At 42.7% G+C, this 230,686-nt stretch carries 180 protein-coding genes, 14 tRNA genes, 3 rRNA genes, 2 other RNA genes and 2 pseudogenes (2 of these 201 only partly in view); 126 read left to right on the top strand and 75 right to left on the bottom strand.

Annotation, left to right across the window (positions count from 1 at the left end; all coding sequences use genetic code 11):
- On the bottom strand, positions 1-114 hold the beginning of the coding sequence (locus DQN48_RS00270; protein ID WP_041913009.1) for a rhodanese-like domain-containing protein. It extends 195 nt beyond the left edge of the window; only the first 114 of its 309 coding nucleotides appear in the window; its start codon is at positions 112-114; its stop codon lies off the left edge, out of view.
- Between the two features lie 86 nt (positions 115-200).
- Between DQN48_RS00270 and pheS the strand changes: the two genes are divergently transcribed.
- From pheS to DQN48_RS00290, 4 genes are read left to right on the top strand one after another with little or no spacing between them, the layout of a single operon-like run.
- On the top strand, positions 201-1,190 hold the full coding sequence (gene pheS, locus DQN48_RS00275; RefSeq protein WP_013022417.1) for a phenylalanine--tRNA ligase subunit alpha: 990 nt from the start codon (positions 201-203) through the stop codon (positions 1,188-1,190).
- Positions 1,190-3,538, top strand: coding sequence for a phenylalanine--tRNA ligase subunit beta (pheT, locus tag DQN48_RS00280; RefSeq protein WP_013022418.1), 2,349 nt, complete (start codon positions 1,190-1,192; stop codon positions 3,536-3,538). The genes pheS and pheT overlap by 1 nt, the downstream gene beginning before the upstream one ends.
- A complete protein-coding gene (gene aroA, locus DQN48_RS00285; protein ID WP_013022419.1) occupies positions 3,535-4,809 on the top strand; it encodes a 3-phosphoshikimate 1-carboxyvinyltransferase in 1,275 nt (424 codons plus the stop codon). Before pheT ends, aroA begins: the two co-directional genes overlap by 4 nt.
- Positions 4,809-5,633, top strand: a complete 825-nt coding sequence (locus DQN48_RS00290) for a 4-hydroxy-3-methylbut-2-enyl diphosphate reductase (RefSeq protein WP_013022420.1) — start codon at positions 4,809-4,811, stop codon at positions 5,631-5,633. Before aroA ends, DQN48_RS00290 begins: the two co-directional genes overlap by 1 nt.
- Before the next feature lie 468 nt (positions 5,634-6,101).
- Here the strand turns inward: DQN48_RS00290 and glpQ are convergent, their stop codons facing one another.
- The gene (gene glpQ, locus DQN48_RS00300) at positions 6,102-7,157 is read right to left on the bottom strand and encodes a glycerophosphodiester phosphodiesterase (protein WP_013022421.1); all 1,056 of its coding nucleotides are present in this window, start codon (positions 7,155-7,157) and stop codon (positions 6,102-6,104) included.
- Positions 7,147-8,586, bottom strand: a complete 1,440-nt coding sequence (gene glpT / locus DQN48_RS00305) for a glycerol-3-phosphate transporter (RefSeq protein WP_013022422.1) — start codon at positions 8,584-8,586, stop codon at positions 7,147-7,149. Before glpT ends, glpQ begins: the two co-directional genes overlap by 11 nt.
- Positions 8,587-8,814: 228 nt before the next feature.
- Here glpT and DQN48_RS00310 point away from each other — a divergent pair, with 228 nt between their 5' ends.
- Positions 8,815-12,657 carry an autotransporter outer membrane beta-barrel domain-containing protein gene (locus tag DQN48_RS00310; RefSeq protein WP_013022423.1) on the top strand — a complete coding sequence of 1,281 codons (3,843 nt, stop codon included), beginning with the start codon at positions 8,815-8,817 and terminating at the stop codon, positions 12,655-12,657.
- 208 nt (positions 12,658-12,865) lie between these two features.
- On the opposite strand, the pseudogene DQN48_RS00315 reads toward DQN48_RS00310, so the two are convergent.
- The 3 genes and pseudogenes from DQN48_RS00315 to ssrA form a co-directional block, all read right to left on the bottom strand.
- Positions 12,866-13,336: pseudogene (locus tag DQN48_RS00315) on the bottom strand (DUF7149 domain-containing protein); the annotation flags it as partial.
- A gap of 293 nt (positions 13,337-13,629) precedes the next feature.
- A complete protein-coding gene (locus tag DQN48_RS00320) occupies positions 13,630-18,303 on the bottom strand; it encodes an autotransporter outer membrane beta-barrel domain-containing protein (protein ID WP_013022424.1) in 4,674 nt (1,557 codons plus the stop codon).
- Between the two features lie 115 nt (positions 18,304-18,418).
- Positions 18,419-18,784, bottom strand: a transfer-messenger RNA (tmRNA) gene (gene ssrA / locus DQN48_RS00325).
- A gap of 916 nt (positions 18,785-19,700) precedes the next feature.
- Between ssrA and DQN48_RS00330 the strand changes: the two genes are divergently transcribed.
- From DQN48_RS00330 to DQN48_RS00350, 5 genes are all read left to right on the top strand, one after another.
- Positions 19,701-23,774, top strand: a complete 4,074-nt coding sequence (locus DQN48_RS00330) for an autotransporter outer membrane beta-barrel domain-containing protein (protein ID WP_231843990.1) — start codon at positions 19,701-19,703, stop codon at positions 23,772-23,774.
- A gap of 293 nt (positions 23,775-24,067) precedes the next feature.
- Positions 24,068-27,874 carry a DUF7149 domain-containing protein gene (locus DQN48_RS00335; protein WP_013022426.1) on the top strand — a complete coding sequence of 1,269 codons (3,807 nt, stop codon included), beginning with the start codon at positions 24,068-24,070 and terminating at the stop codon, positions 27,872-27,874.
- 392 nt (positions 27,875-28,266) lie between these two features.
- Positions 28,267-29,052: a protein kinase family protein gene (locus DQN48_RS00340; protein ID WP_158303455.1), complete on the top strand. Its 786-nt coding sequence runs from the start codon at positions 28,267-28,269 to the stop codon at positions 29,050-29,052.
- 56 nt (positions 29,053-29,108) lie between these two features.
- Positions 29,109-31,040: a pentapeptide repeat-containing protein gene (locus DQN48_RS00345; RefSeq protein WP_013022428.1), complete on the top strand. Its 1,932-nt coding sequence runs from the start codon at positions 29,109-29,111 to the stop codon at positions 31,038-31,040.
- A 41-nt stretch (positions 31,041-31,081) separates the two neighbouring features.
- Positions 31,082-32,041, top strand: a complete 960-nt coding sequence (locus DQN48_RS00350) for an Abi family protein (RefSeq protein WP_013022429.1) — start codon at positions 31,082-31,084, stop codon at positions 32,039-32,041.
- A gap of 323 nt (positions 32,042-32,364) precedes the next feature.
- On the opposite strand, the gene DQN48_RS00360 is transcribed toward DQN48_RS00350, so the two are convergent.
- Complete coding sequence (locus tag DQN48_RS00360; protein ID WP_013022431.1) at positions 32,365-32,991, bottom strand: hypothetical protein; 627 nt, start codon at positions 32,989-32,991, stop codon at positions 32,365-32,367.
- Between the two features lie 490 nt (positions 32,992-33,481).
- Here DQN48_RS00360 and plsY point away from each other — a divergent pair, with 490 nt between their 5' ends.
- The 4 genes from plsY (at position 33,482) to DQN48_RS00385 (ending at position 40,129) form a co-directional block, all read left to right on the top strand.
- Entirely contained in the window at positions 33,482-34,150 is a 669-nt protein-coding gene (gene plsY / locus DQN48_RS00365; RefSeq protein ID WP_041913228.1) for a glycerol-3-phosphate 1-O-acyltransferase PlsY, read from the top strand.
- Positions 34,147-34,482: a dihydroneopterin aldolase gene (locus DQN48_RS00370; protein ID WP_013022433.1), complete on the top strand. Its 336-nt coding sequence runs from the start codon at positions 34,147-34,149 to the stop codon at positions 34,480-34,482. Before plsY ends, DQN48_RS00370 begins: the two co-directional genes overlap by 4 nt.
- 664 nt (positions 34,483-35,146) lie before the next feature.
- Positions 35,147-37,312 (top strand): TonB-dependent receptor domain-containing protein, encoded by a 2,166-nt coding sequence (locus DQN48_RS00375; RefSeq protein WP_231902628.1) that lies wholly within the window; start codon positions 35,147-35,149, stop codon positions 37,310-37,312.
- 639 nt (positions 37,313-37,951) lie between these two features.
- Entirely contained in the window at positions 37,952-40,129 is a 2,178-nt protein-coding gene (locus tag DQN48_RS00385; RefSeq protein WP_013022435.1) for a TonB-dependent receptor domain-containing protein, read from the top strand.
- 376 nt (positions 40,130-40,505) lie between these two features.
- On the opposite strand, the gene feoB is transcribed toward DQN48_RS00385, so the two are convergent.
- The 3 genes from feoB to DQN48_RS00405 are packed head-to-tail and all read right to left on the bottom strand — an operon-like array spanning position 40,506 to position 44,287.
- Positions 40,506-42,665 (bottom strand): ferrous iron transport protein B, encoded by a 2,160-nt coding sequence (gene feoB, locus DQN48_RS00395; RefSeq protein WP_013022436.1) that lies wholly within the window; start codon positions 42,663-42,665, stop codon positions 40,506-40,508.
- 49 nt (positions 42,666-42,714) lie between these two features.
- On the bottom strand, positions 42,715-43,518 hold the full coding sequence (locus DQN48_RS00400; RefSeq protein ID WP_013022437.1) for a CvfB family protein: 804 nt from the start codon (positions 43,516-43,518) through the stop codon (positions 42,715-42,717).
- 25 nt (positions 43,519-43,543) lie between these two features.
- The gene (locus DQN48_RS00405; protein WP_013022438.1) at positions 43,544-44,287 is read right to left on the bottom strand and encodes a DsbA family protein; all 744 of its coding nucleotides are present in this window, start codon (positions 44,285-44,287) and stop codon (positions 43,544-43,546) included.
- A gap of 95 nt (positions 44,288-44,382) precedes the next feature.
- On the opposite strand from DQN48_RS00405, the gene DQN48_RS00410 reads away from it, so the two are divergent.
- Complete coding sequence (locus tag DQN48_RS00410; protein ID WP_013022439.1) at positions 44,383-44,916, top strand: cytochrome b family protein; 534 nt, start codon at positions 44,383-44,385, stop codon at positions 44,914-44,916.
- Entirely contained in the window at positions 44,913-45,629 is a 717-nt protein-coding gene (gene kdsB, locus DQN48_RS00415; protein WP_013022440.1) for a 3-deoxy-manno-octulosonate cytidylyltransferase, read from the top strand. Before DQN48_RS00410 ends, kdsB begins: the two co-directional genes overlap by 4 nt.
- Positions 45,630-45,983: 354 nt before the next feature.
- Here kdsB and DQN48_RS00420 read toward each other — a convergent pair whose 3' ends face one another.
- Both DQN48_RS00420 and purE read right to left on the bottom strand, forming a co-directional pair.
- Positions 45,984-46,454 carry a methylated-DNA--[protein]-cysteine S-methyltransferase gene (locus DQN48_RS00420; RefSeq protein WP_013022441.1) on the bottom strand — a complete coding sequence of 157 codons (471 nt, stop codon included), beginning with the start codon at positions 46,452-46,454 and terminating at the stop codon, positions 45,984-45,986.
- On the bottom strand, positions 46,438-46,932 hold the full coding sequence (purE, locus tag DQN48_RS00425; protein WP_013022442.1) for a 5-(carboxyamino)imidazole ribonucleotide mutase: 495 nt from the start codon (positions 46,930-46,932) through the stop codon (positions 46,438-46,440). Before purE ends, DQN48_RS00420 begins: the two co-directional genes overlap by 17 nt.
- 67 nt (positions 46,933-46,999) lie before the next feature.
- Here purE and DQN48_RS00430 point away from each other — a divergent pair, with 67 nt between their 5' ends.
- Entirely contained in the window at positions 47,000-47,407 is a 408-nt protein-coding gene (locus tag DQN48_RS00430) for an META domain-containing protein (RefSeq protein ID WP_013022443.1), read from the top strand.
- Between the two features lie 26 nt (positions 47,408-47,433).
- Here DQN48_RS00430 and DQN48_RS00435 read toward each other — a convergent pair whose 3' ends face one another.
- Positions 47,434-47,652: a hypothetical protein gene (locus DQN48_RS00435; RefSeq protein WP_013022444.1), complete on the bottom strand. Its 219-nt coding sequence runs from the start codon at positions 47,650-47,652 to the stop codon at positions 47,434-47,436.
- Positions 47,653-47,752: 100 nt separating this feature from the next.
- Between DQN48_RS00435 and DQN48_RS00440 the strand changes: the two genes are divergently transcribed.
- Together DQN48_RS00440 and DQN48_RS00445 are read left to right on the top strand one after the other, a co-directional pair.
- Positions 47,753-49,069, top strand: a complete 1,317-nt coding sequence (locus DQN48_RS00440; RefSeq protein WP_013022445.1) for an O-antigen ligase family protein — start codon at positions 47,753-47,755, stop codon at positions 49,067-49,069.
- Positions 49,059-49,871, top strand: a complete 813-nt coding sequence (locus DQN48_RS00445; protein ID WP_013022446.1) for a glycosyltransferase family 2 protein — start codon at positions 49,059-49,061, stop codon at positions 49,869-49,871. The genes DQN48_RS00440 and DQN48_RS00445 overlap by 11 nt, the downstream gene beginning before the upstream one ends.
- A 267-nt stretch (positions 49,872-50,138) precedes the next feature.
- Here DQN48_RS00445 and flgE read toward each other — a convergent pair whose 3' ends face one another.
- Both flgE and dapF read right to left on the bottom strand, forming a co-directional pair.
- Complete coding sequence (flgE, locus tag DQN48_RS00450) at positions 50,139-52,289, bottom strand: flagellar hook protein FlgE (RefSeq protein WP_041913016.1); 2,151 nt, start codon at positions 52,287-52,289, stop codon at positions 50,139-50,141.
- Positions 52,290-52,995: 706 nt separating this feature from the next.
- Positions 52,996-53,757 (bottom strand): diaminopimelate epimerase, encoded by a 762-nt coding sequence (gene dapF, locus DQN48_RS00460; protein ID WP_013022449.1) that lies wholly within the window; start codon positions 53,755-53,757, stop codon positions 52,996-52,998.
- A gap of 240 nt (positions 53,758-53,997) precedes the next feature.
- Here dapF and DQN48_RS00465 point away from each other — a divergent pair.
- From DQN48_RS00465 to DQN48_RS00480, 4 genes are all read left to right on the top strand, one after another.
- A tRNA-Pro gene (locus tag DQN48_RS00465) sits at positions 53,998-54,075 on the top strand.
- A gap of 14 nt (positions 54,076-54,089) precedes the next feature.
- Positions 54,090-54,166 (top strand) — tRNA-His (locus tag DQN48_RS00470).
- Between the two features lie 40 nt (positions 54,167-54,206).
- Positions 54,207-54,283 (top strand) — tRNA-Arg (locus DQN48_RS00475).
- An 18-nt stretch (positions 54,284-54,301) separates the two neighbouring features.
- A tRNA-Arg gene (locus DQN48_RS00480) sits at positions 54,302-54,378 on the top strand.
- A 267-nt stretch (positions 54,379-54,645) separates the two neighbouring features.
- Here DQN48_RS00480 and DQN48_RS00485 read toward each other — a convergent pair.
- The 7 genes from DQN48_RS00485 to DQN48_RS00515 are packed head-to-tail and all read right to left on the bottom strand — an operon-like array spanning position 54,646 to position 62,094.
- On the bottom strand, positions 54,646-56,490 hold the full coding sequence (locus DQN48_RS00485; protein ID WP_013022450.1) for an ABC transporter ATP-binding protein/permease: 1,845 nt from the start codon (positions 56,488-56,490) through the stop codon (positions 54,646-54,648).
- Positions 56,487-57,440, bottom strand: a complete 954-nt coding sequence (locus tag DQN48_RS00490) for a GDP-L-fucose synthase family protein (protein WP_013022451.1) — start codon at positions 57,438-57,440, stop codon at positions 56,487-56,489. Before DQN48_RS00490 ends, DQN48_RS00485 begins: the two co-directional genes overlap by 4 nt.
- Positions 57,441-57,451: 11 nt before the next feature.
- On the bottom strand, positions 57,452-58,774 hold the full coding sequence (locus DQN48_RS00495) for an aminotransferase class V-fold PLP-dependent enzyme (RefSeq protein ID WP_013022452.1): 1,323 nt from the start codon (positions 58,772-58,774) through the stop codon (positions 57,452-57,454).
- Position 58,775: 1 nt separating this feature from the next.
- Positions 58,776-59,108 (bottom strand): histidine triad nucleotide-binding protein, encoded by a 333-nt coding sequence (locus tag DQN48_RS00500; protein WP_013022453.1) that lies wholly within the window; start codon positions 59,106-59,108, stop codon positions 58,776-58,778.
- A gap of 10 nt (positions 59,109-59,118) precedes the next feature.
- Positions 59,119-59,961, bottom strand: coding sequence for a biotin synthase (locus DQN48_RS00505; RefSeq protein ID WP_013022454.1), 843 nt, complete (start codon positions 59,959-59,961; stop codon positions 59,119-59,121).
- A gap of 9 nt (positions 59,962-59,970) precedes the next feature.
- Complete coding sequence (locus DQN48_RS00510; protein WP_013022455.1) at positions 59,971-60,384, bottom strand: hypothetical protein; 414 nt, start codon at positions 60,382-60,384, stop codon at positions 59,971-59,973.
- A 54-nt stretch (positions 60,385-60,438) separates the two neighbouring features.
- Complete coding sequence (locus tag DQN48_RS00515) at positions 60,439-62,094, bottom strand: 30S ribosomal protein S1 (protein ID WP_041913018.1); 1,656 nt, start codon at positions 62,092-62,094, stop codon at positions 60,439-60,441.
- A 630-nt stretch (positions 62,095-62,724) separates the two neighbouring features.
- On the opposite strand from DQN48_RS00515, the gene DQN48_RS00525 reads away from it, so the two are divergent.
- The 3 genes from DQN48_RS00525 (at position 62,725) to DQN48_RS00535 (ending at position 65,301) form a co-directional block, all read left to right on the top strand.
- A complete protein-coding gene (locus DQN48_RS00525) occupies positions 62,725-63,804 on the top strand; it encodes a DMT family transporter (RefSeq protein WP_013022457.1) in 1,080 nt (359 codons plus the stop codon).
- A gap of 535 nt (positions 63,805-64,339) precedes the next feature.
- Positions 64,340-64,669 (top strand): ACT domain-containing protein, encoded by a 330-nt coding sequence (locus DQN48_RS00530; RefSeq protein WP_013022459.1) that lies wholly within the window; start codon positions 64,340-64,342, stop codon positions 64,667-64,669.
- Positions 64,669-65,301, top strand: coding sequence for a LysE/ArgO family amino acid transporter (locus DQN48_RS00535; protein ID WP_041913020.1), 633 nt, complete (start codon positions 64,669-64,671; stop codon positions 65,299-65,301). Before DQN48_RS00530 ends, DQN48_RS00535 begins: the two co-directional genes overlap by 1 nt.
- Positions 65,302-65,373: 72 nt before the next feature.
- On the opposite strand, the gene DQN48_RS07610 is transcribed toward DQN48_RS00535, so the two are convergent.
- Positions 65,374-65,541 carry a hypothetical protein gene (locus DQN48_RS07610; RefSeq protein WP_158303456.1) on the bottom strand — a complete coding sequence of 56 codons (168 nt, stop codon included), beginning with the start codon at positions 65,539-65,541 and terminating at the stop codon, positions 65,374-65,376.
- Positions 65,542-66,042: 501 nt separating this feature from the next.
- On the opposite strand from DQN48_RS07610, the gene DQN48_RS00540 reads away from it, so the two are divergent.
- From DQN48_RS00540 to DQN48_RS00605, 12 genes are all read left to right on the top strand, one after another.
- Positions 66,043-67,541, top strand: a 16S ribosomal RNA gene (locus DQN48_RS00540).
- A gap of 111 nt (positions 67,542-67,652) precedes the next feature.
- Positions 67,653-67,729, top strand: a tRNA-Ile gene (locus DQN48_RS00545).
- Positions 67,730-67,738: 9 nt separating this feature from the next.
- Positions 67,739-67,814: transfer RNA gene (locus tag DQN48_RS00550), tRNA-Ala, on the top strand.
- Positions 67,815-68,164: 350 nt separating this feature from the next.
- Positions 68,165-71,129: ribosomal RNA gene (locus tag DQN48_RS00555) — 23S ribosomal RNA — on the top strand.
- A 146-nt stretch (positions 71,130-71,275) separates the two neighbouring features.
- A 5S ribosomal RNA gene (rrf, locus tag DQN48_RS00560) occupies positions 71,276-71,391 on the top strand.
- The 16S, 23S and 5S rRNA genes sit together here with 2 tRNA genes alongside, the layout of an rRNA operon.
- 1,191 nt (positions 71,392-72,582) lie before the next feature.
- On the top strand, positions 72,583-72,795 hold the full coding sequence (locus tag DQN48_RS00570) for a hotdog family protein (RefSeq protein ID WP_013023761.1): 213 nt from the start codon (positions 72,583-72,585) through the stop codon (positions 72,793-72,795).
- Between the two features lie 100 nt (positions 72,796-72,895).
- Entirely contained in the window at positions 72,896-73,936 is a 1,041-nt protein-coding gene (locus DQN48_RS00575) for an MFS transporter (RefSeq protein ID WP_081441264.1), read from the top strand.
- Positions 73,897-74,274, top strand: a complete 378-nt coding sequence (locus DQN48_RS00580) for an MFS transporter (RefSeq protein ID WP_145980422.1) — start codon at positions 73,897-73,899, stop codon at positions 74,272-74,274. The genes DQN48_RS00575 and DQN48_RS00580 overlap by 40 nt, the downstream gene beginning before the upstream one ends.
- Positions 74,275-75,001: 727 nt before the next feature.
- Positions 75,002-75,301, top strand: a complete 300-nt coding sequence (locus DQN48_RS00590; RefSeq protein WP_041913024.1) for a hypothetical protein — start codon at positions 75,002-75,004, stop codon at positions 75,299-75,301.
- Positions 75,302-75,463: 162 nt separating this feature from the next.
- Positions 75,464-75,628, top strand: a complete 165-nt coding sequence (locus tag DQN48_RS07615) for a hypothetical protein (RefSeq protein WP_158303458.1) — start codon at positions 75,464-75,466, stop codon at positions 75,626-75,628.
- Positions 75,625-76,323 carry an ATP-binding cassette domain-containing protein gene (locus DQN48_RS00600; protein ID WP_013022461.1) on the top strand — a complete coding sequence of 233 codons (699 nt, stop codon included), beginning with the start codon at positions 75,625-75,627 and terminating at the stop codon, positions 76,321-76,323. Before DQN48_RS07615 ends, DQN48_RS00600 begins: the two co-directional genes overlap by 4 nt.
- Positions 76,323-77,078 (top strand): ABC transporter permease, encoded by a 756-nt coding sequence (locus tag DQN48_RS00605; RefSeq protein ID WP_013022462.1) that lies wholly within the window; start codon positions 76,323-76,325, stop codon positions 77,076-77,078. Before DQN48_RS00600 ends, DQN48_RS00605 begins: the two co-directional genes overlap by 1 nt.
- 156 nt (positions 77,079-77,234) lie before the next feature.
- Here the strand turns inward: DQN48_RS00605 and DQN48_RS00610 are convergent, their stop codons facing one another.
- Entirely contained in the window at positions 77,235-78,143 is a 909-nt protein-coding gene (locus tag DQN48_RS00610; protein ID WP_148213324.1) for a hypothetical protein, read from the bottom strand.
- A gap of 365 nt (positions 78,144-78,508) precedes the next feature.
- On the opposite strand from DQN48_RS00610, the gene DQN48_RS00615 reads away from it, so the two are divergent.
- Complete coding sequence (locus DQN48_RS00615; RefSeq protein ID WP_013022464.1) at positions 78,509-78,733, top strand: YdcH family protein; 225 nt, start codon at positions 78,509-78,511, stop codon at positions 78,731-78,733.
- On the opposite strand, the gene DQN48_RS00620 is transcribed toward DQN48_RS00615, so the two are convergent.
- Together DQN48_RS00620 and DQN48_RS00625 are read right to left on the bottom strand one after the other, a co-directional pair.
- Positions 78,730-79,284 (bottom strand): Fe-S-containing hydro-lyase, encoded by a 555-nt coding sequence (locus DQN48_RS00620; RefSeq protein WP_013022465.1) that lies wholly within the window; start codon positions 79,282-79,284, stop codon positions 78,730-78,732. The two genes, DQN48_RS00615 and DQN48_RS00620, sit on opposite strands and share 4 nt — an antisense overlap.
- A 9-nt stretch (positions 79,285-79,293) precedes the next feature.
- Entirely contained in the window at positions 79,294-80,139 is an 846-nt protein-coding gene (locus DQN48_RS00625) for a fumarate hydratase (protein ID WP_013022466.1), read from the bottom strand.
- 288 nt (positions 80,140-80,427) lie between these two features.
- Here DQN48_RS00625 and tatB point away from each other — a divergent pair, with 288 nt between their 5' ends.
- The 13 genes from tatB (at position 80,428) to DQN48_RS07620 (ending at position 86,110) form a co-directional block, all read left to right on the top strand.
- Positions 80,428-81,264, top strand: coding sequence for a Sec-independent protein translocase protein TatB (tatB, locus tag DQN48_RS00630; RefSeq protein ID WP_049762166.1), 837 nt, complete (start codon positions 80,428-80,430; stop codon positions 81,262-81,264).
- Positions 81,264-82,106, top strand: a complete 843-nt coding sequence (gene tatC, locus DQN48_RS00635) for a twin-arginine translocase subunit TatC (RefSeq protein WP_013022468.1) — start codon at positions 81,264-81,266, stop codon at positions 82,104-82,106. Before tatB ends, tatC begins: the two co-directional genes overlap by 1 nt.
- On the top strand, positions 82,103-83,131 hold the full coding sequence (queA, locus tag DQN48_RS00640) for a tRNA preQ1(34) S-adenosylmethionine ribosyltransferase-isomerase QueA (protein ID WP_013022469.1): 1,029 nt from the start codon (positions 82,103-82,105) through the stop codon (positions 83,129-83,131). The genes tatC and queA overlap by 4 nt, the downstream gene beginning before the upstream one ends.
- Positions 83,128-83,667 carry a 16S rRNA (guanine(527)-N(7))-methyltransferase RsmG gene (gene rsmG / locus DQN48_RS00645; RefSeq protein WP_013022470.1) on the top strand — a complete coding sequence of 180 codons (540 nt, stop codon included), beginning with the start codon at positions 83,128-83,130 and terminating at the stop codon, positions 83,665-83,667. Before queA ends, rsmG begins: the two co-directional genes overlap by 4 nt.
- Positions 83,664-83,867, top strand: a complete 204-nt coding sequence (locus tag DQN48_RS00650; protein WP_013022471.1) for a PP0621 family protein — start codon at positions 83,664-83,666, stop codon at positions 83,865-83,867. Before rsmG ends, DQN48_RS00650 begins: the two co-directional genes overlap by 4 nt.
- Entirely contained in the window at positions 83,867-84,244 is a 378-nt protein-coding gene (locus DQN48_RS00655) for a hypothetical protein (protein WP_013022472.1), read from the top strand. The genes DQN48_RS00650 and DQN48_RS00655 overlap by 1 nt, the downstream gene beginning before the upstream one ends.
- Positions 84,245-84,251: 7 nt before the next feature.
- Positions 84,252-84,869 (top strand): recombination protein RecO, encoded by a 618-nt coding sequence (gene recO, locus DQN48_RS00660; RefSeq protein WP_013022473.1) that lies wholly within the window; start codon positions 84,252-84,254, stop codon positions 84,867-84,869.
- Position 84,870: 1 nt separating this feature from the next.
- On the top strand, positions 84,871-85,590 hold the full coding sequence (locus DQN48_RS00665; protein ID WP_013022474.1) for a CinA family protein: 720 nt from the start codon (positions 84,871-84,873) through the stop codon (positions 85,588-85,590).
- A 61-nt stretch (positions 85,591-85,651) separates the two neighbouring features.
- Positions 85,652-85,727 (top strand) — tRNA-Lys (locus tag DQN48_RS00670).
- 16 nt (positions 85,728-85,743) lie between these two features.
- Positions 85,744-85,818, top strand: a tRNA-Glu gene (locus tag DQN48_RS00675).
- Between the two features lie 36 nt (positions 85,819-85,854).
- Positions 85,855-85,930: transfer RNA gene (locus DQN48_RS00680), tRNA-Val, on the top strand.
- Positions 85,931-85,936: 6 nt separating this feature from the next.
- A tRNA-Asp gene (locus DQN48_RS00685) sits at positions 85,937-86,013 on the top strand.
- A gap of 21 nt (positions 86,014-86,034) precedes the next feature.
- A tRNA-Glu gene (locus DQN48_RS07620) sits at positions 86,035-86,110 on the top strand.
- 394 nt (positions 86,111-86,504) lie between these two features.
- Here the strand turns inward: DQN48_RS07620 and DQN48_RS00690 are convergent.
- A complete protein-coding gene (locus DQN48_RS00690) occupies positions 86,505-94,916 on the bottom strand; it encodes an autotransporter outer membrane beta-barrel domain-containing protein (protein ID WP_013022475.1) in 8,412 nt (2,803 codons plus the stop codon).
- A gap of 627 nt (positions 94,917-95,543) precedes the next feature.
- On the opposite strand from DQN48_RS00690, the gene DQN48_RS00695 reads away from it, so the two are divergent.
- Positions 95,544-101,333: an autotransporter outer membrane beta-barrel domain-containing protein gene (locus DQN48_RS00695; protein ID WP_013022476.1), complete on the top strand. Its 5,790-nt coding sequence runs from the start codon at positions 95,544-95,546 to the stop codon at positions 101,331-101,333.
- Between the two features lie 255 nt (positions 101,334-101,588).
- Here DQN48_RS00695 and DQN48_RS00700 read toward each other — a convergent pair whose 3' ends face one another.
- The 5 genes from DQN48_RS00700 to DQN48_RS00720 all read right to left on the bottom strand — a co-directional run bounded on the left by DQN48_RS00700 (position 101,589) and on the right by DQN48_RS00720 (position 106,381).
- Positions 101,589-101,990 carry a hypothetical protein gene (locus tag DQN48_RS00700; RefSeq protein ID WP_013022477.1) on the bottom strand — a complete coding sequence of 134 codons (402 nt, stop codon included), beginning with the start codon at positions 101,988-101,990 and terminating at the stop codon, positions 101,589-101,591.
- A gap of 329 nt (positions 101,991-102,319) precedes the next feature.
- The gene (gene tpx / locus DQN48_RS00705; protein ID WP_013022478.1) at positions 102,320-102,817 is read right to left on the bottom strand and encodes a thiol peroxidase; all 498 of its coding nucleotides are present in this window, start codon (positions 102,815-102,817) and stop codon (positions 102,320-102,322) included.
- A 93-nt stretch (positions 102,818-102,910) separates the two neighbouring features.
- Entirely contained in the window at positions 102,911-103,948 is a 1,038-nt protein-coding gene (locus DQN48_RS00710; RefSeq protein ID WP_013022479.1) for an AI-2E family transporter, read from the bottom strand.
- A gap of 249 nt (positions 103,949-104,197) precedes the next feature.
- On the bottom strand, positions 104,198-104,896 hold the full coding sequence (locus tag DQN48_RS00715; protein WP_013022480.1) for an outer membrane beta-barrel protein: 699 nt from the start codon (positions 104,894-104,896) through the stop codon (positions 104,198-104,200).
- A gap of 444 nt (positions 104,897-105,340) precedes the next feature.
- Positions 105,341-106,381 carry a cytochrome-c peroxidase gene (locus DQN48_RS00720; RefSeq protein ID WP_013022481.1) on the bottom strand — a complete coding sequence of 347 codons (1,041 nt, stop codon included), beginning with the start codon at positions 106,379-106,381 and terminating at the stop codon, positions 105,341-105,343.
- A gap of 178 nt (positions 106,382-106,559) precedes the next feature.
- Here DQN48_RS00720 and DQN48_RS00725 point away from each other — a divergent pair, with 178 nt between their 5' ends.
- Entirely contained in the window at positions 106,560-107,945 is a 1,386-nt protein-coding gene (locus tag DQN48_RS00725; RefSeq protein WP_013022482.1) for a sodium-dependent transporter, read from the top strand.
- A 9-nt stretch (positions 107,946-107,954) separates the two neighbouring features.
- Entirely contained in the window at positions 107,955-109,064 is a 1,110-nt protein-coding gene (gene ald / locus DQN48_RS00730) for an alanine dehydrogenase (protein WP_013022483.1), read from the top strand.
- 161 nt (positions 109,065-109,225) lie between these two features.
- Here the strand turns inward: ald and DQN48_RS00735 are convergent, their stop codons facing one another.
- From DQN48_RS00735 to hemH, 4 genes are read right to left on the bottom strand one after another with little or no spacing between them, the layout of a single operon-like run.
- Complete coding sequence (locus tag DQN48_RS00735; protein WP_013022484.1) at positions 109,226-110,611, bottom strand: hypothetical protein; 1,386 nt, start codon at positions 110,609-110,611, stop codon at positions 109,226-109,228.
- A complete protein-coding gene (ccsA, locus tag DQN48_RS00740; protein ID WP_013022485.1) occupies positions 110,604-113,426 on the bottom strand; it encodes a cytochrome c biogenesis protein CcsA in 2,823 nt (940 codons plus the stop codon). Before ccsA ends, DQN48_RS00735 begins: the two co-directional genes overlap by 8 nt.
- A gap of 24 nt (positions 113,427-113,450) precedes the next feature.
- Positions 113,451-114,050: a SoxW family protein gene (locus tag DQN48_RS00745; RefSeq protein ID WP_013022486.1), complete on the bottom strand. Its 600-nt coding sequence runs from the start codon at positions 114,048-114,050 to the stop codon at positions 113,451-113,453.
- Between the two features lie 2 nt (positions 114,051-114,052).
- Positions 114,053-114,979: a ferrochelatase gene (gene hemH, locus DQN48_RS00750; protein WP_013022487.1), complete on the bottom strand. Its 927-nt coding sequence runs from the start codon at positions 114,977-114,979 to the stop codon at positions 114,053-114,055.
- A gap of 108 nt (positions 114,980-115,087) precedes the next feature.
- Between hemH and DQN48_RS00755 the strand changes: the two genes are divergently transcribed.
- Together DQN48_RS00755 and DQN48_RS00760 are read left to right on the top strand one after the other, a co-directional pair.
- Complete coding sequence (locus DQN48_RS00755; protein ID WP_013022488.1) at positions 115,088-115,507, top strand: hypothetical protein; 420 nt, start codon at positions 115,088-115,090, stop codon at positions 115,505-115,507.
- Between the two features lie 77 nt (positions 115,508-115,584).
- Entirely contained in the window at positions 115,585-116,247 is a 663-nt protein-coding gene (locus DQN48_RS00760) for a 16S rRNA (uracil(1498)-N(3))-methyltransferase (RefSeq protein WP_013022489.1), read from the top strand.
- 336 nt (positions 116,248-116,583) lie between these two features.
- On the opposite strand, the gene nusA is transcribed toward DQN48_RS00760, so the two are convergent.
- Complete coding sequence (gene nusA, locus DQN48_RS00770) at positions 116,584-117,705, bottom strand: transcription termination factor NusA (protein WP_041913028.1); 1,122 nt, start codon at positions 117,703-117,705, stop codon at positions 116,584-116,586.
- 275 nt (positions 117,706-117,980) lie between these two features.
- On the opposite strand from nusA, the gene accD reads away from it, so the two are divergent.
- Genes accD through DQN48_RS00790 form a run of 4 tightly spaced genes read left to right on the top strand, consistent with a single transcriptional unit; the run spans position 117,981 to position 120,683 of the window.
- On the top strand, positions 117,981-118,853 hold the full coding sequence (gene accD, locus DQN48_RS00775) for an acetyl-CoA carboxylase, carboxyltransferase subunit beta (protein ID WP_013022491.1): 873 nt from the start codon (positions 117,981-117,983) through the stop codon (positions 118,851-118,853).
- Entirely contained in the window at positions 118,825-119,274 is a 450-nt protein-coding gene (rlmH, locus tag DQN48_RS00780) for a 23S rRNA (pseudouridine(1915)-N(3))-methyltransferase RlmH (protein ID WP_013022492.1), read from the top strand. The genes accD and rlmH overlap by 29 nt, the downstream gene beginning before the upstream one ends.
- Positions 119,275-119,295: 21 nt before the next feature.
- Positions 119,296-119,661 (top strand): RNA polymerase-binding protein DksA, encoded by a 366-nt coding sequence (gene dksA, locus DQN48_RS00785; RefSeq protein ID WP_041913029.1) that lies wholly within the window; start codon positions 119,296-119,298, stop codon positions 119,659-119,661.
- The gene (locus tag DQN48_RS00790) at positions 119,658-120,683 is read left to right on the top strand and encodes a hypothetical protein (RefSeq protein ID WP_041913030.1); all 1,026 of its coding nucleotides are present in this window, start codon (positions 119,658-119,660) and stop codon (positions 120,681-120,683) included. Before dksA ends, DQN48_RS00790 begins: the two co-directional genes overlap by 4 nt.
- 208 nt (positions 120,684-120,891) lie before the next feature.
- Here DQN48_RS00790 and prfA read toward each other — a convergent pair whose 3' ends face one another.
- The gene (prfA, locus tag DQN48_RS00800; RefSeq protein ID WP_013022495.1) at positions 120,892-121,950 is read right to left on the bottom strand and encodes a peptide chain release factor 1; all 1,059 of its coding nucleotides are present in this window, start codon (positions 121,948-121,950) and stop codon (positions 120,892-120,894) included.
- A gap of 6 nt (positions 121,951-121,956) precedes the next feature.
- Entirely contained in the window at positions 121,957-122,229 is a 273-nt protein-coding gene (gene rpsT / locus DQN48_RS00805; RefSeq protein ID WP_013022496.1) for a 30S ribosomal protein S20, read from the bottom strand.
- Positions 122,230-122,321: 92 nt separating this feature from the next.
- On the opposite strand from rpsT, the gene glmM reads away from it, so the two are divergent.
- Positions 122,322-123,656, top strand: coding sequence for a phosphoglucosamine mutase (gene glmM, locus DQN48_RS00810; protein WP_013022497.1), 1,335 nt, complete (start codon positions 122,322-122,324; stop codon positions 123,654-123,656).
- Entirely contained in the window at positions 123,657-124,130 is a 474-nt protein-coding gene (lspA, locus tag DQN48_RS00815; RefSeq protein WP_013022498.1) for a signal peptidase II, read from the top strand.
- Here lspA and hemW read toward each other — a convergent pair.
- Positions 124,127-125,188: a radical SAM family heme chaperone HemW gene (gene hemW / locus DQN48_RS00820; protein ID WP_013022499.1), complete on the bottom strand. Its 1,062-nt coding sequence runs from the start codon at positions 125,186-125,188 to the stop codon at positions 124,127-124,129. The two genes, lspA and hemW, sit on opposite strands and share 4 nt — an antisense overlap.
- Positions 125,189-125,270: 82 nt before the next feature.
- On the opposite strand from hemW, the gene DQN48_RS00825 reads away from it, so the two are divergent.
- From DQN48_RS00825 to DQN48_RS00885, 10 genes are all read left to right on the top strand, one after another.
- Positions 125,271-125,579, top strand: coding sequence for a c-type cytochrome (locus tag DQN48_RS00825; RefSeq protein ID WP_013022500.1), 309 nt, complete (start codon positions 125,271-125,273; stop codon positions 125,577-125,579).
- 279 nt (positions 125,580-125,858) lie between these two features.
- A complete protein-coding gene (locus DQN48_RS00835; protein ID WP_013022501.1) occupies positions 125,859-126,323 on the top strand; it encodes an RNA pyrophosphohydrolase in 465 nt (154 codons plus the stop codon).
- A complete protein-coding gene (locus DQN48_RS00840; protein WP_013022502.1) occupies positions 126,323-127,516 on the top strand; it encodes an aspartate kinase in 1,194 nt (397 codons plus the stop codon). Before DQN48_RS00835 ends, DQN48_RS00840 begins: the two co-directional genes overlap by 1 nt.
- Positions 127,513-128,058 (top strand): HobA family DNA replication regulator, encoded by a 546-nt coding sequence (locus tag DQN48_RS00845; protein WP_081441268.1) that lies wholly within the window; start codon positions 127,513-127,515, stop codon positions 128,056-128,058. Before DQN48_RS00840 ends, DQN48_RS00845 begins: the two co-directional genes overlap by 4 nt.
- 2 nt (positions 128,059-128,060) lie before the next feature.
- Positions 128,061-128,681, top strand: a complete 621-nt coding sequence (locus tag DQN48_RS00850; RefSeq protein ID WP_013022504.1) for a DNA polymerase III subunit delta' — start codon at positions 128,061-128,063, stop codon at positions 128,679-128,681.
- A complete protein-coding gene (gene folP, locus DQN48_RS00855) occupies positions 128,678-129,847 on the top strand; it encodes a dihydropteroate synthase (protein ID WP_013022505.1) in 1,170 nt (389 codons plus the stop codon). The genes DQN48_RS00850 and folP overlap by 4 nt, the downstream gene beginning before the upstream one ends.
- A complete protein-coding gene (locus DQN48_RS00860) occupies positions 129,829-130,836 on the top strand; it encodes a hypothetical protein (protein ID WP_013022506.1) in 1,008 nt (335 codons plus the stop codon). The genes folP and DQN48_RS00860 overlap by 19 nt, the downstream gene beginning before the upstream one ends.
- Before the next feature lie 62 nt (positions 130,837-130,898).
- Positions 130,899-134,453 (top strand): DNA polymerase III subunit alpha, encoded by a 3,555-nt coding sequence (gene dnaE / locus DQN48_RS00865; protein WP_013022507.1) that lies wholly within the window; start codon positions 130,899-130,901, stop codon positions 134,451-134,453.
- Entirely contained in the window at positions 134,453-135,274 is an 822-nt protein-coding gene (locus tag DQN48_RS00870) for a pseudouridine synthase (protein ID WP_013022508.1), read from the top strand. The genes dnaE and DQN48_RS00870 overlap by 1 nt, the downstream gene beginning before the upstream one ends.
- 690 nt (positions 135,275-135,964) lie before the next feature.
- Complete coding sequence (locus tag DQN48_RS00885) at positions 135,965-136,579, top strand: DUF1104 domain-containing protein (protein ID WP_081441269.1); 615 nt, start codon at positions 135,965-135,967, stop codon at positions 136,577-136,579.
- Positions 136,580-137,254: 675 nt separating this feature from the next.
- Here the strand turns inward: DQN48_RS00885 and serB are convergent.
- The 6 genes from serB to pyrF all read right to left on the bottom strand — a co-directional run bounded on the left by serB (position 137,255) and on the right by pyrF (position 143,408).
- Positions 137,255-137,875 carry a phosphoserine phosphatase SerB gene (gene serB / locus DQN48_RS00890; protein ID WP_013022511.1) on the bottom strand — a complete coding sequence of 207 codons (621 nt, stop codon included), beginning with the start codon at positions 137,873-137,875 and terminating at the stop codon, positions 137,255-137,257.
- A complete protein-coding gene (gene serA, locus DQN48_RS00895; protein ID WP_013022512.1) occupies positions 137,872-139,455 on the bottom strand; it encodes a phosphoglycerate dehydrogenase in 1,584 nt (527 codons plus the stop codon). The genes serB and serA overlap by 4 nt, the downstream gene beginning before the upstream one ends.
- Before the next feature lie 10 nt (positions 139,456-139,465).
- Positions 139,466-140,614 carry a pyridoxal-phosphate-dependent aminotransferase family protein gene (locus DQN48_RS00900; RefSeq protein WP_013022513.1) on the bottom strand — a complete coding sequence of 383 codons (1,149 nt, stop codon included), beginning with the start codon at positions 140,612-140,614 and terminating at the stop codon, positions 139,466-139,468.
- A 72-nt stretch (positions 140,615-140,686) separates the two neighbouring features.
- Positions 140,687-141,886, bottom strand: coding sequence for an Opr family porin (locus tag DQN48_RS00905; RefSeq protein ID WP_013022514.1), 1,200 nt, complete (start codon positions 141,884-141,886; stop codon positions 140,687-140,689).
- An 8-nt stretch (positions 141,887-141,894) separates the two neighbouring features.
- The gene (gene panC, locus DQN48_RS00910; protein ID WP_013022515.1) at positions 141,895-142,719 is read right to left on the bottom strand and encodes a pantoate--beta-alanine ligase; all 825 of its coding nucleotides are present in this window, start codon (positions 142,717-142,719) and stop codon (positions 141,895-141,897) included.
- Positions 142,707-143,408: an orotidine-5'-phosphate decarboxylase gene (pyrF, locus tag DQN48_RS00915; RefSeq protein WP_013022516.1), complete on the bottom strand. Its 702-nt coding sequence runs from the start codon at positions 143,406-143,408 to the stop codon at positions 142,707-142,709. The genes panC and pyrF overlap by 13 nt, the downstream gene beginning before the upstream one ends.
- 148 nt (positions 143,409-143,556) lie before the next feature.
- Between pyrF and DQN48_RS07575 the strand changes: the two genes are divergently transcribed.
- The 24 genes from DQN48_RS07575 to ffs all read left to right on the top strand — a co-directional run bounded on the left by DQN48_RS07575 (position 143,557) and on the right by ffs (position 164,073).
- Positions 143,557-143,757, top strand: coding sequence for a hypothetical protein (locus DQN48_RS07575; RefSeq protein WP_145980423.1), 201 nt, complete (start codon positions 143,557-143,559; stop codon positions 143,755-143,757).
- 76 nt (positions 143,758-143,833) lie between these two features.
- Positions 143,834-144,478, top strand: a complete 645-nt coding sequence (locus tag DQN48_RS00925) for a carbonic anhydrase (protein ID WP_013022518.1) — start codon at positions 143,834-143,836, stop codon at positions 144,476-144,478.
- A complete protein-coding gene (kdsA, locus tag DQN48_RS00930) occupies positions 144,475-145,284 on the top strand; it encodes a 3-deoxy-8-phosphooctulonate synthase (RefSeq protein WP_013022519.1) in 810 nt (269 codons plus the stop codon). Before DQN48_RS00925 ends, kdsA begins: the two co-directional genes overlap by 4 nt.
- Positions 145,281-145,760: a 6,7-dimethyl-8-ribityllumazine synthase gene (gene ribH, locus DQN48_RS00935; RefSeq protein WP_013022520.1), complete on the top strand. Its 480-nt coding sequence runs from the start codon at positions 145,281-145,283 to the stop codon at positions 145,758-145,760. The genes kdsA and ribH overlap by 4 nt, the downstream gene beginning before the upstream one ends.
- Before the next feature lie 4 nt (positions 145,761-145,764).
- Positions 145,765-146,157, top strand: coding sequence for a transcription antitermination factor NusB (nusB, locus tag DQN48_RS00940; RefSeq protein WP_013022521.1), 393 nt, complete (start codon positions 145,765-145,767; stop codon positions 146,155-146,157).
- Positions 146,154-147,950, top strand: a complete 1,797-nt coding sequence (locus DQN48_RS00945; protein WP_013022522.1) for a mechanosensitive ion channel family protein — start codon at positions 146,154-146,156, stop codon at positions 147,948-147,950. Before nusB ends, DQN48_RS00945 begins: the two co-directional genes overlap by 4 nt.
- Before the next feature lie 40 nt (positions 147,951-147,990).
- Positions 147,991-149,058 (top strand): phospho-N-acetylmuramoyl-pentapeptide-transferase, encoded by a 1,068-nt coding sequence (gene mraY / locus DQN48_RS00950; protein ID WP_013022523.1) that lies wholly within the window; start codon positions 147,991-147,993, stop codon positions 149,056-149,058.
- Positions 149,055-150,299 (top strand): UDP-N-acetylmuramoyl-L-alanine--D-glutamate ligase, encoded by a 1,245-nt coding sequence (gene murD, locus DQN48_RS00955; RefSeq protein ID WP_013022524.1) that lies wholly within the window; start codon positions 149,055-149,057, stop codon positions 150,297-150,299. Before mraY ends, murD begins: the two co-directional genes overlap by 4 nt.
- 40 nt (positions 150,300-150,339) lie before the next feature.
- On the top strand, positions 150,340-150,987 hold the full coding sequence (locus DQN48_RS00960; protein WP_013022525.1) for a hypothetical protein: 648 nt from the start codon (positions 150,340-150,342) through the stop codon (positions 150,985-150,987).
- A 157-nt stretch (positions 150,988-151,144) separates the two neighbouring features.
- Positions 151,145-151,792 (top strand): outer membrane beta-barrel protein, encoded by a 648-nt coding sequence (locus tag DQN48_RS00965; RefSeq protein ID WP_170118047.1) that lies wholly within the window; start codon positions 151,145-151,147, stop codon positions 151,790-151,792.
- 35 nt (positions 151,793-151,827) lie between these two features.
- Positions 151,828-152,709 carry an outer membrane beta-barrel protein gene (locus DQN48_RS00970; RefSeq protein ID WP_170118048.1) on the top strand — a complete coding sequence of 294 codons (882 nt, stop codon included), beginning with the start codon at positions 151,828-151,830 and terminating at the stop codon, positions 152,707-152,709.
- An 11-nt stretch (positions 152,710-152,720) separates the two neighbouring features.
- Positions 152,721-154,124, top strand: a complete 1,404-nt coding sequence (locus DQN48_RS00975; protein WP_013022528.1) for a M23 family metallopeptidase — start codon at positions 152,721-152,723, stop codon at positions 154,122-154,124.
- Entirely contained in the window at positions 154,121-154,693 is a 573-nt protein-coding gene (minC, locus tag DQN48_RS00980; RefSeq protein WP_013022529.1) for a septum site-determining protein MinC, read from the top strand. The genes DQN48_RS00975 and minC overlap by 4 nt, the downstream gene beginning before the upstream one ends.
- Positions 154,690-155,577: a UDP-3-O-acyl-N-acetylglucosamine deacetylase gene (gene lpxC, locus DQN48_RS00985; protein WP_013022530.1), complete on the top strand. Its 888-nt coding sequence runs from the start codon at positions 154,690-154,692 to the stop codon at positions 155,575-155,577. Before minC ends, lpxC begins: the two co-directional genes overlap by 4 nt.
- The gene (locus DQN48_RS00990) at positions 155,577-156,065 is read left to right on the top strand and encodes a hypothetical protein (protein ID WP_013022531.1); all 489 of its coding nucleotides are present in this window, start codon (positions 155,577-155,579) and stop codon (positions 156,063-156,065) included. Before lpxC ends, DQN48_RS00990 begins: the two co-directional genes overlap by 1 nt.
- Positions 156,066-156,074: 9 nt before the next feature.
- The gene (gene thrB / locus DQN48_RS00995; protein WP_013022532.1) at positions 156,075-156,959 is read left to right on the top strand and encodes a homoserine kinase; all 885 of its coding nucleotides are present in this window, start codon (positions 156,075-156,077) and stop codon (positions 156,957-156,959) included.
- A 14-nt stretch (positions 156,960-156,973) separates the two neighbouring features.
- Positions 156,974-157,249 (top strand): DUF448 domain-containing protein, encoded by a 276-nt coding sequence (locus DQN48_RS01000; RefSeq protein ID WP_013022533.1) that lies wholly within the window; start codon positions 156,974-156,976, stop codon positions 157,247-157,249.
- A complete protein-coding gene (gene infB / locus DQN48_RS01005; protein ID WP_013022534.1) occupies positions 157,234-159,825 on the top strand; it encodes a translation initiation factor IF-2 in 2,592 nt (863 codons plus the stop codon). Before DQN48_RS01000 ends, infB begins: the two co-directional genes overlap by 16 nt.
- A 2-nt stretch (positions 159,826-159,827) precedes the next feature.
- The gene (gene rbfA, locus DQN48_RS01010; protein ID WP_013022535.1) at positions 159,828-160,169 is read left to right on the top strand and encodes a 30S ribosome-binding factor RbfA; all 342 of its coding nucleotides are present in this window, start codon (positions 159,828-159,830) and stop codon (positions 160,167-160,169) included.
- A gap of 9 nt (positions 160,170-160,178) precedes the next feature.
- Positions 160,179-160,622 carry a ribosome maturation factor RimP gene (locus DQN48_RS01015; RefSeq protein ID WP_013022536.1) on the top strand — a complete coding sequence of 148 codons (444 nt, stop codon included), beginning with the start codon at positions 160,179-160,181 and terminating at the stop codon, positions 160,620-160,622.
- The gene (panB, locus tag DQN48_RS01020; protein WP_013022537.1) at positions 160,623-161,408 is read left to right on the top strand and encodes a 3-methyl-2-oxobutanoate hydroxymethyltransferase; all 786 of its coding nucleotides are present in this window, start codon (positions 160,623-160,625) and stop codon (positions 161,406-161,408) included. It begins immediately after the preceding gene.
- Positions 161,409-161,410: 2 nt separating this feature from the next.
- Positions 161,411-162,406 carry a Holliday junction branch migration DNA helicase RuvB gene (gene ruvB / locus DQN48_RS01025; RefSeq protein WP_013022538.1) on the top strand — a complete coding sequence of 332 codons (996 nt, stop codon included), beginning with the start codon at positions 161,411-161,413 and terminating at the stop codon, positions 162,404-162,406.
- Between the two features lie 67 nt (positions 162,407-162,473).
- On the top strand, positions 162,474-163,673 hold the full coding sequence (locus DQN48_RS01030) for an NAD(P)/FAD-dependent oxidoreductase (protein WP_013022539.1): 1,200 nt from the start codon (positions 162,474-162,476) through the stop codon (positions 163,671-163,673).
- A gap of 302 nt (positions 163,674-163,975) precedes the next feature.
- An RNA gene (ffs, locus tag DQN48_RS07920) (signal recognition particle sRNA small type) lies at positions 163,976-164,073 on the top strand.
- Between the two features lie 57 nt (positions 164,074-164,130).
- On the opposite strand, the pseudogene DQN48_RS01035 reads toward ffs, so the two are convergent.
- The 4 genes and pseudogenes from DQN48_RS01035 to recA all read right to left on the bottom strand — a co-directional run.
- Positions 164,131-164,517 (bottom strand): annotated as a pseudogene (locus tag DQN48_RS01035) (shikimate kinase); the annotation flags it as partial.
- An 83-nt stretch (positions 164,518-164,600) separates the two neighbouring features.
- On the bottom strand, positions 164,601-165,203 hold the full coding sequence (locus tag DQN48_RS01040) for an AMIN domain-containing protein (RefSeq protein ID WP_013022541.1): 603 nt from the start codon (positions 165,201-165,203) through the stop codon (positions 164,601-164,603).
- A 237-nt stretch (positions 165,204-165,440) separates the two neighbouring features.
- The gene (gene eno / locus DQN48_RS01050) at positions 165,441-166,715 is read right to left on the bottom strand and encodes a phosphopyruvate hydratase (RefSeq protein WP_013022543.1); all 1,275 of its coding nucleotides are present in this window, start codon (positions 166,713-166,715) and stop codon (positions 165,441-165,443) included.
- Between the two features lie 49 nt (positions 166,716-166,764).
- Positions 166,765-167,808, bottom strand: a complete 1,044-nt coding sequence (gene recA, locus DQN48_RS01055) for a recombinase RecA (RefSeq protein WP_041913037.1) — start codon at positions 167,806-167,808, stop codon at positions 166,765-166,767.
- A gap of 455 nt (positions 167,809-168,263) precedes the next feature.
- Here recA and DQN48_RS01060 point away from each other — a divergent pair, with 455 nt between their 5' ends.
- The 5 genes from DQN48_RS01060 (at position 168,264) to DQN48_RS01085 (ending at position 173,654) form a co-directional block, all read left to right on the top strand.
- Positions 168,264-169,181 carry an NAD(P)H-dependent glycerol-3-phosphate dehydrogenase gene (locus DQN48_RS01060; RefSeq protein WP_013022545.1) on the top strand — a complete coding sequence of 306 codons (918 nt, stop codon included), beginning with the start codon at positions 168,264-168,266 and terminating at the stop codon, positions 169,179-169,181.
- Complete coding sequence (locus DQN48_RS01065) at positions 169,175-170,155, top strand: FecCD family ABC transporter permease (protein WP_013022546.1); 981 nt, start codon at positions 169,175-169,177, stop codon at positions 170,153-170,155. Before DQN48_RS01060 ends, DQN48_RS01065 begins: the two co-directional genes overlap by 7 nt.
- The gene (locus tag DQN48_RS01070; protein WP_013022547.1) at positions 170,155-170,913 is read left to right on the top strand and encodes an ABC transporter ATP-binding protein; all 759 of its coding nucleotides are present in this window, start codon (positions 170,155-170,157) and stop codon (positions 170,911-170,913) included. Before DQN48_RS01065 ends, DQN48_RS01070 begins: the two co-directional genes overlap by 1 nt.
- Positions 170,914-170,966: 53 nt before the next feature.
- Positions 170,967-171,755 (top strand): flagellar basal-body rod protein FlgG, encoded by a 789-nt coding sequence (gene flgG, locus DQN48_RS01075; RefSeq protein WP_013022548.1) that lies wholly within the window; start codon positions 170,967-170,969, stop codon positions 171,753-171,755.
- 471 nt (positions 171,756-172,226) lie between these two features.
- Positions 172,227-173,654, top strand: a complete 1,428-nt coding sequence (locus tag DQN48_RS01085) for a Do family serine endopeptidase (protein ID WP_111713494.1) — start codon at positions 172,227-172,229, stop codon at positions 173,652-173,654.
- 656 nt (positions 173,655-174,310) lie between these two features.
- Here the strand turns inward: DQN48_RS01085 and fliW are convergent.
- Positions 174,311-174,700, bottom strand: a complete 390-nt coding sequence (gene fliW, locus DQN48_RS01090; RefSeq protein ID WP_013022550.1) for a flagellar assembly protein FliW — start codon at positions 174,698-174,700, stop codon at positions 174,311-174,313.
- An 84-nt stretch (positions 174,701-174,784) separates the two neighbouring features.
- Here fliW and DQN48_RS01095 point away from each other — a divergent pair, with 84 nt between their 5' ends.
- A complete protein-coding gene (locus tag DQN48_RS01095; protein ID WP_013022551.1) occupies positions 174,785-177,418 on the top strand; it encodes a valine--tRNA ligase in 2,634 nt (877 codons plus the stop codon).
- Positions 177,419-177,927: 509 nt separating this feature from the next.
- Here the strand turns inward: DQN48_RS01095 and prmC are convergent.
- Positions 177,928-178,773, bottom strand: a complete 846-nt coding sequence (gene prmC / locus DQN48_RS01100; RefSeq protein ID WP_013022552.1) for a peptide chain release factor N(5)-glutamine methyltransferase — start codon at positions 178,771-178,773, stop codon at positions 177,928-177,930.
- Entirely contained in the window at positions 178,770-179,981 is a 1,212-nt protein-coding gene (locus DQN48_RS01105; protein WP_013022553.1) for a M48 family metallopeptidase, read from the bottom strand. The genes prmC and DQN48_RS01105 overlap by 4 nt, the downstream gene beginning before the upstream one ends.
- A 296-nt stretch (positions 179,982-180,277) precedes the next feature.
- Here DQN48_RS01105 and pyrG point away from each other — a divergent pair, with 296 nt between their 5' ends.
- The 3 genes from pyrG to DQN48_RS01120 are packed head-to-tail and all read left to right on the top strand — an operon-like array spanning position 180,278 to position 184,292.
- Complete coding sequence (gene pyrG, locus DQN48_RS01110; RefSeq protein ID WP_013022554.1) at positions 180,278-181,900, top strand: glutamine hydrolyzing CTP synthase; 1,623 nt, start codon at positions 180,278-180,280, stop codon at positions 181,898-181,900.
- Positions 181,897-183,450: a single-stranded-DNA-specific exonuclease RecJ gene (recJ, locus tag DQN48_RS01115; RefSeq protein WP_013022555.1), complete on the top strand. Its 1,554-nt coding sequence runs from the start codon at positions 181,897-181,899 to the stop codon at positions 183,448-183,450. Before pyrG ends, recJ begins: the two co-directional genes overlap by 4 nt.
- Positions 183,438-184,292 (top strand): pseudouridine synthase family protein, encoded by an 855-nt coding sequence (locus DQN48_RS01120; protein ID WP_013022556.1) that lies wholly within the window; start codon positions 183,438-183,440, stop codon positions 184,290-184,292. The genes recJ and DQN48_RS01120 overlap by 13 nt, the downstream gene beginning before the upstream one ends.
- 10 nt (positions 184,293-184,302) lie before the next feature.
- Here the strand turns inward: DQN48_RS01120 and DQN48_RS01125 are convergent, their stop codons facing one another.
- From DQN48_RS01125 to gltX, 12 genes are all read right to left on the bottom strand, one after another.
- Positions 184,303-185,250, bottom strand: a complete 948-nt coding sequence (locus tag DQN48_RS01125) for a hypothetical protein (RefSeq protein ID WP_013022557.1) — start codon at positions 185,248-185,250, stop codon at positions 184,303-184,305.
- Between the two features lie 233 nt (positions 185,251-185,483).
- Positions 185,484-186,833, bottom strand: coding sequence for a phage portal protein (locus DQN48_RS01130; protein WP_013022558.1), 1,350 nt, complete (start codon positions 186,831-186,833; stop codon positions 185,484-185,486).
- Between the two features lie 2 nt (positions 186,834-186,835).
- Positions 186,836-187,051, bottom strand: a complete 216-nt coding sequence (locus tag DQN48_RS01135) for a hypothetical protein (RefSeq protein ID WP_041913040.1) — start codon at positions 187,049-187,051, stop codon at positions 186,836-186,838.
- Between the two features lie 203 nt (positions 187,052-187,254).
- A complete protein-coding gene (locus DQN48_RS01140) occupies positions 187,255-189,582 on the bottom strand; it encodes a phage tail tape measure protein (protein ID WP_013022559.1) in 2,328 nt (775 codons plus the stop codon).
- Positions 189,583-190,362: 780 nt separating this feature from the next.
- Positions 190,363-190,974: a MotE family protein gene (locus DQN48_RS01155; protein WP_013022560.1), complete on the bottom strand. Its 612-nt coding sequence runs from the start codon at positions 190,972-190,974 to the stop codon at positions 190,363-190,365.
- Complete coding sequence (locus tag DQN48_RS01160; protein ID WP_013022561.1) at positions 190,974-191,393, bottom strand: flagellar export protein FliJ; 420 nt, start codon at positions 191,391-191,393, stop codon at positions 190,974-190,976. Before DQN48_RS01160 ends, DQN48_RS01155 begins: the two co-directional genes overlap by 1 nt.
- Positions 191,390-192,625 (bottom strand): adenylosuccinate synthase, encoded by a 1,236-nt coding sequence (locus tag DQN48_RS01165; RefSeq protein WP_013022562.1) that lies wholly within the window; start codon positions 192,623-192,625, stop codon positions 191,390-191,392. The genes DQN48_RS01160 and DQN48_RS01165 overlap by 4 nt, the downstream gene beginning before the upstream one ends.
- The gene (locus DQN48_RS01170) at positions 192,618-193,469 is read right to left on the bottom strand and encodes an ATP phosphoribosyltransferase regulatory subunit (RefSeq protein WP_013022563.1); all 852 of its coding nucleotides are present in this window, start codon (positions 193,467-193,469) and stop codon (positions 192,618-192,620) included. Before DQN48_RS01170 ends, DQN48_RS01165 begins: the two co-directional genes overlap by 8 nt.
- Before the next feature lie 9 nt (positions 193,470-193,478).
- On the bottom strand, positions 193,479-194,411 hold the full coding sequence (locus DQN48_RS01175; RefSeq protein ID WP_013022564.1) for a ribose-phosphate pyrophosphokinase: 933 nt from the start codon (positions 194,409-194,411) through the stop codon (positions 193,479-193,481).
- Positions 194,412-194,455: 44 nt separating this feature from the next.
- On the bottom strand, positions 194,456-195,712 hold the full coding sequence (locus DQN48_RS01180) for a hypothetical protein (protein WP_013022565.1): 1,257 nt from the start codon (positions 195,710-195,712) through the stop codon (positions 194,456-194,458).
- On the bottom strand, positions 195,702-196,250 hold the full coding sequence (locus tag DQN48_RS01185) for a YceI family protein (protein ID WP_013022566.1): 549 nt from the start codon (positions 196,248-196,250) through the stop codon (positions 195,702-195,704). The genes DQN48_RS01180 and DQN48_RS01185 overlap by 11 nt, the downstream gene beginning before the upstream one ends.
- A gap of 92 nt (positions 196,251-196,342) precedes the next feature.
- Entirely contained in the window at positions 196,343-197,722 is a 1,380-nt protein-coding gene (gene gltX, locus DQN48_RS01190) for a glutamate--tRNA ligase (protein ID WP_013022567.1), read from the bottom strand.
- 83 nt (positions 197,723-197,805) lie between these two features.
- Between gltX and DQN48_RS01195 the strand changes: the two genes are divergently transcribed.
- From DQN48_RS01195 to DQN48_RS01205, 3 genes are all read left to right on the top strand, one after another.
- On the top strand, positions 197,806-198,444 hold the full coding sequence (locus DQN48_RS01195) for a trimeric intracellular cation channel family protein (RefSeq protein WP_013022568.1): 639 nt from the start codon (positions 197,806-197,808) through the stop codon (positions 198,442-198,444).
- A gap of 202 nt (positions 198,445-198,646) precedes the next feature.
- Positions 198,647-200,491 carry an arginine decarboxylase gene (gene speA, locus DQN48_RS01200; protein ID WP_013022569.1) on the top strand — a complete coding sequence of 615 codons (1,845 nt, stop codon included), beginning with the start codon at positions 198,647-198,649 and terminating at the stop codon, positions 200,489-200,491.
- Positions 200,488-201,693 (top strand): tRNA (uridine(54)-C5)-methyltransferase TrmA, encoded by a 1,206-nt coding sequence (locus DQN48_RS01205; protein ID WP_013022570.1) that lies wholly within the window; start codon positions 200,488-200,490, stop codon positions 201,691-201,693. Before speA ends, DQN48_RS01205 begins: the two co-directional genes overlap by 4 nt.
- Positions 201,694-201,929: 236 nt before the next feature.
- Here the strand turns inward: DQN48_RS01205 and DQN48_RS01210 are convergent, their stop codons facing one another.
- From DQN48_RS01210 to DQN48_RS01220, 3 genes are all read right to left on the bottom strand, one after another.
- Entirely contained in the window at positions 201,930-203,693 is a 1,764-nt protein-coding gene (locus DQN48_RS01210) for a sodium:solute symporter family transporter (protein WP_013022571.1), read from the bottom strand.
- Positions 203,690-207,172, bottom strand: a complete 3,483-nt coding sequence (locus DQN48_RS01215; RefSeq protein ID WP_041913043.1) for a bifunctional proline dehydrogenase/L-glutamate gamma-semialdehyde dehydrogenase — start codon at positions 207,170-207,172, stop codon at positions 203,690-203,692. The genes DQN48_RS01210 and DQN48_RS01215 overlap by 4 nt, the downstream gene beginning before the upstream one ends.
- Positions 207,173-207,494: 322 nt before the next feature.
- Positions 207,495-207,570: transfer RNA gene (locus DQN48_RS01220), tRNA-Phe, on the bottom strand.
- Positions 207,571-207,670: 100 nt separating this feature from the next.
- Between DQN48_RS01220 and DQN48_RS01225 the strand changes: the two genes are divergently transcribed.
- The 10 genes from DQN48_RS01225 (at position 207,671) to DQN48_RS01270 (ending at position 219,226) form a co-directional block, all read left to right on the top strand.
- Positions 207,671-208,423 (top strand): exodeoxyribonuclease III, encoded by a 753-nt coding sequence (locus DQN48_RS01225; RefSeq protein WP_013022573.1) that lies wholly within the window; start codon positions 207,671-207,673, stop codon positions 208,421-208,423.
- Between the two features lie 106 nt (positions 208,424-208,529).
- Entirely contained in the window at positions 208,530-208,904 is a 375-nt protein-coding gene (locus DQN48_RS01230) for a chemotaxis response regulator CheY (RefSeq protein WP_013022574.1), read from the top strand.
- Positions 208,897-209,796: a 50S ribosomal protein L11 methyltransferase gene (locus DQN48_RS01235; protein ID WP_013022575.1), complete on the top strand. Its 900-nt coding sequence runs from the start codon at positions 208,897-208,899 to the stop codon at positions 209,794-209,796. The genes DQN48_RS01230 and DQN48_RS01235 overlap by 8 nt, the downstream gene beginning before the upstream one ends.
- 19 nt (positions 209,797-209,815) lie before the next feature.
- Positions 209,816-211,711: an ATP-dependent zinc metalloprotease FtsH gene (gene ftsH / locus DQN48_RS01240; protein ID WP_013022576.1), complete on the top strand. Its 1,896-nt coding sequence runs from the start codon at positions 209,816-209,818 to the stop codon at positions 211,709-211,711.
- 1 nt (position 211,712) lies between these two features.
- A complete protein-coding gene (locus DQN48_RS01245) occupies positions 211,713-212,312 on the top strand; it encodes a phosphatidylserine decarboxylase (protein ID WP_013022577.1) in 600 nt (199 codons plus the stop codon).
- Positions 212,309-213,028: a CDP-diacylglycerol--serine O-phosphatidyltransferase gene (gene pssA, locus DQN48_RS01250; protein WP_013022578.1), complete on the top strand. Its 720-nt coding sequence runs from the start codon at positions 212,309-212,311 to the stop codon at positions 213,026-213,028. Before DQN48_RS01245 ends, pssA begins: the two co-directional genes overlap by 4 nt.
- Before the next feature lie 66 nt (positions 213,029-213,094).
- The gene (locus DQN48_RS01255) at positions 213,095-215,284 is read left to right on the top strand and encodes a heavy metal translocating P-type ATPase (RefSeq protein ID WP_013022579.1); all 2,190 of its coding nucleotides are present in this window, start codon (positions 213,095-213,097) and stop codon (positions 215,282-215,284) included.
- 9 nt (positions 215,285-215,293) lie between these two features.
- A complete protein-coding gene (gene copP / locus DQN48_RS01260; RefSeq protein ID WP_013022580.1) occupies positions 215,294-215,497 on the top strand; it encodes a copper-binding metallochaperone CopP in 204 nt (67 codons plus the stop codon).
- Positions 215,494-217,176, top strand: coding sequence for an ABC transporter ATP-binding protein (locus DQN48_RS01265; RefSeq protein ID WP_013022581.1), 1,683 nt, complete (start codon positions 215,494-215,496; stop codon positions 217,174-217,176). The genes copP and DQN48_RS01265 overlap by 4 nt, the downstream gene beginning before the upstream one ends.
- 403 nt (positions 217,177-217,579) lie before the next feature.
- A complete protein-coding gene (locus DQN48_RS01270) occupies positions 217,580-219,226 on the top strand; it encodes an alpha-keto acid decarboxylase family protein (RefSeq protein WP_013022583.1) in 1,647 nt (548 codons plus the stop codon).
- 214 nt (positions 219,227-219,440) lie between these two features.
- On the opposite strand, the gene DQN48_RS01275 is transcribed toward DQN48_RS01270, so the two are convergent.
- From DQN48_RS01275 to DQN48_RS01300, 6 genes are all read right to left on the bottom strand, one after another.
- Positions 219,441-220,433, bottom strand: a complete 993-nt coding sequence (locus tag DQN48_RS01275; RefSeq protein WP_013022584.1) for a HoxN/HupN/NixA family nickel/cobalt transporter — start codon at positions 220,431-220,433, stop codon at positions 219,441-219,443.
- A gap of 270 nt (positions 220,434-220,703) precedes the next feature.
- Positions 220,704-220,781: transfer RNA gene (locus DQN48_RS01280), tRNA-Pro, on the bottom strand.
- Positions 220,782-220,812: 31 nt separating this feature from the next.
- Entirely contained in the window at positions 220,813-222,426 is a 1,614-nt protein-coding gene (gene argS / locus DQN48_RS01285; RefSeq protein WP_013022585.1) for an arginine--tRNA ligase, read from the bottom strand.
- 16 nt (positions 222,427-222,442) lie between these two features.
- Positions 222,443-222,697: a twin-arginine translocase TatA/TatE family subunit gene (gene tatA, locus DQN48_RS01290; RefSeq protein WP_013022586.1), complete on the bottom strand. Its 255-nt coding sequence runs from the start codon at positions 222,695-222,697 to the stop codon at positions 222,443-222,445.
- Between the two features lie 53 nt (positions 222,698-222,750).
- Complete coding sequence (gmk, locus tag DQN48_RS01295) at positions 222,751-223,350, bottom strand: guanylate kinase (RefSeq protein ID WP_013022587.1); 600 nt, start codon at positions 223,348-223,350, stop codon at positions 222,751-222,753.
- A 3-nt stretch (positions 223,351-223,353) separates the two neighbouring features.
- Positions 223,354-225,114, bottom strand: coding sequence for a hypothetical protein (locus tag DQN48_RS01300; RefSeq protein WP_013022588.1), 1,761 nt, complete (start codon positions 225,112-225,114; stop codon positions 223,354-223,356).
- An 87-nt stretch (positions 225,115-225,201) separates the two neighbouring features.
- On the opposite strand from DQN48_RS01300, the gene DQN48_RS01305 reads away from it, so the two are divergent.
- The gene (locus DQN48_RS01305) at positions 225,202-225,717 is read left to right on the top strand and encodes a phospholipase D-like domain-containing protein (protein ID WP_231902620.1); all 516 of its coding nucleotides are present in this window, start codon (positions 225,202-225,204) and stop codon (positions 225,715-225,717) included.
- Positions 225,718-225,866: 149 nt separating this feature from the next.
- Here the strand turns inward: DQN48_RS01305 and dcd are convergent, their stop codons facing one another.
- Positions 225,867-226,442, bottom strand: a complete 576-nt coding sequence (gene dcd / locus DQN48_RS01310) for a dCTP deaminase (protein ID WP_041913045.1) — start codon at positions 226,440-226,442, stop codon at positions 225,867-225,869.
- 111 nt (positions 226,443-226,553) lie between these two features.
- Between dcd and accB the strand changes: the two genes are divergently transcribed.
- The 6 genes from accB to DQN48_RS01340 form a co-directional block, all read left to right on the top strand.
- Entirely contained in the window at positions 226,554-227,006 is a 453-nt protein-coding gene (accB, locus tag DQN48_RS01315; RefSeq protein WP_013022591.1) for an acetyl-CoA carboxylase biotin carboxyl carrier protein, read from the top strand.
- Positions 227,003-228,361: an acetyl-CoA carboxylase biotin carboxylase subunit gene (locus tag DQN48_RS01320; RefSeq protein WP_013022592.1), complete on the top strand. Its 1,359-nt coding sequence runs from the start codon at positions 227,003-227,005 to the stop codon at positions 228,359-228,361. Before accB ends, DQN48_RS01320 begins: the two co-directional genes overlap by 4 nt.
- Positions 228,362-228,400: 39 nt before the next feature.
- Positions 228,401-229,018 carry a hypothetical protein gene (locus tag DQN48_RS01325; RefSeq protein WP_013022593.1) on the top strand — a complete coding sequence of 206 codons (618 nt, stop codon included), beginning with the start codon at positions 228,401-228,403 and terminating at the stop codon, positions 229,016-229,018.
- Entirely contained in the window at positions 229,018-230,124 is a 1,107-nt protein-coding gene (pseC, locus tag DQN48_RS01330; RefSeq protein ID WP_013022594.1) for a UDP-4-amino-4,6-dideoxy-N-acetyl-beta-L-altrosamine transaminase, read from the top strand. The genes DQN48_RS01325 and pseC overlap by 1 nt, the downstream gene beginning before the upstream one ends.
- 69 nt (positions 230,125-230,193) lie before the next feature.
- Complete coding sequence (locus DQN48_RS01335; protein WP_041913046.1) at positions 230,194-230,625, top strand: hypothetical protein; 432 nt, start codon at positions 230,194-230,196, stop codon at positions 230,623-230,625.
- 54 nt (positions 230,626-230,679) lie between these two features.
- Positions 230,680-230,686, top strand: a tRNA-Met gene (locus DQN48_RS01340) (it continues 70 nt past the right edge of the window).

Genomic DNA, 230,686 nt, shown 5'->3' on the forward strand with positions numbered 1-230,686 from the left:
CAGGTGGATTGCATCGGTGATGTGAAAATTTTTGTAATCCTCCTCTTCTCTTATGTCAATCAAGATATAGTCCTTCAAATTGATTTGTCCGTATTTAAGCCCATGATTTCGCATATTTTCCTCTTTTTTGAAATTTTAGATAGAATAACCCTTGCTAGCATTGTAGTTTTATATTGTTAATTTAGGTGTGAGGTGATTTGGTGGAAAAGATGTTGCAAAGGATATGGGAATCAAAAAATACCGCAGAACTTGAGGCCGTGCGTATTGAATTTTTTGGTAGAAAGGGAAGCATAACACAAAAATTTGCTATGCTCAAAGAATTAGAAGGCGAGCAAAAAAAAGAATTAGCAAAGGAGCTAAACGCTCTCAAAGCGGAGTTTGAAAAAGCATTTAACACCAAGAAGATAGAACTAGAAGATTCTGCCCTCAAAGAAGCGCTGCTTGGAGAAAAAATCGACCCCAGTTTGTTTCACAATGCACAAAAGCGCAGTGTTGGACATCCTATCAATTACACAAAAGATAGGATTATAGAATATTTTAGAAACATTGATTTTGATCTTTGTGTGGGTCCATTGATAGAGGATGATTTTCATAATTTTCAAGCGCTAAATCTTCCAGAGTATCATCCTGCGCGTGATATGCAAGATACCTTTTATTTTAGAGATTCTTTATTGCTTCGCACACATACCTCTCCCGTGCAGATTCGCACCATGCTATCTCAAAAGCCCCCTATAAAAATGATTTGTCCAGGTCCTACATTCCGCCGAGACTATGATCTCACTCATACGCCCATGTTTCACCAAGTCGAAGGGCTTGTGGTGGATGAGGTAAATAAGGCAGATTTTGCAAATTTAAAATACACCTTGGAAGATTTTCTGAAATATCTTTTTGGCGATGTGCGCGTGCGATTCCGTGCAAGCTTTTTTCCCTTCACAGAGCCCAGTGCTGAGGTAGATATTAGCTGTAATTTTTGTGATGGCAAGGGGTGTCGAGTCTGCTCTCATACAGGTTGGCTTGAAGTCTTGGGTTGTGGAGTGGTGGATTCTCATGTTTTTGAAGCGGTGGGATATAGCGGGGTGAGTGGCTATGCTTTTGGCATGGGGATTGAAAGATTGGCCATGCTTACTTGTGGGGTGAATGATTTGCGAAGCTTTTTTGAAACTGATTTAAGAGTATTGGAGCAATTTTAATGATAGTAGCAACCCATCTATTAGAAGAATTTATTGATATTTCCCATCTGGATATCCAAGAGATTTGCAAGGTCTTGGACAACATAGGGCTGGAGGTGGAATCCCTCACCCGCGTGCAAATGCCAAGAAATGTCGTGGTTGGCAAGGTCTTAGAGAAAAACCCCCATCCTGATGCAGATAAGCTGAGTGTTTGCCAAGTGGATGTAGGTAAGGAATGCCTGCAAATTGTTTGTGGTGCAAAAAATGTAGATACAGATCAATTTGTGGCTGTGGCTTTGAAGGGTGCGCGGCTAGAGTTTGATGGGAGGGTCCTAGAGATTGGAGAGAGCAAACTGCGCGGTGTGAATAGCTATGGGATGCTTTGCTCTAGCACAGAATTAGGCCTAGGCAAGATAAATGAAGGCATTATGCTGCTAGATCACAGCATCGGGGAGCTAGATCTTGGCAGGGAGTTATGTGACTACGAGAGCTTCCAGGGGTACAACTTAGAGATTTCCCTCACCCCCAATCGCGGGGATTGCCTCTGTGTATTAGGCATCGCGCGTGAGCTTAAGGCCTATTTTGGCCTCAAGCTTAAAAAATCCAGAGAATACATGAGCACCAATCAAATCGGAGTGGGGCGCAAATTCCAAGTGGCAATGGAAAACAAAATAAGTGCGTCTTTGTTTTATAAGGTCGTGGATTTTGAGAGCAAAACCCTGCCCCTAAAGCTTGGGCTAGCACTCGCCAATGCTGGGATACTCAAAAAAGGAATCTTGGAGAATTATCTAGCCTATATCACTTATATGACAGGAGTGATACTAAATGCATATGAGGCAGATGCTCTGCGCAAAGATCAAAACCAGGCCAATGAGATTTTGTGGCTCCATGTGCGCGAGGATGAGAAGGGGTTTGAGACCATATATGCAGAGGAAAGACTCTCAAATATTGGCATAGGCAATGTCATACATCAAGATATCGATCATGCAAAAACCATTGTATTTGAGGCAAGTTACATACCCCCTACTAAAATTTCCAAACTCCTTCACACCTACAAGGACTTTCCTCATGACAAGGAGCTTGTTTATAAAACTACGCGCGGAAGCAATCCAGACCTGCACATGGGAATGAATTATCTCTGCTTATTGCTTGGGGCGCATAATGATTGTTTTATTTATAATGGCATGCAGGAAGTCAAACAAGACGCCGCCCCAAATATCATACGCACGCAATTTAGTAATATTTCTAGCATTATCGGCGCAGAGATTGATGGTGAGATCATGTCTGAGATTCTCAAAAGACTGGATTTCTATCTTGAAGTCAAAGCCAATGATGATTCCTTCAGTATTGTTGTGCCAGGCTATCGTCATGATGTTTTTACCGAGCAGGATTTGGCAGAAGAGATTTTGAGAATCTATGGTGTGGACAAGATCCCTGCAGTTCCTCACAAAATGAGTGAAATTTCTAAAATCACCCCCGTTTGCACCACCTACAAAAATCAAAGAGCGCTGATTTCTCGCGCCCTTGCCAATGGATTTTTGGAATGCATTCATTATCTTTTCTATCAAAAAGAGCGCTTGCATGCGCTGGGATTCCCTACTTTGCGTGAAGAAAAAGAATTGCTAAACCCCATCACTTCTGAGCTCAATACCCTGCGCACTTCTCTTTTGCCAGCACTCTTAGATTCTGTAGCGCGAAATCAGAACTATGGCTATAGGAACATCAAGCTTTGTGAGATTGGTAGCGTGTATGATAGAGAGCGCACAGAAAGCACCAAGATCGCTTTTGTTGTCAGTGGTTGTCTAGAGGGTGAGATTTTCCCCCATCCCAAAGGAGTGAAATGGGATTTTTATACCTTTGCAAGGGTTATTTCCCAAATCATGGGGGAATTTACATTGCAAAAAAGTAGCCAAGCCCTGCCCCATGTCTTCCACCCCTATCAGAGCGCAGAGGTCCTGCGCGATGGCAAAAAGCTTGGCATCATCGCCAAACTCCACCCTAGCATCGCCAAAGAGTTAGAGATTCAAAATGCCTTTATTTGCGAGTTGGATGTGGACGCATTTTTGCTAGAACATCCACTTTTCTCACCATTTAGCAAGCTCCCTACAAGCCAGAGGGATCTCACTGTTTTGATCGATCGTGATATCGCCTTTGGTAACATACGCGATGTTCTAATGAGTGCTAGGATCTTGCATCTCAAAAATCTCTATCCCATGGATATTTTTAGTGAAAATGAGACACAGATCGCCCTTAGCATCCGCGTAGAAATTGTCCCGCTAGAAAATAACTTGAGAGAAGAAGATATCCAAGCTATCATGCAAAAGATCTTAGAGATCTTAGAAGAGAATTTTGGTGCAAAACTCAAATGAAGAGCTTTGCCCCTGCAACCTCTCTCAAGGGCGTGGTAGAAAACATCGCCTCTGACAAGTCCATCAGCCATCGCTGCGCGATGTTTAGCCTGCTTGCAAAAGGTGCCTGTGAGGTGCAAAATTTCCTGCAAGCCAGTGATACGCTAGACACCCTAAAAATCGCGCAACATTTGGGATTAGAAGTCATCCAAAAAAACTCTAACACCCTCTCTCTCATCCCTCCAAAAAACGGAATCAAAGAGCCAAATGTGCTGTTAGATTGTGGCAATGCGGGCACAGCCATGCGCCTTTATACAGGATTGCTCGCAGGAGTCAAGGGGTATTTTGTGCTTTGTGGGGACAAATACCTGCACGCTCGTCCTATGCAGCGCGTGATCGCTCCTTTGCAGAGCATTGGTGCCAGGATTTTTGCAAGAGAGGGAGGCTATGCACCTCTTAGTATCATTGGCGCAAAGTTGCAGGGTTTTGCTTACGCCAGCCCCATTGCCAGCGCTCAGGTCAAGAGTGCTATGTTGCTCTCTGGCCTTTTTGCAAGCTCAGAGAGTAGATTTAGTGAGCCAGAGCTAAGCCGCGATCATACAGAGAGGATGCTCAAAAAAATGGGCGCAAAAATCACCAAAAGTGCCAATACCATAGAGCTAGAGCCCTTGCAGGGGCCTCTAGATCCCTTTAGCATCACCATCCCCTCTGATCCTTCCAGTGCGTTTTTCTTTGCTTTAGCCGGAGTGATTGTGCCAGGTTCCCACCTGGTACTAAAAAATGTCCTGCTTAATCCTACGCGCATACAAGCTTATGAAGTGCTCAAAAAAATGGGGGCAAAAATCTCTTATGAAAATAAAAAAGAGCAAATCGAGACCACGGGGGATATCATTATAGAATCTAGCGACCTTTGTGCTATCGAGGTGAGTGAGCATATCGCATGGCTGATTGATGAATTGCCTGCGCTTGCGATTGCTATGGCAGTGGCAAAGGGCAAAAGTGTGGTAAAAAATGCCAAAGAATTGCGCGTAAAAGAAAGCGATAGAATCAAAGCCGTTGTGAGTAATCTCCAAAAAATGGGCATTGTTGCCACAGAGAGGGAAGATGGCTTTGAGATCCTTGGTGGGGAGCTAAAACCAGCGAGGGTGGATAGCTATGGAGATCATCGCATTGCTATGAGCTTTGCGGTGGCAATGCTGCTTTGTGGAGGAGAGATCGAGGATTTTTCTTGTGTGAATATTTCTTTTCCCAATTTTTTGGAAATCTTAGAGCAAATCAAAAAGGGCGCATGATGCAGATTAAATTAGCAAAAAAATATGGCTTTTGTTTTGGTGTGAAGCGCGCGATCAAGCTCGCAGAAAAAAGTCCAGGAGCCATCACTTTTGGTCCATTGATTCACAATCCTCGTGAGATTAAGCGCTTGGAAGATGGCTTTGGCGTGAGGATAGAAAATAAGACCGAAAATGTATTTGAGGGGCAAAGTGTGATCATTCGCACACATGGCATCACAAAACAAGATCTAGAGATTCTAAAAAGCAAAAACACCAAAATCACCGATGCTACCTGTCCTTTTGTGATTAAGCCCCAGCAGATTGCAGAATCCATGAGCAAAGAGGGATATTGCATCGTCATATTTGGGGATGCGAGCCATCCAGAGATCCAGGGCGTGATGAGCTATGCCGTGAGTGAACCCATTGTAGTGAACACGCTAGAGGGGCTTTATGACAAGACTTTGGGGAAAAAGGTCGCGCTCATCTCTCAAACCACCAAGCAAATGAAAAAATTTCTAGAGATTGCCAATTATCTGATGCAAAATTGCTATGAAACACGGATTTTCAATACCATCTGCAATGCCACTTTTGACAATCAAGAAGCTGTCAAGGAGCTCAGCCAAGAGGTGGATATCATGATCGTGGTGGGAGGCAAGACTTCTTCTAACACTAAGCAGCTGCTCACCATCGCGCAGATGTATTGCAAAGATAGCTATTTGGTAGAAGATGAGCGTGATTTAAAGATGCAGTGGTTTGCTGGAAAGAAAATCTGTGGGATCACTGCGGGAGCTTCGACTCCAGATTGGATCATTGAAAGAGTGCAGGATAAAATCGCGCAAATTTAATCCAAGATTTTTGATTTCTTGGAGCTGTTTTTCAAAACCCTCGCTGTTAAAATCCCCTAAGGCATCATTTCTAAAACCCTCCACCAAAAATCCCGCTCGCTTTTTAGCCCCAGGGCTTTTTTCAAAAGATTTCACCCCTCCCCTAGCCCCATGGATAGGGGATGAGGGAGCTAGAGCCCAGCAATTTTGCAAGGAAGGGGAAGCATTTGAAAAAATCCCCTGCCTCCGCATGCGGGCAATGAAGAGATAAAAACCATAACACCAAGCCCCCCTCGCTTCACTGCTTCAAGCGCCTTGAAAATCCCTTGCAGGCAGCTTGCGCTGCTGTGAGAGGCTCCCAAAATATTGATAAAAAGCGTCGTAGGGGTGGGAGATCAATAAGGGGGAGGCAGCTTGCGCATGAGAGAAGCTCTTGTCCCTATTTGCACATTCAGGCTTCCTCTCCCCTCTCATTTTTTGCAGGGCATATCAATGCCCATAAGTTTGATCTACATAGGCTCGTGCGCTATCTGGGAAATCCGTAAACACCCCGCTAGATTTTGCCCCCTTAAACAGCGCAGCATACATCTCATCCACATTTTCAAAAAAAGCAGGCAGGGCATCTTGACGCACTGTGTAGGGATGCAGTTCCATTTTGGAGCGGGCAATCTGTGCTGCTAGGGATGTATAAACAATGCGCCCCTTTTGTGAGCGCTTTGCATCAATGAGCATATACCACGCAGGGCCCACACCATCGGCATATTGAGCGATCTTTTGCATGGCTCCCTTTTCAAACATCCAATCATAGCTATAATTCTCCCATTCTCCCCGCGCATTTTTAGCCTGCGTCTCTTTCCAGTCGCTAAAGGCTATCAGTTGCACTAGCTTGACTTTCATGTTGAGGCTAGGCAAAAGCTTTGTTTTGATACGCTTGAGTTCATTGAAATCAAAAGTTTGCAGATATAGCAGGTCACCAGGCTTGCCATAGCCATATTTTTTTAATACCTTGAGCGTGGCTAGCGCGATGTCCTTGCCCTCTTTTGCATGCAACCAAGGGGCCTTGATCTCAGGGTAAATCCCGATTTTTTTGCCCATTGATTTTTCTAGCCCTTGAATGAATTCTAGCTCATCTTCAAAAGTATGGATTTTGAAATGGCTCTTCCAAAGGGGGAAGCGCTTGGGATACACAGGCACTTCCTTGCCATTTTGTATCTTGAAATTTTCTGTCATCTCTAGGCTTTGTATCTCAGCCAAAGTAAAATCTAGCACATAGTAATGCCCATCAGAGCGCGCTCTATGCGGGAATTTTTTGGCGACATCGCTAAGCCCATCCAAAAATGCATCATGGATGACTACTAGATGATTATCCTTGGTCATGACCAAATCCTGCTCCAAATAGTCCGCGCCAAGTCCCACAGCCAGGGCCTTGGCCTCTAGCGTGTGCTCAGGTAGGTAGCCGCTCGCTCCTCTGTGTGCGATCACTAGGGGTTTTGCACCCAGGGCTAATAACAACAGCCCAGCCCAAAAGAATGCTCTAATTACCATAATGCTCTCCTAATCGCGCCTTATGCTTCTTTTCAGCCAGTGTCACGATAAGCATGAGGACAATCGCGCATGCCCCTCCTACTATCATCACATAAAATCCCCCATCCCAGCCAAAGCGATCGGCCACAAAGCCAATGAGCGCTGAAGCACTCACACTCCCTCCCAAGTAGCCAAAGAGCCCAGTGAATCCCGCTGCAGTGCCCGCTGCCTTTTTTGGCGCGAGCTCTAGTGCATGCAGGCCAATGAGCATCACAGGGCCATAGATGAGAAAGCCAATTGCAGTCATCAAAATAAAATCTGCAAGTTGATTGGGATTGTCATACCAATTGGCATATTTGCTAAGCTCATCTGCTGGGGTGGCGGGGTTTAGCCATAGGGCGATGAGGGCGATTGATGTCAAAATCATAAATACAAGCCCTGTAAGCCCACGCTTGCCCTTGAAAATCTTGTCTGAGACATAGCCACACAAAAGCGTGCCTGGAATGGCAGCCAGTTCATAGATGGTGTAGGCCCAGGCAGTGCCCTTGATATCAAAATGCTTAACCTCTCCCAGATACACAGGCGACCACTTGAGCACCCCATAGCGTATAAGATACACAAAGACATTGGCAATCGCAATGGCCCAGAGCAGGCGATTTTTGAGCACATAGGTCACAAAAATTTCTTTGGCGCTGAGGTTGTGCTCATAGGTCTTTTCATCATAGTTTGGGGGGTAGTCATTGCGCCATTTTTCCACAGGGGGCAGGCCGCAGGATTGAGGAGTGTCTTTGAGGATCAAAAACACGGGCACAGCCACGATCATGGCTAAAATCCCTGGATAATACAGCGCTTGCTGCCAGATGTCTTTGGCACTGGCCTGCACGCCGTATTGGTTGAAATAGATCATGCTAGCTAGAAGCACCATCATGCCTGGCACCATCCCACCTACATTATGTGCACAGTTCCAGATGGATACGATGGAGCCACGCTCAGATTTGGACCACCAGTGCACCATGCTGCGCCCACATGCCGGCCAGCCCATGCCCTGGAGCCAGCTATTGAAAAAGATGAGCAAAAACATAATGAGCACACTGGAAGTCGCCCAGGGGACTAGGCCCATGAGGGTCATGCAAAGGCCTGAGAGAAAAAGCCCCGTGGGTAGAAACATCTTGGGGTTGGAGCGATCTGAGATGCCCGCCATAAAAAACTTAGAAAGCCCATAGGCTAGACCGATGCCCGTGCCAATGATGCCTAGCTGTGTCTTGGTGTAGAGTCCCGCTTCAATCAGACCTTTTTGGGCTAGGTCGAAGTTGGAGCGTGTGAAGTAATAGGCTGCATAGCCAAAGAAGATGCCTAGGAACACCTGCCAGCGTAGACGCTTATACACGGGGTCAATTTTGTCGTCTGCTAGCAGGGGTTTGTGGGCTGCGGTCTTGAAGGGGCCAAACATGTCGCCTCCTTTTGTGGTTTCTTGAAATGTTACTATAAAAGCAGGGCTTTGTTGTGGAAATGTCACATTTTTGCTACTTTGTTCATACATTGGGTTACGGTGGGGTGGACTGCAGTCCTCTTGCATATCTTCATCAATCACCTTTCATAAAATTTTCAAAAAATTCTTTTTCTCAAGATTTTTTTGCTTTACTTTCAGGATAAAAAAATAAGAACAAAGGTTTAAATAATGCAAAAATTCTCAAACTATAAAAAAATTTTCCAGCCATTCATTACTAACACTTTTGTGTTCTCTCTTGCTTCTAGCTTCGGGAATGCAGCAGATGGTGCAAGTCAAATCACAGTAACAGTAGATAATCCAGCGGCTGAAAAACAGACTGCTGCAGTAAGTGGGAGTGGCGGGAATGCTACTTTTTTGTTTACAAATGGTGCTGGCAGTCTCGTGCAAGATGGAGCTACAAGCGCAGGCGTAGGAACTGCAACGGGAACAAACATAGTGGTAAATATTGCAAATACAATAAATACTTTTAGCGTGACTGGTAAGGCGCTAACAGGTGGAAGCGGTGGTGTGGGGAGTGCGGGAAAGCCAGTAAATCTAACCTTTGATTTTGGTGACATCTCAGGTAGTCAAAAAACATTGAATCTAAATATTGGTAGCACGGGTGCAGGTCAGGCCAATGCCTTGACTGGGAATGTTAATGTCATTGGAGGTGGGGGCAGTAATTTGCAAAAGGGAAATGCAGGCACAACATTTAATGCGAATTTTGATAAAGCGATTGTGACTGGAAATATCACCACAAGAAGGGGAGCAAGTGGTGCGGGAGCAAATCATATTACATTTAGCAATACTGGTGCAAATCAGGCAACAGTGGTATTGAGGGGGAATATTCTTAACTTTGGAGGCATAAATAATGTGAGCTTTGATCAAGGAACCATGAAGGGAAATATTGAAGCAAGGCATCTTAGCAATGCAAGCCCTGGATACAATCAAGTACAATTCTTGCAAGATGGAGTGGTGTATGAGGGGAATATCACTGCAAGTGGTGGAGAGAATGTGTTATTTTTTGGTAGAAAGGAATCCAAAACAGTTGGATCTAGCAGCAGTGGTGGCATCACTCCTGCTGCCTCTGGCAATGGCACTGCAGACAATGGCAAATTACAAACCATTTTCACTGGCAATGGAGATACCTTCAAAGGAAATCTCCTAGCAGAAAATGGTGGAAAAAACACTATGACATTTTATAAAAATGGCAAGATTGAAGGCAGCACAGGCATTGTGCAAATCACAGCTAATAATGCTAGCAATACTATTGAACTAAGAAATGGCGGAAGCATCACAAATGCTAGGATCCTCTCACAAGAAGGAGGCAAAAACTCCATTGGCTTTTCCACTTCTGATGGAGGAGCAAGCAGTGCAAGCCAAACAGGTGGTTCCACAACCCCCAACTCAAAGTTTGATGCAATCTCTTCTGGCAATAATAGTTCTACCACCATCCTCCTCCAAACTCCCATGACCCTAGATGCTAACATCACTTATGGAGGGCATTTTGCTGGGAATTCCTATGTTTATGATGGCAGCAATAATACTGTAACTCTATTCTTTGCCAATAAGAGAAGTGAGGGCACTACAGCTCCTAGCACAACTCCCTCTAACAATGCAAGTCAAACCAGGGCAGCTTCACAAATAAGCAATACAAGCCCAGTAAATAGCACAAGTTCTACTACAGAGCTGGCTGCAAGCTTCAAAGATGGCATCTCTTTGCAACTCCAAGATAAAAGCATAAATTTAGATGGCAAGGATGGCACTTATTCTACCTCTTTTATCTCCACTGCTATGGCTCATGGACTAGGAGCTAATAGCACAACTCCTCTCCATGTCCATGTAATAAAAAGTGGTGATGCAAATAATGTCAACAACTCCATCACATTAAGTGGTGTTGCAGTGGGCTCTGTAAGTGCACTTTCCTCTTCTGATGCGACAAATCCTGCAGCAATAAATTCTACCTATACAATTAACCTGCAAAATAAAAGCATCTTCCTAGGAAGCTTTAGCAAGGATTTGCAAAATAGCCACACCAAGGTAAATTTGGTATTAGAACACAATGCAAAATTCATTGCAGATTCCAGCACACAGCTAGAAAATCTCACCATCCAAGCAGCCACCTTTGATAAAAATGATAGTGCAACACCCACTCTTTTGCAAAACAATACCGTAGTAGATGTTGCTAGTGGGGGTGGCAGCAATAATATTACAAGAGAGGGAAATACCTTCTATCTCCTAAGCATTGGAAAGGATCCCACAAATATAGCACAAGCAACTGGAGGTGCAAGCAGTGCAAGTCAAACAGGTAGTACAGGTGGTTCCACACCCACAGGTTCCACAACCCCAAATAATGCACTAGGAGCCAATGGTCTTAGCGGAAGTAATGCGCTCTTTAGGGTCTATGTAAATACCAATGCCAATCAAGGAAGCAATGGTAGCAATAATGGCAGTGGAGCAGCATTGAATAATCAACACTCCTCTAATGGCAGCGGCCTTTATGGATATATTTATTCTGATAGGGTGATTGTTCATAATGTCAAAAACAGTGCTTCTGGAAATACAATCACTAGAAGCACTGGGGGAAGTACAAGCACTGCAACTAGCATCACACCTCTCACAGAATACCTCCAAATCCTAGCAAGTGGCAATGTATCAAGCATTAAATATCATGGTGGTGGTACAGAAACTAAGGGAAATATTGGAGTGGCAACAGTGAGAAATGATGCCTCTGGCAAAGCATTAGTAGATTTTAAAACCATAGGAACAATTGTGGGATTTGATGCGCTTGATACCAAGCTCATTGCTATAAAAACAGATGCCTATGGCAAGGTAAAGAACAATGGACTTAGTGGAGCTGGAGCTAGTGGAGGCACTAGTGGGGGTGGAATTCATGGAAATGACTACACCACTTATTTCTTGCAATCTGGGGTTTCTGGTACTTCTAGGGCAAACCAACTTGCATCAGCCACTGCACTAGCTAGTAATTACTATCTCTACCTAGCCAATATCAATAGCCTAAATAAGCGCCTAGGAGAACTTAGAAATAATCCCCATGCCAATGGTGTGTGGATCCGACTATTTAATGGTATGCAAACCACAACCTTTGCGCTCCAAACCAAATCCATCTACACCACTCTGCAGGGTGGCTATGATTATGCCTTTGGAAGTGAGGGGGCTAATGATTATCTAGGCTTTGCAATCTCTTATGCCAATGCGGGTATGGATTCTCTCATGAGGGCTCAAGCATTCAATCATGCACAAAAAGGAATCAAATCTAGCAGTGGCAATGCCTTTGAAATCGCACTCTATAACTCCTATGTACAAGATGGTGCAACAAGAAGCACGAATTTTAAAAATGGTCTTTATAGTGATAGCATCATAAAGCTTAGCTTTCTTGCTAATAAAATCAAGCTTGCAGGGAATAACAACACTCCCAGTGTGAATAACTTTGGCTTTACCTTTTCTCAAGAGATTGGCTATCGCTTCTTGCTAGGGGAAAATCAAGAGTGGTACATTACTCCACAAGGGGAGCTCACTCTGGGATATTTAAACCAAAGCAATCTCAAACAGGTGCTAGGAAGCCATTATCTTAGTGGTGTGCAAACCTCCATCTTCACATTGCAAGGACGCATAGGAAGCAGCTTTGGCTATAGGTTTTATCAATTCACTGCAGATAAAAACTATTACCCAGAGATTTATTTGGGATTGTATGGAGTGGGGAATTATATTGGTGGGGGAGATATCACCCTCATCTCCAATCTAGGTTCTGTAAATGCTTTAAGGACACTAGGCTCTACGGGAAGATTCCTCTTTAACCTAGGGACAAATTTCACCATCAAAGACAATCACAGAGTGTACTTTGATTTTGAAAGAAGCTTTGGAGGCAGGATTATTGTAGATTATCAATTCAACATTGGCTATCGCTATAGCTTTGGAGAAAACAAGAAATATGCCTCTTTAGCAGGTAGCATTAGCCAGACTATCAAGAGAGATGAGAAGAAACAAAACAAAGAAGAAATAACAGAATGATTCTTGATTTCATTCCAAGATCTGGGCTTTAGCACTAAGGAGATGGGAGAAGAAAACAAAGAAGAGCAATTCTTGATTTTCTTAGGATGGATTTTCTTTTATAGCCGCGGCGCGTGAGGATTGACTTCTGGCTTCCTTAGGATGGATTTCTTAGCAAAGGCACAGACTTAGGATTGATTTCTTAGGATCCCAGCCAATAAAAGCATTACTTTTTGATTTTTGCATCTTTGAGGAAGACATGAAATCTCCTGGCATCAAAGACATAGAATTCACAAGGGTTGCAGAGGATGATGTGCCTGATGGAGTTGTTGTTATGTTTTTCTCTTTCTCTTAAAAAATAGAGAATCCCCTCACAAAGGGCTTTGCTTAGGGGGTTTTCTTTATCTTTGGGAAATTCTGCTTTATTTTTGAGCGCCTTGACTTCAATTAAGACCTGGGCTTCATTATCGACATAGATTGCGCTATCAATATTCCCCTTGGTATTGCAGTCATATCCATAGACTTTGTTTAGGAATTTATTGATTTCATTTTTTTGGTATTCTTCATCCTCTCTAGTTTGTGCCTTTTCTAGGAAGGTTTTTAGTTCTTTTTCAAAATCCTCTATGGTTTGCTTTTGGGGTGCTTTTGGATTGTGAGGAGCGAGGAAATCCTCTAGTGGTATGTGAGAAAAAGTGATCATAAAATGCCCTTGAATCTAGGAAAAATAGATTCCATTATACCACCAATGGGGTATTGAAAGCCCCACACAACCAACATCCCCCCTCCAAGGCCTTGAAGCTAGGAGATCCTAAGAAATCAATCCTAAGTCTGTGCCTTTGCTAAGAAATCCATCCTAAGGAAGCCAGAAGTCAATCCTCACGCGCCGCGGCTATAAAAGAAAATCCATCCTAAGAAAATCAAGAATTGCTCTTCTTTGTTTTCTTCTCCCATCTCCTTAGTGCTAAAGCCCAGATCTTGGAATGAAATCAAGAATCATTCTGTTATTTCTTCTTTGTTTTGTTTCTTCTCATCTCTCTTGATAGTCTGGCTAATGCTACCTGCTAAAGAGGCATATTTCTTGTTTTCTCCAAAGCTATAGCGATAGCCAATGTTGAATTGATAATCTACAATAATCCTGCCTCCAAAGCTTCTTTCAAAATCAAAGTACACTCTGTGATTGTCTTTGATGGTGAAATTTGTCCCTAGGTTAAAGAGGAATCTTCCCGTAGAGCCTAGTGTCCTTAAAGCATTTACAGAACCTAGATTGGAGATGAGGGTGATATCTCCCCCACCAATATAATTCCCCACTCCATACAATCCCAAATAAATCTCTGGGTAATAGTTTTTATCTGCAGTGAATTGATAAAACCTATAGCCAAAGCTGCTTCCTATGCGTCCTTGCAATGTGAAGATGGAGGTTTGCACACCACTAAGATAATGGCTTCCTAGCACCTGTTTGAGATTGCTTTGGTTTAAATATCCCAGAGTGAGCTCCCCTTGTGGAGTAATGTACCACTCTTGATTTTCCCCTAGCAAGAAGCGATAGCCAATCTCTTGAGAAAAGGTAAAGCCAAAGTTATTCACACTGGGAGTGTTGTTATTCCCTGCAAGCTTGATTTTATTAGCAAGAAAGCTAAGCTTTATGATGCTATCACTATAAAGACCATTTTTAAAATTCGTGCTTCTTGTTGCACCATCTTGTACATAGGAGTTATAGAGTGCGATTTCAAAGGCATTGCCACTGCTAGATTTGATTCCTTTTTGTGCATGATTGAATGCTTGAGCCCTCATGAGAGAATCCATACCCGCATTGGCATAAGAGATTGCAAAGCCTAGATAATCATTAGCCCCCTCACTTCCAAAGGCATAATCATAGCCACCCTGCAGAGTGGTGTAGATGGATTTGGTTTGGAGCGCAAAGGTTGTGGTTTGCATACCATTAAATAGTCGGATCCACACACCATTGGCATGGGGATTATTTCTAAGTTCTCCTAGGCGCTTATTTAGGCTATTGATATTGGCTAGGTAGAGATAGTAATTACTAGCTAGTGCAGTGGCTGATGCAAGTTGGTTTGCCCTAGAAGTACCAGAAACCCCAGATTGCAAGAAATAAGTGGTGTAGTCATTTCCATGAATTCCACCCCCACTAGTGCCTCCACTAGCTCCAGCTCCACTAAGTCCATTGTTCTTTACCTTGCCATAGGCATCTGTTTTTATAGCAATGAGCTTGGTATCAAGCGCATCAAATCCCACAATTGTTCCTATGGTTTTAAAATCTACTAATGCTTTGCCAGAGGCATCATTTCTCACTGTTGCCACTCCAATATTTCCCTTAGTTTCTGTACCACCACCATGATATTTAATGCTTGATACATTGCCACTTGCTAGGATTTGGAGGTATTCTGTGAGAGGTGTGATGCTAGTTGCAGTGCTTGTACTTCCCCCAGTGCTTCTAGTGATTGTATTTCCAGAAGCACTGTTTTTGACATTATGAACAATCACCCTATCAGAATAAATATATCCATAAAGGCCGCTGCCATTAGAGGAGTGTTGATTATTCAATGCTGCTCCACTGCCATTATTGCTACCATTGCTTCCTTGATTGGCATTGGTATTTACATAGACCCTAAAGAGCGCATTACTTCCGCTAAGACCATTGGCTCCTAGTGCATTATTTGGGGTTGTGGAACCTGTGGGTGTGGAACCACCTGTACTACCTGTTTGACTTGCACTGCTTGCACCTCCAGTTGCTTGTGCTATATTTGTGGGATCCTTTCCAATGCTTAGGAGATAGAAGGTATTTCCCTCTCTTGTAATATTATTGCTGCCACCCCCACTAGCAACATCTACTACGGTATTGTTTTGCAAAAGAGTGGGTGTTGCACTATCATTTTTATCAAAGGTGGCTGCTTGGATGGTGAGATTTTCTAGCTGTGTGCTGGAATCTGCAATGAATTTTGCATTGTGTTCTAATACCAAATTTACCTTGGTGTGGCTATTTTGCAAATCCTTGCTAAAGCTTCCTAGGAAGATGCTTTTATTTTGCAGGTTAATTGTATAGGTAGAATTTATTGCTGCAGGATTTGTCGCATCAGAAGAGGAAAGTGCACTTACAGAGCCCACTGCAACACCACTTAATGTGATGGAGTTGTTGACATTATTTGCATCACCACTTTTTATTACATGGACATGGAGAGGAGTTGTGCTATTAGCTCCTAGTCCATGAGCCATAGCAGTGGAGATAAAAGAGGTAGAATAAGTGCCATCCTTGCCATCTAAATTTATGCTTTTATCTTGGAGTTGCAAAGAGATGCCATCTTTGAAGCTTGCAGCCAGCTCTGTAGTAGAACTTGTGCTATTTACTGGGCTTGTATTGCTTATTTGTGAAGCTGCCCTGGTTTGACTTGCATTGTTAGAGGGAGTTGTGCTAGGAGCTGTAGTGCCCTCACTTCTCTTATTGGCAAAGAATAGAGTTACAGTATTATTGCTGCCATCATAAACATAGGAATTCCCAGCAAAATGCCCTCCATAAGTGATGTTAGCATCTAGAGTCATGGGAGTTTGGAGGAGGATGGTGGCATTGCTTTCATCAGAGACAACAACATTAAATTCTGGAATGGGAATATTTTCAAATTGCAGAGGATTTGTTCTGCTCCCTCCCAAGACAACCAACCCGATTCCCCCATTTGTAGCAATGATATTTCCACTACTTTTATTCTCTGTAAATACATACTGATACAGTGCTTGGATTTTTGCATCCATCGCGCTATTCTTACTTACTTGCGCGCTGAGTGCATAGGCACCATTCCCATCATCTTTAACAACCCCAGCTTTTATCATCATCTTTTTGATGTTGCTAGGAGCCCAGTAAGCATTACTAAAAACTGCCCGACTATAGCCCCCACTTACAATGAAATTTCCTGCAAATGCAATGCCATCAAGCATCGCATCCATCCGTGCGCCTTGATTGAGCGCGTTATTGTTTGGTGTGGAATCAGAAAATGTGGCAATGCTGGTTGCCTCGTTTGTGCTTATATCCGCTGCTAAAAGAATCTTATTGCTCACCCTATCAGAAGTGGAAAAATTTATCGAGTTTTTTCCTTCTTCTTGTGCAACAACCGTAGCATTTGTAATCAGTCCGCCATTTTTAAAAGAAATGAAATTCTCTCCATTGTTGGCTGTGATTGTCACGGGATTATCTCTAGTTCCTCCAATCTTGCCATTTTTATAAAATGTCACAGTGTTTTTTCCACCATTTTCTGCTAGGAGATTTCCTTTGAAGGTAGCATTATTTCCTGTAGTGACAATCTTTGTCTGAGCAGATTGCTGACCACTAGTGCCATTGCTAGAGAGAGTGGGGCTGCCATTGTTGCCTGCAGTTTTTATAGCGTTGGCAGTGGGGATGCCATTAACTGTTGCTTTTTTCTGACTACCAAAAAATAACACATTCTCTCCACCACTTGCAGTGATATTCCCCTCATACACCACTCCATCTTGCAAGAATTGTACTTGATTGTATCCAGGGCTTGCATTGCTAAGATGCCTTGCTTCAATATTTCCCTTCATGGTTCCTGTTTGGAAGGCAACGATATTTCCCCCTTGTTTTTGAGAGAAGTTCCCTGTAGTAGTGGTTCCTCCAATTCCATAAGAGATGATATTTCCCTCTAGCCAAACCACATTCCTTAGAGCAGTGTTTGGACTAAAGGAGCTTTGGCTCACGCCAAAACCCCCAAATGTGACATGATTTGTAGAAAATTCATCCCTTGTGATAATATCCCCCCTCATTGCGGCTCCATTAATGAAGTTAGCGGTAAATACCTCGATGTTAGGATTGCCATTCTCATGGACGCCACCGATATTCCCATTTAAGATTAATCCGTTTGCGCTTGAATTTACGCCTTCTGCCCATCCTGCATGCCCAGCGTCTATCCCTCCATCAAACACCACCACAGGGGGAGTTTGAGACGGATTGCCAAGGCTATTAGAAGGGTTTTTATAACCATAGGCATTTGCATAAATATTGACCAAAGGACCGCTAATGCCTGCTGCATTCTTAAAGGTGGTTATGCCTAGGGCATGTTGTCCTAATACAATGCTTTTGCTATTCCTTACAGAATTTACATTTTGATAAAGATAAAAGGTATTGCTTCCTTGGTCATCGATAAAAATATCCCCCGTTAGTGCCCTGTTAAATGTCCCTATAAAAGTTCCTTTTGTGCTTAGATCCCTAGAACCAGTAACCCCGCTTTCACTAGAGCTGGCATCACCATAATTTGTGGTATTGATAATGCGAATATTTCCAATGAATCCTTGATTTAGATTAAGGGTAAAGGTTTTTGGGGCGGTGCTTGCCTTCCCATTAAAATCAAAAGTGATTGCATTGCCTCCAATTTTTATCGCAGAATAATAATCATTCACAATGAGATTATCTATTTTGGAGAAAACAGATACAACTATAGGATTGCCTGCTGTGCTCTCTTCATAACCAGCATTTCCACTTCTATTGGTATCTGTAAATTGAAAGGTGATGCTTTTATTGGCTGGAATCACTTCATTATAAATCGTATCTGCTGCATTCATAAAACTGCAGGCAAGGGAAAATGCAAGAGTGCTGGCAATGAGCGGTCGGAAGAATTTTTTATTTCTTGAGGAATTCCTTATTTGCATTATTTAAACCTTAGTTATGTTTCTTATAGCTTAAAAAAAGAAGCTTAAAAAGACATTAAAGAAAATTCCTTTAAAAAAATTTCGTTCCTGAAAAAAGCCTTATGAAAAGCGATGATGGTGGAGCTGTGGGGGATCGAACCCCAGTCCAAAAATTATATCTACAAGGATCTCTACATGCTTAGCAAAGTTGAATAATCTTTTTGCCCGCTAGATTCAACTTTCAAAATCTTTTGCAGGCAAGCAGTCTTATCTTTGCTTTTTTGATGACACAAAAAAGCGCAACCTACGAAATAACGACCTTTTTTGTTAGTAGATATGGCAAAAAGATCGGCTCCAAAACAGAGATAAACCTACGCTACTTTTGCGTAAGCTGGAGCGTAATTTTTGTTGTTTGCGTTTAATTTAAGCTGGCAGGATTACGGTATGCCTACCGACATGCAATCCAAGCGATACAATTCCTGTCGAAAGCCAAATCAGCCCCGCGAAATTGGATCCAATGCTTGAGCGGGTTGCAAAAAGGCAAATCCCATGGACCACAAAACCCTGCATAGCCAAAGCAACGTAGCGCATGGGAGTCCAATGACAAGCCAAACCCAAAAATCTTAATGGGACCCCTAAGAATGGGAACCAAGCAGCGATTCTAGCATCATTGCTCCATCATGTCAATGGGATTTGGTATTACAAAATAAGAAATTCTTCATTTAGCAGATGGATCCTTTTTAACCACCAACCAAATCCAACCCGATTCCCAGAAACTTCACCCAAGGAGTCCGAGCTTTTTGATTTCTTGCAATCTTTGACAATGAACCCCGCCATCATAATCCTCGCCAATCATTAAAATTAAAAGCATCCTTTATCTAAAATACAAAGAAGCATCCGCTTCCCCATGAAATAGCATTTTTTGCTCCACTCCTTTCCCCCAAATCTCCCCTTTAATTTGCCTTTTTATTACTCTATTGTTGTTCCAATGGTAACAAAACACCATCTCATCATTATCATAATGGTTACAAAAAAACCCAATTCCTAAAATTTTTTACTAAAAAAATCTTTTTTTTAAGATACTCACAGGATTTATGTTGCATGCTTAAATTAATGTTCTGCTAATTGAAGTGGAAACATTAACCCATTGAATATTAAATTTTTCAGAGGAATAAATCATGATTACGAAAAAATCTAACTTAGAAAAAAACAAAAAAGGAGGGATAGGAATCATCAAAAAAGCTCTAAAGCATCGTGGTTCCCCCTCTTTTTTCATTGCCAGCACTCTTGCTTTTACGCTTAGCTCAAATCATCTTTTTGCAACTTCAAGATGGGTGACACCAGCAAGCGACACCGCCTTCTGGAATAATTGTCTTTCCACATCCGCTTGTCCTTCTACGAATCAGGGTAAAAATGTTATGTTTATTTTTATGAATGTGAGCGGTGCTAATGGTGTTGGAGTTTATAACACAGAAAAATTGTTACTTTTCCAAATCCGTCCACCTGTGTATAGCCTTAGCTTTAGTGATGCAAATTTTGAACGCAGGCATTTTGATCTTGGAGATAAAAGCATGATCTTTGATTTTGGCTCCCAGGACATTTCTTCTGAGAGGAAGTTTACTGTCACTGCAGGTTATAAATTTGTCGGCAATATCGAAATTGACAATACAGGAAATAACCCCGCAGAAACCAATGCAACAGCACAAAACATCACAACAAAAGGAGTTTTTGACGGAAGATTTACTTCAGGAATGGAGGGAAATATTCTCATCCAAAACCAAGGAACCAATACCTTTGCTCTTGCTATGAATATGAATTCTGCAGCTAAACCTGGGAGCATTATCTTGGGGCAAAATAATAGTGCTTTTACTACATTTCGATTCAATCCAGCAGACATTTTCCCCCGCAGTCCTGGTGTTGTAGAGAGTCAAGTAGTAATCTATGCCAATCTCTATCGTTATCAGACAAATAACGAATCCAGTGGCCTAGGTATCGCTACGGTCAATTTTAGTGGAGATGGGGTATTCCAGGGGAATATCGGTGGCGTGCATGATAACATCAATCCTAATGCCAAGGCCTACAATGTCTATTTCTCCAATGGAGCGGTAATGAAGGGGAATATCATAACAGGAACCCCTAGTTCTGGCAAGGACTATGTACAAAAAATCGTATCCTTTGGCAGCGGCAATGTCACAAGACAAGCGGTTATCACATCTGTCTCTCCCTATACTACTAATGCAAGCACGGTTTGGCTAGAGGGAAATATCATCTCTTATGGGATTGGAGGAACCACTACTGCAGGGAACTTCTCTCAAAAACAAGGGGGAAATATCGTTGCCTTCCAAACAGGAACCATGAAGGGAAATATTGAAGCAAGGCATCTTAGCAATGCAAGCCCTGGATACAATCAAGTACAATTCTTGCAAGATGGAGTGGTGTATGAGGGGAATATCACTGCAAGTGGTGGAGAGAATGTGTTATTTTTTGGTAGAAAGGAATCCAAAACAGTTGGATCTAGCAGCAGTGGTGGCATCACTCCTGCTGCCTCTGGCAATGGCACTGCAGACAATGGCAAATTACAAACCATTTTCACTGGCAATGGAGATACCTTCAAAGGAAATCTCCTAGCAGAAAATGGTGGAAAAAACACTATGACATTTTATAAAAATGGCAAGATTGAAGGCAGCACAGGCATTGTGCAAATCACAGCTAATAATGCTAGCAATACTATTGAACTAAGAAATGGCGGAAGCATCACAAATGCTAGGATCCTCTCACAAGAAGGAGGCAAAAACTCCATTGGTTTTTCCACTTCTGATGGAGGAGCAAGCAGTGCAAGCCAAACAGGTGGTTCCACAGGCACAGGTTCCACAACCCCCAACTCAAAGTTTGATGCAATCTCTTCTGGCAATAATAGTTCTACCACCATCCTCCTCCAAACTCCCATGACCCTAGATGCTAACATCACTTATGGAGGGCATTTTGCTGGGAATTCCTATGTTTATGATGGCAGCAATAATACTGTAACTCTATTCTTTGCCAATAAGAGAAGTGAGGGCACTACAGCTCCTAGCACAACTCCCTCTAACAATGCAAGTCAAACCAGGGCAGCTTCACAAGCAAGCAATACAAGCCCAGTAAATAGCACAAGTTCTACTACAGAGCTGGCTGCAAGCTTCAAAGATGGCATCTCTTTGCAACTCCAAGATAAAAGCATAAATTTAGATGGCAAGGATGGCACTTATTCTACCTCTTTTATCTCCACTGCTATGAGTCATGGACTAGGAGCTAATAGCACAACTCCTCTCCATGTCCGTGTAATAAAAAGTGGTGATGCAAATAATGTCAACAACTCCATCACATTAAGTGGTATTGCAGTGGGCTCTGTGAGTGCACTTTCCTCTTCTGATGCGACAAATCCTGCAGCAATAAATTCTACCTATACAATTAACCTGCAAAATAAAAGCATCTTCCTAGGAAGCTTTAGCAAGGATTTGCAAAATAGCCACACCAAGGTAAATTTGGTATTAGAACACAATGCAAAATTCATTGCAGATTCCAGCACACAGCTAGAAAACCTAACCATCCAAGCAGCCACCTTTGATAAAAATGATAGTGCAACACCCACTCTTTTGCAAAACAATACCGTAGTAGATGTTGCTAGTGGGGGTGGCAGCAATAATATTACAAGAGAGGGAAATACCTTCTATCTCCTAAGCATTGGAAAGGATCCCACAAATATAGCACAAGCAACTGGAGGTGCAAGCAATACAAGTCAAACAGGTGGTTCCACAACCCCAAATAATGCACTAGGAGCCAATGGTCTTAGCGGAAGTAATGCGCTCTTTAAGGTCTATGTAAATACCAATGCCAATCAAGGAAGCAATGGTAGCAATAATGGCAGTGGAGCAGCATTGAATAATCAACACTCCTCTAATGGCAGCGGCCTTTATGGATATATTTATTCTGATAGGGTGATTGTTCATAATGTCAAAAACAGTGCTTCTGGAAATACAATCACTAGAAGCACTGGGGGAAGTACAAGCACTGCAACTAGCATCACACCTCTCACAGAATACCTCCAAATCCTAGCAAGTGGCAATGTATCAAGCATTAAATATCATGGTGGTGGTACAGAAACTAAGGGAAATATTGGAGTGGCAACAGTGAGAAATGATGCCTCTGGCAAAGCATTAGTAGATTTTAAAACCATAGGAACAATTGTGGGATTTGATGCGCTTGATACCAAGCTCATTGCTATAAAAACAGATGCCTATGGCAAGGTAAAGAACAATGGACTTATTGGAGCTAGTGGAGCTGGAGCTAGTGGAGGCACTAGTGGGGGTGGAATTCATGGAAATGACTACACCACTTATTTCTTGCAATCTGGGGTTTCTGGTACTTCTAGGGCAAACCAACTTGCATCAGCCACTGCACTAGCTAGTAATTACTATCTCTACCTAGCCAATATCAATAGCCTAAATAAGCGCCTAGGAGAACTTAGAAATAATCCCCATGCCAATGGTGTGTGGATCCGACTATTTAATGGTATGCAAACCACAACCTTTGCGCTCCAAACCAAATCCATCTACACCACTCTGCAGGGTGGCTATGATTATGCCTTTGGAAGTGAGGGGGCTAATGATTATCTAGGCTTTGCAATCTCTTATGCCAATGCGGGTATGGATTCTCTCATGAGGGCTCAAGCATTCAATCATGCACAAAAAGGAATCAAATCTAGCAGTGGCAATGCCTTTGAAATCGCACTCTATAACTCCTATGTACAAGATGGTGCAACAAGAGGCACGAATTTTAAAAATGGTCTTTATAGTGATAGCATCATAAAGCTTAGCTTTCTTGCTAATAAAATCAAGCTTGCAGGGAATAACAACACTCCCAGTGTGAATAACTTTGGCTTTACCTTTTCTCAAGAGATTGGCTATCGCTTCTTGCTAGGGGAAAATCAAGAGTGGTACATTACTCCACAAGGGGAGCTCACTCTGGGATATTTAAACCAAAGCAATCTCAAACAGGTGCTAGGAAGCCATTATCTTAGTGGTGTGCAAACCTCCATCTTCACATTGCAAGGACGCATAGGAAGCAGCTTTGGCTATAGGTTTTATCAATTCACTGCAGATAAAAACTATTACCCAGAGATTTATTTGGGATTGTATGGAGTGGGGAATTATATTGGTGGGGGAGATATCACCCTCATCTCCAATCTAGGTTCTGTAAATGCTTTAAGGACACTAGGCTCTACGGGAAGATTCCTCTTTAACCTAGGGACAAATTTCACCATCAAAGACAATCACAGAGTGTATTTTGATTTTGAAAGAAGCTTTGGAGGCAGGATTATTGTAGATTATCAATTCAACATTGGCTATCGCTATAGCTTTGGAGAAAACAAGAAATATGCCTCTTTAGCAGGTAGCATTAGCCAGACTATTAAGAGAGATGAGAAGAAACAAAACAAAGAAGAAATAACAGAATGATTCTTGATTTCATTCCAAGATCTGGGCTTTAGCACTAAGGAGATGGGAGAAGAAAACAAAGAAGAGCAATTCTTGATTTTCTTAGGATGGATTTTCTTTTATAGCCGCGGCGCGTGAGGATTGACTTCTGGCTTCCTTAGGATGGATTTCTTAGCAAAGGCACAGACTTAAGGTTGATTTCTTAGGATCTCCTAGCTTCAAGGCCTTGGAGGGGGGATGTTGGTTGTGTGGGGCTTTCAATACCCCATTGGTGGTATAATGGAATCTATTTTTCCTAGATTCAAGGGCATTTTATGATCACTTTTTCTCACATACCACTAGAGGATTTCCTCGCTCCTCACAATCCAAAAGCACCCCAAAAGCAAACCATAGAGGATTTTGAAAAAGAACTAAAAACCTTCCTAGAAAAGGCACAAACTAGAGAGGATGAAGAATACCAAAAAAATGAAATCAATAAATTCCTAAACAAAGTCTATGGATATGACTGCAATACCAAGGGGAATATTGATAGCGCAATCTATGTCGATAATGAAGCCCAGGTCTTAATTGAAGTCAAGGCGCTCAAAAATAAAGCAGAATTTCCCAAAGATAAAGAAAACCCCCTAAGCAAAGCCCTTTGTGAGGGGATTCTCTATTTTTTAAGAGAAAGAGAAAAACATAACAACAACTCCATCAGGCACATCATCCTCTGCAACCCTTGTGAATTCTATGTCTTTGATGCCAGGAGATTTCATGTCTTCCTCAAAGATGCAAAAATCAAAAAGCTCTATGAGAACTGCGAGCACAAAAATGGCACAGACTCCTCGACGCAGAAATTCTACGCAGACCTAGAAAAAACCCTGAAAGAAGACTTTAAAGGCGAGCTTGCCTTTACCTATTTCGCACTAAAAGATGATTTCACCACAGAGGGGCTCTCCCTCATCTACCAGCTTCTAAGCCCGGAGGTGCTTCTCAAAGCAAGAAAGACGCTGGACGCCAATACACTCAATCAAGGCTTTTATGAAGAGCTGCTCTATCTCTTGGGGCTAGAAGAGATTAGCGAGGGTGGCAAGATCCTCATCAAGCCTAGCAAAGTAGAAAACACCCTCTCAAATGCCATCACCAAGGCCTATGAGCTCAACGAGGAAGAGATCTTCACACTTCTCACCACTTGGAATAATCGCATTTTATTTCTTAGGCTTTTAGAATCCATGCTTTTAGGATTTAAGCATATTCATAAGCCATTTTTGGATGCCTCCATTATCAAAGACTTTGGCACCCTGCAAAATCTCTTTTTTGAAGTGCTGGCTAAAGAGCCTGATGCCCGCTCCCCCTCGCTCATCCCTGAATTTGCCGCCATCCCCTATCTCAATTCCAGCCTCTTTGATCGCATTTCTTTGGAGAGAGAGGGCAAGATGATCGGAGGGCTCTATCCTAGTGAGCTGGTTTTATTCCCCCAATCCATCCTCAAAAAAGACAAAAGATTAAAAGACACGCACTCCCTCCCCTGGCTTGCCTATCTCTTTGAGTTTTTGCATGCCTATGACTTCACCACCACAGCCAAAGACATCACAGAGGGAGTCAAACAAAACCATGACAGGCTTATCAACTCAGCCGTCCTAGGCCTAGTCTTTGAAAAGCTCAATGGCTACAAAGAAGGATCCTTCTATACCCCAAGCTTTATCACTAGCTATATGTGCAAAGAAGTCATCACACAAGCACTCCTTGATAAACTCAACTCTACTTATTCTTGGAAATGCAAAAACTTAAAGGAGCTTAGAGAGGAGATGGGAATCAAAGGATTTCGTGAGCATAAAGAAGAGTTTTTTCAAACTTTTCTCTCTCTAAAGATCTGTGATCCTGCTGTGGGAAGTGGGCATTTCCTAGTCTCAGCACTCAATGAGATGATACAAATCGCCTACACACTCAAACTCATTCCCGCGCTCTATGAATCCACCCTAGAGCTAGAAAATGATGAAATCCTTATCAAAACTAACAATGAGCTCCATCAATACACCAAACCCAGCTCTCCTATCCAAAAATCTCATCAAATCCAAGTCGAACTCTTTACTCTCAAAAAACAAATCATTGAAAACTGCCTCTTTGGTGTGGATATCAATCCCAACTCCTGTGAGATCACAAAGCTAAGGCTCTGGATAGAACTGCTCAAATATAGCCACTATCTCTTTGATGCAGAGGGAAAAAACACAGGCACACTAGAAACCCTGCCCAATATTGACATCAATATCAAATGCGGGAATTCTCTCATCTCTTATTTCCCTCTAGATTCCAAACTTTCCATAGGCCAGACTCTAAGCTTTTCCAAAAATCTCAAAACCCAAATCCAAAGCTACAAAGATTCTGTAATGCTTTATAAAGAAGGCCTAGGAGAAAAGAATAAAATCCTGCAAGATATCACAAATATCCAATCCCTCCTCATCTCCTATCTCATCGAGCAAAAGCCTGAAAAACTTGAGCTTTTAAAAATGCTAGAGAGCTTTGTGGAGGATTATGGCGACTCTAGCTTTGATATAAGCAGTGACTTTGGCATGGAGATGCTAAGGCTTATAAGAAGCAAAAATTTTAGATTTACCCCTACACTCACAAGCCTAGAGCCAGCCCCCATAGATTCAAGGGCAGAGAAACTACTAGCTAGAATCAAAGAATGCTATGAAGTACTAGAGAATCTTAAAACTTCCCATGCCTTTGAGTGGCGCTTTGCATTCCCTGAAGTGCTAGATGAGGAGGGGAATTTCCTAGGCTTTGATGCTGTGATTGGCAACCCGCCGTATATCCGAATCCAGGGGCTAGATAGAGCCATCTCAAATCAATACAAAAAGATTTTTTCCTCTGCAAGTCAAAACTATGATATCTATGTGCTTTTTGTAGAAAAATGCCTAAAGATCCTCTCTCCCAATGCACAAATTGCTTTTATCATGCCTCACAAGTGGCTCAACTCCAGTTTTGGAGCAGGGCTAAGGGAGCTCACAAAGGACAAAATTAGCAAAATCATTTCTTTTGGACATTATCAAATCTTTGAAGCCTCTACCTACACAGCCCTGCAGTGGTTTAAGCAAGAGAGTGATGAAGTACTCTATGCACAAGCCCCTCAAGAAATCGCCACAAGTGAAGAAATGAGCAAATTTCTCACCTCTCTTACTCCAAGTGATTTTCTCTCATTTCCTACCGCATCCCTTGCTCAATCAGCTTGGTATTTTGGAGGGGATGCCCAGCAAAGCATCTTCTCCAAAATCACACTCCACACTCCGCTTAAAGAGATTTTTTCAAAAATATTCCAAGGGATTGCTACAAGCAAAGATAGCGTTTATTTTCTCTATGATTGTCAAGAAGGAGAGAGCATGACAAAAGGGTTTTCCAAAGAGCTAGGAGAAGTTGTGGAGATAGAAAATGATTTGCTCAAGCCCTTGCTTAAGGGAGATAGCTTTCATCGCTATGATAAGCTAGATTCTGATTTAAGAGTGATTTTTCCCTATTTTAAAGAAGTAGATTCTAAAGGCAAAGAAAAAATGAGCTTATATAGCGAACTAGATTTGCAAACACATTTCCCCAAAGGTTATGCCTATCTAAAGCAATGCGAACAAGTTTTGCGAGCAAGAGAAAATGGGAGATTTGATGTAGATAAATGGTATCAGTTTGGGAGAGCACAAGGGATAAGTGCAGGAAGTGTAGAAAAACTGCTTTGCCCTGATATTTGCGACAAAATGCAATTCACTTGGGATAGACAAGGGAAATTTTATTCTACAACAACAGTCTATGGCTACATCAAAAATGAAAAATTTGAACATCTGGATTCTAGATTTTTACTTGCTGTTCTCAATTCAAAGTTGACTTGGTGGCATCTCTCTCAGGTGAGCTCTGTAATGCGCGGGGGTTTTTATAGGAGCCTGCCCATCTATATGCAAGATTTTTGTATCCCCAATCTCGCGCCCAAAGAGCAAGAACCTTTTATCACTCTAGCAGATAAAATCCTAAAACTCAAAGCCAAAGATTCCACCACCAACACAAGCGCCTTAGAATCTGAAATCGATTCCCTAGTCTATACCCTCTACAACCTCACAGAGGAAGAAATTAAGATCATAGAGGGAGAAGTGCAAAGATGACGGATGATAAAATCAAACATTTGGTTTCCATGTTTTTGGATCGCTATGAAGAATTTGGGGAGGGGAATTTAATCTTTAGATTTCTTTATGACAATATTTCCAATAAAGATATACAGAGACTTTTTTCAATACTGCATTATGAGCTGAATGCAAGTTTTGATACGTTGAATTCAAGACTTCCGACACAAGAAAATGTGGAGCATTTTTGGGCGGAGAAAAGTAGGGAGCTTTTGGCGTTGATAGATGGGATATGCAATATTCAAAAAGATTTGAGCGAAACAAAATTTTCATTTGACATTCTCCCAGAATATCAAAAAACCATCGATTTATGCCAGAGTTTTTTGAAGCCAAGTGGTGGCAGCACCATTCCTCCTAACACGAGCAAGGTGCCAGTGATCCGTGCAAAACCAGTTTTTATACTTAAAGATAGTATTCTCCAAACCTCATCTCCTGAAAGATATCCTAGGACTCCAATAGGAGAGGGTTCTTATGCCCATGTGTATAAATTCAAAGATACTTTTTATGGCAAGTGTTTTGCACAAAAAAGGGCAAAAAAGGATTTAAGCGAGGAAGAAAAACAAAGATTTCATAAAGAATATGAAATTATGAAAGAACTAAAAAGCCCATTTATCTTGGAAGTTTTTTGCTTTGATGAGGAAGATCAAAGCTATATTATGGAATATATTGGAAGCACATTGAAAAGCTATATAGATAAGAACAATAACAAAATTTCAGATGAAAAAAGAATTGTCCTTGGACGACAGATTCTAAAGGGGTTTGCATATACATTAAAGAAGGGAATATTTCACCGAGATATTGCACCGACAAATATTTTGGTAAAGGAATACGAAGATACTTTGATGATAAAAATATCTGATTTTGGCTTGGTCAAGCTTCCTGGAGGTCTCAATACAAAATCTGATACGGAAATAAAGGGAAGTTTCAATGATCTCTCTGATCTTTCTAGGTTTGGCTTTAAAAAATACGAAATGCATCACGAACTGTATGCCATAGCAAAAGTTTTGTATTTTGTCGCAACGGGGAAAACTGTGCCAGATCCTCACCTAAAATGCAAGTTTCTTGAAAAAGGCACAAATCCAAATACCCAAGAAAGATATCAAGACATCAAAGATTTGGAAAAAGATTTTTTGGATTTTATGAAAAACAAGAGGGAATGAAGGCTTTATTCTGCTTGTTTGATCTGCCCATATCAGATTATTGAAGGGAGAGAGTAATGGATAGAAAAAAATGGTTTTTGTCGGAAAAAACTAGCAATCTAGCAAGATGCAATGTTTGCAAAGTTTATTCTTATGATAAGAAAGGGGTTATGATTTGCGGTGAGATGATAGAGGGGGAGGGTTTATTGGAGTTAAATTTTGATAGTCAAGATTTGGAGATTGAAAAATTTGTTTTTGAAAAGATTTATATTGTTGAATTACAAGTTGATGATATTTTAAAAGTTTGTATTGATATTGATAAAAGTTTAGAGGAATTTCCGGATAAAATAAAAACAACGAAATTTACCAAAAAACTTAAATCTGTAATAGAACCATGTGAAGAAATTTCAAAAAAGTTATTACCTTCTTTAACTAAGTTGCAAAATTTAGAAAAACAAATGGGATTGGGAAAAGAACTCCTAGATATGTCAAATCGCCTGGATAATCTAAGCGCTAATTACAAGAAGTATCTTCAGCCTCAAAAAAAATTACCTTATCTATTTTGCTTTGAAAAATGTATACTAGAAAATATTGATTTTTCCGACGAAATTGCACACAAACTTGAATTTAAGGGTAATACTTTTTTGGGGCATTGCAAAATATTCAATAAAACATTCTTGGAAAAAGTTATATTTTTGGACAATATATTTGAGCAACTTTTTTTGATTGATAAGAGCAGTTTTAAAAAAGACCTATCTTTCAAAGCTTGCAAGATCACAAAGGATCAAAGTTTAACTTTTTCATATTCTCATTTTGAGGGAGAGGTTTTTGTTCTTGGAAATCAACTTGAACAATTGAAAATAGAAAGTTCATCATTTGATAAAAATGTGTATTTTGGACTTGATTCTTCAATAAATCCAGAAGAGGGGTTTGGGTATTCAAAGTTCAATCAAAGCTTTATTTTAAAGCATGCTACTTTTGTAAAAAAAGCCTATTTTGAAAGATGTAATTTTCGATTTTGTGTAATTGATGGTTGTAAATTTCAAGATGATACTTTTTTTGATTATTCTAGCTTTGATGAAATAACAATTTTAAAAACTTTTTTTGATCAGAGGACAAGCTTTTATTACGCAACATTCCAACAACCTCCACTTTTTACAAATTGTGTTTTTAAGCATTTAACAATGACTGGTTCAAAGTTAGGATTAAATAGCTCAGAGTTTATTGAGAAGGTACGTAGCAGTGCAATAAGCTTATGTACGCTGCATAATGACAATGGATCAGAAACTATTTCAAGACCTAATAATACGAAAGAGATTGATGATTTTATCAAAGATTATAGAGATGGCTTTTGTGCTGTTAAAAATGGGTTTATCAAAAATAACAACACTCTTGATGCTTCAAACTATCATAGAGTAGAGCTTTATTGCAAAGAGATCGAGCTTGATTTTCAAAAGCCCAAAATATTTTCTAGGGATTGGATCGAAAAATACCAGCTTTTTTTCTATCGCCACACCTCCGATCATCACACCGATTTGCTGCGGATCTGGAACTCGCTGATGTGCTTGGTTTTTCTCTTTGGTGGGTTGAGTTTTGGGGCTATGGTGGGGGTTGCATATTATTTTGATAATCATTTTTCAATATGGAATCTCTCCAAGCTCCCATCCCTGTTTATTTTTTATGATTCACATATTCGGATTTTGATTCATGATCACCCCTATTATCTCTTTGGCATAAACCTTGGTTCTGTCTTGATATTTTTACTCTTGTTTTTGGGTTTGACTTGCAAATGGAGCCGGTGGATTTATATCCCTTTGGGTTATCTATTTGCCGTTGGGATATTTGCCATCTCTCCCAAACTCCTGTTTCCAGCAATAGGATTTTTTGCAGAAAAAAGGGAGATTTTAGATCTCCTCTCTATCATTGGCGGGGTTTATACGCTGCTTTTTGGCTTGCTTCTCTACTCTCTCATCAAAACTGCGCGGAAAAATTCTATCATCCCAAGCTAAAAAAACCTCGATAAAATTGTGCAAAATTTTGGAGCATAGCAATGAATAAGACAGGTCAAGTAAGTAAGCCAAAATTCTCCATTTGTGAACAAATTAGCAGACTTGAGGAGAAAGGGGTGGCATTTTCTCTGTGTTCCAAGCAAGAAGCAGAAGCGTATCTGAAGCAAAACAATTATGTTTTTCGAATTAAGTCTTACGCAAAAAATTATGAAAAATCCTCAAGGGGAAGATATAGTAATCTTGATTTTGCTTACCTTATCGAGTTTGCCACCATTGATTTGCATTTTAGACGCTTGGTTTTATCTTGGAGTTTGGATGCCGAGCATCATTTAAAAATGACTTTATTGCGACATTTCAACAACAATGCAAGCGAGGATGGATATAGTATTGTGGAGGATTTTTTAAGCAAAACTCCCAGAGTCCAAAATGAAATCCTCCACAAGAGTCAGTCAAGCTCTTTTATCCGAAATCTCTTGGAAAAATACAACGACAATCTTTCTTTGTGGAATCTGTTGGAAGTTTTGGATTTTGGGAGTTTTATGGAGTTTTTTCAGTTTTATTTTTCAAAATATTCTCAAGACAAAAAAACCAAAGAAATTTATTCATTAGCTTTTAGTGCGAGAGTCTTGCGCAATGCTTCAGCACATAATAATTGCATGCTCAACACACTTAGAATTCCCTATAACAAAAACTTTAAGCCAAGTAGTTATATAAATGGGAGGGTTTCAAAAATACAGATTGTGTCTCAAGCTACTAGAAAAAAGTTGTGTACATCGCCAATTATGCATGATTTTCTCGGGCTTTTGTTTTTGCTAGATGAGGTATGCCACTCTAGAACTCTTAAGAGGGCAAGAATGAAGGATTTGTTATCATTTCTCAAAAGGTGCAAAAAACACAAAGAGTATTTTATAAGAGAGAACTTTTTCACCTCTCGTTTTGCTGCTTTGGCAAAAATCGCAATATTTATGATGAAAAAGTCAAGAAAATTTATGCATTTTTGATACAATGCTGCCCGAGACCAAAAACTTCGGTTTAGCGGGGAGAGAGGCCAAGGCTTCTCTCCCTTTTTTTATGTACGAATTTTTTCCGCCTTATTTCCTAAAATATATTTGGGTCTGTTTTGCTCCTTGCTTTCAGGATTTTACACAACTAGGCATGATTTTTTCGCGCACCGTAACCCTTCAAAAAGAAGATTTTCTCGCCTAGAATCAGCAGAGCTAAAAATCAACGAAGCTAAAGAGGTGGCAGCCAAGCCAGTAAAACAAAACCAACGATTCACAGATGAAGTGTTGTGGCTTTCTCCTATGAAAGCCACAACAGGGGATTAGAATGTGTAGTTGACATTGAAGAAGAGATTAAGGAGGCCTGAGCCTTTGTATTCGCGAGTCACTATTGTGCCAGCAGCTGGGCTAGTGACACTTTTATAATGATAGGGAGAGCCAAAATTATATTTTGCACCAAATTGTAGCATCCATCTACCCTCAGATCCCAAAGATTTGAAAATACCAATTTGTGCAAAGGGTGCATTGCTCTTGCTGTTGGGATAGGATTTGCTGCCTTTGGCAAAATCATGGATCCCAAAGTCATATCCACCGCCTAAGAAAAGGCCTGCTGCATCAGGCTTGTCGCTAAAGGATAGGAGATAATCAATCCCTGCCCCTATTTTCATAGAGGCCTTAGAATCATAAAATGCAGAATTGTAGCTGAGGGTAAATTTGAAAGCATTGTAATTATTGATTGCCAAAATGTAACCAACTCTGGCTCCAAAAGTGGGACTGAAGAAAGAGGTGGCTTTGTAGCCTGGGATTCCTTCAATCCTTGCTTTTGCGATGCCTGTATCTAATCCTATATTTACCCCGATGTCTCCACCGACGAATATCCCCGATGGAATCGCCTCTGCGCTGCTTGCAAACACTAGGGGTAAAATAAGTTTCTTTGTTATTTTGTTCATTTTTGTTCCTTGTTAAGTAGAATTATAACGTGCTCGATTGTACCAATCATTATTAATATTTTCTCAACCATAGGCATAAATTCACAAAAACTTTGCGGAATTTTCCAAAATTTATACATTTTCATACATTGAAGGGGAAATATTTTATACACTCTCTATGGTCCTAATTAGTGGCGATGGAGATGGCTGTCATATCAAGGGGAGGGGCAGATAATCCTTGCAGGTTGGAGGGATGTGAGATTGCGTTATTTCTGTTTGCTTGGGTTGAATTTTGGTTTATTAATCATTGAAAAAAAACTTTTTGATAAAATCGGGGTGTTTTTGTTGATTTGGAAGTGGAGTTCTTCAATGATGGATCAAAATCCTAGCCAATGGGAATGAAGGCTCCCAACCGTGGAAGATAAGGAGGATTGGGGAATGAGGATTGAGGGGGAATGAAGAAGGATTCCCAATTGCTGGAGAAAATAAAATTTACAAATTAGGAAGTGCAATGGTTGATGATTTGATGTATGCAATTACAAATATCAATGTGATTTTTTATATTGTCGCATACCTTTTTGGAGGAATTCCCTTTGGATATGTATTTGCAAAGCTGTTTTATCGCATCGATATTACACAAGTGGGCTCAGGGAGTGTCGGAGCCACAAATGTCTATCGCGCACTCAAGGAAGTGGATGAGAAAAATGCCAAGAAGTTCTCCATTCTCACGATTATCCTTGATGCAAGCAAGGGATTTATTGTCGTGCTGCTCGCCAAGATTTTTGGCTTAGATTATTCTGTGCAGTACATGATCGCATTGCTGGCGGTTTTGGGGCATTGCTATAGTCCTTATTTGAATTTTCACGGAGGCAAGGGCGTGGCCACCGCGATTGGCTCAGTAATCTTGCTGATTCCTGTTGAGAGCATACTTGGGCTTGTGGTTTGGGGTTTGGTGGGGAAAGTTTTGAAGATTTCTTCTCTAAGCTCCTTGCTTGGCGTGCTAAGTGGCATCGCGCTCACCTTTATTGTGCCCTATGTTTTGCCCCTGCCCCAAGGTATCAACATCACTGCCCAGATCCATTCCCATGTCCCTGTGGTGCTCATTGGCGTGCTCATCCTCTATACCCATTACCCCAATCTCAAGCGTCTTTTTAGGGGCGAGGAGAAAAAAGTCTTATGAGATTCCAGATCCTTTTGGAGGATTTGGAGATTTGTGCCATCATCGGCATCTTAGAAAAAGAGCGCCAAATCCCACAAAAAATCCTGCTTCATGGCGAGTTTGAGTATGAGGGGAAGGAGGGGGAGTATCTAGATTATGTTTTGCTTAGAGATTTTATTGTCGCGCATATCAAAGAGTCGCGTTATTTGCTTTTAGAATATGCGCTAAGAGATCTCGCCACAGCGATCAAATCCCGCTTCCCCGCACTTCTCTCCTGTGCGCTCAGCATCAAAAAACCTGATATCCTGCAAGATTGCGTTATAGGGTTGCGGGGATTTTTTAAATTTTCTTGATTTTTGACACGCGCTTTTTTGCCTGTTTTTTTTGATTTTTTGGAGTGTTTTTTAATTTTTTGCATCAAGTCCTCTAGTGCTTTATTAGAGTCATTTTTTTTTGATATTTTCATTTTTGTCGCAATTTTCAAGCCACATTTTTAATTTTCTGACACATCCCTCCCTCCTGGCTCGCATTTTTATTCATTTTTTACTAAAAACGATTCTGCCATCATTGATATTTTTTTTGATGAATTTCTTATTCTCATGTATTTTAATTTTTTGAACACAATTTATTAATTTTTAGAATATTTTCTTAAAAATCTAATTTTTAAATTTTTGACCATATTTATTAATTAAAATACATATTTATGACTTTTTACATTGTTATTTTTTTTATTTTTGGTCATATTTTTTCTAAAATTATATTTTTTGGTAATTTTATTTAAAAATTAAATTTATTTAATTGTATTTTTTCTCATTTTTAGACCATGCTTTTCTAAATAAATTTTCCATAAATTGTATTTTTTCTCATTTATGGGTTTGTAGTGTTTCGTTTTGTGTCATACTTGATGAAATATTATGTGATTTATTGTGATTTAATAGTACTTTATGTTATTTATTCACCATTACTTCAATTTATATAAGGATGTTGACAATGACCAAAAAAAATTTTTATTTTTTAGTGTTCTTTTTGGGTTTAGTCTGTGCACAAGAAGCGCAGGAGACCAAAAAAGAGACAAAACAACAAACAAAAAAGGAGGCAAAAAATGAGGAGACTCCAGAAGAAAAACAGTTAAATACGATTTTAGCATCTTCAGAGAGGGAGTTTTCTTTTACGAATAAAACCATGGTTTCTGGCCAGGATTTCATGGAGCGTCAGGTAAACAATCTCACACAAATGTTTGAAAAAGAATCCTCAATTAGCGTCGGTGGTGGGGGAACTAGGGGGCAGAAGGTCTATATCCGAGGGATGGAAGATCGCTTGCTGCGTGTGCGAATTGATGGCGCTGCACAAAATGGTAATGCCTTCCATCATCAAGGAAACTTGCTCATCGATGCCACGATGATCAAAAATATCGAGCTTATCAAGGGTGCGGCAAATGCCTCTGTGGGGCCTGGAGCGCTGGCAGGAAGCATGACTGTTACGACCAAAAGCGCGCTAGATTTTCTAAATCCAGGCCAAAAGGTCGGATTTCGTGTTGAGACCTCAGCGTATACCAACTACGGTGTGAAAGAATCTGCGGCCATCTATGGAAGCGATCGCAAATATTTTGACATGCTCGCACTTTATAACTTTTTGGACATTTTCTATTATCGCAATGGTAAGCATACTTTTACCAATCTTTTTGATCCTACCCCAGATGACAAGGTGCTAGGCTCACCCTCAATGCAAAATAATGGTCTTATCAAGGCAAATGTGTATTTTACAAGCAGGGATAAATTCACCTTTTCTTATAGCATCATTCACGATCAAGCTGTGCGCCCTCTGCGCTCTAACGTCACTCGCATCGATCCTAATCTCAACAATGGCGTGGATTTTGCCCTCATTTTGTTCCGCCACAGAAATATGGCAAACAACTTCTCTGGTGTCTTTGAGCATAAGGGGACGGATAGATTTTCCAAGCCCAATATCAAATTCAATGCTTATGGAAACTTGCGCAATGTGCGCCTGACTGTTTTCTCCATCAATGATCCAAGCGTAAGACAAAAAGACGAAGAGGGGACCACTCCGCGCGACCTTGTACTGAATAACGCGGGTGCAGATTTTGAGGTCAAGCATGCCCTTGGCAATCAAAAGAAAAATGCTCTAGAGTATGGGATTAATTATCAGAATTTTGCCACTGCAGATCGATTTGTGGTGCCTACTGCGACGCAAAGAGGGAGGGAGAATGCCAACATCATTGGTGGCTATGTGCAAGCAAATTACTATGTTCTCAAAAATCTAAGCATTGGAGCAGGGACGCGCTATGACCTTTATTTCTACTATGATCAAAACTATCAACACCACCTTACCCAAGGCTTCTCACCCTCTGCAGTGATCCTCTGGAATCCAGTGGAAAGCATGGATGTGAAGGTTTCTTATTCTTATGTGACACGCGGAGCCATTCCTGCAGATACGCTTTTGCTCGGAGATCGGACGCATTTCATCGCCAAAAATCTCAAGGCAGAAAAGGGGCAAAATGTAGAGCTTGATATTGATTATCACCATGAGTATTTTGCACTTCGAGGTGCGGCCTTTTATCAAAATATCAAGGATTTTATCAATAGCTATGGGATTGGGCATGGCTATATTTTGGCAGATGGTGAAAGCTTTGAATATTCCATCAAGGACAATCTGAAATATCCCGTAAATATCTTTGGATTTGAAGCGGGGTTGGATTTCTTCTATGAAAATTTTTTGGCGAGTTTTTCCTTTTCTCGTAGTTTCCCCAAAGTAAGAGGACATTTGATTAATGATACCTATGAGCTTGGAGCTGCGGTGGGCAATACCTATGTCTTGAAGTTTGCATATGATTTCAAAAGAGTGGGCTTGAATATTTCATGGCTTAGTAGATTTGTGCAGCGCTTGAAATACACTGGATATGACATCTATAATGATGAATTTTCACAAGTGGATAAGCCAGGCTATATGGTCCATAATATTTACTTCACCTACATACCTCCGCGCCATAAGAACTTCACCCTTTATTTTGCGATCGAAAATCTTTTCAATGCCTACTACATCAGCCAATCCTCTCCCTACAAGGTATCAGCAGATGCTAAGGCATCTGAGAGTATCAATGCAGTGCGCAGAGCTCTTGCTGAGCCAGGTTTGAATGCCAAACTTGCCTTGGTTTATAAGTTTTGATGGGTTTTTGTTGCCTACTTTGATGTATTTGGAGTAGCAGGGCTATGGGGAGGTTTTAGGAAAATCTTTGCAGAGATTTTGGAGGAGATTTGAAATGAGGTGCTGTGATTTGGTTCCTTATTTTTGGTAAGTTTTTGGATTTTTGAGGATATTGGTTTTTGGTAGGCCTTGGAGGAGGAGGGTGAATTTTTTGGAGGGATGCAAGTCAGGGCAGCTTTGGGTTTAAGGTTTTTTAGCGGGGATTTTGCAGAGATTTTTTAGTGAAGCTTTGAGCTGGTATTCATCAAAATGCACAGCCCAGTTAAAATCAAAGCTCTTTGGCTTTTTTCTGCTTTCTAAAATCAAAACACTTAAACCTACCTCCCCTCCTTTCACTATCAAATCAAAAAACCCTCTTAGCTACAAAGCATAACCCCCGCTAACCTTAGGCTTAACTCCTTGCCAATCCAATTCCATGAATCATGATTGCTAAAATCAAACCCTCATCATCTCGCCACAAAAATCCACCCCCTAGAATTTTGGTTATTTTTTTGAATGTTAAGATTTGACCATCCATAAATATAAAATAGGAATAAAAATCATAATTTTTTTTGGTGTGTGTTATAATCGTGATCACTCTACTACAACAGGATGAGAATCATGAGAAAAAAAATTTATTTTAGTGCGCTCTTTTTGAGTATGATTTTGGCACAAGAGGGCCAAGAGGTGAAGCAAGAGACCAAAAAGCAGAGTCAAGAAACCTCAGAAGAAAAAGCCCCAGAAGAAAGGATGATAGAAACGATACTTTCGACCTCAGAGAGGGAGTTTTCTTTTACGAATAAAACCATGATTTCAGGTCAGGATTTCTTAGATCGTCAGGTCAATAATGTCACACAAATGTTTTCTAAAGAGTCTTCTATAGAAGTGGGAGGGGGCGGCAATATGGCTCAAAAGCTCTATATCCGAGGGATGGAAGATCGCTTGCTGCGTGTGCGAATTGATGGCGCTGCACAAAATGGTAATGCCTTTCACCATCAGGGAAACTTGCTCATTGACCCCACAATGATTAAAAGTGTGGAAATCATCAAGGGTGCGGCAAATGCCTCTGTGGGGCCTGGAGCGCTGGCAGGAAGTGTGAGCATCACCACAAAAAGCGCGTTAGATCTACTTGCAAAGGGGCAAAAATTTGGCTTTCGTATTGAGAGTGGAGCCTATAGTAATTTTGGGATTAAGGAATCTCTAGCGCTTTATGGAAGCGATCGCAAATATTTTGACATGCTCGCACTTTATAACTTTGTAGATATTTTTTATTATCGTGACGCTAAGCATGTTTTTACAAATCTTTTTAATCCCGCGCCACAAGACAAGGTGCTAGGCTCACCCTCAATGCAAAATAATTTCTTATTCAAAAGCAATGTATTTTTTAATGCCAAAGATAAGCTCACGCTTTCTTATAGTCTTGTGCATGATGATGCGGTGCGCCCCTTCCGCGCAAACATTACTCGCCCAGATCCAGCACTCAATGATGGCGTGGATTTTGCGCTGATTTTATTTCGTCATAAAAATATCGGAAATAACTTTTCTGGTGTTTATGAACATAAGGGAAGTGAGAGATTTGCTAGACCCAATGTGAAGGTCAATACCTATGGATATATACGAAATGTACATCTCACCCCCTATGCCATTTCTGCAAATAGCGCCAAGGATGAGGAGGGAAGCATCCCGCGTGATATCTTTCTGAATAATTTTGGAATGGACTTTGAGGTCAAACATGCCCTTGGCAATCAAAAGAAAAATGCTCTAGAGTATGGGATTAATTATCAAAATCTCTCTACAGTAGATCGGTATTTTGTCCCCACTGCGACGCAGAGAGGAAAGGAGAGTGCGCATATCATTGGGGGCTATGTACAGGCAAATTATTATTTGCTCAAAAATCTAAGCATCGGAGCGGGGACACGCTATGACTTTTATTTCTACTATGATCAAAACTATCAACACCACCTTACCCAAGGCTTCTCACCCTCTGCAGTAATCCTCTGGAATCCAGTGGAAAGCATGGATGTGAAGCTTTCTTATTCTTATGTGACGCGCGGGGTGCTGCCCACAGATGCGCTCTTGCTAGCAGATTATCATCATTTTATTGCCAAAAATCTCAAGGCAGAAAAGGGACAAAATATCGAATTGGATCTCGAGTATAATCATGACTTTTTCACACTTCGAGGTGCTGCCTTTTATCAAAATATCAGAGATTTTATCAATAGCTATGGCATCGGGCGGGGGTATGTGTTTAATGGAGAGCAATTTGATAACACCATTAAGGACAATCTGAAATATCTAGTAAATATCTATGGATTTGAAGCCGGAGCGGATTTTTTTTACAAAAATTTCTTGGCGAGTTTTTCTTTTTCTCGCAGCTTTCCTATGGTTAGAGGTCATCTGATTGCTGATACCTATGAGCTTGGCGCATCCGTGGGCAATACCTATGTAGTCAAGGTTGCCTATGATTTCAAGGAGAGTGGGGTGAATGTTTCTTTGGTGGGTAGATTTGTGCAGCGCTTGAAATACAATGGATATGACATCTATAATCATGAATTTGCAAACATCGATAAGCCAGGCTATCAGGTTTATAATTTTTATATCAACTACACCCATCCGCGTTACAAAAACTGCACCCTCTATTTTGCGATTGAAAATCTTCTCAACGAATATTATATTAGCCAGGCATCACCCTTCAAGGTAGAGGCAGATGGCAGCGCGATTGAAAATATCAATCAGGTGCGCAAGGCATTGCCAGAGCCAGGACTCAATGCGAAGCTTTCGGTAGTGTATAAATTTTGATAGGAATTTTTGGCAGGCTTTGAAGTTAATTTTTTGGGGAGGTGGGCTTGAGCTTAGTTTTTGTGCATTTGAGCGATATTTTTGAGTTGGTTAGAAGTTTAGGGGCAAAAATTAGAAGTTTGGAAGCAAAAAAAGGAGGGTTGGTTGATTTTGTGATGCGCGGAGTTTGGATGGGGCTTACTAGTGGTGTTTGTGTGGGGAGGCTTTTGGCAGACTTGGCGCGCTTTTGCTAGGCATCTGGGGGCATGCTTGGATGTGAGGGTTTTTGCCAAAATTTGAGATTAGTCTTTCCGCAAAAAATAATCAAAAAATCTTTGGCCAAATTTGGCCGCTAGAGTTTTAGGCCAAAGACTTGGCCCAAAACTCTAAACATCTATCACAAGAAATGCAAAATAGAAGTTGTGACATAAAAACCCAAAAAGGCAAAAACATAGGCCACGATGCTCGTGAAGATAAATAATTGCAGCACACTTTTGATTCCATTTGTTTCTCTGCCAAAGGTGATGGTAGCAGCAAAGCAGGGAATATAAAAAATGATAAAAATAATAAAAGCGATCGCGGTGGGAAGCGAGATGGACTCCTTGATTGCGCTTTGCAAGTCTTGAGAGCTCTCATCTTGGGAATCTCCCAGTGCATAGAGCACGCCAAGGGTGGAGACCACCACCTCCTTTGCAGCAAATCCTGTCATCAAAGAAACAGATAAGCGCCAATCAAAATCCATAGGCGCAAATAAGGGCTCCATAAAGGTGCCAATCTTCCCTGAATAGCTTTGCTTTAGGGATAATTCCTGATATTCATTCTCCAAGGAGAGAATTTTTTCTTCTTTTGCTTTTTCTTCCATCTGGCTTTCTTGGACTTGAGCAATTTTTGCTGCATGAAGCTTCTCTGCTCCCTTGTTTTTGGGATACTGGGAGGCAAACCAAATGAGGATGGCACCAAACAAAATAAAGCTTCCTGCTTTTTTTAGATACATCAAACATTTGGTATAGATGCTAAACCAAATGATTCTATAGCTTGGGAAGCGGTATTTTGGCATCTCCATGACAAAGGGCTCGTCCTTCCCACGAAATACGCTGAGTTTGAGGAGCTTTGCCATGAATACTGCTATGATCGCACCAAAAATATAGATGCAAAATAATGCGAGTCCTGCATAGTTTTTGGGGAAAAATGCTCCTATGAATAACACATAGATGGGTAGTCTGGCGCTGCAGCTCATAAAGCCAATGATAAAGAGCGTAATGAGGCGTTCATTTTTGTTTTGGAGTGTGCGCGTGGCCATGTAAGCGGGCACACTGCAGCCAAACCCCGTGACAAGGGGAATGAAGCTTTTGCCATGTAGGCCAAATCGGTGAAAAATCCCATCGAGCAAAAATGCTACACGCGCCATGTATCCTGTCCCCTCTAGCAGGGAAATCCCAAGATACAAAATCATAATCAATGGCAAAAAGGAGATGACCGCGCCAACGCCTCCCAAGATCCCATTGCCAATTAATGAGGCAATCTCTGGATTGTCAATGAGTTTTTTGCTAAGCTCTCCTAGCGCATCCATCCCTTTTTGCAAATAATCTTGCAAAAATCCCCCGATAAAAAATGTCAGCTCAAAGAGCACGAACATGAAAAACAAAAAGATGGGAATGCCAAAGAATTTATGCAAAAACAAATCATCAATTTTTCTTGTTTTTAAAAGCCCTGCAGACCTTTGCTTGACGCATTCTTGTGCCACCCCTCTAGCAAAAGAGAGGGAATCAAAAACCAGCATGCTTTTTGCATTGGACTCATTGGTGGCTTTTTGCAAATCTCGCAATATGGGCTGCAAAAAAGAATTGAGCTCAGCATAGCAGGGGCAATCCTGTAAAAATTGATAAATCTTGGGATCTTTGGAGAGGAGTAGGAAGGCGATATTTTTGATTGCGAAATTGGGATTATGCGTCTGTACGAAGGTTTTTATTTCTTCATAATTGCGTGTTTGCAAAAAATTAGCAATTTTATCCAGCGCCTCTTGGATGGGTGCGCTATAGATGCGCTTTGCTGGATGAAATGGTTGGGCGTGGGTTTTTAGAATCAAATCCAAAAGCTGGGTTTGATTATCCTTTTGGGTGGCAGAGGTGGTGATGCAGGGCACCCCAAGAAGAATGGATAATAACTCTTCATTAATTGTGATATTTTCTTTTTTTGCTTCATCATACATGTTTAGTGCAATGATGGTTTTTCTTTGGAGCTCTAGGATTTGTGTGCTTAGCGTGAGATTGCGTTCCAAGTTTGTGGAATCTAGAACATTCAAAATGAGATCATAATGTTGATTTTCTAGAAAGTCTTTTGTCACTTTTTCTTCCATCGTAAAATCTTCTAGCGCATAGATTCCAGGCAGATCAATGATCTCAAAAAGAGTATTTTCATAGATGAGAGAGGTCTCTGCTTTTTCGATCGTCACCCCAGTAAAATTCCCCACCTTCAAATGTGCCCCGCTGAGATAGTTGATTAATGAGGTTTTTCCTACATTGGGTTGACCGACAAGAACAATGGTGATTTTTTGCATGGAGAGCCTTTGTGGATTTTTTTGGAATTATATCAGATAATAATCATTCTTATTTTAATTTGTAGATTTTTTGATTTTCCAGCTTGATGATTTTCTGTTTGATGAGGGCGGTGAGAGTTTTTTTGAAAAGTTTTTTGCTCATGCCAAAGGTCTCTTGAATGCTTTTGGGACAGGAGTCATAATGAAAGTTTAAAACCTTTTTCTCATCTAGGATCTTTTTGAAATTTTCAATCCCATTGCTTGAGCAAAGCCTGAGATCAAGTCTGCCATCTGTGCGGATTTTTTGGATCTGTACCTCTATGGGCGAGAAAAGTGGGAGAGGAGAAAAAAGGCTGCTATGATAGAGTAATCCATAATAGCGCTCCTCCACCACACAGCCAATGCCTAGCGGAGTGCGCTCAAAGGGAAGCGCAGAGAGTCTGTTGTATGGCTTGCATTTGTGGGGATAGGCTTTGAGTCGCTCCTTTATTCCGAGTTTTGCAATGAGTCGGCCCGTGCGATCCAGAGTGACAAAAACACAAACCCTCTGCCCCACATGAAAACGCTTAGGGTTTTTGGTAGGCATGAAAATGTCTTTATCCAGCCCAATATCCAAAAAGCAGCCAAAATCCTCTATAGAAGCGATCTCTAAAACCGCGATTTGGTCTCTTGTGGCATAGGGGATTTGTGTGGTAGCCACCATCCTGTCTTCAGAATCCGTGCTTACAAATACTCGGATTTTCTGCCCGAGCTTATGTTCTTCTTGGAGGAATTTGTTGGGAAGCAGGACTTCAGAACTCTCTTCATCGCAGAGATAGGCCCCATTGCTGCTAAATCGGGAAATCTGCAATTCCTGAAAGAATCCTATCTCCATGGTTGTTTATTGTATGGTTTGGTGGTTATTGCTTTGTGTACTCATAGATGAATGGCACACCCTTGATGAGCGCAGAATCTGCCACTTTCTTGGTGATGTTTTCTACCTTTTTGACCGCCTTGCTGTCTGCACTTGAGGGTCTGTAGGCGATGGAGTAGACTTGCTGGAAAAGCGCAATTTTATCCTTGGTGCTTTTTGCATCTTTTACTTTTGCTAGGATGGTTGCTGCTTTTTTGATGGATTCCTGTCCAAGATATGCCACCATCACCATATAGACATTGCTGTCTTTTAGGCGTTTGTCGATGTTTCGCAATTCCTCCTGACAGTGTGGGCACATCGGATCAGAGACGATGTAGGTGACTTTTTTATTGTTTTTTGTGGTGGAATCTAGCTTGATGACATAATCCTCAGGAATGGATTCAAAAAGCTTATTGAGCGCAGCGGAGTTCACCTGCTTGTCATTATCGCTTTGGATTTTGCCAAGCAGTTCTTCCACAAATTTGGAATCCTCATCATTCTTGCTAAAAAACACATTTGTCAGTACAAACAGCAAGTTCCCATCCTTATTGGTGATAACAGGGATTTGGTTTTTTGTGGCTTCATCTTTGAGAATAGCGATTTTTAGATGGTTATCCCCTTTGAGATCATAAACCTTGGCGATGGAAATATCTTGTTTGGTTTTTTCTTTGATGAGGTCTTTGAGATTCTCCTGCGTGCCTGCCCATAGAAACAAAGTAGAAAGTAAAAAAATAAACGAGATTTTTTTCATGCGAGTCCTTTAGCTTTGAAGTCATAAAATCTTGGTGGAACCCTTAACAAAATGCAATAAAATGGAGACGAGAAAATCTATAGGAAAATTGTAAATTGAAGTACAATAGGGCATTGTTTCATCTTGTGCTATTATCCCCGCTTGCTTTTGTGGGTTATTACATCGCCCATCACAGTGAATTTTATAAGCCCATACTGCATTTCCTAGGCGATGTGGCAGTGGTCTTGTTAGTTGGTGTGATAATTTTAGGCATGATTACCAAAATTAAGAATAAATATCAAAAATTCTTAGCCATTCTTGGGCAATATGTACTTTTTTATGCGAGTTTGCACCTGGCTATCTATCTGGTTAGCGAGATCTTTTGGCAGGATTTTTTTGTTGAGGTGAGTAAGCGCTCCTATCTTTTATTGGGATTTATTGCGTTTTTATTGATTGCTTGGTTGGATTTTCTCTCCTTTTTTTCCAAAAAAATTTTTCACCGTTATGCGGGATTGTCCTATGTCGCGGGACTGCTAGCAGGTATGCATTTTCTGCTGGGGCAGAAGATTCCTTCTTGGTTTTCTTATGCAATTTTTGCTATATTTCTGGCTCTGATTTGCTACAAACTCACAAAAAAGGACAAAAAATGATTCTCATCCCTGCGCGATTGAAATCTACAAGATTCCCACAAAAGATGCTAGCAAATCTAGGAGGCCTACCTCTCATTGTGCGCACTGCAAAAAATGCTGCTAGATTTGATGATGTGGTGGTGGCTTGCGATGATTGGGAGGTTTTGGGGATTTGTGAGCGCCATGGCGTGCGTGCGATTCTGACAAGCGAGCATCACGCCTCGGGCACAGATCGTTGTGCAGAGGCATGCAGGACGCTTGGCGTGAGCTCTGGTGAGATGATTTTGAATGTACAGGGCGATGAGCCATTTTTGGAAGAAGAGCTTATAAGGACCTTGCAAAACATCACGCGAGAAAGTCCCTTCATGGCCAGCCTTGCCAAAAAGATAGCCAAGGAAGATGCCAAGGATCCCAATCTTGTCAAAGTAGTGCTGGATTCCCAAAAAAGAGCCGTGGTTTTTTCGCGTTCCCTTATCCCCTATGATCGAGATGGGGGCGATGAGGTTGAGTATCTGGGACATCTGGGGGTGTATGGATTTTTTGGCTGGAGTTTGCAGGAGTTTTGCGCATTGCAAAAAAGTGCATGGGAAGACATCGAAAAGCTCGAGCAACTTCGAGCCATCTATCATCAAAAGCCTATCATGATGGAGATTGTTGAGACTGATAGCATTGGCATTGATACGCAAGAAGATCTGCAAAAAGCTCAAAAAATACTAGAAGAGATGCAGGCCTAATTGTGATTCCTCGCGCCAAATATTTTGTTCGTGTAGGAATACATAAGCGCGCGCAGTGAACGTACGCAGGGGGTGCGTGCGAGGTTTGAGAAACATTTTTAAAAAATTAAGTTTTATGAAAATAAAGACCTATCAAAAAACTTCAAAAAAACCCCATCGAAATAAAAAACAGTTTTTAGCATTTTTTGCTCCCAGCTTAAATTTTGTAAAAATTCCCAATGTTGGCAATTTTTACTCCACTTAAAAAATGGGACTTCTGTGAGAATGCCACATTTTATGGCATCATGAAAAAGCTACCAAAAAACTCACCAGCACAAATCCTTGCAAGAGCTTTCAAAAATGGATTTTTAAAAATTATTGGGATTCAAGTTTGAGTAAAAAATTCTTGATGCCAAGCTCTAGAGCAAAACCTCCCATATGTGTGCTAGCCACCACGCGATGGCAGGGGATAAAAATAGGCAGGGAATTTTTCCCGCAAGCACTCCCTGTGGCTCGATAAGCACGAGGATGAGCAATGGATTCTGCTAGTTGTTTATAGCTACGAGTTTGGCCATAGGGGATTTTTGCGATTGCTTCCCATACGCGATTTTGAAAGGGAGTTCCCCTTTGGAATAGTGGTAGGCAAAAAGTTTTTCTCTTTTTTTGAAAATATTCATCAAGCTGTTTGCTTGCTTCTTGTAAAAGTGGAGTGTGAGATAAAAGCCCAAGAGGAGAGGTATCCAATGCAATAATCCTGTCGTTTTGTGAGCAAAGATAAAAATCTCCAAATGGTGTTTTATAGGGCAAAAAATAAATAGGGTCTTGCATTTCAAAGAAATACTTCAATTTCTCTGCTATCTGCTTCTAGCTTAGCGAGTTTTTTTTCTCGATCTTCTTTTAATTTTTGTGTGAGAATGGGATTGTTAAGGGAGAGAATTTGTGCGGCAAGATAGCCAGCATTCATCGCGCCTGCTTTTCCAATAGCCAGAGTTCCTACAGGTATGCCACTTGGCATTTGTACCGTGCTAAGCAATGCATCAAGTCCATCTATCGCACCGCCAGGCAAGGGGACTCCGATCACAGGTCTGATGGTCATGCCTGCGATTGCTCCTGCTAAATGGGCTGCCATACCTGCTGCAGCGATGAAGACCTTGGCTCCCTTTGCCTCGGCTTTTTGGATGTATGTCCTTGTCCGCTCAGGACTTCTGTGTGCTGAGGAGATGAGCATCTCATAAGGAATGCCAAAGCCCTCCAACACAGCGATGCATTCGCTCATGATCTTGTAGTCGCTTTTGCTTCCCATAATGATGCTGACAAAATCCATGCTTTTCCTTAAGAATTGAATATTTTCTGGTATTGTACCAAAAGAGAATCTAGTAAAAAGGAAATCCATGAGAATCGCTCTTTGGCTGCTGGCTATGTTGGGGATTTTGCAGGCCACGAGCGTATCACAGGCATTGGTGGATAATAAATTTTTGGGGAAGTGGCAGATCGTGGCTGTGGATGTGGATGGGAGCCGTGTGTATGTGCCCTATACGGATTCATTTGTAGAATTTCAATCTGGCCAATATATTGGTTTTGTAGGATGCAATAATTTTTTTGGCAAATATGCCATTATGGAGCAGCGGCATTTGGTGTTGGTGATGGGAGGGGCTACAAAAGAAATGTGCGGGCCTGTGGTGGGGCGCTTTGAAACAACGTTTTTGCGTTATTTTTATGGGGATTTTTTGTTAAAATTCACACAGGGATTTTTAATCTTGAAAAGCGACCGCATGCAAGTTTGGCTGATACGTTACTAGCATTGGGGTGGCGATGTGTTTTTGGATCACTTGCAAATCTCTGTGAGGTTTGCAGGATTGTTTGAGAGTTCTCCAAAGTTTTCTCTCCGCAGGGGTTTGGATTGTGCGAGGATGAAGGGGTTTGCAGGCACATTTTTGATGCGATGGCGCTTTTTGTCCTCTTGTATTTGGAGTTGGTTGATAATTTTTGTCAGCTTGGTAAATCTTTGGTTTTGGCTAGATTTGTAGCCAAAAAATGACAGCAATTTGTGGCCCCTGGATTTGGAAGCGATGCAGGGGGTTTTGAGGATGGAGATTTTTTAGGGCAATAGAGCTGGGGTACAGAAATATTACATGGGGCTTGAAATGTTGAGGCAAGAGAGAAATACATTTGAGATTTTTATAAGTGTGGGCATAGCGCTTACTTTTTTGTTGAGCTTTGATCGCATTGGTCCGCTTATTGGCTGCGTTTTTTTGCTGCTAGTGCTGATTGTTTCAGGCTTTTTCCAAAAAAACAATCCCGCCCCAAGCAATGCTGCCTTGGGAAAAAATGAAAAGATCTATCTTTTTGCATTGATAGGATTTTTTGCTAGTGCCCTGCTTAGCTTTGCGCTGGGTGCCAAATGGATTTTGGAGAGTCAAAAATTTTCCTTCATTGATTTAGACCAACCTTCAAAATACCTCCTGTTAGCTTATCTCACGTGGCTTTTTTGGAAAAAAGACTTTAGGATTAGTGCGAATTTCCTTTTTGTCTTATTTGTCTGCTCGGGATATCTCAATGGCCTAATTGGATTATATCAGCGCCTAGGCCTCCATGTCCATCGTGTGAGTGGGACTTCTCGCTTCAGGGGTCTTGGGGGTGGGGGCATTATTGAATTTGGTGATGCAAGTGGGATTTTGACTCTATTTTTGCTAGTGATTTTTCTTTTTGCTAGGAGTAAAAAGGAGCAGGCATTTGTGTTTGGAAGTATTGTTTTTTCTTATGCGGCATGTTTCATGACTGGCACAAGGGGCAGTATTTTGAGTGTTTTGTTTGGTGCATTGCTTGTGGTGTTGCTGGTGAAATTTTATCAACCCATGTATTTTAAACGTGTGATGGCGGGATGTTTGGCTTTGGTGATCGCGGTGGGTATGGTGAGTGTGCTAAGTCCAAAAGAAGGGGCACAGCGTCTAAAGCTTGTAAATACAGACTTGAAGGCCTATAAAGAAGGGGATGTGGACACTAGCATTGGCTTGCGCTTTGAGATGTGGAAGGAAGCGCTTGCGATGTGGGAGTTGGCGCCAGTTTTTGGCCTCAGTAGCACAGAGGCTAGTGCGAGATGGAGGGAAATCATGCAAAAAAGCCAGAGTCGTATCGATCGCAAGGAATGGGATTACAAGGGAAAAAAACACAATCAATTCCTCAATGCATTGGGCAAGCGCGGGATCGTGGGGCTTTTGACCATTCTTTTTGTGTGGTATAGCATCGCTCGCCTCTTCTCTCCTTATCTGCGCGAGAAAAATCCCATGATTGCTTGCGCTACACTTTGTGCGCTTAGCATGCTTTGTTTTAGTATTATTCCTAATTCCTTTATCGGAGAGATCTGGGAATCCAATGTCAGTATTTTTTTGCTCTGCATGGGAGTTGCACTGTGGTGGAAGGTCATCCAACAAGAGAGAGTAAAGGGGGGTTATGTATCCTAAAACAAGTGTGATTGTCACCACCTACAACCAAAAAGAAAGGCTGGCTTTGGTGCTGGATTCTTTATTGTGCCAGAGTGTGCAGCCATCGGAGATTTTGATAGCAGATGATGGCAGCAGAGAGGATACACGTGCGCTCATAGAGCAATACATCGCTAGTGCATCAACAAAGATTTTGCATGTTTGGCAGGAGGATATGGGATTTCGACTCTCTGAAATCCGCAACAAAGCTCTGCAGCAAGCAAGTGGGGAGTATGTCATTTTTCTAGATGGAGATATGATTGTGCATAGGGATTTTGTGAGAGATCACATCACTTTTGCGCGGCAGAATGTATTGTTGCAGGGGATTCGGGTACTTTTGGATGAAGAAAAAACCCAGGCAATCTTGAAAAAAAAAGACTTTTCCCTAGCCTTCCAGACTTTTGCGCTCAAGGCTTTTAGGATTTTGTTTCTCGCACATCAGATCTACCAAAAAAAACACTACAACAAATCTCATTTAAATCTCACAAAATTCCTGCCTATTCGGGGTTGTAATATGAGTTTTTTTAAAAAAGACGCAGAAAAAATCAATGGTTTCAATGAGGATTTTAGAGGTTGGGGAAGGGAAGATAGCGAATTTGTAGCGCGATTTTTGTATGCGGGTGGCGAGGTGCGGTATTTGAAATTTGCAGGCATCGCCTACCATCTCTATCACCAAGAAAACTCGCGCGATATGCTGGCGCAAAATCATGCAATTTATGAGGATTGCATCAAGAATGGCCACACCACTTGTGCAAATGGTCTCAAAAAAACTAATCTATTTTAGATTTTATGCAAGGTTTTTAGGGCTGACATTTTTTGATTTTAGTGCAGTTTTTTTCTGATTGAAGTTTTTAGCATTTTTGGGTTATGGTGAAGGTTTGTATTTTTGCTCTGGGTGGCCTGTGTCATGATGATTTTTTGATTTTGCCAAAAAATCAATCAGAATGCATGCAAAAAACCAAGCAGGGTTGGCGCATTTGCTCAAAAATTTCTGGTAGAAATTGACATGCTTGGTTGTGATTTTCCTAGGGCGATTGCCCTAGGTGCGTGGTTATTGCTTCAAGGAGAGTAGAGTGTTTAGTATCTGATCGGAGGTGGTGACTGCTTTGGAGTTGGCTTGGAATCCCCTCTGCACTACGATGAGCTGAGTGAGGCTGCGGCTTAAGTCCACATTGCTCATTTCTAGTTTTGATCCATTTACGCTGCCCCGTCTCCCCGTATTGGCCGCGCCAATGATGGGATCTCCTGAGTTTCCGCTTGTGGAGAAGACATTGCCTCCGATGGCCTGCAAGCCTGTGTTATTGGCAAAGTTTGCTAGCGCCACTTGAGCCAGTGCCATGCTCTTGCCATTGCTAAAGCCCCCAAGGAGTGAGCCATTGGAGTCAAATCGCACATCCACCAGACTCCCTGCTTGGTAACCGTTTTGGCTGATGGCATAGGTCTCTGATTGTTTATCCACGCTGGTAAGTCCGCCAAATCCCCCGCTTTTCCCAAAGGAGAGGTTAATTCTTTGTGGGGAATCTGAGCCATTTTTGGGATCAAATTGCAAGACAGGGGGGCTCATTCCAGCCAAACTTCCATCAGAGTTGAATCGTACAGTTCCCCCCTCAAAGATATTGGGTCTTGTAGCAGATCCACCATAGAGTTCTGCTGGATCTGGTACGATGGCACGCCAGTTCCATTCTGATGTTCCGCTTTTGTAAAATTCAAAGCGAATCATATGCTTGGTGCCTAGACTATCGATGATGTCAATGCTTGTGCTATGCACTGCATGTGTGAATACCCCACTGGACGCGGATACCCCACCCTCTACTAGAGAGGAGGTGTTTAGGCCCTTCATCGTGTCTTTGAACAATACATTGTTAGTGACATTCTCTGAGGAATATCCGCTGACAAAAATATTAAGATCTTGTTTTAGCTCATCCCCATTGTCTTTGTTTTGGATTTCAAGCATGCCATATTTGTTGAATTTCACAGAGACGCTCGCAGTGCTGTCTGTATAGGCCTGGGAGGGATCTTTGATGAGGTTGGCATCATATTGGATGAGAGCTCTGAGATCCTCTGTGGTACGAAACTGTCCAGTGCCAGAGTCAGGGCTTGCTGAGGTGGTGTAGCGATATCGAAACGCTGTGATATCAGAATCTCCCTCGATGAAGTTTGCAAATGCCCCGGTTCCATCAGCAGTAATACGGATATTTTTTACCTCCGCATTTCCATCCATGTTATTTTTATTTTGGAGGCGTAGCATTCCATTGTCCACAAATGCCTCTACTCCGGTTTTTTGCTTGAGCGCATTGATTGCATTTTGCGCTGCGACCACTGAGGAGATCCCAGAGGCAGCTGAGTCATTGGTAAAAGAGATTCTAGTATGATTGATTTCGATGCTACTCTCCTCACTGGTGGCTTCGATGTCATTAACCATTTCAGAAGTCTTGTAGCTCACCCAGATCCCTTGGTTTTCTGTCAGTCCGATGGCATCTCCACTTTGGGTAAAGAGCGCGCCAAAATCCTCGGCCTTTTGTGTGAGATTGTCATGAGAATCATAGATGGGGTTTATTCCATCCACTGGAGTTTTTGTCGTGGAATCCAGCGCAAAAACATTGGCCACCTGATCTACATGTCTCCCTGCATTGAGATTGGCGCGGAGAGATATGTTGGAACTAGCACGAGCGGGCATCATCATCGCAGGATCGATTTGAATATTTTGAATTGGTTTTGTGGTGTCCACGCGGAAAAAGTCATCCTCTGAGATTTTTTCAGCATTCCTGAGATCGTCTTTCATCCATCCCTGCACGACATATCCACCATTGGTGACAAGATTGCCATTGGCATCAAAGAGGAATTCTCCATCACGGGTGAAGTTTTGAGTCTTCCCGCGATCGGGGCTGATGATAAAAAACCCATCCCCCTCAATGGCGAGATCCGTCTTGACATCTGTGTTTTGTGTGCTGCCTTGTGAAAAAACCTTCGTCGTACTATTCACATTCACACCAAGCCCCACGGAAACGTCATTCTGCCCGCCTAGGCCGCCTTTGTGAGGAGATGTGGCTATGAGCTTGGTTTGAGAGATCATATCTACAAATGAGGCACGAGAGTATTTAAAACCGGTGGTATTGACATTTGCAATATTGTTGCTTTCTACATCAAGTGCTACTTGGTGTGCTTGCATGCCGCTAACACCTGACCAAAGTGATCGTAACATATTCAAATCCTTAATCGAAATTTGTAGGTATTCAAGCAACAAGCGTTCCATAATACTCGTTTTATTTTGATGCCTTGAGGGGTTTTGGCGGTATGTCTTTGAGTTTTGGGAGTGCGGCACGAGGTTGTTGGATTTTTATGGTGAGTGGCAGGGAGTTTGATATTTTGAAATGATTACAAGATTACGCAGGGATTTTCAAGAATGTGTAGGTTTTGTTTCTTTTTTTCTAAAGCAGGGGATCATAGGGGTGAGATTATAAAAAAAAATTAATTTTCATTCATTCTTTTGTTATAGTGGGTGAGCGGGGCTGGATTTTGGACAAGTCCATCCCCCGCGGAAGTAGTGATACCTTTTTATTTATTTATCTGAAATTTTGTTTGTTTAACTCCTTTGATACTTTTAGTAATTTGTATTTATATAGAAGTGGAAGAATACAAGACCTAGCGAGAGCTAGGTTTTCTTTTTTTTGTTTTTTAGTTTCTGTTTTTGGATGTTCTTGGTTTTTCTGGGGTGAACTGCGGCAAAAACTCTGGTCCTAAAGCGAAGTTCTTGTGGTGCATCTAGTAAAGGTTTTTCTGTAGCAGCGGTGAGCAAAATCCCAAGGCAGTGGCGGGTAAAATTTCTAAACATCCGCAGGAAAATTCCAAGCAGCAGGCCCTAAAACCCAGCGTAATTGGGTTTTCAAAGATTTTTTATCCATGGTGGCCTATGCATCAATGTAGCAAGTGGCGATATGGCGCACTTTGCCCTCAAAAATGATGTTTTGCTCCTCTACTTTCAAAATTAACTCTTCTCTGCTAGGTGGTAGGCAGGTAAAGAGGCAATGGTCTGGATGCAAAAAATGATAGACTCCACTGGCTGCTGCCATACCTGTTCCACAGGCTAGGGTGATGTCTTCCACTCCGCGTTCATAGGTGTGCACATAAAGGGTTTTTGGATTTTTTGCATACACGACATTTACATTGGCATTATATTCCTCTCTGAGATCTTTGAGCTCTTGTGTGGCATATGCAGGGAGGGATTTTTGACTCTTGGCAAAGATGACTAAATGTGGCACACCTGTATCAATTTTGTAGGCATAGGAGGCATAGGAGCTGATGAGGGAGAGGGTCTCTACTGTGCTTGGCTTGCCTAGATGTGTAGCAACAGTATTTTTTTTGACATGCACCTCTATGGCGCGCGCACCTGCCCAAAAAATGTGCTGTGCCTTTGCTAGATGATGTTTGTTGGCATAGTGTGCTACACAGCGGCTGGCATTTCCGCACATGAGCGCGCTTGAACCATCAGAATTATAAAACTCCCAGGCATAGGCATAGGTTTGATGAGGCTTGAGGATGATGAAGCCATCAGCGCCAATTCCAAGATGCCTGTGGCAAAGCTCTTTGGCAAGATCTTTTGGGGAGGGGTGCTGGCAAAGATGTGTGATTAAAAAATCATTGCCGCTACCAGAGTATTTTTCAACAATCATAGAGGGTTCCAAATTTTTGACATTTTACAGAGTTTTTTTGATTTTTTTAGACTTGGTGGGGCTGGGACTTTGGAAAGACTTTTGATTTTTCTGGGAGGATGTGTGGGATTTGATTCTTTGAGAATGTTTTGGCGAGGAAAACATAAAAACATAAAGAGGAAAAAGACAAAAAACGCGCTTTAAATATTGACAAAATGTCTGTTTTTTAAGTATAATCCTGCCCTAGATACTTCAGAATATCGGGGCGTAGCGCAGTCTGGTTAGCGCACTTGGTTTGGGACCAAGGGGCCGAAGGTTCGAATCCTTTCGCCCCGACCATTCTTGTTATTATGGTGGATGTAGCTCAGTTGGTTAGAGCATCAGGTTGTGGCTCTGAGGGTCGTGGGTTCGAGCCCCATCATCCACCCCATTAATTTTTAATAAATATTGAATCCATATAACAATCAATTGCGTTCGTAGCTCAATTGGATAGAGCACCAGACTTCGGATCTGGGGGTTAGGGGTTCGACTCCCTTCGGGCGTACCACCTAACTCATTGGTTTGCGCGCTCGTAGCTCAGCTGGATAGAGCAACAGCCTTCTAAGCCGTAGGTCGCAGGTTCGACTCCTGCCGGGCGTACCACCCCATGTTCAATCTAGTTTCCCCCATCAACTCTCTCCCGTGTTTTATTGTTTTTTGTGTATTTGTGATAGGTTTTTGTCAGTGTGATTTTTTAGTAAAACCACACTTTTTTGTGGGATTTCTTAGTTTTCACATATTTCTTCTATGTATTATTTTTTTTGTGACACTTCTTCCTATTTGCTCCTTATTTACGCCTTTTATCTTTGATTATTCTCTCATTCCATTATCAAGACGGGGCACTTGATGCCATGGTTATATTTTTGTTCTCTAATGCTTTTTGCGTTGATGTGCTTTATCTTTTGCAACAGCACTTGAATGACGGCCTGAAGCACTTGATTCATTGGAAGAATGCGAAGTGCTTGAGAGGTGTGAAAGATTTGAGAGGACTTCTTCTTTTGTGGGGTGGGATTTGACTGTGCATTGATCCACGAAGATTTTGCGATCGCAATTTTCTATGGTGCTTAGGCGATGCGCGATGACTAGTAGTGTTTTGTCTTTGGCGATCTGATAGATTTCTTTCATTATGGCTTTTTCTGTGGCATCATCTAGTGCGCTGGTAGCCTCATCTAATACTAAAATATCAGGATTGCGATAAAGCGCCCTAGCAATCCCCACGCGCTGCTTTTGCCCACCGCTTAGCTGGTTACCCCCATCTCCTACCTGTGTGTTAAAGCCATCATTTTCCTCCAAAAAATCCCAAATCTTTGTCATTTTTGCCACTTCCATCAAGCGTTTTTTGTCCATTTTGCTACCAAAGGCGATGTTTTCTCCGACGCTCCCATCAAAAAGATAGATGCTTTGAGGGATGTAGCCAATTTTTTTGCGCCAAGAGCGGATGTTATCATTATTTAGCGGAGTATCATCGATGTAGATACTCCCTGCCTTTGGTTTTAAAATCCCGATGATGAGATCTACTAGGGTCGATTTTCCTGCGCCACTTTTCCCGACGAATGCGACTTTCTCGCCCTTTTTTATGTTGAGATTAAAATCGCGAAATAAGGGTTTTTTGCCCGAATAAGAAAAGCAAACATCGCGCAAGGAGATTTCATGCTCAAAATTTAGCTGTTCATCTCCCTCTAAAATCTCTTCGCTTTGCATCATCTCATAAACTTGCTCCACTCCCCTGCTCATGAAGCACATGGTGTTGTAATTATCCAAGATTCTGGAGACAGAGGGCAATACGCGATAGAGTGCGAGCGCATACATAGAGACGATTGGCAAAACTGCTTTTGCATCTCCTTGCATAAACAAAATATACCCCACGCAGGCAATTAGGATGCAAAATCCTATGGTCTCTAAAATATTGCGTGGCAGGCTCAAAAAGGTTTGATAGAGGATCTGGGCGCGCGATCTTTTGAGAGAAATCTGCTCAAAAAGCTTGAAATCCTCCTCCTCTTTGGCGCGTAGTTTGACAATTTTGAAATTGCTGAGCGTTTGGGAGAGCATCTTGAAAAATCCATCTTCACTCTTGCTCCTTGCCTGGCCTTGTTTGTCTACAGCCTTGCCCACTCCCTTGATGATTAAAATTACATTGATGCTCAAAAAAACCGTGAGCACCAAGGTCATTTTCCAACTAATGATTAATAAAATTACATACAGCAGGAGGATGACACTAACCTCTGCAAAGATGCGCAAAAAGCTATTGAGAAATTGGGAGGCATAGGAGGATTCTGTGAGGATTTTTTGGCGGATTTCATCAAGGTTTTTTTTGGAAAAGACTTCATATTCAAATCGCAGAATCTTGCGAAAAAGATTGTAGGAAAAATAATGATATTTTTGGAAGACAAAGCGATTGAGCATGTAGGTGTAGAGGATGTTGTAGCCTGCGCGAAAGACGTAGAATGCGACCAAAATCGCGGCAAAAACCAGCATGAATTGCGTGGTATTGCTAAAGCCCAAAAATTCATAAATGAGATGGGGGATTTTTTGATTGAAGATGAGCTCTGGAGTGGTGGCCAGCGTGATAAATGGCATGATGGCACCAATTCCCACTGTCTCAATCAAAGTCAGAAGCAGGGTGGCCAAAAAAAGCCCAAATAAAATGAAGCGATCGCGTCTGGTGATGAGGGATAAAACCTGCGCAATGCTACGAAAAAAGTGATTTTTTTTCATGATAGATACCACTGATAGGTTTTCTCTATCCCCTCTCTTAGCCCCACTTTTGGCTTCCATCCTAGAGCAAAAATTTTTGAACTATCCATGAGTTTTTGGTAGGTTCCATCGGGTTTGCTGGTATCAAAAACAATTCCCCCCTCAAAGCCAACAATCTCGCGCACCAATTCTGCTAATTGTGCAATGCTAATATCACTGCCATATCCAATATTTAAATGTGTATTGCGGACTTCTTTTTTTCCTTGAGTAAGCATAGAAAAATCAATCTTTTCCATCACATACACGCAAGCCTCTGCTAAATCTTTGTTGTATAAAAATTCTCGGCGCGGCTTTCCGCTACCCCAAATACTCACTTCTTTGTCTCCGCGCAGCTTGGCTTCATGGAACTTGCGGATTAGCGCGGGCAAGACATGGGAATTTTGTAAATCAAAATTATCGTTTTTGCCATAGAGATTGGTGGGCATCACGGCAATAAAATTGGTCTGATATTGCAGATTATAGGATTCACACATCTTGATTCCAGCGATTTTTGCGATGGCATAGGGCTCGTTGGTGTATTCTAGCGGGCTGGTGAGAAGAGAATCTTCGCTTAGGGGCTGGGGGGCACTTTTGGGATAAATACAGCTAGATCCCAAAAAGAGAAGTTTTTTGACTTGGTATCTATAAGCGCAATGGATGATGTGGTTTTGTATCATCAAATTTTCATAGATAAAATCTGCGCGATAGGTGTTATTGGCGATGATCCCGCCTACTTTGGCCGCGCACAAAAAAACATACTCAGGCTGCATGGTGGCAAAAAAATCCTCTACTGCGCGCATGTCCAATAAATTTAGCTCTTTTTTTGTGCGTGTTAAGAGATTGTCATAGCCTCTCTCTTGCAGGGTTTCTAAGATCGCAGAGCCCACCAGTCCACGATGGCCTGCTACAAAAATCCTGGAATCCTTTCTCATTTCTTCTCTTTTTATCTGGGTTTGAGCAAATTGTTAAGTTCGTGAATTGCGTGTAGGAGTCTTGCAATTTCATCGCGTGTATGTGTGTAGTGTAGGCTAATGCGCAGCCAGCCATAAAGGTGATCTTCTCCACGGTAAACCCCATTTTCTAGATGCAAAAGATCGTGGCCATAAGGGCCTGCACAACTGCATCCCGCTCTAGTTTGAATTTGGTAATTGTAACTAAGATAGTGCGCTAGCTCAAAGGGGGAGATTCCTTGAATATTAAAAGATAGGATTCCATAATGCTCTTGCGTGCCATAGATTTCGATATCTTTGAAAGCAGAGAGATCTTTGAGCAAAATGCGCATTAAGCTTTTCTTCTTTTGTTTGATAAGATCCTGACCAATTTCTTCTCTTAATTGATAAGCAAGCGCGGTGCGGTAAAGTTGTAAGATTGGTGGTGTACCGGCTTCTTCTCGCTCCTCTTCATCTTTGCTGTAAATCTGTGCTAAGCGATCGACATATTTTACTACTCCACCTCCTGCAAAACTAGGGGGTAATGCGGTATTTAACAAACTTTTGCGAATGCATAAAATCCCACAACCCCCTACTCCTCCTAGCAGTTTGTGAGGAGAGAGAAAGCAAGCATCAAAATAAGAGGGCTCAATGCTCATGTCCACACCGCTTGCTGCCATGTCTATGGCAATGATTGCTTTGTATTTTCTTGCAAGAGCATGGATTTCTTTTATGGGGGCAAAATTTCCTGTGACATTGGAGAGAGCATTGTAGGAAAAAATAATTTTGCGATGTTTGTTCTCCTTGAGCTTTATCTCTAGGGCCGATAGATCAAAGTTTAAATCTTTGTCTAATGGGATGCGATAAACCTCACAAATCCCCTCGCGAAAGCTTATCTCATTGCTGTGGTGCTCAAAAGAACCAACAATCACCAAGGGGATTGCATCAGAATTGATTTGCACAAAATTCCTGCTAGCAGGAGGAATATAAATCCCCAATAATTCTTGAAATTTCTTGATTGCCCCACTTGCCCCACTGCCACAGGCAATGATTGCAAATTCTTCATTTAGTCCAAAGGCTTTTGCAATGACTTTTTTGGAATGTTTGTAGAGTTCTTGCATGAACATTGCGTGTTTAGAGTGGTCTGAGTGAGTGTTGGCATAATAGGGTAGAATCTCACCAATGCGATTTTCTACCAGCGTGCTAGCAAGTCCCGAAGCGCCCCAATCAAAATACAATGCATGCTTTTTTAAGATAACGCTCTCTCGTGCGCAGTCGATTTTGTCCCCATAAATATTGAATAATTCTCGAAAGGCGGTAGCGGTGAAATTTTTCATATTATGTCAATTCCTCCCACTTTAATTTACCACCACCTAAAACATGATAGTGAAAATGGGGAATTTCTTGCCCGCCATCTTCTCCAATATTCGTGATGAGGCGATATCCAGATTCCTTAATTCCTGCTTTTTCTACTACTTCCAGTATAAAACTACTCATTTCTCCCAGGAGTTGTGGAGGCATGGTGTTGAAATCTTTGTAGGAGGCTTTGGGGACTACCAAAATATGCACTGGCGCCTTGGGGGCAATGTCATAAAATGCCAAAAACTTTTCATTTTCCAAGATTTTTTTGCTAGGAATTTCACCTTTAATAATTTTTTCAAATATATTCATAATTTTTCCTTTAGTGACATGTGGTTGCAATGTTTAGCCCATAGGCTTGCAGTTTATCAATATCGCGTTTGGGAGTGTGTCCTTTGGTGGTGAGATAATCACCAAGCACGATGGCATCAATCCCGCTTTCATAAAGTGCCTTTTGTTCCTCGCCAAATACAAGTTCTCGTCCCCCGGCAATCATTAATCGTGCATAGGGAAGATACTCGCGCGCTAGGGATACGCACTCTAGTGCCTCTTCTTTGGTAATGGTGGTTTGGGTGATGGGCAGGGCTTTGTTGTTGATGAAAAAATTGATTGTGGTGGTATGGGGTTGCAGGGAATGCAGGGCTTCTAGAAATTCCATACGCTCTTCCCAGCTCTCCCCCAGGCCAAAGATCCCGCCACTGCATAATCCAAGCCCTACCCTCAATGTATTTTCACAAGTCTCATAGCGTTCTTCCCATGTATGCGTGCTGCAGATTTTTGGAAAAAATTTTTCTGCAGTCTCTAGGTTGTGATTATAGCTAGCAATGCCATTTTCCTTGAGATAGCGCAGGGATTCCTGGCTAGCGCGCCCGCAACATGCGATGAGATGGAGATTTAAATCCTCTTTTATCAAGGATTTAGCAATGCGGGCAATATACTCGCATTTATCAGAATCCAATTCTCTCCCAGAGGTGACAAGACAAAATCCAAGTACCCCATAGCTTTTGAGCTTTTTTGCTTCAGAAAGAATTGTGTCAATGGGTTTAAATTTATAGGTTTGCACTCCCGTCTTGTAGTGCACGCTTTGGGTGCAATATGCACAGTCTTCTGGGCAATTTCCGCTACTTACATTGGAAATTGAGCATAAAAAGATTTCTTTTTTCATAATTGCTTCCTAGTTTTTTTTGTACTGGATTCCGTAATAATTCAGAATTTTTAGGATTTTTTGATCCTCTTGCTCGGGGAGATAGAGGATGACATCAAGATTTTTGGCGCTTTGGTTTGTGGCAAAATGAATCTTTTTTTCTTCTAAGATTTCTCTCAGGCAAAAAAAGACATAAGAATCTAGACCTTCGATCACAAAGCGATGAGATGGGGTGGGGGAGGATAGGAAATTGACTTCAAAATCTGCTTCTGCCACGGGATAGGAGAAGTCCTTTTTTTGGGATAAGGAGTCTAGCCATTCTTCATTATTTGCGGAAGTTTTAATCTCACGATCTTTTCTTGTATAGTTATATTGATAGATTTTTTGATTTTCTATGACGTGGTTTTTGTACGCCAAAAGAGCATAAGTGATGCCTAGGAACACTAAGACTATGAAAAAAACGATAGAGACTTTAGCGATCCTGGGCATTCTGGAGAATTAGAGCTGACCTTTGATTTTGTCGCCCAATGTCATTTTTTTGTTAGAATTAAAGCTCTTGATGTCTTCTCTTTCTTGTTGGCGTTCTAGCCTCCTCATCGAGACTCGGACCTTGTTGCTAGAGGGGTCAATGTAGGCAATGGCACCTCTTAATTTCATTCCCTTGGTGATGTCTTGCTTGGCAATTCCGCTGAGATCTTCATTTCTGATGAGCGCATCGATACCCTCAACCTCTATAAACACGCCAAAATCCTTGACATCCACCACTGTTCCCTCGATGGCATCATCTACTTTGTATTTTTTGGCAAATCTATCAGCGGGAGATTCTTCAAGCACTCTCATGCTAAGAGATATGCGCTCGTTTTTAGTGTCGATTTTAATGATTTTTACTTTGAGGATGTCGCCCTGCTTGAAATGATCTTTGCATTTTTTATCCTTGTCCCAGAAAGCATCTTCATTGTGCAGCAATCCATCAATAGCTCCTAGATTGATGAATGCTCCAAAATCCGTAAGTGTCTCTACCCTACCCTCAACTACATCGCCTTCTTTGTATTTTTTGGCAAATTCTGCGAAGGGTCTTTCGGTAAGTTTTTTGAGAGAAACTCTAAGGCGGCGCTCTTCGAGATTGATTTCAATAATCTCTACATCAAGCTCCTGTCCGATGTTTAGGCATTCTTGAGGATGTTTGATGTCTTTGCTCCAAGAAATCTCTGAGATGTGCAAGAAGCCCTCTAGATCATTGCCAATATCCACGAATGCACCATAAGGCTCGATATTACTGACATTGGCCTTGATGGCATAGCCTACCTTGAGTTCTTTGATGATTTCCTTCCAGGGATCTTCCTGTAGAGCCTTGATGGAATAGGACAGGCGCTTTTTTTCTTCATCATAAGCAATCGCCTTGACTTGCACATTATCGCCTTCTTTGTAAAACTTCGCCGGATTCACTGGGCCGCGATGAGTGATCTCTGTGTAGTGCACTAGACCCTCCACTCCATCTACGCTCACAAACATGCCAAAGCTTGTGATCCTCTTGACAACGCCATCGAGTGGACTCTGGATTTCCATGATCTTTTTTGCACTTTCGCTGTGATTTCTATTTACCAGGTCAAAAAATCTCTTCCGCGAAACAATAATACTATTTTCCTCAGGTTTGACATTGATGATGCAAACTTCTACTCTCTTGCCCTTATCTTCTTTAGCAGAGGCATGAAACTTTGGCATGAAATACTCAACCCCATCCGCTTCTAGGATCACGCCGCCTTTGTTTTTGCGAATAATCTTGGCCTCGATTACTTTGTCCTTATAATCCTCCCCTAGGCTTTGGATTTTTTCTTGAATCTTTTGATGACGCAACACTTTTTTATGCGAAACACTGAAACGATCGTGTCCGCCTCTGCTCACGTATACAGTGATCTTATCGCCTTCTTGGAAGAGCAGATTCCCTTGCCCATCTCTGATTTCTTCGGTAGGAAATCTTCCTTCTACTTTTTCTCCAATGTCCACCATGGTAAAATCTGGAGTGATTTTCACAATCACTGCTTCTTTTGTAGCTCCCACTTCGCCTTGTTTTTGGCTTTCTTCAAACATAGTAGCGAAATCCTCACCGCTATCATATTGCTCCAAGTAGCTGTCACTGTCCAAATTTATTCTCATCAAAAAACCCTTGCAAATATTTTTCCTGTTATCTTATCTTATTTTTGCTTAACATTTCTGCCTTTGGGGGTTTTTCCAGTTTTTGCAATCCATAAAAGAGAAATAATATTTTTTAATATTTAATTTATCTTGGTTATTTGTTAGAATTATTTTAATAAAAATAAAAAAATACGCGAAAATTTGTAATTGTTTCCAATAGGAAATTTTTTTGTGAGCACCTTTTATGGCGTAAACATTTGTAGTACTTTTTGTGACATGATATTGTGAAAAGAATTGCAATGAGACTGGTAAAATCATTTTTTTTAGCCATGGGCAACAGACTTTGAAATCGCGTAAAAACTCACGTGCTTAAGTGCTTGTACATGGCTAAGTATAATCAACTGTGTCCGCCAAATCAAACCACACAAAGCCAAATGTGACAAATCACTAAGCCTGGTGCTAAATGATTTTTGTTTGTAAGTGAAGAGTGATTTTCTGAGTGCATCAGACTGTAAAATTCAATGTCAAGCTAGCTGCATTATTGGAGTTTATTTCTGTGGGATTTTTATGAGCTCAAAGTTTTTTAAGCGCTTTTGTGGCAGAATCCCCCTCTGATTTAAGTTTTGTAATAACCAAAGCAAGGAGGATTCTATGGATCATGCAAATACGCGCGTGGGCCCGATGACTTATGTGATTTTTCTCCTAGGGATTTTGTTCTTGTCCTTTACGGCCCCTTGGCAGAAAATGTCCAATTTTGACCCAGCCACAGGAGCATTTTTGCGCTGTCTTGGTGGGGCGCTAGTTTTGGTGCCCTTTGCTTTCATGGAGGCTGGCAAAAAGGGCTGGCTGAATGCAAGGGGCATTTGGCTTTCTGTTCTGGCGGGATTGGTTTTGGGCATTGATTTCACTGCTTGGAATTATTCTATCTTCTTTGTGGGTTCTGGCATTGCTTCGATTTTGCTAAACATTCAAGTGATCATTTTGCCAGCGCTAGCGTTTTTTGTTGATAGGGAGAGGATCCCTCTGAGCTACTACATCCTAGCGCCCATCATGCTTGCGGGCGTGGTCTTGGCTGGAGGAGCGCTAGAGCATGGCATCGTAGATCCCAACGGTCCTCAAGAAGTCTTTGGCATGAGCATCATGGCAGTGGGTACGATTTTTGGTCTGACTTCGGGCTGCTGTTATGGCGTGTATTTGTTTGCTAGCAGGAGGGCTGCTCGCATTAATCAAGGTCAGGTCGTGCAGCCTATTATGATTGCTTCTTTTGCACAGCTCCTAGCCCCTACTATCTGGGCTTATTTGATCACTGGCAATGGCTTTGATTTTCATGCCGGCGTCATGGTGGATGCAGCGCAGAGCTTTGGGGATACACTGCGAGGATTGAGGGAGATGCGCCTGCCAAAAGATGAAATTGAGCAGCTTACAAGCTTTCTGCATCCTGTGACTGCGGGCGATCCTATCAATGGTATGAGCTGGTTTTGGATGCTTGTGGAATGCGTCTTGGGTCAGGCATGTGCGTGGACTTTTGCACAATATGGCAGCGTGAAGCTAAACCCAACCCTAGGAGCTGGGCTGCTCATCCTAAGCCCTGTGGCTACTGTTGCGATTATCGCTCCATTCTTGTTTGGGGAGACCTTGTCGGTCTTACAGATCTTTGGCGTTATTGTTGCGCTCCTAGCCGTGGCATATCAAAATGGCTTATTCAAAGCAATTTTTAGCAAAAAGCACTAAGCGGGGTGTTGAGCTAGCTTGGCAGCCTGGCTTGGGTGATGCTAGCATTGATGCTTTTGGTGAGATGTTGGCTTAGGCGTTCACAACTTTGATGAAATAGTGGCTTGATCTTCAAGCTCATTTATAACATGATGAATCTTATCACTAGCGGCCCAAAAATCTCTAACATCTTAGGATGTACATTTAAAAAACACCAATACATGGGGTGCTAGACAAACCCCTTCCCAACCCCCCCCCTCAAAAGATCTTTTTTGCAAATTTTCATAAAATTTCTTATGCTTAAGGATTGCCTAAGGAAAGAATGTGTATTTTTTGTCTAAAGCGAAACAAAGCTTACCAGATCTTGTGATTCGTGGTTCCTTATTAAAGCTCTTTGCTTTGAATAGAATCTGCAAACAAAGGATGCTCTAACATGGATATTCAAATACCCATCTTCTTATTTGATTATAAAGATATAGGAGTGGATTTTGCTGCTTTAAAATCTGAGGTTGCTTCTTAGAAGCAGCATTGGTTTTTTTAATATAGAGATAATCCAATGAAAATAGGAACCTTAGAAGCAGAATTTTTTATTTATAAAGCAGCAGAGAAACCCCTAATAGACAAAAACATCTTTTGTCTTATGCAAGAGGTAGATGGTTTTAGTATTGTTTCATTTGCCCATAAACAAAAGCATTTCCCTATTTTTAAAGCATTTTATTTGGATGAATTAAATGATTTGAATGAGAGTGGAATCCTCTATAAAGTTTTGAAACCCCTTAAAGAAAATAATATCAGTGTATTAGTGGCGTCAGCTTTCGATTATATTTTTGTAGATAAAAATTATTTTAAACAAGCACTAAGTTTAGTTAAGGGATTGGAGAATTGATGTTGCTTTTCTTTAAGGGTTTCTTGCTCTCCCTCTCTTTAATTGTTGCCATTGGCGCACAGAATGCTTTTATTATCAAGCAGGGCATAAGTCGAAATCATATTTTTATAGTCAGTGGAATTTGTTTTGTCTGTGATGTTATTTTAATGGGGCTTGGGGTTTTTGGAGTAGGGGAGTTTTTAGCCAAAAACAGAATCTTAAATTTACTCATTGCATCAGTTGGGATTCTTTTTGTCTTGTATTATGGATTTCTTTCTTTAAAATCTGCTTTTTTATCGCAATCAGGCTTTGAAATTTCTCAGGGAAATAAATTATCCCTTCAAAAAACAATTTTATTAACCTTAGCAGTTACCCTTTTAAATCCTCATGTATATCTAGACACCGTTTTTGTAATAGGTGCTTCTGCATTAATGTTTTCCCCTGAGGAAAAGATTATTTTTGCCTCTGGGGCATTGGCTGCGTCTTTCTTATGGTTTTTTGGTTTGGGGTATGGTGCTTTGAGATTAAGTCAGATTCTTATGAAAATGATTAAAATCATAGACATTCTTATAGCGGTTATCATATTTTTTGTGGCTTTCTCACTTATCCGCTATGTTTTGCTTTCTTTTTCTATTAAGCCTTCTGCGACATAATCGCACTTCCATATTCCTGGTCACTCTTCTTTATGCCAAGCGACTTCCCATTCACAGAGCATCCCATACATGCTAGGAATCTCTGCTAAGACCAGAACTAATCCGACAAACATCTACGCGGCGCACAACCCTTGCAGGAGTGCTGATATCGCGATTCCTGCGTGCTCTAGCATTGCCTTCTCTTGCATTTAAAGAAAATCCCCTTTCTTTGCAAAAAACTTTTTTCCATAAAATTTCCATCAAATTTCTTTGGCTTAAGGATTATCTAAGGAAATAATGTGTACTATTTCACTTCCTAAAGCGAAACAAAGCTTACCAAATCTTGTGATTCCTTTTAAAGAACTTTGCTTTGAGTAGAATTTGAAAAACACATTTTGTCGGTTTTGTTGTTGAATTTTAGGTTGTTCTTTTACTAGATTTAATATTGTTTATGTTCGAAGTAAAACTTACTTGGCATTAATATATTTTATTTGGTGGTGATCTTTGAAATCTAAGCAAGAGATTTTAAATTTGATTACACTTATTTCCCAAAAACTTTTCTCAAGAGTTTTTGCAGAGATATTTTGACAATTTAAATTTCTTAGCAATTTTATTTTTTACAACTCTGTTTATACTTTAATTTTTTAAGTCTAAACTTGTGATAGAGAGAAAAAGCTAAGAGTTCGGGAAAGAATTTCCATTTCATTATGGAGAGTTTTTGTCTGCATTTATTTATATGTGGGCTCAAACTTCCTTCATTTCATTATGGAGAGTTTGATCCTGGCTCAGAGTGAACGCTGGCGGCGTGCCTAATACATGCAAGTCGAACGATGAAGCTTCTAGCTTGCTAGAAGTGGATTAGTGGCGCACGGGTGAGTAACGCATAGGTTATGTGCCCCATAGTCTGGGATAGCCACTGGAAACGGTGATTAATACTGGATACTCCCTACGGGGGAAAGTTTTTCGCTATGGGATCAGCCTATGTCCTATCAGCTTGTTGGTGAGGTAATGGCTCACCAAGGCTATGACGGGTATCCGGCCTGAGAGGGTGATCGGACACACTGGAACTGAGACACGGTCCAGACTCCTACGGGAGGCAGCAGTAGGGAATATTGCTCAATGGGCGAAAGCCTGAAGCAGCAACGCCGCGTGGAGGATGAAGGTTTTAGGATTGTAAACTCCTTTTCTAAGAGAAGATAATGACGGTATCTTAGGAATAAGCACCGGCTAACTCCGTGCCAGCAGCCGCGGTAATACGGAGGGTGCAAGCGTTACTCGGAATCACTGGGCGTAAAGAGCGCGTAGGCGGAGTAATAAGTCAGATGTGAAATCCTGTAGCTTAACTACAGAACTGCATTTGAAACTGTTATTCTAGAGTGTGGGAGAGGTAGGTGGAATTCTTGGTGTAGGGGTAAAATCCGTAGAGATCAAGAGGAATACTCATTGCGAAGGCGACCTACTGGAACATTACTGACGCTGATGCGCGAAAGCGTGGGGAGCAAACAGGATTAGATACCCTGGTAGTCCACGCCCTAAACGATGAATGCTAGTTGTTGGGGTGCTTGTCACTCCAGTAATGCAGTTAACACATTAAGCATTCCGCCTGGGGAGTACGGTCGCAAGATTAAAACTCAAAGGAATAGACGGGGACCCGCACAAGCGGTGGAGCATGTGGTTTAATTCGATGCTACGCGAAGAACCTTACCTAGGCTTGACATTGATAGAATCTGCTAGAAATAGCGGAGTGTCTAGTTTACTAGACCTTGAAAACAGGTGCTGCACGGCTGTCGTCAGCTCGTGTCGTGAGATGTTGGGTTAAGTCCCGCAACGAGCGCAACCCTCGTTCTTAGTTGCTAGCAGTTCGGCTGAGCACTCTAAGAAGACTGCCTTCGTAAGGAGGAGGAAGGTGAGGACGACGTTAAGTCATCATGGCCCTTACGCCTAGGGCTACACACGTGCTACAATGGGGTGCACAAAGAGACGCAATACCGCGAGGTGGAGCAAATCTCAAAAACATCTCTCAGTTCGGATTGTAGTCTGCAACTCGACTACATGAAGCTGGAATCGCTAGTAATCGTGAATCAGCCATGTCACGGTGAATACGTTCCCGGGTCTTGTACTCACCGCCCGTCACACCATGGGAGTTGTATTCGCCTTAAGCCGGGATGCTAAATTGGCTACCGTCCACGGCGGATGCAGCGACTGGGGTGAAGTCGTAACAAGGTAACCGTAGGTGAACCTGCGGTTGGATCACCTCCTTTCTAGAGTAAGATCAAGGTATTTGTTTATCTTGATAAAAAATAAGTGTAAAAAGAATTTTTAACTCTTGCTTAGTTTTCAGAGATTCTATCAAATGAGTATCGTCCTTGTAGGGGCTTATAGCTCAGGTGGTTAGAGCGCACCCCTGATAAGGGTGAGGTCAGAGGTTCAAGTCCTCTTAAGCCCACCATTCATTAGAGGGGAATTAGCTCAGCTGGGAGAGCGCCTGCTTTGCACGCAGGAGGTCAGCGGTTCGATCCCGCTATTCTCCACCAATGACTTACTTCAAAGCAATAGAATCTTTTTGTTAGTCTAATGTAAATTCTCTTAAGAATGAATCAAGAGATTTGAATCAAGAGATTTAGAAAAGCAAAAGCAAGCTTGAAAAGAGTTTGCAATAAAAATCTTTCTAATCTCACAGTATTCTCTATAGGATTTACATTAGGCTAAGCCTAAGTGTTTTTTAATTTATTATTGTTAAGCCTATGAATAGTAATAAGACTACAATTACCTCTGTTTTTATTGGAAGTAGAAATACATTCAATAAGGCAGTGATAACTTTAGAATACTTAACTATTTTATCCATACTTTAAGAGCATCATAAGAACTTTTAGATCTTATGTGAAAATAAGCTTTTAAGGGCAGATGGTGGATGCCTTGGAAGAGAGAGGCGATGAAGGACGTACTAGACTGCGATAAGCTACGGGGAGCTGTCAAGAAGCTTTGATCCGTAGATTTCCGAATGGGACAACCCAACTAGCACTAGCTAGTTACCTTTAATGGAGCGAACCCAGCGAAGTGAAACATCTCAGTAGCTGGAGGAAAAGAAATCAAATGAGATTCTCTTAGTAGCGGCGAGCGAACGGGGAAGAGGGCAAACCGAATGCTTGCATTCGGGGTTGAGGACTGCGACATCCACTGAGATCATTTAGTAGAACAATCTGGAAAGTTTGGCGACACAGGGTGATAGCCCCGTATACGAAAGATGATTTCTAGGTAGCAGGATCCAGAGTAGGCCAGGACACGTGAAATCCGGGCTGAAGCCGGGGAGACCACTCTCCAACCCTAAATACTACTCTCTTACCGATAGTGCACAAGTACCGTGAGGGAAAGGTGAAAAGAACCGCAGTGAGCGGAGTGAAATAGAACCTGAAACCATCTGCCTACAATCATTCAGAGCCCTATGATACATCCCATAAAGTTTTACTTTATAGCGCGTATCTCAATAATTATATCATTGGAGTCTCCATAAGATCGTAAGGTTTTATGGGGTGTATCAGGGTGATGGACTGCCTTTTGCATAATGATCCTGCGAGTTGTGGTATCTGGCAAGGTTAAACAAACGTGAAGCCGTAGCGAAAGCGAGTCTGAAAGGGCGCTTAGTCAGATGCTGCAGACCCGAAGCTGAGTGATCTATCCATGGCCAAGTTGAAGTAAGTGTAATAGCTTATGGAGGACTGAACTCGTACCCATTGAAACGGGTTGGGATGAGCTGTGGATAGGGGTGAAAGGCCAAACAAACTCAGTGATAGCTGGTTCTCTTCGAAATATATTTAGGTATAGCCTCAAGTGATAGTAATAGGGGGTAGAGCTCTGATTGGGCTAGGGCTGCTCACCGCGGTACCAAACCCTGTCAAACTTCAAATACCTATTACCGTATCTTGGGAGTCAGGCGGTGGGTGATAAAATCAATCGTCAAGAGGGAAACAACCCAGACTACCAACTAAGGTCCCCAAGTTCTATTCTAAGTGGAAAAAGATGTGGAGTTACTCAGACAACCAGGAGGTTGGCTTAGAAGCAGCCATCCTTTAAAGAAAGCGTAACAGCTCACTGGTCTAGTGATTCTGCGCTGAAAATATAACGGGGCTAAGATAGACACCGAAGTTGTAGATTGTGCTTTGCACAGTGGTAGAAGAGCGTTCGTATCTGCGTTGAAGGTATACCGGTAAGGAGTGCTGGAGCGATGCGAAGTGAGCATGCAGGAATGAGTAGCGATAAAATATGTGAGAATCATATTCGCCGTAAATCTAAGGTTTCCTACGCTATGCTCGTCATCGTAGGGTTAGTCGGGTCCTAAGACAAGTCCGAAAGGGGTAGTCGATGGAAAATGGGTTAATATTCCCATACCAACCATTGTGTGCGATGGGGGGACGCATAGGGTTAAGTGCGCTAACTGATGGAATAGTTAGTTTAAGAGTGTAAGTTGGGAGATAGGCAAATCCACTCCTGTATCACAAGCTCGATGAGCTCTTTGAAGTCTTCGGATGGATAAGAGTGTCACTGATACCGTCGTGCCAAGAAAAGCCTCTAAGTTTAGCAATGGTTGCCCGTACCGCAAACCGACACAGGTAGATGAGATGAGTATTCTAAGGCGCGTGAAAGAACTCTCTTTAAGGAACTCTGCAAACTAGCACCGTAAGTTCGCGATAAGGTGTGCCTATGAAAGTAGGTCTCAGCAAAGAGTCCCTCCCGACTGTTTACCAAAAACACAGCACTTTGCCAACTCGTAAGAGGAAGTATAAGGTGTGACGCCTGCCCGGTGCTCGAAGGTTAAGAGGATGAGTCAGTCAGCAATGATGAAGCTTTGAATTGAAGCCCGAGTAAACGGCGGCCGTAACTATAACGGTCCTAAGGTAGCGAAATTCCTTGTCGGTTAAATACCGACCTGCATGAATGGCGTAACGAGATGGGAGCTGTCTCAAAGAGAGATTCAGTGAAATTGTAGTGGAGGTGAAAATTCCTCCTACCCGCGGCAAGACGGAAAGACCCCGTGGACCTTTACTACAGCTTGGCACTGCCGATGGGAGCATTATGCGCAGGATAGGTGGGAGGCTTTGAAATCTTCACTCCGGTGGAGATGGAGCCATCCTTGAGATACCACCCTTAATGTTTCTGTCTGCTAACTGGCTTGAGTTATCCTCAAGCAGGACAATGCCTGGTGGGTAGTTTGACTGGGGCGGTCGCCTCCTAAAAAGTAACGGAGGCTTGCAAAGGTTGGCTCATTGCGGTTGGAAATCGCAAGTTGAGTGTAATGGCATAAGCCAGCCTGACTGTAAGACAAACAAGTCGAGCAGAGACGAAAGTCGGTCATAGTGATCCGGTGGTTCTGTGTGGAAGGGCCATCGCTCAAAGGATAAAAGGTACCCCGGGGATAACAGGCTGATCTCCCCCAAGAGCTCACATCGACGGGGAGGTTTGGCACCTCGATGTCGGCTCATCGCATCCTGGGGCTGGAGCAGGTCCCAAGGGTATGGCTGTTCGCCATTTAAAGCGGTACGCGAGCTGGGTTCAGAACGTCGTGAGACAGTTCGGTCCCTATCTGCCGTGGGCGTAGGAAAGTTGAGGAGAGCTGTCCCTAGTACGAGAGGACCGGGATGGACATGCCACTAGTGTACCAGTTGTTCTGCCAAGAGCATCGCTGGGTAGCTACGCATGGATGTGATAACCGCTGAAAGCATCTAAGCGGGAAGCCAACTCCAAGATAAACTTTCCCTAAGGTCGCAAGAAGACTACTTGCTTGATAGGTTGGGTGTGTAAGTATAGTAATATATTTAGCTGACCAATACTAATTGACCGTTTGGCTTATTTTTATGTGATAAGACTTAAGTATTTGTTATCACTGCCTTATTGAGTGTATTTGGTTTTATTCTTTTAGGCTTAGCAATGAAGAGATTTCCTAGATATAAGAAGGAAGATGGAATTAAGAGCAAATGCGATTTGTTTTTAATTCCCTTTTCCTTGTGTCTATAGAGAGAAGGAAACACCCAGCTCCATTCCGAACCTGGCAGTTAAGCTTCTCTTCGCTGATGATACTGCACCTTTCAGGTGTGGGAACGTAGGTCGATGCAGGGTTAGGGAAATCTCCTTATTTTTTGAATCTGCTTTTATTTATTCGTTCCTTGTTTAGTTTTATGTTACCCTTTGTTCTTTCCTTGTAGTTTCGTTTTGTTCCTTTATTTTTTATAGATCCAAGAAAGAAAAAGGGTGGATCTTCCCAGTTAAACATTCTTGAGTTTCCTGACATTTGTGGTTGATTTTCATGCTTTTTTACATTAGAGAGATTGGGTGTGTAAGTATAGTAATATCTTTAGCCAACCAATACCAATTGAGCGTTTGGTTTATGTGATAAAACTTTGCTATCCGCTTTATTGAGTATATGGTTTTTCTGTCCAATGGTGCGCGATAAAAACTTGGAGTGCTTAGGATTTTTTTGCGACAGGAATGCTTTTGGGAGGAGAAAAATTCTTTTAAAGCTTGGCATGATTGAGAGTGTAAATTGATGAAAATCTAAAATGCGTATAAAAGCTCTGCATTTGATGTGGCGACCTTAAGAGAAGAATGGGTTTATTGCGATTTGGGCTAAGGAATCAGGTCTCAAAGTCATCGCCTTGCAGAAGGATGGCTGCCAGATAGATTTTGCAAAAATGAAAATGAGTAAAAAATTCTCAAGATTCTCAAGCGACCTTGTGCATTTGAAATCCCAAAAATTCATAAAGATTGCAAAAGCCTGTAAAATCATAAAATCCTGCGCCCATCTCCCAACCCCCCAATCTTGTATATCCGAAGTATGAAGACGTTTAGAATGTGTTTTTAATTCTCAGATTCTCTGGTTGTGAGGATTGGCACTGCTGTTTATAATGTTCAAAAATCTTCTTTATTATCCAAAAGACAGGCCTACCATGGGTTTTGACTTTTGCTTTGTTTATTGTTTTTTTTGTTAGAATTGCTCTTATTACAAATTTTTAAAAAATATTAAATATGGAGTATTTACATCGAAGTCAAAGTAGAAAAGAGGGTTTGTGTAGCTTTTGTCAAAAGTAGGTGAGTTGAAAAAGATAGATAAAGGTGCAGTATCTTCTTGGTAAAGAGAAGCCTTCATGCAGCGACATCAAACGATGTCTTTTTAAGAAAAGCCTTTAAGTTTAGCCAGTGGCTATTGGGTTTTGTTTCTGAACTGGGATTTTTTTCGAAGAGAAATGAGGGCAATCAAACCATCAAGCGGTATTTTGGTGTAGAACTCTATAATTTTAAGAGGAGTGGTATGTGTTTGATAAAAATTTAGAAAAAAAGAATTGGCAGCCCAATTTGGATTATATTGTTTCCAAATATTTGGTGCATAAATCATTTGTGGGTGAAGTATTTTTAAGTGATGCTTATAAAGATAGCGAGGATGTGTTTTTGCTTTCAGCTGTTTTTCCTCGGGCACATTGTTATTACAATGATTCTTCTCAAAAGATTCTTTTTTTCCCAAATTAGTTCTTGATACGAGTAGGGATATGCAATGGGATCATGGAGTAATTTTACACCGACCTAAAAGTATTCCTGTCACAAACCCTGACAAAAAGGAGAAATAACCATGTCATCTCATAAGTCTTTCATGCTTTTTGCTATCTTGCTTGCTGTTTTTGTTGTGCCAAGTTCGATTTCAGGCACTACTATTGCCCTGCCATTTATCGCCCAAGAGCTGGGAAATCAAGCCAGTACCCTGCAGTGGGTTGTGAATGCGTTTAATTTGTTCTTTGCAAGTTTTACGCTGATTTGGGGAGCGATGGCAGATAGATTTGGTGCAAAAAAATGTCTTTTGCTGGGTGTGTCTATCTATGTGCTAGGTTCCTTGCTCTCCATCATTGCGCGAGATTTGTTGTTGCTAGATATAGCACGCGCGTGTGCGGGGATTGGTGGGGCGAGTGTCTTTGCCAGTGGGGCAAGCTTGCTTATTAGGAACTTTGAAGACAAAGAGAGGGCTAAAGCCTTTGCTTTCTTTGGGACGACAGCGGGGCTTGGTATCACCTTTGGCCCCACGATTTCTGGGCTTCTTATTGATGCTTTTGCTACGACCTTTGTGGGGGATATGCGGATTTCCTATCGTGCTATTTTTGCCTTTCATTTTCTTATTTTAACCCTTGTATTATTTCTAAGTCCTGTTTTGCCAAAAGATAATGCGAAGGAATTGGCAAAAACCCCCTTTGATATACCTGGTGCATTTCTTTTTGTAGCATTACTCTTTTCTTTTATGGCACTCATCTCTTCTCTAGCTTATTTTGATAGACAAACACTTATTTTATTGATTGTATTTGTTGTTTGTGGAGCTTTATTTCTGGGGCAGCAAAAATCTCTCCGTGCAAGAGGCTTATCTCCACTCCTTGATCTAGAAGTGCTTAAGAATAAAAGATTCTTTGGTTTTAGCCTTGTGACTGTGATTGCTGGCTTTAGCTTTGTGGTGCTTTTGACTTATTTTCCCAGCTTTTTGCAAGCTATCTGGGGTTTGAGTGCTTCTATCTCCGGGCTGTTCATGCTTGCCCTTACCACACCCATGCTTTTTTGCCCCTTTCTTGTTGCAAAAATGCTAAATTCTGGATGGGATGCAAAAAGGCTCGCTCTTATGATGTCGTTTTGATGAGTGTGGGACTGATTGCCTTGGCTTTAGTTTTGTATTTCTTGCCAATACAATGGCAAATTCTGCCTGTAATTTTGCTTTTGTTTATCATTGGCGTGGGGATGGGCTTGCATGCTGGAGGGATTGATAATCTAGCCTTAAGTAGTGTAGATGCTAGCAAAGCAGGGCTTGGAGCAGGGGTGCTTAATTCCTTGAGGCTAGGGAGCGAAGGCTATTGGAGTGGCAATGTATGGTGCATTCATGTTTGTTTTTATCACTCTAAGTATAGCTTCAGCAGGAATAAGCATGGAAAATATTCCCATCATTGCCAGTGCAAATCTTGCCATGCTGGAAGATAGGGAAATGGGACTTTTTGTCTATTTACATTCCTTTTGTGCTGTTATTGGGGTTTTGGGTGGGATTTGTTGTTTCTTTTGTGTGGCTATAGGGAGATTGCTAAAGGAGCGAAGCTAGAGAGGAGTACTCTCAAGTGAGTCAAAGAACTCTCTTTGAGGGACTCTGCAAACTAACACCGTAAGTTCGCGATAAGGTGTGCCCAAAGATTCTAGCAATAGGGTCTGTAGGTCTCAAAGAGTCCCTCCCGACTGTTTACCAAAAACACAGCACTTTGCCAACTTTTAAGAGGAAGTATAAGGTGTGATGCCTACCCGCGGCAAGACGGAAAGACTCCGTGGATCTTGATTACAGCTTGGCACTGCCGATGGGAGCATTATGTGAAAAATTTTCTCAATCCGCTTTGATTCTAATTATAAATTGTAACCATGATATGCATTGTTGTACCAATTGCTCACATAGAGATGGATTTTTGATATACAATGATTTAGGAATAGAATTTCTAGGTCATTTTTACAAAGGTTTATTAAAGGAGATTTCACAATGAAGAAAAAGCAAACAGATTTAAAAAACTCTATCAGAAAACCCGTTTCTAGCAGCCCATCAATTTTCTATTATAGTAGCAATGATAAGGACTATCGCATTAAAGATACCGTATTGGTTATTAGTGCGGGAAGATGTTTGAGCACAAGTAGTAGCTGCTGTTGCTGCTGTGGCGGCGGAGGGGGATAAATGTTTTCTAAAGAAACCCTTCGGGTTCTTCCTACGTTAAAATGTAATATTGTTGACTCTGATAAGATCCAGTTGCGGTTTCCAAACTCTCAGTGCCTAACGATAAAATACAATGCAAAAGCAATATTTAGAACCTTAAGTTATCAAGGTGCTCAAAACAAAGATGCTTGGATTGAGCATATGAAACAAAGTGGCGTATATAACTCTGATCGTTTGTTTGAATTATTCACTAATACGGGAGTGCTCTGCATCGATGAAAATGACATTCATGAAATCATTGCATTGGACGGGTTTTTATGATGATAAAGTTAATTCGCTCATCAAGGCTGACTCTAAAACAGAATCTTTATGCTATATGATTTGGCATGGAGGATCTTATGATAAGAAAAATTAACCTGCAAGCTGTATTGGATGTATTGCAACTCATTAAGAATGATTGTGTAGATCAAATATCTTCCAAATATGCAACGAATTAAAAACAAAGAAGAAGTAGAAGAGCAAACAAGAAAAATTCTTTTGGAAATTGGGCATAATACACAGGATGAACAAATTGGGAATGATGCGCTTTTGATGATGGAAATATTAGAAAAATACACACCAAAATACACGAGAAAAGTAGCGCAATGATTTATAATATAAGTATTACAACTACAAAAACTAAAAATGCTTTAAACATACAGGATTTTTCATTTAGGAGCAATACTAGCACGGCGATTATTGGCACCAACGGAGCAGGAAAATCAACGCTGATTCATGCAATTCTAGGCATCAAAGCTGGCTTTGACATCAAAGCACAAAATAACAACACCCCCTATCAAAATAATATTATTCCCAAGCGTGAACAATTAGGGGTTGTCTCTAGTTTATTTAACTATCCCCCTGGACTAAGTGCCAAGAACCTCTTGACGTTCTATCAATTTTTTTACAAAAACTGTGCTTTAGATTTGTTTGATAGCAATCTTTTGGATAAAACTTATGAACACCTAAGTGATGGACAAAAACAACGACTAAAAATTGACTTAGCTACCAGTCACCGTCCACAATTGGCCATCATGGATGAGCCAGAGACAAGTCTAGAGCAAAACGCCCTAGCAAGACTTAAGAAGCTTATTCTGCTACGTAACACCAAGCAACTTACTACCATTATTGCCACTCATGATGCAACGGTTTTGGAGAGTTGTGAGTGGGTTTTATTCCTCAAAAATGGCGGCATTGTTACATACGAGCCTTTGGATTCTCTATTGAAATCTCTGGCTCTAACTTTTGAATTTGTAAAAAAACCAACCACCAAAGACCTATTGGCATTGTTAAAGGATTTCTAATGGGTGCAATTCTAGGCATTCTAAAACTTGAAATGAAATCTTATCTCACCAATACAAGTGCATTATTTTGGACATTTATCTACCCTGTTTTAATGTTCTTATTATTGGTCTTTGTTTTTCCAAAAAACGACACAGAGCTTTTTTATTTTCATAGCATCATAGGTCTCATGGGGTTACTGATTATTTCTAGCGCGATCTTTGGCATCACGCAGGCCATAGCAAGTGCGAGATCCCATCATGTTTTTTTGTTTTATCTGCTAACACCAGCAAGCATCAAGCAATTGGCCCTAGCACTGATGATTGCTAGACTCATCATTGTAGTTGCATATGCTTTTGTCTTTATTTTCCTCTCTTTTTATGCGCTTGGAATCATCCATCTGCTCAATTTTAAAACATGGATTTTTGGATTTATTGCCGTATTTTCCAGTGCATTTTTTTGTTTTTGTTTGGCTATTCTTGTAGCCAGGATCTTTCAAAATGAACAGGGGATCTTGGGATTTGCCAATATTATCAATCTCTATGCTGTGATGTCTTGTAATGTGTTTGTTTCTCTAGATTATTTGCCTAGTTTTGGTCAAATCTTTATCAAGACATCAGTTTTTTATCATCTCAATGAGCTTTTGCTCAAGGCTTTTCAGGGGATTGAGCCAATCACTGTGCTAGGGGTCTCGGGACTCTTTATTATTTTTGGAGTTGCTTTATTTTTCCTGAGTGCAAATCGCATGTTGTTCCTACCAAGAGATCGTATGCGCTAATCCTCACCACCCCCTCCCACTGCTATTTGCGCCTTCAACACAAGGAAAATTCAAAAGAAGAGTGGCCAAACATGAGATGTAAGTGATGGGCGGAGGCGTAGAGGTTGAACCTCTGCAAAAAACGCAAAAAACACACCCCCCAGTGCTTCAAAAATTCTAAAATACCCAGCCGTAGTTAAAGAAGACATTGAAATGACTAGGGCCTTCTTTGATGGATATCTCTCTGTTTCCCAATGTTCTCACTTTGATATCATAGGAGATCATGGGCACAGAAACCCCAAGACTATATTTAGAGTGCCCCTTTCTGTAACTGAATCCTGTGGCCAGGTTGAGATTGCTCCCACTAGCAAAGCGGCCCAGCATGCTATAGCGATTCCACAGCCCCCTGATTCCCACAAACATCCCAATGGAGCTCACAAACTCCCGGTAAACATGCTCAGAATCCTTGTCTTTGAATACGATAAATTTGTTGTGAAAATCTATGAGGAGATTGGTGCCTATCCCCACACTTACCTGCTCCACCGCACCGACGGTTTTGTGTGCACCTGCATAGCTGTACTTCAAAATCCCATAATAAGACAGCCCAAAGATATCATTCAAATAGTGCTGGTAGCCCGCCATGATATTCACGCCCCCATTCATGCGAGAGTTGCTATTTGGGATCTTGAGGGGTGCTTTGTTTGCGCGGTTAAAGTAGTTTTGCGTGATCTTTTCATGCATGATTTGATTTTGCAGTTCTTGATTTGGAGCACCTAGGTTTGGCGCGCCTGGGGTGGGGGGCGCTCCTCCACCTCCGCTTAACCCGCTCGACCCTCCATTGGCAGAGATTCCAATCCCTCCTTTGAGAAAAATTCCAAAATCTGATGTCTTCGCGCTGCCAGAGACGCTGTTTCCAAATGCGCGATCTAGGAGATTTTGTGGGTTTGAAATGGAAGGAGGTGCTAAGGTAGCTTTGTTTTGCTGTGCCAAGACTGTGGTTTTTGGGATCATGCGCGCTTCTGTCTTGACCATACCCATGATGAATCCCCCCTCCACAAAAACCCCATCTTTGGGGTTGTCAGCCATCAAAAAAGCACAAAAAATAAAAGGGAGCAAATATCTTTGCATGAAACCTTCCTTAAGCGAGAGGGCAAAACTAGATATCTCATTGTAGTGCAAAACTCGCACCAAGCGGCAAGGAAGTAGGAAATTTAGGGTAATTTTTGAAAAAATAAAAAAAGTAAACAAGAAGGCAAATGGGAAAGACATCAACAAGGAAAATGCCAGGTTTTTAAGAGTTAGTTTAGCTTTATGTTGGTTGTTTCAAGCACACGCAATGCCTTACTGTTTGTTTTGGATTTTGCTTATGCTTTTCTGTCAGCCTTTGGAAAAGTCATTTTAAAATGGTTTAACTGTGTTAGAATATCAGCATCAAAATCAAGGAGCTTAGAATGTTTCATGAATATCGCAATGAGATCACCAAACTAAAAGGAAGTAATGCCCACTTTGAGAAAATTTTCAATGAACACAATGAACTCGATCAAAAGATCAAAAATGCAGAAGATGGCATCGAGGTGATGGGCAATCTAGAGATCGAAAGCCTCAAAAAGCAAAAACTCCGCCTAAAAGACGAAGTCTATGCCATGATTATGGAATACAAAAAGGCCAATGGCTAAATCCTCTGATAGGGCTTTTGTCCTATCTCATAGAAATTATTCCCTAGACAGTCAATTGCCACAATCGCTGGAAAATCCTCCACTGTGAGCTTTGCCACTGCCTCAGGTCCTAGCTCTGGGTACGCGAGCACTTCATATTTTTTGATTCTTTGCGAGATTAATGCTGCTGCACCTCCCACCGCCACCATGTAGACCACTTGGTTTGCTATGATAGCATCAATCACCTCTTGAGAGCGATATCCCTTGCCAATCATCCCGCTGATACCCTGATCAATCATAGCCGGAGTATATTTGTCCATTCTCCCACTGGTTGTAGGCCCAGCAGATCCAATGGGTTCGCCAGGCTTTGCTGGGCTTGGCCCTAGGTAATAAATGACTTGGTTTTTGAGGTCTATGGGCAATTTCTCCCCACGATCTAGGGCCTCAGTCAACACCTTGTGCGCTGCATCGCGCGCTGCTAGGATGCTCCCAGAAATAAGCACATTATCGCCTGCCTTAAGTGTCTTAATCACCTCTTTGTCAAAGGGTGCTTGGATTTTTATTGTCGCCATGTCTTCTCCTTAGATGGTTTTGTGTGCATGCCTTGCAGCATGGCAGTTTACATTTACTGCTACAGGAAGTCCTGCGATATGTGTGGGATACCATTCAATATTCACGCCAAAGGCTGTGGTATTGCCACCTAGCCCCTGGGGTCCCACGCCAGTTTTGTTGGCAAGCTCTAGTAATTCTTCTTCAAGCTCTGCATATTGGGGATTGGGATTTTTAGAATCTATAGAACGCAATGCAGCTTTTTTTGCAAGAATTGCTGCTTTTTCCATTGTGCCGCCAATTCCCACTCCTAGCACCATGGGAGGGCAGGCATTGGGCCCTGCGAGCTTTACAGCCTCTAAGAACACCTTTTTTACTCCGTCTAGTCCATCTGCGGGTACTAGCATCTTCAAGACGCTTTTGTTTTCGCTGCCAAAGCCTTTGGCTGCCACCATAATATGAATCTGATCTCCTGGGATGATTTGTGTGTGGATCACAGCTGGAGTGTTGTTTGTAGTATTTTTGCGTTCAAAAACTGGATCATTTACGACGGATTTGCGCAAGTAGCCTTGCATATAGCCCTGCGCCACTCCCTCTTGGATGGCATCTTCGAAATTCCCCCCCACGATGTGGACATCCTGACCCACTTCCACAAACACCACACACATCCCTGTATCCTGACAAATGGGTTTCATCTTTTCTTGCGCGATTTTTCCATTTTCTATAAGGGTGCTTAGGATGCTTTTGCCAAGCTCTGAGCTTTCTTTTTCATAAGCTTGGTGAAAAGCTTTTTTGATATCAGGGGTTTGAATGCAGCAGGCCTCTATGCAGAGGTCTTTGATGGTTTGAGTGATATGTTCACAGCTAATCTCTCGCATGTTTGTTCCTTTTGGTGAAATTTGACATGCTAAGTATATCCATTTGAAACAACACAAGGTTTATCCCTTTTTCTTGTTCTTTTTCAAAAAATCCCTATCTTTTCACAAAGCCCCTTTTCAAAACCAATTTTGCACCCCACCACCTTGATCTAACGCTTTTGTCTGTGTTTTTTAGCACTGTCTAAATCCTCTGGCTAAATGGTTAGCCAAATATGCTAGCGCTCCCACATCCTCCCTCTGATATTTTCAAAAATATTATAGAATTAGGGTATTTTTATGGGGTGCAAGATGTTTGGTTTGAATCTATTTGAAATCTTGGTGATTTTGATTGTGGCGGTGATTTTTTTGGGCCCAGAAAAGCTACCCAAATTCATTGCAGATACGGTGAAGTTTTTCAAAACCATCAAGCGCAGCATTGATGATGCAAAAGAAGCCATTGACAAAGAACTCCAGATTAGCGAACTCAAGCAAGAAGCATTGGAATACAAAGCCCATTTTGAGAAAGAAGCAGCGGAGCTTACCAAAGACATCCAGCTCCAAGATATACATGAGATTTTCAAAGATTATCAAGAGGAGATACGTGAGGGTGTGCAAGAGATTACAGATCTCAAAACCCAGATCCTATCTGTAGACTCCTCTTCAAAGCCTATCAAAAAACTCCCTGCTGATTCTGTTAAAAAGCGCGGAATAAAAAAGGCTGCCAACACTGAAGCTACCGCTGAAATGACTGCCCAGCAGCCTGCAAAAAAGCGCGGAAGAAAACCCCGTACTGAAATCACAGCTCAAGAAGTCGCCACCACGCCCACTATCATTGATTCCACCAAAAGCCGCGGAAGAAAACCCCGTGCCAAAAAAGCCGCGGAAGTCACAGCTGAAATTGCGCCCGCCAATCCCACCGCTGTGGAAATCATCGCTGTTGAAACAGCTCAAGAAATCGCCCAAGAATCCACTGCCACCAAGCTCCAAGAATCCACTACTGAAGTTGCCACAAAAGATCCGCCCACTTCTATTGCTACTTCTATTGTTGAGGATCCATCCACCACACAAATCATAACCCAGAAATTGCCAAAAGATCCTGCCACAAAAGAGCGCCAAAACTTAAAAAATCATAAAAAAGAGGCATAATGTTTGAAGATCTAAAACCCCATATACAGGATTTGCGCAAGCGTCTCATGATCGCAGTGGGGACCCTCATTGTCGTTTTTATTGCATGTTTTAATTTTTGGCGCGAGATTTTTGAATATATCAAAAAACCCATCGAAGGGGCCTTTGATGGGCAGGTCCAGGGTATGCTAATCCAAACTGCGCCAGCAGAGGGCATCATCGTGGCACTCAAGGTGAGTTTTTTTGTTGCTTTGGGGCTTTCTATCCCTGTGATTTTTTGGCAGATTTGGGCATTTGTCGCCCCAGGATTGTACAAACATGAAAAAAAGATCGTTTTACCCTTTGTGTTTTTTGGCAGTTTGATGTTTTTTTGTGGTGTGGCATTTGCGTATTTCTTGGCCTTTCCCTATGCGATCAAATACATTTTGATGTTTGGAAATGATGAATTTACCGCCAATATCACTGCAGCAAACTATATTACTTTTTTTACTCGCTTTGTCCTAGGATTTGGCATTGCTTTTGAGTTGCCTGTTTTGGCATTTTTCTTGGCAAAAATCGATCTCATCACCGATCAAACACTAAAAAGAAATTTTAAATACGCCATTGTTGGGATTTTTATTATTGCAGCCATTATCACCCCTCCAGATGTCCTCTCTCAGGTGCTCATGGCCCTCCCCTTGATTTTCCTCTATGGGCTCTCCATCCTTATCGTAGCCTGGGTAAACCCCGCGCCAAAAGATCCCCAAAAAGAGGCCACAGAGAGTGAAAAAGAATCCCAGGAGGCAGGGGAACAAGAGCCCATCAAACTTCCACAGAGCAAAAAACTCCCACCCAAGAAGCTCCCTTCAAAGAAGAAGTCATGAGGGAATTTTCTCTGCAAAGCTATGATTATGCGCTGCCCCAAGAATTGATTGCAAAATACCCCTTAGAGCGCAAGGAAGATGCGCGTTTACTGGTCTATGATCGCAAAAGCGGTGGAATCACTCATACACATTTTGATGCCCTTTTTGATTTCATCCCGCGGGATTTTACCTTGGTTTTCAATGATACCAAGGTCATCAAGGCTCGGATTTTTGGAGAGAAGGGTAGTGGGGGGAAAATCGAGCTGCTCTATCACAAAAGCCTACCTGATGGTGCCTTGGTGCAGATTAGAGGCAGAGTGAAGGTAGGGGAGCACATCCATTTCCCCCATGGTTATAGCGCCAAGGTCTGTGCATTGCTCGATCATGGCATGCGAATCGTGGAATTTTTGTACCACGGCCGCCCCATCAGAGATCTTGCCCCCCTCTTTGAATCCATCGGTCACATCCCCCTGCCTCCCTATCTCAAGCGCGCGGATGAAAGTGCAGATGAGCAAGAGTATCAAAGCGTCTTTGCCACCCATCATGGTGCCATCGCTGCCCCTACTGCTTCTTTGCATTTTTCCCCTAGGATGAGAGATTTTGCCCTGCAGCATTATCCCCATGCCTTTGTCACGCTGCATGTGGGTGCTGGGACTTTTTTGGGTGTGGAGAGTGAGGATATCAGGGGGCATGAGATTCATAGCGAAGAGCTTTGGGTCAGCGCGGCCAATCTCTCTTTGATTGAAGGGGCTAAAAAGATCCTGTGCATTGGCACCACGGCTCTGCGATCGGTGGAATTTCTCTCCCAAAGAGATCTTTTGAGGCAAGAGGGGGATTATGTGGGGGATTGTGATATTTTTTTGCATTGCGGCAATCCTCCCAAAAAAGCAAGCGCGCTGCTTACCAATTTTCACCTGCCAAAATCTAGCCTCATCATGCTTGTGGCTTCCATGGTGGGGCTTGATACCTGCAAGAACCTCTATGCAGAGGCCATTGCGAAAAAATATCGATTTTATTCCTATGGTGATGGGATGCTAATTTTATGAGAGATTTGCATCAAGAGGCCTTTTTGACATACATAAACCTCCTGCTAGAATGGAATCAGATCCACAATCTCAGTGGCAATCTCACCCCAAGGCTTGCAGAGGAATATCTGCTAGATAGTATCTATCCTCTAGAATTCATCCAGAGCTTTTCGCGCTGTATTGATGTGGGCAGTGGTGCGGGATTCCCTGCTGTTCCTCTTGCCATCTGCTGCCCACGGAGCGAGTTTCTCCTCATAGAGCCACGCAATAAGCGCGCTGCATTTTTGCAGTATGTGAGCTCAGAGCTTGGTCTCTCCAACATCCAGGTCAAAAAAATGCGCATAGAAGAAGTGGGGGGAAGATGTGTAGATCTCATTACTTCACGCGCGGTGATGGATGCGCCAAGCCTCATTGCAAGCTGTTCGCATTTATTGCAAGTTGGTGGCCATTATCTTTTTTACAAAGGGGAAAATCTCTCCCAGGAGCTTGGCAGGAGTGTGGAGGGATATCCGCGCAGAGGGCAGAGGATTTATTTTTATGAAAGGAAGGAATCGTGAAATTTTTTGTATTGCTTTTGCTAATTCTTGGGGGGATTTGGTTTTTTTTTCGTGAAAAAAAACCCATCGTCTCATCCAAAAAAAATGAAGAGGAAATGCTAGAGTGTGCAGCATGTGGTGTATTTGCTAGCAACAAAGAAATGCTCTTAAAAAATGGCAAGCATTACTGCTCAAAAGCTTGTGAGCAAAAGGGAGCATAATGCTAATTTTTGGATATTATGCCATTGCTTGTGAGGAATTTCACAAAATCCAAAGCCTAGAAGAGGTGGATGGCACGCAGGGTCTTGTGTGGTTTGATGCTCAAAGTGATGCCATGTATGAGCTCTCCCATCACTGCTTGGCAAATCATGTCCCCTATGCTGTGAGGATTGAAAATATCAAAGGGCTTTTGATTTATGCGGCCCTAAATGCAAAATATGTGATTGTGCAAAAATCTCCAGAAAAATATCAAAAAATCGCAGAGGAGTATCTTTTGGACACAAAAATTCTTTGTATTATTGAAGAAATTGAAGAAATTGAAGAAATTGCAAAAATGGGTGTGGATGGAGTCATCTTAGCCCAGCATCTGCTAAAGTGAGGGTTTTTTGCAGGGCTATATCCTAAACATCACTCCGCAAAAAAATGAAGACATCATTCTCTCTATTCTCACGCCCGCAAAAATCAAGAAGCTGTATCGATTTTATGGGGCTAGGCATAGCATCATCCAGCTGGGCAAAAAGATTGATTTTGAAAGGGAAATGAGTGGCAATTTTTTGCCAAGATTGCGAAATGTCACGGGGTTGAATTTTTTTTGGGAGCGCGAGAGGGAGCGCGTAAGCATTTGGCAGCATACTCTCCAGTTATTGCATCGACATTTCCATGATGTGGTGGATGTGGATGGCTTTTATTATCAAAATCTCGAATATGCCGCTGCTAAGATGGAATTGCAAAACCCTATGCGCGTGGTTGTCGAGATGTATGCGATGCTTTTAGATTTTGAGGGCAGGATGCCAAAGATGGGACATTGTTTTTTGTGCGAGAAGGAGCTTTTGGGGCATATCGCGCTAGCTAGAGCCTTCCTTCCTGCCCATCCTTCCTGCCTGCAAAGCGCTCAGAGTTTTGAGAAAGAGGCAATTGAGCAATTTCTAGCACAAAAATCTACCTTGAGTCTAGAGGATAGGGAAGTTCAAGGACTCTGGAATGTGCTTACTTTGGGGATGTAGATTGCAAAAATCCCCCTACTACATTTGGAAGTTTTTGAAGGGTCAAAATAGGGATTTTCCCTCTGGCTTGGAGGGGCAGGGGAGATTTGGGCCAATCTCAGCAGTGCGCAAATTTATCCCCGCAATCCAAATGCCTCGCATCACGCAAATCCGCACAATCCAAAAGAATCAAAACCTTCTTGCAATCCATAAGAGCCATGCTGTGCAAAAAAATTCCAGCATCGCGCAAATCCACCTCCATACCCAAGTACTCGCCCATCAGATTTTAGTGCATTTGCTAGGGCGAAGCTGCACGCTGGGGATTGCAGAGAGTTTTACAGGAGGGTTAATTACGCAGTACTTCAGCCAGATCCCTGGGGCATCCAGTGCTCTAGCAGGCGGAGTGGTGAGTTATGCAGAGCAGGCAAAGATGCGGATTTTGGGTGTGAGAGCAGAGACCTTGGCGCGCTATGGTGCGGTGAGTGAGGAATGCATACAAGAGATGCTAAGAGGCGCTCTGCTTTGTTTTGACAGCGATTTTGCGCTTGCATCCAGTGGATTTGCTGGGCCTAGCGGGGAGAAGGTGGGTGAGATCTTTTTGGGCATTCTCCATAGAAGCGGTGCAAAAAAGATCTTGCAAGTTCGAATTTTTGGCACTAGGGTGCAGATTCAGCAAAAGGGCTGTTCCATGATTTTGCAAGAATTTCTTTCTTTTCTGCAAAATTTCACTCCATGTCCTTGACTTTGAAAAAAAAACTCTATATAATTTGCCTTTTTAGATGGAAGCTATGAAACTGCCATAAGACCCGTTAGCTCAGCCGGTAGAGCAATTCCCTTTTAAGGAATGGGCCGTTGGTTCGAATCCAACACGGGTCACCATTTTAGGTGTAGAAGTGGCCCCTTCATCTAGCGGTTAGGATACCACCCTTTCACGGTGGCTACAGGGGTTCAAGTCCCCTAGGGGTCACCACTTTTACTTCTCTTTCATTATTCTTACTTTATTTTTGGTCGCTTAGCTCAGTTGGTAGAGCGCTACCCTTACAAGGTAGATGTCATAAGTTCGAGTCTTATAGCGACCACCACTTCTTGGAGCGGTAGTTCAGCTGGTTAGAATACCTGCCTGTCACGCAGGGGGTCGCGGGTTCGAGCCCCGTCCGCTCCGCCATCTCAATAAGAAAATATACAAGACCCCTTCATCTAGTGGCCAAGGATCCTACCCTTTCTCGGTAGTCACGGAAGTTCAAATCTTTCAGGGGTCGCCATTTTGGTTTTTTAAAAAGCTGGATTTTATTTTTCCCTGTGGTTTCCTAGAATCTATTCTAAGCCCTCTCAAAAGACTTTCATTGAATGTAAATCTTCTTTTTTTCATCCTGTGTGCTGGTTTTTAAGTTTTGTAGGTGGTGTGGTTTTTATTGGGATTTGAATCGTGTAAAAATTTTCATCAAAAACGTTGGCTTTTCAAAAGGAAAAATACCAAGCAGGAATAAAAGATATAAGAAAACAATAAAGAGACAAAAAAATAGTAGGGGTGATTTTGCAAAAACTGCAAGGTTAGAGGTCTATGAATACCAAATACCCTGTCTATGGGGTGAGTTCTCAAAAATCAGATCGCGTGAGAAAAACCCACGCGATGAAGGTAGGGGGATATTAGCAGAGTTATTGCTCTGCTGGTGTTTGTGCATCCTTAGTAGGCGTATTCTCTATAGGTGATCCTTCTGCTCCTTTTTCTCCCTCCTTAGTCTTTGGAGCATCTTGTGATGGAGTCTCTGGAGCATGTGTGCTCTGTATGTTTTCATCGAGTGGATGGGTCTCTTTTTCCTGCTCTTGCTCCCTCTCTCCAGCGTCTTTGGCTTCATCCTTCTTAACGTGGTTGGTTTGTGTGGTAATTATCGGCTTGTAGTCCTTATTCTCACCAAAGCTATAGCGATATCCCACATTGAATTGATAATTGGTGATGAAGGAGCCACCAAAGCTTCTCTCTAGGTCAATATAGACTCGGTGATGGTCTTTGATGAGGAAGTTAGTCCCCAGATTGAGCAAGAAGCCATTGCCTGAGACAAAGGGAGTGAGTGTAGTGGCAGAATATGCAGATACTAGGTTGACCTGTCCACCACTGATATAGGTACCTCTATAGAATGTACCTAGATAAATCTCAGATTTAAAGCCCTTGCCCTCTGTGAATTTATCAAACTTATAGCCAAAGCTAGCACCTGCACGAGTTCGCACTGTAATAATGGCTTCCTGCTTGCCAAAGAGAGTGTTATTATTGAGCGCTTGGGTGAATTGATTGCTATTGAAATAACCCAGTGCCACCTCTCCTTGTGGTGTGATATACCATTCATTATTCTCTCCTAGCAAGAAGCGATAACCAATCTCCTCTGAGAAGGTGAAGGCAGCATTATTGGTGTTGTATTTGTTATTCTGTCCTTGCATCTGCAGGGATGTAGAAATGATGCTTAGCTTTATCACACTATCACTATAAAATCCATTGAGCCATTTGGTATCTTTGCTTGCACCATCTTGTACATAGGAGTTATACAGTGCAATTTCCAGTGCATTGCTATTGCCATCCTTGAGTCCAAAGACTTGATTTTCAAACACAAAGTTCTTAGTGCTAGTGATTGCATTGGCATAGCTAATGGCAAATCCTAGATAGTTATTGGCTCCTTCACTTCCAAAGGCATAGTCATAACCCCCCTGCAGCGTGGTGTAGAGAGATTTACTATCTACTGCAAATCTTGTAACCTGCTCACCATTAAAGAGCCTAATCCATAGACCATTGGCATTGGGATTATTTCTAAGCTCTCCTAGGCGTTTATTGAGGCTATTGATATTGGCTAGATAGAGCTGATATCCACTAGCAAGTGCTGCTAGAGTAGCATCCCTTGCTCCTGCCATGAGGCTAATGGTTCTATCTGCTAGATTGGTGTAATAATAAGCATTGCCATTTACATCTTTGCGACCCAAAGTAAAGATGCCTTGATCAAAGCCTTGGATACTTGTGATTTTTGTAGTATCTCCTTGCTTATTCAAGCCATTGAAGATCACAGAATTTGCTGCGCCATTTTTGACTTCTGCAAGGACTGCATATTGGGGGCTCTTACTTGAGCTATTGGCATTAATAAATCCAATGCTAAGTGTCTCATTGAGCACATTTGCAGGGGTTTGAGTAGCTGAAGGCGCAGGGGTAGCTAGAGCGCCACTGACAGAGAAGGAGCCTGGCTGGGTAACAGAAATTCTCTGAAATCCATTCCCACTATCTGCCGCCTTGGTAGAATCACTAGCTCCACCATTGGGAGTGCTTGCAGTGCTATTTTGATTGGCACCTTCTATGATGATCCTATCACTTCCTCCAGCAACTACAACTGTGCTAGTACTGCCTTGAGTCTTGCCAGTGCCTGCTGCTGTGGTGGTTTTGCCAATATCCTCTATGCTAGCAAAGGCATTGTTTTTGCCAGTTCCTAAATCTTTGGTGGTGCCCATTACTTTGAAATCAACGTGATTTGCAGTGATGTTTTTGATGGTGAGTGTGCGGAAGGTGGTATTTATGCTTCGCTCTTGTTTATTTCCTGCTAGAGAGACCACAGCTCCATAAGTGTCCTTATCTGAGCTTAGGGTGTTGATGGTCCCACCCTGACCATGGATCTCAATCACAGATCTATTTACCAATGCCACATTGAGATTTGCATTATTTGCTGCCCCAAAGGCTTGTTGTGCTGTGATATTGAGCGTGGTGTTTGCTGCTAGGGAGATGTTAGTATTTTGTGCTGCATAGATTCCATAGTTATTGCTATCTAGGATTGTATTTCCTAGCTTAAATTGTGCATTAGCCACATTACCATAGAGGCTAGCCTGTGTATTATTGCTTCCAGTAGAGCCACTGCTATCTTTTCCATTCCCAGCAGTTGTGCTAAAGCTCACAGCACTAGTATTATTGCTGCCTACGATACTGACATTCTTGCCTACAATGAGGGTTCCCACACTTCCATCTACAATCACTGGGCCAGCACTACCGGCTTTAGTAGAAGTGGCATGAATGATGAGTTGTCTGACATCTGTACTTCCTGTCTTTGCTCCTGTGGTGCTTGCAGGACCTGCAGAGAGTTTGAGGGCACCGCCATTGATTTTGATACCTGTGGCGGTGTTGCCTGTAAGATCCATGATGAGATTTGCATCAAGGTTTATGGTGCCACCATTTCCCTTGGTCTCGATCCCCACGACATTGATAGGGCTATTTGTAGTGCTTGCTAACACTGTTGCAAGCGCTATAGTTTTGGTAGGATCTGGTTGGGTCTGATCGCTGGATTTTACTTCAGGAGTGGAAGAGCCTTGAGTTTGGTCTGTGCTTCCAGCGGTGGGCTGGGATTGGGATTGGGGTTGGCTTTCTGAGGTTTTACCTGCAGCGTCGGCTACCTTGGTGGTGTCTTTGCCTGTGTCATCGGCTTGTGGGGCTGGCTTGGAGGGTGTTGGAGTAGAGGTGCTTCCACTACTTCCAGTAGTGCCCTGATTGCTAGGTTGAGTTTGAGGTGCAGGAGCGGGTGTAGATGTAGCTGGGTTGGCATTTACACTGACCTTGGTGGCGCCTACAATATTTAGCACCGTATCCTCAACGCCACCGCTGATGCTTATACCTGTGAAAGTCCCTGTACCATTGGGGCTGTCAGAGCTGTCGGTATTTCTGACTTCTAAATTCCCGCTAATATTAGCGCTCTGTGCAGCACCAAAGGCTGTGAGCGTGGAGTTTCCAGTGCCATTGGCCAGGACATTAGTAGAGTTATTACCCTCGCCAAATACATAGCTTGTGCCAGAAAGATTGTTGTAAATCACAGTCGTGCCAATGCGTCCACTACCTCTAGGCATGCTCGGGGCAGATCCTGCGATGATGCGCACGCCTTCTTTGATATTGAGAGTTGCACCTGTGGTGGTTGCTGGTAACACAGCGTCTTTGGAAGTAGTGCTAGTGCTATTGATGCCAGGGACAGTGGTGCCTACAGCGATTATCGCTCCATTTTGCCCCACATTGCTAAAGATAATATCCCCCTTGCCTTCTAGATTGAAGCTATGCTCTTTGACTAGGATGCCATAGGCATTGTAGGGAGAAGCAGCGGAGGTTGCAGATGGAGTGCTGGCAGTATTACCGCCTGCGATGTCAAAAGTTAGTGTGGCTGGTGTGGTTTTGCCATTTGTGTCAGTACTAGCGCCAAGTGTGAGCGTGAGAGGGCTAGTCTGTGTGCTTGGGCTAGTTGAATTGCCACTACTTACTGCGTTGACCCCAGGAGTGCTAGGAGTTGCTTTGCTATTTGCTATGATTCCAGCTACTAGGCCGCTTTTGCTATGCACAGAAAAGCTAGCATTTCCCTGCATATTGGTGCTAGCCCCAAGCACGATAGCAGCCAGATTGTCAGTCTCAGCGACGAAGCTGGCCACCGTGCTTTTGCCAAAGTCATAGATGTCGCCACCTAGATTGTCTGTGATGATGGCTTTGGGTGGGTTATTTGCTGCCTGCGTGGAGTTTATAGCTGGGACATTGATGGAGCTATTTTGTAGAGTCAGCGTGCCAGATGTGTTTTTAATCACATAGAGTAAGCCATTTTTGCCTGCAGTAGCATCTTGTGCTGCATTCTTTGGAGGTGTTGCATCACTCCCCACTCCCGCATCAATCCCCGGATCCTTTTCTGCCGTGTTTGCTGCGAGTACGATCTCAGTGCTCCTAGCTTGTTTCGCCCCTTGTGTGCTATCTCCTCCACTTTCTCCGCTAGCACCGCTTGCTTGTGTGTCATGGCTAGAGCCTTGAGCGACACTATTGACTTGGCTTTGTGGGGCTGGGCTGTCTTCAGATCTAGCGGGGGAAGGTGGGCTACTGGGTGAGGTGTCAGCGCTATTTGTCGCTTGGTCTCCCTTTGTTTGCGCTGAAGGAGTGCTGGAGGAGTTAGATTTATCGCTAGTCTGACTGTTTGAGGTACCAGAGTCATTAGCTTGTGGTGGGGTCACTTGGGGTTTGGGGGCGTCTTGCACTTGACTGCCTTCTTTTCCAGCGGCTATATTGACATTGATGATGGCATTTTTGATGGTACTATTGCCAGAGTTTGCGATGGCGATGGCATCGCCTCCATTACCATTGGTCCCGCTAGTGGCTTTGGCGCCATTGCCACCTATGGCAATCACATCGACTTGGCTGCCATCGATGCTACCGCCTTCGAGCGCGATGCCTGTAGCATTGCCACCATTGCCTGTGCCACTTCCGCCATTGCCACCTTGTGCGTGAAATTTAAAAGTACCACCACCAAGTGTAGCGCCAGCATTGATGGCTATGCCTACTGCAGCAGCACCGTTTCCGTTGCCTGCAGCAGCGCTGGTAGCAGTGGAGTTATCTTGCCCTGCCATTTTCGCCCCCTGCACCATAGCTCCGGGTGCCGTTACAGTGATTGCGCCATTTTCTTGTGCGGGAGCTTTACCACCAGCATAGCCACCGGCATAGACGGAGAGCGAGTCTGCTTGCTTTCCACTCTCTGTAGTAGGGCTTGCAGAGGTGAGCGTACCACCGCTGAGCTGTATCCCTGTGACAGTTTTGTCATCCACAGTGCCAGTGGGTGTGCCGCCTACGGTGAGGACGCCTTTTGCGTAGACCTTGCCCTGTTTGACATCCATCCCAATTGTGGAGACATTTTGTGCTTCGCTAGAGATGAATGTGCCGCTGTCAAAATTGGATGTGGTTGCTTTGCCAAAGTTGAAGTTGCTCACTGTGTTGGCGTTGGTATTGACTATGATGCCAGTGTAGGGTGATGTGCTATCTGTGCCTTGGTTTTGCTCTGTGGGGGTGGTGCCAACGACAATCTGAGCACCATTTTCAATCACGACTCCATAATTTCCATCACTCTGAGTTGCCGGAGCTTTTGGAGGATTGGGAGGACTAGCGGGTTGGGTGGTTTGGTTGTCGATGACATAGGTCATGCCAGCAGTGCCTGCTTTGGCATTTGCCTCATTAGCCCCACCCGCTCCTGCTGTGAGTTGTGAGAAGATGATCTTGCCCTGGCCGCTCAACACTACGGGTTTGTTGTTCGTACCCACTAGGATGCCTGTGGCATTGCCTCCATTACCGCCACTTCCTCCATTGCCACCTTGGATGTTTTGGAAAGTCACAGTGCTATTGTTTTCAAAGATGAGTGCAGTGCTGCCATATTGACTGCCAACGATGCCCACGGCTTGCCCGCCGTTTTTGGAATTTGTTTGGCTGTTCCCATTGCCTGCGGTAATGTTTGCAAAGGTGATATTTGCCACCTTGCTAGCATCATTATTGTCTTTGGTTGAATTCTCGCTTATACCAAAGACCAACACAGAAGCGGGATCGCTGTTTTTTGCATCAGGTGCTGCAGGAGCTGGGTCACTGGCAAGGACGACAGCAGCCGGTGCCTTTGGCGCGCTCGGTGCTGGTGGCGCTGCTGGTGGTGTTGGCTTGAATTCTTTTTGTGATCCCATGATGCCATAGGCATCGCCAGTCTTGTCATTGGTCACAGAAAAGCTAGCATTTCCCTGGAATACGACTGCGTCGCTGAGCGTATTGATTACCACGGCTGCGACATTGGTCGGCTCTGTTTGTTGTGCACCATCTTTGCTAGATGCTAGGGATTGCGTGGTGGGTTGGCTTAGAGTCAGTGAGGCAATTGTTTTATTCTCACCGGTTCCGAAGTTATAGATATCTCCCCCACCTCCATCTGCGATGATCGCACGCACGCTAGGGGTAGAATCACGACCCACAGTGAGCGTGGAGTTCTTTAGCGTGAGTGTGCCAGATTGGTTTTGGAGTGCCCATGCGATACCATCATTACTGTTATGTTCCTGCACTACGGGCTGTTCTGTGGTGGCTACTGGATTGATGACTTGGATGCCCGCATTCCCCTCAGAGAGTTTAATCTCTATGTTGCTATTTTCGATCTTGCTATTCCCTTCATTAAGGAGGGCTATGGCATCGCCACCATTATTGCTGCCAGTGTTTTGTTTGGCACCATTGCCCCCCGCTACCGCTAGCTTGAACACACCTCCTCCAAGTGTTCCGCCTTTGAGCGCAATGCCTATGGCATTACTCGCGCCAAGATGCAGACCATTAGCACTGCCACCAGGAGCATTGATGCTTACCGCGGTACCTCCGATGACGGCGAGATTGAGACCGCTGCCTGTTGCAGTGAGGGTGGTATTATTGCCTACGGTGATACCTATGGCGTTCTCGCGATTGTTATCATTTTGGCTTGCTTTGACATGGCCGCCAAAGACTGCAAAATTACCTGTAACATTTGCATTCCCTGATTGGAGCTCCATACCCTCGATGGAACTATTTTGGTGGAGCTTGGTGACCATGGTGGCACCGCCCTCGCCAAAATTGAAATTGGCAGTCTTGCCAGTGTCATTGACCAAAATCGCTGCATAGGGAGTAGTTGTGTCACTGCCGCTTCCCCCACTAGAGCCTGTGCTGCTAGGATCTGTGCCGACAATGATCTGCGCTCCTCCCTCTAGGATGATGCTGCCAGGAACTGGTCCTGTAGGCATATTACTTCCAGGAGGATTACTTTGTGTTCTCGTGCTTTGGTTGTCGATGACGTAGGTATTGCCCGCAGTTGCATTTTCACCAGAGCCCTTTTGCCCCCCGGTAAGCTGTGAGAAAATCACTTTTCCAGGGCCATTTAAAACAACACCTCTGTCGTTTTGGTTTATCATGATGCCTATAGCATTGCCACCATTGCCCTTGCCTCCATTACCGCCAGTGAGAGTGAAGGTAAGGGAGTTGTTTTGACTAGAGTCAGGTTTAGCAACATCAGGGGTGATGACGCTGCCACCATTGCCAAACTTGACTATGATATCACTAGCACTGCTTCCAGCAATCCCAATCGCGTTCCCGCCGTTTCCATTTTGTGCTCCTGTGGTAGTGCTAGCTGTGGTTGCAGCAGTTACAGTGGCACTTCCTTCTGTCGCTGTGCCACTTCCGCCATTGCCGCCTACGAGATGGAAGCTAGCCTGCGCATTATTCAATGTCAAAGTCACTGCTTGCTTGGGATTGCTGGTAGTTGGTGACGGGGCGCTCTTAGCGGTTACAAGAGGCTGTGTGCCACCACTGCCAGAGCTGGCTGCATCAGGGTTGCCAATCCCAATAGCATCTCCCCCATCACTACTAGCAGTACCATTCCCTCCTTGAATGTTTGCAAATTTTAGCACTCCAGAAAAAGTCGCATTATTTGCCATCCATACTCCGATGGCAGATCCTCCCTCTTTTCCTTGGATGTTTGTAAAAGTAGTAGTACCAAAGTTGTAAATCAGGCCAGTTGCGCCATTGCTGCTGCCACTTCCTCCACTGCTAGCTGCTGGACCATTGTAGATCCCATAACTCGCACCACTAGCTAGAGTCCCTCCGCTAGCCCCAGCGGAAGAGTCTGCACTGCGTGCTTGGGGTTGTGTGGCAGTTGTGCTCTGCCCATCAACAGCTATAGAAACCTTATCAAAGGTCAGACTCCCTCCAGTAAAATTGATGATTTTATCCCCTGCTTTGAATCCTTTAAATAATATGCTGCCATCACTAGTGCTTGGGGTGGTGGCTGTGCCACCTCCTCCACTGCTAGTAGTATTATTTTTACCCGTAATGATAAGTCCAACATCGGATTGCGCATCACTAGCCAGGCCAATTCCTGTATTTGTCCCTGTAGTAACACTACTTGTCACTGTTACTGTAGAGGTATTTTGTTTTAAATGCGCTGTAATAGGATTTGTTGTAGCGCTTGTAGGTTTGAATTCAATGGCTGTTTGATTGGGAGTAGTGATATTAATCGTTTCAGGAATTTCTTTCTTATCAGAGTCAATGGTAATGGGGGCATTGCTTGTGGTAGTGCTTGCTTGAGCCAAAGCAGTTTGTAGAGTAAATGCCAACGTAGAGGCGATGAAGCAAGAGGAGCCAAAGGCCCTTAAGGGCCTTTTGAAATAGCCTATACTAGGAGCATTGGCTATATCTGTGCAATCATTTTTATTTGTGCTGCTATTTGCCCAGGTTTTCTCCGCCCAAGAAGGTTGATGGAATTTTTTATTCATAATGAGAAGTCTCCTCAGAATTAAATTTTTTGGCATTTTCCCATAACTTTTAGCAAAAATCAAGATTTTGGCGAAAGTTGTTATGGATGGAGTTATACAAAAAGATTAAAAGAAATTGATAATTATTAATCAAAATAGTTTTATAGAGAAACAGAAAACAAATTTGTAGGAGTTTTGCGGGGGGGGGGGGGGTGCATTTTGCTGCATCTCCCTAACAGAGGGATATAGCAGCTCTAGTCATGCAATCTTTTTTGAAAGAAAATCCAGTTTTTTTAAAAAAATGACAAAAATTTCTATCAAATGGGAATTTTTTGCATAAAAATACATTTTTTATCTCAAAAATTCTCCTCAATGGAAATTTATTATTGCTTTTTATTGCTTTGCTATTACCCTAAATCCTTAAGTATCACTTTCTAGATTTGCTATCACTGTACTTTTGTCTATCGCTGTTTTTTGCAGGTGTCTTAGCAGGTGGGTTTTCTCGCTGCTATCAGGTTTGCTTGAGAGGAATAACCACACGCAAAACACTAAACCCTTGCCCCTCCAACAACTTTCGCCAAAATCTTGATTTTTGCTAAAAGTTATGGGAAAATGCCAAAAAATTTAATTCTGAGGAGACTTCTCATTATGAATAAAAAATTCCATCAACCTTCTTGGGCGGAGAAAACCTGGGCAAATAGCAGCACAAATAAAAATGATTGCACAGATATAGCCAATGCTCCTAGTATAGGCTATTTCAAAAGGCCCTTAAGGGCCTTTGGCTCCTCTTGCTTCATCGCCTCTACGTTGGCATTTACTCTACAAACTGCTTTGGCTCAAGCAAGCACTACCACAAGCAATGCCCCCATTACCATTGACTCTGATAAGAAAGAAATTCCTGAAACGATTAATATCACTACTCCCAATCAAACAGCCATTGAATTCAAACCTACAAGCGCTACAACAAATCCTATTACAGCGCATTTAAAACAAAATACCTCTACAGTAACAGTGACAAGTAGTGTTACTACAGGGACAAATACAGGAATTGGCCTGGCTAGTGATGCGCAATCCGATGTTGGACTTATCATTACGGGTAAAAATAATACTACTAGCAGTGGAGGAGGTGGCACAGCCACCACCCCAAGCACTAGTGATGGCAGCATATTATTTAAAGGATTCAAAGCAGGGGATAAAATCATCAATTTTACTGGAGGGAGTCTGACCTTTGATAAGGTTTCTATAGCTGTTGATGGGCAGAGCACAACTGCCACACAACCCCAAGCACGCAGTGCAGACTCTTCCGCTGGGGCTAGCGGAGGGACTCTAGCTAGTGGTGCGAGTTATGGGATCTACAATGGTCCAGCAGCTAGCAGTGGAGGAAGTGGCAGCAGCAATGGCGCAACTGGCCTGATTTACAACTTTGGTACTACTACTTTTACAAACATCCAAGGAAAAGAGGGAAGAACTGGAGGCGGGGGTGTAATACGCAATCCTGGCACTGCCACTACTCCCGATTCTCAAAATGGGGAGAGCGGAGGATCTGCCATCGGAGTATGGATGGCAAATAATGCGACTTTTTCTGGAGTACTGAAGTTTGCAAACATTCAAGGAGGGAATGCTGGAGCTGCGATTAATGGAGGCAAGGGAGGCAATGGAGGCAATGCTATTGGGATCCAGGGTAATGATACTTCGAATGTAGCTCTTCACTTTGGAAATGGTACTGCTAGTAGTGATGGTGGTACTAAGCAAACTAGTACGGCCAATCAAATTATTTTTGAAAAACTCATTGCTGGCAATGGGGGCGCTGGTAATACAGGGACTAGTGGTGATGGTGGCAATGCTATTGGGATTTTTTTGGGTGAGCAGAGCAAGGGCATTACCCTTGCTGGTAGGGGACAGATTCTCTTTGGGCATATGGAGCAAGGGGATACATCAGCAGGGGCAGAGACGGGAAAAAATGGCGGTGTGTACATCATCAAAAATGATAGCACAACTACTGCTGGCAGTGGGGCTAGTGGAGGAGCCCCCACTCCTGTGAATAGTAATGTTGGCGGGGGGAATCTGACAATCGAGGATGGTGCCCAGATTGTTGTAGGGAGTATGCCAACAGGAAGCACAAATGCAAATACCTATACAGGGATTGTTGTGAATACTACTGATCCTTCTTTCGTCTCTCAATTTCAATTTGGTAGCAAAAATTCTACTTTGGTTATCAGAACAAAAGAAAGCGGATCTTTGGTCGGAATGAATATTACTCAGGGTGCTGTGCAAGCTCAGGGAAATTTTTTAGCTGGTGGTGCACCCAATACAACGGAGTCTGTGGAGAATACAGTGGTCAGCGGTATCAGCATTCATAGTGGCGGTGCACTCTTCTCTGATAGAGCAGGAAGCAATGATAATATATTGTATGTTTTTGCAGATGGTTTTCTTGGCAACGCAGGGAGCAGTGTAAAAGGTGAAAGCACCACAGGAGGAATTGGAGGAGGTGGGGGAAGTGCCATAGGCATCGCGCTCAAAGGTGGGACACTTGGTAGTGGAAAATTTGATCTGATTGTCAAGGGTGGCGATGGTGGAAATGGAGGAAGTGGGCAGATGGGAGGGAGGGGTGGCAATGCTACTGCGATCTCTAATGAAGGAAATAGCAAGATTATAAACTCTAACATACAAGTTGGAACCCTTGAAGCAGGGCAAGGTGGAAAAACTGGAAATGGAAGCGATGGAAGTGCTAGTGGGGCTAGAACTGGAAGCAGTGGCGCTGCATATGTACTCCAAAATCTCTCTGGCACGCTCACAATGCAAAATAGCACGATTACTGTGGGAGTAAAACCAATTCCTGGTTTTGAAGCAATCATCCAGGATGAAATGGGAAAATATATCTATGATTTTGGTAGTGGAAGTGCTAAAACCATTGCTAGCTTTTCTTCTAGTGATCTTTCCTCTGGAGGAAGTGATTCTGCAAGCTCTACTAAAGCACCCGCAAATCCAAGTCTTGCTGGTGTGCTACTAGGTACTGGCAAAACAACCTTCCAAGGAAATGCAGAGTTTACTGTTGCTAATACTAAGGGAGTGGCCGTTGGTATTTTGGGTGTTGCTACTCCTCCTTCTGCACCCACAGCGAGCAAGCCTACACCCGCTCCTGCACCTCAAACTCAACCCAGCGATCAGGGTCCTACTGGAAGTAGTGGAAGCACTGGAGTTCAAAGTGGTGAAGCTGGAAGATCGGATGCAACTAGCGGGCAGACCGCTCAAACTACGCAAGGGAGTCAAGATTCCACTACCACTACTTTGGCACAAACAGAGAGAGTAGCGCCTCCCGCAGCGCTAATTCCTAATACAAGCACTACGCTTGTATTAGGTGGGGAAAATGAAACAATTCCAACGCAACTTACCTTTAATCTCTCTGGTGAGAAATCTGACAGTGGTGCTGGCAATGCAGCAGGAAATAGCGATGGCGCTACCCCATTTTATAGCTATGGTGTTTTAGTGAAGGAGAATCACACTCTAAACCTTGCAGGTAGAGGAACAATTGTCTTTACCAGTCTTGGAAGCAATGGAGCAGTAATTGCCGTAGGAGTGGGGGGCAATGATGTAACTTCTTCAAATGGCGCAACAAAGGATCCCTCAACTAACGGTGGAGGTTCTCTCATCATCAAAGAAGGCGTGCGCATCATCGCAGGTAGTGCAGGACCAAGTGTTAAGGATGGGAATCCTGTGATTTATAGCAATCTTTCAGGTGCGAACTATCAATTTGGAAATAGTAGTAATAATACCGTTATCCTTGCTAATGGTGGCGCTAGCTCTAAGCTAGTGGGGCTTGGTGTAGCACAGAGCGCTGATATTAGCGGGAATCTAGAAGTCAAAAATGCTGCTAGTAATAGCAATGGAAGTGGAAGTTTTACGGGGATTTCTTTGGCGGGAGCAAAGGCGGAATTGAATGTTGTAGGCGCTACTGCGATTGCGGTAAGTGGAAATCCTACTGTCTCGGTTGTTCAAGGTGGCGGTGCTCAGTCTACTAGGGCTGTTGTGTTAGCTGGTGCTGGACAAACAAGCAATATTAATGTGGTAGGGATTAGGGGTGGTGGAAATATCACTCTCAATGACAATCTTGCACTCCTGCTTATAGGAAATACAGCTAGGGGGATCGATCCAGATGGCGGTGCCCTCAAACTCTCTGCAGGTCCTGCAAGCACCACAGGAGCAAAGACAGGAAGTACAGATGTCAGACAACTCATCATTCATGCCACTTCTACTAAAGCCGGTAGTGCTGGCCCAGTGATTGTAGATGGAAGTGTGGGAACCCTCATTGTAGGCAAGAATGTCAGTATCGTAGGCAGCAATAATACTAGTGCTGTGAGCTTTAGCACAACTGCTGGGAATGGAAAAGATAGCAGTGGCTCTACTGGAAGCAATAATACACAGGCTAGCCTCTATGGTAATGTGGCTAATGCACAATTTAAGCTAGGAAATACAATCCTAGATAGCAATAACTATGGAATCTATGCAGCACAAAATACTAACATCTCCCTAGCAGCAAACACCACGCTCAATATCACAGCACAACAAGCCTTTGGGGCAGCAAATAATGCAAATCTCAATGTGGCATTGGTAAATAGATCTGTGATTGAGATCCATGGTCAGGGTGGGACCATCAACACCCTAAGCTCAGATAAGGACACTTATGGAGCTGTGGTCTCTCTAGCAGGAAATAAACAAGAGCGAAGCATAAATACCACCTTCCGCACACTCACCATCAAAAACATCACTGCAAATCACGTTGATTTCAAAGTAATGGGCACCACCAAAGATTTAGGAACTGGCAAAAACAATGCCTTTGCTAGCATAGAGGATATTGGCAAAACCACCACAGCAGCAGGCACTGGCAAGACTCAAGGCAGTACTAGCACAGTTGTAGTTGCTGGAGGAAGTGATAGGATCATCATAGAAGGTGCCAATCAAAATAGCACTGCAAGCACTCCCAATGGTGGAGCTAGTGATTCTACCAAGGCGGCAGATAGTGGGAATGGATTTCAGAGAATTTCTGTTACCCAGCCAGGCTCCTTCTCTGTCAGTGGCGCTCTAGCTACCCCTGCGCCTTCAGCTACTCAAACCCCTGCAAATGTGCTCAATGAGACACTTAGCATTGGATTTATTAATGCCAATAGCTCAAGTAAGAGCCCCCAATATGCAGTCCTTGCAGAAGTCAAAAATGGCGCAGCAAATTCTGTGATCTTCAATGGCTTGAATAAGCAAGGAGATACTACAAAAATCACAAGTATCCAAGGCTTTGATCAAGGCATCTTTACTTTGGGTCGCAAAGATGTAAATGGCAATGCTTATTATTACACCAATCTAGCAGATAGAACCATTAGCCTCATGGCAGGAGCAAGGGATGCTACTCTAGCAGCACTTGCTAGTGGATATCAGCTCTATCTAGCCAATATCAATAGCCTCAATAAACGCCTAGGAGAGCTTAGAAATAATCCCAATGCCAATGGTCTATGGATTAGGCTCTTTAATGGTGAGCAGGTTACAAGATTTGCAGTAGATAGTAAATCTCTCTACACCACGCTGCAGGGGGGTTATGACTATGCCTTTGGAAGTGAAGGAGCCAATAACTATCTAGGATTTGCCATTAGCTATGCCAATGCAATCACTAGCACTAAGAACTTTGTGTTTGAAAATCAAGTCTTTGGACTCAAGGATGGCAATAGCAATGCACTGGAAATTGCACTGTATAACTCCTATGTACAAGATGGTGCAAGCAAAGATACCAAATGGCTCAATGGATTTTATAGTGATAGTGTGATAAAGCTAAGCATCATTTCTACATCCCTGCAGATGCAAGGACAGAATAACAAATACAACACCAATAATGCTGCCTTCACCTTCTCAGAGGAGATTGGTTATCGCTTCTTGCTAGGAGAGAATAATGAATGGTATATCACACCACAAGGAGAGGTGGCACTGGGTTATTTCAATAGCAATCAATTCACCCAAGCGCTCAATAATAACACTCTCTTTGGCAAGCAGGAAGCCATTATTACAGTGCGAACTCGTGCAGGTGCTAGCTTTGGCTATAAGTTTGATAAATTCACAGAGGGCAAGGGCTTTAAATCTGAGATTTATCTAGGTACATTCTATAGAGGTACCTATATCAGTGGTGGACAGGTCAACCTAGTATCTGCATATTCTGCCACTACACTCACTCCCTTTGTCTCAGGCAATGGCTTCTTGCTCAATCTGGGGACTAACTTCCTCATCAAAGACCATCACCGAGTCTATATTGACCTAGAGAGAAGCTTTGGTGGCTCCTTCATCACCAATTATCAATTCAATGTGGGATATCGCTATAGCTTTGGTGAGAATAAGAAATATAAACCAAGGATTGGTGTGCAAACACCAAATAGCATCAAAAAAGATGAGAGTAGCACATAAAGCCAAGAAAGTGATAATACCAAGCAGGAATAAAAGATATAAGAAAACAATAAAGAGACAAAAAATAGTAGGGGTGATTTTGCAAAAACTGCAAGGTTAGAGGTCTATGAATACCAAATACCCTGTCTATGGGGTGAGTTCTTAAAAATCAGATCGCGTGAGAAAAGCCCACGCGATCAAAGTAGGGGGATATTTATAAAAACCGTAAGATAGAGCCTATGGGCTGCATCCCTTGTGGTGTGAGCATTCAATCTTTTATTTTTTTTCTCTTTTTTTGTGTTCTTTTTCAGCGATCTGTGCATGTTTTCGCGCAATCTCTTCTCTTTTCTTGCGCTCTCTTTGTAGTATCTGTGCTTCTTTTTTCTCTCTTTGCTGTTGGTATTGGTGTTTTCTTTGTGCCTCCAACTCCTGTCTTGTCTGCTTGCGCTCAAGTCCGTGATTTTGTCGATGGTGCGCATCTTGCCCCTGGTATTTCTTCTCTTGTTTTGCTTGTTTGGTGCTGATTCTTTGGTCTTTGTGGTTTTGACTATCTGTGTTTAGATATGCGACTTTTGCTCCATGGAGACTCTTGCTATCAAATGTATCGCTATGCCCTTTTTCTTGTGGAATTGCGAAGGTCTGGGCTAAAAATGCCAAAAATATCAAGATCTTTTTCAAGTTCACTCCTTTGTATGAAATCCAGCCAAATTCCTTTGGCCCATCTGAGAGCCGCCATGTTCCCCTAGCATGGGGCCACCCAAACTCCCTATACTACCAGAAAAAGTTTAGAAATGTCCCTTTCTGACCTCTGTGCTCAAGATGGATTTTTGGAGAGTTTGATTTTCTTTTTCAAGGGTTGTGGGAGGAGGTGTCTGAAATTGGGCGAAATTTTATGAGGCATACACGGGAATTTTATCCCGATAAAAAATGCGGCGGGTTTGGGGTGCAATGGGAAAAATAGTGGGTGTAACAAATGCAAAAACCCTCTTTGAGAAGAGGGCATGCAATCAGTGGATGACTTTTAGCGGGGCATCGTAGTTGGGCTCGTGAGTGATCTCTTCACTGATTTCTTGATAGATGATTTTACCATGTGGGTCCACCACGATCACAGCTCTTGTAAGCAGGCCTGCAAGTGGGCCTTCGCCGATTCTCAAGCCATATTCTTTACCAAAGGCATGATCTCTAAAATCACTGGCTACAGTGAGATTTTCTATACCTTCAGTGGAGCAGAATCGACCCTGTGCAAAGGGAAGGTCCACCGAAACCACAAAGACACTGGCATTTTCAAGTTCACTGGCTTTTTTGTTGAAATTTTTTGCTTGGATTGCGCAAACCTCTGTATCTAGGCTTGGTACGACATTGATGATCTGATATTTGCCCTGCGCTCCACCAATTTTTACTTCGGAGAGATCCTTGCCTACGAGAGTGACTTCAGGCGCATTTTCGTTTACTTTTTTTGGTTCTCCTGCTAGAGAGATTTCTTGAGATTTAAATTTTACTTTCATTTTTAATCCTTAAAAATTTTTTTGTAAATCAATCCCATGAGCATGTATACACTCATGGCGCTTTTATTATAGTGGAAAATTCAAATTTTGCACTTAAATTTTGAAGCGGCGCTGATATAACCGCCATAGAGCGATAAAAAACGCCGTGATTGCAGGGCCTAACAAGATCCCCCAAAATCCAAATGTGCTAAACCCTGCAAAAATGGCAAAAAAGATGATGAGCTCATTGATTTTGAGGGGCTTGCTTAGTAATTTGTGATTGAAGAAAGTGATGATGATGGGTTTGATGACATTGTCAATCACAAAGGCGATGAAGATGAGTGCATAGAGTGAGATGATGATGGCATGCTGGAAATGTCCCAAAAAGATCTCAAAGCCTGCCACCGGGATCCATACAAGTGCTCCACCCACTACAGGGACTAGGGAAGCGATGCCATAGCAAATCCCCAAAATCAGCGCATGCTTGTAATGGAAAAATGACAAAAAGATGCCAAAGGCCAGGCCTTGCAAAATCATATTGACAAGCGAGGTTAGCAAAACGATCTTGAGCACACTGCTCACCTCCTCAAAAATATGATGACCTTGTTTGATATTAAGGGGCAGAGCGCGCAGGATGCCAAGATAGATGCTCCTACCATGATAAAAAAACAAAAATAAAAACAGCAAAATAAAGCCAAGATCCATAAAAAAATGCAGACTCTCGCTGCCAATATAAGAGCTAACACTAAGGCTTAGCTCAGCGATTTTCTGGGCAGAGAGATTTTGCAGCAGAGTTTGGATATGGGCTGTAATCATGGGGAAATTGGAAAGAATCTCCTTGATTCCCTCTCTGCTAGACTGGAAATAATAGAGGATGTCTTGGGCCTTGAGCGCAGAAAAAAACATAATGGACTGCTGGATGAGAAACACCAGAGGCAGGACAAAGAATAGCATCAAGAAGATTTCAATGCTAAGCGTGGCTAGGAGGTTTGAGCGCAAGATGTTATAGAGGCGTTCTTTGAGTCCAAAGGTGGCGATACAAATAAGTCCCGCAATGAGTGCATCTACCAAAAAAAAACGATAGAGATAGAGTGTGGATAGCGTGATGCATGCAAATAATATAATCAAAATGAGGCTTTTGGAATTTGTCATAACTCTCCCCCTGTTTGGATATCGCAGCCTCATGGCCTGCGTGGGAAATCTGCTCTTATTTTGGCTTTTGTTTTTTAATCTTTTTCAATCTTGCTTGAAAGCTTTTCTTTTTTGTGCAGGCGCAAGTTTCATGCATCATGAAAAAAGCACGGGGTGCAAAGAAGTGTAAAAAATAGCAGATGCTACAAAAATCATAAAAAAATCACCCAACCCCTTGGGTTGGGAAAAAGCCAAAAAAACACATGGTGTTTAGAATTTGTAGTGGTAACTGATTTGCACGATGTAGCCGCGGAATTTCACAGACCCATCCCCCGAGGTAGTAGCATTTGTCTTGACATCATAGCCCGTTGGTACATTTTTCAGACGATAATCCAGGCTTAAAACCGGGAGCTTTGCTCCCAGTGAGAGACTATGCTTTTGGTTGAAATCATAGTTTACGCCCACATTGATGGGGAGGGCAAGGCCACCCTGTCCGCTGCCACCAATGGCAAAATTTGAAGCTGAAAAGAGATTGTTATCTGCCACTTTCCAAATGGGATTGACTGCCTGATAGCCCAGTCCTACGCCTACATAGGCACTTAGGGATTTTGATAGATGGTGATAATAATCGATGTTTGCGACAAGTAGGGTCTCTTGAATGTTTGCATTGACTTGGATGACATTGTTGTCCCCACCTGCTCCCTTGCCATAGCTGGCACCATAGTTGTAGCTGATGTAGTATTTCAAGCCATTGAGATCAGAAAAAGCCTGCTTGTAGCCCGCATCCACACCTACATTCCAGCCCACGCTCGTTGTGGAGGGTAGCACCATTTGATTTTTTTCCATCGCGCCACCATAGGTCTTGGTGCCAATGAGGATCCCTCCGCTAAGACCCAAAAAGAACCCGCTGCTATTGGTGTTTGCATTTGCCGCTGCAAAGAGCAGTCCTGCTAATGCGATTTTTTTCATGTTTTATCCTTTTTGTGAAATGATTTGAAATGGGCCACGTGATTCTATCATGTGTAAAAAAATCAAAGCAAAACATTTTCATTTTGCAATTTCTAAAATATGAGAAGAATTACTAAAAAGAAGCAAAAAAGCGCGTAGAGATTTTGAAAATTGAGCTGGGACTTTCAAAAACTAAGAGAGGGGAGAGGAATGAAAAAAAACAGCGTTGGATAAAATGGATAGTGGAGGGCGGCGGGGAGTTTGAAAAAATAAAACAGGGAGAGCAGTAGCGCGAGATTGTGAGGAGATGAGCCACTTACACTCAGACCTGCGCCCACGGGCAGCACTAAAAATAGCCAGGAGCGTAAAATACTAGCCAGGAGAGCAGTAACGTATCCATCAATCCCGCCCGCATACGCGCTAAACCCGCGAGCAAAATTAAAATAACTCAGCGCGGGCAAGGCATTAGAGATGGGGTTTGGGTGTGCTAGGAAGGCCAGCAGGCAAGATGGGGTAGATGATTTTTGGTTTGGAGCCAGTGAGTGCGTCAAAGAAAACTTCGATTTTCTTGGCGTCTGCATCATTGATGTTGATGCCAAGCTGGATGGCACCCATTTCTTTGATGGCATCTTTGACATCCCAGAATTGGCCATTATGGAAGTAGGGCATGGTCTCTGCGATATTGCGCAGCGTAGGGACTTTTACCATGTTGTTTTTATCGCCTTTGAATCCACCAACATTTGCGAATTTATAAGGTTTGACGATGCCAAAGGGCTGCATGGTTCCGCCTAGGTTGATGCCATTGTGGCAGCCTGTACAGCCTTTGTCGATAAAGAGATTGAGACCCTCAAGCTCTTCTTTGCTTAGTGCCTTGACATTTCCTCTGAGGAAATCATCATAGCGGCTTGGGGTGACTAGAGTCTCTTCAAACATCGCAATGGTGTCAGCGATGAGCTTAAAATCGATTTTGACTTTGTTGCCATAGGCTTTTTTGAATTCTTTAACATAATCTGGCATGGAGAGGATTTTTTGCACCACTAGTTCTGGGCTGGCAGCCATCTCTACGGGGTTTTGAAGCGGGCCCTGGGCTTGATTGCCTAGATCATGGGATCTTCCATCCCAGAACTGGAAATTATTAAAGACAGAATTATAAACAGTGGGGGAGTTGAGGCTCTTGGGATTGGGCTGCCATTTGTTGCCAACTGCGCTGGGGATGAGATCCACGCCGCCAAGTCCTAGGTTGTGGCAGGTATTACAAGAGATGAGGTTGGAATTGCTTAAACGAGGATCAAAATAGAGTTTTTTGCCCAGTTCAATCTGGGCTGGGGTCATGAGATTTTTGTATCCTGTGTTGAGCTCTTTTGCTTTTTTCAGCTGATAGTCCTCTAGTGTCTTGCCCTCAGGGATGGGTTTGAGTCCTGTGTCTAGGGCTTTTTTGAGGGTTTCTTGTGGGGTGATGGCATGGGCCATGAATAGGGTCATAATGAGTGTAAAAAGCTTTTTCATTTTTACTCCTTTTTGAGATTGATTCAAGCGGGAATCATAGCACTTTTTCCTAAATTTTGGGAATTAAAGAAACATTTTTGATGCAAGGAAGGTAAAAAAGCTTTTTTCTAAAAGGTAAAGATTTTTTTTGTGGTTATAGTGAATTTTTGATTCAAATTGCTATCTCAAGGAGTTTATTTTGAAGCGACAAACTTGGTCTAGTCAACTTACCTATATTTTGACGGTGGCAGGGGCCACCATTGGTTTTGGTGCGACTTGGCGATTTCCTTATATGGTGGGGGAGCATGGCGGAGGCGCTTATGTGTTGGTGTTTTGTATCGCGATGATTTTGATCGGGGTTCCCATGATTTTGGTGGAGAATGTCATTGGCAGGCGCGCGCATACAAATTCTGTGGATGCATTTGGCCCAAAAGCCCAAAATATCCCCATCACAAGAGCATGGAAGATTTTGGGTTATATGGGAATGATTGGATCTTTTGGCATCATGGCCTATTACATGGTGCTAGGAGGCTGGGTGATCTCTTACATCGTAAATATTGCTGGCTCGCTGTTTGGGATGCAAGGCAGCCTAGATCTCTCCACCCCTATCACCAAAGAGGCCACCTCGGCTTTTTATTATGAGAGCATTGAGCATTCTCCTTTTATGATTGGGCTGTATACATTTATCTTTGTAGCGATCAATTGGTTTATCTTGCGGAAGGGTGTGATTGATGGGATTGAACGCTCGATGAAGTATCTTATGCCCCTTTTGCTCATCTGTCTCATTGGCATGGTGGTGCGCAATCTTACGCTAGATGGTGCACTAGCTGGTGTGAAGTTTTATCTCATCCCAGATTTTTCCAAAATCACTCCATCTATATTTTTGTATGTGCTAGGCCAAGTCTTTTTTGCGCTCTCTCTGGGATTTGGTGTGATGATCACGCTCTCTTCTCATCTCAACAAAAAAGAACAGCTCTTCAAAACTGCTGCCATCACAGGCATCATCAACACCATCATTGCGGTTATGGCGGGATTTATGATCTTCCCCTCTCTATTTAGTGTGGGGTTGGAGCCAGATTCTGGGCCATCGCTGGTCTTCAAAAGCCTGCCCATCGCATTTTCGCAGATGCAATTTGGCAGCTTTTTTGCCATCGTGTTTTTTGTATTGCTTTTGACAGCAGCTCTGGCTACTTCTATTACCATCTATCAGGTGATTATCAGTGTCCTGCAGGAAAAATTTCATTTTTCCAAAAATAGCGCGATTAATGCTACACTAATTGGAATTTTTTTGCTGGGAAACATCCCCTGCGTGCTGACATATGGGCCATGGGAGGATATTAGAATTTTTGGCAGAAATATTTTTGATGCTTTTGATTTTATTAGCGGGAATATTTTTTTCGTGCTCACTGCGTTGGGCTCGAGTATCTTTGTGGGCTGGGTGCTCAATCGCGAAGCCATCAAAGAGCTTGATAATGGGAAGCAAGAGCCATCAATGTTGGCGCGGATATGGTTGGGATATGTGAGATACATCATCCCTTTTGTGATTTTGGCTGTATTTATCAGCGGATTTATCATCAAAGTTTAGGAGGAATAAATGATTATTGGTTGTCCAAAAGAGATTAAAAATCAGGAATATCGTGTGGGGCTCACCCCGGCAAATGTTGCAGAATACAAGGAGCATGGCCATGAGATCTATGTAGAAAGGGGTGCGGGTGTAGCCATTGGATTTGAGGATGGGGATTATGAAAGGTCTGGTGCGATTCTCACAGATAAAAAGACATTGTTTGAAAAAGCCCAGATGATCATCAAGGTAAAAGAACCCATAAAAGAGGAATATCATTTTTTCAAAGAGGGGCAGATCCTCTATACCTATTTGCATTTGGCTGCAGATCGCGAGCTCACAGACATGCTTTTGGAGAAAAAGATTACAGCCATTGCTTATGAGACCATCAAGGTGGGCAATCTCCTGCCCTGTCTTGTACCCATGAGCTCTATTGCTGGGCGTCTCTCTGTGATTCAGGCGGCCAAATATAGTGAAAAGACTTTTGGCGGGGGTGGGATTTTGCTAAGCGGGGTGCCTGGCACGCAAAATGGCAAGGTGACCATCCTGGGAGGTGGTGGCGTGGGATTTAATGCCGCCCAGATCGCTGCGGGAATTGGTGCTGAGGTGCGTGTGCTAGATATTGATGTTAATCGCCTAGCCTATATTGATCAGATTTTTGACATGCGCATAAAAACTCTCTTTAGCAATCGCGGGAATCTTTTGGAATGTCTCAAGGATACAGATGTGCTAATTGGAGCGGTACTTATCCCCGGGGCCAAGGCGCCAAAACTGCTCAAAAAAGAAGATCTCAAATTTATGAAAAAGGGCGCTGTGGTGGTGGATGTGGCCATCGATCAGGGAGGCTGCTTTGAAACCTCTCATGCCACCACCCATGATAATCCTGTTTTTGAGGTGGATGGGGTTGTGCATTATTGTGTGGCAAATATGCCAGGCGCTGTAGCAAAGACTGCCACACTCGCACTCACAGATACCACGCTACCCTATGGGCTCATGATTGCAAATCTAGGGGCTAAGGAGGCGTGCTTAAAAAATCCTGCAATCTTGCAGGGGCTAAACACCTACCAGGGCAAAATCACCTACCAGGGCGTGAGCCAGAGCTTCAACCTTCCCTACACTCCAGCAGATTCCCTCCTGCAATAATTTTCTACTCGCTTATCCTCCTCCACATTGGGGAGGATTTCAAATGCTTCCCTCACATTACTCTAAGTTGCCCTTCTTTCTCTCTTGGTATGAGGATTCAGGGATATCACTCCTCCCACAGTGGTGTGGGAGTTTGAGAGCGTTTTTTTGCTAAAGGAGGGTTATTTTCGATCCAATCGCAAAATGTCTCGGAGTTCGAATTTTGTGTAGAGATTATTGATATTGCCCTGGAGATGGAAGCCAATGGAGCTATTTTTGATGCGCATGGTTAGTGGTGCATCCAGTGTCATTTTTTCTAGATCTAATTCTAGCGCATCGCTGCGAAATCCCATGTTTTGGCTTTGGAGGGAGAGGTTTTTTAGGGTCGCATGTCTTTTGTCAAAGTCAATGTGAAGCGGAGCATCATCAAATTGCTCAGAGCTGATTTTGAAGTGTGTGTATCTAGCGATGAGATCAAAAAACACATTGGTCTTGATAGAAAAATCGCTCAAAACCCCATCAAATTTGCCCTTGCCAGTGGGCAGGGAATAATCCAGTGTCCCATCGACCCTGCCATTGAAATTCTGTGGGATCTTCATAAAGACTAGGAGTTTTTCTAGATCGCTCTGCTCAAATTCTGCTTTCAAATCTTGATTTTGCACCCTTGCATGAATCTGTCCACCAAAGCTTTGTGTGTCAAAATCTAGCACAAATCCCTCTTTTTGATTCTTTCTGATGGAGCCAGAGCCTTCCACTGGAAAGTGGATTTTTGCTTTGGGGTTGATCGCAGAGATTTGGGGGAGGTTTAGCTTATAGTCTAATTTGAGGTGATCTTTGGTTAGATTGAGGTTTTCTAGTTGGGCCTCATAGGCACTAGATCGCAGCACTCCTTGAGCAAGGATGTCAAAATCCTCTCTGAGTTTGCCCTCGATTTTGCCATCAAAGCTCTGTTTTAGAAGTTGATTGAGGAAGGAGAAATGTGTGGGTTTGCTTAGGAAACAAACCCCTCTAAGATCCAGTGAGAGGCTGCCCTCTGTGTTTTTCCTTTTGTCGATGATGATGTCTGCGATTCCTTTTAGCTGCGGAACTTGCGTGGATAGGATGGGTAAGAGTTCTTCTAGATGTAGACCCATGCCTTGGAAATAATAGTGCTCTGTGCGGGAGTCTTTGAACTGCGCGATGAGGCTGCTTTGAGATGAGGCGATGTTGCTAGAGAATTTGGCTAGGAAATCCTTGGTGGTGCCCTCAATCTTGCCTGATAGGGTGAAATTTTTTTTGATGGAATAGCTCTGGCCCTTGATGGTGAGATCAAAACTCTTGCTAAGCAGAGAGTAGCTTCCTTTGACTTGGATTTTTAGTAGATCTTTATAGAGGAGTTGTGCGCCCACATCCCCAAATCCCATCTGAAAATCTTGCAATTCCAAATCCCTGGAAAAATGTGTGGAGATGTAGTCTTGGAGCAAGGGTTTGGTGAAAAATTTGCCCATCTGCGTGAAAATAAGCAGGTAGCCAAATCCGCCTATAAGCAGGAGCAAAATAATGAGGCTAAGAGTGAATTTTTTAAGCATGGGATTTGTCTTTTTTTGGGATGGCAAGGAGGGCTAAAAGAATCGTGGCTGCTATGAAAAAATACACAAAAGTGGGCACAGGGACGGGGTCGCCAGCAGCATAGCTGTGCATGCCTGAGAGATAATAATTGACTCCAAAATATGTCATGAGGATGGAATAAAATCCCAGCACGCTAGCAAGTCCAAAGACATAGGACATGTTTTGAAATCCAATGAAGCGCAGATGCAAGATGATAGCATAGACACCGATGGAAATCAGTGCCCAGGTCTCTTTTGGATCCCAGCTCCAGTAGCGCCCCCAGGATTCATTAGCCCACACCCCCCCCAAGAAATTCCCCACAGTGAGCATCAAAAGACCTAGGATCATGGCCATTTCATTGAGTGCAGTGAGAGAAGCGATGCTTTTTTGCAATTGCAATAGACTTGTTTTGGAAAATTTTTGAAAGATTAGCAAGATAAGTGTAATCACCCCCAAGATAAAGCAAAGTGCTAAAAATCCATAGCTTGCTGTGATGACGGAGACATGGATATTGAGCCAATAGGACTTGAGCACTGGTACTAGTGGAGTGATCTGGGGATCCATGAAACCTAGATTTGCCACAAAGAGGCTGATGCCAGCGAGAAATAGACTCGCAGCCAATGCCAGATTGTATTTCCTTAAAAAGATCATGCCTGCCACCCCACTGGCCCAGGCGATGTAGAGCATGGATTCATAGGCGTTGCTCCAGGGGGAGTGATCACTCACATACCAGCGCAGCAAAAGCGCGATGGTGTGGATGAGCAAAAGAATCAAAGCCAGGCTATAGATGCCAAGATTTAGCACTTTGTGCAGTGGGCGATCTTTAATGATGCAAACAAGCATGAGGACAAAAAGCAAGAGCCCTAGCAAGATATAGGGCACAATGAGCTTGTTGAAAAGATTGCTTTGATTTAAGAAAATCTCTGCTTTTAGTTTTTTTTCGGACAGATAGAGGGTGGAGGTTTTTTGGAGTTCTGAGATTTTTTGGAGCACAAGATCCACTCCATTCCAGTCATTATCCATCACCCCAGCATCAAAGGCCTGGAAAAATTCCTTTAGGATATTAGAGATTTGGTGTGCAGTGTGTTGATCTGCTTCTTGGAAAAGATTGAGGGGATCGAGCCATTTTTGTGTATGGGGGAGGGGGAAGATCTTGAGGAATCCGCCGCTAAAAATGCTATAAGTGAGATTTACCCTCTCATCAACCTTGAGAAGATTTTTATCAAAAGTGCTGCGCTTTGCAGGATTGGTCTGGTTGGCTTCTTCGATGTAATTGTGGAGCTTGTAGGAAAAATCCTGTGTGAAAAAATCCAAGAAAGAAGCATAGTTATCCTTTGGTGGGAGGCCTAGGATTTTTTTGATAGCAGGATCGTGGACATAGATGATTTTCAAGCTTTTCCAGATACTAGGATAGAGCATCATGCCTAAGAACATTTGATTGTTGCTCATGCCCAAAAAATGGTCCTTTTTGGTGATTTTGTGCACGATGTTGGTAGCAATGGTATCAATGGGCTCGATCCTGCCAGAGGGGTTTTGGAGCTGGAGATGGGAGAATTTCTCTGCATATACCGCGCTATTTTCTCTGAATTTGATGAGGAATTTGGCCATTTGCTCTGCATTGAGGATGGGTGGGGTGCCCTCTTCAAGAGATGTGGATTTTTGCGAAGAGTCTATAGAGGTGGAATTTTTGGCATTCTTGGTAGCGTGCGTGGTCTCTGCTTGCTCAGTAGCATGGCTTGGAGTGAAAAGGGCAAGCGTGGAAAGAAGCAAGAATGCAAGGCTTGCGATTTTTTGTTGCTGCAGGAATCTTGCGAGTTGATGGAATCTGCCTTTTTTGCTCAAAAGCACCCAAATGGCTCCCAAGATTAATAGGGCATAGCCAAAATATGTGACATTCTTGCCAGGGTCTTTGTTGACGGAGAGGATGGTGCCTTTTTCATCTTGGTCATAGGAGGATTGGTAGAAGCGATAACCCTCATAATCTAAAGTATTATTCATAAAAATGCGATAGGGCATGATGGTCTTGCCATCACTGTCTAAAACCTCTACCTCAGAGGCGTAGGAAGAAGGGCTCATGGAGCCTGGATAGCGCTCAAGCTCAAATTTTTGGAGCTTGATTTTGAAGGGGAGGAAGATCTGATGATTTCCCCAGCCAACAAAGATTTTGATATCCCCAAAGCTTCCGCGATCAAACTCCCTTCCATTGCCAAAATGATAATCATGAGTCTTGCCATCATAATGTGCAGTGAGGTCAATGAGCAATAAATCATCCTTTTTTTGCTCAGTCATTTTTGCTATCTTGAAATCTTCTAACTGCAATTCCTTGCCAAAAATCTCTGTTTTGATGGGTTTGATTTTGGCATTTGCCATCAGGGGGAGTTGGAAGAATTTTGCCTGCTGCTGGCCTTTTTGGTTGATGGCAATGATGTTTAGCGTAGGGTCTTGGGATATCATAAAATCCACGCTACCTCCCTCTCTGATGTGCATGGTGCCCTCAAAGCTATAGATCCTTGTGATCCCTGCACCAATGATGATGAAGACAAAAGAAAGATGCAGAATAATAGCGCCATATTTCTTGCCCTTCCAATAAGAGGAAAATAACAGCGAGCAAAGCAGAGCAATGAGGAGATAGATGTTTAGCGCATCAAACCACCAGGCTTGGTAGATTACAATTTTTGCAATGCGCGTGCCATAATCATTTTCGATGAAAGTCCCCACCCCACAGGCAATCGCATAGATGGCAATCATGGGTAAAACGACTTTGAAAGAACAAAAAAAACTTTTTAGTAACTTCATTTTTTTCCTTGAAATTTTCTTTTTTTAGTTGAGATATTTTCGCAAAAGTCCCATTCTCTCTTTTGCATCCTTTGCCTTTTTCCAGGAGCCCTCAGTGATGAAGGCTAGGATTTTTTGGAATTCTTCTGGCCTCACATAGCCAGGGATCTCTAGGATGGTTTTGCCATCTTTTTCGCCAAAAATGAGAGTGGGGGTGACGCGAATGGAATAGATATTATTGGCAAGCTGGGAGGTCATGACTTTTGCGCTTTGGTGATCGCTGAAGGAAAAATTATGGGTTTTTTCATAGCTGATGTTGATGTAATAGGGGGAGAAATCTTTTTTTAGCTCTTCTTGCAGGTCTTTGTGTTTTTTGAGATCATTTTTTAGCTTTTCGCAATAAGAGCAGTTGTTTTTTCCAAATACAAGAAGGAGGTATTTTCCATTGGCTGTAATGTCGCCTGTGTCTTGAAAGACCCCCTCTAAGCCCGCATAGCTTTTTTTATCAATATTTTGGGCAGCGTCTTTTGCATCCTGTTGCATTTCCTTGCCTGAAGAAAATGCGTTGGAATCGATTTTCTTGTCATCTTTGCATCCCACAAAGAAAAGCCCCAATGCCAAAAACAAACCAGAAAAAAACCTCATCTTTACTCCTTTTTCAAAAAATGTAAAATAATCTCAGCCATAGCATCGCTGGCATTCAAGCAGGGACAAAGGATAAAATCCCTCACCCCAATTTGTTCAGCCAGCTCGCGATATTGGATATCAAGCTCAAAAAGTGTCTCGGAATTATCAATGGTAAAGCTTAGGGGATAGATAATGAGATTTTTGTCTTTGTGTTGGGAGATGAGATCTTTGGTGCTGGGACCAATCCACTCCATCTTGCCCACGCGTGACTGATAGCCAAGCAATACATTCTCAAAGAAAATCTCGCGCTTCTCTAGCTCTTTGCAAATGCCCTGCAAACTTGCCTCACATTCCTTCTGATAGGGATCGCCACGATCAATGATGCTTTGGGGTAGGGAATGGGCAGAAAATAGCAATGTATAATCCCTTGCATTTTTTTTGCCTAGATTTTCTATGATGCTTTGTGCAATGGCTTTAAGATAGGTGGGGGCATTGTAATAGCGCTCTGTGAAGTGAATTACAGGCTTATAGTTTAGCTTTTTTAGGCATTTTTCCACTTCTTTGAAGGAAGAGAGCGTGGTGGTGGTGGAATACTGGGGATACATGCTAAAGAGATGGATTTTTTGGATGTTTTTTTGTTGCATCTCTTGCAGGGCCATTTCTGTGTAGGGAGGGGCATAGCGCATGGCATAGGAATAGAAATTCTCTGGGTCTTTTTGGCTGAGATTTTGGCATAGCGCAAAGCTCAGCTCCACCATGGGGGATTTGCCACCAATGGCGCGGTAATTATCTTTGGCAATCTCTAAGCGCTTTTTGATGATGTTGTATCCCACAAACTTGCGAATCAAAGGATTTTTTATGGACAAAATATAAGGATCGTTGAACATATTTCTCAAAAATACTTCCACTTCACTTAGGTGGCTTGGTCCTCCCATATTCAAAAGCAAAATACCCTTTTGTATTTGTCATCCTTTAGTTTTGGCGGAATTCTACCACATCCTCCCTGCCAAAGTAAATAAATGTGCTAGAATAATCCCTTCAAAAAGGAGCCCTTCATGGATGATAATTTGACTCTGCAAGCAATCGAGCAACTCCGCTCCTATCATAAATTTTTTGCCCTGCTTTTGGCTGGGATTTATTTGATGGATTTTGGTATTTTGTGGACGCAAAAAAACTATGCCACCCTCAACAAAAGGCTTTGGTTTTTCATGCCATTGATTTTTTGTCTGCTGGCCATCATCTTTTTGCTAGGCATCTCTCTTTGGGCGATGATGGGTTTTGTCTTTGAGGGGAGGATCTTTGAGATGTGTGCGGTATGGGTGGTTTTTCTCTCTCTTGAGATCATGCGCAGCAAAATCCTAAAAAGATCGCGTATCAGTTTGGCGGGGATGAAAAAATATGTGCGCTTTTGCAAGATTTATTATGGCTGTGGATTTGGGATCTTTGTGGTTCTCTTTATGCTTTGGAGCAGGTAAGAGATGGGGGCTGTGCAAGGAGGGGTTATGGGCTTTTTGGTTCTTGGCTTTGTGGGGTCTTTGCTTTGGAGTAGGTGATGCGCTTTTGTTATCACAAAGAAAGCGGCAGCCATGAGCTTTGTATAGAGGGGGAGTTATTTGTCCATCTCTACAAATCTCGCCGCACCAAAAAAGAAACCCCACTTGCTTTTTGTAATCTCATGGATGGGAAGCTCCATCATTATGTGCAGGTAGAAATCACCAAAAAAAGCGCGCTCCTATCTCTGCAATCTAGCCAGGATTATGTCGTGCTGCCCAAAAAAACGCATCTGCTCTGGGCCATCACAGAGAGTAAAAACATCGAGAAAACCCTGCCCATACTCAATCAACTAGGTGTGCGTAAGCTCAGCCTCTTTTATGCAAATCGCTCCCAAAGAAATGAAAAAATCTCCCTCCCTCGCTTAGAGAAAATCCTTATTGCAAGCTGTGAGCAATGCGGCAGATCCACCCTTATGGAGTTAGAAATATTAAAAAATACAAAAGAAGCATTAGCACTCTATCCTAGTGCTAAGATCCTACATTTTGGCGGGAAGTGCTTTGGGCAGGGTGATTTTGAGCATGGTGTGATGATCGGTCCTGAGGGGGGGTTTGATGCAGAGGAGGTGAGGGCATTTCTAGGGCATGAGATTCTGGGCATTGATGGGGGCATCGTGCTTAGAAGTGAGAGCGCTGCCCTCTTCATAGCAGCCCTAGGACTCTAGTCTTTTTGCCATTGATTCTCTCGCGGATTTTGTTTTGCGCTGGGTCTTTTCTTGTGTGAGTAGGGGGCGGGGGAGCGAGCTTGGGGTGGGAGAAAAACTCTCGCTCACACTTACGACATTGAATCCCTCTTCCCCTTTTAAATCCTGATGGAGTGAATAATCCTGCTGGCCACAATGAATAATCAAGCCTATGGGCTAGCTACCCCAGAGGAGCTAGGGGAGCAGTTTTCATTGAAAAAATAAAACCCATTTAGCGGATGTGGGAATAGACTCACCCCCTAGCCCTCTCATGTTGTGAGGGGCTGTGCAAAATCCAAGCCTTGCTTGATTTAAATTTTAGTTTTTGAATAGTGATTCCAGTGCACCAATGCCAAGTTTGTGGGTGGTTGCTTCCTCTTTAGTGTTTTCTTTGATTTCTTCAGCGATCTCTTCGATTTCGATGTTATATCCTGTGAGCATGGATACCAGACGGATGTTTACGCCATTTTTTCCGATGGCCTTGCTTTTTTGGCTGGCCATGAGTTTGACTTTTGCGATGAGTTCTTCTTGCTTGATTTGTACATTGATGATGTTAGCGGGGGCTAGGGCGCGGGTGATGAAGATTTCTGGCACGTCTGAATACTCGATGCAGTCGATGTTTTCCCCATTGAGCTGCCTTCCTACTGCATTGATGCGCACACCCTTCACGCCCACAGTCGATCCAATGGCATCAATCTTTGGATTTGTGCTAAAGACCGCGACTTTTGCGCGGTCTCCTGGGATCCTGGCTGTTTTTTGGATGATGACCTCACCATCCTTGATCTCAGGGACTTCGAGCATGAGCAATTCTTCTAGCATCTTTGGCGTGGTGCGCGAGAGTTCTAGATAAATGCCATTTTTATCCATTTTGACAAATTTCAAGATCGCAGAGATGGTATCTCCATTTTGGAATCTCTCGCCTTTAATGCGGTTTTTTAGCGGCAGGATGGCGCGGATGTCATGGATCTCTATGAAGGTGTTTTCTTGTGCATCCACTTCCAAAACCACGCCACTTACAATCTTGCCAATCTTTTCTTTGAAGGATTTGAAAAGCTGCTCTTCCATGCTGCGCTGCAGCTGATACTCGAGATCTTGGAAGATTTTATTCACCGTACCTCGACTCATATTCTCTAGCGTGAGTTCGGATTTGATGATGTCACCGATGCTGAGCGAGGCATCAATGTTTTTTGCATCTTTGAGTGCGATGAAATGATGCTTGTCGTTTTCTGCCTTCTCATCCTCATCTGAGCAGACGGTGAGATTGTGTATTAGCTTTAGGGTTTTTTCTTTGGGACTTTCTTCTACGCTGTATTGTATTTCCTCATTGATTTCTTGTTTTGCGGTTTTGATGATGAGATTTTTCACAATATCTAGGACCATGTCATAGGGAATACCCTTTTCATAGGCGATGATCTCGATAATGTCCAAAATTTTTTCCATTTCCTTCCTTTCTGAATATGTGGGGATGATTTGTGTGGAGTTTGCGTATTTTTGGGATGCAGGCATTATAACCAAATTTTTTGGCATGAACAGTAATTTTGGAGTGAACAAACACGCATGACCCCAAGGACATTGAAGTTGCAAAGAGCCAGGTTTATGGCCAGTCAAAAGCATGAGAATTGTTTCAAAAAAACAAAATCAATTTTTCTTGCAGAAATCAAAGAGGTCAAAATCCAAAAGATTTGCTAAAATCCAGAAAAAAATTAAGGTTGGCAATGTCTTTTATAGATTTTTTGAAAAACCTCAAAAGAGATACGGTGAGAGCCAAAAAAGACACTTCGGTTCATTGGGTAAAATGTGAGGGTTGTTCTTCTTTGATGTATTACAAGGAGGTTTATGCGCAGTTATATGTCTGTCCCAAATGCGGCTATCATTTTCGCATCAGCGCGCAGGATCGCATCAATTTTCTCTGCGATTCTGATAGTTTTGTGGAATACGATAAGGATCTCGCTCCCATAGATCCGCTTAATTTTGTCGACAAAGAAAGCTACAAAAAACGCATCGAAAAATACCAGAAAAAAACAGGCAGACCCAGCTCTGTGATCGCAGGGCTTGCTAGGATTAACAAAGTGCCTGTGCAATTGGTGATTTTTGATTTTTCTTTCATGGGGGGGAGTCTTGGATCTGTGGAGGGGGAGAAGATTGTGCGCGCCATCAATCGCTGCGTGGAGAATCATCAGGCATTAGTCATTGTTTCTGCCAGCGGTGGGGCTAGGATGCAGGAATCTACCTTTTCTCTGATGCAGATGGCAAAAACCAGCGCAGCGCTCAACTCCCTAAGCGATGCTAAATTACCCTTCATTTCTTTGCTCACAGATCCTACTTTTGGGGGTGTGAGTGCATCGTTTGCGTTTTTGGGAGATTTGATCATCGCAGAGCCAGGGGCAATGATTGGGTTTGCTGGTGCACGCGTGATTAAGCAGACCATTGGCACGGATTTGCCAGAGGGATTTCAGACTGCAGAATTTTTGCTAGAGCATGGACTCATTGATATGGTAGTCCCTCGCAAGGAGATGAGAAAAACACTCAGCGATCTTATTAGTATGTTAGTTTCTACGCATGAAAATCAACCTCTATTGTATCGCTAAAAAAGATTGGGAAGATGATTTTGTAGCACATTACCAGAGGCTTTGTAGGCAATTTGGTGCAAGGCTTGAGATCTATAATATTTTTCACGCAGAGATTTTGCAGGCGCAGAAAAAAAACCCAAAAGATGCGCAGATGAGCTATGCTAAATTCCTCTCTCCTTATTTGAGCGGAGATCTTGATATTGCATTGCACAAGGATTCCAAGGTGTATGACAGCCTGGCATTTAGTGCACTTTTGGAGTCAAAAAACATTAATTTTTTTATTGGAGGAGCATTTGGTTTTGAGCAGAATTTTTTAAAACAAACAAAAACACTGAGTTTGAGTGCATTGACCTTGAGTCATGGGGTAGCTAAGATTGTGCTTTGTGAGCAAATTTATAGGGGGCTTAGTATTTTGCATAAGCATCCCTACCACAAATAATTTATAGGAAAGAGAAGAGTTATGAACAGTGATGAGTTAGCAGGGTTTAAAAAAAGGTTAGAAGATCGGTTGAATGAGATTTTTAATAGTCTGGATTTGGATAGAAAGGCAGGCAAGTTTGATGTGGCAAATATTAATGATGAGATGGATTTCATCTCTGCGGACTTGCAGCATAAGCTCAATGCCATCATCATGCAAAAACATGGTCAGGAAATTGAGAAAATTACCAAAGCATTAAAGAAAATTACTGATAATGTTTATGGAGTCTGTGAGATGTGCGAGGAGGAGATCGATATCGAGCGCTTGAGAGTCAAGCCTCATGCAGAGTTTTGTATCAAGTGTCGTCAGATCTATGAGAAAGATCAAAGAAACAGGAAAATAGGATGAAGTTGAAATATTATTTGGGCTTTACGATTGTGTTTGTCCTAGGGATTAGTGTGTATGTATATTCTGTATTGCCAGGGAATTTCACTCTTGCTATGCCCACAAATGAAAAGGTGGAGCTGCCCGTAGCCATTTGGGTGGCCATCATCTTGTCATTGTTTTTTGTGATGTCGCTTCTGTTTTTTTTCTGGGATTTTTTGCGCACCAAATTTCTGTCCTTCTATTATCTACGGGATTTTTCTGCGCTCATGGATCAGTTTCTGAACCAATCTATGGGGAAGCCAGTCAGTCCTACGCAGTATCGCCAGCAAAATCTAGGCACGATTTCTAGGGTGCTTAGTCGCTTTGAGCTGCGCCCGCGCCTAGATTCCAAATCCAGTGGGGTGGAGAAGATCGATAGGGTTTTTGATGTGTTAGAGCAGATATCTCTAGGGTATGAACAGGATATCAAAAAATACAATCTCCCCTATGAAAATGATTTTTTTATTAAAAATATCATGAATAAATTAAAAAAAGATTATCGATTTGGGATCAATGCTTTTAAGATGCCTATACCAAATGGCGCAAAAAAAGAAGTCTTCCTCCAGATCCTTGAGCGTATCGAGCCAAAGGATCTCTACAAGATCTTAGAACTAGAAAAAGTCGAGACACTGGATAAGGAAATGAGCTTTGCGATCGTGGAATTTTTACAAAAAAAAGGCAAGAAGGTGGAGGATGATTATCTTATGCAGATTTTTAAGAAATCCAAATTTGATGCAGAGGATTATCTCAAACTCGCAAAAAGAACCAAGCATTTTTACACCCCTGATGAGTGGTTGAAGTTTTTTGAAGATCTTTGCACCGCTGATGAAAGGGCAGAAAATAGTTATTTGTATGTCTTGTGTGATTTGGAGATGCTTGATCTCGCACGTCAAAAGCTCTCTTCCCTGCCAAAAAATGAATTTTTGAATGTGCGAGCCTATTTGGATCTGCGCAGTCATGGTGGAAACTATCCCCTCTCTATCTTTTTTGAAAACATCACCTAGAGTTGCGAGCCAAGCCTAAAAATTGATAATTGGAGATGAGGTGCTCTTAGGGTTAAGCAATGATTTTTGAAAAAGTGGCTTGAAGATTCTTGCATGCAAGTTTGAAAAATTAGTTTGAAAAATTTGGGGCATAGGGAATTTAAAGCACCAAAAATTTTTGCATCAAGAGTGGTGCCAGCGCTATCCTTTGCTAGAAAAATCAAAGAAATTATTCGAGTTCTACGCTTCTGGCATGTGCAGTAAGCGGATCTATGATGGGGTCAAGATTGCCTGATAGCATGACTTCCTCCAGGCTATAGAGGGTGAGTCCTATTCGGTGGTCTGTGAGGCGATTTTGTGGATAATTGTAGGTTCGGATGCGCTCGCTCCTATCCCCGCTTCCCACTTGGTTTTTTCTGGTTTGGGCGTTTTGCACCTGCTGCTGCTCCATCTGAGCATCATAAATCCTTGAGCGCAAGATTTTTAGAGCCTTTTCTTTGTTTTTGTGCTGGGATTTTTCATCTTGGATGGATACATTGATGCCTGTGGGGATGTGAGTGATGCGCACTGCAGAGTCTGTGGTATTGACGCATTGCCCACCATGTCCGCCCGCTCGGAAGACCTCGATACGCAGATCGCTTGGGTTTAGCACCACCTCTACCTCATCCACTTCTGGCATCAAAGCTACGGTGATGGCAGAAGTGTGAATGCGCCCCTGGGACTCTGTAGCGGGTACGCGCTGCACGCGATGGGTGCCGCTTTCAAATTTCAGTCTTGAATAAACACCCTCTCCCTTGATGAGCGCGATGATCTCTTTGTAGCCCCCTACATTGTTTTCACTTGAGCTAATGATCTCTACTTTCCATTTTTTGAGATCTGCATAGCGACAATACGCCCGAAACAAATCTCCTACAAAAATTCCAGCCTCATCCCCGCCCGTTCCAGCGCGCAACTCTAGATAGATGTTTTTGCCATCGTTGGGATCTTTTGGAATGAGGAGTGTTTTGATGCTTTCTTCTAGGTTTTTTGCTCTCTCTCTTAAAACCTCTAGTTCTTCTTTGGCCATGCCAGCTAAGGCCTTGTCTTCTAGGATCAGATCTTCTAGATCCCTTATGGTATCTAGCGTGGCCATGTAGGCCTTGGTTTGTTGTGTGATCTCTTGGATTTCGCTCTGCTCTTTGCTTAGATTTGTGAGTGCCTTGATATCAGAAGTAATGGCGGGATCGACAAGCAGAGCAGTGATTTCATCATGTCTTTTAATGATGGGTAGAAGTTTGGAAATAAGCATTGGTGCTTATGCAGATAGGGCGATCTTTTTCACCGCGGCATTTAGACGGCTTACTCTCCTTGAAGCGGTATTTTTCTTGATGATACCTTTGCTGACAAACTTATGGAGTTCTTTGTTTGCGATTTTCAGAGCTTCTTGGGCTTTTTCTACTTCATTGGCAGCCACGCTTGTGCGCACCGCTTTGATGATATTTTTGATTCTTGTTCTGTAGTAGCGATTTCGCTCTGTTCTTTTGATGGTCTGGCGAATTCTTTTTTCTGCGGATTTATGATTGGCCATAATTTTTATCCTCTTCATAGTCAATTTTAAGGCAAAATTATGCCAAAATTTTGTTTAAAATGGGTTTAAAATCTTTTATTTTGGAGTGTGTAATGAAAATCTTTGGAACAGATGGTGTGAGAGGAAAGGCTGGGAGTGATATCACTCCGTTTCTGGTACTGCGACTGGGCATAGCAGCGGGATTGTATTTCCGTAAACATAGTGTGACAAATAAGATTTTGGTGGGCAAGGACACGCGTCGCAGTGGGTATATGATAGAAAATGCACTGGTCTCTGCACTGACTTCTGTGGGTTATGATGTCATCCAAGTGGGCCCCATGCCTACTCCAGCAGTGGCATTTCTCACTGAAGACATGCGCTGTGATGGGGGGATTATGATTAGTGCTAGTCACAATCCCTATGAAGACAATGGCATCAAATTTTTTGATCGCCTGGGTTTTAAGCTTGATGAAGGGGCGGAGCGAGAGATTGAGGAGATTTTCAAAAATGAAAATCTCATTCAAAATAGCTTTAAGACCCATGTTGAGATTGGTAGCTCTAAGCGGATTGATGATGTGAATGGTCGCTATATCGTGCAGATCAAAAAATCCTTTCCCAAGGATTTTACTATGCAGGGGATCCGCGTGGTGCTAGATGCTGCTAATGGCTCAGCCTATAAAGTCGCTCCTACGATCTTTTCTGAGCTTGGAGCAGACGTGATTGTGATCCACAATCAGCCCAATGGCTATAATATCAATGAACAATGTGGCGCAATTGCACCAAATGCTCTGAGTGAGGCGGTAAAAACCTATCGCGCGGATGTTGGCTTTGGACTTGATGGGGATGCAGATCGATTGGTGGTGGTGGATAATGAGGGAGCAATCGTGCATGGCGATCAGCTTATTGGCGCACTTGCTAGATACCAATTCCTCACAGGGCGCCTCAAAAATCAAAAGATTGTCGCCACAGTCATGAGTAATTTTGGACTGGAAGAATTTCTAAATGGCATGGATATCAAACTCATACGTTGTGATGTGGGGGATAAATATGTGAGTGATTGCATGCAAAGAGAAGATCTCAATTTTGGAGGAGAGCAGAGTGGGCATATTATTTTTAGTGATTATGCAAAGACTGGTGATGGGCTTGTGAGTGCATTGCAGGTTGTGGCATATCTCAAACATATTGGGCAAAGAGCAAGCCAGGCCCTTCATCCCTTTGAGCTCACCCCTCAGCTCTTGTGCAATCTTCCTGTGAGCCAAAAAAAGCCTTTAGAGGAAATTGAGGGCTATGGGGAGTGGTTGCAGGAGATAGAAGGCAGGCATATTCGCCATTTGGTGCGCTATTCTGGCACAGAAAATAAGCTTAGAATCCTGTTTGAGGGCAGGGATAAAAAAGAGCTAGATACCCTCATGCAAGACTTCACAGAATTCCTCTCCAAGGTGTTGTGAGTGCGTCAGTTTTATTGGATTTTTTTCTTGGTTTTTTTGCTAGATCAGGGGATAAAGTTGTATTTTGTGCAGCAATGTGGGGGCAGGGAGTTTTGCATGGTGTGGGATAGCAAGATGCTTTCTTTGATGTTGGTGTTTAATAAAGGGGTGGCATTTTCTTTTTTGTCCATGCTTGGGGATTGGCTCAAATATCTACAGATTGTTTTTATGCTGGGTATTGGGATTGTGCTTTATTTGCAGCGTAAGTTTTTCTTTGCCTATAGGATTGCATTTGGATTGATTTTTGGTGCGGGTAGCAGCAATCTCCTTGATCGCTTCACCTATGGAGGAGTGGTGGATTATGTGTATTGGCATTATGGTTTTGATTTTGCGGTGTTTAATTTTGCAGATGTCATGATTGATGCGGGGGTAGTGCTACTGCTTTTTGGATTTTGGCGCGAGCGCAAGCAAAATCCTAGCCCAAAGGCCCCCTAGCTTAAAAACAGTGCAATTTCATCTGCTAGAAAGTAATCTTTAGCAAAGAGTTTGTGATCTTGTATGTAGCATTTCTCCTCCTCTAAGAGCCAGGAGATTTTTTGCTCGATGTTTTGGGTGGAAGTCTTTTGGATTTGAAAGACCTCTAAACTCACCCCCACCTCACTGCGTAATCCCAAGAATAATGTTTCTAGGACTTTATCTTCTTTGCTTAATCTCTCTTTTTTGCGATAGGTGGGATCGGCAATATAGGCCTCTAGATTTTGATGGGTGTAGCTGCGCACATCCCCCCTCTTCCCCACAGCTCCACAACCACAGCCAATATAATCCTCATTGCGCCAATAAGCAAGATTATGCGCAACCTTATAGCCTCTAGCATAATTGGAAGTCTCATATTGGGTGAAGTTGTGTTTAGCGAGATTTTGACGGATGCAATCAAAAAGACTCTCTTTTGCTTCTTGCACTCCTTGTTTTTGGAGGCGGGATTGTTTTTCTATTGTGAGGCTATAGGCAGAGAGATGATTGATGGGCAGGGCGCTTGCAAGGGAAGTCTCTTCTTTTATGCGTTTTTCATTATCTAGTGGAGTGTCATAGATGAGATCTATGCTGAGATTTTGAAATCCTGCCCGTGTTGCACATTCTAGTGCATGATGGATATCTCTTTGACTGTGTTCTCTTTGCAAGAACGCTAATTTGTCGGCAAAAAAGCTCTGCACCCCAAAGCTTAGGCGATTGGCTCCAAGCGTATGGAGGTCCTTGCACCATTGTTTGGTGACCAAATCAGGATTGCTCTCTAGAGTGATTTCACATTTAGGTGCAAGGGAAAAATGCCTATGCAGAGTTGCAAAGATTTTCTCAAAAGCCCTGGGGTCTAGGGTGTTTGGCGTGCCCCCACCAAAAAATATGGAATCTAGTCTCTGTGATGTGGAATGAGAGGCTAGATCTGTGCAGAGCGCATTGATGTAGGCGGGGATGAGCGCATGCTTGTTTTCAAAAGAATTGAAGGTGCAATACCCGCAGCGACTGGTGCAAAAAGGGATATGAATGTATAAAATCAAATTTTTCTCAAAATTTTTGAATAATTTTATACTTTCTATACTACAATTATGCTCCTATTTCAAAAATTAGAGGAGAAATACAATGAAAAAAGCTTTGGTTATTTTATCACTGGGAGTGGTTGCGCTTTATGCAAATCCTGCGAAAATCGTCAAGACAAAATGTGCGGTTTGTCATGGACAAAAAATGGAAAAAGCCGCACTTGGTAAAAGTGCCATCGTGAACACTTTGAGTGCAAAGCAAATCGAGGAAGATTTGAGAGGATATAAGGCAAAAACCTTGAACAGACATGGACTTGGTGGGACAATGTGGGGTCAGGCAGCCTCCCTATCTGATGAGGATATCAAGGGTCTTGCCAAATACATCTCCACAGATCTCAAAGACAAAAAATAATCTCTATCCCAATTTTGAGATACTTAGAAACTCCCTTCTTGGCTCTTTGAGGGGTTTTTCTCAAGGTGCTTGGCGGGGTTTTGTCTCAATTGGTTTTGGCTCAAAATCCCTAGATTCATAGACCTTGAAAATCCAAGTAACAGGACTTGGCAGAAATAGAGAGCCTTCCTTCCAAAATCGCTGCTATCAGAAATTTCTCCATCCTTAGACTTCATGAATCTCACTAGAATTTTAAGCGGATTTTTACTATAATCTTTCCAATCAATTTGAGTGAAGAACATGGAAAAAAAATATCGCCCCAATGTTGCTGCTGTCATCGTTTCCTCAAAATATCCCAGTGTTTGTGAATTCTTTCTTGGTCAAAGAAGCGATATGAAAGGCGTTTGGCAGTTTCCTCAAGGCGGGATTGATGAGGGAGAAAATCCTAGAGAAGCGCTATTTCGCGAGCTTAGAGAGGAGATTGGCACAGATGAGGTGGAGATCCTTGTAGAATGCCCCAAATGGATTGCTTATGATTTCCCCAACACAGTTTCCAAAAAAATGTACCCCTTTGATGGTCAGATCCAAAAATATTTTTTGGTGCGTCTTAAAAAAGAAGTTGATATCAATCTCAATACCAAAAACCCAGAATTTAGTGCCTATCGATTTGTAGACTACAACACTCTGCTAAGCCTTGTGAATCATTTTAAAAAAAATGTCTATAAAGAAGTGCTAGAGTATTTTCAAAAGGAGGGGTATTTGTAATGTTAATCGTGCAAAAATATGGGGGAACTAGCATGGGGGATTGTGATAGGATTTGGAACGTCGCAAATCGTGTAGCGCAAACAAAAAGAGCAGGGCACTCTGTGGCGGTAGTGGTATCTGCCATGAGTGGAGTGACAGATACGCTTGTGGGCTACACCAAGTATTTTGGAGAATCTCCCAATCCAAGGGAGAGTGATATGGTGCTAAGTTCTGGGGAGCGCATCACCAGCGCATTGCTAGCCATTGCTTTGTCTTCTATGGGATTTAAGGCCATTTCTTTGAGTGGTAGAAGGGCTAGGGTTTTTACAGATGACATCCACACCAAAGCAAGGATCACGCATATTGACCCAAGAGAAATACAGCATTTCCTCAAAGAGGATTATATCGTCGTGGTTGCGGGTTTTCAGGGGATCACCAAGCAAGGTGAGGTGACCACGCTTGGACGGGGAGGTAGCGATCTTTCCGCAGTGGCGATTGCTGGGGCGTTGCACGCGGATTTGTGCGAGATCTACACAGATGTAGATGGCATCTATACCACAGATCCAAGGGTGGAGTCTAGGGCAAAGAAGATTGACAAGATTAGCTATGATGAAATGTTGGAGCTTGCTTCCATGGGGGCTAAAGTCTTGTTCAATCGTTCTGTGGAGCTTGCCAAAAAATGGAATATCCCCCTCATCACGCGGAGCTCTTTTGGTGATGATGAAGGGACATTGATCACAGATGAGGAGAATATCATGGAAAAAGCAATCGTAAGTGGCGTGGCGCTAGATAAGAATCAGGCGCGTGTAAGCATGGGGGATGTGAGCGATCGCCCCGGTATTGCCGCTGAGATTTTTGGCACCTTGGCACAGGCAAATATCAATGTGGATATGATTGTGCAGACCATTGGGAGAGATGGCAAGACGGATTTGGATTTCACCATCCCTGAGTCAGAGGTCAAGGAGGCGCGCGAGGCATTGAAGCGTTTTGGGGGCGTGGATGTGGATTGTGAAATCGCAAAGGTATCTATCGTGGGAGTGGGCATGAAGTCGCATTCTGGCGTGGCGAGCACGGCATTTCATGCGCTTGCAAAAGAAAATATCAACATCATGATGATTAGCACCAGCGAGATTAAAGTCTCCATGGTGATTGCGCTTAAATATGCTGAGCTTGCGGTGCGTGCATTGCATGGCGCTTATGAGCTAGATGCATGATGGAGATTTCAGATTGGATGCTCAAAAACATCCGCGAGGAGCATAACAAAATCGCTCTTGATAGCGATTGGCTAGAGATTGAGCGCTTTACTCTAGTGAGCCTGCTTTCCCGCATGATTTCTCATGTTCTTAATGGCGGGACGTTGCTTGTATGCACAGAGGATCGCTTGGAGTGGTTTGAGAAATTTGTGATCCAAAACATCAATCGCCCCATCACAGCGCGCCCATTGGTCCCTATTTTTGGGGTTTCTGAGATCCTGCCAAAGATCCAATCCCAAGATCCAGCCCTGGTGCTAGATATGCTTTCTTTGAGTTATAAGGATTTTGCATTTTGGTATATTGGCAGGGCACAAGGAGATGTAGCAAAGCTTGCGCTCAGCAAGGATGATAGTTTTTTGTGGTTGCTTGATGACTCTATGCAAAAGGCTCTAAATCTCAGCACTAAAGAAAAAATAAAAATCGAATACAAGCTCATCCAGCTTTATAAAATCTTTGAAGAAGCACTCTTTGGCGCGATGTTTGGGAATATCATTCTGGAGTGAAGATGAGTAGAATCATCCTAAGCAATGACATCATGCAAGAAGTTTGCTATCAAAGCTCCTTGCTAGATCCCCAATTTTGTCGCGTATTTCTCTCTCAGGAAGAAGAGGTTTTGAAAGAATTCAAGATCGAGCATGCCCATGAAGTGATTGCAGAGGCATACATCAGCTCAAGCAAAGAAAAGACACTGATTTTGGGGGCGAGTTTTTATAATGGTTTTGCGCAAAATGCGCTGTTAAAGATCTTGGAAGAACCACCAAAAAACACCACCTTTGTCCTGATAGGAAAAAACAAAAATACTTTTTTGCCAACTGTGCGCTCGCGCCTGCATATAGAGGACAAAAGAATTCGCGCAAAAATCAGAGATTTTTCCCTGGATCTCAATGCTCTGAGCCTGCAGGGAATTTATGAATATCTCAAGCAGAGGCATGAAAACTCCTATGAATACACCAAGCAAAAGATTCAATCTCTGCTTTTTAGCGCCAAGAAGGCTGGGTATGTTTTGAGCCAGGAGGAGTTACAAAGCTTTGATGAGGCCCTCCTAGCCTCCTTTAATCACCAACAATTCTCCTTTGTGCTACTGCCTTTATTGCTCATGCTTTTGGAAAAAAAGAATCAAAGATGACACAAATAAAAACCCTAAATCCTGATTTTTTGCCTCAGGCATTTGCGCGCATTGGCAGTGATGCTATGGGATGTGCAATCATGGGTAAAAAATCCCAAATCCTAGCCTTTGAGATTACGCATCTTTCTTTGAGTGCCACCCTCATTTTGAAGCAAGAGGCCATTGGTGTGGGTGGGGATTTTGCCACTCCAAGGGATTGCATTCTAGCAAGGGATGCTTTTTATGATGGTGTGCTTTTTGGCACAAAGGCACAGCTCCAAAGACTGCTAAACAAACTCAAAACCCAGCCCTTTGGGTTAGGGGATCTAGCAAAGAGACTCAAGGCTCATCTATCCCAGCGCAAAGACTTTGGCACACAGATTATGGCAGTGATTAATCTCACGCCCGATAGTTTTTTTGTGGATTCAAGATCAAACGCCCTGGATGCCAAACAAAAAATCCTCTCTTTGCTTGAGATGGAAGTGGGGATGATTGACATTGGAGGTGCGAGCTCTCGCCCGGGCAGTCAGATTCTAGAGGCAGAGGAGGAGCTTTTGCGCTTGAGGGAGGTTTTTGATTTTATTGCTTCTCAAAAGCTTTATTTACAAAAGAAATTTTCCATCGACACCTATAATGTCGAGGTAGCAAAAGCGGCGCTTGATAGTGGCTTTGCCATCCTCAATGATGTTAGTGGTTTCCAAAACCCCGGGATGCTAGAGCTTGCAGCTAGTTATAAGGCTACAGTGATTTTGATGCATACAAGAGGCAGTCCAAAAGAAATGCAAAATCTCACAAATTATGAGCATCTTTTTGGGGAGATGAGTGCGTTTTTTGCAGAAAAAATCACGGCACTCAAAAACATGGGGGTCTATGACATCATCCTAGACATTGGTTTTGGTTTTGCCAAAAATTTGGAGCAAAATCTAGATCTCATCGCCCACCTTAGGCATTTTGAGAGTTTTGGCCTCCCCTTGCTTGTTGGGGCAAGCCGCAAGAGCACTATCCAAAAAATTCTTAACAAGACTCCAGAGGATAGCCTAAGCGGGACCTTGGCCATGCATTTTTTGGCGCTTTTGAATGGCGCAAATATCTTGCGTGTGCATGATCCCTTGGAGCATTTGGATCTGCTAAAGATCTATCAAGCCTATCAGCATCAGCAAGGAGAGACATGCATAAGCCCTCTGTAAAATCCATGCAAACCTTTTTGCTTGGCAATGGCTATGACAAGAGTCATATTGATGCTATGAGTGAGGAAGAGTTATTTGAGATCTATAGCAAAAAAGTAAGGCAAGAGGTGCAGGAATCTCAGCATGAATTGCTGGATAATATTGACATTCGCTATTTTGCCCAGGTCAAAAAACAAAAGGAACTTGATTCCAAAGTTCAAGAAATTCAAAAGCAAATATGCAGGGTGAATCACAGTGTGCGAAAGGTCTATGACATCATTGATGCTTTTATTGAGGATTTTTCTTTGGATGAATTGCGATATTTCATCCTCAATGGCATCAATAAAATCCCCTCCAATATTGTTGATCGTGTCATTCAGATTAAGTCCTATCAATACCGCATCTTTTGGCTAGAAAAAATCGAGGAAAATCTAGCCCCCTTGCCAGAAGAGGAGCGCCATACGCTGATGGAAAAATACACAAAGCCAGATTACAAAGACTCCCGCCTTTATCAGATTTATAAAAATTCCTTCGATCAAAAAGAATTGCAAAAAATGGTAGAGATTGCCAGAAAGAAGCTTGATGTCATTAAGCATTTCCTCCCTGAGGCATTGGAGGAGAGTTATGCAACACTCCATGAGGAAGATAAAGAAAAAAATAAAATCATTGAGGAAATCATGTCTTTTACGCACTCCTATCCGCGCAACACACTCAAAAAAATGACCATGAAGCAATTGAGAAATCTCGGTGATTTTATTCGTGAAAAGATGCGTGAAGAGCAGCGGGATCATCGCATCATAGAGAAATATGTCCAGATGATTGAGGAGAGCATGCGCTCTGTAGAGGATGCGGAATTTCAAATGGTTTGTATGGATGCAATCAATCGCCTTAGCAACCCCCAACTACAAAAAGTCATAGAGACCCTAAATACCAAAAATAAATTTTTTGCCAGCAAATTTGAGAGTGTGGCGCGTAGTTTGCGAGGGAAGATCAATGCAAAGTTATTTTAAAAAATGCAATCTGGTCTTAAGTAACAAATGTTATGATTTTTGAAATGTTTTAAGGGGTGAAAATGAGCTATACACATCTGCATCTGCATACAGAATATTCCATGCTTGATGGAGCCAATAAGATTAAGAATCTCATCCAGAGGCTCAAGGAACTGGGCATGAGCAGTGTGAGCATGACTGATCATGGCAATATGTTTGGAGCGATTGAGTTTTACAAAAGCATGAAGGCAGAGGGGATTAAGCCCATCATTGGCATGGAGGCCTATGTGCATAATTATGAAGAGCTAAATTCCAAGGAGGGCAAACAGAGATTTCATCTTTGTTTGTATGCTAAAAATGAAGTAGGGTATAAGAATCTTATGTTTCTTAGCTCAATGGCATTTATTGAGGGTTTTTATTATTATCCAAGGATTAGCAAGAAGCTCTTGCGTGAGCATAGCGAGGGGCTTGTAGCAAGCTCTGCTTGTTTGGGTGGAGAGGTGAATTTCCATCTAAATACAAGCGAGCGCAATAAAAAGCGCGGTGCTAAGGGCATAGAGATGGCCAAAGAAGTGGCCTTAGAATATCGGGATATTTTTGGAGAGGATTTTTATCTAGAAATTATGCGTCATGGAATCAATCATCAAGAAAATATTGATGATTTGATTATCCGTATCTCGCAAGAAACAGGAATTAAGCTCATTGCCACCAATGATGCCCATTATATTTCTCAAAAAGACCATAAAATGCAAGAGGTGGTGCAAACTCTTGGGCAGGGAAAAACCCTCAATGATCCCAATCGCTTGAAACATACAGTGTTTGAATTTTATGTAAAGTCTTCTGAGGAAATGGAAAGGATTTTTGCAGATATTCCAGAGGCATTGAGGAATACGCAAGAAATTGTAGAGAAATGTAATCTTGAAATAGAGCTCAAAGATGAAAAAACCAATCCTCCCACCCCTCCGACATTTATTTTTACCAAAGAATATGCCAAGCTTGAGGGTCAAGAGATTGACAATGATGCAGATTTTTTTGCTTACAAATCTAGGCAAGGGCTAGAAGAGTATTTGAAAATTATTCCCCAGGAAAAACATCAGATCTATCGCGATCGCCTAGAAGAAGAGATTAGGATTATCACGCAAATGAAGTTTCCTGGATACATGCTCATTGTTTGGGATTTTATTCATTTTGCAAAGAGTCAAAATATCCCCGTGGGTCCAGGGCGGGGTAGTGCGGCAGGAAGTTTGGTGGCATTTTGTTTGAAAATTACAGATATTGATCCCATGAAATATAATTTACTTTTTGAGCGTTTTCTCAATCCTGAGCGCGTTTCCATGCCTGATATTGATACGGATTTTTGTCAGCGCAGGCGTGGTGAGGTGATTGAATATATGATCCAAAAATATGGAAAATACAATGTCGCACAAGTGATTACTTTTGGTAAGTTGCTTGCCAAAAATGCAATCCGTGATGTGGCACGTGTGTTGGATATGCCGCTTAAAGATGCTGATGCATTTGCCAAGCTCATCCCCAATCAATTGGGAATCAAGCTAGAAGATGCACATGCCCTAGAGCCAAAAATAGAGGAATTTATGAATCAAAACCCAAAGGCACGGGATGTGTGGGAATATGCCCTGCAGCTTGAGGGTCTCAATCGCAATGCAGGGAAACATGCAGCTGCTATTGTTTTGGATTCTGAAAAGGAATTATGGCATAAGACGCCTTTATGCACCGTAGGGAAAAGTGATGATTCTTTGGTGACGCAATATTCTATGAAATATCTTGAACCCGTGGATTTAATCAAATTTGACTTTTTGGGGTTAAAGACCCTTACGGTCGTGCATGATGCCCTAGAGCTTATCAAAAAGCGCTATGGCAAAGAAATCGATTTTTTGAGCGTGGATGTGGATGATAAAAAAGTCTATGAGACCATTCAAAGTGGGGATACGCTCGGGATATTCCAAATCGAATCCTCGATGTTCCAAGGACTCAATAAGCGCATCAAGCCCAGCAATTTTGAAGACATCATTGCCATCATTGCGTTGGGGCGACCAGGGCCCATGGAGTCTGGAATGGTGGATGACTTCATCAATCGCAAACATGGCCTAGAGGAGATTACATACATGTTTGATGCACTTGAGCCCATTCTCAAACCCACTTATGGCACGATTGTGTACCAAGAGCAAGTTATGCAGATTGTGCAGACAATTGGGGGATTTTCCCTGGGTGGAGCAGATCTTGTGCGTCGTGCGATGGGTAAAAAAATCAAAGAAGAGATGGAGCGCTTGAAGAGTGATTTTGCCACTGGTGCAGAAAAAAATGGCTTTGATCGCGCTAAAGCAGAGGATTTGTGGGAGTTGATTGTAAAATTTGCGGGCTATGGTTTTAATAAATCCCACTCTGCTGCATATGCAATGATCACATTTCAGACTGCTTATCTCAAAACCTATTACAAAGAGGAATTTATGGCAGCTTTGCTTAGCAGCGAATCTGGCAAGATTGAGTCTGTGGCCAAGTACATTAATGAAGTGAAAAAAATGGATATGGATTTCATGTCCCCGCATGTAAATATTTCTGAAAAAAATTTTGGCGTAGCAAACTTTGAGCATGAGGGCATGGGGATTAAAAAGATTATTTTTGGGCTTTCTGCCATCAAGGGGGTGGGTGATGAACCCATTCAAAACATCATCTCTGTGCGAGAAAAAGGAGGGGATTTTAAAAGCTTAGAGGATTTTATCTCGCGTGTTGATTTTTCTAAAATCACCAAGCGTGTGCTAGAGCCCTTGATAAAATCTGGTGGGCTAGATGGCCTGGGATATAGTCGTGCATGTATGTTAAAAAATCTTGATGCCATTTGTGAGGCAGGGAGGCGCAAGGACAAGGCCAAAGAAAGCATGGCCCAAGGGCTATTTGGAGGGCTAGAAGATGAGGTGGAGCAAAACGTGCGTTTTGATTTTTCAAATTTTGAGGAATTTCCCTTGCGCGATTTGCTGGATTTGGAATTTGAATGCCTTGGGATCTATGTCTCAGGGCATCCCTTGGAGGAATATCGCGAGAGCATTGAGGGGCTACAGGGCTTTGTGCCCAGTGTGAGTCTGGGGGAAGTGGAGGAAGATTCTTATTGCCTGATTGCAGGGAAGGTGTCTGAGATTACTCGCAAAATGAGTAAAAGCAACAAACCCTATGGATATGTGAATCTCTTGGATTTGTATGGGAAAATTGAGATTATGTTTTTTGAAAAACAACTCTTGGAGCTAGAAAAATTTGATCTAGAGCAGCCCATCGTCTTGAAGTGTAAGATCGAAAGAGATGATGAGGGCTATCAGGTGCGCATCATTAAGATCCTCACCCTCAAAGAAGCACAGGAAGAAAAGATTGATGTGGGATATAAGAAGGATTCAGCATTATTGGAGGGGGAGATGGATTCTTGCTGTCCTTTGGTTTTGCATCTAGACCACAATGCCCCCAAAGATATTTTTGATAGCCTTGCCCAGAGCATTGAGCGCAATAAGGGCAATCGTGAGCTAAGAATCATCATCAAGGATAAATACGAGACTTATATGTTCATCACAGAAAAAAAGGTAGATTCTGCTATCACGCAGGAATGCGCGGATCTAGAGTGGTCGAGTTGGAAATGATGCGCCTCAATCAATACATTGCCCATCATAGTAAATATTCTCGCAGAGAGGCCGATGGGCTTATTGCTCAGGGTCGCGTGAATGTGGAGAAAAAAAAGGCCGTGCTAGGCCAGGAGCTCAAAGAGGGGCAGCGGGTGTTTGTTGATGGTAAACAATTGCGCGAGAAAAAGGATGGGCCAAGCACAGTAATCGTATATCACAAACCAAAGGGTGAGCTGGTGACTCGGAGTGATGATAGAGGGCGAAGAAGCATTTTTGATAGCCTTGGGAGGCGTTATGCGCATTTTACTCCCGTGGGGAGACTGGATTTTGCAAGCGAGGGGCTGTTATTACTTAGCGATGATAAAAAAATCGCTCACTTTCTGATGCAAAGCGATCTGGAGCGCGAATATATCCTAAAAATTTCTGGAGCAGTCACAGAAAAGATGAAAGAAGCCATGGAAAATGGTCTGGAGCTAGAAGATGCGCGCGCAGGAGGACATGAAAAAAGCAAGATTCAAAAAATGAGCTTCAAGCCTTTTGCTTTTTATCAAATCCAGAAAAATGATAGAAATTTCTCCAAGCTCAAGGTGCGCATCACCGAGGGGAAAAATCGAGAACTGCGCCGTTTTTTTGCGCATTTTAAGGCGGAGGTGCTGGATTTGCGACGCGTGGGATATGGGTTTGTCACGCTTTCTGCTCTGCCTGTGGGGAAGGTGAGATTTTTGAGCAAAGAAGAGTACAAAAAGCTCCATCAGCTCCTCAAAGAACATGCAAAGAACCCAGAGGGGAGGAATGCGCGTCATCTAGGTGGAAAGGGGAACTTGGGAGGGGTAAAATAAAAAGGCTTCCGGATTTTTTGGGGGTGTTAAAAAATGCTAGTCTTGAGTGAGTGTGAGTAAGCACAAAATTCTAGAGGAAGCAAGGCGTGCGAGTTAGGAAGATTCTAAAAAATAAAAGCATGGATTTTCTAAAGGGGATTTAAAAACAGAGACACACAAATAAAAAGCAAGATGACGCTAAGCCTTTTATGAGTGGGCGAGCTTCTTGGGAGGGGTCTTTTCAAAAATCTGCCAAGGCATTTTGATTTTTCTCTGCTATAGAACAAGGGCTTAGTGCGTTCTTCTAGTGAGATTGCGTGATGTTGCATCTCTGGAATTTTCTTAAATCTCCATCGCCGTGGTGTTGGTGGGTCATCCCTAATTTTCTGCAAAGTATTTTTTGAATCACAAGAGCTATATTGCATGAAGGGGTAGGGCAGTATTTCACATCCCTCCTTAGAAATTGATGAATAAATTGATAGTCTTCCCTTTGTCAGGGAGTGGCTGTCAGGGAGTGGCAATAGGGATCCTAAAATTCTTGCGCAGAAATTCTTTTTTTGCCAAGGGTTTGTGCTATATGTTGAATATCTCTGATATAAGTGGAAAATTTTTCCTAAGATCTTGTAGAAGTAAAGTTTATTTTTAAAATATTTAAGGTTCTGTACTAGAATTCTGCCAACCATATTTATGGTAATTTTTTTTATGAGGTGAATGATGAAGAAGGTATTTGGTGCTTTGATGTTGATGGGCATGTTGGTTGGTGCAGATTTCTCAAAGATGAGCAATGATGACTTGGCGAAAATGGCTGGTACAGTTGATGCTAAGGATTTTGCGGACTATCACATGGAGCTTCACAAAAGAATGCATGGTATGTCTAAAGACCAGATGAAGGATTTTGCTAAAGAAATCAGAGAATACAGAGAGAAAAACACAGACAACATGACATTAAAAGAGTATCGCGAGCAGAGAGAGAAAATCAAGGAGGCTCTTGAGCAGAAAGTGAAGGGCATGAGCAAAGAAGAGTGCAAAAAAAGCGGAATTTGTGAGCTTTATAGGCATGTTAAAAGAGAAATGAAAGATGGTTTTGTGCATGGTTGCGATATGAAACATGATAAAGATTCCAAAAAAGCAGACAAGAGGGTTAAAAAATCAGACAAGATGAGCAGTGTAGACAATAGTGTAGACAATACACAAAGACTGGCAAAAATGGATAAAACAGAAGAAATGCATAAAATGGAAAAAATGCACAAGTCAGAGAAGATGCATAAATCAGAGAAAAAGGACAAGTCAGAAAAAATGCACAAGTCGGAGAAAAAAGACAAGTAATCCATTAAAATCCAATAAGAAGGAGAGGATTCCTCTCCTTCTTTCTTTAGTATCCCCACTTCCTTAAACCTTTCAGAGAATTTTTAAGCTTTGATTTTTAGCATCCTTTAGATTTTTGAGATTATGTGGGTTTAGCACGGTCTCACCCCTTCGCAATTACTGAAGTCACGTTTTAAAAATGTCAATTCATGCAAAATGACCCGCATCTGCTCTTGATATTTTTCCATAAAATTCGCATGCGGAATTCAAGCTGCAAGGTTTCCATACATGCCCCACAATCCCATTGCCCCAATCCTGTGGCCTAGACCTTTGCATGGAATACTTGGCATGTTTGGAGCATCACTCCCTTGCTTGAAACTTGATACCCCAATCTTTGGTGTCTAAAATTTTTCTCTAGCTTCTGGGTAATAATTTCCTATTTCACGATCCTATCCTGCCTATAGAAACAACACAGCCAGCGCATTGCAGCTATGCTGAAAATCACTCGCATCTCCTGTGTTGTCTTTTTATTTTTCATGCAAGGAGATGAAAAATCCAACCATTTGGCTTTAAAAATCTAAAAGATTCAAAGCCAAATTAGCCCAATCAGGGGAAAATAAACCAAGTAGCAAGGTTTTATAACAACTCAAAAAGAGCAAGAAGCCCAGAGTTATCAAAAATGCTAAAAATTAGGACTTAGAGATGGGTGAGGATTTGGGTGAGGTCTTTAGTGTCGATGATGATGTTTGCATGGGGTTTTAGCACAGGCTTGGCGCAAAATGCAACGCGTGTCTTAGCATGCAAAAACATGCTGATGTCATTGGCACCATCGCCTACTACAAGTGTGTTTTGTCGCGAGATTCCAAAGGTTTGCTGCAGTTTTTGGAGCATCACTCCCTTGCTATCAGCAAACATCATGCTCCCGCCCACAAGCCCGCTGAGCTTGCCATCTTTGTGATGCAGGGTGTTGGCAAATGTCGCATCCATGCCAATTCTTTGGCGCAGTGGCTCTGTGGCGATGTCAAATCCTCCAGAAAAACAGATGCAAACATAGCCCAAGTTCTGTAGTGCTGGGATGATTTCTTTGGCCCCTGTGATAAGTGGAAGAGAGGAGCAGATCTCTAAAACTTGCGCATAATCTAGCCCCTGCAGCAACTTTGTGCGCAGCAGTAGGCTTTCAAAAAAATCCATCTCCCCTGCCATGGCCTTTTTGGTGATGGCGCTGATCTTTTCTTCTAATCCCATCTCTTTTCCAAGGATGCTAAGCGTCTCGCCGTCCATGAGTGTGGAGTCAAAATCAAAAATAGCAAGCTTCATTGTGCTGGGCCTAGGTAGATGTAGCTGGGTTTACCGATACCATCAGTTTGGCGGATTTCTTCTAGCACTTCATTTTGGATCGCTACATCTGTGCTAATCAGCATCAAGGATTCTCCATTTTTCCCCTGCGTGACGCTCATATGATTGATGTTGATCTGATGTTTGCTACCTAGGATCTCTGCGATTTTGGCAATCATTGCAGGCTTATTTTGGTGTGGGATGAGTAGCGTATGCTGCCCGATGCTAAAGGCTGTTTCATATTCATCTAGGCACAGGACTTTGGGAATATTTGCGACCATGCTCACACTGATGGAATGCTCGGCATTTTTGCCCTTGGCTTTGATGCTAAGGAGGCTTGGGAAATTGCAAGGGAGGCTTGATTGGATGATCATATGCGTGATGCCACTTTGCTTGGCAATGAGGGGTGCATTGACATAATTCACATCCTCAAAATGCGCACTCAATATGCCCTTGAGGATGGCTACCTCCAGGGATTCGAGATTTTTGCTAGCAAGCTCTCCTTGGGCAGTGATGGCGATGCTTTCGATCTTTTCTTGTAGGAGCTGGGCGATGAAAGCCCCGGCGTTTTGGGCGATTGGCATATAGTCTTTGATGGGCTCAAGCTTGTCGGCGCGCAGGGAGGGGATATTCACCGCAGATTGGGCTGTACCCCCGCTTAATACGGATTTGATTTGTCCGGCCACATCGATGGCGACATTGAGTTGAGCCTCCTCCGTGCTCGCGCCTAGATGCGGGGTTAGCACGGCTTTTGGACAACCGCGTAATGGGAAATTCTGTGTATCTGGTTCATTCTCAAAAACATCCAATGCAGCTCCACCAATATGACCTGCATCAATGCTCTCTCGCAGAGCAATTTCATCAATGATCCCCCCGCGGCTTGCATTGATGATGTAGGCCCCTTTTTTCATCAATGCTAGAGTATCCTTGTTGATCATATGAGTGGTTTCTTTGGTCTTTGGGACATGTAGCGTGAAATAATCACATTTTTTCAAAAAAGATTCTAGATCAGTGAAATACTCCCCGCCTTCTTGTTGTACGATGTCTTGACTGGCATAGGGATCAAACACGCAAAGTGACATACCCAGAGTCACTGCAACCCTTCCTACATGTTTGCCTATGCGCCCAAATCCCACGATCCCCAGGGTCTTGCCATAGAGCTCTCTGCCTACAAATTTGGAGCGCTCCCATTTGCCCTCTTGCACGGATGCATTGGCAAGGGGGATGTTTCTTGTGAGGGCAAAGATGAGCCCTAGGGTGTGCTCGGCTGCAGCAATTGTATTGCCATCAGGGGAGTTGGTGACAATGATTCCCTTTTGTGTGGCTGCCTCTATATCAATATTATCCACGCCCACCCCGGCGCGTCCGATGATTTTGAGTTTGCTGTGTTGGATCACTGCAGAGGTTACTTTTGTTTGTGAGCGCACCATGAGTGCATCGTAATTGGGAATGATTTTTATGAGCTCTTGCTCTTGCATCGTGGGTAAAAGATCTACGCGTGCCACATCACGTAAAATGCTCTCCACACAAGGATTGATTGAGTCTGTAACTAAAACTTTCATGAATTTTCCTTTAAGTATTTTTAAGGTTTTGGATGAGGGTTTTGACACCACTGCCTAGAGCAAAGGAATGGCCTAGCTTATAGAGTGTAGCCTCAAGTGCTGCAACTGCGCTAATGAGGTCACGCTCGCAAACATATCCCAAAGTGCCGATGCGAAAGATTTTATTTTCCAGCGCATTTTGTCCATTGGCAACCAATACATCAAAATCTTCTTTGAGGACCCTGCGAATGGAGGGTACATCAATGCCACTAGGTGGGAGGATGGATGTGATGGCAAAGCTGGCATTTTTATCCTCTTTGACAAATAACTCCAGCCCCATGGCGCGGATGGCCTGGCGCAAAGAGAGTGCAAAGCGCTTGTGTCTGGCGTTGATTTTTTCTATCCCTTCTTCTTTGAGGAGTTTGAGTGCTTCATGCAAACCAAAAACAAGATTGACTGCTGGGGTGTAGGGGGTGGTGTTTTTTTCTAGGGCTTTTTGATGAGCCAAAAAATCAAAATAAAAGCTAGGATAGAGGCATTTTTCTCTGGCCTCCATGGCTTTTTTGCTTGCAGAGAGAAATGCAAGTCCTGGGGGGAGCATGAAGCCCTTTTGTGATCCAGAGACAAGGATGTCAATACCCCATTCATCCATTTTGCAGGGCATGGCACACAGGCTTGTAATCCCATCAACAATGGCAAGTGCGCCAGATTTTTGGATGATTGCACATAGGCTTTTTACATCATTGGCAGCACCTGTGGAGGTCTCGCTATGTGTGAGGGTCACAGCCTTTGTGTCGGGGAATTTTTGGAGCATGGATTCAAGATCTTTTGGGTGAATTACCTCTCCTGGATCTGCTTGCAAGACTTCCACCATAGCACCGCGACTTTTGGCAATTTTGACCCAGCGCTCACCAAAATTTCCAATCACTAGGCACAGCACTCTATCCCCTGGGTTGAGGACATTCTCTAATGCCCCACACATCGCTCCTGTGCCGCTAGCAGCATAGACAAATACAGGATTTTTGGTCTGAAAAATCTCTTTAAGATCCAAAAATACTTCCCGTAGGATCTGGGAAAATTCTGGGCTTCTATGCCCGATGGGGTGCCTTGCGCTGGCTTGCAATACGCTTTGAGGTACGGGGGTGGGCCCAGGGATCATCAAAAAGGTTTTTTCTTTCATTTCTTGCTCCATTTTTTTTGAATTGATTTGCAACTAGGTGTTACAAAAAAAACTATATTAGCAAAAAAATTATCAAAACCTAAAGCGGACTCCTCCGTTGACCTCAGTGACTGTCGGGATGGCGCCAGATCCCAGGTGTGTGTTTAGCAGATTGATGAGCATGAAGATGTTGTTTGTGATTCGGATTTCTGTGGTGAAATCCAGTTCGTTTTGGCGGAAATGTCCTGCATTGTGGACAAAAGAAGTCGTCCCATAGATGAGGGAAAAGTTGAAGCGCTGCACTTTTACCTTGATGGCACCATAAAAAACATTGGCATCTTTTTGGGTTCGCACTGCCTTCCCTCCCCAGACAAAGAAGGGCGCAACCCTATCTCCTAGGCTCTCTAGACTCCCCCAGCCTGCTTTTTTTGCCGTGTGGATGTATCCTAGTGTGAGCTGTACAATCTCCTTGTAGCCTCCATACACATGCCCATCAATCTCATAGGCATTGGGAGCATTTTTACCATGTTCGATGCTATAAGTGCCCCCAATCTCCCCACCGAGGGAAAATTTTTCTGTGGCAAAGGAGCTGGTGGCGCGCAGTCCAAAGGCGGTGAAAATATTTGGAGCAAAGTAGCTATAGGCCTTAATTGTTAGCAAATCTTCAAGGGGTTCGTATTTCACACCTAGATTGGCAATGCCAAAGCCATTTTTTGGGTTGACTGCATAGAAATTGGTCATTTGGTGGTAATCAATTCGCCCATAGGTACGCGCCCAAAAGGCCTCCAAAAGCAATTTATTGATGGTTTTGTTGCGGATCCAGATGCCATCTGTGAGTGTGTTGATCCATTCATTTTTGATGGCGATGCGCCCGCCCTTGATGCTTGTATCTCCGTCAAAATATTCCAAGAAGCTCTCGCCAATAGAGGCTTGAGAGGTGCTGAAAAAATCCTTATTAGAATCCAGATTTCCAGTGGGGAGGTGGAGATTTTTGTGGAGATTGTAAAATGGCTGGGCTGCAGCAAAGCTAATTGAGGCGCGGATATTTTTATAAAATCCTGAGGTATAGCCTAGCCTGATATTGCCCAGTATATATCCCGTATTGCCCAAATACCCATAAGTGGCAAGCTGGGAGAGGGGGAAGATCATAGCTCTCCCAGAGCCTAATTTCTGCCAATCTGTATAAAAAATCAAATCCCCTTTTGTTACGCCATTTTTGAGTGCCTCATCGATGCTATCATAGCTCCATAAAAACCCCACACAGACACAAAGCAGCGCTAGCTTTTTCCTCACCCATACTCCTAAAACCAAAGATTATCCAACAATCTTGTATTGCCAACTTTTGCAGCAATGAGCACAAGCGAGCGTAATGGCAGGATTTCTGGGATTTCTTGCAAGTCATAATTCACTAGTGCGAGATAGTCTAGCTGCACATTTTGCAAGATTTTCTTGGCAGATTCTAGCAGGATGCGTGCATCGCTCACGCCATTTTTTACAAGTTTTTGGATTTGCTCTAGACTCCTTGGAATCTCTAGGGCATGGTTGCGCTCAGTACTAGAGAGATAGACATTTCTTGAGCTGAGTGCCAGGCCATCAGTATCGCGTAGTGTGGGGCAGGGGATGATTGTGATGGGGAGGAAGGTGTCTGCTACTAGGCGTTGTAAAATCAGCAATTGTTGCGCATCTTTTTGACCAAAATAAGCATGTGTGGGCTGTGCGAGATGGAAGAGTTTGAGTATGATTTGTAGCACCCCTGCAAAATGCCCCTCACGGATAAAACCCTCAAATACATAGCCCATGTTTTTGGGTGGATTGAGTGTGATTTCATCCCTATTGCTATAAATGCTTTCTGCTTTGGGAGCAAAAATCGCACTTACGCCTAATTCTTTACATAATGCACAATCCCTATCAAAACTGCGGGGATATTTCTCAAAATCTTCTCCAGGGCCAAATTGCGTGGGGTTGACAAAAATGCTTACAATGGTATGCGTATTTTGAGAGAGGGATTTTTGCATGAGGCTTTGATGCCCTGCATGCAGTGCTCCCATAGTGGGTACAAGTCCGATGTTAGATGTTAGATTTTTGCGGTATTCTTGCAATTCTTTCGGGGTTTTTAGGATTTGCATTCTTCAATTTCCTTATAGATGTTATTCACCACTTCTTGGGGATTTTGTGCTTTGTAGATAGGGCGGCCAATCACGATGAAGTTAGATCCTTGCTGGTGGGCATCTTTGATGCTTCCTACACGTTGCTGGTCATTGCTCTCTTCGCAAAAAGGACGGATTCCAGGAGTGAGTGTCAAGAAAGAATCTGAGGTATTTTGCTTGATAAGTTTGCTTTCAAAAACCGAACACACAACGCCATCCAACTTGCTTTCATGCGCCATTTTTCCAAGAGCAATGGCGCAGGTTTCTAGATCCCTTGCATAAACCTCCCTAAAACTCCTTGCATCAAAGCTTGTAAGCGCGGTCACTCCAAGGACTAGAGGGCGTTTGTCTAAGAGATTGAGTCGCTGCATGAGATTTTGCATCGCTATTGTGCCACTGCTTGCATGAATGGTGATCATGTCCACTCCGAGCTTTGCGCATTCCTCTGCCGCATCTGCCATGGTGTTGGGGATGTCATAGAGCTTGAGATCAAGAAAAATACGGAATTTCTCATTGATTTTTTTAATAGATTCCAAAAAAGCCACTCCATCGCGGATAAAGCTGCGCAGACCCACCTTCACCCAGAGATGGGGGAAATCTTTGAGTTCTTCTAAAAGTTTGAGGTTTTTTTGCCTAGATTCTAGATCTAGTGCTAGGCAGAGTTGCATTTTTTCTCCTTAATGTCGCTTTTTAAATCCGCTTGGTTTTTTTGATTTTTTCATTTTTTGCGCTCATCTTTGCACCCATGTAATCCACTCAAGAGGCCATCCAAAAGAAGAATCCCTGTTTTCTGGCCGGGATTGTAATTTTGATGGGGTGGCGTTTATTTTGGGGATGAAATGCCAAAATTTTACCAAAAAAATCAAAAATCCCCATCAAGCCTGTCTTAAAGGTTTTGAGAATTTTGCACATCTCCCACCAAACAAAAATCAGCCAAAATCCCATCAAAATCAGGGCAAAAACCACAAAAGCACGGCGATAAAATTCCGCCAAACAATGGCGAGAAAGCCCTGCTAAAATCCCTTCAAATTCCAAGCCTTGTCTTTCCAGTGTTATAATGGCGGAATTTTTTTCACAAAAGTTAAGGAATGTGATGAAGGAATTATTTGATGGAGCAGTAAAGTTTCAAGAAGATGATTTTATGCAATACAAAGAGTTGTATAAAAGTCTAGAAAAGCATCAAGACCCTCATACTCTATTTCTGACTTGTGTGGATTCTAGGGTGGTGCCAAACTTGATTACCAACACATTGCCTGGAGATTTATTTGTGATTCGCAATATGGGAAACATCGTGCCCCCATATCATGAAGGTTCCCATAGGAGAGAGGGATATCTTTCTACCACTTCTGCTATAGAATATGCGCTCAATGTATTAGATATCAAAAATATCATTATTTGCGGGCATAGCGATTGCGGGGCTTGTGCTGCGATCTATGAGGGGGAGGAAATGCTAAAGAGGGCTCCCTATGTCAAGAAATGGGTGGAGCTGCTTGAGCCAGTCAAAAAAAAGGTGCTCGCCTTCCATCCCAAAAGCAGAATCAAGCGCATGTGGCTTACGGAACAGATTAACATAGAGCAGCAATTAGAAAATCTCATGACCTATCCTTTCGTAGAAGAGAAATTTGATCGTGGGGAGCTGCGCATTTATGGTTGGTATTATATGATTGCTACAGGGGAAATTTTTAATTATAATATGATTACGAGGGAATTTAAAGCCATCAACAAGGAAAAGAAGTGAATCAAAAATTTCTATTATTGAGCGGATGCTGTGTGATTGAAAGTTATGAGAGTTTGGCACGCGTGGCAGAAGAGTTAAAGCCCTTAGCAAACCATCCAAAAATTGATTTTTATTTCAAATCTAGCTTTGATAAAGCCAATCGCACCAGTTTGGATAGTTTTCGGGGTCCAGGGCTAGAGGCAGGATTGGAAATGCTGGGTCAAATTAAAAAAGAATTTGGCTATAAAATTCTCACAGATATCCATGAGAGTCATCAAGCACAAGCCATTGCAAAGGTCGCTGATATCGTGCAGATTCCTGCATTTCTTTGTCGACAGACTGACCTCATCGTCGCAGTGGCCAAGACAGATTGCATCATCAATATCAAAAAGGGGCAATTTATGAATCCTAAGGATATGCAATATTCTGTGCTCAAAGCCATCAAGACGCGAGGGGGAAGTGTGGCGACCTATGAGGAAAGCACAAAGCATCGTGTGTGGCTGACAGAGAGGGGGAGCAGCTTTGGTTATGGAAATCTCGTTGTGGACATGCGCTCTTTGGTAATCATGCGTAATTTTGCTCCAGTGATTTTTGATGCAACCCATAGCGTGCAGATGCCAGGAGGTGCTGGGGGCAAAAGCACGGGGGATGTGAGCTTTGTGCCCTATCTTGCGCGCGCAGCAACAAGCGTGGGAATTGATGGGATTTTTGCAGAGACGCATTTTGATCCTAGCAGTGCACTAAGTGATGGGCCCAATATGATCCCCACCGCAAAAATGCCAGCTTTAATAGAAGAATTATTAAAAATCAAGGAGCTTGTCCAATGAATATCCTGGAAGGAAAGATTACCCTTAGCGGAGAGGAAAAAATCGCAATTATTGCCAGTCGTTTCAATCATATCATCACAGATCGCTTAATAGAAGGAGCAAAGGATAGTTTTTTGCGCCATGGCGGAGATGAAAGCAGGCTGGATTTAGTGCTAGTCCCTGGAGCATATGAGATCCCCTTTGTGCTAGATCGTCTGCTCTCTGGCGGTCATTATGATGGAATCTGCACGCTTGGTGCGATCATCCGAGGTTCCACTCCACATTTTGACTATGTGAGCGCAGAATCCACCAAGGGTATTGCAAACACCACGCTCAAGTATCAAACCCCTGTAACCTTTGGCGTTCTCACTACTGAAAATATTGAGCAGGCAATTGAACGCGCGGGAAGCAAGGTGGGAAATAAGGGATTTGAGGCCATGAGTGGACTCATTGAGCTTATTAGTCTTTATAGAGAGATAAAAAACAAAAGAGGATGATGTAATGGCGACAAGATCACAGGCAAGAGAGGCGGTTATTGGGTTCTTGTATGCCTATGACATCGGCAATCTTGAAATCAGAAAGATGGCAGTGGATATCTTAGAAGAGAAAAAAATCCGCAATAAACAACAAAGCTTTGCTCTGGATCTTTTTGATGGGATATTAAAAAATCTCGATTTATTAGATGAGCAAATCACTAGGCATCTCAAAGATTGGGAGTTTAAAAAGCTTGGTGGCATGGAGAGGGCGATTTTGCGACTAGGGGCTTATGAGATTTTGTGCTGTCAGATTGATAAGCCAATTGTGATTAATGAGGCCATAGAGCTGGCTAAAAGCTATGGCGAAGAGATGGCTCCCAAACTCATTAATGGAGTCCTAGATTCCTTAAAAAAATGAAAAAGTTCTTTGGTGTTTTGATTTTTTTTGGAGTTTTTCTCTCTTGTTTATGGGGCAATGAGTTTGAAGACACCTTAGAAAAATTGATTTTACTCAATCATCAAATCGCACTCCTTCAAGCCAATGGCAATTCCGATGGCATTGATGCTCTAGAGGAGCAAAAAACCTATGAATTAAAAAAAATGACACTAGAGCTCATTGCTTCCAAAGAGGATTTTTCGCAAAATTTGCAAGGGATTGCCGATGAGCAGGCAGATATCACAGAAAAAATCAAGCAAGACATTAGGCATAATGATGTGCAGGATATGGAGTTTCAAAGGCTCACTTACGCGACCTTGAACTTGCAAAAAATCATCCAAACCTTCGTCCTCAATCTGCAAAAAAACATCGGACTTTTCTCACAAGAAAGCGATGTAACCAAGATCATCCAATCCACAAAAAAAGAGCTCCAAAAGCAGCCCCATTTTTCCAACAAGGCATTGGCAAAGCAAAGTGCTGAATATGAAAAAATGCTTACTACCTATCAGGAGGTGATGGATTATTTTGCCAAGCACCCCCGCACTCTGCTACCTCAAAACGCCTTTATTAATATCGGGGTGGGTTGGGTATTGCAAAAAATTGCAACTTTTGTGCCAATTGGCGGATCTGATTTGCTTGTAGCAAAGGCTTTATTATCCTTTGTCACACTAGCTTTTTTGCTCGCATGCAGGAAATTTTTTGCCTATTTGATTTTTTCTTGCATCAATTTTTTTGCGCATTTTTCCAATGGCAATAATTCCCTGGGAGATAAGATTTGCAGAGACATCACCAAGCCCATCACCTATGCGCTTTTATTCATTAGCTTTGATGTGGCAGTGGGGATTTTGTATTATCCCAATGTATCTCCCCAAAAAATTCAAATGTGGTTTGGGGTTTCTTATATTTTTGTGGGTGTGTGGTTTTTTATCACGTTGCTCAAATCCTATGGTGTTGGGATCATGGGAAGCATCCTGCAAAAAAAAGATGGATTTCGAAAAGAAGCCATTAACATGATCTTAAAGGTCAGCTATTTTTTTATCTGCGTGATTGGCATTCTCATTACTTTGAAATACATGGGCTTTAATATTTCTACTATTATGGCGTCTTTGGGTATTGGAGGACTTGCTGTGGCATTGGCGCTCAAAGACATGCTTGCCAATTTTTTTGCCTCCATCATGCTGCTTTTTGAGAATTCTTTTTCTCAAGGAGATTGGGTGGTATGCAATGGCATTGAGGGGATGGTTGTGGAGATGGGGTTGCGCCGCACGACAATCAGGACATTTGATAATGCGCTCGTGCTTGTTCCAAATTCCACACTTGCTAATGCTGCCATCTTGAATTGGAATCGTCGAAAGGTGGGCCGCAGGATTAAGCTAAGTGTTGGGGTGACTTATGACTCCTCGATGGAAAAGATCCAAAAAACCATCAAAGACATCCATCAGATGCTTCTAGACCACCCCAATATCGCCAAAGACAATAAAGAAGATCTAAAAATTGATCATTATGAGCTTGCATTCAGGCAAAACATTGTGTCCATGCAGGATTTATTGGGCTATAAGGATGATTTATTTGTTGTGTTGGATACCTTTGATGATAGTTCGATTAATATCTTGGTGTATTGCTTTAGCAAAAGCGTGGTGTGGGGCGAGTTTTTGGATATCAAACAGGATGTGATGTTTAGGATTATGAAAATCGTTGAAGAAAATGGCTTGAGTTTTGCATTCCCTTCACAGAGTCTGTATATAGAAACATTACCCAAAAATGCTGCTATTTAATGCTTTATGCTAGAATACGCGGATTCATTGAGGTAGGCTGATGCTATATTTTTTGTACTCAGAACTTGGGATTAATTTCTTTCGCTACATCACCGCGCGCGCTGGGATTAGTTTCTTTTTGGCATTTTTCCTCTGTATTTTTTTGCTACCCCGTTTCATAGCCTGGGCAAAGAAACATAATGCTAGCCAACCCATTTCTGAATATGTACCAGCACATAAACAAAAGGGAAACACCCCTACGATGGGGGGGATTGTGTTTGTATTTAGTGCCATTATCGCAGCCCTCTTTAGCGCACGATTTAGCAATGTTTTTGTAGCACTTGGAGTTTTGGTGCTCTTTGGCTTTGCTTTGATTGGGGCTCGCGATGATTATGTCAAGATCGCTGCCAAAAATAATGCGGGCATGCGACCTAGAGTCAAGATGTTTTTCTTGCTGATTCTTTCTTTGTTTGTGGCATTTTATCTAAGCTATATCACGCATTTGGATTCGGGTTTGTATCTGCCCTTCATGAAGCACCCTCTACTAAATCTAAGTCAGATGCCCTGGTTGACCACTGCATTTTGGGTGCTTGTGTTTTTGGCCACCACCAACGCGGTGAATATCACTGATGGATTGGATGGACTTGCCACCGTGCCAAGCATTTGTGCTCTTTTCTCTCTTTCCATCTTTGTCTATATCACAGGAAATTTTGAACTGGCAAATTATCTTTTGTGGCCTAGGGTCACATATGCAGGTGAGCTCTTTGTCGTTTCCATGGCTTTGATTGGGGCGCTTTTTGGCTTTTTGTGGTATAACTGCCATCCCGCGCAAATTTTTATGGGTGATAGCGGGAGTTTGGCACTTGGAGGGTTTATCGCGTATATGGCCATCGTTTCTAATAATGAAATCTTGCTTATTTTGATTGGATCGGTGTTTGTGATTGAGACTTTTTCGGTGATTTTGCAAATTGGTAGTTATAAAATGCGGAATAAAAAAATCTTTTTGATGGCACCCATTCATCATCATTTTGAAAAGAAGGGCTGGGCAGAAAATAAGATTATCGTACGCTTTTGGATTATTGCCATTTTGAGTAACATTATCGCATTGATGAGCTTGAAGATTCGATGAAAAAGATTGCAATTTTTGGCTATGGCATCACGACAAAACCTCTGGTGGATTTGCTAAATTCCAAGGGGAAGACCTGTGCTATTTTTGATGATTTGAATTCTAGTAAGCATAGCGATGAAAAAAACAATCTCTTTTATCCTGTAAGTGCCTTTGATGCCAAAGAATATGAGCTTTGTATCACGAGTCCTGGAATCCCTCCCACACATTTTCTGATCCAAAATGCCACAAATCTCATCAGTGAATATGATTATTTTTTGGATTTTTTACAAGGAAGTGGGGTATGGATTAGTGGAACCAATGGCAAGACTACTACCACAGAAATGACAAGCTTTTTGCTAAGAGAGTATCATGCTAGGGCAGGGGGTAATATCGGCTACCCGCTTGCAAATCTAGCCCTAGAAAAAAGAAAAAAGCCAGAAATTTGGATTTTGGAGACCAGCTCCTTTATGCTGCATTACACAAAATTTGCTTATCCCCACATTTATGCCCTTCTGCCTTTGCACGAGGATCATATCTCTTGGCATGGGGGTTTTGCGCATTATGTCGATGACAAACTCAGTCCACTTATGCGTATGGGAGATGGGGATTTTGCACTCATCCCAAAAGAATTGCAGCATCACCCCCTCTGCCAAAACTCTAGGGCAAGGATTTATTTTTATGAGGATTCAAAGAGCCTTTTACAAGCCTTTGGCATCAAGAATGAGGGCAGCAAATTTAAGGGCCCTTTTTTATTGGATGCTGTGATGGCACTTTGCATCGCAAGGCTTCTTGGCAAAGAAAAGGATATGAGCGATCTTTGGGGCTATGAGATTGGCCCACATCGCATGCAGGAGTTTTGGGATAGAGAGGGAAATTTGTGGGTGGATGATAGCAAGGGAACCAATGTGGATGCCACGCTCGCAGCCCTGCTTTGCTACAAAGATCAAAAAATCCATCTTATTTTGGGAGGAGAGGACAAGGGTGCCAATCAAGAGAGCATATTTGCTTTCATCAAAGAGCATGGATTGGAAATTGTGCTTTATCTCATCGGCGCCAATGTAAAAAAACTTCAGGGGTTAGCTAGGGATTTTGGAGTGGAGTTTTTTGTTTGTGAGACTCTTGCTGTGGCAGTGGCTAAGGTTAAAAGAAGTTTGCAAAAAAATGAAGTGGCATTGCTTAGTCCTGCTGCAGCGAGTCTGGATCAATTTCGCTCCTACAAAGAGAGGGGCGAGTTATTCCAAAGACTTGCAAGGGAGGGGTGATGAGAAATCTTTGCGCAAACAGTGATTTGGGGTATTTTGCATGAAAAAAATCCTCTTTTTTCTTCTGATTCTTGGTAGGCTGTGGGGGATTGATTATTCAAAGTTGGATTTGAAATACTATCCCTATATCATGTTTTATGGAAAAACCAAGGACGATGAGATTGAGGAATTGGTCAAAAATGTGGACAATGGTATTCATAAAACAGGGGTTTTTATCGGCTTGATGACAGGGGCATTGAATACAAATGTCGAACAAGACATCCTAAGTAAGGTATCTTTTTCCTATGGTTTTAAGCTTGGCTATCAGTCTTTTTTGCCCGCTTTCTTAGACACTCTCTCCTACCCTGGTATTTTTGGCATGCGCGTATATGTGCAATATTTCTCCATGCCCTCCCAAAGAACACTCTTTGGTATTCAAAAAATCTCCAATATCGCCCTGGCGGTGGATGGACTGATTGACATCCCTGTATTTAAGGGTTTTGATTTGGGGTTCATCTATGGAGTTGGTGTGGGAAGCATGATTTATAATGGCAGTGCCAATTCTGCGCTTTCGCTTATGACAAATCTTGGAATTGGGTTTTTTTTCTTACATCACAATCGATTGGATTTTGAATTCAAGCTCTTGACTAATGGCAAGTTTGACCGACTTGAGGCATATTATGGTCTAGGATATAGCTATGTTTTCTAGAATTTTTTGTGTTTTAGCGCTTTTGGCCTCTAGCCTCCTGGCTATTCCCACCCAAAGTGCTCAAAAGAATGATCCAGGCGGACAATCAGGGCAGGAAGTTACATCAAAATCTACTCAAACATCCTTACAGAGCCAAGATTCTGCAACACTTAAAACAATGCAAGAAGAGCACGGGGATGATGCCAAAGAGGATGCAGAGGCCCTGCACCAAAAGCAAAAGGAATTATATTTCCTAAAGGGTCAGTTGCAGCAAATTGAGGAGGAGGATTTGCAATCTGTCAATCAAAAGGGAAAAAGCGGCCTTTTTCTAGGGGTTGGTGTGGGAAATATGCTCTTTAATTATAATGCTAAGCTGGATTATCCTGTATTGCTCAATTTTCGCATTGGCTATCAGCAATTTTTCCCGCGCACTTCTGCTGGGCTGCGATTTTATGCAGACATGGCAAATGTTTTTTATGGCAAACAAAAGCAAACCATCTGGGCGGCATTAACAACTCTAAATATTGATGTGGTGGGGGATATCATGCTAGATAAAAAGAAGCGCTATGGGATTAGCTTTTCTGGGGGTATAGGAGCGGGGAGCTTGATGGGGAAGCGCACTTCTAGGGATGCGGCTTTGTTTGGGTTTAATAATAACAAGCTTGAAAAGCAGTGGGCATTGACCTTTAACCTTGGAGTGGGTGTGGTATTGAATCTCAAGCATCGCATCGAGCTGCAGATGAAAATCCCTCCTAGCAGTTTGGAGATCAATTCATTCCTGAAATTTCGGAGTGTTTATATGGTCAATTATCAATATACTTTTTGAGGCCAATGATGAAGAGAATTTCTGCATTTTTTCTGATGATGTTTTTTGGATATGCGCAAAATGAGACATTTGATGAATCCAATATGCTCCTAAGAGAGGAGTTTTCGCCCAAAAACATTGATGAAAGCATTGATGAGGTAAAAAAGGAGATCAAAGAGCGGGGCGAGGAGCCAATCAGTGCTGAGCTTGCCAGAAGAGAAAGGGAGCAGTCAAAATCTTTTTATGGTAAAAATGGGTTATTTGTAGGATTGGTTGCAGGGGTGGGGACTGTTTATAACCACTATGAAGATGGAAGATACAATCGCGAATATCAGGTTCAAGGTGCACAAAATACCGATGTCTTAAAATCCCCCCTTAATACCACCTCTCACCTACCCCTTTTTGGCGGGAGGATCGGCTATCAGAATTTTTTCAATGACTATTTTGGGACGCGAATTTATGCGGATGCGCTCATTGGTTCAGGTTCTCTTTTGGTAAACAAAAGACGCGTGGGAAGTGTGTCTTATATGCTGGGGGCACTAAACATTGATGGCATGGTGGATTTTCCTGTGAGCAGAGACATAGAAATGGGTGGATATGTTGGCTTTGGCTTTGGCTTGATGCTTTTGAGTGATAAGGTGCGCTCAAGTGCTCTGCCCTCCTTGCTGCAAACTCAGGGCTATGTGAGTAAGAGTTTGTTGTGGAATGATTTGCTGGCTGTGGATTATATGGTGAATGTTGGTGTGAATCTCACGCTGTATCAAAAGCATCGCATCGAACTGGGCATGAAAATCCCAATCTCGCAGCTTTTGCTAGGCCTACAATCTCCAGCAATCTACAAAAATCAGCAAACAGGGCAGAGTAAGCAATTGATGTCAGGGGATATTCGCTTCTCTCGTTCGAGTTTTTTTATCATTAGTTATAATTATCTATTTTAGGAAGGGCGGGAATGAAATTAAGGACTTTGCTGCAGATTTTCCTCTTGTTGTGTGTGGGATTTTTTGGATATTGGATCTATCATTCCAAGTTTTTTGAAAAAAACCCGCCAAAAGTGAGTCTGATGGTGCAGATTGGAAATGAAGAAAAAGAAGTCGCGCCAGGCAGTGGGTTTTGGAATCCTTATCGCGATATGATTTTGTACATGAGTGATGATAGCGGAATTCGAAGCTATCACATCCTAGCAAAGAGCTCTGATGGGAAGGTGCTTATTGATAAGCAAGAGGCCATCATCAAGCGCTCTGGGCATTTGAAGGTCCCGCTTCCTAAGCCTGATTTGGTTTTGAGGGAAAATGATAGGATTTCCTATGAGATTACGGTCAATGATTGGAGCAATTCGCATTTTTTTAGTGGCAATATCACCAAGCTCAAATATGATTTTGCGCTGGATACAGAAGCGCCACTGGTGCATATGGTGGCAAGTTCTTATAAGATTTCTTATGGTGGCAGCGCACTTTTAATTTTTCAGGTTGAAGACAAAAGCACGCAAGAAGTGCGGGTGAGCAATGGAGTGGATTCTTTTAGGGCATTTCCATTTTTAAAAGAGGGCTATTATGCTCTGCTTATTGCTTGGCCCATCAAAAATAAAATGTTTAATGGTAGTATCACTGCCATTGACAAGGCATTCAACACAAAAAAAGTCGCCATTCCCATCATCAAAGATCCCAATGTGCGCTATCGCTACTCTGACATCAAAGTAAGTGACCAATTCCTAAGCACGAAGCTGGATTCTTTGATTGACATCATTGGTGAGCGATCCCCTAGCTCCTTTACTAGCGCGTTAGATAAATTTAAATACATCAATGAGCTCATCCGAGAGAAAGATGAAAATATCATTTTTGGTATTACTAGTAATGTGAATTACCCAGGGTTTGCCAAACCCCTTGTATTTAATGTTTTTTCTCCGCTCAAAAAAGCCCAGGTGGTAGGGAGTTTTGGGGATCATCGCACCTATCTCTATAGGGATAAGAAATTTTCAAAATCTGTGCATCTGGGGCTAGATCTTGCAAATTTTAAAAATGCCCCTGTGTTTAGCTCTAACGCTGGCAGGGTGCTTTTCACTGGACTTCTTGGTGTATATGGTAATACCATACTCATTGATCATGGTCTAGGACTTTCTTCTTTGTATTCGCATCTCTCTGTCTTTGAAGTCAAGACAGGGGATAGAATCCCTGCTAACACAGAGATTGCTAGAACTGGGTATACAGGCTGGGCGTTTGGGGATCATCTGCATCTTGGGATCTATGTCCAGGGCTATCCAGTGCGTGTCATTGAGTGGATGGATCCCAAATGGATTAAGTGGAATATCACTGATGTGTTGCAGCGCGCACAAAATGCAATTGAGGGGAGACAATGATTAAAGCCAAGCAGAGGAATCTTAGAGCATTTGAGATTGAAAATCATGATGATGGAGAATGCATAGAATTTTTGAAGAAAAATGCGGTGTTGCTGCGAGATTATTTGGTGATTTTTGTTAATCCCATAAGCCCAGCACTTAGTGGTTTTATCACAGATTTGGGGCTCAATGTTTTTTTGCAAAATGCTTTGCAAAATTTACAAACTACTTTGACACAAAGCTCTCTTCCCACCAAAGATGCTCCTGTGCAAAAAAAAGCCCTCAAGGTGCTTCCAAAGCTTAGAAGTGGGGAGGAAGTGGAGCATGATGGGGATTTGATTATTTTGGAAAATATTCATAATGGGGCGCGCGTGTATGCCAGCGGAAATCTGAGCATCTTTGGAAAATGTGAGGGGAGGATTGAGTGTGGGGGTGATTATTTAATTTTGAAGTCGATAATGGGAAACCATATTATTTTTTCTGGTCAGATTTTTTCAGAAGAGATGTTAGAGAGAATCAATGCCAATCAGAATAAATTGAAATTAATTGTCAGGAATGGCGATTGCATCACAATCAAGGAAATAGAATGAGACAAAAAACAATTGGCAAAAAAGTGGAACTCGTTGGGATCGGCCTACATAAGGGTGTGCCTGTGAAGATGGTCCTAGAGCCATTGGAGGAGAATAGCGGGGTTGTTTTTTATCGCAGTGACCTGGGAGTGAGTATTCCCATGCAGCCAAAAAATGTGACCAATACTCAAATGGCCACAGTCCTAAGCCTTGGCGAGGGGAAGGTTTCTACTATCGAGCATCTACTCTCTTCCATCTATGCCTATGGTATTGATAATCTCAGAATTTCTGTGGACAATGAAGAGATTCCCATCATGGATGGAAGTGCAATAGGATATTGTATGCTGCTAGAAGAAGCGGGAGTCGCAGAGCTTGATGCAAACAAAAAAATCATGGCCATCAAAAAACCCATCGAAGTCAGGGATAATGAGAAGTTTGTGCGTATTGAACCTAGCAATCAAACTGTGTTTGATTTTGCCATTGATTTCCCTCATCCTGCCATCAAACAGCAAAAATACAAATTTGTTTTTAGTAAAGAGGGATACAAAGAAGAGATCGCACGGGCTAGGACTTTTGGGTTTTTGCAAGAGGTAAATTATTTGCGCTCTATCGGGCTAGGACTTGGAGGTAATCTCAATAATTGCATCGTGCTGGATGAAAGTGGGATTTTAAACAAAGGAGGCCTGCGCTATAAAGAAGAATTTGTCCGCCATAAAATTTTGGATGCCATTGGGGATATGGCGATTTTGGGGATGCCACTGCTTGGCAGTTATGTCTCCTTTGCGGGTAGTCACAAGCTCAATGCCATGCTTACTCAAAAGATTTTGGAGGAGAATGGTGCTTACGAATTGGTTGAGGCCAAGGACTTGGAAAACTCTTTTGCATTCTCAAAAGAGTTTGCATAATGCAAGAAGCAGCTCTTTTGCTCGTGGCTAGCTCACAAAACATCCTGTGGGGGGTTTATCAAGATACCTGTCTGATAAAACAGGGCAAAGAAGAGCAAAAAACTCTGGATGCCTTGATTTGCATTTGGCAAAATCTTTCTGCAAAGTATAAAATCTCTGAGATTTATTATGCACGCGGGCCTGGGAGTTTGAGTGCGCTAAAGCTTTTGCATATTTTTGTGCACACACTGCGGATTTTACGCCCCATCAGGCTTTTTGCCACCGATCACTTTGCCTTCAATCAAAACTCCCCCATCCATGCCTTTGGGAATCAGTATTTTTACAAAGAGCAGAGTGAAGTTGTTTTAAGAAGCGCGAAAGAACATGTTGCCAAAGATTTCTGCCTGCCAGAAAGGATTTGTGTGAGAGATTTTTCTCAAGAATGCACACCCCTCTACATCGTCCCGCCCATCCAGCAAAATCCCGCTTTGCAAGTTTTAAAAGCATAGAGAAGAAAAATGATTATCAGTGTTCCAGCAACGAGTGCGAATTTGGGTCCAGGCTTTGATACCCTGGGGTTGAGTTTGGATTTTAGGAATTATTTCAAAATCACTCCTGCTAGCATCCAGAGTATAGAGATTATTGGTGAGGGTGAGAGTCATCCCAAGATTAAGATGGACAATGTTTTTGTGAAGCTTTTTTTAAAGGAGCTCAAAAAACAGGGTTATCCCAAGGCCAATTATGCCTTTGAATTCAAAAATAATATCCCTATTTCCAGGGGAATGGGGAGTAGCTCAGCCATCATTACTGGAGCAGTTGGCGCTGCACAATATCTACAAAATGCAAAATTTGACAAGCAAAAGATTTTAGACACCGCATTGATTTATGAAAATCATCCCGATAACATCACCCCAGCAGTTTTTGGTGGATTCAATGCAGCGGTAGTGGAGAATGGCGCGGTGCATTATTTACGCGAGGAGATTCCTAGCCAAATTCGCGCAGTCATTGTTATCCCAAATCGTCCCATTTCTACAAAATACTCTCGCCAGGCCTTGCCAAGGCATTATAGCTGCCCAGATTGTGTATATAATCTTTCTCGCTCTTCTTTGATGTGCCTAGCCTTTGCGCAGAAAAGATGGGATTTACTTCGTCTGGCAAGTCAAGATAGATTCCATCAATACTATCGAATGAAACAATATCCCGTGCTTTTTGCCATCCAAAAAGTTGCATTAGAACAGGGAGCTTTTATGAGCACGCTCTCAGGCAGTGGCTCGTCTTTTTTCAATCTCTGTGCAGAGGATGATTCGCCCAAACTTGCTAGGATTTTGCAGGAGCGATTTCCTCATTTTAGGGTTTTGGATCTTGGTTTTGATAATGAGGGGATAAGAATTGAAGAAAGCTAAAAATTTGGTATAATATGCGGAATTTTCGAGATTTTGAAAGCAAAACAAGACTGCGAATGTGCGTGAGTTGTCGTGAGAGATTCTTGCAAAAAAGCCTAATCCGTTTGAAGTTTGAAGATGATGCGCTGGTGTTTTTTGATGGCTTTGGGAGGAGTTTTTATCTGTGTTCTTCTTGTCTTGAAAAAGAAAAGGTTTTTCAAAGTCTTTTGAAAGTGAAGCAAGCGCCAAAGGATAGGGGAAAAATTCAGTTTGGAATCCAGGAGATAAGAGATAAATGTCAGCAAAAGTGAAGATATCAGAAATTGCGCAAGAGGTTGGGAAGCAGGCCAAAGAGGTTTTAAAGCTCGTTGAGGAGCTAGGGTTTCCCGTAAAATCTGTAATGAGCAGCATCGATCAGAAATATGCCGAGCATTTTGTGGATCATTATATGGGCAAGATTACCAAAGAGGAGCTTATCCAGATTGTAGGGCAAAAAGAGCGCCAAACCCCTGTAAAAACCCCCGCCAAAAAAACAGAAAAAAAATCCTCCAGCATTTCCAAAAACCCTGCCAAAGCCACTCCCTTAAAAGAGACCAAAGAAGCAGCTCTATCTCTAGAACCAATACAAGAGAAAAAAGAGCAGATAAAAGAAGCCCCTGCCCCTGCCCCTCAGCAGCTTTTGCAGCGTCGCACTGGGATTCGCATCGTCAAAAAAAATAACGAAGAAGAGGCAGAGGGTCCAAAGGCAGTGAAAAAGACCCATTTTAGTGTGCAGTCGATGTTTGATGATCTCAAAGATGAAGAAAAGCCTCATAGGCAGGAGAGGGTTGTCAAAAAAGCAAGAGTCAAGCATCCTCAAGTCTCACATAAACACAATGAGCAAAAAATGGATTTGGAGCGCGAGATTGGTGATCATGATGATGAAGAGGACAATAATGAGATTTTGCTCTTTGATTTGCATGAGCAAGAACTCATTGATGAAGAAAAAGAAACCCAGACAAAGCTGGCTATGGTGGATCGAATCAAGGTCCAGAAAAAAAACCCTTGGATGAGTGAGGGAGGTATTGGACGAAGAAATCGAAAAAAAAGCAAGCCTATCCAAAATGATAAAAAAGAAAATCAGGATAAGAGAGATACCATCATTATTCCAGAAGAGGCTCGCGTGTATGAGTTTGCCGATCTTGCGGGCATCAAGCTCAATGAAGTGGTGAAGGTGCTATTGAATCTAGGGATGATGGTGACCAAAAATGATTTTTTGGATCGGGATGCTATTGAAATTCTTTGTGAGGAATTTCAGATCAATTTCACTTTGCAAAATAATCTAGATGAGCTTGAGTATGTGCAGGATCAAGAGCAGGATCAAGAGCAGGATTTTGTCGTGCGTCCTCCTGTGGTGACCATCATGGGGCATGTGGATCATGGTAAGACTTCCTTGCTAGATAGGATTCGAAATAGTCGTATCGTCAATGCGGAGGCAGGTGGGATTACCCAGCATATTGGCGCTTATAGTGTGGAAAAAAATGGCAGTATGATTTCCTTTGTGGACACCCCTGGGCATGAGGCATTTACAGAGATGCGCAGCCGAGGAGCACAGATTACAGATATCGCCATCATCGTGATTGCTGCTGATGATGGGGTCAAGCAGCAAACCATCGAGGCTTTTAATCATGCAAAGGCCGCTGGCGTGCAGATCATTGTCGCTATGAATAAGATTGATAAGGAAAATATCAATATTGACAGACTCAAGGCTGAATGTGCGGATTTGGGATTTACTCCCAATGATTGGGGTGGAGAGTATGAATTTATTGGCATTTCTGCAAAAACAGGAGAGGGCATTGAGACATTGCTTGAGACGATTTTGATCCAAGCAGAGATTTTGGAGCTTAGGGCAAATCCCAAAAAAAGAGCAAAAGCCGTGGTTTTGGAAGGCAGTATGGATAGGGGCAGGGGTCCCGTGGCGACCATCGTCATGCAGGATGGGACTTTGCGTGTGGGTGATTCTGTGGTAGCAGACACCACCCATGGGCGCGTGCGTGCACTCATTGATGATAAGGGCAATGTCATCAAAGAAGTAGGTCCCTCTGGCGTAGCCATTGTGGTAGGTCTAGGAGATATCCCCAGTGCGGGTAGTATTTTGGCGGGTGTGGGCAATGATGCCATTGCCAGGGAATATGCCCAAAAGCGTAAGAATTATCTGCGCCAAAAAGAGCTTAGTAAAACCACAAAGGTCTCTTTTGATGAGCTTGCAGAAATGGTGGCTAAGGGCAATCTCAAATCTGTGCCCATCATCATCAAGGCAGATACCCAAGGAAGTCTAGAGGCCATCAGGGCAAGCCTTGAGAAGCTTAACAATAATGAGGTGCAGATCCAATTTGTAAGCTTTGGAGTGGGGGGGATTTCAGAGAGCGATGTGACCTTGGCTGCAGCGAGTAAAAACTGCTTGATTTTGGGCTTTAATATTCGTCCTACAGGGGTTGTGAAAACCAAAAGTAAGGAGCTTGGAGTAGAGATAAAGACCTATTCTATCATCTATTCACTCATCGATGATATGAAGGCTCTGGTTTCTGGTCTCATGTCTCCTGTGCTTGAGGATGAAAATACTGGGCAAGCAGAGGTGCGCGAGACCTTTAGCATCGCAAAAGTAGGAACAATTGCGGGCTGTATGGTCGTAGATGGCAGCATTCAGCGCGGAATCAAGATTCGCCTTATTCGCAATGGCGTGGTAATTCATGATGGAATCATCTCCTCCCTCAAGCGCTTCAAAGATGATGTGCGCGAAGTAAATAAGGGATATGAGTGCGGAATTATGCTAGAAAACTTCAATGATATTCAAGTGGGTGATGTATTTGAAACTTATAAACAAGTGCAAAGAGCCCAGCAGATCTAGAAATGAAAAGTATCAAAGAGCAAAGAGTTGAGTCTCTTTTGTTGGAATTACTCTCTGAGGCGCTCACCAGTCTTAGTGACACGAGAATCAATCATCTAAGCATCACAGAGGTGGTTTGCTCCCGTGGCAAATATAATGCTGAGGTGTATGTGCTATTTGATGGGCAAGACAAAGAGGAGCAAAGGCAGTTGTTAAAAATCCTACAAAAAGCAGAGGGGGTTTTGCGCGAATATGTGCTGAGTGCTAGCGGATGGTTTAAATGTCCACGTTTTACCTTCAAGAGCGATGAATCCCTTGAGCGCGCAAATCAATTGGATCAAATTTTTGCAAAAATCCATGAATAAGGCCCTTCCATGATTTCCCAAGAACTCCAAGAAAGGATAGAAAATCTCATCCAAAGCCTAGGCTACACGCTCTATGACATTGTGTTTTTGAAAGAAAACCAAAGCGATATCCTGCGCATTAGCATTACTCATGCAGACCAGCCTATCACACTAGATGCCTGCCAGATGGTAAGTGAGGCGCTTTCTCCATTACTGGATGTGGCACTTAGCGATCAAAAAAGTTATTTTTTGGAGGTGAGTTCCCCTGGGGTGGAGCGCATCCTAAAAACTCCCCGCCATTTCGCACTCTCCTTGCATACTAGGGTGCGCGTGAGACTAGAGGACAAAAGTGAATTTGAAGCAGTGCTGCTCGAGGCCAAAGAAGAGCATGCCACTTTTTTGCTAGATGATGGGGTCAAGCAAAGCCATCCTTATGCAGCCCTTAAAAAAGTCAAAACGATTTTGGAGTGGTAAATGAAGACAACAATCACAAGCCTGCAAAAAAAGAAGAATCAAGAGAAAATTACTGCAATAACTGCCTATGACGCACTTTTTGGCGGGATTTTTGATGGAGAGGTGGATTTTATTTTGGTGGGCGATAGCCTCTCTCAGAGCTTTGGGGGCAGAGTGGACACGCTTGGGGTGAGCATTGATGAGATGATTTATCACACCAAGGCAGTTTGTCGTGGGGTGCAGGATTCTTTGGTTATTGGGGATATGAGTTTTGGCAGTTATCAAAACATCAAGCAGGCAGTGAAAAATGCCACAAGATTTTATAAGCAAACCCGTGCTGGTGCCATCAAGCTAGAGGGTGGAATGAAGCGTGTGCCCATCATTAAGGCCATTATTGATGAGGGGATTGCGGTAATGGGTCACATTGGATTGATGCCCCAATTTGCCAGAAGTGAGGGGGGATATAAGATTAAAGGCAGGGATGCTGCAAGTGCAACACTTCTCAAAGAAGAAGCTTTGGCTTTGCAAGAAGCAGGGGTTTTTGGCATCGTGTTAGAGGGGGTGAAGCGCGAGGTGGCTGCAGAGATTACAAAAACCCTACACATTCCCACCATTGGCATTGGTAGTGGGGAGCAATGTGATGGACAGATTTTGGTTTGGAGCGATGTATTTGGTTTTTTTCGGGCTTTTAAGCCCAAGTTTGTGCGCCATTATCTCCAAGGAGAGCAATTGCTAAAAAATGCAATTGCTGAGTATGTGAGTGATGTTAAGAGCGGCAATTTCCCAAGTCTTGAGGAAAGCTATTAAAAATGGAGAGGCATTCTCTAGACTCTCGTCTGGTCAATGTAGAGAGGATTGACTTTGAGAAAAAAGAAGAAAATTCCCTTCGCCCCAGTGCATGGGAGGATTATATCGGGCAGGAGAGAATCAAAAAAAATCTCGATGTATTTATTCGTGCAAGCCTAAAGCGTGGAGAATGCTTGGATCATATTTTGTTTTTTGGTCCCCCAGGGCTTGGAAAAACAACGCTTAGCCACATCATCGCCAACCAAATGGGGAGCATGATCAAGGTCACCGCTGCACCCATGATCGAAAAATCTGGGGATTTGGCCGCTATTATGACAAACCTCAGAGAGGGCGAGATTCTCTTCATCGATGAGATTCACCGATTAAGCCCTGCCATTGAGGAGATTCTCTACCCTGCGATGGAGGATTTTCGCTTAGATATTATCATTGGCTCAGGCCCTGCAGCCCAGACCATCAAGATTGACTTGCCTCGCTTCACGCTCATCGGGGCTACCACTCGTGCTGGGATGCTTAGCAATCCCTTGCGCGATCGCTTTGGCATGAGTTTTCGCATGGAATTTTATAGCATACAGGAGCTTTCTTTGATTATAGAGCGTGCTGCCAAGCGCTTGGATAAGAGGATAGAAAAAAATAGCGCAGATGAGATTGCCAAGCGCTCTAGGGGCACACCTAGGATCGCACTGCGTTTACTCAAGCGTGTGCGGGATTTTTCTGAAATCAAAAATGAAGAATGTATTTCCCATGCCACCACAATCTATGCGCTCAATGAATTAGGCATTAACACCCTTGGTTTTGATGCGCTGGATTTGCGCTATTTGGATATTTTGCGCAGCGCCAAGGGTAAGCCCATCGGGCTTTCTACTATCGCTGCGGCGATGAGCGAGGATGAGGGGACTATCGAGGAGGCCATAGAGCCCTATTTGCTTGCCAATGGCTATTTGGAGAAAACTGCAAGGGGAAGAATCGCCACGGACAAGATTTTTAACATTCTAAAATAAGGGCTTTCTTATTGGTTTGTGCTCTTGGTTTATGCTACTCTTTCAGGAGTAATCTTAAGGAGTCGCGATGAAAAAAATTGTTGTACTGGGCGCAGGATATGGATCTTTGGCATTTCTAAAAAGTCTGGATCAAACTGGTCTTGATGCGTATGAGGTGGTGTTAATTAGCAAGCAGGATTATCACTATACAAGCATTTTGCTTCATGAAGTGGCAAGTGGTGCGCGCGTAGATGTGAGATATCATCTCAGTGAGATTTTGCCGCGCAATATCATCACTATCAAAGACACAGTTGTGCGCATTGAGGAAAATGAGGTCATTGGGGAGAAGAAACATTATGCTTATGATTATCTCATCATTGGCCTGGGATTCCAGAGCGATACCTTTGGCATTCCTGGGATTAAGGAATTCACCACCCCCATCATCGATTTTGAAGGTGCACTAGCTCTCAGAGAGCAAATCTATGCACAAATCCGAAAATACAAGACCTCTAAAGATCCCCTAGATCTCAAATTTGTGATTTGCGGGGGTGGGTTTAGCGGGATTGAGACCATCGCATCCCTTGCCATCAATCTCAAAAAGGAATGCCAGAATCATGGTGTTGATCCTAGTTTGCTTGATCTCATTTGCATCGAGGCAATGCCAGAGATTCTACCAATGTTCCCACAAACTCTAGTTCAGGATGCAAAAAATTATCTACAGACCTTAGGTGTGAAGTTGGCAACGGGCTGCAAGATTTTGCGTTGTGAACAGAATAAAGTGGTGGTAGAGCGCACAGAGGGGGAGAGCAAGATTGAGGATGGTTTTGAGGCGGGAGTGATCATCTGGACTGCTGGGGTGAAGGGCAATGGGGTGGTAGAGAATTCTCCTTTTTTTACCTCAGGGCGCAGCAAAATAGAAGTGGATGCCTACCTCCAGCCAACCAACCAAGAGCATCAAGAAAAAATGCATAATATCTATGTGTTGGGAGATTGTGCCGCGCTAAAAGATCCTTCCAGTGGGAGATTTTATCCACCTACAGCTCAGATTGCTATGAAGCAGGGGGAGTATTTAGCCCAGGCATTTAGGAATAGGATTTTAGGTAGTGGGGGTGTGCAGGGATTTGCATACAAAAGTGAGGGCACCATTTGCTCTCTAGGAGAACATTATGCAATCGGAATTGTGGGAAGCAGGGAGTTCAAGGGTAAGATGGCAATCTATCTCAAAAGAATGATTGAAAAAAAATGGATTTTCAAAATCCTTGGCTATTTCAAGGGTCTTTTTCGATAGATTGGATGTGCCATTGGGCTTTGTGCGTGGAATTTTTGACACGCCAAGCGTTTTATGATTTTTTGTATACACTCTTTGCGGTTGATTTTGTGCACCTATTTTGCGCACATTGTGATGTGTGCCTTGCGTAGGGATTTTGTAAAGTGGCGTTGTGATTAGTGCACCTTTGCGGGGTTTTTGGAGCTTTGCCTTGGCATCCTTTGATTTTGTAAACGCAGGGTTTTTGCAAAAAGCGGCTACGGGGGGATTTGCAAGGAAGGCGGAGAAAATTTTTGGTTTTGTGCTATAATTAAACCCGCCTTTCTTCAGACTTATGCAATAGATTTTAGAGGCAACGCTTCAGGATGGGAACATAGCAGAGCACCGCTAGAATCTATGTGCCCTAAGGATCTGGAGGAAGGTTTTTTATGATTTTTGCTACAACCTCCTTCCTTGGTTCCTCCGCATTGATGACCATATCACATCTTTCTAAGTAGATTTTTTTTCGCATGTCATAGAGGGTTTTGGTTTTTTGCTTATTTTTAAAGAGTGGGCGTGTGATATTGCCATGAAGCCTGCTAGCAATGACCTCAAACCCTGCATCCAAAAAAATAACAAACCCCATCTTCCTTACATCAAAAAAAATGGGCATCCCTCCTCCAGTGGCGATGACATGGCCCCACAGCCCTGCATGCAGGGTGATGAAATTTCTCTCCAACTCTCGAAAAACCCCCTCTCCTTGCCTTGCAAAAATCTCTTTGATGCTGCAGCCTTTTTGGGACTCTATGAAAGAGTCTGAATCGATAAATTTCTTATCCAATGTTTCTGCGAGCATTTTGCCTATGGTGCTTTTGCCACTACCCATGAAGCCCGTGAGGATGATGTTATTGCGCACTTAAAATGCCTCCATCATCACTACTGCTGACCCTGCGATTAGAGGGGATGATATTATTGCACACTCAGGATATATCCATCATCACTGGGTGTGATCTCATATCGATAATGCCCATCCAAGGTGATGCTAATGCGGAAGAAATTCTTATGTGTGCTCATGGTAACAGAGGAGAAATATTTTTGCTTGAGATCTAATACTTCATCCCCATCGCTTGGATCCTTGCTTAGATCAATAATGATGCGGAAGGGTTCAGGTAGGATGAAATTGCGCAACATCTTGCGCTTGGTGGTGATGTAGAGCTTGCTATCCTTGGCAAAAAAGATCATTTTTTTGGTGGAGAAATACTGCGTATTTTCCTCTTTGTCGATAATGGCATCCCTTTGGGTAAGTGCTATGGGATAATGCCAATCAACACTCTTCTCGATAGGTAGGATTTTTTGCTCGATGCTGCCATCGATATTTTGATAGGTGATGGTGATGGATTTGAGGATTCTTGCTGTAGAGGGAAGTTTAAAATCAAAGCTTTCAAAATTTTTTTTGATATTATCCTCGCTGGTTTGAGAGTCCATATTGGGATCTACTGCCGATTCGAAGGGATTATCTCGTGCCACTGCCAAAAAAAATAATGCAAAAAGAGTAGTGAATATTCTTTTCATGGTTCCAATCCTTTGATTTCAAAAAGTTGTTTTCTTAGATTTGCGTTTTCATTTTTGAGAATGCGGATTTTATTTTTTAGCTCAGACTCTAAGCTTTTGTTTTCGAGTAATACGCGCATGGAGTATTTTCCATTGATTGTGATGGAAAAGAGATAAGAGCAAAATATTATGATCCCTACAAAATAGATAAGAAAAACACGACGATGATAGAGTGCTCTAAGAAACCTCAAAGCATTCTCACTTTTTAAAGAGCGTTTTCCCAAGGTAATCACCTAAAACTAGATCTTTTTCAATTTCTAATAAGCGATTGTATTTGCAGATGCGCTCACTCCTTGCCGTGGATCCAGTTTTGATTTCTCCGGTGTTTAGAGCTACTGCAAAATCTGCGATAAATGTATCCTCGCTCTCCCCGCTTCGATGACTCATAATGCAGTGATAATGATTGCGTTGGGCTAGGCGCACAGTCTGCATGGTCTGGCTGATGGTGCCAATTTGATTGGGCTTGATGAGCACGGCATTAGCGATGTTTTGGTGGATTCCTTCTTGCAAGATTTTAGCATTGGTGACAAAGAGATCATCCCCCACAAGCTGGATTTTTTTCCCAAGCCTTTGAGTGAGGAGTTTCCACCCCTCCCAATCCTCCTCACCCAGACCATCTTCAATGGATAGAATGGGATATTTTGCCACCAAGCGCTCATAATATTCTACCAGCTCCTCTGCGCTGAGCTTCTTTCCTTCCCCCTTGAGATGATAGAGTCCATTTTCTAAAAGCTCACTGCTAGCGACATCAAGCGCGATTCCAATCTCCTCCCCTGGCTTGTAGCCAGATTTTTCAATCGCCCTTAAAATCACCTCGATAGGCTCTTGGTTGCTGTCAAGATTTGGTGCAAATCCCCCCTCATCCCCGATGCTTGTGATATGTCCCATATCTTTAAGGATTTTTTTTAGGTGGTGATAGATTTCAGCACTTGCGCGCAGTGCTTCTGCAAAATTTTCAAACCCTAGCGGCATAATCATGTATTCTTGAAAATCTACAGTGTTGTCTGCATGAGATCCGCCATTGATGATGTTTAGCATGGGAACAGGGAGGGTGAGGGCATTGCTCCCGCCTAAATATCGATACAAAGGAAGATTGAGGCTCTTTGCGCTTGCTCGCGCGATGGCCATGCTCACGCCAAGTGCGGCATTTGCGCCAATATTACTAAAATTCTGTGTCCCATCAATTTCTTGCAAGATCGCATCAATTTGATTTTGTGCATAGGGATCTAGACCAATGATGGCATTAGCAATCTTTTCCTGGATGTTTTGACAAGCCTTTAGCACCCCCTTACCAAGATAGCGGGAGGGATCTTGATCGCGCAGCTCTAGGGCTTCATTTTTGCCAGTGCTAGCGCCACTAGGCACAATCGCACTGGCACTCACTCCATCGCTGAGCAACACGCTGGCTTTTATGGTGGGATTTCCACGGCTATCCATGACTTCTTGGGCTTGTATGTTCTCAATATAGATCATCTTCTCTCCTTATGTGCAATCCAAATGTGTCCTAATGGATTTTTTGAGGCTATTCTACTTCATTTTCTGGTTCATCAGGTAGTGGCAGGATTTCATCAGTGGCATTGATTTGCTCGCGAATTTTTTGGGTGATCTCTGCTGCAAGGGTCTTGTCTTCTTTGAGCAAGAGCTTGGCATTCTCCCTTCCCTGGCCTAGTTTCTTGTCTCCATAGCTTAGCCATGCGCCGCTTTTGTCGATGATATCTAGCTTAATCCCATAATCAATAATCTCTCCCTCAATGCTGATCCCCTCGCCAAACATAATGTCAAATTCTGCTTCTCGAAATGGTGGAGCGACCTTGTTTTTCACCACCTTTGCCTTGACGCGATTACCAATTTGTTGGTCTGCTTGTTTGAGTGTTGCGATGCGGCGGATGTCAATCCTCACGCTAGCATAAAATTTCAGCGCATTCCCTCCCGTGGTAGTCTCTGGGCTTCCATAGCCCATGGTCCCGATTTTCATGCGAATTTGATTGATGAAGATCAAAGTGGTGTTCATCTTGTGCAAAACCCCTGTGATCTTGCGTAGAGCATGACTCATAAGCCTTGCTTGCAATCCCACATGCTGATCGCCCATGTCCCCATCAATCTCAGCCTTTGGGGTAAGTGCAGCCACAGAATCAATTACCACCAAATCCACGGCTCCACTGCGTGTAAGCGTCTCCAAAATCTCTAGCGCCTGCTCGCCATTATCTGGCTGGCTGACGAGTAGATTTTCGGTATCCACGCCCAAGCGCTTAGCATAATACACATCAAGTGCATGCTCTGCATCAATGAATGCGCATATGCCACCATTGCGTTGGCATTCTGCTACGATTTGTAAGCTTAAAGTGGTTTTGCCACTAGACTCTGGGCCATAAATTTCAATGATTCTGCCCTTGGGGATGCCATTGATTCCAAGGGCTAGATCCAATCCCAGTGATCCTGTAGAAATCGCTTCAATTTTTTCTACTTGCTTGTCTCCTAACCTTACAAGCGCGCCCTTTCCAAAGGTTTTGTCAATTTGTTTGAGTGCCAATTCTATGGCCTTTTTCTTCTGTTCATCCACCATAATTCTTGCCTTCAGGGAAAAATATTTTTGCCCAAATTCTAGCTAAAAAAATATGCGAGAATCAAGCAAAATCACAGAGTTTTTCTGGCAATTTTGGGGAGATTTTTTTGAATTTTTGAATTTTTGCAAAGAGCTTTTTTCAAACTTGCAGGTTCGTGGTTTTTGATGTTTGTGGGTAATCTTTTTTGGTTCTGATGAAAATTCAGAAAAAATTCTTATTTATCAAAAAACGTTACCATTTAGAGCCTTTAAGAATTTGGGGTTTTTGAGATAGATCGGCTGCATGGTTCTATTGGGATTGAGTATCACAATGGCTTAGAGACATGTTTGGCTATTTTACACCAAAATGCAAGATGGCGTCATTGCCAGTGGGGAAGCGAAGTGGATTTTTGTGTGAGTCTTTGTGGCGAGTGGATTTGTGATTTTGTTTTATGTTTGTTTTTATGTAAGGAAATAGGGTGAAAATTACGGTCTTTGGAGGCGGTGCTTGGGGCAGAGCACTTTGTTTTGCTCTTGCGCAGAAAAATGTCCTGAAAATTGTGTCAAGAAAAGATCTAAGTGGGTTTTTGCAAACGCTGGCCCCCAGTCTTAATGTTGTGCAATCTAGCTTTAAAGAGGCGTTAGATTCGGATTTATTTGTCAATGCGATTACGACCTCGGCCCTGCGCCAGTGGTTTATTGCTCACAAACTTCCCAAGAATAGCAAAATGCTTTTTGCCTGCAAGGGTATTGAAGTGGAGAGTGGGGCATTTGTGAGTGATATTGCTTGTGAATTTTTAGAGCCCCAAAATTTATGTTTTCTTGCTGGACCCTCCTTTGCCAAAGAGGTTTTAGAGGGGCTTTCCTGTGCGCTTTCTATCCATGGCCATAACAGGGATTTGGCGAAAATTTTTGCACAATGTATGCCAGATTTTATCAAGGCCTATGTGGAGGGGGATGTCATTGGTGGGGAGATTGCAGGTGCATATAAAAATGTCATTGCAATTGCTAGTGGGATTTGTGATGGATTAAAGCTTGGCAATAATGCTAGGGCTTCCTTGCTGGCAAGAGGATTAATTGAAATGTATCGCTTTGGTTCTCATTTTGGAGCGCATATGGAGACGTTTTTGGGATTATCAGGAGCGGGAGATTTGTTTTTGTCAGCAAGCTCCAAGCTTTCTCGCAACTATCGCGTTGGGATTGGATTGGCAGAGGGAAAAAGTATCGAGGAGATTTTATTGGAACTAGGTGAGGTAGCAGAGGGGGTAAAAACTACAGAAGCTATTGTCAAAATAGCTCAAGACAAGGGGATTTATATCCCAATTGCCCAAGAGGTTTTCAATATCCTTCACAAAAAAAGCTCTTTAGAGCAAAGTTTAAGGCAGTTAATGTGTTGAGAAATTCTATCATCGTAATTTTTGTGTTGCTAGCTTTTGTGCTAGTGGTGTTTTTTGAGCGCGGAAGTTTGTCGTATCTGCAAGCCATAGAGCAAATTTATCAGCATTTTTTTCATCATCAAATTTTAGATTCTGATGGATTAATTCTCTATCAAATTCGTTTGCCTAGGATTTTGTTGGCCCTTGGAGTAGGGGCAATCCTTGCTCTTAGTGGGGTGGTGATGCAAAATATTTTTCGCAACCCCCTAGTAGATCCTTATTTGCTTGGTATTAGCTCGGGCGCGGCATTTGGCTGTGCTGTGTCTATTGGGTTTTTGGGGCAGTATTTTTTGGGATTTTTTGCATTTTTGGGAGCAATGATGGCGATGCTTTTGATTGTGTTTTTGGCTAGATTTGTGAATTCCTCCCAGACATCTTTGGTGTTAGTTGGTATTGTTTTGTCCACACTCTTTAGTGCTCTTGCTGGACTTATCAAGTATTTTGTTCCGCCTGAAAAAGCTCAAACCATTGTTGTGTGGTTGCTTGGAAGCCTTAGCCTTGCAACCTGGAATGATGTAAAACTTGTATTTTTAGCGCTACTTGTTGGTGGAGTGCCTTTGTTTTTACTGCGCTACCGTCTCAATGTTTTGGCACTGAGTGATATGGAAAGCAGGAGTATGGGGGTGAATCCTACAGGGCTTAGGATGTTTTGCATCATAGTTGTGGGGCTTATGTGTGGAGTAGCCGTGAGTGTGAGTGGGACTATTGGTTGGATTGGGCTTATCATCCCTCATTTTGCTCGCTTGATTGTGGGGGCAAATCTCCAAAAACTCCTGCCCTTTAGTGTATTTTTGGGCGCAATAATCTTGCTTTTCATGGATTTTTTTGCCAGAAATATCACAGGGAATGACTTGCCTGTAGGCACTATTGCCGCGATTATTGGCGCTCCGTTATTTTTGAGTTTTTTGCTAGGTATGAGAGGCAGGGTGTTTTAATGTTTAGCATCAAAAATCTCACCATCAAGATAGATAACAAAGAAATTATTAAAGATTTGAGTTTAGAGCTTAAAATCGGGGATTTGTGTGCTGTGCTTGCGCCTAATGGAAGCGGGAAAACCACCTTGATGAAAACCATCGTAGGGGAACTTACTGCTAGCAGTGGAGAGATGTATTTTGAGGATAGGGCTTTGAAATCCCTCAATGCCTGGGAGAGATCAAAAATCATCGCATTTGTGCCACAGGATTTTAGCTGTGCATTTGATTATTGTGTGCTGGATTTTGTATTGTTGGGAGGGATTAATAAAACAGGGCTTTGGAAGGTCCCTCACAAAGAGCTTGTGCAAAAAGCAAAGGCGATTTTAGAGGAGCTTGGGATTTTATCCTTGCAAGAGCGGGGGATTTTTCATTTGAGTGGTGGCCAAAGACAGATGGTAGCGCTTGCACGGGCATTATTTCAAGAGTCTCACATATTATTGCTAGATGAACCCACTGCATGGCTAGATCTAAAAAATCAATTTTTATTTTTCAAGGTGCTCTGCACACAGATTAAAAAGCGCGGACTTTGTGCACTGATTAATATCCATGACCCCAATCTCATCACCCAGTATGCCACGCGCGCAATTTTTTTTAGAGATGGCCAAAAGCTCTATGAAGGGGATGTCTCTGAGGCCATGGACTCAGAGAAGTTAAGCGAGCTCTATGGCATGCCTGTGCAGGTGTATGAGGTGGGGGGAAGGAGTTTCATCGCGCCATAGTTGTGGAATCTTTTTTGCTTACCTAATTGGGAAAATATCAAAAGGATTTGGCTATGATGCGTTCTCTCTACTCAGCGACCACTGGAATGCTGGGGCAACAACTACAAATTGATACAACTTCTAATAACATCGCAAATGTGAATACTGTGGGATACAAAAGGCAGCGCGCAGAGTTTAATGATCTGTTTTATCAAAATCTCCAATACGCCGGCACTGCCACGAGTGAAACCACACTCTCCCCCACAGGGATTGAAGTGGGCTTGGGGGTGCGTCCTGGTGCGATTGCAAAAATGTTTTCTCAAGGTAGTCCTAAGGAAACAGAGAATAATCTAGACATGGCCATTACGGGCAAGGGGTTTTTTCAGGTACGGCTCCCTGATGGTACCACGGCTTATACAAGAAGTGGGAATTTCAAACTTGATGATAATGGCAATGTTGTGACTTCAGAGGGATATGCCCTGATCCCTCAGATTACCGTTCCTCAAGATGCCACACAAATTAACATCGGAAATGATGGAACAGTGAGTGTGGTGCAGGGCAATAATGGCGGAAGCAATACCATCGGGCAAATTGAGCTAGCAGATTTCATTAATCCTGCGGGATTGCACAGTCTAGGGGATAATCTCTATCTCAATACCAGCGCTTCTGGTGCACCCATCACTGGCGTGGCTGGTACTAATGGCATGGGGCAGATTAAGCAGGGATTTTTGGAACTTAGTAATGTGCGATTGGTTGAAGAGATGACGGATCTCATCACGGGGCAAAGGGCCTATGAGGCTAATTCCAAATCCATCCAGACTGCAGATGCAATGTTGCAAACCGTCAATGGTTTGAAACGCTAGGGCTCTATATAACAAATGACACTCCAGGGGGAGAGGGCTGCATTTTTGCACGTTGTGATTTTCAAAATCACTTGAGCACCTCCATGCATCCCCCTAACCCCCCCTATAAATCCCCTGCAGCAGATCTCTTGCATCTTTATCAAATCCTCAAGCTTTCTGACAAAAAGTCATTCAAAGCTCCTTGCAGCAAAACAGCATTCAGTGCCCGCACATCCCATTCAACCCGCACATCCCATTCAAATAGAAAGAAGAAGCGCCAGAAAGAAGAAGCATCCTTGCTGCTTGCAAACAGCCCTCTCTCATTCAAACTTGCTCCCTTGCTCAAATTCTCTGCATAAATGCTAAATTTTTGCGCAATTACCAGCCCTATTGTCGCATACAATCTTTGTTTGTTTTGGGTTATTTATCTGTTTTGTGGTTGTTTATTTTTTCTTTGTTAGAATCCTTATTTATTTTTTTTGAGGAGTTAGAATGAAAACAAAATTTTTGCTAAGCATTGCTCTTGCGACCACTCTTGGCCTGGGCGCATTTGAGATACAGACCATGCCAGATGTGACCAAGCGCATTTCTCCAGCAGAGAGCAGCCCCACGAGTGTGCAGTCCTATCATGATTCCATCAAGGATGCAGTGAATGCGGTGGTGAATATTTCTACGCAGAAAAAGATCAAAAATCCCATGCAGGGAAATCCTATGTTTAGCGATCCCTTCTTTCAGCAATTCTTTGGCGATCTCTACAACCAAATCCCAAAAGATCGCATTGAGCGGGCGCTAGGAAGTGGGGTCATCGTCTCTCCAGATGGCTACATCATTACTAACAATCACGTAATTGATGGAGCCGATAAGATCCTAGTCACCCTGCCAAATAGCACCAAGGAATACACTGCCACGCTTGTGGGAACCGATCCTGATAGCGATTTGGCTGTAATTCGCATCGACAAAAAAAATCTTCCTTATTTGAAATTTGCTAATAGCACCAATGTTATGGTGGGAGATGTGGTATTTGCCATCGGAAATCCCTTTGGTGTAGGTGAGACTGTGACACAGGGGATTGTTTCTGCGCTAAATAAAAATGGCATGGGGATCAATAATTATGAAAACTTTTTGCAGACTGATACCTCTATCAACCCTGGGAATTCTGGAGGTGCTTTGATTGATACAAGGGGCGCGCTTGTGGGTATCAATACCGCAATCATTTCGCGATCTGGTGGGAATTTGGGTATTGGCTTTGCCATCCCCTCTGATATGGTAAAAAATGTGGTCTATACTTTGGTCAAGGATGGGAAGATTGTGCGCGGCTATCTTGGTGTGGGCATCCAGGATGTGAGCAGTGATTTGCGCGATAGCTATGAGAACAAAGAGGGTGCGGTGGTCATTAGCCTTGAGAAGGATTCTCCGGCCAAAAAAGCAGGTCTCATGGTATGGGATCTCATCACAGAGGTTAATGGCAAGAAGGTTAAGAATGCTGCGGATTTGAAAAATTACATCGGCACATTAAAGCCCAATTCCCGAGTGACCATCAAATTCCTTCGCGACAAAAGAGAGCATACTATCACGCTCACCCTTGCAGAGCGCAATAAGCACAAAAAAGACTCTCCTGTCTCTACTAAAGGCAGCGATCAGGGCGAGCTAAAGGGGCTTAGAGTGGAGAGCATTACACCTCAAATGCGTCAGCAATATAATATCAGCAACGACATCCAGGGCGTAATGGTAACAAGCGTAGCAGATGATTCCCCAGCGCAAGAAGCAGGATTCTCTCAAGGGGATATTATTGCTCAGATTGAAAATATCACCATAAAAAACACTGCAGATTTCACCAGTGCACTCAATCGCTTCAGAGGTAAGAACAAGAGAATTTTGGTGTACACACGCAATGGAGTCAAAACCATCGTGACTAAGTGATGTCCTAGTAGCCTTTTAAAACAGGGCTCGCTTGTCAAAGGGAGGCATAGGATGGGGAGCCATGCCTAAATCAAAAATATGGGGCTTTAAATTTGGAGCCAATAAAGAGGAGGGTAGAAAGAGAGGGGGAATCAAAACAGGAAGGGGTTTGGCCAAACCTCAAAAAAAAACTAAAAAGATGGGGGCTAAGCCCCCAAAACTCACTTGATACGCAAAAAACTATATTAAATAGAATCCTCTGCTAGCCCAGCACCCTATCAATCCATGGGAAAACCACACAAAAACTGCATTTCAAAACCACACAAAATCTTAGGTTTACCAAAAGATGAGGAAGCTAAAGAAGTCACCAAAGCACAGAAAAAGTAATTAAAAAAGACGAATCAAAAAATCAGTGAATAAAGGGGTTTAGGGCCTAGGTTTAATAGGCTCAAATAAAGAGAGGCTGATGGATTCGCTCTTGCAGGTGACAATAGTGGACGACGCTCCGGATGATGTAAAAGACGCCTTCATAAAAGAAAGGCCGCTATTTATAGAGTTTAGAGGGGGGAAAAGGCTCTAGAGAAAAAACTTACTAACCAAAAAACTCTAAAAAAGAGGGGTTAAATTTGTGTAAAAACCCCTCTTAAACAAGCAAAAAGCCTTAAGAAAGGCTTAGATCATGCACTTTTGGTGACAAATGAAGAGAGAGGGGCATGGAGGCTAAAATGTGGATAGTCTAGCATGGAAAGCGCGATTTGGGCAGCCTTTTTGTTTTCTGTGTTAAAGACAATGGGGGCAAGGAAATTGACTAGAGAGTTTTCTAGATCTTTTTGCAAAATCATCACGCAATAGACTTCAAGCCTGGAATCCTTCTCTAAATCCAGCAATAATTCGACATATTTGGGAATCTCAAAAGAATACTCACATAGGGCATGGGGATTGGCTAGGAAGATTTCAAATTGTTCTTTTTGATTGGAAATCTTAGCAAACAAAGAATCGATTTTCTCAAGCTCTATTTCTGTGATATGTTCAAATCCTAAAATAGGGGATTTTAGAATATAGCGCATTATAACTCCTTAGATAATTTCGATATAATTTAGCACAAGCAAAACCTATACCAAAATAAAATCTCTACCAAACAAGGAGAAGCGATGCAACTATCAGATCGCGATATTTATCTCACATGTAAAGATCGGGGATATTTTGAATTAGATGGCAATCAAAAAATCCAGCAAAAAGATAAAAACTTTTGCATCATGATGCCTCCGCCAAATGTCACGGGTGTGCTGCATATCGGGCATGCACTGACCTTTACCCTGCAAGATATCATCACTCGCTACAAGAGGATGCAGGGCTATCGCACCCTTTATCAGCCAGGTCTCGATCATGCAGGAATTGCTACGCAAAATATCGTAGAAAAGCAGCTTCTTTCTCAAGGTATTGTTAAAGAAGATCTAGGCAGAGAGGAGTTTATCAAAAAAGTTTGGGAGTGGAAGGAGGAGAGTGGGGGGAAGATTATAGAGCAAATGTATTCTTTGGGTATCACTCCTGCTTGGTCTCGCGCTCGCTTTACCATGGACAAGGGGCTGGCAAATGCAGTTCGTGAGGCATTTGTGACATGGTATGAGAAGGGTTTGATTATCCAGGGGGATTATATGGTGAATTGGTGCACTCATGATGGTGCACTTTCAGACATCGAAGTGGAATATGAAGAAAATCAAGGAAAGCTTTATTATTTACGCTATCCCATCAAAGATAGCACAGATTCCCTTATTGTCGCTACCACGCGCCCGGAGACATTTTTTGGCGATACTGCGGTGATGGTAAATCCCAAAGACTCTCGCTATACCCATCTCATTGGCAAAAAAATCATCCTGCCACTTGTGGGGCGTGAAATACCCATCATTGCGGATGAATGTGTAGATAGCGAATTTGGGAGTGGTTGTGTGAAGGTCACGCCTGCTCATGATGTCAATGATTATGAAGTGGGAAAACGCCACCAATTAGAATCCATTGTGGTTTTTGATGCAAAAGGATTTTTGAATACTCAAGCAGGAAAATTCATGGGCAAAGAGCGATTGGAGGCGCGTGAGGATATTGTGCAAGCCTTGCAAAGGGAGGGATTTATCGATCATATCGAAGATTATGTAAATCAAATAGGGAAATGTTATCGCTGTGGCAATGTAGTAGAACCTTATATTTCCAAGCAATGGTTTGTCAAAAAAGAAATCGCACAAACTTCCATGCAAAAGGTGCAAGAGGATTTGATGCATTTTTATCCCAAAGAATGGAAAAATAATTATAATGCTTGGATGCGAGAGCTTAGGGATTGGTGCATTAGTCGCCAATTATGGTGGGGGCACAGGATCCCTGTGTGGTATTGTGAGGATTGCGCGGGAGTGTTTGCTAGCAGAGAGGAAATGCCAAAGGCTTGCAAACATTGTCAAAGTACAAAAATCTTCCAAGACCCTGATGTGCTAGATACCTGGTTTAGCTCTGGACTTTGGGCATTTAGCACTCTTGGCTGGGGAAATAGGGGAGCAGAAAAAGAAAAATATCAAGAAAGGGATTTACAGGATTTTTATCCCAATTCCTTGCTCATCACGGGTTTTGATATTTTATTTTTCTGGGTGGCACGCATGGTGCTTAGTGGAGAATCTCTTTTGGAAGAGCTGCCCTTTAGGGATGTGTATTTGCATGCATTGGTGCGAGATGAATTTGGGAACAAGATGAGTAAAAGTAAGGGGAATGTCATTGATCCCCTTAGTATGATTGAAGCCTATGGTGCAGATAATTTGCGCTTCTCTCTTGCCCTGCTTTGTGCACAAGGAAGGGATATCAAGCTTTCTCTCAAAAAACTCAAAGACACACAGGCTTTTTTGATCAAATTAGAAAATGCAGTGAAATTTCTCGAGCTCTATGCCAAGCAACAAGAACCAAATTTCACACATTTTCAAGATCGCGAGAATCTAGGGGATTATCACACAAATCTTGGATGTTATCTCAAATCACAATTCAATGCTACGAGCAAAAAGGTGCAAGAAGAGTTAGAAAACTACCGCTTCAATGATGCAGCAATGAGCCTTTATAGTTTTTTGTGGATGGAATTTTGTGATTGGGGGATCGAGCTTGCCAAGGTTGAGAAAAGCGCAGTTTTTGAATTGGGGAGTATTTTCAAAGATGCGATGAAATTATTGCATCCCTTTATGCCTTTTGTTACCGAGAAAATTTGGCATCGTCTCAATCATAGCGATCTTAGGGATTGCGATTCTATTATGATTTCTCGCTATCCCAGTGATTTTGAAGAGGATGCAGAGATGCTTAGAGAATTTGCAGTGATCAAGGATTGTATCATCTCTGCACGTCGTGTAAAAACCCTGCTAGATCTAGGTGATCGCAATATTGAGAAAATTTTCCTTGTTGTGCATCAACCTGTTGCAGATAGTGAGCGTCTCAAGCAATTTGTCAGCAAATGTGCCAAGGCTCAAACTGTGGAGATTTTGGATGCCAAAATCCCCAATGCTGTCGCAGATATAGGAGATTATTGCCAGAGCTTGATTTGTCTAGAGGGTATTGATCTTAGCGCTATCAAAAAACGTCTTTATTCTCAGCAAGAAAAATTAAACAAGGAAGTGATGAAGCTTGAAGGATTGCTTGATAATACCAATTTCATCAAAAATGCTCCAAAAGAGGTGTTAGAAAATCATCAAGAAGGCTTAAGGCTTGCGCGGGAGAAATTGCAAAAAACACAAGAGGAATTGCAAAAATTCTCCCAAAATCCTTGACAATCTCTTTCGCGCTTATTTTGCCTTGTTCGCGCGGCGGACTGTATTTTGTTTTGCGGCGCTTCCTGAGTTTTGGTGCTAAGTGCCCCCCTCTTTTATCTTGCACTTTTTTGCGCGGCACTCAATTTGTGGGGATGAGGGAGATGCTTTTATTTTGTGTTTTTTGAGTTTTCCCGTGCTTTTGCAGGGCAAATCTCACCCGCGGCGGCCGCTAAATTTTTGAGGCCCTCACCCATGGGATTGGCTAAAAATCTCCCAATACAACGGATGCTTGAGAGCTTTCATGATCTCTGCAGGATTTCGCACTTCACTGCAAAGCTCTCATCCTTGTGAGATCTACTCCTGCGAACTCTAGCTAAAATATTACCGCGTGATTTCATCTCCTGTTAAAAATCCCAGCACTCCTGCAATCACTCCTTTATACTACAAATCCTGGTGCACGTGTTCCTATCGCTGCGTGCTCAAGAATCCTTGAAGCTTGCGCGGTCACTACAAATCTCTGCGCTTTGCTAGGAGATTTTTTTTGCCACAAAGCCCCGATCTAGCCCTGCATAATCTTGATAAAAATCTGCTCTATAACCTGCCTTTTTTAGGGCTTCTTGCAAGGATTCTTTTTGATCAAATCCCATTTCACATGCCAAAAATTTTATTTTGTTTGTGCTTGCAACTTCAATGAGCTCTAGCAAGATCTCATCCCCCCTCTCTCCACCAAATAGCGCACAATGGGGTTCTAGGAGTACATGGGGCTCTAGAGGATAGCTCCTTGCGATATAAGGAGGGTTTGCGATAAGGAGATCTAGGGAATCTTTTTTGACCCCATCAAGGAGGTTAGTGTGCACAAGCTTTATTTTGTTTTTGAGGTTGTTTTCTTGCGTATGGAAGTGCGCGATATTGCAGGTTGCAACATCTAGGGCATCTTTAGAAATATCTGTGGCAATGAGAGAGATGTCTTTGTATTTTAGTGCTAGGGTGATGGAGATGATCCCGCTTCCCACACCCACCTCAGCGATGTTTTTTACCCCATGCTCTTGGAGCAAAAAATCTACCGCATCAATGAGTAGCTCTGTCTCAGGGCGGGGGATGAGCACGCGATGATCCACATAAAAGATGTGCTCATAAAAGCTCGCCTCTTTTGTGATGTATTCGATAGGATTGCCTTGTTCGCGCAAGTTTAGTGCTTCAAAAAAATGATCTAGATCTTTAGGAGCAATCTCTCTATCTCCCCAGGCGTGGAGGGTTTGGCGAGTGGTTTTTAGGACAAAGCCAAGCAGAATTTCACTCTCAAGCAAGGGGCGTGGGATGCTGTGTTGCAGGAGTTGTTTTTTTGCCTCAAGGAGGGCTTGTGAGATTTTCAAATCTCATGCTCCAGGGCTCTAAGTCTATCTAATAGTGGTGGATGGGTATGATGAAAATACGTATAGAGTGGGTGGGAATAGGGGAAGGCTTTGTTTTCTTTGACAATTCGAATGAGCGCATTTGCCAGAGTGGTTTTGCTGGTGAGTTCTGCACCAAACTCATCTGCGGCATATTCTGCACATCTACTAAAATATCCGATGATGGGCATTGCCCAAAATAAAAGCACGGGGCTAAGCAGTAGCATCAATGCAAAAATGCTCCCACTATTGGCATCTGTGCCAAGCTGATGCAAGATTTTTGCAGAATAAATCCCCATAAACACAAAGAGTGCAAAAATGAGCAACAGGCTAATAAAGAGATTGCGCAAAATATCCCTGTGCTTGAAATGTCCTAGCTCATGCCCCAAAATCGCTAGCAATCCATCATCACTAACCGAATTAAGTAGAGTGTCAAACAAAATCACGCGTTTGCTTTTGCTGATGCCACCAAAATAGGCGTTTAGCCTACCATCCCTTTTGCTTGCATCCATTACAAAAACCCCACTGCTCTTAAAGCCCACATGATTTAAAAGCTTGTCGATGCGATTTTTGAGATGGGTATCCTGCAAGGGAGTGAATTTATTAAATAATGGTGCAATGAGGGTGGGATAAAAGCCATTGATTCCAATTACAAGCAGGCTTACAAGGGCAAATGCATGGATCCACCAATAGGTAAAATGATTGATGAAATACACCAATCCATAACCAATGAAGATTGCAAAAAAAACCATCAAAGCGAGGGATTTTAGCGCATCAATCCAAAAAAGTTTTTTGCTGGATTTATTGAAGCCAAAATGCTTATCCAAGATCATGTTTTGGTAATAAGATAGGGGAAGGTTCAAAATCGTGTAGATAAGCAAAAATAAAACAAAATAGGTGAGGGGATATTGGATGTGATGATGGTGGATGGGTCCTAGGAGTTCTTGGAGTGCAAGGAATCCAAAAGTAACCCATAGGAAAAACACCATTGTTTCCCAAAGCGAAGAAAAGATGGAGAATTTTAGTTTTGCAATCGTATATTCTCCTGCTTTTTGATAGTCTTCTTTGCTTAGAATCACTGCGGGGGATTGTAGTTTTTGACGTACATAGCCAAGTTGTTTGTAATCAATGTAAATCTTTGGAAAAATATAAAATAGAATAAAAATTGCGCTTAAAAAAATAAGAAACATTTTTTAATCCTTGAGGGCTTAATTTTTTGAATGAATTTGTTTGGTTCTGGACTGTGAGTGTAGGCCAAAAATATAAATTTATTCAAAATGATTCCTAGAATTTGCACGCAAATTCTTTCGAGAATTTTTCAATCTTTCAAGAGGCAAATTCAACTGCAATCAAAGCATTTTGAAATGCTCTTAGCGGGCTTTTTGGCGCATCTCTTCAAGGCTGTCAAAATGCAAAATCTTTACAAAACTTTATCAAAAATTAAAAAGCCTTGGGATATTATTACAGAAACTTTTCAGGGTGAAATATGCAACCAAAATATATTTTTGTGACTGGTGGGGTGCTTAGCTCTCTGGGCAAGGGAATCTCCTCCTCTTCTATCGCTACTTTGTTAAAATCCTCAGGCTTTAAGGTATCCATCCTCAAAATCGATCCCTACATCAATGTCGATCCAGGGACGATGAGTCCGCTGGAGCATGGAGAGGTGTTTGTAACTGCAGATGGCGCAGAGACGGATCTAGACATTGGGCATTATGAGAGATTTTTGGATACGAGTTTGCTTAGATGCAATAACTTTACCACAGGGCAGGTCTATCTTTCTGTGATTGAGAATGAGCGTCGTGGCAAATACCTGGGCAAAACCATCCAGGTCGTTCCTCATATCGTGGATGAAATCAAGCAAAGAATCAAAAATGTCGCCAAGGGATATGATTTCCTTGTCGTGGAGCTTGGTGGTACGGTGGGGGATATTGAGGGGATGCCCTATCTGGAGACCATGCGACAGATGAAGCATGAGCTAGGACTCCAAAATGTCATCAGTGTGCATGTGACCTTGATTCCCTATATCAAGGCAGCAGGTGAGCTCAAAACTAAGCCCACGCAGCATTCTGTGAAGGAATTGCGCTGCATTGGTATCACCCCTCAAATCATCATCGCTCGCTCTGAGAAGCCCTTAAGCAAGGAATTGAAGGCAAAGCTAGCACTGAGCTGCGATGTGGATGATGATAGCGTGATTGTCGCAGAGGATGCCAAAAGCATCTATCAATGTCCGCTTAATTTCCTTAAAGAAGGAGTGCTTTCCTCCATTGCTAGGCATTTTTGTCTAGATCCAATTGAGCCAAACATGGATGAATGGGATATTTTGGTAAAAAAAATCATCTCCCCCAAGCACAGCATCACCATTGGCTTTGTGGGGAAATACCTCGATCTCAAGGAATCTTACAAATCCCTTACAGAGGCATTGATTCACGCAGGCGCCAATCTGGATACGCGCATTGATATTAAGTGGATTGATAGCGAGAAGCTTGCTCAAAGCGATACCCTGGAATTGCATGATGTGGATGGGATTTTGATCCCTGGGGGATTTGGCAAGCGTGGTATCGAGGGCAAGCTCAAAGCGATTGCTTTTGCACGAGAAAATAAAATCCCATTTCTGGGAATCTGCCTGGGGATGCAATTGGCAATTTTAGAATTTTTGCGCAATGTTGCTGGAGTGAAAAACGCAGATTCCATAGAATTTGATCCCCACACCAAAGAGCCAGCCATCTACTTGATTGAGGATTTTATCGATCAAAGTGGGCAGAATCAAATCCGAACCTATCAATCTCCCATGGGTGGGACCATGCGCCTGGGGGAATATGAATGCCAACTCAAAGAAAATTCTCTCATTGCACAAAGCTATGGAAATGTCAAAAGTATCAAAGAGCGCCATCGTCATCGCTATGAAGCCAATCCCAAATACAGGGAAATCTTACAAAAACATGGAATGCAAATTAGCGGAGAGTGCCAAAATCTCATCGAGGCTGTGGAGATCCCTGAGCATCCCTTTTTTGTGGCAGTGCAATACCATCCAGAATTTACCTCTAGGCTCAAAAATCCCAACGCGATTATTTTGGCATTTGCGCGTCATGCGCTTGGCAACAAAAAATGACAACCTTAAGCAAAGCCCAAATCCAAGCCTTGCTAGAGGCGCGATTTTGTGATGACTCTTTTGCTAGATTGCAAGATCTCCCCCATCCTCATTCACTAAAAGATGCCCAAAAGGGTGCCCAAATTGTTGCAGGGATCATGCAAGAGGGAGGCAAGATTCTCATTGTGGGGGATTATGATGTAGATGGGACACTCTCTGCTGTGATTATGATGAAGTTTTTTGGCATGCTTGGATATGAAAATGTCTCCTACCTTATCCCTAATCGCTTCTCTGATGGATATGGGGTGCAGCGTCATCTCTTGGAGCAATATCCAAGTGATCTTGTCATCACAGTGGATAATGGCGTTGCTGCATTGGATGTGGGGGAGTATTGCAAAGAACAAAAAAGAAAACTCATCATCACAGATCATCATGCCTTGCAGCATCAAATCCCCCAAGCAGATGCGCTCATCAATCCCCAGCAAGAAACCTGCTCTTTCCCCCAAAAGAGCATCTGTGGTGCGGGAGTGGCATGGTATTTTTGCAATGCAATTAAAATTGCTTTAGGCAAGAATTTTTCTTTATTGGAATTGCTTAAATATGTAGCCATTGCCACCATCGCAGATGTGATGCCCCTGTGCCAGGTCAATAAGCTTTTTGTCAAAAAGGGCCTGGAGTTGCTAAAAGATTCTCATAGCATGCAAGACTCCCTATTAAAATCCCTGTTAAAGGGCAGGGATTTTAGCGCCCAAGATGTGGCATTTTCCATCACTCCCCTGCTCAATAGTGCAGGCAGGATGAAGGATGCGCGCGTGGTTTGTGAATTTTTCTTGGCCACAAAAAAAGATGAGATTGCCGCGCATTTTTTGGCATTAAAAAAACTCAATCAGATGCGCAAAGATCAAACCCAGCAAATGGAATCAGAAATGTTTGCGCATTTTTTGGAGAGTGAGAATTGTGTCCTGGCCTACAAAGAGAGCTGGAATGAGGGACTGCTTGGGATCTTGGCTGCCAAGCTCTCCAAAGAGAAGCAAAAGCCCGCATTTGTTTTTACGCAAAAAGAGGGGTGTTTAAAGGGCAGTGGTAGGAGCGATGGGAAGATAGATATTTTCCAGACCCTTCTGCCTCATGAAAGGAATTTTTTGCGTTTTGGCGGTCATAGCGAAGCTGTAGGCATCTGCATACAAGAGGACAAAATCCCGTGGTTTATGGATCTTTTTAGTAGGGAGTGTTTTGTGCTTAGCCCAAAACCAAATGAGGTGCTTGGTGAGATTTGCTTGCAGGATATTGATGGGGAATTACTAGAAATCCTGCGGCGCTTTGAGCCCTATGGTCAGGGGAATCCACCACCCCAGTTTCTCATTCGCGGAGCCAAAATCAAAGAAAGCAAGATTTTCAAAGAGTTGCATCAAAAGCTTGAATTTGAGCATCAAATTAGTGCGCTTTCATTTTTTTGCAAGGAGTTTTACAAGGAGAATGAAGTCATTGACATGGAATTTTCTGTGCAAGAAGGGCTGCAAAACAAACATCCCACCCTTTTGCTGAAAAAAATCTCAAGATGCCCTTTGTAACAAAAGAATATATTTTGCCCCATGCGATGCAGGCCTTTGCTTTCGTAGAAAACTGTCTGCATTATTCCTCAAAAGAGACTCAAAGAATCATCGACAAACGCCGCCTTCGCTATCCTGATGGTCGTGTGATCCAAAAAAGCGAGGTGATTTGTGGGCGGGTGCTTTTGGATGAATTTGTGCCAAACGGGGCTCTGCGTGCGATTTTTGTACATGAGGATTTTGCCGTGTTTGCAAAGCCTCACAATCTCCTCACCCATCCCAAGGGCAGATTTTTGCACGCAAGCCTTTGTGATAGCATTAAGATGCAATTTGGCATGCAGGCAAATCCGGTGCATCGCTTGGATTTTGAGACTAGTGGGGTGGTGCTAATAAGTCGCAACAAGAGAGCAGAAATCGCGTTAAAGACGTTGTTTGAAAGGGGTGAGGTGCGCAAGATTTACCGAGCACTTGTGGAGGGGATCATAGAGCATGAGCGTTGTATTGAGTCAAGAATCCTACTCCCAAAAAAAGAAGACAAGAGCAAAGATCTTGGCATCAAATGCCAAATCCATGCAAGCGGCAAGGACAGTATCACCATCATCCGCCCCTTAGAAGTGCGCGGGAATCAGACGCTGCTAGAGATTGAGCCCCTCACTGGGCGCACGCATCAAATCCGCCTGCATCTTGCAAGCATTGGACATAAAATTGTCAATGAGCCGCTCTATGGTGTGGAGGAGGAATTGGCACGCGCATATTTGCAAGATAAGCTAGGGGTAAAAAAACATCTTTGCCTCCATGCTAGGAGCCTGGAATTTTCCTATTTGGGAAGAAGGTATTTTTTGAGCGCAAAAGAGGATTTCTAAAATTTTTGGTTTAGCTAGGAATTCTGAGCCTGGGGAGGGTTTTTTGAGTTTTTGTTTTTAGGCTTGTGTTCCCTGCTGTTTTGAGAATGTCTTGTGCATTTATGCCCCGCACTCCCCAGCGCCCCCGCTGTCTTTGGTTTTGCGTGGTGGTTGTGGCTTGGGTAGATTCAAAGCGCGTGTAGAAGGAATTGGGGATAATGTAGCCATTGCTCCCTTGGGAAAACTCAATTTCCCCCACACTTTGGCCTGCAAATACAGACTTTGCATAGTTGGCCAGTGAAAAGCAAAGCTCTTTTTTCTTCGCAGGTGTGGGAGGGGCTTGTGTGAGCTTTGATTCTTCTATAAGGGATTTTGAAAAATCCTTTAGTGATGTGTTGTTTTTAATCGCCTCAAGGCCTTGTGCTTCTTTGCCTGCGATTTTTGCAAGTTCTATGATTTGTAGTGTTTCATTCATGTTTACTCCTTTGGTTTTTTGAAATTCTGTGATTTTGGCTCTTTTGTCTGCGCCTTCCCACACTGCAGAGAGCTCAATAATCTCTCCGCTAGTGATGTGAAAATGCGCAATGCCCTCAATTGCATCGCGCTTCTCTATCTTCCAATCCCCAAACCCCACAGAGACTGAGTCTGAAAGATTGTTTTTGTATTTCAAAAAGGCCTCATGGCTTTTTGAAAGCTCGGGGAAAAACTGCACCACTACTTTGATATTTCCCCCCTCATCAAGCTTGCTTTCTTTGATGGTGCCAATGGCATTTTCAAAGCTGGTGTCATGATCTAGGTAGAATCTTTTGGCATTGAAGGTGATGTTTTTGGTATCAATGCTCACATAATAGGGCGCACCGCTCAAAAAGTCTTTGCGCAAGATAGGTTCTTTTGAAAGGGCAACAAAAGAGATGGTAGCAGCCTCTGTATCAATGGCTTTTTGTTTGGGGCTTAGTGCAAAATACTTAGATGGATTCATTTTACTCCTTTGACTATAAAGCCCATGGCAAGTTTTCCAAAGAATGCGTTTGGGGATTTTGGGCTCGTGCATAGTTTAGTGGAAGGGATTTAAGCCCCTTCCCCTCTCCATTTTTTAAATCTTTTTAGCAGTGGTCCACAGGGGTTTAAAACTGATTTTTTACGCTCCTAACCTCTCGCCCGCGATCTGGGTGCAAAAAAAGAGAATCAAGGAGGCAGCAGTGACTCCGCTCCTCATCCATTGCCCCGCCATAGCTCTTTTAGGAGCTTTTGGAGTTCTTTTTCTTTTTTGAGTTCTTCGATGTGAGTATCTAGTTCCTTGCCTGTGCTTCTTAGGATTTCACTTAGAGTCTTTTGCCCTGTATGGATGGCTAGAGCATTGGCATTGGTTTCTTTGTAGGGGTCGATGTATTCCCATCCTTGGGGTTTGAAACTGTAGTACAAAAGTGCGTCTTGGTATTCCTTGGTGCTAAGCTTGCAGAGTTTGAGTTCATTGAGGAGCCAGCGCTCATAGATTTTATTATGCATCTTTCTTACTAGGAAATTTTGCAGTCTTCTAAACTGCCTTCTTTGCTCACTGCCCCCATGCCTGATGGAGCTGTAATTGACATCTGTGAGATTGCCTGTGAGTGTGGCATAGGAGATGCCAAGGCCTTTGGCAATCTCCCTATCAGTTTGGGTGATAAAGCTCTCCATATTGGCAGCATTGTGGGATTCTGTGAAAATGGGTTTGACATCCTCATCGATGTAGGTCATCTTGCCCACCTCAACAGATGTCTGGATGCTCTTTTTGTGTTCCTCTTCACCATTTAAAAGCTCATCTGCAAGATCAGAATTGTTTTTGATAATGAAGCCTGTGATCTCACTCTGCAGTCTGGCTTTTCTTAGCTCCGCACTTCTGAATTTATCTTTTTGATGGGCAGGGGTGATGATGCTAGCAAAATCTGATAGCCCCCTGTGCTGTCTGATATCTAGCTTTTTGTGCAAATGAAGGATGGCCTTAGCATTCACTTCAAAAAGCCTCCCCTCCCCATCATAGACAAAGTAGGAGATGGGGTTATTTTTGGCATCTTTTTTGATGCCAAAGGCTATCCCTTGGGACTCATCACTAAAATCGCTAGCAATATTGTGATTGTCAATGATTTCTACTCTTAGGCCCTCTTGGCTCTCACTTAAATGCAAAAAGCACTCCCCATCGCGCAAAAGATAGATGAGGGCTAGGCTTTCGATGTCATAAAAATCAAGTTCACCATTTTGGCTGCTCCCCCTCCATAGAGCAAAAGAGCCCTCAATTCTTTTGTTTAGCTCTTTGTTGGGGGTGGATAGATCTAAAGTGATGCCCCTATCGCCTAAAATCTCTGATTCAATGGTTTTTAAATATCCGCTTATGATGGGATTGTTTACAGATAGGCTTCTTGCTTGATGCGAAATGGCTTTGGCATAGTCGTTGATATTTGCGTTGTTTAAGAGTCCTAAGAGTTCGTTTTTTTCTAATTCACTAGGAGAGAGGGAGGGGAAGTTATAAAAATGCTTCTCTATCTTTGCTCTCTTAGCTCTTTTTTTAAAAAAATCAAAAATTCCCATGGCTAGCCTTTGAAAACAAATTGCACGCGCTCTGGTCTTTGCTTTTCTTTAATCAGTGCCTTCATCTTGCCAAGCTCTGTAAGGATTTCTAGGGTAGATTGCTTTTTGATAGAGATGCCATCGATGGTGTATTCTGTGATTCCTATGCCATCTTCTAGGCTCTGTAAAACCTCATTTATGGCTGCATCAATCTTTTTTATCTTTTCTTGCGCTGTCAAAAAAGCTCCTTTTTTGGCTTGATTTTATCCTTAAGCCCTTAAGCACGACCCCCATCATTTTGCCCGTGAGCGCAATGTGGCTTGGGTGCTTTGGGGAGTTTTCTGCGTGGGTTTTTGACAAAAAGAATGCTGGCTAGATCGAGAAAAAGTAACGCGCTTAAGCGGTTTGCAAGGGAGGTAGTAGCTCTGCAAGCGCGCTCCCTCTAGTTTTCATCTTCCAAATCTGCATAAGTGTAGCGATTACTTCTTAGCAGGCTTTCTATTTCCCTGGGGTTTGTGGTTGTGTTAAAAACAAAGCTCCTATTATCCACAATGCTTTTTTGTGTGCTTTGTTTTTCTGAAAACCCTTTGTTTTCTATGTTCTTTGCTTGCGCTTCTTTAAGCGCGTCTATTAGGCCTGTTGTGTTCCACCCCTCTCCTTTAGTGGGGAAAGCATCTCTGCGAGATTCTTGCTGGGCCATGACATGGGTGGTTGGCGTGAGGTTTGGCATGACAAGGGGAGGGGCTTGCAAAGCTTTTTGCAAGGCCTGGCCTTGACTTATGGGGATGCTTTGGACTTTGATTGGGCTAGGGAGGGAAAATTGCTTTCTTAAACCTCCTAATTTTTCTAGCAAGGAAGTAATGGGGGCGCTCAAGGTGGTAAAGGCTTTGGAGAAAAAGTCAAAGAGAGGGGAGAGCATGGAAGAAATTTTCTCAATCCCTATTTCCATCCATGCCAAAATCTTCTCCCAATTCTCAGACACATAGGCAAAGGCCTCTCCCAAAGCGATATAGAATGCTCCTATTCCTGTGGAGATGAGAGCGCTTTTTATGATTTTTGCTGTTGCTTTGAATGCAAAACCAAACTTTGCCACCCCAACACTTGCAATTTTTGCTGCTAGCGGGATTTTTAAAAGACTACCCCTAAGAGATGCAAGAAGGCTGCTTGTTTTTAATGCTTCAAAACGAGTTTTACCAAATTTTGGAATGAGTGCAAAAAGTGCACTCCCTGTCAAATTTATCGGTGCTGTGAGGAGGGAAAAGGAAGTTTTTGCTAAAGTGATCGGGCTTTTTAATGCCATGAGGCCTACTTTTGTCATTTGGGCTTTGTTACAAAAAATCCCTATAAGCTTGATGGGCAAAAGCAAGCAGGAGCTAATCGCCCTAAATGCTGCAGGCAAAAAACTCACCACCTTAAGGCCAAGGATTCCAAGCGTTGTAATGCCTAAAGCCTTGATTAGCCCTTGGTGTCTTTGGCTAAAGAGTGCAAGAGAGGAAGCAATCTCACTAATACCATTAAAGACAGAATTCACAAGAGGCAAGAGCGCATTTCCTAGGCTTATGCTTAGGGCATTGAGTGAGCTTTGCATCCTTTTCATCGCCCCTTGTGTGGTATTAGCAAGTGTCTCTACTTCCTTTTCCATGCTGCCAGTTTGGTGCTTTGTGTCCATGGTTTTTTTAACTATCTCATCAAATTTTGCAAGATTGCTAGTAATCTGTGCGATTTTAGGTGCGGCTTCTTCGCCAAAGAGATTTTTCAAAATCCCTATTTTCTCGCCATCCTCTGCCTCTGCTATAGAGCCTAGCACTTGCCTTATGGCATGCATGGGAGAATTTTGCATGGCCTCTTTGAGGTCCTCTGTGTCAATGCCTAGTTGACTTAGGGCATCTTTTGCCCTATCTGTTAGGGCAGAAGATGAGCCAAGAGTATTTAGCATTTTATTGATAGCAGTGGCTGCCTGCTCTGCTCCTATTTTCATATTGGCAAAAGATGCAGAGATTGCTACGCCCTCTCTGGCACTAAGCCCTAGGGTCTTTATGAGCCCTGCTGTCCTGCTTAGGATCTGGGTGATTTCTTTGGGAGCTGCTGCAGTACTATTTCCTAGAGTATTTATCGCATCACCTAGCTCTTTGACCTCATCAATGCCCACTCCTAGCTTTTGCATGATTCCTGCGATGCTCTCTCCAGCTTCTTGTGAGGAAATATCAAAGGCAAAGGCCATCTTTGAAACGACATCAGTAAAGGGCATAAGGAGATTTTTCTCTAGCCCTAGCTGCCCACCACTTGCCATGATCTCAGTGAGCTCTTTGGCACTAAGGGGCACAAGGCGTGCAAGCGCAAAAATTTGCTTTTGCAAAGAGGCGCTTTCTTCTTGACTCAAATCTACCACCTTTTTGACCATGGCAAAAGAGCCCTCAAAACTAAGCGCCTTAGAAATAGGTTTACTGATTGCCCAAACACTCCCTATTGTCCCTGCGATTTGGAGTTTCATGTCATCTAATTTTTTGCAGGCCTCACTCACATCTAGTTTTAACTTTGTTGCCGTGGCATTGGAGACTTGTTTTTTGAGATCCAAGAGGGTTTTTTTTGAAAATTTAGGACCATATACGGGGTTTACTTCTTTTGATAGGTTTTTTAGGGCTTGTTTTGCTTGCTTTATTGGTGTGGTTAATGTATCGCCAAGGCCCAAGGTCTGTTTGTTGATTTTATTAATGGCAAGATTGAGCGCGCTAAGATTGGGGATAATGTCTAATTTTATTACGCTATGCATGACAAAACCTTTTTTTTTGTAGTCAAAAAGAATTATAATCAAGCCATACTAAGTCAAAAGAGCCAAAATGGTGTATATAACCGTTACAAACGACCAATTTAACAATTTTATTTGCTTCCACTCTTTTTTGTGGAGCTTTTTGTTTGGCGTCTTTGGCTGTTATTCCATGGGGTGGGATGCTTTTAACTTATTTTTCATTGTTGCGTTCCTCCATGTTATCCCTGCGCTTTTTATCTATCTACTCTTAGGGCTTGCGTTTATGCTAGCTGGCTGGTTCATTAGCCTCATTTGCATTCTTTTTACTAAAGAAACTGCACTTCGTTTGTTTTGGATTTGAAGTATATATAGGCATTGAATGATTCTTTGCTTGCTCTGCTTATATCTATCTAAAAGATTGCAGGGCTTTTCTTTCTTTGACAAGGGGGAGGGGCTTAAATGGCAATCCCTCCCCCTTGTCTACCCCCACCCTAGTCAGGCTCTACTTTTTACGCGGACATGGCCCGCATTTTCAAGACACTTTTTTACGCTCCTAACCTCTCGTCAACCACCCCAATCAAAAGCTTGCCGAATTAAAATCAAACTGGCCGGGCCCAATCAGCCAATCAAATTAAATCAGGCAAACCAGCTCAATCAAATCAAGCCAGGAAGGTTAGTCAGATTAAAACCAAATAAATCCAATCAAATCACTAAAATCGCTCCGGCCAAACCAAACCAGCCAAGCTGAATAAACCAAGTCAGTCCAATCGGCCAAATGAATTCAAATCAGTCAAATTAGCCAAATCAAATGCGGGGTTTTTGTTCCTCTGTGGGATGCTCAGCTGCGGGGGTGGATTCCTCTTCAAAAGGAGGGCCTTTTTTGAGAATTTCTGTGAGCATCGCAGCTTTTTGGGGATCCATTTTGGCCAGGATTTTGCCAATCTCACTGGGTTTGAGATAAAAGAGGATCTTGGCTGCTTGTTTGGTGGCAAGATCATTGAGAATTGCTGCAGCTTTGGAATCTTTCATCTTGGCATAGGTTTGAGCGATCTTGCTCTCTGTGGCCTCACGAATTTCTTTGAGCACCTCTTCATTTTTGGTGATGAGTTTTTTGATGGTGCTTTGGCTATCTTTTTGATTTTGTTCTAGCTGTTTTTCTTTGTCTTTGATTTCTTGCAGTTTTAGAGCAAGCTCTTTTTGGAGATTTTTGAGCTTTTGCTCACGCTTTGCAAAGAGCTCATCGCTGGCCTTTTTGAGGATTTCTAGGGATTGTTTTTTTTCTTCGAGCTCTTTGAGTTGGAGTAGAATCTCGTTTTTGCGACTTTCAAAAATTGCATTGCATTGGAGGGTGGCATTTTGGGAGTTTTGCTCAGCATTTAGTATGGCGATAAAAGCAAAAAATAGGATTTTTTTCATCATTTTTCCTTTGCATGAAATAAGATGGCAGCAATTTCATCTAGATTTTTTTCCTCATTTTTTTTGATTTTTGTGATCATTTTTTTGAGTATATTGCTGTGGATGTATTGGATTTTTTCCACTTCTCTATAGAGATGTTGATAAACCCTCTGGGCTTCTTTTTTTTGGGATTTGAGTAGGGAGATTTCTTGATGCAAGGAATCTATTTGAAACAAAAAAGACCCCCGCCCCTCCTGCAGGATTTTGAAATCTTGAATGGTCCCTGTGCTTGGCGCGAGGAATGCGTGCATCTCTGCTTGCAAGAGTGAGATTTGTTCAAACTTTTGTGAGATTTTTTGCGCGATTTTGGCAATCACGATTTCCTGCTTCTCGAGTTCACTTTTTTTGGCCTTCAATATGGGGCTAAAGCTTGTTTTCATAAAAAGATGATGTCATCCCTCTCTGGGGATGTGGAGATGAGGGAAATCCTCACCCCGATGATTTCTTCTAATTTTTGGACATAGCTTTTTGCCTGATGGGGCAGGGCGTCAAAATCCCTGATATTGGCAGTTTCACCCCAGCCCTCAAAGCTCTCATACACAGGTATCACGTTTTCTAAGTTATCAGGGATGTAGTCAATGAACTTACCTTTGTAGTGGTACTTTGTGCAAATTTTGACTTCTTGGAAGTGATCTAAGACATCAAGCTTCATTAATGCGAGTTGGTTGCAACCATTGATGCGGCAGGCATATTTTAATGCCACTGCATCTAGCCAGCCACATCTTCTTTTACGCCCGGTTGTGGTGCCAAATTCATGTCCTCTTTGGCCGATGAGTTCGCCAGTGGCATTGTTTTCTTCTGTGGGGAATGGGCCATTTCCGACTCTCGTGCAATAGGCCTTGAAAACGCCAATGACATTTTTAAGCTCTCTTGGAGCGATGCCACTCCCACTACTGGCGCTGGATGCGGTTGTAGTGGAGCTTGTCACAAAGGGATAGGTCCCATGATCAATATCTAGCATGCTGCCCTGTGCACCCTCTAATAGAATCTTTTCTCCTTCATCAATGGCTTTCCAAAGCAAGCGCGCGGTGTCTGTGATAAAGGGCAAAAAATAGGGTTGCAAAGACTCAATGATGGCAAATACTTCTGTGGGTGAGGGTAGGCTTATATGATGGAGATCTTGCAAAAATTCAATGCCTTGGTAATAATTTTGGAGCTTTTGATAAAAGGCCTCTAGATCCCTCAACTCGCCCATGCGAAATCCCACGCGACTTACTTTGTCGCTGTATGTGGGGCCGATGCCTTTTTTGGTGGTGCCAATCTTGTCATTCTCTTCTCTGACTGAATCTAGTATTTGATGATAGGGCGTGATAATGTGGGCTCTATCGCTGATGAAGAAGCGATTTTGCAGGTTTTGGAATTGCTGCATTTCCTGATGCAGTGCCTCAAGAGAGATCACCACACCATTTCCGATGATATTTTTGCAGTTAGGATAGAGGATGCCAGAGGGCATGAGATGGAGAGCGTACTTTTTTTTGTCGATCACGATGGTGTGTCCTGCATTGTGTCCGCCCTGATAACGAACCACATAGTCATAATTGCAGGCAAGTTTGTCTACAATCTTTCCCTTTCCCTCATCACCCCACTGGATGCCTACAATTACATCAGCCATTATGTTCCTTATCGTGTAAAATACTCAAGATGTGATCTGTATAGATTCCAAACCCACAAGAGGGTGTGTGCTCGATTTTGTAATTCCCGCCAAGCAGTAGCGTCTCATTCCCAAGGAATGCCCGGAAGGTAATATCGCAATAATAATTTACAGGGACATCTTGAATTGTCGAAATGATAATCTTATCATATTTGAGGCTTTTTGCGCTTTCTAGGAGCCTTTGTAGCTCTGATTTCAAAAACACAGGTGCATTTTTGCTAAAAGATTCTAGATCTTGTATGTTTTCGATCATGATGAGATCTTTTAGCAGAGGATTTTGGAGAAGCTCTTGGATCTGGGAATGGAGGATTTGTCCCTTGCTCATTCCTAACTCCTCTGCACAAAGCTGCAAGATGTTTGTGTTTGAGATTTGCATAAAGGGGATGAGATTCCATTTCTCAAAAAGAAGAATAGCAAGCTCTAGGAGTTCATGAAAGGCCTCAGACTCTAGGCATTCCACCCCGATTTGATGGATCTCATTGCTAGGGTAGCTAAAGACTGGCTGGATATAAAACCACTTCTTTGCTCCGGTGCTGCGGGCAAGATGCTTGGTGATGATGCGGATGGTATCCATGGTGCTATCATAGCGCAGGGAGATTTGTTGATTGTCCTGGGAGTTTAGGCGTATGATTTTGCGATTGGAGAAATTTTTCTGGTGTTGCAAAAAAGAAAAAGAGGGGGTGAGGATTTCTTCAAATCCACGGGAGGTAAAAAGCTCGCTTGCTCCCTGTTCGATCTCACGTTTGAGTTTGGCGGTTTTGCCAAAATAAAGCTTGCTGCCCTGGGGAATCTCATGTTCTAGCATAGAAAATCCTTAGATAAAGAGGGAGTTTACGCTTTCGTTATAGTGGATCCTGCGGATTACCTCAGCAAATAATGGAGCGACACTAAGTACGGTTATTTTGGCACTTTGCTTGCGCAGGGGGATGGAATTGCTCACCACCACTTCATCTAGCACACTCTCTTCTATACGCTCTAGTGCTGGATGGCTTAGCACTGCATGGGTTCCCAATGCTAGGACCGAAGCAGCGCCTTTGTTTTTTAGCACCTCAGCCGCCTTGCACACCGTCCCTGCGGTATCAATCATATCATCCACCAAGATCACATCTTTGCCTTGAACTTCCCCAATGATGTTCATCACCTCGCTGACATTGGCTTTCTCTCTTTTTTTGTCTACGATAACTAGATCTAATTGCAATTGATCAGCAAAATATCTCGCACGAGAAACGCCTCCGATATCAGGGCTTGCAATGATGGGATTTTTGAGATTTTTGGAGCGGATGTAATCGCGAAAGATAATCGAACCATAGAGATTGTCTACTGGAATGTCAAAAAACCCTTGAATCTGTCCAGCATGTAAATCCATGGTGATGATGCGATTGATGCCAGCGCCCTGAATGAGATTTGCCACAAGTTTGGCAGAGATTGGCACTCTTGGAGCGGCCTTTCTGTCTTGGCGTGCATAGCCAAAATAGGGGATTACAGCATTGATGGAATTTGCAGAGCTTCTTTTGAGGGCATCTGCCATAATTAATAATTCTATGAGATTGTCATTGGTGGGAGCGCAGGTGGGCTGGATGATAAAGACATCTTTGCCACGCACGGATTCTGAAATTTGCACAGAAATTTCTCCGTCACTAAATCTGCTGACATTCGCCTTGGAAAGCACCCCATCAAGGTGTTTGACAACTTCTTTGCTAAATTCCAGATGAGCGGTGCCGCTGAAAACCTTAAAACCTTTTATCATGCTGTTTTCCTAAGATGAATGTTTTTGTCATTTTACCAAAAAAACTATTTTCCAAATAATTTGTCAAAAAGTTTGTGAGTATTTAGAGAAATGGTAAGCATCTGCTGCCAACCTGTGGTTTTTTGTGTGAAATGTGTGATGAAACTAAAGCGTCCGGTGAAATAGTCATTTTTGTATTCGTAGTAAAGCTCCAAGCGATCATAGAGGGGGGAGCGGTAAAACGGCAGGCCTGAGTAGAAATTTTCCCCATACTGAGAAAAATACAGCATTTGCGACTTCCCCGCATAAAAGCGATTGTCCACACCAAAGCCCTTGTACTGGGTGATGAGCTGCACTTGAGAGCCCCAGAGATTGCTAAAGGGATCATTCCCTCTGGATAATCTTCGTTTGCGTTCAATGGATCCCAGTGCGCTAAGTTTGAGATTTAGTGCATCCAGCACTTTGGTATAGGATTCTAGATTGATCCCGACATATGCCTCATAATAGAGGCGATCCAGCAAATACGTATCCCCGTGGCTCCCATCTAGACTCAAAAATTCATCATTTTTGAAGTGATTGAGCAAAAAACTCCCTCCAAGATAAAAAACCTTGTCAAAAAAATTCTTGTTCAAATAGCCCTGCACCAAAAATTCATCCAGCCTCTTTGCAAGATTTCCTCCATACCAATCAAAGAGCAATTCTGCTTGCAGGTTCTGATCTTTGGGATCATATTGGAAGAGGATTCCGCTGCTCATGGGATTAAAAAACAAAAAATCCTTGCGATAAAAGAGTTTGGAATATTTCCCAATCCAGTATTTTTTGGGGAAGATTCCAAAATATCCCTTCCATGCGTTATGTTCAAAGCTATAAGAAAATGTAATACCACCCTTTGAGGGGAACTTCTCTCCCATGTTTTGGATGAAATACCCACCAAACAGCAGCTTTTGGTTGTAGAATTCTATGCCAATTTCTGGCTTTATGCTCCCAGCAAAAAGTGTGCGTGTGGGCCAATAGGCTTGGGATTCTTCGGTATTATCCAAGAAGAAATCAAAATTCATGCCATAGAGAAGGCGATAGGGTCTTTTTGGGTCTTTTCTTAGGATGGATGGGGTGGTGCTACCCTGGCTAATGGATGTGCTTATCTCTTCTTTTGCTCCCGCATCTTTTTGTGCATTTTTGTTTAAAGATTCCGCCGCCTCTTTTGAGGTGGCAGGAGATGCTAGGATTTCTGGCGCTAGGGGCAATTGCTTTGCATTGCCAAAGAAGCAAAGCGCAAAAAACAGAAAAATCTGCTTTTTGAAAGGGGATTTTTTATTGTGCATAAGCTTCGATTTTGATATCGATTTCTATCTCATCTCCGACGATAGCGTTTTTGGTTTCTTTGCCGATGCCAAAATCCTTACGATTGATTTTGCCCTCAGCCTCAAGCACTACGAATTCTTTTTTATTCACTGGATGCTTCAATGGAGCTTGGATGTCTACTTTCAATACGATGGGCTTGGTCACACCACGGAAGGTTAAATCTCCATAGATTTTTCCATCCTCATACTTTGTCATCTTAAAGCTCCCTTTTGGGTATTTGATCTCATCAAAGAAATCCGTTGCCCTTAGGTGATTGTCTCTTTTTTTGTCCCTGGTGTTGATGCTTTTGACATCAACGCTACCCTCAAAAACATTGATTTTCTTGGTGTCAGGGTCTACATCAATCTTGCCATCAAAATTATCAAATGTGCCCCTTACCTTGCTAAATACAAGGTGTTTGGCCTCAAACCACACGCTAGAATGCGACTTGTCAATCGCATAGGGTTTTGCAAAAATCAAACCCGTGCTAAAAAGTGCAAATAAAAGTGTTTTCTTCATTTTTTCCTCGCTTAAAATCTTTTAAAATAAAAGCCGAATTATACAACATTCAGCGAAGAATCTCGCATTTTTTTCATCTTTTTCTACAAGGCCTAAGCGATAAAATCCAGCATCTTTTTTATCTTTTCTAGGCTTTTTTCTTTGCCCAGGATGTAGAGTGCCTCCACCACACCAATTCCCCCTGGTTTGCCAAGCAGTGCAAGGCGTAGGGGTTGGAGGAGCGCTCCAATTTTTAGAGATTTTTTCTTAGCAAACTCTGTGCAAAACTCCTGCAATTCCTGCAGGGATGCAAAGTCTTTTTGTGCCAAGTCCTCACTGCATTCTTTGAGCATTGCTTTGGTCGCATCATCGCATTTTTGCAGCATTTTGGAGTCATAATTTGAAATGGGAGAAAAAATCTCCTCAATTTGTGTACGAAATTCCCTCAAGGTTTGGGAGCGATTTTTTAGCTCCTGGAATAAAACATCTCGCTGAGCAGGCGTGAGGGGAGAATCCCAATCTAGCAGAGTTTCTAGCTCTTCATTTGGGGTTTGCTTGATGTAGTGTTGATTGAGCCAGAGGAATTTTTCCTGGTTAAAGATACTTGGGGATGTGTTGAGATTGTTGACACTAAATTTTTCTAAGAGATCTGGCAGGCTAAAAATTTCCTCATCTCCATAGCTCCATCCAAGCCGAGCAAGGAAATTGAGCAGAGTTTGGGGGAGATAGCCTGCATTTTTGTATTCCATCACCCCCATGGCCCCATGGCGTTTGCTAAGCTTTGCTCCATCGTTGCCCAAAATCATGGGTACATGATAGAATTTTGGCACTGCAAAATTGAGCGCATTGTAAATGATAATCTGCTTTGGTGTGTTGCTGAGATGATCATCTCCGCGAATCACATCCGTGATTCCCATGAGTGCATCATCAATGACCACGACAAAATTGTAAGTGGGTGTGCCATCGCTGCGCGCGATGATGAAATCATCAATTTCACTTGCTTGAAATTTCATCGCGCCCTTGATGCCATCATGAAATTCAATGCTTTGGTTGAGTGGAGCTTTGATGCGCACTACAGGCTGCACTCCTTTTGGTGGTGTGCCTTGGAAATCACGGTAGCGATTGTCATAGCGCGGGGTTTGCTTGTTTTTTTCCTGCTCCTTTCTGAGTGCATCTAGTTCTTCCTTACTCATATAGCAATGATATGCCTTGCCTTCTTCTAGAAGTTGATGGATGTATTTTTGATAGATCTCTAGGCGACTAGATTGGTAGATTACTTCTTTGTCATACTGCAGACCCACCCAGTCAAATGCCTGCAAAATAGCCTCTGTGGCTTCTTTGGAATTTCTGGCCTGATCGGTATCTTCAATCCTCAATAAAAACTCCCCGCCATTCCCCTTGGCATGTAGATAGTTAAACAGCGCGGTGCGCAGCCCACCAATATGCAGATGACCCGTGGGAGAGGGGGCAAATCTTGTCACTATTTTCTTCATTTTTTACCTCTTTGTGGTGAGATCTCTTGACTTTTTCTTTTTGAATTTTACTAAAATACAAGAAGATTTCAAAGCGAGAAAGCATGGAGCAGGACCTACTCATCTCTGTATTATTTGTCGTTGGCATCACCGTGGAATCCATGACAGGGGCGCTGGCTGCGGGAAGATATAAGATGGATTTGATGGGGGTGATTTTCATCGCTTTGGTTACAGCCATTGGCGGGGGTTCAGTTAGAGATATTTTATTCAATCATCATCCCTTGGTGTGGATTAAGCATCCCCAATATATTCTGATTATTGTATTGGCTGCCCTCCTTGCCACTCGCATTCCAAAATTCATCACAAAATTTGAGAGAGTTTTTTTGCTGCTTGATGCCATAGGACTGGTTGCTTTTAGTGTTATTGGTACTGCTGTGGTCATGGAAAAATACCAAAGCATGACCCTAGCAATTTGTGGAGGTGTGATCACAGGTGTTTTTGGCGGCATCCTGCGAGATATTTTTTGCAATCAAATTCCCCTGATTTTGCGGAGGGAAATCTATGCGAGCGTGGCGCTTTTTGCCTCTGCATTCTATTATATTTTGTTAGAGTTTTTTGGGCTGAGTGCAGAGATTGCAAGCGGGGTTACGCTCATTTGCGGGAGTGCTTTGAGGATTTTTGCAATTTATTACAAGCTGGGATTGCCTGTATTTCATTTTGAGGATCACAACGAAAAAAAATAAAGCGCTTTTGCATTTTTAAGTTTCTCGCAGCCTTTAAGTTCTCGCAGTGCTTTTTTGGTTTTTGATTTTCTTGTGGATTTTTATTAGATCTTCTTTGATGGGCTTAGATTTTAGATCTTTCTTCCCTGCTTTTGCACCACAAAAAATTTCTAAAAGAAGAGAATTTTTATATAATTTTGAACATAAGCTATGGGAGTGATGGATGCAAGATTATGGGATTTCGTATTGGTCAAATAATGATTTTTTTATCGAGGATGGGGTGGTGAAGGTTAATCATGGCAACAACCCAGCACTCATTGACATCGTCAGAGAGGTACGCGAAAAAGGCTTTCGCGGTCCTTTGCTTTTGCGCTTTCCGCATTTAGCTGCTAAACAAGTGGATAAACTTTTTTGCTCTTTTGAGAAGGCGATGCGTGAATATAAATATGAGGGGCATTTTCACGCAGTCTTCCCGCTCAAGGTCAATCAAATGCCTAATTTTGTCTTGCCATTGATGAAATCCTCTTTAAATCGCAGCTATGGGCTTGAGGCAGGAAGTAAATCAGAGCTCATTATAGCAATGGCCTATACCAACAAACATGCTCCCATCACAGTCAATGGCTTCAAAGACAAGGAGATGATTCATCTTGGCTTCATTGCTGCAAATATGGGGCATTCGATCACTCTGACCATTGAGGGGCTCAATGAACTAGAGACCATCATTGCTGTTGCTAAGGAAATGGGAGAGCCCTATCCTGATATTGGATTGAGAATCCGCTTGCACAGTACGGGCACAGGGGTTTGGGCAAAAAGTGGAGGGATTCATTCTAAATTTGGACTCACTAGCACCGAGCTTTTGGAGGCAATTTCTCTCTTAGAAAAATCCAAACTTTTGCATAAATTTAGAATGATTCATTTTCACATTGGCAGTCAAATCAGTGATATTTCCCCGCTAAAAAAAGCCATTCGTGAAGTGGGAAACATCTATGCGGAGTTGCGTAAAATGGGGGCAAAAAAGCTTACGGCAGTGAATATTGGCGGGGGGTTGGCTGTGGAGTATACACAGCATCAAGGTTGTAATAATTGCAATTACACGCTGAGTGAATTTAGTGGGGATGTGGTGTTTTCACTCAAAGAAATCGTGAAAAACAAAAAAGAAAAAGAACCAGATATTTATATTGAATCAGGGCGCTATATCTCTGCAAATCACGCGGTGCTAGTGGCTCCAGTGTTAGAGCTTTTTTCCCAAGAATATGATGAAAAGGCCCTAAAACTCAAAGAAAAAAATCCTCCACTTATTGCAGAAATGTTTGATCTCTATCAAAGCATCACAGAAAAAAATGCAATCGAATATCTGCATGATAGCTTTGATCATATGGAGTCCTTGCTGACGTTGTTTGACCTGGGTTATATTGATTTGCAAGATCGCAGCAATACAGAAGTCTTGGTGCATTTGATTATCAAAAAGGTCATCAAGCTTTTGAAGCATAAAAATCACAATGAGATTCTTCGGATCCAAGAGCAAGTCCAAGAGCGCTATTTGCTCAATTGCTCTTTTTTCCAGAGCCTGCCAGATTATTGGGGATTGGGGCAGAATTTCCCTGTGATGCCACTAGATCGACTCAACAAAAGACCCAATCGAAGTGCCAGCCTTTGGGATATTACTTGTGATAGCGATGGAGAGATTGCTTTTGATTCCAATAAGCCCTTATTTTTGCATGATGTGGATGTCACAAAGGAGCAGTATTTCTTGGGTTTTTTTCTTGTGGGGGCATATCAAGAAGTTTTGGGAATGCGACATAATCTTTTCACCCATCCTACAGAATTTAGTGTGATCCTTGGTGAGGATGGATATGAGGTGGATAATTTGCTAGAGGCACAAAATATCTTGGATGTGCTTGATGATTTGGATTATGACACCAAAGAAATTGAGCGTATTTTGAAGCAAAAAATCGATGATTCTAGCCTGCTTGATGAGGATAGAAAAAAAGAGATTTTGGGCCAGCTCTACATCATGATGAGCGAGCATGGATATCTGCGTACCATCATCAATGAGGAGAAAGAGTGAATTGTGCGCATTTTGGTGTTTGTGGGGGATGTCAGCTAGATAAAGATTACTCCACCCAGCTCAGACAAAAATATGAGGATTTTACAAATTTGCTGGGATTTGCGCCAAGTGAGATCTTTGCCTCTCCCTCGCGGGGTTTTCGCGCTCGCTGCGAGCTAGGCATCCATAAAAAACCAAAATCCCACGCAGCTTTTATTGATCCTCATGATGTCGCGTCTTGCTTAAATCTTTCTGCGCAGCCCACTCACTTTGATTCTATGCATGTTGCTCTAAAAAATCCCACTCAAGAAATTTTCCTCTCCATGAATTCCCTTGGCAAAAAAGATCACATCCCTATCCAAAACTGCCCCAATCTCATCCCCAAACTCCAAAAAATCCTGCACCAACTCCCTCCTCTGCTGCAGCCAGAAATCCTAAGCTACAAGCTCTATGCCATCAATCTTTTAGGCGTAGGCCAGGGGATTTTGAGCATGATTTATCACAGAAAATTAGAGGATTCTTGGGAGCATGCAGCCAGAAATCTTGCCCATAGTCTTGGGGTATCCATCATTGGTAGGAGCAAAAATCAAAAAATTCTCATTGGTAGCGATTTGCAAGAAAGTTCGCTCAATGTGGCTGGAAGGAAGCTTATCTATCTGCACAAAGAGGGGAATTTCTCCCAGCCCAATCCCTTCATCAATGAGAAAATGCTAAATTTCATTCTTGCTTGCTTGCAAGATCATCCCCGCAGGGATTTGCTTGAGCTTTATTGTGGCAGTGGGAATTTTTCCATCGCGTTAGCAGATTCCTTTGAGAGGGTCTTTGCCACGGAGGTGGTAAAAAGCGCCATCCCCGTTCTACTAGAAAATGCCAGAAGAAATGACATCACAAATCTCACGGCTGCACGCCTTAGCGGACTAGAAACCATGCAGGCCCTTAGCTTTGAGCGGGATTTTTTTCGCTTAAGGGGGGTGGATTTGAGGGATTTTAATTTTTCTCACATCCTAGTGGATCCTCCTCGCAGCGGGATTGGTGACATAAAAATGTTGCATTTTTTGCAGAAATTTCCCTACATCATCTATGTATCTTGCAACCCCCACAGTCTAAAGCGCGATTTCTTGATCCTATCTCAAAGCCATAAGGTCATTCATTCTGCGCTATTTGATCAATTCCCTCACACGCACCATGTCGAAAGCATCATGATTTTGCAAAAAGTTCTTTGAATTTAATGCGATTTTTAAAACTACCTACCCTTGGGTAGGTGACTGTGATTTTTTTGAATACTCATAGGGATGGGGTGAGATTGCAAAGCACTAGAACGGAGGGCACAATGTTAAAATTACCCATTGCATTAGAAGAAATCTCTGTGCAAGGAGCTGGTTTGAACTCCCCACGCATTTGAGAGAGTGCCTGGGATGAGGATTGAAGTTTTGCTAGGAGATAGCAGGCTCTCTCAAAGTCAATTATTTGGGTTTTTAATCTCTTCAAGCATGGTGTAAAATGCCTTTTTTGTACCCTCTCTTACAGGCTGAAGTAGGCTTACAAAAACAATTACAATGCTTGCACACACAAATCCAGGGATAATCTCATAAATTGGCAAATAGTCATAAAAGAAATTTTTGTGCAAGACCACTGCTGCTGCGCCTGTGATCATCCCCGTGATTGCGCCCATTCTGGTCATGCGTGACCAAAAAAGTGAGAATAAGATTACGCTGCCAAAGCTCGCGCCAAATCCTGCCCATGCATAGGCTACGATGGAGAGGATGCTGGAATTTTTGTCTGCAGAGATGAAAAATGCAATGAGGGATACAGCTAGCACACTGGCCCTTGAGATGTTTATTACAAGTTTTTCTGGGGCTTCTTTGTGGAAGATTCTGCGATAAAAATCCTCAGCAATCGTGGAGCTAGAGACAAGCAACTGCGAGCTAGCAGTGCTCATGATGGCTGCTAGAATCGCGCTTAATAAAATCCCTGCCACCCAGGGATTAAAGAGGATTTGGCTCATGACAATAAAGATTTTTTCTGGATCATGGAGGGAGAGATTGAAACGATTGGCATAGGCAATGCCAAGTAATCCTATCGCGCAGGCCCCAATGAGGCTGATGCTCATCCAAGAAATACCGATAAATGTCGCGTAGGGAACATCTTTGATGGAGCGGATGGACATGAAGCGCACCAAGATATGAGGTTGTCCAAAATATCCAAGACCCCATGCCAAGGCTGAGATGATGGCTAGGAAGGAGACTCCGCTAAAGAGGCTGAGATGTTTGGTGATGATTTTTGTATCTTTGAGTGCAATGAGCTGGGATTTGATGGCATTGAGCGCAGTTTCATTCTTGGGCATTTTTATAAGTGCATTCAGATTGGTTTGGAGATTTTTTATGTACTCTGGTGCGGGAGTTTTTTGGATATGCAGATCCTTGCTTGATTGCAGCAGGGTAAGAAGGGGAGGGATCTTTTCTTGTGCAGTCTGTGCATTGAAATCTGCAAGGATGGTGGGGATCTCTTCTTGGTATTTTTGTAGGCTCATGCGACTTTGATCAGAAGTCCTGATGGCATCTGTTGCGTTAGAGAGTCCTCCTAGATGATAGAGCATAATGATGGGCACAACAATGAGAGCTAACATCATCAAAATCCCCTGGATCAAATCCGTCCAGCAGACTGCTTTATAGCCACCAAGAAATGTATAGGACACAATGATGATGGTTCCAATGCTAAGTGCATAGTCATATCTGAGTCCAAAGCTTGCTTCAAAGAGTTTGGCACCTCCTACAAGCCCGCTAGAAATATAAAAAGTAAAAAAGATCAAAATCACAATCGCACAAAGCAATCGCAGAATGTGTTTATCATCACTAAAGCGAGTTTCAAAATAATCAGGAATAGTGATACAGTCTGAAATCACGCTGGTATAAACCCTCAGACGCTTTGCGACAAAAATCCAATTGAGTGTCGCGCCAATGGTCAATCCAATGGCAATATAAGATTCTATTAAGCCTCCTGCATAGAGTGCACCTGGTAGACCCATGAGCAACCATCCGCTCATATCAGAGGCACCTGCAGAGAGAGCAGAGACCACAGGGCCCATGGAGCGGCTGCCTAGGAAATAATCTTGCGTAGTGGTGTTTTGTTTGAAAAAATAAAAGCCAATGCCTAGCATCACAAGGGAATAGCCCAGAAATGTAACAATGATGGGGATGCTCAGTGTAACAGTCTCAAAATTCATTTTTTCTCCTTTAAGATGCGCTCTCCTAGATTTCCATAGCGATGATAGGAGATGCTGGTAGATTTTTCATTGAAGTAATACAAAAGCTCAAAGCGCCCATTCAAAAGCACGCGCTCCCTGATGATGATTTTTGCGATGCGAGCAGCAGCTTGATAAATGGGGTCTTCTTGTGAGGGTGCGGATAGATAACGGATGCGCTCAAATTGATGTATTTTTTCAAGGAAGCTTTGGAGATTTTCTTCTACAAAATCCACTGCCCAAAACACCTTTTTTGCCTGCGCAATGACGGGGCTGGCATGCTCAAAACTCACGCAGATTGGAACCTTTGCAATGAGACTTGCGATAATGATGCCAAAAACATCAATAAGTCTATCTTCTTGGCTGACGCGATAGATGAGATTGCGTATGGGTGTATAGGAAAAGAGGTTATCCTCCCCGCGTATGGTGATGTATTCTTTGCTCTGGCTAAATTCCTGCTCATAATGATGGGCAAAATTCCCAATCATTTTTTTTAAGATTTCCAATGTCTCTTTAGGGATTTCTTTGGCGATAGCTGTGAGTGCCTGCTCAAGCGGGTGGGAGGAGTATTGCTCGGGGATTTCTTCTTGGTGGATATGGAGAAATTGAGTGATGTAATTATAAATCCCTACTTTGCGCCCAAAACCAATGGCACTTTTTTTGATCCCACCAAAGGGTTGGCGTAGCACAATTGCTCCAGTGGTGGGTTTGTTGATATAGAGATTCCCTGCTTGTATATTTGTGCAGTAATACTCCCACTCTCGTTGATCTAGGGACTCCAATGCACTAGTAAGCCCATAGCCCGTGGCATTGGAGATCTCTATAGCATCTTTGAGATCTTTTGCACACATCACGCCAAGTATGGGAGCAAATAGCTCGGTTTGATGCATGAAGGAATCTTCTTTCACGCCATATTTGATCCCAGGAGTCATCAAATAGGGGTGATTTTCAATAAATCTTGGCTCTAGCGCCCAGGACTCTCCTTCTTCTAGTTCTCTGATTGCGCGCTTGACCTTGTCATTGATGGAATCTGCTAATGCCCCCAATTTGTTTTTTAGCACAAAGGGATTGCCAACGCTTAGAGATTTGGCAGCATCTACAAGAGTTTTTTTGAAATTTTCATCATGATAGACTTCCTCCTCTAAAATCAATAAAGAGGTCGCAGAGCATTTTTGCCCAGAATTGCTAAAGGCAGAGTGGATGATGTTCTTGATGGCTGCATCTCTATCCGCCATTTTGGTGACAATTGTGGCGTTTTTGCCCCCTGTTTCTGCGCTAAGCAACAAAGTGGGATTGCTCTCTAGCATCTTATAAGCACTCTCTTCCCCACCAGTGAAGACGCAGAAATCTATCAAGGGATTTTTGAGTAAAAATTTGGAAATATCACTTCCATGTGAGGGGAGATAGAGGAGCGTCTCTTTGGAAAAGCCAGCATCCCAAAAGCATTCACAGATTTTATAACCTGTGAGTAGGGCAAGGCTTGAGGGCTTGAAGATCACTTTATTCCCCGCTGCGAGTGGGGCGGCTATGGTGCCTACAGGAATGCCGATGGGGAAATTCCAAGGAGCAATGGTGGCACCTATGCCCTTGGCATGAAATTGTGTGGTGGGATTTTGTGCCTTGAGCGTGGAGAGGGAATGAGGATAAAATTCCAAAAAATCAATAGCTTCGCTTACTTCTGGATCGATTTCCAAAAATGTCTTTCCCACCTCCAGTGCTGCGATGCCAATAAGATCTCCACGGCGATCGCGCATGATTTGTGCGGTTTTTGCTAGCAGGCTGTGTAATTCTTCATGAGAGAGAATGGGCGCATTCTTGGCCACTTGCAGGGCTTTGTGAATGGCTTCTTCATCTGCGAGATATACTTCCGCGATTTCTTTTTGATGAATCTTATCTTTGATGAGAATTTTTTGGCCAGTTTTTAACTCACTTCCTGCAACGGGGTAGAGCGTGATTTTTTCAAAATTTTCATACTTGGATTTGATTTGCTCTGCCCACTTGCGATTAGAGGGCAAGATGAAATCCGTATCTGGCTCGTTGTGAAAAACTTTAGTTTGCAGGGTACTGGGAGTGATTTTGCTCTGCAAGCGGTTTTGGCGTCTTTTGGTGGAGTTGTCTAGCGTCTTTATGCCTTGGATGGATTGCAAAAAGATGTTTTTCTGTTTTTCCCAATTGTCATCCCCTACTTTGAGGTGGAAAAAATAGCGCATGAAATTATCAGAACTTGTGTTTTCATCTAAGCGCCTTACTAGATAAGCAATGGCATTATTGAAATGTGCTTCATCACAAACTGGTGCATAAAGGATGAGTTTGTGCATTTGGCTAAGCTCTTGACTTGCCTGCATGCTCATGCCCTCAAGCATTTCAAAAGTGAAGGAATCTAGAGCATCTTTTTCTGTAATGCGTGTATAGGCATAAGCAATCTCAAAGATATTGTGGCTGGCAATTCCGATGTGAATGTATTTGTGATTATCCCCAGTGAGGATGAAATCTAGCATTTTTTTATAATTGCTATCTGTCTGTGCTTTTTGTTCAAATGTGGGAAGCTCCCAGCCTCTTTGGCTAGCAATGGTTTCTTCAGATTCCATATTGGCACCCTTGACAAAGCGGATTTTGATGGGTTTGCCCCCCTCTAGCACGCGCTTTTTGGAAAATTCATGCAGCACCTGGAGGTAATGGTAGGAATCAGGAATATAGGCTTGCAAAACAATACCTGCCTCTAAGTCTTTGAAATCACTGATGGCATCCATAAATGCGCTGACAGTAAGCTCTAAATCACGAAATTCCTCCATATCAAGATTGATAAATTTTTGCAGCCCGCTTTCTTTTTCTTTTTTGGAGGCAAGGGCGTAGAGGTGCTTGAGGCGCTGGATAACCTCTTGTTTAGAAGCTTCAAAATCAATGATGTTAATCTGACTAAAAATCGTGGTAATTTTAATCGAAATATAAGTGATATAGGATGAAGCAATGGCTTCTTCATATTTTTGGATGCGATAATGCGCCTCCTCCTCTCCTAGCACCTCCTCACCGATGAAATTGATATTAATGGTGATATTTTCTTCTGCTCGCTTGGTGATATGGGATTGCAAAAAATCTGGATTGGCATCTAGTACCATGGATTTGGTGTCACTGCGAATCTGAGAGACGAAAAATGGCACACTCAGACTTGGGACGAATTTCCCGACATTGAGAAACAAAAAAAGCAAGGTTTTTTCTGTGGGGGTGAAAAAATCCGCAATGCCATGCCTCTCAAGGATGTAGTGAATAAGCTCAAAGTTTTTGGAGCGATCTTTTGTGCGAAAACTTTTGTCCAGCAATTCGATGAGCATCACCTTGCTTTTGGGATTATTGAGAAGTTTTTGCATCTTATGATGAAATTTTTGTTCTTGCCTAGAGAGTTTTTTTGCAATTGTGTTTTGCAATTTCTCTGCTAGGGCTAGAGATTTTTCTACAACAGACATGGATTCCTCCCTTGTGATTTTTGTGGAACAAAGCAAATTTCTGCCTTTGCCTTAAGGAATTTCTAACAATACTCATTTCTTGTTAAAATCCTAGTATTATAGACGCATTTTGTGCGCAATTCACACATATTTTCACAACACAGATGGGGAGTGGCTGCAGACAAAATCCAATGGAATTTTGTTGTAAGAGGCTTGATTGCATCTAGAGATTTTTTGGTTCGCGAGATTTTGGTTTTTGAAGTGTTTGGGCTTTGATTTTGTATAGGGACTTGAAGCGGCGCCCCTGCTGAATTTTGATTCCAGGGGATATTTGTGCTTTTAGTGGTGGCTTGAGGCGGAATCGAACCACCGACACGAAGATTTTCAGTCTTCTGCTCTACCGACTGAGCTATCAAGCCAAAGTAAAACCGAATTCTATGGAATAAATCTTAAAATTTAGCTTAAATGGCTATAATTTTGCCAAAGTTTTAGTAGAAATTGTGAGAAAAGAGGGTAAAGATGCGATTGATTTCATGGAATGTGAATGGACTGCGTGCTTGTATGAACAAGGGTTTTATGGATTTTTTCAGACAAATTGATGCAGATATTTTTTGTATCCAAGAATCCAAAATGCATCCAGATCAGGCAGATTTTGTTTTTGATGGTTATCATGGCTATTGGAATAGTGCAGAAAAAAAGGGCTATTCTGGAGTGGTGGTTTTGAGCAAGCAAGAGCCTCTTTGTGTGGAATATGATATGGGTATAGAGCATCATGACAAAGAGGGGCGCGTGATTTGTGCGGAATATCCAGATTTTTATCTAATCAACGTTTACACACCCAATTCCAAGCGCGAGCTTGAGAGATTGGAATATCGCATGCAGTGGGAGGATGATTTTTTGAATTTTCTCAAAAATTTAGAGCGAAAAAAGCCCCTGATTATTTGCGGAGACCTCAATGTCGCGCATAAAGAAATCGATCTTAAAAACCCCAAAACAAACCGCAGGAATGCTGGGTTTACTGATGAGGAGCGGGAAAAAATGACCACTCTCTTGGAAAATGGATTTATTGATACCTTTCGATATTTTTATCCCGATCTAGAGGGGGCTTACAGCTGGTGGAGTTATATGGGCAGGGCGCGCCAAAACAACACGGGATGGAGAATTGATTATTTTTTGTGCTCAGAGATTTTGCAAAAAAGACTCATTGAGGCCAAGATCTATTCAGAGATTTTGGGGAGCGATCACTGCCCTGTGGGTTTGGTGATTTCATAAATTTTTTGGGTGGGGTGATTTTGTATGAGTGGTTATAAAACTTTTGTTAGAATACGCTCACAAAAAAAGTGAGATTTATTAGAGACTTTTGCTTGAAGGAGATTGCTTGAAGTTACTTGTTGTAGATGATAGCTCCACAATGAGAAGAATTATAAAAAATACTTTGCAGCGTTTGGGCTATGAGGATATTTTGGAGGCAGAGCATGGTGTTGAGGCCTGGGACATCTTGAATGGAGATAGTAAGATCGATGTTTTGATTACAGATTGGAATATGCCCGAGATGAATGGACTTGAGCTTGTGAAAAAAACACGAGCGGATGCAAGGTATGAAGATATTCCTATCATTATGGTGACCACAGAGGGAGGCAAGGCAGAAGTGATCACTGCGCTAAAAGCTGGTGTGAATAATTACATTGTCAAGCCCTTCACCCCACAGGTACTAAAAGAGAAGTTGGAAGCGGTTTTGGGCCTAAATGACTGAAGATTTTTTTGAAGTCACGATTCTTCCGCAATCCCATTGCGATTTATTCATTGATTTCATCATTGATTCTACGGGTGAGGCTATCGAGGAATCCTTAATTTCTCTTGATTTTGTTAAAGACTTTGAATTTTTTGCCCTCAAGATGGAGCAGCTTTCTGTCCCAATGCTTCCAACTATCATCGTGCGCAGTCAGGAAGACTGTCGAGATCTCATAAAAAGTTTGCGGTCCTTTGTGCAATTATTGGGAGAGAGAGTGGGGGAGGCTGTTGGTTTTGCATACAAGATTCAAAAAAAGAAAAATGAAGATTGGATTCAAAAATACAAAGAAGGAGTTGCACCCATTGTCTGTGGGGGGTTTTATATTCGTCCGAGTTGGGTTGCTCCAAAAAAAGATCTAGAAAATCTCATCATCGATCCAGCCCTTGCTTTTGGATCGGGGCATCATGCAACTACAGCGATGTGCATAGAATTTTTAAACTCTCTAGATCTCAGAGAAAAAAAATGCCTGGATGTTGGCTGCGGGAGCGGGATTTTGTCACTTGTAGCCAAAAAAAGAGGAGCTAATGTTTTTTTGTGTGACACAGATGCGCTTGCAGTGATAGAGAGCAAGAAAAATTTCGCATTAAATGGTGAGCAAATCGACCAGATATGGGAGGGCAGCATCAAGGATGAGGAGCGGGTTTATGACGTGATAGTGGCCAATATTTTGGCAGATGTTATTAAAATACTATATAATGATTTTTCCAAAGCACTCAAGAGTGGTGCTACCTTGATCCTTTCGGGAATTTTAGAGCAATATAAAGATAGCGTGATTGATAAATTTTCTGCTTTTGTGTTACAGGAAATTTTGACCAAAGAGGAATGGGTAGCATTAAAAATGATTAAAAAATAGAACTGACAAAAGGGGAACGATGGCACAAGAGAAAAAAAATAAAAAACCCAATAAACAAAACCCCATCTTAGTGTTTCTTGTTTTTGCCGTGCTCGCTATTTTGCTTGTGCGCCTCACAAGCTCTGAAGAGGGCGGCATTTTGGACAAAATTGGCGGCGGTGTAAGCAAGAATATTGATTATTATGAGCTCAAACAATTGATTAAAAACAATGAAGTGAGTTCTGTGAGTATTGGACAGACCATCATCAAAGCTACAGGAAATCGTGGCGGACAGAAGATTTATTATGTCGCAAAAAAAGTCCAAGACCCTACACTTGTGCCATTGTTGGATGAGAAAAAGATTAACTATGGTGGTTTTAGCGAAAGCAATTTTTTCACAGAAATGCTAGGCTGGCTACTCCCTTTTTTGATTATCATTTTTATTTGGGTTTTCATCACCTCCAGGATGCAAAAAAACATGGGGGGAGGAATTTTTGGCATGGGCAGCTCCAAGAAGCTCGTGAATGCTGAAAAGCCCAAGGTACGTTTTGGTGATATGGCAGGGAATGAAGAGGCAAAAGAAGAGGTTGTAGAGATTGTGGACTTTCTCAAATATCCCGAACGATATGCTTCTATTGGTGCCAAAATCCCCAAGGGAGTTTTATTGGTTGGACCTCCTGGGACTGGCAAAACTCTGCTTGCCAAAGCCGTGGCAGGTGAGGCGAATGTCCCCTTTTTCTCCATGAGCGGGAGTAGCTTCATTGAGATGTTTGTAGGGCTTGGTGCCAGTCGTGTGAGAGATTTGTTTGAGATGGCAAAGAAAGAGGCTCCGAGCATGATTTTCATCGATGAGATTGATGCTATTGGTAAATCTCGTGCAGCTGGTGGGATGATTAGCGGCAATGATGAAAGAGAGCAGACACTCAACCAATTGCTCGCAGAGATGGATGGATTTGGATCAGAAAATGCCCCTGTGATTGTGCTGGCTGCTACAAATAGACCCGAGGTATTAGATCCTGCACTTTTGCGCCCGGGCAGATTTGATCGGCAGGTGCTTGTGGATAAACCAGATTTCAATGGCAGGATCGAAATCCTAAAGGTGCACATCAAATCTGTGAAACTTGCCAAAGATGTGGATTTACAAGAGATTGCCAAGCTCACTGCGGGGCTTGCTGGTGCGGATTTGGCAAACATCATCAATGAAGCTGCACTCCTTGCGGGGCGTGCAAATCAAAAAGAAGTCTCTCAGAAAAATCTTAAAGAAGCTGTAGAGCGCGGTATTGCGGGATTGGAGAAAAAATCTCGTAGAATCTCTCCGCAGGAGAAAAAAATCGTGGCTTATCATGAGAGTGGACATGCGGTGATCTCAGAGATGACCAAGGGATCAGATCGTGTCAATAAGGTCTCCATCATCCCGCGCGGGATGGCAGCACTTGGCTATACTCTCAATACGCCTGAGGAAAATAAATACCTCATTCAAAAGCATGAACTCATTGCAAAAATTGACGTGCTCCTAGGCGGTCGCGCAGCAGAAGAAGTGTTCTTGGAGGAGATTTCCACAGGGGCAAGTAATGACTTGGAGCGCGCTACAGATATTTTAAAATCGATGGTGAGTTATTATGGCATGACGGATGTGAGTGGGTTAATGGTGTTAGAAAAATCACGCAATGCTTTTTTGGGCGGGGGAATGGGTTCTTCTAGGGAGTTTAGTGAAAAGATTGCAGAATCCATGGATCATTACATCAAAGAAACCCTCAATGAGCGCTATAGCGCTGTAAAACAAACTCTGCGTGACTATCGAGATGCTATTGAGAAAATGGTAGCCGAGTTACTCGAAAAAGAGGTGATTGATGGCAATCGGGTACGCGAGATTTTGGGAGATTATGAAAGAGAAAGGGGGCTAGAAACTCGCTTGGTGCAGAGAGAAGAGCTCTAAAATGGTGCGTACGCAGTTTTTGGCTAAAGAGGGGTTTAAGGGACTTGGCATAGGCATTTTGATCTTTCTTGTTGCATTTTTATTGGATTTGAGATTCTTGCTTTTTTTTCTGCTAATTTTTTTAGCCATGTGGATTTTTATTTTTCGCAATCCCGAGCGCTTTGCAAGTGAGCGCGGAGAGGGCGTCGTCCTTGCTCCTAGTGATGGGAAGATTACTGATATCTGGTATCAAAGTGGACTTGTGTACATTAGTATTGCCATTGATTGGGTGGATGTTGGATTGCTGCGCGCTCCTTATGATGCGCGCAATATCTCGTTCAAGATTAGACATGGGCTAAGGGCGTCTTTTGTCCCAGAGGCCACCAAAGAGAAGGTGAATCAAAGGATGTATTATCAAAGTGAGGATTTTGACATGATTATCGAGCCTGAAATCTTCCAGGCAAATTTTTATCCGCTTCCAGATGCCCTTACAGGCGATCGCATTGGTTTTTGCAAATTAGGAAGATTGCAGGTAGTTTTCAAAGAGAATTTCTTGGATTTGAGGGTCAATATCGGCGATGTGCTAAAGGGGGGAGAAACTTTATTGGGATACAAAAAATGAATATCAACCCTTTGTATGTGCTCCCCAATCTTTTTACGGCAGGAAGCATTTTTTTGGGCATTGTGAGCATTATTTTTTCTTCACGAGGTTTGTTTGAGGAGGCATGTTGGCTGGTTTTGATCTCGATGATTTTGGATGGGCTTGATGGTCGTGTAGCCAGACTCACAAATACCACAAGCAAATTTGGCATCGAATTTGACTCTCTTGCTGATGTTGTGGCATTTGGTGTGGCACCTGCGATGCTTTTGTATTTTTATTCTGGCATCAATTATGGGCGCTATGGGATCTTGATTAGCGCAGTGTTTGTGATTTTTGGTGCGATTCGACTGGCTCGCTTCAATATTTCTACAGGAAGCACAGAGCCAGGATCCTTTATTGGATTGCCCATACCTGGAGCTGCCATCGCATTGAGTCTTTGGATTTTATTGGATTTGCAATATCGTTTTTTGGACTTTTTTGGGACTTCTTATTTGCTATTGCCACTGGCTTTATTGCTCGGCATTTTGATGGTGAGTAATATCCGATACCCCAGCTTCAAAAAAATGAAATGGAATATCCGAACTTTTGTGTTGATTATCCTATTGCTTGGTGCCATCTATCTCAGACCTCAGGAAGTTGTTGGTGGCATTATCACGCTCTATATTCTCTATGGAATTGTGCGCTGGATTTTTGTGGTGATTATCAAGATTTTGTTCACAAAAATGACTAAGGGTTAGCACAAGGGGTTTTACCCTCTATTTGATTTGTTACCATAGAATCGCCCCAAAACACGAAGGAGACCCATGAAAGAAGCCTATTTCAAGATTAAGGGGATGAGTTGCTCTTCTTGCTCTTCTGGTATAGAGCGCTCCCTTGGTCGCAAAAGCGGAGTGCAAAAAATTGAAGTTAATCTAGTGGGGGAGTCTGCGCATGTGCAGTATGATGAGTCAAAGATTACGCTGGAGGCTATTTTTTCCCAGATTAGCAAGATGGGTTATGAACCCAGCGACAAAGAAGAAAAAAAGCTAAGCTGGATCCAGAAATTTGATGAACTTTTTCTCACTCCTCAATCCCGCGTGATTTTGGCCATGATACTGAGTGCCATGGTGCTTACCCTCTCCATGCTGCCCCTAGTCATCCCGATGCAAGAACCCCTCTTTGGCCTGCATGTCAATGTCACCTTGCAGTTGATTCTCACATTGATTGTCATGCATCTTGGGAGACATTTTTATATCCGTGGTTTTGGGGCATTGCTGCATTCCACCCCCAATATGGATACGCTTGTGGCCCTTGGCAGTGGAGTTTCCTTCCTCTATAGCCTCTTTATTTATGTCAAGATTATGTTTGATCATGTGGAATATCCTTTGTATTTTGAGAGCGTGTGCGTGATTTTGGCATTTATCCTACTTGGAAAATATTTAGAGAGCTATGCCAAAAATAAATCCCTAGAGCAGCTCAATTTATTATTTAATTTCTACCAAAAAACCACTTTGCGCTTACAGGAGGATAATAGCTATCAAGAGGTGCCGGTCAAAGATGTCGTAGCAGGGGATGTGCTCAAGGTCTTGCCAGGGGGTACGATTCCCGTGGACTCCCTCATTATAGAGGGGGGTGGGAATGTCGATGAATCCATGCTTAGTGGAGAGAGCGTGCCCGTGTACAAAAAGGTTGATGACCAAGTTTTTGCTGGAAGCGTGATGTTGGATCAGGGTTGTATTCTGCGTGCTCAAAAAGATTCTAGACATAGCACCATTGCGGAGGTGCTCAAGCTTGTACGCAAAGCCCAGGATTCCAAGGCTCCAGTGGCACGTTTGGCAGATGTGGTTTCAGGATATTTTGTGCCTTTTGTTTTGCTTATTGGCCTCATTTTCTTTGTGTTTTGGTGGGTGTATCGCGGGGATTTTGCTTTTGCATTAGAGGTGTTTGTGAGTATTTTAGTGGTGAGTTGTCCTTGCGCCCTAGGACTTGCCACGCCCATGGCGATTCTTATTGCCAGTACCAGGGGTGCGAAAAATTCTCTGCTTTTTAAAAATGCCAAAGCTTTGGAAAACACGCACAAAGTCCAAAAAGTCCTATTTGACAAAACAGGTACCCTGACAGAGGGAAGGCTAGAGATTAGTGAGATTAAAAGCTATCACAAGGATTTCAGTGCGCGAATGCTGCTGCAAATTGCCAGCAGTCTAGAAGATCGCAGCGAGCATCCTATCGCTAAAGCAATTTTGAAATTTGCAGAGGAGAAGGGGGTGCAAAAAAGCGAAGTGATGGACTTTGAAAATACCGCGGGTATGGGGGTGGCAGGAAGATTGGAGGGTGTGATGTATAAAATTGGAAAGAAGGATTTTTTTGATGCAAGCATTGCTGAGGAAGCCCATCTTACAAGTGTATTTGTTGCCAGGGTCATAGATGGCAAAGAAGAGCTTTTGGGTGTTTTATTTTTGGAGGACAAGATTCGTGAAGATGCAAGGGGTGTCATTGATTTTCTCAAATCTCAAAATATCGGTGTGATGATGCTAAGCGGTGATCAAGAAGGTGTGGTGCAAAGTGTTGCGCAAAAGCTTGGTATTACGGAGTATTTTGGGAATCTCAAGCCCCATCAAAAATATGAAATTATTGAAAATCTCAAGTCTTCTGGTCAGAGGGTCATGATGGTGGGTGATGGCCTCAATGACGCACCAGCACTGGCCCTAGCAGATATTTCTCTGGCAATGGGCGGGGGCAATGATCTCTCTCAAGAGAGAGCAGATGTCGTGGTGCTAAATAATCAAATCAAAGGTGTGGTAAATGCCATCAAACTTTCTCACCAGACCCTGCGGAATATCAAACAAAATCTCTTCTGGGCATTTTTTTATAATATAATCGCCATCAGCATTGCAGGAGGGATTTTGTATCATCTGGGATTTATGTTAAACCCCATGGTCGCTGCGTTTGCGATGTCTCTGAGCAGCCTGAGTGTGATCTTAAATGCGCAGAGACTTCGATTTTTTAAATTTTAAGGAGTAAATATGGAAAAGATTTTTTTGGTAGATGGTATGCGTTGCAATCATTGTGTCGACAAGATCGAGAAATTTGTCGGCGAGATTGATGGGGTGGAGTTGGTGGATGTGGATTTGCAAAATCAAAAAGTCAAGGTGGTGTTTGAGCCTGCAGCGCTAGAAACCCAAATCAAGGATGCGATTTTAGATAGTGGCTATGAAGTGCGGGAATGAGAAGATTTTATCAGCGCTTTTGGCCTTATATCAAAGAATATAAGCTTTATTTCCTCATTGCCATCCTCGCCACTGCTCTGACAGGAGCTTGTACGGCTTGGGGGGCTTATCTCATCAAGCCTGCATTGGATGATATTTTTATCAAAAAAGATCTTCAAATGCTTGTAATCCTGCCATTTTTGGTCATTTTTTGCTATGTGGGCAAGGGGGTGGGAATCTTGGCACAGACATATTTTATGAATTACATTGGTCTAGATATTGTTAAAAAAATTCGTAACAAGATGCTAGAAAAAATGCTAGAAATGGAAATGGGTTTTTTTAACAATATGCGCAAGGGCGAGTTGATTGCTAGAATCACCAATGATATTGGGATGATACGATCTAGTGTGTCGCATTATTTTGCCCAAGCTGCCCAGGAGATTTTTACGGCTTTGGGGCTCGTTGGCGTGGTGATCTATCAGAGTCCGCGTTTAGCAGTAATTGGCCTTATTATCATGCCACTGGCGGCCTATCCCATGAGCCGTATTATCAAAAAGATCAAAAAAATCGCCCGCCAAAACCAAGAAAAAAATTCTGACATCACCGCAAAGCTCGCAGAAATTTTCAATAATATTGAAATTATCAAAGCAAACAATGGCGAGAAAATCGAGGCAAAAAATTTCACTCTGCAAAATGAGCATTTTTTCAAATTGGGGTTAAAGAGTGCATTTTGGGGGCAGATCAATGCGCCTATTATGGAGTTTTTGGGCGCGGTTGCCATTGGCCTCATCATTTATCTTGGGGGCAATGAAGTCATCCATGGCAATCTCACCACAGGGGCGTTTTTCTCTTTTCTCACTGCGCTTTTTATGCTTTATACCCCCATCAAAAGGCTTGTAAACATGGCCACCTCCTATCAGGAGGCAATTGTTGCAAGTGATAGGATTTTTGAGATTTTAGATCGCCAGCCACTGGTCCAAGATGGCGATTTTGTGCTAAAAGATCCCATTGAGAGCCTTGAAATCAAGCAAGTGGGTCTCTCTTATGGTAGACATCATGCACTCTCTAATGTGAATATGAAGCTCTGTCTCAATGAGATTGTAGCTTTTGTGGGGAAGAGTGGCAGCGGCAAGAGCTCGATGGTGAGCATGATTTTGCGTCTTTATGATTGCACAGAGGGGCAGATTTGCATTAATGGACAGGACATCAAACATTTCACCCAGCACAGCATCCGCGAGCAGATGGCGATTGTGACGCAGAGAATTTTTATTTTCCATGATAGTGTTTTGGCAAATGTGGCTTATGGAAGCCCGGTGGATGAGGATCGTGTGATTGAGGCGCTCAAGCAGGCGGATGCCATGGATTTTATCCAAAAACTCCCCCAGGGGATTCATAGCATCTTGGATGAAACGGGTACGAATCTCAGCGGTGGGCAGCGTCAGCGCATCGCGATTGCAAGGGCAATCTATAAGAATCCTCGGGTGTTGATTTTAGATGAAGCCACCTCAGCCCTTGATGGCAAAACAGAAGAATCCATCAAAAATACCATTGCCAAAATCGCACATGACAAAATCGTCATCCTTATCGCCCATCGCCCCAGCACCATCGAGCTTGCCAATAGGATTTATTCTTTTGAAAATGGTAGGGTGAGTGAAAGGTATTCCAAAGAGCTAAGCAGAGACATTCTGACTCCTTTATAATCTCTCTAAAAATTTCTAGAAAGGAGTCTGGGGATGAGTTGGGGTCTTTGGCATTTTGCATTCTCTAAATTTTCCCATAAAGAGCAAGACCTTTGATGTTTTTGCCCCCAAATTTTCTCAATTGAGATTGGCCTGGATCTTTGATGTGCTAGTTCCTCTCTGTTTTGCCATTGAGTCTATACCATCGATGCATCAAGTGCTCTAAATTTTGATTCTAGCACGGTTGTTGCCATCACTTTTATCTCAATCCCCGCCAACCCATAACTGCGCAAGCCAAATCTAGCTACCCCTGGCCTGCTTCAAAGATTGTGAAATTTTCATATTTTTATGACATTGGTGTTTTGTTTGTTGTTCATTACTTAGATTTTATTTTGATTTTGTTATCAAAGCATGAAGGATTTACATGAAGATTAGCATTGGACAATATCTTTTGAATCGATTGAAAGACTATGGTATTGAGCATATTTTTGGTGTGCCCGGAGATTATAATCTAGGCTTTTTGGATCTGATAGAAGATGATGAGGATTTGGAATGGATAGGAAATTGTAATGAACTCAATGCCTCATATGCTGCAGATGGCTATGCTCGTATTCGACCAATGGGTGCCTTGGTGAGCACCTTTGGTGTGGGTGAGCTGAGTGCTATCAATGGCATTGCTGGGGCATATGCAGAAAATGTGCCTGTTGTCAAAATTGTTGGCATGCCATCAAGAAATATTTCTCTAAATAAGCGTCTTGTGCATCACACGCTGGGAGATGGAGAATTTTTGAAGTTTTATCGCATGTATGAGGAGGTTACAGTTGCTCAAACCATCTTAAACAAGCAAAATGCAAAAGAAGAGATTGATCGTGTGTTGCGAGAATGTCATCTACAAAAAAAGCCAGTCTACATTGGCATACCAGTGGATGTGCCAGGCCTGCAGATCGAAGCCTCTAAGAGTGTGGACTATCACCCACAAAGTGATAAAAAAATCCTAGATGCATTCATTGCTGGCGTGAAGAAAGAGCTCTTAGGCTCAAAAGCTCAAATCGTATTAGCAGACTATGAAGTCAATCGCTATGGGCTCAATTCTGCACTCCATGAATTTATTCAAAAGACCAATCTCCCTATAGCCTCGCTGTCTATGGGGAAGGGCGTGTTCAAAGAGAGTCACCCCAATTTTGTGGGTATCTACAATGGAATTCTAAGTGATGAGGCTGTAACCTCAGCCATCAAGCAAGCAGATTGCAGTATTCTTATTGGCGTCAAACTCACTGACTCGCTTACTGCTGGGTTTAATTACATCTCCAAGGATCCTCCGACAATTGAAATCCATCCCTTCCACAGTCGCATCGGAGATAAAATTTATAGTGACATCCTGATGCAAGATGTGCTAAAAAAACTCTCCGCTCTAAAATTTCATCCCCATCGCTCCACTCATACCTCCTTGCCCAAGCAAAAACCTCATCCCTCAGATACCCTCACTCAAGAGAGATTTTTTGGGCTCATAGAAAAGCACTTAGAGCCCAATGATGTTTTGATCGCTGAGCAGGGAACTTCGTTTTTTGGCTCTGTGGATGTCAGACTGCCTGAGGGTGTGACATTTGTCTGCCAGCCTTTGTGGGGCTCAATTGGCTATACTTTTGGTGCAGTGCTAGGCACTTGTCTGGCAAACAAAGATCGCAGAAATATTTTGCTCATTGGTGATGGTTCCTTGCAGCTAACCGCCCAAGAGCTCTCAACCATGCTAAGAGAGAATATCAACCCAATTATCATTGTAATCAATAATGATGGCTATACAGTGGAGCGATGTATCCATGGCCCAAATCGCAAATACAATGACATTAATATGTGGCATTACACAAAGCTGATTGATACATTTGATGTCACGCTAAAGCGCGAGGCTTTGATCTTTAGAGCTTCTTGTGTCAAAGAATTAGAGGAGGCTTTTGAAAGCGCAAGGGTGCATGCAAAGCAACTCGCTCTTATAGAGGTTGTGATGGATAGAGATGATGCACCAGCACTCCTCAAAAAACTAGGAGGGCTTTTCTCCGCGCAAAATAGCTATTAAACTTCATGCTAATTTTTGTTTTTGCTTATGGTGCCAAATCCTGCATGAGCGATTGTGTGGGGGGTGTTAGTTTGTGATTTGGTTTTTGAGGATGAGGAAGTGATTTTAGTAAGCTAGGGGCATGATGAGGGGGTTAGCTTTAATTGGGATTTTGGAGGCAAGATGCCCGGGGATTACCCCAGGAGTTTGTGAGTTGGCATCATCCAAAAAAGAACTACTTTTGTGCGCTCCATCTTTGCTCGATTTTGCCAAAGCGCCAGATGCCATAAGATAACAGCCATACAAAGATAAACAAGAAAACAAGATAAAAACCCAAGTCTCCAAAATCTAGCTCCGCCACATAGCCCAAAAATCCACTAAGCTCCCAGTGCAGCTTTTGTGCGAGCACTTGGAAGAGCTCAATAAGACCAATGACTAAGGCCACAAGTACGCTTAGCAATGTGATTGTAATATTGTAGTAAATCTTGCGAAGAGGAGTTCTAAAAGCCCAGTCATAGGCCTTAATCATAAATGCCCCATCGCAGGTGTCAAATAGGCTCATGCCAGCAGCAAAGAGAATAGGTAGGGAGAGCATGCCTAGAATGCTGATTTGAATGGTGCCAGCTGAGAGGGAGAGAAGCGCCACTTCACTAGCTGTGTCAAAACCAAGACCAAACAAAAAGCCAATGGGATAGATGTGCCAACTCTTTGATACAAAGGCAAAGAGGGGTTTAAAAAAGCGATTCATAAAACCCCTGTTTTGTAGCATTTCCTCCAGGTTTTCTTCGCTATAAGATCCGCTTTTGCTGCGCGCAAAAACCTTGAATAGATCTATGAGAATAAACACATTAAAAAGGCCCAGCAAGAGCAGAAAGGAACCAGATACAATGGTGCCTATGACACCCCCTAGCTCTTTCATGGCGGGCATGTTGCTATCCATCCAATTTAGCGCAAACACACTCGCTACCGTGGCTAAAATCACGACGCTAGAATGCCCCATGGAGAAATAAAAGCCAACCCCCATGGCATTTTGCTTCTGCTCTAAAAGTTTACGGATGGTGTTATCAATGCAGGCGATGTGATCTGCATCAAAGGCATGTCGCGATCCTAGAGCATAAGCTGTGGCCGCTAGGGCATAAAATCTAGCATCATTGGATAAAAATAGCAAAGTCAATCCCAAAGCATGTAAGAAAACAATGGCAAGGGTATAGGGTAGAAATTCGCGCATGAAAAACCTTTGATTTTTGTAATATTTTATCAAAAATCTTGCACGGCACTGCAGAATTATGGATGCTTTGTGAGCTTTTGTGGAGTTTTTCATAGTTTTTCTATCCCCAATCCATCCCCACTAAAAAAATATTTTGCGGTATTTTTTAGATTTTCTACAAGATTATGTGTGAATTATTGCTTATAATCAAAAAGCGTAATACCATAAAATAGAGGATTTGGAGGTTATCTTATAATATTAAGTAAGAGAGAATTTAGGAAGTTTATGCAATGGTCGGAGTAGCGGGATTCAAACCCACGACCTCACCCACCCCAAGGGTGCGCGCTAATCAGGCTGCGCTATACTCCGATGAATTGCAATTGTAGCACAAAAGCTTAAATTACATTTTTGTTTTGATGCAAATTCCCAAAAGTCCCAGTCCCAGTGTCAGAGTATGGCTCACGATATGGAATACCTTGAGTAGCTCAGCCTCTTCCTCAGAACCTAGGATTCTGTAATTGTTGTAGAAAGTATGGAAACTTACCGCGATGCCTCTGAGATATTCACAGACTTTTTGGAGTGCATATTCCTCAAAGGCATTCTCCAACACCCTCTGCAGCTGCAGAGCTTGAAAAAGCAGATCATAGGCATCTTGATTTTCTAGATTTCGTAGGGAAATGTTTGCAAAATTATAGTGTTTTTCACATTTTTCAAAAAGTGTGTGAATGCGCGCATTGGCATAATTGATATAGAAAATGGGATTACTAGAATCTTGTTTTTTGAGATCTTTAATATCAAATTCCAGCGCGGTATCAAGCTTCTTTGAGAGGAAGGTGAAGCGTAGCGCATCCACCCCAATATCTGCCACAACATCCTTCATCAAGATAAAATTTCCTGCACGCTTGCTCATTTTATAGGGCTGACCATCTTTGAGCAAACTCACCATTTGAGCTAAAATAATTTTTAGTTTCTTGCTATCAAATCCCAGATGTTCCAAACTCGCCAAAACCCGATTGATATAGCCGTGGTGATCGGCCCCCCAGATATTGATATAAGAATCATAGCCTCGTGCAAATTTATCATTGTGATAGATGATGTCTCCTGCTAAATAGGTGGGCTCGCCATCATCTCGAATAATCACTCGATCTTTTTCATCCCCAAATTGCTGGGATTTGAGCCAAAATTTCTGGTCTTTTTCATAGATGGCATCATTTTTTTGCAGCAAGGAAAGTGTGGAATCCCATTCCTCATACAATTCCTTTTCGCTGACAAAAAAATCAAAAGTAATGCCAACTTCTTCTAGATTACTCTTGATTTCTTCTAGCATCAAATCTTTGCCAAAGTTGCTTAACTCTGGAATATGCTGCGCGCTAAAAACATCATTCCCAAAGCGCTCCTGTGCGAGTTTTGCTAGATCGATGATGTATTCCCCTTTATAGGAATTTTCAGGATATTCCACTGTTTGCTTGAGCAGATGTTCCTGCCCTGCCAACATGATGGAAAGTCCCAGCATCTGGATTTGTGCGCCAGCATCATTGATGTAATACTCTGTCTTGATGTCATAGCCCAAAAATTTGCCAATCTTGGCCAGACTGTCACCAAATATCGCTCCTCTGGCATGTCCAATATGCAAGGGACCGGTGGGATTGGCGCTCACATACTCCAATAGGATGCGCTTTTTTTTTGGTTCTCTTCGTGGAGCTTTGAGTGTTTTGTTTGCCATGGATTCCAAAAATGCATGGCAAAGTGTGAGATTGATGTATCCCCCAATCACCTCTACTTTTTCAAAAACCTCGATATCTCGCTCAAGGATTTCAGTATCCTGGATTCTGATATCCTCGCATTTTTTTGCGAGCTCTTCTGCAATGAGGGCAGGGGATTTTTTATAGGTTTTTGCCAAAGTAAAGGCGATGGGCGTGGCATAATGCCCAAAATCTTTGTTTTTGGGCATCTCAAGGGTGATGTCTCTGACATCCAGCGCGTCTTCTAAAAGTTTTTTGATCGTCTGATGCATCCAGATTCCTTGATGATTACTGTGGTTTTTGTGATGTTTCTTGTTTATTGACAGAACTCTTTTTCTTGCTGCTTTCTACTTTTTTGGGTTTGGGTTTTTCTTCCTCTTCTTCTTGAATGGGCTCTTCCTCATCATCCTTCACTGCTTTTTTGAAATTCTTGATCCCGCTGCCTAGCCCTTTGGCAAGCTCTGGAATTTTCTTGGCTCCAAATAACAGCACGATCACCAACAAAACAATTACCCAATGCCAAATGCTTCCAAATCCGCCCATAAAATAAGCTCCTTCATCTTAAAATTTGGCGAAATTATACAAAAAAATATGAGTTAATTTGTTTTCCAAGTACGCATTAGCTCTAGTGCATCAAAATTGCAGCAATCCATCCCATGCGCAATTCCCAAAATTTGCTTGGAGGCTTTTTTAATGTCATCATTGATGATTAAAAAATCAAATTCCCCCACAGCTTCCATTTCTTTGTAGGCATGTCCCAATCGATGCTCCAAGTCTTGCTTGCTTTCGCTCTGGCGCTGCTGCAATCGTTGTTTTAAAATTAAATCCGTGGGGGTGGTGATGAATACAGATTTTGCGAAGGGATAGTATTTTTTGATATTGCGATGCCCTTGAACATCCACATCAAAAACAATTAATCTCCCCTCTAAGAGAGCTTGTTCTATGGGTTTTTTTGAGGTTCCATAATAGTTTTGATGCACCTGTGCCCATTCCAAAAATCTATCATTTTTGACATCTTGCAGAAAATCTTCTTTGGTGACAAAAAAGTACTCCCTGCCATGCTGCTCGCCTTCTCTTGGTATCCTTGTTGTAGTTGAGATAGAAAAATAAAGATGGGGAAATTCTTTTTTTAAAACCTGATACAGCGTACTTTTTCCGCTGCCACTAGGCCCTGAGAGGATGAGCATTTTTTGCATGGATTATTCCTCTTTTGTTTTCAAAAGGAGATCTAGCTCTTTTTGAAGTTCTTTTAGATCTTCTTTGGAGGTGGATTTGAGAAGTTCAAGGAATTCTTGATTCTTCTTTGATGATTTTTCTGAGACCCTTATATGCTCTAGAGTTTTTTGTCCATCCTTGCTGGCTTTAGTGTCTTTATCTTTGAGCGCGCTGCGCATTTCTTCTTCTGAAATGGCTGCCTTTTCCAATGCCTTGAGGCCTTGTTGTTTGTTTTGCAAAAACTCATGAATGGATGGAATCCTCTCCATCTCAATAATGCCATCTTCAATTTCATCTTCTCTATCATGCGCTCCTGAATCACAGGAGGCTTTCTCATAGGGTGGGAATAATTCTTCCAAATCGCTTTTTTGAATCATTTCTAGGTGGATTATAGAATCTGCAGAATTTACATATTCTTCTGTGGATTCTGCTTGATCTGCTGATTTCTCTGCTGAATCGTTGGGTCCTTGGGCTTTATGAGATCCCCTAGAGTCTAGCGCCTCTTGCAATTCCATGCCATCTAGAAGGTCTAGCTCTTCTAGGTCTTTTGTGGGATTTTGATGTGCTTTTTTGGGTGTGGAGCTTTTTGGTTTATTTATTTCTGAGGCGGAGGCTTCTTCCTGGATTTCGATATTTTCCCCAGGCTTTAGTGCCTCTTGCAATTCTGTGTCATCTAGGAGATCTAGCTCTTTTAAACTATCATTTTGGTTTTTGGGGTCTGTGTGCCCCTCTGTGAAATCTGCTAGGGGATTGGTTCCTTCATTATGTGTCAGATTCTCTGGTTCTTCTGGGATTTCTTCCTGCGCGGGATTTTCAAGTCCTCCGCCATTTGCTCGAGTTTTTTGTGTGGCATCTGGCTCGGTATCTAGCAGCAAGCGTTTAACCTCATCAATCTCAGAGGGATTGAGTATGCCAGATTTCCCTCCCACATCCTCTCCATCTTGTCCGTTGTTTTGTGGATTCAAAAATTCATCCCCCCCACTCAATGGTTCTTGTGGCTTAGAAGAAGGATTTGATTCTTGTTCTGTGTCAGTTTGCTTGGCTTCTAGGGTATCCCAAAAATCCTCACCTAGATTAGCTTCTTTGCTTTGTTCATCTTGCTCCTTCTCTTGGGTGGTGAGAAGATGGGCCTCAGGGACACTGGTTTCAGGAACATTGGCAGCAGGAGTGTCAAAAGAAAGATCCTGCGCATCCAAGGGGGTTTCTGGCTTTGTGAATTCTTTATAAATTCCCTCTGTGAGTTGCTTGGGATCAAAACCTTGGAATTCCTCTTGAGGGGAATCCCTGCCAGAGAAGATCTCACCAAAGCTCTTGGAAATATCTTCATCCAAATCTTTTTGTTTTTGCTCTCTAGATTTGAAAAAATCCAGCTCCTCCTCCATGGGAGTAATGGTCTCATTTTCTGGTTTTTCTTGCGGGCTAGATTTGGTGGAGGCATTGTTGTGTGCATGGATGATTTCAATGACCTGTGATGGTAAAAATGGCTTTTTTAAAGAATAGTCAAAGTCCTTTGAGGGTTTAGCGGATTTTTCATGGATGAAGACCTTGGCAAAGTCTGTCTGACCGATGTTTGCGACATCTCCAATGCCATCATCAAAGAAGACCAAAGTATCTGAGGGATCCTTGGAGATATCAGGGAGGTTAATGAGATTTTCATGTACTTCTATGGGGAGCTGTAGGGATTTTACACTGCTTTCAACGATTTTAATCACCATGGTATTTTTGCTAAACAAGAAAACCTTCACAACATCACCCTGCTAAAATTCCAAATATAATTGTAAGATTATAACACAAATTTGTAAGACGAGGATTTTTGGAAGATGCGCAAAATCATGCTACTACTTTGTTGCCTGTGTTTTCTCATGGGTCAGGATAGGATTTATTTCATGCCTTATGAAAATAAGGAGGCCTTACACGCGCTAAAAGCAGTGCTTTCCAGTGCGCAAAAAAGCATTCATATTGCTATTTACAGCTTCACAAACAAGGAGATTGCGAAGGTCTTGCGCGATCAAGCAAAAAAAGGGGTGAAGATTTCCATCATCTATGATCAAGAATCCAATCTTAAAGACAGCTTTTCTACCATCGGATATTTGGGGGCACTACGCAATATTGATGTATGTCTTTTGCAGGGTTTGCAGGCTCATGGCGGGAAGAGGGTGCATTATGGCATCATGCATCAAAAACTCGTGATTGTGGATGATAGGATTGTGGTGCTTGGCTCGGCCAATTGGAGCAAAAGCGCCTTTGCCAACAATTATGAGAATCTCTTCATCACTCAGCAGCCAAACATTGTGCAAAAATCCCAATTTTATTTCCAAGAAATGCGCGGGTCCTGTAAGCCTTATTAAGCTCATATCTCCGCTGGAGTCTCTGGCTAAAGCTGGCAGTGGAGTGATCGCGCATAAATCTAGCTGCTAAGATTCCCCTCATGCTCTCAATTCATATGGTATAGAGCCGCATATCAAATGAAAAACTATACGAAAAACGCGCGCAAAAATTAAGATTGACCCAGGATTTTTGGCAGGGTGATGCCTCTTTGGCCTTGGTACTTGCCATTTTTGTCTTTGTAGCTGAGCTCACAGGGTTCATCCCCTTGCAAAAAGAGCACTTGCGCAATCCCTTCATTGGCATAGATCTTGGCGGGAAGGGTGGTGGTGTTGCTAATTTCAATGGTGATGTGACCCTCAAATTCTGGCTCAAATGGAGTGACATTCACAATGATGCCGCAGCGTGCATAGGTGCTTTTCCCTAGGCAAATGGCTAGCACGTCTCTTGGCATGCGAAAATATTCCACTGTGTGAGCGAGGGCGAAGGAATTGGCAGGGATGGTGCAGAAGCCATCCTTTTTGGCATCAAAATCAACCACATTTTTTTTGTCAAAGGATTTTGGGTCGATGATGGTGGAGTTGACATTGGTGAAAATCTTGAATTGATCGCCTACGCGGATATCATAGCCATAACTGCTCAAGCCATAGCTTACGACGCTGTGCCCTATTTGTTTTTCACAAAATGGCTCAATCATTCTATGTTTTTGGCTCATTTCTCTAATCCATCGGTCGGATTTCAGTCCCATGCATTACCCCTTGAGATTTTCAAATTTTTCATTTTTCCGTTATTTCTGGTATTATAGCGAAACTAAAAGCACGATGCTTCATTGCTTACAAAGTCACTTCAAGGAAAGATTATGAATCTAAAAGAAATTAAAGAAATCGTAGAAATTTTTAATGAGAGCAGTATCACAAAGCTTCAGATTAAAAGAGAGGGTTTTGAGATTCGTCTAGACAAAATTTCTAGCACCCCAACCCTGCTCACCCACACTCCCGCTCCCATCCATGCCCCCCAGCTCCCCGCTACCCCCGATATTTCTGATGATCTTCCTAGCTGCAGTGTGGGTGGGGATTTTATCACCTCTCCCATGGTGGGGACTTTTTATCGCGCACCAAGTCCTGGGGCCGATCCCTTTGTCAAGGTGGGAGATACTGTCAGAAAGGGACAGATTATTGGAATCGTGGAAGCCATGAAGATTATGAATGAGATTGAGGCGGAATATGATTGCAAGATTTTGAACATTGAGGCAAATGACGGCCAACCTGTGGAGTTTGACTCAAAATTGGTGAAAATAGAGAAGCTACAATGAAGAAGGCAGAAAAAAAAGAAATCAAGAGGATCTTGATTGCCAATCGTGGAGAGATCGCTCTGCGTGCAATTCGCACGATCAAAGAAATGGGAAAGGAAGTGATTGCGATTTATTCCACAGCTGATAAGGATACCAATTATCTGGATTTGGCTGATACCAAGATTTGTATCGGTGGTCCAAAATCTAGCCAGAGCTATCTTAATGTGTCTGCAATTATGAGTGCAGCGGAGTTATTTGAGGCAGATGCGATTTTCCCTGGGTATGGATTTTTGAGCGAGAATCAAAATTTTGCAGAAATTTGTGCACATCATGATATTGAGTTCATCGGCCCTAGTGCAGAAGTAATGATGCTCATGAGCGACAAAAGCAAGGCAAAAGATGTGATGAAAGAGGCTGGGGTGCCTGTGATTATGGGAAGTGATGGCGCACTAAAGAGCTATCAAGAAGCCCAGAGTGTCGCTGAACAAATCGGATACCCCATCATTATCAAAGCTGCAGCGGGTGGTGGAGGACGAGGTATGAGGGTGGTGGAGGATAAGAGTCTTTTGAAAAATCTCTATCTTGCTGCAGAATCTGAGGCGCTAAGCGCATTTGGGGATGGCACCATCTACATGGAAAAATTTATCCGAAATCCCAAACATATTGAGGTGCAGATTCTTGGAGATAAGCATGGGAATGTGATCCATGTGGGCGAGAGGGATTGCTCTGTGCAGCGCCGTAATCAAAAGCTCATCGAAGAGACCCCAGCAGTGGTGCTAAATCCAGCTGTGCGCCAAAAGCTTTTGGACACGGCCCTGCGGGCAGCAAAGCACATTGGTTATGTGGGTGCTGGGACTTTTGAATTTTTGCTAGATTCCAATAATGAAGATTTTTATTTTATGGAGATGAATACCCGCCTCCAAGTAGAGCATACCATCAGCGAGATGGTGAGTGGACTGGACATGGTGGAGTGGATGATTAGGATTGCCCAGGGAGAGGTCTTGCCACCTCAAGAAGAAATCACCTTCCATGGGCATGCCATTGAGTGCAGGATTACTGCAGAGGATCCTAAAAAATTCCATCCTTGCCCTGGGAAGATTACCAAATGGATTGTGCCAGGGGGTGCGAATGTGAGATTGGATACTCATGTATATGCGGGATACACCGTGCCCATGTTTTATGATTCCATGATTGGCAAGCTCATTGTCTGGGCAGAAAATCGCCAAAAGGCTATCATTCGCACCAGGCGCGCTCTTAAGGAGTTTTGTGTGGAAGGGATTAAGACCACCATTCCCTTTCATATTGACATGATGAATGACTCTGTTTTCCAGGATGCAAAGGTGCATACGAAGTATTTAGAGCAGAAAATGGAATAAAATTTGCTTCATATGGGGTAATTTTATCAAGGAAGGATCATGAAAATTACACCCCATACTTCAAGTCGTACCCCAAGTAATTTGTCACTTTTGCAAAAAAATGAGAGGGAAAACAAAACAAAAACCCAGGAAGGTTCAAGAAATTTCAAAGATTCCCTCACGCTTTCTCAAAATGCAAGTGCCGTGCGCATCAAAGAGATTAACAAATCCATCGGCGAGCTCCAAGTCCTTGGTAAGGCCCTGAATAAGATTGAGGGAAGGGCTCAGCATCTGCTAAACAACGCCAAAGACAACGCTTCCAAAAAAGAAATCCAAGACGCTATCACACACAGCACTTTTAGGGGAAGGAAGGTTTTTGATGAGGATTTTGGAAAGCTTGCTAAAAACATCAAGCTAGATTCTCGATCGCTCAAGAGGCAGGCAAATCATCTTGATACCACAGAAGAGATCCAGAAATTTAATCAAAATATCAAGGCCCAAAAAGAATATGCCAAGCAGGCTGTGAAGATCTTGCAAAATGATCTAGAAAAAACACTAAAGACTGATGGGAGGGATTATGAGAAGCTGGATGCAAAAATGCTGAAATCTCCTGCATTTGGCGATGCACATAGGCTTGAGAATCTCTCCTCGCATAAAGTTTCCAAACTCCTTGCCTGATGTATCCCTATAGCACGCAGCTCATCCAAGAGGATGATGTCCTTGCCATATCTGAGGCACTGCGTTCCCCCCTGCTTACTCAGGGGAATCTGACTCCCGCATTTGAGCGCGCGCTCTGTGATTTTTGCCATGCCAAATATGCTTTGGTATTTAATTCTGCCACCTCTGCACTTTACTCTGCTTATAAGGCCTTAGGGCTTGAAGATTCTGAGGTCATCACCACTCCCATTAGTTTTGTAGCCACAAGTAATATGCTCTTGCAAGTTGGGGCAAGGCCGGTTTTTTGTGATGTCAAAGAGGATGGGAATATCGATGAGGGCAAGATCATTCCACTCATCACCCCTCGCACCAAAGCCATTGTGAGCATAGATTTTGGCGGCAAAAGTGTGGAGGTGGATTCTTTGGTGCAAATTGCCAGGGAGTATGGATTGAGATTCATTTCTGATAGTTCTCATGCAATTGGGGGATATTACAAAGACTCTCCCATTGGTGGCCTGGCAGATGCGAGTATTTTTAGCTTTCATCCCCTCAAACCCATGACCACGCTTGAGGGTGGTGCACTGCTTACCAATGATGAGGAGATTTATGAGTATGCAAAGCTCATTGGTTCCCATGGCGTGGTGAGGGAGGAATTGTGGCATTATGATGTGGTGCAAAATGGATTTAATTTCCGCATGAATGAAGCGCAGGCTTCCCTTGGCATTTCTCAGCTCAAAAAACTTCCCTCCTTTCTCCAAAGGCGTGAGCAAATCGCAGTATTTTATGATGGAATTTTTGCAGACAATCCCTATTTTACCACGCTGCATCAGCACCACCTCTACCCCTCAAGCAACCACCTCTATCCCATTTTGCTCTTCCCTTATCTGCGCGCCAAAAAACCTCAGATTTTTGCTGCGCTGAGGGATGCTGGACTTGGCGTGCAGGTGCATTATCGCCCTATCTATCAATTTTCTTATTATCGCAAGCATTATGCAGGACTTAGCTGCCCTAGTGCAGAGGAGTTTTATGATGCAGAGATTTCTATCCCCTGCCATCAAAAAATGAGTCTAGGGGACGCGGATTTGGTTGCGCAAAAAATTTTTGAAGTTTTTGAAAAATTTTCTTGATTTTTTTCCATTCTTCTTTAATTGGAATTATTTTTGCTTGTATACTCCAAAGATCTTATGGAGTGTAATATGCAAGTTCATTCAAATAATTCAAATAATATGCTCAAAGAATTACTTAATGCCAGAGCAGAGTTGCAAAACTCTTCTGTACAAAATGTGCCAAATTCCGCAGAAACTTCCAAGACAAAAATCAATGCTCAAGAGGTTTCTCCAAATCCAAATCAAGATCGCCAGACCTATGGGCTTTTGGTGCTAGAACTTATGAGCGATCCGGAGTACAAAGCATTCCAGCGCGCTACCGCGGGAATGAGTGAGGGGGAGAAGATTATTGCTGCCCAGTCCCTTTATTCGCTCACAAGCTTTTATGGTGGTAAGATTTCTGATGATCAAATCAAGGTGAAGGATAATTATGGAAGCACTCTTGGCGTGTTGAATCGAGATTTTGTTGAGCGCTACAAAAATGCCTTTGTAGCACAGAGGGGAATTGACATCAGTTCTTAAGCTATTTTTTATCATTTTTTCCATAGAATTGCTCTTTTATTTTTGCAATTCTAGGTCAAGG

This window comes from Helicobacter mustelae, assembly GCF_900476215.1.
Lineage (GTDB): Bacteria > Campylobacterota > Campylobacteria > Campylobacterales > Helicobacteraceae > Helicobacter_H > Helicobacter_H mustelae.

What these genes read in the sequence shown, in the direction of transcription:
- pheT (WP_013022418.1), top strand. Translation starts at nt 1,190, where the DNA reads ATGATAGTAGCAACCCATCTATTAGAAGAATTTATTGATATTTCCCAT.
- aroA (WP_013022419.1), top strand. Translation starts at nt 3,535, where the DNA reads ATGAAGAGCTTTGCCCCTGCAACCTCTCTCAAGGGCGTGGTAGAAAAC.
- DQN48_RS00290 (WP_013022420.1), top strand. Translation starts at nt 4,809, where the DNA reads ATGCAGATTAAATTAGCAAAAAAATATGGCTTTTGTTTTGGTGTGAAG.
- glpQ (WP_013022421.1), bottom strand. Translation starts at nt 7,157, where the DNA reads ATGGTAATTAGAGCATTCTTTTGGGCTGGGCTGTTGTTATTAGCCCTG.
- glpT (WP_013022422.1), bottom strand. Translation starts at nt 8,586, where the DNA reads ATGTTTGGCCCCTTCAAGACCGCAGCCCACAAACCCCTGCTAGCAGAC.
- DQN48_RS00310 (WP_013022423.1), top strand. Translation starts at nt 8,815, where the DNA reads ATGCAAAAATTCTCAAACTATAAAAAAATTTTCCAGCCATTCATTACT.
- DQN48_RS00320 (WP_013022424.1), bottom strand. Translation starts at nt 18,303, where the DNA reads ATGCAAATAAGGAATTCCTCAAGAAATAAAAAATTCTTCCGACCGCTC.
- DQN48_RS00330 (WP_231843990.1), top strand. Translation starts at nt 19,701, where the DNA reads ATGTTTATTTTTATGAATGTGAGCGGTGCTAATGGTGTTGGAGTTTAT.
- DQN48_RS00335 (WP_013022426.1), top strand. Translation starts at nt 24,068, where the DNA reads ATGATCACTTTTTCTCACATACCACTAGAGGATTTCCTCGCTCCTCAC.
- DQN48_RS00345 (WP_013022428.1), top strand. Translation starts at nt 29,109, where the DNA reads ATGGATAGAAAAAAATGGTTTTTGTCGGAAAAAACTAGCAATCTAGCA.
- DQN48_RS00350 (WP_013022429.1), top strand. Translation starts at nt 31,082, where the DNA reads ATGAATAAGACAGGTCAAGTAAGTAAGCCAAAATTCTCCATTTGTGAA.
- DQN48_RS00360 (WP_013022431.1), bottom strand. Translation starts at nt 32,991, where the DNA reads ATGAACAAAATAACAAAGAAACTTATTTTACCCCTAGTGTTTGCAAGC.
- plsY (WP_041913228.1), top strand. Translation starts at nt 33,482, where the DNA reads ATGGTTGATGATTTGATGTATGCAATTACAAATATCAATGTGATTTTT.
- DQN48_RS00370 (WP_013022433.1), top strand. Translation starts at nt 34,147, where the DNA reads ATGAGATTCCAGATCCTTTTGGAGGATTTGGAGATTTGTGCCATCATC.
- DQN48_RS00385 (WP_013022435.1), top strand. Translation starts at nt 37,952, where the DNA reads ATGAGAAAAAAAATTTATTTTAGTGCGCTCTTTTTGAGTATGATTTTG.
- feoB (WP_013022436.1), bottom strand. Translation starts at nt 42,665, where the DNA reads ATGCAAAAAATCACCATTGTTCTTGTCGGTCAACCCAATGTAGGAAAA.
- DQN48_RS00400 (WP_013022437.1), bottom strand. Translation starts at nt 43,518, where the DNA reads ATGGAGATAGGATTCTTTCAGGAATTGCAGATTTCCCGATTTAGCAGC.
- DQN48_RS00405 (WP_013022438.1), bottom strand. Translation starts at nt 44,287, where the DNA reads ATGAAAAAAATCTCGTTTATTTTTTTACTTTCTACTTTGTTTCTATGG.
- kdsB (WP_013022440.1), top strand. Translation starts at nt 44,913, where the DNA reads ATGATTCTCATCCCTGCGCGATTGAAATCTACAAGATTCCCACAAAAG.
- purE (WP_013022442.1), bottom strand. Translation starts at nt 46,932, where the DNA reads ATGGATTTTGTCAGCATCATTATGGGAAGCAAAAGCGACTACAAGATC.
- DQN48_RS00430 (WP_013022443.1), top strand. Translation starts at nt 47,000, where the DNA reads ATGAGAATCGCTCTTTGGCTGCTGGCTATGTTGGGGATTTTGCAGGCC.
- DQN48_RS00440 (WP_013022445.1), top strand. Translation starts at nt 47,753, where the DNA reads ATGTTGAGGCAAGAGAGAAATACATTTGAGATTTTTATAAGTGTGGGC.
- DQN48_RS00445 (WP_013022446.1), top strand. Translation starts at nt 49,059, where the DNA reads ATGTATCCTAAAACAAGTGTGATTGTCACCACCTACAACCAAAAAGAA.
- flgE (WP_041913016.1), bottom strand. Translation starts at nt 52,289, where the DNA reads ATGTTACGATCACTTTGGTCAGGTGTTAGCGGCATGCAAGCACACCAA.
- dapF (WP_013022449.1), bottom strand. Translation starts at nt 53,757, where the DNA reads ATGATTGTTGAAAAATACTCTGGTAGCGGCAATGATTTTTTAATCACA.
- DQN48_RS00485 (WP_013022450.1), bottom strand. Translation starts at nt 56,490, where the DNA reads ATGAAAAAAAATCACTTTTTTCGTAGCATTGCGCAGGTTTTATCCCTC.
- DQN48_RS00490 (WP_013022451.1), bottom strand. Translation starts at nt 57,440, where the DNA reads ATGAGAAAGGATTCCAGGATTTTTGTAGCAGGCCATCGTGGACTGGTG.
- DQN48_RS00495 (WP_013022452.1), bottom strand. Translation starts at nt 58,774, where the DNA reads ATGAAAAATTTCACCGCTACCGCCTTTCGAGAATTATTCAATATTTAT.
- DQN48_RS00500 (WP_013022453.1), bottom strand. Translation starts at nt 59,108, where the DNA reads ATGAATATATTTGAAAAAATTATTAAAGGTGAAATTCCTAGCAAAAAA.
- DQN48_RS00505 (WP_013022454.1), bottom strand. Translation starts at nt 59,961, where the DNA reads ATGAAAAAAGAAATCTTTTTATGCTCAATTTCCAATGTAAGTAGCGGA.
- DQN48_RS00515 (WP_041913018.1), bottom strand. Translation starts at nt 62,094, where the DNA reads ATGAGAATAAATTTGGACAGTGACAGCTACTTGGAGCAATATGATAGC.
- DQN48_RS00525 (WP_013022457.1), top strand. Translation starts at nt 62,725, where the DNA reads ATGGATCATGCAAATACGCGCGTGGGCCCGATGACTTATGTGATTTTT.
- DQN48_RS00530 (WP_013022459.1), top strand. Translation starts at nt 64,340, where the DNA reads ATGAAAATAGGAACCTTAGAAGCAGAATTTTTTATTTATAAAGCAGCA.
- DQN48_RS00535 (WP_041913020.1), top strand. Translation starts at nt 64,669, where the DNA reads ATGTTGCTTTTCTTTAAGGGTTTCTTGCTCTCCCTCTCTTTAATTGTT.
- DQN48_RS07610 (WP_158303456.1), bottom strand. Translation starts at nt 65,541, where the DNA reads ATGGAAATTTTATGGAAAAAAGTTTTTTGCAAAGAAAGGGGATTTTCT.
- DQN48_RS00575 (WP_081441264.1), top strand. Translation starts at nt 72,896, where the DNA reads ATGTCATCTCATAAGTCTTTCATGCTTTTTGCTATCTTGCTTGCTGTT.
- DQN48_RS00580 (WP_145980422.1), top strand. Translation starts at nt 73,897, where the DNA reads ATGGGATGCAAAAAGGCTCGCTCTTATGATGTCGTTTTGATGAGTGTG.
- DQN48_RS00590 (WP_041913024.1), top strand. Translation starts at nt 75,002, where the DNA reads ATGTTTTCTAAAGAAACCCTTCGGGTTCTTCCTACGTTAAAATGTAAT.
- DQN48_RS07615 (WP_158303458.1), top strand. Translation starts at nt 75,464, where the DNA reads ATGCAACGAATTAAAAACAAAGAAGAAGTAGAAGAGCAAACAAGAAAA.
- DQN48_RS00600 (WP_013022461.1), top strand. Translation starts at nt 75,625, where the DNA reads ATGATTTATAATATAAGTATTACAACTACAAAAACTAAAAATGCTTTA.
- DQN48_RS00605 (WP_013022462.1), top strand. Translation starts at nt 76,323, where the DNA reads ATGGGTGCAATTCTAGGCATTCTAAAACTTGAAATGAAATCTTATCTC.
- DQN48_RS00610 (WP_148213324.1), bottom strand. Translation starts at nt 78,143, where the DNA reads ATGGCTGACAACCCCAAAGATGGGGTTTTTGTGGAGGGGGGATTCATC.
- DQN48_RS00615 (WP_013022464.1), top strand. Translation starts at nt 78,509, where the DNA reads ATGTTTCATGAATATCGCAATGAGATCACCAAACTAAAAGGAAGTAAT.
- DQN48_RS00620 (WP_013022465.1), bottom strand. Translation starts at nt 79,284, where the DNA reads ATGGCGACAATAAAAATCCAAGCACCCTTTGACAAAGAGGTGATTAAG.
- DQN48_RS00625 (WP_013022466.1), bottom strand. Translation starts at nt 80,139, where the DNA reads ATGCGAGAGATTAGCTGTGAACATATCACTCAAACCATCAAAGACCTC.
- tatB (WP_049762166.1), top strand. Translation starts at nt 80,428, where the DNA reads ATGTTTGGTTTGAATCTATTTGAAATCTTGGTGATTTTGATTGTGGCG.
- tatC (WP_013022468.1), top strand. Translation starts at nt 81,264, where the DNA reads ATGTTTGAAGATCTAAAACCCCATATACAGGATTTGCGCAAGCGTCTC.
- queA (WP_013022469.1), top strand. Translation starts at nt 82,103, where the DNA reads ATGAGGGAATTTTCTCTGCAAAGCTATGATTATGCGCTGCCCCAAGAA.
- rsmG (WP_013022470.1), top strand. Translation starts at nt 83,128, where the DNA reads ATGAGAGATTTGCATCAAGAGGCCTTTTTGACATACATAAACCTCCTG.
- DQN48_RS00655 (WP_013022472.1), top strand. Translation starts at nt 83,867, where the DNA reads ATGCTAATTTTTGGATATTATGCCATTGCTTGTGAGGAATTTCACAAA.
- DQN48_RS00690 (WP_013022475.1), bottom strand. Translation starts at nt 94,916, where the DNA reads ATGAATAAAAAATTCCATCAACCTTCTTGGGCGGAGAAAACCTGGGCA.
- DQN48_RS00695 (WP_013022476.1), top strand. Translation starts at nt 95,544, where the DNA reads ATGAATAAAAAATTCCATCAACCTTCTTGGGCGGAGAAAACCTGGGCA.
- tpx (WP_013022478.1), bottom strand. Translation starts at nt 102,817, where the DNA reads ATGAAAGTAAAATTTAAATCTCAAGAAATCTCTCTAGCAGGAGAACCA.
- DQN48_RS00710 (WP_013022479.1), bottom strand. Translation starts at nt 103,948, where the DNA reads ATGACAAATTCCAAAAGCCTCATTTTGATTATATTATTTGCATGCATC.
- DQN48_RS00715 (WP_013022480.1), bottom strand. Translation starts at nt 104,896, where the DNA reads ATGAAAAAAATCGCATTAGCAGGACTGCTCTTTGCAGCGGCAAATGCA.
- DQN48_RS00720 (WP_013022481.1), bottom strand. Translation starts at nt 106,381, where the DNA reads ATGAAAAAGCTTTTTACACTCATTATGACCCTATTCATGGCCCATGCC.
- ald (WP_013022483.1), top strand. Translation starts at nt 107,955, where the DNA reads ATGATTATTGGTTGTCCAAAAGAGATTAAAAATCAGGAATATCGTGTG.
- DQN48_RS00735 (WP_013022484.1), bottom strand. Translation starts at nt 110,611, where the DNA reads ATGCTTAAAAAATTCACTCTTAGCCTCATTATTTTGCTCCTGCTTATA.
- ccsA (WP_013022485.1), bottom strand. Translation starts at nt 113,426, where the DNA reads ATGAAGTTACTAAAAAGTTTTTTTTGTTCTTTCAAAGTCGTTTTACCC.
- DQN48_RS00745 (WP_013022486.1), bottom strand. Translation starts at nt 114,050, where the DNA reads ATGAGGTTTTTTTCTGGTTTGTTTTTGGCATTGGGGCTTTTCTTTGTG.
- DQN48_RS00755 (WP_013022488.1), top strand. Translation starts at nt 115,088, where the DNA reads ATGGATGATAATTTGACTCTGCAAGCAATCGAGCAACTCCGCTCCTAT.
- DQN48_RS00760 (WP_013022489.1), top strand. Translation starts at nt 115,585, where the DNA reads ATGCGCTTTTGTTATCACAAAGAAAGCGGCAGCCATGAGCTTTGTATA.
- nusA (WP_041913028.1), bottom strand. Translation starts at nt 117,705, where the DNA reads ATGGAAAAAATTTTGGACATTATCGAGATCATCGCCTATGAAAAGGGT.
- accD (WP_013022491.1), top strand. Translation starts at nt 117,981, where the DNA reads ATGTCTTTTATAGATTTTTTGAAAAACCTCAAAAGAGATACGGTGAGA.
- rlmH (WP_013022492.1), top strand. Translation starts at nt 118,825, where the DNA reads ATGAAAATCAACCTCTATTGTATCGCTAAAAAAGATTGGGAAGATGAT.
- dksA (WP_041913029.1), top strand. Translation starts at nt 119,296, where the DNA reads ATGAACAGTGATGAGTTAGCAGGGTTTAAAAAAAGGTTAGAAGATCGG.
- DQN48_RS00790 (WP_041913030.1), top strand. Translation starts at nt 119,658, where the DNA reads ATGAAGTTGAAATATTATTTGGGCTTTACGATTGTGTTTGTCCTAGGG.
- prfA (WP_013022495.1), bottom strand. Translation starts at nt 121,950, where the DNA reads ATGCTTATTTCCAAACTTCTACCCATCATTAAAAGACATGATGAAATC.
- rpsT (WP_013022496.1), bottom strand. Translation starts at nt 122,229, where the DNA reads ATGGCCAATCATAAATCCGCAGAAAAAAGAATTCGCCAGACCATCAAA.
- glmM (WP_013022497.1), top strand. Translation starts at nt 122,322, where the DNA reads ATGAAAATCTTTGGAACAGATGGTGTGAGAGGAAAGGCTGGGAGTGAT.
- DQN48_RS00825 (WP_013022500.1), top strand. Translation starts at nt 125,271, where the DNA reads ATGAAAAAAGCTTTGGTTATTTTATCACTGGGAGTGGTTGCGCTTTAT.
- DQN48_RS00835 (WP_013022501.1), top strand. Translation starts at nt 125,859, where the DNA reads ATGGAAAAAAAATATCGCCCCAATGTTGCTGCTGTCATCGTTTCCTCA.
- DQN48_RS00840 (WP_013022502.1), top strand. Translation starts at nt 126,323, where the DNA reads ATGTTAATCGTGCAAAAATATGGGGGAACTAGCATGGGGGATTGTGAT.
- DQN48_RS00845 (WP_081441268.1), top strand. Translation starts at nt 127,513, where the DNA reads ATGATGGAGATTTCAGATTGGATGCTCAAAAACATCCGCGAGGAGCAT.
- DQN48_RS00850 (WP_013022504.1), top strand. Translation starts at nt 128,061, where the DNA reads ATGAGTAGAATCATCCTAAGCAATGACATCATGCAAGAAGTTTGCTAT.
- folP (WP_013022505.1), top strand. Translation starts at nt 128,678, where the DNA reads ATGACACAAATAAAAACCCTAAATCCTGATTTTTTGCCTCAGGCATTT.
- DQN48_RS00860 (WP_013022506.1), top strand. Translation starts at nt 129,829, where the DNA reads ATGCATAAGCCCTCTGTAAAATCCATGCAAACCTTTTTGCTTGGCAAT.
- dnaE (WP_013022507.1), top strand. Translation starts at nt 130,899, where the DNA reads ATGAGCTATACACATCTGCATCTGCATACAGAATATTCCATGCTTGAT.
- DQN48_RS00870 (WP_013022508.1), top strand. Translation starts at nt 134,453, where the DNA reads ATGCGCCTCAATCAATACATTGCCCATCATAGTAAATATTCTCGCAGA.
- DQN48_RS00885 (WP_081441269.1), top strand. Translation starts at nt 135,965, where the DNA reads ATGATGAAGAAGGTATTTGGTGCTTTGATGTTGATGGGCATGTTGGTT.
- serB (WP_013022511.1), bottom strand. Translation starts at nt 137,875, where the DNA reads ATGAAGCTTGCTATTTTTGATTTTGACTCCACACTCATGGACGGCGAG.
- serA (WP_013022512.1), bottom strand. Translation starts at nt 139,455, where the DNA reads ATGAAAGTTTTAGTTACAGACTCAATCAATCCTTGTGTGGAGAGCATT.
- DQN48_RS00900 (WP_013022513.1), bottom strand. Translation starts at nt 140,614, where the DNA reads ATGAAAGAAAAAACCTTTTTGATGATCCCTGGGCCCACCCCCGTACCT.
- panC (WP_013022515.1), bottom strand. Translation starts at nt 142,719, where the DNA reads ATGCAAATCCTAAAAACCCCGAAAGAATTGCAAGAATACCGCAAAAAT.
- pyrF (WP_013022516.1), bottom strand. Translation starts at nt 143,408, where the DNA reads ATGCAACTCTGCCTAGCACTAGATCTAGAATCTAGGCAAAAAAACCTC.
- DQN48_RS00925 (WP_013022518.1), top strand. Translation starts at nt 143,834, where the DNA reads ATGAAGGAATTATTTGATGGAGCAGTAAAGTTTCAAGAAGATGATTTT.
- ribH (WP_013022520.1), top strand. Translation starts at nt 145,281, where the DNA reads ATGAATATCCTGGAAGGAAAGATTACCCTTAGCGGAGAGGAAAAAATC.
- nusB (WP_013022521.1), top strand. Translation starts at nt 145,765, where the DNA reads ATGGCGACAAGATCACAGGCAAGAGAGGCGGTTATTGGGTTCTTGTAT.
- DQN48_RS00945 (WP_013022522.1), top strand. Translation starts at nt 146,154, where the DNA reads ATGAAAAAGTTCTTTGGTGTTTTGATTTTTTTTGGAGTTTTTCTCTCT.
- mraY (WP_013022523.1), top strand. Translation starts at nt 147,991, where the DNA reads ATGCTATATTTTTTGTACTCAGAACTTGGGATTAATTTCTTTCGCTAC.
- murD (WP_013022524.1), top strand. Translation starts at nt 149,055, where the DNA reads ATGAAAAAGATTGCAATTTTTGGCTATGGCATCACGACAAAACCTCTG.
- DQN48_RS00960 (WP_013022525.1), top strand. Translation starts at nt 150,340, where the DNA reads ATGAAAAAAATCCTCTTTTTTCTTCTGATTCTTGGTAGGCTGTGGGGG.
- DQN48_RS00965 (WP_170118047.1), top strand. Translation starts at nt 151,145, where the DNA reads ATGCAAGAAGAGCACGGGGATGATGCCAAAGAGGATGCAGAGGCCCTG.
- DQN48_RS00970 (WP_170118048.1), top strand. Translation starts at nt 151,828, where the DNA reads ATGATGTTTTTTGGATATGCGCAAAATGAGACATTTGATGAATCCAAT.
- DQN48_RS00975 (WP_013022528.1), top strand. Translation starts at nt 152,721, where the DNA reads ATGAAATTAAGGACTTTGCTGCAGATTTTCCTCTTGTTGTGTGTGGGA.
- minC (WP_013022529.1), top strand. Translation starts at nt 154,121, where the DNA reads ATGATTAAAGCCAAGCAGAGGAATCTTAGAGCATTTGAGATTGAAAAT.
- lpxC (WP_013022530.1), top strand. Translation starts at nt 154,690, where the DNA reads ATGAGACAAAAAACAATTGGCAAAAAAGTGGAACTCGTTGGGATCGGC.
- DQN48_RS00990 (WP_013022531.1), top strand. Translation starts at nt 155,577, where the DNA reads ATGCAAGAAGCAGCTCTTTTGCTCGTGGCTAGCTCACAAAACATCCTG.
- thrB (WP_013022532.1), top strand. Translation starts at nt 156,075, where the DNA reads ATGATTATCAGTGTTCCAGCAACGAGTGCGAATTTGGGTCCAGGCTTT.
- DQN48_RS01000 (WP_013022533.1), top strand. Translation starts at nt 156,974, where the DNA reads ATGCGGAATTTTCGAGATTTTGAAAGCAAAACAAGACTGCGAATGTGC.
- infB (WP_013022534.1), top strand. Translation starts at nt 157,234, where the DNA reads ATGTCAGCAAAAGTGAAGATATCAGAAATTGCGCAAGAGGTTGGGAAG.
- rbfA (WP_013022535.1), top strand. Translation starts at nt 159,828, where the DNA reads ATGAAAAGTATCAAAGAGCAAAGAGTTGAGTCTCTTTTGTTGGAATTA.
- DQN48_RS01015 (WP_013022536.1), top strand. Translation starts at nt 160,179, where the DNA reads ATGATTTCCCAAGAACTCCAAGAAAGGATAGAAAATCTCATCCAAAGC.
- panB (WP_013022537.1), top strand. Translation starts at nt 160,623, where the DNA reads ATGAAGACAACAATCACAAGCCTGCAAAAAAAGAAGAATCAAGAGAAA.
- ruvB (WP_013022538.1), top strand. Translation starts at nt 161,411, where the DNA reads ATGGAGAGGCATTCTCTAGACTCTCGTCTGGTCAATGTAGAGAGGATT.
- DQN48_RS01030 (WP_013022539.1), top strand. Translation starts at nt 162,474, where the DNA reads ATGAAAAAAATTGTTGTACTGGGCGCAGGATATGGATCTTTGGCATTT.
- DQN48_RS01040 (WP_013022541.1), bottom strand. Translation starts at nt 165,203, where the DNA reads ATGAAAAGAATATTCACTACTCTTTTTGCATTATTTTTTTTGGCAGTG.
- eno (WP_013022543.1), bottom strand. Translation starts at nt 166,715, where the DNA reads ATGATCTATATTGAGAACATACAAGCCCAAGAAGTCATGGATAGCCGT.
- DQN48_RS01070 (WP_013022547.1), top strand. Translation starts at nt 170,155, where the DNA reads ATGTTTAGCATCAAAAATCTCACCATCAAGATAGATAACAAAGAAATT.
- flgG (WP_013022548.1), top strand. Translation starts at nt 170,967, where the DNA reads ATGATGCGTTCTCTCTACTCAGCGACCACTGGAATGCTGGGGCAACAA.
- DQN48_RS01085 (WP_111713494.1), top strand. Translation starts at nt 172,227, where the DNA reads ATGAAAACAAAATTTTTGCTAAGCATTGCTCTTGCGACCACTCTTGGC.
- fliW (WP_013022550.1), bottom strand. Translation starts at nt 174,700, where the DNA reads ATGCGCTATATTCTAAAATCCCCTATTTTAGGATTTGAACATATCACA.
- DQN48_RS01095 (WP_013022551.1), top strand. Translation starts at nt 174,785, where the DNA reads ATGCAACTATCAGATCGCGATATTTATCTCACATGTAAAGATCGGGGA.
- DQN48_RS01105 (WP_013022553.1), bottom strand. Translation starts at nt 179,981, where the DNA reads ATGTTTCTTATTTTTTTAAGCGCAATTTTTATTCTATTTTATATTTTT.
- pyrG (WP_013022554.1), top strand. Translation starts at nt 180,278, where the DNA reads ATGCAACCAAAATATATTTTTGTGACTGGTGGGGTGCTTAGCTCTCTG.
- recJ (WP_013022555.1), top strand. Translation starts at nt 181,897, where the DNA reads ATGACAACCTTAAGCAAAGCCCAAATCCAAGCCTTGCTAGAGGCGCGA.
- DQN48_RS01120 (WP_013022556.1), top strand. Translation starts at nt 183,438, where the DNA reads ATGCCCTTTGTAACAAAAGAATATATTTTGCCCCATGCGATGCAGGCC.
- DQN48_RS01125 (WP_013022557.1), bottom strand. Translation starts at nt 185,250, where the DNA reads ATGAATCCATCTAAGTATTTTGCACTAAGCCCCAAACAAAAAGCCATT.
- DQN48_RS01130 (WP_013022558.1), bottom strand. Translation starts at nt 186,833, where the DNA reads ATGGGAATTTTTGATTTTTTTAAAAAAAGAGCTAAGAGAGCAAAGATA.
- DQN48_RS01140 (WP_013022559.1), bottom strand. Translation starts at nt 189,582, where the DNA reads ATGCATAGCGTAATAAAATTAGACATTATCCCCAATCTTAGCGCGCTC.
- DQN48_RS01155 (WP_013022560.1), bottom strand. Translation starts at nt 190,974, where the DNA reads ATGAAAAAAATCCTATTTTTTGCTTTTATCGCCATACTAAATGCTGAG.
- DQN48_RS01160 (WP_013022561.1), bottom strand. Translation starts at nt 191,393, where the DNA reads ATGAAAACAAGCTTTAGCCCCATATTGAAGGCCAAAAAAAGTGAACTC.
- DQN48_RS01165 (WP_013022562.1), bottom strand. Translation starts at nt 192,625, where the DNA reads ATGGCTGATGTAATTGTAGGCATCCAGTGGGGTGATGAGGGAAAGGGA.
- DQN48_RS01170 (WP_013022563.1), bottom strand. Translation starts at nt 193,469, where the DNA reads ATGCTAGAACATGAGATTCCCCAGGGCAGCAAGCTTTATTTTGGCAAA.
- DQN48_RS01175 (WP_013022564.1), bottom strand. Translation starts at nt 194,411, where the DNA reads ATGATAAAAGGTTTTAAGGTTTTCAGCGGCACCGCTCATCTGGAATTT.
- DQN48_RS01180 (WP_013022565.1), bottom strand. Translation starts at nt 195,712, where the DNA reads ATGCACAATAAAAAATCCCCTTTCAAAAAGCAGATTTTTCTGTTTTTT.
- DQN48_RS01185 (WP_013022566.1), bottom strand. Translation starts at nt 196,250, where the DNA reads ATGAAGAAAACACTTTTATTTGCACTTTTTAGCACGGGTTTGATTTTT.
- gltX (WP_013022567.1), bottom strand. Translation starts at nt 197,722, where the DNA reads ATGAAGAAAATAGTGACAAGATTTGCCCCCTCTCCCACGGGTCATCTG.
- DQN48_RS01195 (WP_013022568.1), top strand. Translation starts at nt 197,806, where the DNA reads ATGGAGCAGGACCTACTCATCTCTGTATTATTTGTCGTTGGCATCACC.
- speA (WP_013022569.1), top strand. Translation starts at nt 198,647, where the DNA reads ATGCAAGATTATGGGATTTCGTATTGGTCAAATAATGATTTTTTTATC.
- DQN48_RS01210 (WP_013022571.1), bottom strand. Translation starts at nt 203,693, where the DNA reads ATGAATTTTGAGACTGTTACACTGAGCATCCCCATCATTGTTACATTT.
- DQN48_RS01215 (WP_041913043.1), bottom strand. Translation starts at nt 207,172, where the DNA reads ATGTCTGTTGTAGAAAAATCTCTAGCCCTAGCAGAGAAATTGCAAAAC.
- DQN48_RS01225 (WP_013022573.1), top strand. Translation starts at nt 207,671, where the DNA reads ATGCGATTGATTTCATGGAATGTGAATGGACTGCGTGCTTGTATGAAC.
- DQN48_RS01235 (WP_013022575.1), top strand. Translation starts at nt 208,897, where the DNA reads ATGACTGAAGATTTTTTTGAAGTCACGATTCTTCCGCAATCCCATTGC.
- ftsH (WP_013022576.1), top strand. Translation starts at nt 209,816, where the DNA reads ATGGCACAAGAGAAAAAAAATAAAAAACCCAATAAACAAAACCCCATC.
- DQN48_RS01245 (WP_013022577.1), top strand. Translation starts at nt 211,713, where the DNA reads ATGGTGCGTACGCAGTTTTTGGCTAAAGAGGGGTTTAAGGGACTTGGC.
- pssA (WP_013022578.1), top strand. Translation starts at nt 212,309, where the DNA reads ATGAATATCAACCCTTTGTATGTGCTCCCCAATCTTTTTACGGCAGGA.
- DQN48_RS01255 (WP_013022579.1), top strand. Translation starts at nt 213,095, where the DNA reads ATGAAAGAAGCCTATTTCAAGATTAAGGGGATGAGTTGCTCTTCTTGC.
- copP (WP_013022580.1), top strand. Translation starts at nt 215,294, where the DNA reads ATGGAAAAGATTTTTTTGGTAGATGGTATGCGTTGCAATCATTGTGTC.
- DQN48_RS01265 (WP_013022581.1), top strand. Translation starts at nt 215,494, where the DNA reads ATGAGAAGATTTTATCAGCGCTTTTGGCCTTATATCAAAGAATATAAG.
- DQN48_RS01270 (WP_013022583.1), top strand. Translation starts at nt 217,580, where the DNA reads ATGAAGATTAGCATTGGACAATATCTTTTGAATCGATTGAAAGACTAT.
- DQN48_RS01275 (WP_013022584.1), bottom strand. Translation starts at nt 220,433, where the DNA reads ATGCGCGAATTTCTACCCTATACCCTTGCCATTGTTTTCTTACATGCT.
- argS (WP_013022585.1), bottom strand. Translation starts at nt 222,426, where the DNA reads ATGCATCAGACGATCAAAAAACTTTTAGAAGACGCGCTGGATGTCAGA.
- tatA (WP_013022586.1), bottom strand. Translation starts at nt 222,697, where the DNA reads ATGGGCGGATTTGGAAGCATTTGGCATTGGGTAATTGTTTTGTTGGTG.
- gmk (WP_013022587.1), bottom strand. Translation starts at nt 223,350, where the DNA reads ATGCAAAAAATGCTCATCCTCTCAGGGCCTAGTGGCAGCGGAAAAAGT.
- DQN48_RS01305 (WP_231902620.1), top strand. Translation starts at nt 225,202, where the DNA reads ATGCTACTACTTTGTTGCCTGTGTTTTCTCATGGGTCAGGATAGGATT.
- dcd (WP_041913045.1), bottom strand. Translation starts at nt 226,442, where the DNA reads ATGGGACTGAAATCCGACCGATGGATTAGAGAAATGAGCCAAAAACAT.
- accB (WP_013022591.1), top strand. Translation starts at nt 226,554, where the DNA reads ATGAATCTAAAAGAAATTAAAGAAATCGTAGAAATTTTTAATGAGAGC.
- DQN48_RS01320 (WP_013022592.1), top strand. Translation starts at nt 227,003, where the DNA reads ATGAAGAAGGCAGAAAAAAAAGAAATCAAGAGGATCTTGATTGCCAAT.
- DQN48_RS01325 (WP_013022593.1), top strand. Translation starts at nt 228,401, where the DNA reads ATGAAAATTACACCCCATACTTCAAGTCGTACCCCAAGTAATTTGTCA.
- pseC (WP_013022594.1), top strand. Translation starts at nt 229,018, where the DNA reads ATGTATCCCTATAGCACGCAGCTCATCCAAGAGGATGATGTCCTTGCC.
- DQN48_RS01335 (WP_041913046.1), top strand. Translation starts at nt 230,194, where the DNA reads ATGCAAGTTCATTCAAATAATTCAAATAATATGCTCAAAGAATTACTT.